The organism is Rappaport israeli, from assembly GCF_001888055.1.
In the GTDB taxonomy this organism is placed as follows: Bacteria; Pseudomonadota; Gammaproteobacteria; order Cardiobacteriales; family Cardiobacteriaceae; genus Rappaport; species Rappaport israeli.
Map to the genome: position 1 here is coordinate 1 of NZ_LXHZ01000004.1, position 183294 is coordinate 183294.

Consider the following 183294-nt stretch of genomic DNA (forward strand, 5'->3'; position numbering starts at 1 on the left):
GCGGTAGCGGATAGATGAGGGGCAATTGCCCCTTGTTGGTTGGGTTAATCGATGAGGGTGTCGATGATGTCTATCATGAATTCGATATTTTCTTGCTCAATGGCTTTAAAGCCTTTGGGGATGCCAATTTCCTTGAAAATTGATTGTTTGCTGGGGTCGTTGCTGAGTTTGATTAGGGCTTGTTGGATGCTTTTGCTGGCTGGGTTGTGGGTTTGGGTGAGTAGGGCGTGGTGGATATCATCTAGGGCGCTTTCGATGAGGGGATGGAGTCTTATTTTGGTAAGTTTGCTAAATTGATGGTAGTTTTCTGCTAGCTGGAAGGTGGCTTCGGCTTTGTTGTCAATGACTAATCGAGCGGCGGCTTGATAGTTGGGGGCTTCTATCCATGTGAGTTGGTCTTCGCTTAGGTCTATGGCTTCAAGTAGGCGTAGTCCGATGAGTTTGATGTCTTTGTTGCCAGCGATGGCGATTCGGTGTCCTTTTTTTAGTTGCTTAAGTTGGGTGATAGAGCTATGAGCGGCGCTGGCAATGATGATTTCATTGGATTTTTCGATGGGGCTGGCAAGGGCTTGATAATTTTTCTGGCGTACGAGTTCGCTACTATCAAAGGGGTTGGCGTAGACTAGGTCGATATTGCCTTGTTCGATGGCTTGAAATTGTTCTTGCCTTGAGGAGGCGATGGTTAGGCGAATTTGATAGCCAGTTAGTTTTTGTAGTTGGGTGTTTAGAATGTACCAGCCAGCAAAATGTTGGGGGGCGATGTCGGGTGTGAGGAGGAGGTTAACGTGGCTCATAAGGTCTCCTTTTGTTGGCAGGTTAGGCGTTTTGGGGGCAGAGGATGGCTTTGAGTTTTTTGGCGCTGCGTTTCATGTCTAAAAAACAAGTCCAAATTGGGCATTGGGTTTGGCGAGTACGGTTAAAACGGTGTTTTCGTCGACGCTTTCCATGAGGATATAGCCTTGCTCTCCTTGAATAAAAAGACGTTCTATTGCTCCGCGAGACAGTTCTTTGGCAATGCGTTGGCTTAGGGCGCAAAGGGCGGCAGAGGTGGCGGCAACAATGTCTTCTTCAATTTTGTTGGAAAAAGCATAAGCAAGCATGAGTCCATCTATGGAAATAAGGGCGGAAGCTTGGATATCAGTAGATTCTACGTTGAGCTCGCCTAACAGGGTTTGGATTTTTTCAGTATTCATTTCGTTTCCTTTATTGTTATAGTTGGGCTTAGAGTTCTAGTTCTTCGGCGAGCATTTTGGCGTAGATCTGGGTGTATTCTCTGATTTTAGCGGGGGATATTTTACGTCTTACGGAGGTGTAGCTGATAATTTTGCCGTGGCGAATATTTGGGATGACGGTCGCATAGACCCAATAATGCCCACCATCTTTGCGTAGATTTTTAACATATCCATTCCATTTGTTGCCTTTTTCTATCGTTTGCCATAAATCAGCAAAGGCCTGTTTGGGCATGTGAGGATGTCTTAAAATTGAATGTGGTTGCCCTAGGAGTTCTTCTTTATGGTAGCCACTGATATCGACAAAAGCACGATTGACGTGGGTGATGATGCCTTTTAAATCAGTGCGTGAGACGATGATTTTACCTTCAGGGAAGGGAAAATGTTCGTTGGTTACATAGACAACGCGTTTGCCAGCTTGGTAGAGGTCTATGGTGTGTTTGGTGGCGGGAAGTTTGGGGGTGCATATCATTTATAGTCATCGTATACTTCCTTGAGTAATATGTTGAGCGCGTGGGTAATGTCTCGCACGCTGACAAATAATCTACCAAGATTACCATTTGAACTGACTAAAACGGTAAGTAAGGCTTCATCGCCAACGTATTGCCCCATTAAAAATCCGCCTTCGCATTGAATAACAAATTGTTCAATGTTGCCACGCTTGAGTTCGCAACAGGCGCGCTCGCTAATGGCTAAGAGGGCGGCGGATTTTGCGCCAATGTGGGCATCGTCGATATGTTTAGGGAGGGCGGAATTAATAATTAATCCGTCGGAAGAAATCAAAGCGCACGCCTCAATTTGTTCAGAAGAATCATTGAGACGTTTGAGCACTCGTTGGATGAGCTTCATGCGCATAGTGCACCTTAAAAGGTTGAGGGTACAAAGGAGAATTCAGCATAGTACAAATATTTTATAATGTATGAATGAAATTTGAGATGATAAAAAATTTAGTTACTAGTGTGTGTTTATTTTAATGAACTTATTCGCAATTCACAATTAGAAATAATTTAATTAGATATTGTTAATTTATTAAAGATGCCTCGTTTATGCTGGACGTTGGATTGAAATTGATAACTTACTCGAAGGATTTATGGCAACTAAAATTGAATCTGCGTTGGCTAATTTGCAGGATGAGGTGGATGGCTTTTTGTCTGTTAATTTGATTGATGCAAAAAGTGGCATGAGTATGGGGTATGTGGGGGGTGCTGATGTGGAAGTTGATGCAGCGGTAAGCTCAAAATTTTATTCAGCCATTGATTTTGGTATTAAAACGTTGGAATTAGAGGATAAGGTTGATGATAACTTATTGTCTTTGGGTAAGACGTATCATATCGTTTGTTTTGTTGAGGACAGTGAGGATATTTTTGTGCATTTGGCGCTTGACCGTAAGCGTGCCAACTTGGCAATGGCGCGCCACTCTTTACGCTGTTTCTTAAATGATTTAGAAGGTCAAGTATAGTTTTTTGATTTTTCTGATAAAAACGGCTAATCCGTTAGTAATGCAATCTAGGAAGTTTTCTCGCTTCCTAGATTTTTTTTATGTCTATTTTATGTCTAGGAGTTGGGCGCTTGTTGGTGGGCTTGTTGCCAATATTGTTGGCTTTGCATTTCAAAGAGGCGACTTTGCAAACGTTGAAATTCAAAGCGCAATTGTTTGCCTTGGTAGAGGTTTTCTGGGGGGGTTGCGCTGGTGATAAGAAGTTTGACGTTGCGGTCGTAGAATTCGTCAATCAGGAGAAGAAAGCGTTTGGCGGCGTCTTCGTTTTCCGAGGTTAAAATGGGGATGTTTAATAGGGCGACGTAGGGGAAGGTTTTGGCGATTTCGATGTAGTCTTTTTGAGAATAGTTTCCTGCGCATAGAGTGTTGAATTCAAAGGTGATGGCGTTGGCATAGTGTTGTAGTGCGGGGATTTTTCGGCTACCTGCTTGGAAGGGGAGGTTGGTTTGTGGGGGGGTGTCGTGATTGAGATGCTGGAGTTGTTCGGTGATTTTCTGACGGTTTTTGGGGTTGTCGGGGGTTAGGAAGAGGTTGTCTTGGTTGTAGTGGCGTTGGCGGTAGTCTTCGCCGTCTTCGATGTGATAGACGATGAGGTTGGTTTTTATCCATTCGATGGCAGGGAGGAAGCTTTGGCGCTGAAGTCCGTTTTTATAAAGATTGTCTGGGGCGATGTTGGAGGTGGTAACAAGGGTGATGCCGTGGCGCTTCATGGCATCAAATAAGCGCACAAAGAGCATGGCGTCGGTGATGTCGCTGATGAAAAACTCATCTAGGCAGAGGAGGTCGATTTTTGTGCGAGGGTTTGAATGATGTGATTGATGGGGTTTTCTTGGTTGGAGGTTTGGTTGAGTTGGTTGTGAAGTTCAAGCATGAAGTGATGAAAGTGTTGGCGGCGTTTTCTTGGGGTGGGGAGGTGGTTGTAGAATAAATCCATGAGGAGTGTTTTGCCACGCCCAACGCCACCATAGCAGTAAAGTCCTTTGACCCATGGGATGTTTTTTTGTGGTTGTTTTGATTTAAATAATTTGCTGAAAAAATTTGTTTGCTCGGTGTTAGGGGTTTTGTCCCAATGCTGTAGTTGTTCGCCAATGCGTTGCATTTGTTCAAGTACGGCGAGTTGAGCTGGGTCGGATTGGTAGTGATGTTCTTGGAGATAGTGTTGGTAGGCGTTTTGTAAATTCATGATTTGTTAGGTGTCTATAGGGTGGGGATGAGGTAATTGGGGATAAGGTTGCTTTGGGTAATGAATTCGTTTGCATTGAGATTTTTAAAAAAGCCGTGGTTGGTAATAAGGGCGCTGTGAATGCCGTAGGCGGCAGCGCCTAGGATGTCGGTGTGTAGGGTGTCGCCACACATGAGGGTATGCGGTTTGTGTAGGGTTTTGCCTTGTTGTTGGAGGCGTTTTTCAGCTAGATGGTAAATACTGGCGAAGGGTTTGCCAAAAATTTGACAGTGGTTAAATAATGGTTCGTCTAATAGTAGAACGTAGCTGCCAGATTCAATGGAGGTATGGCTGCCCATGGGGGCGGTTAGGTCGGGATTGCCAAGGAGAATGGGGCGTGGGGTGCGGTTTAGGGCGTTGAGGAAGCGTTGTTGTTGGGCGTCGTCCCATGAGTGGCTGGAGAGAAAGAGAAATCCATCACTATGAAGAAAGTTGGGGTGGTCATGAAAATGATAGTTAAGCCCTAGGGCGTCGAGGTCGTTTTGTCCGTCTTTGGCGCTAATGATGCCCCAGCGCATATCGCGTGGGTAGGTTTGGACGCCTTCTAATAGAGCATCTCGGCTGGTGATGATTTCGTTGGCGCTAAAGTCAAATCCTAGGCGGGAGAATTTCTCGACCATTTTAGGTTTGTGATAGGTGGCGGCATTGGAGACAACTAACAGATTTTTACCTTGTTGGCGGAGTTTGGCGATGTGTTGTGCGGCGTTGGGAATGGCTTTGTCAGCAACGTTTAATACGCCGAAAGCATCAAATAGGAAGGTGTCGTAAGTGTCGCTAAGTTCTAGGATATTGTGGCGTGTTTTTGGTTGGTGGGTGGCTTTGGGGGCGCTGGGTAAGCGGTGGCGGATGCTTTGGTATTGTGTAAAGGTGTTGAGGGCTGGGTTGTTATTAGGCATGGTTTTCTCTGCTGTGGTTGAAATGGTGGGGCATGATAGCATGGCTTTGGGGTGGGTTTGAGTGTTGGATTATGAGAGATAAAAAATCGCCAAAGAGGTTTGGCGATTTTGAGGGGGGAGGGCGATTGGTGTTAAAAAGGAAATCCATTAGGGGGAAGACCGCCTGCGCGTTTGAGCATGTTTTGGAATTTTCCGCCTTTCATTTTTTTTCATTTGTTTTTGCATTTCTTTAAATTGTTTGAGAAGGCGGTTGACTTCTTGAACGTCAAGTCCGCATCCTTGAGCAATGCGCCGTTTGCGTGAGCCTTTGATAAGGTCTGGATGAGCGCGCTCTTGTGGGGTCATAGAAAGAATTATGGCTTCTTGGCGCGCGATTTTTTAGGATTGAGATGTTCGTCTTTGATGTTTTGGGGAATGGCGCTCATTCCTGGGAATTTTTCAAGCATTTTGTTAAGGTCGATGTTGCGCATTTGGTTGAGTTGTTCGCGGAAGTCTTCAAGGTCAAATCCTTTGCCTTTTATCATTTTTTTTGGCAAGGCGTCGGGCTTTTTTCTCGTCTACTTGATGCTCTAGGTCTTCTATCATGCCAAGAACATCTCCCATGCCTAAGATGCGAGAGGCAATGCGTTCAGGATGGAAGGGTTCTAGTGCGTCGGTTTTTTCGCCAATGCCTAAAAATTTGATGGGTTTGCCTGTGATATGGCGGATAGAAAGTGCGGCACCTCCACGAGCATCACCATCTGTTTTGGTGAGAATAATGCCTGTTAGGGGGAGGGTGTCGTTAAAGGCTTTGGCGGTATTGGCGGCATCTTGCCCAGTCATGCTGTCTACGACAAAGAGCGTTTCGATGGGGTTTAGGATGGTGTGTAGGCTTTGGATTTCGTCCATGAGTTGGTTGTCGATGTGTAGGCGTCCTGCGGTATCGACAATTAAGACGTCAAAATATTGTTTTTTGGCATAATCCAGCGCTTGTTGGGCGATGGTTTGTGGGGCTTGTTCGGGGCTTGAGTCAATAAAAGTTGCGCCAATTTGATTGGCGAGGGTTTTGAGTTGTTGTATGGCAGCAGGGCGGTAGATGTCTGCACTGACAAGCGCTACTTTCTTTTTCTCGCGCATAAGGCGCACGGCGAGTTTGGCTGTGGAGGTGGTTTTTCCTGAGCCTTGTAATCCTGCCATTAGGATAACCGCAGGAGGTTGACTGGCAAGATTTAAACGGCTGTTTTCTTCCCCCATGGCTTGGGTGAGTTCGTTTTTAACGATTTTTAAAAAAGCTTGATCTGGGGAAAGTTTTAAGCTGACTTCTTGTCCGATGGCTTTTTCTTTGATGGTTTGCATCATGCTTTTGACGACAGGCAGAGCGACGTCGGCTTCAATAAGGGCGAGGCGGACTTCACGTAAGGCGGCAGTGATGTTTTCTTCGCTGATGCGGCTTTGTCCTTTGAGTTTTTTGATGGTGCTTTGTAGGCGGTCGCTTAAATTATCAAACATGTTGGTTGCATCCATTTGGCGGTCAATGGTGTATTATAACTGCTTTACTCAGGATAAAAATAGGATTAGCTATGCAGATGTGGCTGGCGCTTTTGGTTTCTTGTGTTTATTTGATAGCAGCAGGGATGTTTTTTCGTGTGGCGCGTCGTGGGGCGCATCCAATGTGGGCGTTGGGGGATTGGTTTTTGCCTGTCAGTTGCATGCTTTTGGTTTGATTGAGGCGGTAAAACAATTTAATACGCTGAATTTGTCGGTGTTTAATGTGGTGTCGATTGTTGCTTGGTCGGTGGCGTGTTTGGCGATGGTGTGGCTATGGCGTGCGTCGTTGGCACTGGCTGGGGTGGTGATTGCCTTGATTAATGCGTTGATGGTGGTGTTGCCTTTGGTGTTTGTTAGTGAGAAAGCTTTTTTAAGTGCGTTGCCAGTGGGGATGCTGTGGCATATTTTAACCGCAATTGCGGCATGGACGGTGTTGACGATTGCCATGTTGCATGCGCTGTTATATGGGGTGATTTTTAGTCGTTTGAAGCAAAAACGGTTAGCACGCGGCGGGCAGGCGCTTTCGCTGGTGGGGGTGGAGCGGGTGTTTGTTATGTTGATGTTTATTGGGGTGGTGTTTTTGGGGGCGTCGTTAGCAACAGGCTGGGTGTTTGTGGAGGATTTATTTGCTCAGCATTTATGGCATAAGACGGTGTTAACGATGTTATCTTGGGGGGTATATGTGTGGGTGCTGTGGGGCTATTTTTTTAAAAATGAGCGGGGCTTGCGCGTTATGTATGGGGCGTTGGTGGGTTATGGATTGTTGTTGGTGGGTTATGTGGTGAGTAATATTGTGTTGCAGTTTGTTGTGGCTAATTAAGGAGTGAGTGTGGATAGTGTTCCGCTGTGGGTGTTGGTGGTGGCTTTGGGGATATGTTTGTTGATGTCGGCTTTTTTTTCCTCTTCAGAAACAGGAATGATGTCGTTAAATCGCTATAAATTGCGCCATCAGGCAGAAGAGGGTAATGCGCGCGCAAAGCGAGTTTTGCAGTTGTTAAAGCGCCCTGACCGTTTGTTGGGGACAATTTTGTTGGGTAATAATTTTGTCAATATTGCGGCAACTTCGATTTCTACCATTATTGGTATTCGATTGTTAGGGGATTTGGGGGTGTTGCTCTCAACAATTATTCTAACGGTGTTGGTGTTGATTTTCTCTGAGGTTGCGCCAAAAACTTATGCCGCGCTTCATCCCCAACAGATTGCTTTTCCTGCCTCGGGTGTGTTGTCGTTTTTGGTGAAGTTGTTATATCCGTTGGTTGTATTGATTAATGGGGTGGTGTTGTTGATATTGCGTCCGTTGGGGGTTCGTACGATTAGTAGTCAAGAAGATGGGGTAACCAATGAAGAGATGAAAAGTATTGTTCTTTCTGCCTCACAATCGATTTCTCCCGAACGGCAGGAGATGCTCATTGGGGTGTTGGAGTTAGAAGATATTTATGTGGAAGAGGCGATGGTGCCACGTAATGATTTAGAAGGTGTAGATTTAAATGATGATTGGGAGGAGATTTTTAAACAAATTATGCAATCACGTTATGGGCGTTTGCCTGCCTATCGCGATAATTTAGAGCATGTGGAGGGAATGTTGCATGTGCGCGATGTGATGGATGGGCTGTTGGATAAGAGTTTGAATAAAGAGGGGTTGATTCGAGTTTTGCGCCCTTGTGTATTTGTGCCTGAGGGGACGTTATTGCGGACTCAATTGGTGAATTTTAAACAGCAAAAAGCGCGCAGCGGGTTGGTGGTGGATGAATACGGAGATATTCAGGGGTTGATTACGTTAGAGGATATTTTGGGCTATATCGTGGGCGATTTGGTGCATGAAGGAGATGAAAAAAATGCCCCTGAGATTGTGCACCGTGAAGAGCGCAAATATGAGGTGGAAGGGGGAATGAGTTTGCGGCAGGTCAATCGTGAGTTGGGATTAAAATTGCCTTTAGATGGCCCTAATACATTAAGTGGATTAATTATTGAAACGTTGGGAAATTTTCCAACCCCTGGGACAGAGATTGAATTGGAGGGGTGTCGGGTGCGGGTGATTGATTTTGCTGATGGGGTGGTGGAGTTGGCAGAGGTTGAGGTGTTGGTGGATTTGGAGGATGAGTTGTAAGACGTTAGCATTTTAAGCATTCTTATGAGGCTCTTTAAGCGGTGGCTTAAAGAGCTTTTTTATGGACAAAAATTAGATTTAAATAAATTTTATAAAACAAAAATCGAATAATGATTTACTTATCAAAATATCATGCTATGATTTGACCTGAAAAAAGGGTGCTTTGCACGATTTAACAACAATTGAAAAAAGAGGTTCATCATGAATGATATAGAAAAAGACGGGATACACAAATGCCCTGTTACACATTTAACAACAAGCAGCGGCGCGCCAGTTGTAGATAATCAAAACAGTTTGACCGCTGGGGCGCGAGGCCCTTTGTTGGCGCAGGATTTATGGCTAAATGAAAAATTAGCAGATTTTGCGCGTGAGAATATCCCTGAGCGTCGCATGCATGCTAAAGGCTCGGGCGCTTTTGGAACGTTTACGGTGACCAACGATATTACTCAATACACGCGGGCATCGATTTTTAGTGAGGTGGGTAAAAAACTGAGATGTTTGCGCGGTTTACTACGGTGGCAGGGGAGCGTGGTGCGGCGGATGCAGAGCGCGATATTCGTGGCTTTGCGCTGAAGTTTTACACCGATGAGGGAAATTGGGATATGGTGGTAATAATACGCCTGTATTTTTTATGCGTGACCCGCGCAAATTTCCTGATTTAAATAAGGCAGTTAAGCGTGACCCGCGTACTAATCTGCGTTCTGCGCGTAATAATTGGGATTTTTGGACGTTATTGCCAGAATCATTTCATCAGGTAACAATTTTGATGAGTGAGCGTGGGATTCCAAAATCTTATCGCCATATGCATGGTTTTGGTTCGCATACGTATAGTTTTTGGAATAAAGAGGGTGAGCGTTTTTGGGTTAAATTCCATTTCCGTACTCAGCAGGGAATTGATAATTTGAGTAACGTTGAGGCGGCAAATGTGATTGCTGGCGACCGCGAAAGTCACCAACGTGATTTATATGAGGCAATTGAGCGTGGAGATTATCCAAAATGGACAATGTATGTGCAGATTATGCCTGAGGCTGAGGCGGAAAAGGTTCCCTATCATCCGTTTGACTTGACGAAGATTTGGCCTAAAGGGGATTATCCGCTTATTGAGGTGGGTGAATTTGAATTAAATAAAAATCCTGAAAACTTTTTTGCCGATGTGGAGCAGGCGGCATTTGCGCCGAGTAATTTGGTGCCAGGAATTGGTGTTTCGCCCGATAAGATGTTGCAAGCGCGGTTATTTAACTATGCCGATGCGCAGCGCTATCGTTTGGGTGTAAACCATAAGCAGATTCCTGTAAATAAACCACGTTGTCCTGTCCATAGCAATGCGCGCGATGGAATGGGGCGAGTGGATGGCAATTATGGCAGTTTGCCGCACTATGAGCCTAATAGTTACCAGCAATGGCAGGAGCAGCCAGAATATGCAGAGCCTCCTCTTAAAATTAGTGGGGATGCGATGCACTGGGATTTTAGACAAGATGATGAGGATTATTTTAGTCAACCTCGGGCGCTGTTTAATCTAATGAATAAGGCGCAGCAACAGGCGTTATTTGAGAATACGGCGGCGGCGATGGGGGATGCGCCTGATTTTATTAAATATCGTCATATTCGCAATTGCTACCGTTGTGAACCTGCGTATGCAGAGGGGGTGGCGTCGGCGCTGGGAATGAGTGTTGAAGAGGCTCAACAAGCGCGCGATAGCGACCCTGCCAAAGGCTTGCCAAGCTTTTTATAATCAACAGGTTGTGATGATTGCTAGAAAGGGCTTGCAGAGGATTTAATGAAATGTGTTAGATAGGCGAGGATTTCTGGCAGAGAGAAGGGGCATTAGCCCCTTTTTTTATGCGCGCGGTTTTGATGGGTTAAGTTTGGCACTATGAGGATTAATAGTGAATTAGAGATAAAAATTAAGCGGTGATTGTTAGTATTTTTAACAAGTTAATAAGTAGGGGCAGGTTGTTTTGGCTTAGAGGAAAGCGGTTAGGACGTCGTTGAGCAAGGCAAAACCGCGTGGGGTGGTTTGTAGGTGCTGTTGATAGTTGGGATGAAGGAGTTTTTGCGTGCTGAGGTGTTCTAGGATGGGTTTTAGGTCGTGGTGGGTGAGTTGGGTGCGTGTGTTGAGATAGTCGGTGGGGACGCCTTGTTGTAAACGTAGGGCGTTCATCATAAATTCAAAGGCTTGGTCTTCTTTTTTGATGATGAGGTGTTGGTCAAGGTATGGATTTTGGTAATTGGATTTATTTCCTGCGCGTTGATAGGCGGTGGGGGCGCGGTATTTTCTGGTGCGAGTGATGGTTTTATCCGCAAGGGTGAGTTTTCCATGAGCCCCTGCGCCGATGCCGATGTAATCGCCAAATTGCCAGTAGTTAAGATTATGTTGGCTTTTGCGGTTGTTTGTCCATGCTGAGGTTTCGTATTGTTGATAGTGGTGGCTTTTGAGGTAGGCGCTGCCGAGTTCATAGAATTGGATTTGTTGGTCGTCGTTGGGTAGGGGTGGGGGATTTTGGTAAAAGGGGGTGTTGGGTTCTAGGGTGAGTTGATACCAGCTGATGTGTTCGGGTTGGTAGTCTATGGCTTGTTGGAGGTCTGTGAGCATTTGCTCTGGGCTTTGCTCAGGTAGTGCGAACATGAGGTCGAGATTTAGGCGCTCAAAGCCTGCGTGGTGGGCGAGTGTGATGGCGCGGTGGGCTTCGTCGCTGTTGTGGATGCGTCCTAGGCTGTGGAGTTTTTGTTTATCAAAGCTTTGGATGCCTAGAGAAAGGCGGTTTATGCCGATTTGGCGGTAGTCGCTAAATCGTTGTTGTTCAGCGGTGCCAGGGTTGGCTTCGAGGGTGATTTCGCACTCTGGGCTTAGTTTGGCATGGCGCTGGAGGTGGTTTAGGAGAATCTCTAGGCTTTTGGCGCTAAAGAGGCTGGGGGTGCCGCCGCCAAAAAAGATGCTGTGGATTGGGCGGTGCTGGTGGGGTTGGTAGTCGGCATTAAAATCTGCGATGAGGTGTTGGATGTATTGTTGTTCATCGATGGGTTGGGTGAGTTTGTGGGAGTTGAAATCGCAGTAGGGGCATTTGCGGATACACCATGGGATATGAATGTAGAGGCTTAAGGGGGGTTGTTGTGTTGCGTTCATGTGGGGTCGTTTGGGGTTTCGTCAGTGGGGGTGTAGTTTAGGGGGAGGGTTTGAAGATATTTTCTAAGTTTGCGTTGGTGTTTGTTGATGGTGGGGGGCGTGTCGGTTGTTTGAGGGGGTGCTTTTTGCGCTTGGCGGGTGAGTTGGCGGATATATTGTAGGTCTAGGGTGTGATAGCGGTCTAATAGTTCACTAAGAATATTGGGGTCGTTGTTAAGTAGGCGGTTGAGTTCGTGGTCAATGCGTTGATTTTTTTGTGGGTCGTTTAGATAGGCGTGGTTGATGTGTTGATGGGCTTTTAAAATGGCGGTTTCGTCTTGTTCGATGATTAGACGGGTGAGGTAGTTTAGATGGCGCTTGAGGCGTTGCCTGTTAGACGTTTGCCTAAGATAAGGGCGTCTTGGAGTTGGGCGTCAATTGGTAGTAGTGGATATTGCTGACTGGGGAGTTTTAATAGGGTTTGGGCGAAGGCTTTGGTTTGTTCGCGTTCGCGTTTGAGTTGCTTTTGTTATCGCGGATAACGCGCCCTTCTTCGTCATAGGTTTTTTCGGTTTTTGTCGCTCATTTTTTATTTGTCTAAATTTAGGTGGCGCTATAATAGCAGGCTTTTTGTGCGCTCGGAGGGTTTATGCGGTTGCTGTGGATTTTTTGTCTGCTGTGGATGTGGGAGGGGGTGTGGGCGCAGTCTTTGTCTGTGCCAGCAGCTATTGATGAGGCTTTTAAAACTTATGGCGTCGATAGGGAGGAGGTGAGTCTGTGGGTGCAGGCGGTGGATGCGGATGTGCCGTTGGTGGAGATTAATGGGTTTAAGCAACGTAATCCTGCGTCTGTGGCGAAGTTGTTGACAACTGCTGGGGGGTTGATTCGCTTGGGAGAGGATTTTCGCTGGCAAACGCAATTTTATGTGGATGCTTTGCCTGATGCGCAGGGGGTGGTTGAGGGGAATCTGTATGTGAAGGGGGGCGGGGATCCGTTTTTGGTCGATGAGCGATTTGAGGCGATGCTTAGAGCGTTGCGCGATAGTGGAATACGTCATATTACGGGGAATTTGGTGTTGGATAATTCGATGTTTGCGCTGGCTTTGGAGGAGCGCGATGCGGTAACGTTTGATGGTCAGGGGTGGCAGCCGTATAACGCGATTCCAGATGCGTTGATGTTGAATTTTCGCACGTTGAAGGTGCGTTTTGAGCCTGAGGGTTCTCAAGGGGTGGCGGTGTCGCTTGTGCCTAAAATTAATAGTTGGAAGGTGGTCGATGAGTTGCGGGTGCTGAATAAGGCGGCGTGTAATCGTGAGGGGTTTTCTCCGTCTTTTGAGTTGCTACGCGATGCGCAGGGGATGGTGAGGTTGCAGGTTACGGGAAATTATAGTCGTCGCTGCGGGGTGCAGGAGTTGTTGGTGGCGATGGGGGAGGCAAGTGAGCTGTTTTATTATGCATTTTTAGAACAATGGCAGGCGCTTGGGGGGAGTGTGGATGGGCAGGGAATGTTGGCGAAGGTGCCTTCAACTGCAAAATTGGTGTATGTGGGGGAATCATTACCGCTGGCAGATTTAATCGAGAAGATGAATCAGGAAAGTAATAATGTGATGACGCGACAATTATTGCTGACGCTTGGGGGAGAGGTGTTTGGAGAGCCAGCAACTTTGCAACGTTCACGAACCGCGCTTTTGCAGACGCTTTCGGCGTTTGGTGTCGATACGCGTGGAATGATTGTTGATAATGGGTCGGGGCTTTCGCGGGTAACGCGGGTGAGCGCGGCGCAGTTGGTGATGTTGTTGCGTAGTTTGTATTATTCGGATAAGGGGGAGGCGTTTATGCGCTCTTTGGCGGTGGCAGGGGAGTCTGGGACGTTGCGTAAGCGCTATCGTGGAGAGGTGTTGGAGGGTCGAGTATTTGGAAAAACGGGAACAATTAATCAGGTGAGAGCGTTTGCAGGATTTGTGCAGGCGCGTTCGGGGCGTGATTATGTGGTGGTGATGCTGGCAAATGGAAAAACAGCGGTAAAAAGTCGGGCAATGCAAGATGCTGTGTTGCGTTGGGTGTATGAACGTTAGGAGGTTTGAAATGCGGTTTGGTTGGATTTTTTTATTGGGGGTTGTGTTGGCAGGATGCGGGGGCGGTGTACAAAAATTGCCTGTAACAGAGGTGGCGCGGGAGGCAGTAGCGCCTAAAGAGGTGCGCCATGTGAAAGATGAAATGGCGCTGAAGGGGTTTGAATGGGGCGCGCCAGCGTATGTGCGGATTTTTAAGAAGGAGGCGGTGCTGGAGGTGTGGTTGAAGAAGTCATCGGGGAGTATGCGCGCTTTCGTGAGTTTCCAATTTGTATTTTTTCAGGGGAATTGGGCCCTAAGTTGAAAACAGGTGATAAACAGTCGCCTGAGGGGTTTTATGCGGTTAATCTCAAGGCGCTTAATCCAAATTCGCGTTATCATTTGTCGTTTAATTTAGGGTTTCCTAATGAGTTTGACCGCGCGCATGGTTATACGGGAAGTTATTTGATGGTGCATGGTGATTGTGTGTCGGTTGGTTGTTATGCCATGGGGGATAAGCAGATTGAGGAGATTTATACGTTGGTGGCGCAGGCGTTGCAACATGGTCAGGCTGAAGTGCCCGTGCATGTGTTTCCTTTTAAAATGACGCGTGAGAATTTATTGGCTTATCAGGGCAGTAAGTGGTTGGGTTTTTGGCGTCAGTTAAAACCCGCGTATGATTTTTTTGAGCAGTATCATTTGCCGCCAATAATGCTGGTGCGTGATAAGCGTTATGAGTTGGATGTGTTAAACAGTCAACGCAATTTTTAGATTAGGGGAGAGGTATGCGGTTTCGTAATGGGTGTGTGTGCTGGGGTTGGCGTTGATGGCAGGTAGCGCGATGGCACAAGATAAGAATGAGGCGCTTGCCGAGCAGGGGCGCTTTTTTACCTTGGCAACTGGTTATAGTAATGGCATTTATTATTTGTTTGGAACGATTATTGGGGCGTTGGCGTCTAGCCCTGTTGGTGGGCTTACTTGTGAGGTGGGGGGGCATTGTGGGGCAGAGCAAACGACGATTGTGAATTTGTCTTCGCAAGGGTCGCAGGCAAATTTGGTGTTGTTGCAAGAGGGGAAAGTAGATTCGGCGTTTGTGCAGTCAAATTTGGCGTATTGGGCGTATACGGCAACCGCGCTGTATGACAAAAAACCTCCTCAGGAGAATTTGCGCGCTATTGCGAGTTTTTATCCAGAGCTGTTGCATTTGGTTGTGCCTGCAGATTCAGGGATTTCGTCGCTGGCGGATTTGCGCGGTAAGCGTGTGGGCATGGGGGCAAAAGATTCTGGAACTTTGATAAATGTTCGTCAAATGCTTAAGGCATTTAATTTAGAAGAGGGCGAGTTTACTCCTAGTTTTTTGAGTTTACGCGAGACGTTGGCTCAGTTTGAAAACGCTGAACTGGATGCTTTCTTTTTTGTTGGGGGTGTGCCTACGCCTGCAATTGCTCAGCTAGCTGATAAGATGGCAATTGATTTGATTGCACTGGATGGGGCATCTAGTGATGGCTTGCTCACAGCTAATAGCGCTAATAACTACTATACGCAACGCGAGATTCCAGCAGGGGCGTATCGTGGGGTAAATAAGGCGGTGCCAACGCTTGCGGTGATGGCGCTATGGCTTACAACAGAGGCTGCCGATAAGGAGCAGGTTTATGCGATGACTAAAGCGATTTGGACGCAGGAAAATCATCCTTATTGGGTTAAGCAGTTATTGCCAGTAGGTGGGCTTGAAATGTCGCATGCGCTTGATGGTATTGGGATTCCATTGCATGCTGGCGCAAAGCGCTACTATAATGAGGTGGGTAAACGGTTTTAGTTGAGTAGTTTGATTATCACTTGGACTTATAATTTTTTTTGCATGCGTTGAGAGTGGGCAGATAAACGCGTAAACTACCGCCTATCTTTTATTTTTTCGCGAGACTGGATTGACTATGACTACATCATTTAAAGATTTTAAACAATCGTCTGGACTATACGGTGGTAATGCGTCTTATGTTGAGGAGCTGTATGAGCAGTATTTGCAAAACCCACAGGCGGTGAGTGAGTATTGGCAACGCTATTTTTCTACAATTAAGGCAGATAGTTCTTCAGAGGTTTCGCGCTTGGCGGTGCAGGAAAAATTTGCGTATTTGGCGCAATTGCCTGCAGCGACTGGGGGCGTTGATTCAGTTGAGATGCAAAAACAAATTGCGGTGTTAAATTTGATTGCGGCGTATCGCTATCGTGCGCATCGTAGCGCAGAGGTTGACCCAGTGGGTATTCGTGAGCGCCGTGGGATGGAAGAGTTTGAGATTAAGCGCTATGGGTTAGATGAAAATGATTTGAATAAAACTTTTCAGGTTGATGGCGCTTTTGGACAACAGCAGATGACGCTTAAAACGCTTATCGCTAAGCTTGAGAAAACTTATAACCATCATATTGGTTTGGAGTTTGGGCATGTCTGGGAAAAAGAGGAGCACGATTGGTTTATTGAGCAGATGGAAGCGACAGCGGGAGAGTTTAATTTTAGCGCTAAACAAAAAGAGCGCTTGTTAAAGCAGTTGGTGCGCGCAGATGGTTTGGAGAAATATTTGCATCGTCGCTATGTAGGGCAAAAACGCTTTTCACTAGAAGGGGGCGATGCGTTAATTCCGCTTACTCAGGCAATTATTGATATTTTAAGTGATAGAGAGACAGAAGAGGTCGGCATTGCGATGGCGCACCGTGGGCGCTTGAATATGTTGATTAATATATTAGGCAAAACGCCTCAGGCGCTATTTGATGAGTTTGAGGGAAAATTTGAGCCAGCAAAAAATCGCAGTGGAGATGTGAAGTATCATATGGGCTTTTCATCACGCATGCAGACAGATAAAGGCACTTTGGATATTTCTTTGGCATACAATCCATCGCATTTGGAATTTGTTAATGCAGTGCAAATGGGCTCGACGCGCGCACGTTTAGAGCGTCAGCGTATGAAAGAAAAAGAAAAATCAGCAAACGAAGTGAATATACTTGAGGTGGCTAATCGTGCGGTGCCTATTTTAATTCATGGCGATGCGGCATTGGCTGGACAGGGAATTAATCAGGAAGTGTTGCAGTTAGCGCAGTTGCGCGGGTATCAAGTAGGCGGTTCTGTGCATATTGTGGTGAATAATCAAATTGGATTTACAACGTCTAATTTAGAGGATGCGCGCTCATCGATGTATTGCACGGATATTGCTAAATCAACTCAGGTGCCAGTTTTTCATGTCAATGGTGATGACCCTGAAGCGGTGGTGTTTGCAGGACGTTTAGCCATTGAGTATTTATTGCGTTTTCAAAAAGATGTATTTATCGATTTGGTTTGCTATCGCCGTTTGGGGCATAACGAGGCAGATGAACCATCGGCAACGCAACCAATTATGTATCAAAAAATTCGTAATCACCCTGTTCCTGCAGAGGTTTATGCTCAAAAGCTCCTCGAGGAGGGGATAATTGAAAAACAAACGTTGCAAACTTTGCAAGAAGATTATCAGGAGCGGTTGGCTAATGGCGAAAGTGTCGCGCTAGCTGAGCAAATTGATGAAAATAAAGATAAATTAGCGCAAGAATGGAAAGCGCTTCGCCATCAAGACTGGGAAAAGGCAGTGGATACCAAGGTAGATTTGGCGCGCTTGCAAGCATTGGGGGAGAAGACTTTCTCAGCGCCAGAGTCGTTTAAAGCGCATAAGATTGTAAATAAGATATTAGCAACGCGTCGCGATATGATTGCAGGAAAGCAAGCGCTGGACTGGGGGGCGGCGGAGAATTTGGCATATGCCACTCTTTTAGATGAAGGCTATTTGGTGCGTCTCTCAGGTGAGGATTCTGGAAGAGGGACTTTTTCACACCGCCATGCTGTTTTGCACGACCAAGAAACAGGCGAGAGCTATTTGCCCTTGGCGTATTTAAAGGATAATCAACCCTCGGTTAGAGTTATTGATTCGCTACTTTCTGAGATGGGCGCTTTGGGATTTGAATATGGTTATGCAACCGCTGAACCTAAGGGGTTGATTGTGTGGGAGGCGCAGTTTGGTGATTTTGCAAACGCAGCACAGGTGATTATTGACCAGTTTATTGCTTCAGGAGAGACCAAATGGGGGCGTTATTGTGGATTGGTGATGTTGTTACCGCACGGATATGAGGGGCAAGGTCCTGAGCATTCTTCCGCGCGTTTGGAGCGTTTTCTGCAATTATGCGCCAAGGATAATATGATTGTGGCGATGCCACTACACCAGCGCAGATTTTCCATTTGTTGCGTTTGCAGGTGTTGCGTGAGTTTCGTAAGCCATTGATTGTAATGTCGCCTAAGTCGTTGTTGCGTCATAAATTAGCTGTTAGTGAGATGGAGGCTTTGGCGGAGGGTCAATTTGAGCGGGTTATTGGTGAGATTAATGCGGATATTGTCGCTGATAAGGTGCGCCGTGTGGTGCTATGCTCGGGTAAGGTTTATTACGATTTATTGCAAAAACGTCGTGAAGATAAGATTTCAGATGTAGTGTTGATTCGTTTGGAGCAACTTTATCCGTTCCCGCTAAAAGAGGTGAAAGAGATTTTGGCGCAATATCCAGAACAGGCGCAATATGTGTGGGTTCAGGAAGAACCACGCAATCAGGGCGCATGGTTGAAAGTTTTAGAATCAACCTTGGATGAATTAGGTAGCCGTCGCTTGCATTATATTGGGCGCGAGGAGTCTGCTTCTACAGCAGCAGGCTATACAAAAGTGCATAATGCTGAGCAGGCGGCATTGGTTGATGAAGCATTAAAAGTATCTTAAAGAAAAGTCAAAAGAGGTTTATATGAGTATAGATGTAAAAGTTCCTGAATTGCCTGAGTCGGTTGCAGATGCGACGTTGGTCGATTGGCATAAAAAAGTGGGGGATTATGTTGAAGAGGGTGAGAATTTAGTTGACCTTGAAACAGATAAAGTGGTGTTGGAATTGCCTGCGCCTGTTTCTGGAACGCTAAAAGAAATTGTGCAAGAAGATGGCGCAACCGTTGGTAGTGGTGAGGTTGTGGCTAAGATTGAGGCGGGTGAGAGACCTGCCGATGAAGATGATGAAGGTGAAGAGAATTCCTCTTCTCAAGAGAAAAAAGATAGTCAGTCTGATGCAAAAGAAAAGTCAAAAGATCAGTCAGATAAAAAAGATAAAGACAATAAAAAAGCTAAGTCAGATAAAGAGAATCAAAAGGATAAAAAATCTTCAGAAGATAAAAACGCTTCACCAGCTGCGCGTAAATTAGGGATTGAAAACGATATTAAATCGAGTGAGGTTTCAGGTAGTGGGCGTGGCGGACGTGTAACGAAAGCAGATATGCAAAAGCATATTTCAAGCGGTGGATCGCGTCAGGAGGAGCGGGTGCCTATGACGCGAATGCGTAAGCGCATTGCAGAGCGGTTAATGCAGGCGCAATCATCAACGGCGATGCTCACAACGTTTAATGAAGTGAATATGAAGCCGATTATGGATTTGCGCAAGCAGTATCAAGACCAATTTGTGCGTAAATATGATATTAAATTGGGCTTTATGTCGTTTTTTGTTAAGGCTGCTGTGGAGGCGCTAAAAGCGTTTCCTGCGGTTAATGCGGCCATTGATGGTGAGGATATTATTTATCACAATTATTATGATATTGGCATTGCGGTATCAAGTCCGCGTGGTTTGGTTGTGCCGATTTTGCGCAATAGTGAGCAATTAGGTTTTGCTGATATCGAACAAGGAATTGCTGATTTTGCCTCTAAGGCAAAAGAAGGCTCTTTAACGCTAGAAGAGATAACAGGCGGAACTTTTTCAATTACTAATGGTGGAATTTTTGGTTCGATGATGTCCACGCCAATTTTAAATCCACCACAAAGCGCTATTTTAGGGATGCATAATATTGTTGAGCGTGCGGTGATTGAAAAAGGAGAGATTGTGATTCGCCCAATGATGTATCTGGCGCTTAGTTATGACCACCGTATTATTGATGGACGCGAGGCGGTTGGATTTTTGGTTACTATTAAAAACTTAATCGAAGACCCCGCGCGGATGTTGTTAAACGTTTAGCATTTTGGATTAATACATTGTTGTTGCGTTTTGACCTTACCCAAAAAGTTCTCTAGTTTGTGAGGAGGCTTTTTGGGTTTGGTGTTATTTTGTTGGAGGATTGTTCATGAGTAAAGAATTTGATGCGGTGGTAATTGGAGGAGGGCCAGCTGGCTATGTGGCGGCAATTCGTTTGGCGCAGTTGGGGTATCAAACGGCTTGTGTGGAGATGTGGCGTGATGGGGCGGATGAGCCGCGTTTGGGGGGACTTGTTTGAATGTGGGATGTATTCCATCTAAAGCGTTATTGGAATCATCAGAATTATTTCATAAGGCGCAAACGCAATTTGCAATACATGGTATTGAAGCCTCTGATTTATCGTTTGATTTAAAGAAGATGCTTGAGCGGAAAAATAATATTGTATCGCAATTAACAGGTGGGATTGCGCAGCTGTTTAAAGCCAATAAAATTGAATGGATTCAAGGTAGGGGTCAGCTTAAAAAAGATAAGGTCGTTGAAGTGCAAACGCATGATGCAAAGACGCTTACGCTTAAAGCTAAAAAAGCGGTGGTATTAGCGTTTGGTTCAAAACCTATAGAAATTGCGGCAGCGCCTGTTGATGAAAAATTTATTGTTAGCTCTACTGGTGCGCTTGAGTTTCAAGAAGTGCCTAAGCGTTTGGGGGGTTATTGGCGCGGGGGTAATTGGTTTGGAATTAGGCAGTGTGTGGCAGGCGCTAGGGGCTGAGGTAACCATCTTGGAGGCAGCGGAGGCGTTTATGCCTTTTGCTGATGCGCAATTGGCAAAAGAAGCGGCAAAAATTTTTAAAAAGCAGGGGCTTAATATTGAGCTAGGCGCTAAAGTTACCCGAGCTGAGGTAGAAGATGATGCGGTTACGGTGCGTTATGAAACCAAAGAGGGTGAGCAACAGTTGGTGGTCGATAAGCTATTGGTGGCGGTTGGGCGCAAACCTAATACTGAAAATGCGCTTAGTGAGGATTGTGGGGTGAAGCTTAATCAGCGCGGATTTATTGAGGTGGATGAGCATTGTTTTACAGGGGTTGATGGGGTGTATGCGATTGGTGATTGTGTGCGTGGGGCGATGTTGGCGCATAAGGCGAGTGAAGAAGGCGTGATGGTTGCGGAATTGATTGACGCTCAGGCTGGGCATGTGCGTTATGATGTGATTCCGTCAGTCATTTATACGCATCCTGAGATGGCGTGGGTGGGGCAAACTGAGGCGCAACTTAAAGAGGCGCAGATTGATTATGTTAAGGGTGAATTTCCTTTTGCTGCCAATGGGCGCGCTAAAGCAATGAATGCTGAGGCGGGATTTGTGAAAATCCTTGCAGATGCACAAACCGATGAAATTTTAGGCGCGCATATTATTGGCGCTAATGCCTCAGAAATGATTCATGAATTGATTGTTGCGATGGAGTTTTATGCCGCTAGTGAAGATGTTGCGCGCATTATGCACGCCCACCCAACGTTATCAGAATCGATTCATGAAGCTGCGTTGGCGGTTTCAGGGCATGCCTTGCATAAGGTGAATGTGAAAAAGAAATAATCTGTTTAAAAAAATTTTAGATAAAACCGTTTTGGCGGTAGAGCGGCGTTAAGGCTAACCTTAGCGCCGTTTTTTTATGTAAAAAACAAGTATTGACTGATTAAAGAAGCGGTGAATTGCCCCTAATTAAATGGTTATGGTGCGAAATTTTGCCATCCATAATCACTCAAATCCCCGCCTTTTGTGAACCTCTACCGCTAAAAAATATCGCTACGACAAGCGCTTTAAACAATACTCAATCTTTGTGTTTCAGCTTAAGCTGGCGAATATGCAGATATTGTGATTCATTGATATAGTACCTTAACTTCAAAATGAGACTTAGAGATACACATTTTGTCAGGAGAAGCGCTTAGAATAATCTCATTTGAAGTTAAGAGACTGTATTTAGGGTTTATGTTGTAGTTTGCTGGTGTTTAAAAATATAACGCTAAGCTGATAATTAAAAATAACAATAGAAGTTAATTGGATGGGGGCGCAACAGCGCCCATATTAGAGCATTTGCGCTGACTTTTTAGCCAGATTAAAGGCGCTAGCTGGGCAATGGCGCGTGTTAGGCAAAACTGATATTAAGCGCGTGATTGTGGCGTATGGTTATAAAAAAGCGTCAGAATATTTTTCTGGGGTAGATTGGTTGTTTTTTAAAAAATGAGACGGAGGTTTTATTTTATAAGTAAGAATAATTTTTATTTGAATTCTTGTTTACTTTTGTCTATATTGTGCGCCAGTTTTTGCGTCGCTGGATTTTCTTTGCTTAAGATAAGGCTGTGTGATAAGCCATTGGTGGCATGGATTGAACTGTAGATGTAAGGCTTTTTAAGCTTGTGCAAGTGTTTTGTACAAGCTGCTGGGTTGTTTTTTGTTATTTTTTAAGGGAGGTTGATATGTCAAAAGCTTTGGGTTCTCGTCTACCTTTGGTTGGCGCGATGCAAAAGGCATTGCTATTTGGAGTGTTGGCATCGGGCGCTTTGGGTTCTGTAGCGGTGGCTGCTGAAGGGACTTTTTTGGTTCAGCTTAATGATTATGAAGGTGAAAATGCTTATTTTGCGATGTATTTGGTTGATGAGCAGGGGCGCTATGTTCGCACGCTTTGGGTCTCTGGTGAGGAGGAGCGTTGGTATAGAGACCAGCCGCGTTGGTGGAAGTATTTAGGGCGCGCGCCACAGGATTTGGATGCGATTACAGGCGCGTCAACCGCACCTGGAGATAGAGCATTGATTCGCATTGAGTTAGAAGATGAGATTTTGGATAAGGGGTATCAGGTGCGGGTGGATAGTTCGGTTGAAGATCAAAACAACTTCCCAACCGATGTAGAAGCGCCTTTATCTAGTGAGAAGATGAAAGAGAAAATTCCTGGGACGGGTTATGTGCGCTATTTGCGCTTTAAGTGGGAATAAGTTTGTTGATTGGCATGTTGTTTTGTAATGGGGTGATGTTCTGATGTGGCGTCGTATTCATTCATGGCTGGGATTGGCTTTGGCGGTGTTGGTATTAGTATTGGCGGTTTCAGGCGCTTTGTTGGCGACAAAACCCCTTTATGATGCCTATCGTTTACCTGCTGGGGCTAAAGAGATGAGTGTGGCGGCGGTCATTGAGCAGATTGCTAAGGCGCAGCCACGCATTACACCCCAGCGGTTATCTGTTTCTGTTTCGGGTGAAGCTAAATTGTCTTATAGCAAGAATAACCGTTTACAAGAGCAGGGATTGTCGTTGCAAACGGGCGCTTTGTTGCGTGAGCAAAAAGAGCCAGAGGGCTATGTATGGTTGCGCAAATTGCATCGTTCATTGCTACTTGGAGAAAATGGGCGGATTTTTCCTGCCTTGGGTGCGTTGGTGATGTTGGTTTTAGCGGTGAGTGGGGTGGCGTTGCTTTTACGGCGTTTAGGTGGGGTGAGGCAATTATTTGCGCCAATGTCTTGGCAGGGCGCTGGGCAATCGCATTCAGCGCTTGGGCGCTTGGCATTGTTGCCATTGCTGATAACGACTATAACGGCGCTTTGGTTATCTGCGGTAACGTTTGATTTGGTCTCTGCTGGGGCGGATAAACCACCTGCTTATCCTGAAAGTTTGCAGGAGTTGGAGGCGGTTGAGCCTTGGACTTTGCACGGACTGCAAGAGATTCAGATGGCGTCTGTGCGTGAGGTGATTTATCCGATTGCTGAGGATTGGTTTGATGTGTGGACGGTGCAGACTGACCGTGAATATGTGTTTATTGACCAATTTACAGGCGATGTTTTATCGCGTGAGGCTTTGCCATTTCTAGCGCGTGTGATGGATTGGGTGTTATTGCTACATACGGGCGAAGGTTCGCCTTGGTGGGCGGTGGTGCTGTTGCTGGTGGCGTTGAGTGTGCCTTATTTTGTGGTAACGGGTGTGATGGTTTGGTGGCGTGGGCGAAAATTGGGGGGTGGACGTTTACCGCATCAGGCTTCTGCAGCTGAAGCGACGGTGTTATTGCTGGTTGGTTCTGAGGGGGGGAGTACTTGGGGATTTGCCAAGGCGTTGCATGAGGCATTGCATGTGGCGGGTGAACAGGTGCGCACCATTGAGATGAATGCGCTGGGGGGGCATTATCCAAAACTTGAGACGCTGTTGTTGTTAACTTCTACTTATGGGGATGGGGATGCGCCACAGTCAGCGACGCGATTTTTAACGCGTTTAGCGGCGTTTGAACCTACTGAGGGTTTACGCCATGCAACATTGGCTTTTGGAGACCGCGCCTTTGTGAAGTTCTGTGCTTTTGGTGAACAGGTGGCTTTGGCGGTGGCTGAGCGTTGTGGGGAGCAATGTTGCCGCTTGGATATATTGATAAGCAGTCCTCGCAGGCGTTTACGTCGTGGTGTGCTGAAGTGGGGCGGTGTTTGGGGCATTCGTTGGTGGTGGACTATGTGCCTAAACGTCCGAAAACGCAGACTTTTTATCTTAAGGAGAAAACGCTTTATGGGGAGGCGCTTAATGTGCCGTTGGCGGTGTTGCGTTTGGGCGCTGGGCGTATGCCTAAGCATGAACCAGGGGATTGGTTGGCGGTTTATGTGCCTGATTGTGCGGTGCCAAGGTTGTATTCCTTAGGCTCGCATTCTAAATATGATGATGCGGTGGAGATTTGTGTGCGTTATCAGCAAGGTGGATTGTGTTCGCCTTGGTTGTGTCATCTCTCTTTGGGGGAGGCGGTTGAAGGGGTGGTGGTGCGCAATCCGCGGTTTCATTTGCCTAAAAAAGGGGCGGTGGTGATGATTGGTGCGGGGACGGGGATTGCGCCTTTTGTGGGAATGATTCGGCATAACCATTCTGGACGCGCCTTGGATTTATTTTGGGGTGGGCGGCAGCCTGAGGTGGATGGGCTGTATGGCGATGAGATTGTAAGCTGGCTTGCTGATGGGCGTTTATCTGGATTTTATCCAGCATGGTCGCGTGTGAAGGCAAAAGAGTATGTGCAGGCGGTGGTGGCGCGTGAGCGTTCGCATTTGATAGAGCGTTTGCGTGCAGGGGCTGTGGTGATGATTTGTGGTGGTCGTGAGATGGCGGCTGCGGTGTGTGTGGAATTAGCGGTTTGTGCGCAGGCTGTTGGGCTAACGCTTGATGAGCTAAGGCGGCAAAATCGTTTGTTAGAAGATATTTATTGATAAAAATTGTTAGGAGTAACTATGCGTAAGTTAAATATTTTGGCGTTATCAGTGGCTTTGGCTGCTATGCAAGGTGTTTGGGCAGCTTCAGAAAATCCTTTATTGAAAAAAGATTTTTGGAAGGATGTGAATACCGCGAAGGTGGAAGAGGTGGTAAAGGCAGGAAGCGATGTGAAGGAAATGGATAGCAGACAATTTACGCCTTTGATAAATGCGTTGCGTTATGGAGCGCCGTTGGAGGTGGTGAATTATTTGCTTGAGCAGGGGGCGGATATTCATCGGATTGGGCATGATGGGCGCCCTGCGATTTTTTATGCGGCGTATGGGAGTTCGCTGGATGTGGTGAAACATTTGGTTGAATTGGGGGCGGATTTGACGGTGTTAGATGATAGCGAGCGTAATGCGTTTGCGTTTGCGGCATTTAATCAAAATGACCCTGCGGTGTTTGAGTATTTGATAGCACAGGGGCTTGACCCGAATGAGCTGGATGAACTTGGGATGAATGCGGCTTTAGCAGCAGCTAATCTCAATCCTAATCTTGAGGCGGTAAAAACGGTGGCGAAGCTTTCTGATTTAAAAGTAGTTGCCGATAAGGGGAAAAATGCCTTGCTTTTGGCAGCAGCGCGAAATAAAAATCCTGAGGTGATTGCATGGTTAATCAGTGAGGGGTTTGCAAAAGATTCTGTTGATGAGGCAGGTAATAATTTGCTTTTGCAGGCGGCGTTGCGTAATGATGTGGCGGTTGTTGAGTATTTATTAGGACAAGGTTTTGACGTAAAAGTTAAAAATAAAGAAGGGCGCGATGGATTGTCGATTGCCTCTTATCGCAATAGCAAGGAGGCGGTTGCACGTTTTATTGAAGCAGGTTTGGATGTCAATGCTAAGGATGTGCGAGGGAGAACGCCGTTGATGTACGCTGCCTCGCGTAATACACCTGATGTGGTGGCGTTGTTGTTAGAGCAGGGTGCTGAGGTTAATGTTGCAGATGAAAAGGGGATGACGCCTTTGATTGAAGCGGCTCAACGGGATTATAAGGATGCGGATAAGGTTGTGGCGCTATTACTCGATAAAGGCGCGGATGTTAAGGCGGCGAATAAAAAAGGTTTGACTGCTTTGGTTGGCGCGGCGAGTCAAAATATGGGCATAGAAACTTTGCAGGCGTTAATAGAAAAAGGCGCGGATGTGAATGCGGTAGATGGCGATAAGATGTCGGCATTGATGCATTTGGCGCTTAAAAGTGAAAATCCTGAGTCGCTAGCATTGTTGTTAGACCATGGCGCAAGAACTGATTTTGCAGATGATTTTGAGGATAGAGCTGCAGATATTATTAAAGATAATAAGGCGTTGGCAGATAGTGAGATAGCCAAGCGCTTAAGTCAGTAAGTTATGCGCATTCATCAAGCCCGTGGCATTGCCATGGGCGGTCCTTGGCAGGTGCGCTATCGAGAGCAGGCAGGGGTTGAGCATGAGGTGGTTCATGCAACTGTTTTGTCAGCTTTGGCTGAGGTGGAAGCGCAGATGTCGCATTTTCGTGAGCATTCGGCGTTGATGCGCTTAAACCGAACGCCTGTAGGGCAGTGGTTTACTGTCCCTGCACAGCTTTATGAGGTGTTGGCGGCGGCTTTGGCAATGTATGATTATACGCAAGGGGCGGTGGATGTGGCGCTGGGGCGTTCGATTGAGGCTTGGGGCTTTGGTCGAAGTGTAGCGGATGCATCGGTGCCGTCTTCTCTCTCTTCTCTACCAGCTTCATCAGAGGCTGGTTTTTTATTGGGCGAGGCGTATGCTGTGCAGAGAACGCGGGATGTGGCGCTTAATTTGTCTTGTATTGCGAAGGGGTATGCGGTGGATTATGCAGCTCGGGCATTGCGTCGTTTGGGGGTTGCGCATTTTATGGTGGAGGCGGCAGGTGAGGTGGTGTGTCAGGGTTGGCGTGCACCTAAATTGCCGTGGCAGATTGGCTTGGAATTGCCGTTAGCGGAAAAAACGTTGGTTTATGATTATGTGGCGCTACAAGATGGCGCTTTGGCAGGTTCAGGGGGGTATCGTAAATATCGTCGGATTGGGGAAAAGGTTTATGGGCATACACTTGACCCTGTAACGCACAAGCCACTAGAGGGAGCGTTGCTGTCGGTGATGGTGGCGGATGAATTTTGTATGTCGGCGGATGCGTTGGCGACGGGGTTGTATGTGATGGGGGCGGTGCATGGGAGCGCTTTTGCGGATAAGGAAGAAATTGCGGCATTGTTTTTATTGCAAGACGAGGAGGGGATTTGTGAGATTCGTTCTAAGGCATGGGTGGCGCGTTTTGCAAGATGAGCTTTGATAGAGGATAGGTGGCGTTAGTCGGGTTAAATAGGCTGTATGCTTGACCGTCTTGGAGGCGGTTTTTTTATCTCCGTTGGAGTGCGATTTTTCGGGCTTTCGCCTTGGGGGATTTGATGGGTAGATAAAAATGGGGCGGAATTATCCTATGAATATTTTATGCTAAGAGGGTGAAGGGGCAGTTTAGAAAGCGCTTAGAGAGCGCTTTTTTAATTAATGTGGCGATGTTTAAGGCGAATGGCATTGGCAAGGACAGAAAGCGAGCTAAGCGCCATGGCAAGAGCGGCAAGAGCGGGGGTTAGATATCCTAGCGCGGCAAGTGGTAGAGCAATGAGGTTGTAAATAAAGGCAAAAAATAGATTTTGTTTGATGTGTGTAACGGTTTGTTGGGCGATGAGTAGGGCGTCGACGAGGGCGCTGGGTTGGTTAATGATGGCATCGGCGCTGTGTTCGGCGATGGCGGCTTGGCTTTTCATGGCAAAGCTGATGTTGGCGCTGGCAAGTGCGGGGGTGTCGTTAATGCCATCTCCTACCATGGCGACGTGATGCCCATTTTGGCGCAAGTTTTCAATGGCTTGTGCTTTGTCTCTTGGACGCATGGCGCCGTGGGCGGTGTCGATGTTGAGTTGTTTGGCAATGTGTTGGCTGACTGTGGGCGTATCACCACTCATTAAGATGAGGGTTAGACCCATGGCGTGTAGTTTTTGGATGGTGTTGAGGCTGTCAGGGCGTAATGGGTCGCTTAGGGCGAATGCGCCGATGGGTTGATGATTGATGCTAACGCTGACAATGGTGGCGACTTGCCAAAGTTCGGGGGAGGGTGTCGGGGAGGGTGGTTTGGGTGAAGGCGAGGGTGCCAATTTTGAGGGTGCCATATTCGGGGTGCTGGGCTTCTATGCCTTGTCCAACGTGGGATTGAAAATGTTCAAGGCTGGGGAGGGAGAGGTTGTGGCGTTGTGCTTCTTGTAAAAAAGCGCTGGCGATTGGATGGTTGGCGTGTCGTTGTGCAGCAGCGGTGATGGCGAGTAGGCTCTGGCGGTCGATGGGGCTATTATCAGCTAACCAGATGGCTTGGATGCTGGGTTTGCCTTGGGTGAGTGTGCCTGTTTTGTCAAAGACGAGGGTGTCAATTTGGCTGGCTTGTTCGAGGGCGGCGGCGGTTTTGAAGTGAATGCCACGGGTGGCTGTTTTGCCCATGCCAACAATAATGGCGGTGGGAGTGGCGAGTCCTAGGGCGCAGGGGCAGGCAATAACAAGGACAGCAACGGCATTGAGGAGGGCATTTTGCCATTGTCCGCTAAATACTCCTGTCAGTAAGAAGGTTAGCAGAGAAAAAGCGATGACTAGGGGAACAAATATAGCAGCGACGCGGTCGGCAATGCGCGCAATAGGCGCTTTGCTATTTTGCGCTGTGGCTAATGCGTCGATGGTTTCACCTAATAGGGTGTCGCGTCCAAGGGCTTGGCTTTGATAGATGCCGCTTCCTTGTACCACCATTGCGCCTGCAAGTACGGTTTGTCCTGTGGTTTTTTCACTGGGATGGGATTCGCCTGTCAGTGGGCTTTCATCACACCAAAAGTGCCCATTTACAACGATGCCGTCGCAGGCAATGCGCTGACCTTCAATGGCATGAATTTGGTCGCCAATTTCAATTGCATCGAGTGGGAGGGTTTGCAGTGTGTCTTGGCGTTGTACGCGCACTTGTGCTGGAGTGAGCTGTAATAAATGCTCTAGACTGCTTTGGCTTTGGCGTTTGTAGCGCGCTTCAAGAAATTTGCCTAAGCTGATAAAGCCAATAATCATGACGCTGGCTTCAAAATAATTATGCACATGGTGCGTATTGTGTGCTTGGGTGCTTGCGCTGGCGTGCAGGGTGTAGAAAAGGGAGTAGAGATAGATAATGCTACTGCCTAGCACAACGAGGACGTCCATATTGGCGGTTTTGGCTTTAATAGCAGCGATGGCGCTTTTATAAAAAGGGTGTGCAAGCCAAAGTTGGCAAATGCTTGCCAATATGGCTTGGAGCCATAGCGGGAGCATAAGCGGTGGGTAAAATGTCATGGCTAGCATGTTTAGTGCAAATATAAAAGTCAGTAGGGCGAGTATTTTTTGCCGCAAGCTGAGGGTGAGTGGGGGGCGTTTTGCACTGGGATTTAAGCTGGCTTGAAAACCTGTTTTATCAATAAGTTGGGCGAGGCTTTCGGGGCTGTGTTGGTCGCTGTGATAATCAATGAGCGCTTCTTCATTGGCAAAGTTAACGCTAGCGTGGGTGATGCCTTGTTGTTTGTTGAGGACTTTTTCTAAGCGGTTGGCGCAACTTTGGCAGCTCATTCCGCTAATGCGGTAGCGAATGCGTTCGGACATGGTGATTTGTTTTAGCAGTGGGCATCAAAGCCGATGGCTTCAATGGCGTTGATAAGGGCTTGAGCGCTTAGTTGAGAGTGATACTCAATCGTAGCGGTGTGGTTTGTAAGACTAATGTCTACCTTTTCCACCCCTTCTAATTGCATAAGGGTTTGGTGAATGCTTTGTTGGCAGCCGCTACAGGTCATGCCTTGGATGTGGAGGGTAAGTTGTGCCATGATAATTCCTAGGTTTAGAGTTTGAGTTTATAAATATTATCTAAATTGTCGCTGTTGTCTACAGAAACTTTGAGGTCTTTTAAGCGCCCATCGTGTACGCCATAAATCACGCCGTGAATGGTGAGCGGTTGCCCTTTTGCCCAAACGCGTTGAACGGCGTTGGATTTGCTGACGTTATAGACTTGTGAAATGACGTTGAGTTCGCATAGGCGGTCAATGAGGGCGGCTTTATCGTCTGAGGGTAGTTGTGTTTCATAGGCGAGATAGGTGTTTTTAATCGCGCTTAGCCAGTTGTTCATCATGCCGTAGTCTTTGCCTGAAAGAGCGGCTTTGATGGCGCCACAGTCGTAATGTCCACCGACAATAATGTCGCTGACTTTAAGCTCTTCAACCGCAAATTGAATAACGCTGTGGCAGTTGATGTCCATGGAATGAACGATATTGCCAACGTTGCGGTGTACAAAAACTTCTCCTGGAAGTAAGCCCATCACTTCATTAGCAGGAATACGGCTATCAGAGCATCCAATCCAAAGATATTTGGGGGTTTGTTGGTGCGAGAGTTTGTTAAAAATATCGGGGTTGTCGCGCGCGAATTTTTCTGCCCAACGTCGGTTATTTTCTAAAAGGAGGTTGATGGTATCTTTCATAGGGTACGGTTAAATTAAAATTAGATTGCGCCAATGTCTTTGCGATAATAAATGCCATCAAAAGAGATTTTTTCAATAGCGGTATAGGCTTGCTGGCGTGCTTGCGCAAGACTGGGTGCGGTGGCAACAACATTTAGAACGCGCCCACCGCTAGTAAAATATTCTTTATCTTTGCGTTTTGCTCCTGCAATAAAAACTTGGGCGAAAAATCTTGCTTTTTCAATGTTTTTTATCGGTAGTCCTATTTGGTATTCATTAGGATATCCCGCAGAGCTGGCAACCACACAAACAGCATGTTCCTCACGCCAACTAAATTCAAATTGCTCAAGTGTTTGATTAAGCGCGGCCTCAATGCTATCTAGGAGAGGATTTTGCATGAGTGGGAGGATGGCTTGTGTTTCAGGGTCGCCCATGCGCATGTTGTATTCTAATAAATAAACGCCTTGTTCATTAATCATTAATCCAAAAAAAATCACGCCTGAAAATTTTAATCCTTCACCTTGAATGCCTTTGAGCGTAGGGGTGAGGATATCTTGTAAAAAGCTTGCCATTGGGATTGGGTGAGTGTGGGATGGGGGCAAACAACGCCCATTCCACCCGTATTTTCACCCGTATTGCCTTCGCCGATGGTTTTATGGTCTTTGGCAGAAAGCATGGGAACGATGGTTTGGCTGTCGGTAAAGCTTAAAATAGAGGCTTCAAAACCTTGCAAAAATTCTTCAATGACTACTTCATTGCCCGCTTTACCAAAACGATGGTTAATCATGATTTCTTGCACGGCTTGTTTGGCTTCGCTTTGATTTTGACAAATGATGACGCCTTTACCTGCAGCAATGCCACTGGCTTTAACAACAACGGGATAGTCGATGGTTTTAAGATACGCTAGGGCAGCATCAACAAGATGAAAACTTTGATAAGCAGCGGTTTTAACGCCATATTGTTGCATAAATGATTTGGCATAGGCTTTGCTACCTTCTAATCTGGCCGCTGCTTGATTGGGCCCAAAAATGCGTAATCCTTGCGCTTGGAATCGATCAACAATCCCTTCGACTAAAAGTGCTTCTGAGCCAACAATGGTTAAATCAATATGGTTGCTTTTTGCAAATGCTAGCAGTTCATCTATATGGCTTAGGGCAATATTTTCTACGCGCTCTAATTCGCTTGTGCCTGCGTTGCCTGTGGCGATATAGATATAGCCAATGCGGCTATCTTGCGCCAATTTCCAAGCGATGGCGTGTTCGCGTCCGCCGTTGCCGATGATAAGAATTTTAATCATGGATAGTCCTTTAGGGCGATAAGAAAAGGGGGTTATTGTAGCGAAATTTAGAACGCTTTGGGGTGTAGTAGTGTGATGAGAGTGTGGATAAGGAGTTCGTGTTCTTGCTTTTGTATGCGCTGTTGTAGGGTTTCGGGTGTATCTTGCAGATAAACGGGTACGCGCGCTTGCGCGATAATTTCGCCAGTATCGATGCCTTGATCAACATAATGGATAGTGCATCCGCTTTCTTGCTCTTTTGCCTTAATCACCGCCTGATGAACTTTTTTGCCATACATGCCCATGCCACCATATTTTGGCAGGAGTGAGGGGTGTAGGTTAATGATTTTTTTTGGAAAACGTGCAATAAGGCGCTTAGGAATGATGGATAAAAATCCTGCCAAAACAATAAGATTGGTCTGTTCACTGATGGCGTGATTTAAAGCCTCTGCAAATTCATTAGGCGGTAGGTGGCGGTCAATGAGAGTAAAAGGAATATCAGCGCTAAAAGCATGCTGTTTGCCAGCACAATCTCTATCAGCGATAACGCGCTCAATGCGCGCATTGAGGCGTTTATGGGCAATGGCGTTAATAATAGCGGCAAGATTAGAGCCACTGCCTGAAATCAGAAGAGTAAGTGTGGCAGGAGGTGTGTTCATAAAGTAGGTAAAGAATGAGAGGTTATAAAACGCTGGCAATGATTACCAGCGCTTTTAGATAAGAACAAGAAAGCGATGAATTTATTGAGAAGAGTAGACTGGGAATTCTTCACATAATTCAGAGACTTTTTGTCGGATATCGATAATGATTTCTTCATTGTCCATGTCATCTAAAATATCTGCAACCCAATTGGCGACTTGTTTGGCTTGCGCTTGTTTAAAACCGCGTGTGGTAATAGCAGGCGTACCAATGCGAATACCGCTGGTGATAAAGGGAGATTGCGGGTCATTGGGAACGCTATTTTTATTGACGGTGATATGCGCGCGTCCTAAAGCGGCGTCTGCTGCTTTGCCAGTCAGGTTTTTATTGATGAGGTTAATAAGCAGTAGATGATTTTTAGTGCCACCTGAGACAAGGTCATAGCCTCGATTGATGAGAACTTTTGCCATCACTTTGGCGTTTTCAATGACTTGTTCTTGATAGTGTTGAAAGGAAGGTTTGAGAGCTTCTTGGAAGGCAACCGCTTTGGCGGCAATAACATGCATGAGTGGGCCACCTTGAATGCCTGGGAAGATGGCAGAATTGAGTTTTTTCTCAATTTCGGGATTGTTTTTGCTCAAAATCAAACCACCGCGTGGACCACGCAAGGTTTTATGCGTGGTACTGGTTACAACGTGGGCATGCGGTAAGGGATTGGGATAAAGCCCTGCGGCAACTAATCCTGCAACATGCGCCATATCGACCATTAAATAGGCATCTACACTATCGGCAATCTCGCGAAATTTTTCAAAATCAAGAATTTGTGAATAGGCGGAAAATCCAGCGATAATGAGTTTGGGTTTGTGTTCTTCGGCGATTTTTTGCACGCGTTCGTAGTCAATCAGTCCTGTTTTAGAATCAATGCCGTAGGAAACGGCGTTGTATTGTCGCCCTGAAAAATTAACGGGTGAGCCATGGGTTAGGTGTCCGCCATGATTTAAATCCATGCCCATGAAGGTATCGCCTGCCTCAAGGAGCGCAAGAAAGACAGCGGCATTTGCTTGTGAGCCAGAATGCGGTTGTACGTTTACATAATCAGCATTAAATAATAATTTGGCGCGCTCAATGGCAAGCTCTTCTACTTTATCAATATGTTCACAGCCGCCATAGTAACGTTTATGGGGGTAACCTTCAGCGTATTTATTAGTAAGTACGCTACCTTGTGCTTGCATGACGCGCGGGGAGGCATAATTCTCTGAGGCGATAAGCTCAATATGTGTTTCTTGGCGTTTTTCTTCGCAGGCTATAGCGTTGGCTAGGTCGTCGTCAAATTCAGCAATGATCATGGCTTTATTAAATGTCATAGGAGAACCCTAGAGTTGAGAAAATCGCCATCTTACTGCTTTTAAATGCAATCGGCAACCGTTGCAATGCGCGTGGTGTATGGGGGTGTTTTGAATGTTGTTTGGCAAAAATTGGGGTTGTTTTAGGTGGGGAGGGATTTTTATTTTATAAGGGGTTTAACACGATGAGGCATAAAAAAACCGCATTGGAGAATGCGGCTTTAGGAGATAAGGGCTGGCAACAATATCATTATGATTTATAGGATTATATTGTTGCCAGTATTTTTGAGAGATTAAGATTAGTTTTGCCAGCTATCGCGCAGAGAGACTGTTTGATTAAATACAAGCGTGTCGCTGTTGCTGTCGGGGTCAATGGCATAATACCCTTGGCGCTCAAATTGATAGACGTTACCAACCTCACCTTGGCAGGCAGGTTCTACTTTCGCGCCTTCAATGATGGTGAGCGAGTTGGGGTTGAGTGTGTCTAGGAAGTGGTCTGCTGCAAGGGGGTTTGGCTCTTTAAAGAGGCGGTCATAGTGGCGGATTTGGGCATTTAGGGCATGGGGGGCGCTTACCCAATGGATTACGCCATTAGCTTTGTATCCTTGAGGATTTTTGCCGAGGGTTTCGGGGTCGTGGCGGCAGATGAGTTCGCATACATTGCCTTGTTCGTCGTAGCGGACTTCTTCGCAGGTGATGACATAAGCACCGCGTAGGCGCACGGATTCGCCTTTAGCAAGGCGTTTCCATTTTTTGGGTGGGTTGTCGCTGTAGTCGTCGGCTTCGATGTATAAGGTATTGGAGAAGGGAACTTGGCGATTGCCTAGGCTGTCGTTTTGTGGGTGGTTGGGGAGTTCGAGCCACTGTTCATGGTTTTCTTCAAGTGTTCTTAAGGTAACTTTGATGGGGTTTAGTACTGCCATGCGTCTGGGGGCATGTTGGTTGAGTTCGTCTCGAAGGACGTTTTCAAAATAGCTCATTTCAATGGTGCCGTCGGCTTTGCTGATGCCTATTTTTTGGCAAAAGTTGCGTAGCGCTGAGGGAGGGATGCCACGGCGACGCATGCCAGCGATGGTGGGTAGGCGTGGGTCGTCCCAGCCGTTGACGTGTCCTTCGTTGACTAATTGAATGAGGCGACGTTTGGAAAGGACGGTATATTCCAAGTTAAGGGGCGCAAATTCAATTTGTTGGGGGTGGCAGGGGGTATCAAGGACGTTTAAAAACCAGTCGTATAAGGGGCGATGGTTTTCAAATTCAAGGGTGCACAGGGAGTGGGTGATGCCTTCGAGCATATCCGATAGGCAGTGTGTGTAATCATACATGGGGTAGACTTTCCAATGCTCACCTGCATGAAAATGCGCTTTGTGGCGGATGCGGTAGAGGGTGGGGTCGCGTAGGTTAATATTGGGGGAGCTCATGTCGATTTTTGCGCGTAGGACGTGTGTGCCATCTGCAAATTCACCTGCAATCATACGGGTGAAAAGGTCGCGGTTTTCTTCAGGGCTACGGTTACGATAGGGGCTGTTTTGACCTGCTTGAGTGAGGGTGCCGCGATTTAGTCGAATGTCTTCGGCACTTTGTGAGTCAACGTAGGCCAGTCCTTTATCGATAAGTTGATAGGCGTAATCTATAAGAGTTTGGAAATAATCGGAGGCGTGGTGAAGGCTTTCCCATTCAAAACCAAGCCATTGTACGTCTTCTTTTATGGCGCGCATGTATTCTTCGTTTTCTTTTTCAGGGTTGGTGTCGTCAAAGCGGAGATTGCATTTGCCGTTAAATTCTTCTGCCATGCCAAAGTTTAGGCAGATGGATTTGACATGCCCTAAATGGAGGTAGCCATTGGGTTCTGGGGGAAAGCGAGTGTGGATTTTACCTTGATTTTTATTTTGTTCGAGGTCTTGTTCGATGATGTTCTTAATGAAATTTGCAGCTTTGGGTGTGTTCATGCGTTTCCTCGTTAATGATTTCAAATATCGTTAAATGTGTTACCTGTTGTAAAATGCGGGCATGTTAACAGATTTACAAGTGGAAATAATGCGTTGGTTATTGGTTTTATGTTGTATGGGATTGGCTGGCTGTGCGTCGGCTGATTTGTCTAAGCGCTCTGCTAATAAAGGAATAAAAAATCCTGTGTTGGAATCGGTTGATGCGAAGTCTAAACCTCGGTTTGGTTTTATTGTGGCGCGTCAGCGGTTGCCGATTTTTGAGGGTGAGGCGCAACCTAATAGTGCACATATAGAAGATGTTTGCACTATGCTCAAAACACGCCCACATTGGCGAAATGCGCTATCAGAGGGATATCTGAATTGGCAGGTTGAGCCTTGGTATGTGTTGGCTTTTTTGTATCAGGAATCGCGCTTTAATCCTAAGGCGTTGAGTAAATCGTTGGCGTATGGGTTTCCGCAGGCTAAAGATGATACTTGGCGTTGGTATCAGGAGTCGCGTAAGTTGCCAGTAGCTTCTAGGGAGCGTTTTGATGATGCGGTGGATTTTATTGGTTGGTATGCGCATAAAAATATTGCGCGCAATGGGGTCGGGCTGAAGGATGTGAAGAATCAATATTTGGCGTACCACGAGGGTTTGGGAGGATTTGAGAGTTCGAGTTTTTTGGCAAAACCATGGCTGATAACGATTGCAGATAAGGTGGCGCATCGGGCGCTTGAGTATCAAAAACAGCTGTTACGCTGTCCAATTTCTTAGAAAGATAGGGGGGTTATGGCGATTGTGTGGCATTGGGCGCAAGATGAGCAGGAGATTGTGGATTTTGTGAGGGCAGGCGGGGTGCTTGCTTATCCAACAGAGGCGGTGTATGGCTTGGGGGAGACCCTTTGAATGAGTCGGTGGTGGAGAAGGTGTTGGCTTATAAGCGCACGCGTGACCCTGCGAAGGGGTTGGTGTTGGTGGTCGATAATTGGCAGCGTTGTGAGGCGTTTATTGAGCCGTTGTCAGAATCCGATAGAGTACAGATGGAAAAATTTAATGCGCAACGTCCAACAACGTTTATTGTGCAGGCGAGAGACTGGGTTAATGAAGGGTTGCGCGATCAAACAACGGGAAGAATTGCCATTCGGGTTTCTTCTCATCCTGTGGCGGCGGGGTTGAGTCGTGCGCTGGGGCGTCCAATTATTTCAACGTCGGCTAATTATAGTGGCTGTTTGCCAGCAAAATCGCCTGAAGAGGTGCGCAGTTATTTTGCGGATATGCCTGTGGTGGTGGGGGAATTGGGGGGGCAAAATCGCCCGAGCCGAATTATGGATTGGCAGTCTAAGGTGTTGTTGCGCGATTGATTAAATCATAAGAAATTAAAAAGCGAGGGGAAGATGAAGATTGGGATTTTAGGGGCTGGGCAGTTAGGGCGTATGTTTTTGCAGGAGGCGGCGAATTTTCCATATCAGGTGGCGGTGTTGGATGTGGAGGGGGCGCCAGCTTTTGGTTTGGCAGATGAGGCGGTGGTGGGGGATTTTTCTGATGAGGCGTCGGTGTTGGCGTTTGGACGTGGGTGCGATGTGGTGGGGATTGAAATTGAGCATGTGAATGTGGCGGCGTTGCGTCAGTTGGAGGCGGAGGGGGTGCGGGTGGTGCCTTCTGCGCAGGCGTTGGCTGTTATCCAAGATAAGGGGCTGCAAAAGCAGTTTTATCAGCGTCATGGTATTGCTTCACCTGATTTTTATTTGATGGAAGGGCGTAAGGATTTGGACTTGAAGCGCTTGGGCTTGCCTTTTGTGCAGAAGTTGCGTTTGGGGGCTATGATGGGCGTGGGGTTCAGGTGTTTGAATGTGAAGAGGATTTAGCTAATATTTGGGATGTACCGTCGGTTATTGAGCAAAAATGCGAGATTATGAAGGAGGTGGCGGTGTTAGTGGCGTGTGATGGGGCTGGGGGGGTGCGTTGCTATCCTGTGGTAGAGATGGTGTTTGATGCACTGTTCAATCAGTTGGATTATGTGAAAGCGCCTGCGGATTTGTCTTTGCAAAGTTTGAATGCGGCATTGACGTTGGCGCGCGAGGTGGTGGGAGCATTGGGCTCAGCGGGATTGTTTGCAGTGGAGTTGTTTATCGATAGGCAGGGGCGGTGTTGGGTGAATGAGGTTGCGCCTAGGGTGCATAATAGTGGGCATTGGACGATTGAGGGGTGTGCGACGTCGCAGTTTGAGCAGATGTGGCGGATTTTGGCAGGCGAACCTTTGGGCAGTGTGCGTCAATTTTCCCCTGCGGTAATGCTAAATTTAGTAGGCGATGCGGGGCATTCAGGGGAGGCGTATTTGCCGTATTTGTCAGAGTTATTGGCCATTGAAGAGGTGTTTGTGCATTGGTATGGGAAGGCGCAAACGCGCGCGGGACGTAAGATGGGGCATGTAACGATTTTGGCAGAAGATGAGGTGGCGCTGTGGGAGAAGATTTCTCAGGTGCGACCTTTTTTGAGTGTGCAAGCAAGGGAGGCGGTGTAATGCGAGTTGGGATTGTGATGGGGTCAGATAGTGATTTGGCGGTGATGGCGCAGGCGGCGGAGGTGTGTGAGGGGTTTGCTCTGGCGTATGAATTAACAGTGGTTTCAGCGCATCGTACGCCTGAGCGTTTGCTAGATTATGGGCGTCAGGCGCATAGGCGAGGATTGCAGGTAATCATTGCTGGGGCTGGCGGTGCGGCGCATTTGCCCGGAATGTTGGCTGCATTAACGCCATTGCCAGTTATTGGTGTGCCAATTTTATCTAGTAATTCAATTGAAGGCTGGGATTCGATATTGTCTATTTTGCAAATGCCTGCAGGTGTGCCTGTGGCAACTGTGGCGCTAGATGGTGCGAAAAATGCAGGATTATTAGCAGTACGCATTTTGGCGGCAAATGATGCGGTTTTGCAAAAAAAGATGATGGATTATCAGCAGGAGATGTGTGAAAAGGTGTTAGATAAAGCACAGGGTTTGAAGGGAAAATATCGTTGTGATTTTTAAAGTCGCAATGTATTTTTAAAAATGGCATCACAATTAATGGATACCATTTTTTATGGGTTATAAGCAACTTGTATTAGATAATGCCAGAGTCCATACTGCCAAGGTGATTCAAAAGCGGTTAAAGATTTGGCAACAGCGTGGTTTGTTTATCTTTTATTTACCGCCTTACAGTCCACAGCTTAATGTTATTGAGCGTTTATGGAAAGAGGTAAAACAAGGCTGGCTTAGACCGTGTGATTATGTCGATTTCGATTCACTGCGTTACGGTGTAAATCGTGTTTTTGCTAATATCGGTTCAACGTTAAACTTGAACTTTAAACAGTTTAATAATGTAATTATTTAATTTTGTTGGATTACTTGATAGTATTTAGATAATGGTGTTTAGATAATCGACAATGTGATGACTGACATAATAACATTGGCGACATTGAAAGCAACATTAAAATTGAAAGCAACATTAAAAAAGTATTGGGAGAGTTGCCCAATGCTTTTTGTGGATAATAAGAAAGTCATTAAAAATATTTTAATTAAACCTAGAGAGATGATTTATGACAGTACACTCAGTGAAACACTCACTTAAAAAAACCAAGCGGTTTGCTTTGCCCATGGTAATGTCGTTGACTGCATGATGGCATTGAACGCTTGTGGCAGCCATCTGGCATCGCAACCCAGCTCTGCTAAAACCATGCCCACCCAAACCATGGAGCATCACGCCATGAACACAACACACACCACCAAAACCATCGCCAGCCGTTATGATTTTAATGACACCGTCAGTCGCTTGCAGTCTGCTTTTAAAGATAAAAACATGACCATCTTCGCCACCATTGACCACCAGCACGCTGCCCAAAAAGTGGATTTGGACATGCAGCCTGCCAAAGTCATCGTTTTTGGTACACCAAAAGCAGGCACGCCATTGATGAAAAAAGACCCTCATTTTGCGTTAAAATTACCCCTTAAAGTGCTGGTTACCGAAACAGATGGTCAGGTTTGGGTCAGCTTTGAAGACACTCACGCACTGATAGCAGGCAGTCAGATTGACTTTGATGATGTCAAAGACACGCTTGCCAATGCTGAAAAATTGATTGAAAAAACCGTAACCCAATAGTGATGTTTTAATAACTTTTAGTTATAAGTAAAATGACAAATAACCCTTGGGTTTATGACATTTAGTTAGTATGACCATTAAATAATCACCCACCAGATGACCACACCATGACGACGCATCAAACCAACCTAGCCCACGCCATCAGCCACACACCCATGAGTGCCTATCAGTGGCTCATCGTTGCCTTGGCCGTTCTTTTAAATATGTTAGACGGCTTTGACGTGCTGGCGATTGCCTTTACCGCCAAAAGCATTCAGAGCGAGCTTGGGCTAACAGGGGTGCAAATCGGTACGCTCATGAGTGCAGGTTTTATTGGCATGGCAATCGGCTCTATGGGACTTGCCCCTTTGGCGGACAAATTTGGCAGACGTCCACTACTTATCATAGCAACCGCCCTATCGGCACTGGGCATGTTTATGACGTATTTTTCGCACAGTGTGGAGACTATCGGCTTTTGGCGCGTGATAACAGGAATTGGCGTGGGCGGCATTTTGCCATGTACCAACGTCATCGTGAGCGAATACGCCAACCAAAAATGGCGTGGGCTTGCCATTGCCATTTATGCTTGTGGTTTTGGTATTGGGGCGATGCTTGGCGGGCTGTCAGCGGTCATGCTCCAAGATGAATTTGGCTTTCGTTCGGTATTTATGACAGGGGCGGTATTGACAGGGCTGGCACTGGTGGCACTCGTTAGCCTATTGCCCGAATCGGTGGATTTCTTAAACCAAAAACAACCTGCCAACGCCCAAACCAAACTCACCAAAATCGCCCACAAAATCGGCAAACAAGGCAACTGGCAACTGCCCACCCAAAATCAATCTGCCAAAGCCAAAGCACCCATCAGCCAGCTCTTTGCCAAAGGTCAATTAAAGACCACGTTGCTCATTTGGGCTGCGTTCATTGCTGTGATGTCGTCCTTTTATTTTATCAGTTCATGGACACCTGCTCTGTTAGAATCATCAGGACTTGCCAAAGAACAAAGCCAAAAGGTTGGCATGGCAATCAGCATTGGCGGTACGATAGGCTCGCTCATCTTTGGTTTTTTGGTGAGTAAATTTACCCCAAAATCCACACTCATGGCGTTTGTCGTACTGTCGTCCCTTGCCATTATCGGCTTTGTGTTTAGTCCCACTTTGACGCTCGCCCTTGTCTTTGCCATTTTGGTCGGCAGCCTTGTCAATGGCTGTATCACAGGACTTTATACCATAAATCCCACGCTGTATGCCCCAGAATTTAGAAGCACAGGGGTTGGCACGGCAATCGGCGTGGGGCGTATTGGTTCTATCGTCTCGCCCATGCTGGCAGGGAAACTGTTGGATGTGGGTATTGGCAAAGATGATTTGTATCTTGGGGCGAGTGGTTTTATTTTATTGGCACTGGTGGCGTTATATTTTTTAAAGCCAAATGAACGTTGATTTTTGGGATTTTAAAAATAAATCACAACCCAAACAAGCATTTAACCTTTTTTAATGACTTTTAACCACAGTTTTAACCAAGCAAAAGAGAGTAAGCCATGAGCCAACTTTTTCCAAACGCCAAACCTCGCAATGTCGCCCCTTATCGCAATGATGTGGTCGGCTCGTTTTTGCGTACCGACACACTAATGAATGCCAAAGCCAAGCTAAATGCTGGCGAGCTAAGTCAAGATGAGTATGATGTTATTCTAAAAGATGAGATTGGCAAACTGGTCGCCAAACAAAAAGAAAACGGCTTGCACGCTGTAACGGACGGTGAGTTTAGCCGTGTGTGGTGGCATTTGGACTTTATGGCGGAATTGGACGGTGTGGAATGGGTGGAAACCGAGAATTTTTCGGTGCAATTTAAAAATGCCAAGCCAAAAAGCCATAGCGTCAAAATCGTGGATAAGATTGATTTTTCAGACGACCACCCTTTTATCAAAGCCTACCAAATCCTAAAAGACTGTGCTGGCGACACCCCAACCAAATTCACCATTCCGTCTCCGTCCATGCTACATCTTGTGGCGTGCGTGCGTGATGTCAACTATAAGCCCATTGAGCTGTATCAAGATGAAAACCATCTGTACGATGACATTGTGGCCGCTTATGTCAAGACCATGTATAAGTTTTATGACATGGGGCTGCGTAACTTACAACTGGACGATACCAGCTGGGGGCAATTTTGTGCGTTAGACAAAAAGGCAGAATTTGCCGAGCGTGGTATTGATTTTGACAAATTGGCGGTGGACTATGTCGCCATGCTAAACCGCATTGTGGATGCCAAACCTGCCGACATGCAAATCACCATGCACATCTGCCGTGGTAATTTCCGCTCAACGTGGTTCTCAGAAGGTGGCTATGCTCCGATTGCCAAAGTGGTGTTTGGCACATGCCGAGTGGACGGCTTTTTCTTAGAATATGACAGCGAACGAGCGGGCGACTTTGCCCCACTTGCCCACATCAAAGACCAACAAGTCGTGCTAGGCTTGGTAACTTCAAAAACAGGCGACCTTGAAAACAAAGACGACATCATCGCTCGCATCCGTGAGGCCACGCAGTACGTGGACATCAACCAACTGTGCCTATCGCCACAGTGCGGATTTGCCTCCACAGAAGAGGGCAATATCCTAACCGAAGAAGCCCAGTGGGCGAAGGTGGATATGATTAGAAAAATTGCTGATGAAGTTTGGGGCGAGTGATTCTGCCAAAGTAAAAACAGCAAAAAGCGAGGTTGTGGTTGATTTGATGGTGGCGGTTTGCTTGGGACAATCCGCCTGCTGGTGGTCATCCAGGTCAAGCCATTCGCTGTCGGTGTGTGGCTGTTCCTGATACCAGTCATTTGTTTGGTGATGGGTCGGTTGGGGTTGGGGAGGTGAGATTTGAACAAAAGCAATTGCATAAAAAATTTAAGCATGCAGTTGATTTTGGAATTGATACCAAAAAATCAAATAAAGATAGTGAAGAACGGTAATTTGGTATGAATAGCTTTCAACAATTAATTGATGGCTTTTTTGCAGATGAAATATCAGCACAAGAGTATGTGGATAAGTATTTTGAATTGCACAAAAATGGTAATGCAATAGAGAATGATGCTGTCTATAGTACAATATTTTTGGTTAATGATGATTATTATCCGATTGAGTTAAGAGATGAAAATGACATTAATGAAACCGAACTAAAAGCCCAGATTAAGCTTTTTTTAGAAAATGGCATTAAAAAAGGTTATGAAATTTTTTATCAATATCAAGGTAAGAACATAGCTGAGTATTATCAGAAGCAACACATACCGCTTGATAATGCTGTCTATAAACCTTTGGATATGACTTCTCAAAACTCACAGAATCCGAAACAAAATTCATCATTAACTCTCGTAAAACACCTGACGAAGTCAGAGATAGAGTCTTTACGGCAAAGCAAAGCTGATGCGTATCATAAAATGATGAAAATGCCTTTATAAAACTTAAAAAGTTCACCCCAAACCCTAATCGCAAGATTGGGGTTTTTTGTTGGGGGTTAAAAACCAAGCAAAAATCCTAGCGATTACAGTCGTTAGGCTTTTTTTATTATCAATCCCATGGCATAAGGATTGATGACTGATGGAACATTTTAACCAATTGGTGAAACAATGAAAGTGTTAATTGATAAATATGGCTTTTGGGGTGCTGTATTGGCAATTATTTTGCTGATTTTGGTGTGGCAATCAGCGTAAATTATCGCTACATTAAAATAGGAGAAACAATATTAAAATGGGAAAAACAATATGAAAATCCAATTTCAAACCGTCATTGGTTTAAAGCCTACCAGCCGTATTGTGCTGAATAATGGGTTTTTGTTGTGTGTTGGGGTTAAGCTTGCTAAGCCGATGGTCATGACGAGTGTATTCACGAGTGATGTGAAAATAACAAAAGCCATCTCATAACCGATACAGTCAATGCCATGTTTGGTGGTCAGTCGGTGTGGTTGATGCGTGCTTGATAGGCATGGACTGCTTATCTGTTGAATTATGCTGGATAATGGAATTGTAGAGTTTGTTTTAGCTCGGGATGGAGGCTGTGGGCGATTGGACAAGATTTAGCCGCTTTTTCTAATGAGGTTCTGGTTTTATCGTCATAAGATTGCGAAAAATGGATGTTAACGATGATTTCTGCAACGCGACGGGGTTTGTCGGTCATGATTTTTTCTACGCCAATATGAACGTCGGCTAAATCTAGATTAAGGCTTTGAGCTTTAAGCGCCATGATGGTGAGCACGCAGCTGCCTAAGGCGCTGGCAAGTAGGTCAGTTGGTGAGAAACTTTCTCCGTTTCCGCCATTGTCTACAGGGGCGTCGGTTTGGATTTTGGCGTTGCTTTGTGTGTGGGTGATATGAGTGCTTAAAGGTGCTTGATAGTCAATGGTCATTTTGCTCATAAATACTCCTTTTGCTTGTAAAAGCTCTATTATAGGGGAAGGATTTGAGGTTGCCAATGGCTATAGGGCAAATAAATGGCGGTTTTTCTGGGCAGTCTTTATAATTATGCGATTATTTGGAGTTGGATAAGATGATGAGTCGTAAGGTTGTATTGATTGGGTCTATGGGCGCTGGGAAGACGTCTTTGGGCAAGCGTTTGGCTAAGCGTTTGGGCTGGGCTTTTGTCGATACAGATTATGAGATTTGTATGAGAACAGGGGTGGATATTCCAACGATTTTTGAACGCGAGGGGGAGGCGGGATTTCGTTTGCGTGAGCGTGCGATGTTGGAGGAGGTGTTGACTCGTTCAGGAGATGCAGTGGTGGCGTGTGGCGGTGGGGTTGTGTTATCCGCTGAAAATAGACGGATGATTTCTAGACAATTTTTGGTAGTTTTTTTGGATGTATCAGTGGGGAGGCAATTGTTGCGTATTTCAGGGGATAAAAATCGCCCGTTAGTAAATGTACAAGACCAAAAGGCGCGATTGATGCAATTGCGTGATGAGCGTTTGGGGTTATATGAGGGATTAGCAGATATTCGGATTAGCACAGATGCCAATAATTTTGCTCAAACGCTTAAAAAATTATGCTTGGCGGTGAAGGCGCAGTCAGGAGGTTTTAATGTGTGTTAGATTGGCGGAATGCTTCAATGGCTTGATTGGCAAGATTATCCGCCATTTCGTTACCAGAGTGTCCGCTGTGTCCTTTTATCCAGTGCCAGTGAACATTGTGTTTGGTGTTGAGCTGGTCAAGTTGTTGCCAAAGATCTAGGTTTTGGACAGGTTTTTTTTTGCGCGGTTTTCCAACCATTTTTTTTCCAAGTGTGTATCCATTGGTTAATACCGTTTTTAACGTAATTAGAGTCGGTTGTTAGGTGAATTTCACAGGGTTTTTTGATGGCTTTGAGCGCTTCGATGGCAGCAGTCAGTTCCATGCGGTTGTTAGTGGTATGAGCTTGTGCGCCTTTTAAGGTTTTCTCATATACGCCATAACGCAAAAGAACGCCCCAACCCCCAATGCCTGGGTTGCCCTTGCACGCGCCATCTGTAAAGATTTCAAGAATTGGTTGTGTCATATTTGAGAGTTTAGAGTGGCGATGGGCTGTCCCATGAGAATTTTATCGGAGCTTTGTAGTTTTTGAGCCTGCCAGCTAATCTTTGGATTGGCAAAAATAAGGATAACGGTTGAGCCTAAGTTGAAACGACCAATTTCTGCTCCTTTTTTGAAAAAATGCTGCTCTTTGCTGTAGTCATAATAATTATCGCCGTTATCATGTAGCTCACCGTGCCAAACGGTTTCAATGCTACTGACGTTAAGTGCGCCAACTAATACCATCGCCATCAATCCAAAATTAGTCTCAAAAACACACACCGCACGCTCATTTTCAGCAAATATATTAGGAATTTTATCTAAAAGAGATAGAGATACGCTGTGTTTTTCCCCTGGGCAAAAGCGCATGTTACGCAATTGACCATCACAAGGCATATGTATACGGTGATAGTCATCTGGGGCAAGATAGAGAGTGGCGGTTTGCCCATGATAAAACTGCTGGGCAAGTGCTGGATCATCGAGTAATTGTTCAAGCGTATAAAGGATGTTTTTAGCTTGTACAAGTTTGTTGGTCTCTATGGCGCCAAATTCAGCACACCTGCCATCAACAGGACTAGTCAGTTGAGAACTATCTGGATTGATAGGACGTGCCTTATCAGCTAAGGCGCGAGTGAAAAAATCATTAAGACTTTTATAATGATAAGGGTTTTTTTCTATTGCAAAACTGGTGTCTGCTCCTGTGATAAGGATATAGATTTTGATAATAATATTTTTTAGCCAAGAAGGATGCGTTATCCGCGCTAAACGATACATACCTTGTGTAACTAAATTGCGTGGAATGAGTTTGTATAGTGCTAATTTCATATGGTTTGATTTTTTGGAAAACGGTTAATTTTATCATGCATATGGATTTAAACAACAAACATGAATCTGTTGATAGCCTCATTAAATCATTAGATAATTTAAGATATTAATTATTAAGGGGTTGGAAGAGCCAACCTTGCAATGTAAAACAATTAAAGGTATTATCGCGCGCCTTTGTATTTGTTAATCATTCTCTTTGGAGTAAAAAATGAAAAAAGATATCCACCCTGATTATCGTCCAGTTGTTTTTCAAGATATTAGTGCCGACTACGCCTTTTTGACTCGTTCAACCGTGCAAACTAAAGACACAATCAAATGGGAAGATGGCGAAGAATACCCTTTAGTGAAAGTAGATATTAGCAGTCAATCTCATCCTTTTTATACGGGCAAACAAAGCATTATTGATACTGCTGGTCGCGTGGATCGTTTCCGTCGCAAGTATGGAAAAAAGAATTAAGTTTCCAATCTTGACGCTTTATTGCTAATCGGTTAATTTGGTGCGTCATTAGATTATATAATAATGGAGAAACACGATGAGCCAGCGCACCATAACCTTGATTGACAGTCAATCGGATACTAAAGTTGAACTGCCTGTTTTAAAACCTGTTTTGGGGAAGTCTGCTATTGATATAGCAAGTCTTCCTAAAAAGTTAAATTTGTTTTCACATGACCCTGGTTTTGTGGCCACTTCAAGTTGTGAAAGTGCTATTACTTTTATTGACGGTGGTGAAGGCAAGTTGCTCTACAGGGGTTATAGTATTGAAGATTTATGTGAGCACAGTAGTTTTTTAGATACAGCTTATTTGCTTTATCACGGAGAATTGCCTGATAAAGCGCAAAGTGCAGCTTATTTAAAAGATATTAAGCATTATCGAATGGTTAATGCGCGTGTCCATAATTTTTTCCAAGGCTTTCATTATGATGCGCATCCAATGGCAATGATGACTGGTGTGGTTGGCTCATTATCTGCTTTTTATCATGATGCATTAGATATTACAGACGCCTCAAATCGTTATATTACAGCAATGCGCTTGCTTGCAAAAATGCCTACTATCGCTGCATCTGCGCATCGCTACCGCCTTGGTTATCCAGAACTTTACCCTCAAGCTGAAGACAGCTATACCGAAAGCTTCTTAAGAATGATGTTTCAACGCCCTGGCGATGATTATGAAGTTGATCCATTGGCTGCAAAAGCACTAGATTTATTATTTATTTTACACGCAGATCATGAACAAAACGCCTCTACTTCCACTGTAAGACTAGCAGGTAGTACTGGCACTAATCCTTATGCGGCTGTTGCTTCTGGAATCGCTGCTTTATGGGGCGCTGCACATGGTGGGGCAAATGAAGCTGTTCTAAATATGCTTGATGCGATAGGGCATAAAGAAAATATTGATAAGTACATAGCTAAAGCAAAAGATAAAGATGATCCTTTTAAGTTGATGGGATTTGGGCACCGTGTTTATCATAACTATGATCCACGGGCAAAGATAATTCAAAAATATTGTTATGAAATCTTAGAACATTATGGCAATGACCCGCGCATGGAATTAGCAATGCGCTTGGAAGAGGTTGCGCTAAATGATGAGTATTTTATTGAGAGAAAGTTATATCCTAATGTTGATTTCTATTCCGGCATTATTTATAGCGCTCTAGGAATTCCAACTAATATGTTTACGGTAATGTTTGCTGTGGCTAGAACGGCGGGATGGGTTGCTCATTGGAATGAAATGATTACAAATGGTTATAGGATTGGACGTCCGCGGCAGCTTTATATGGGTTCTGCGCAGCGTAAATTTAAATAAGGTTGTCCTGCTATAAAAGGAGTTAAAGAAATATGTTTGGAAAACCAGAACTGATTGGGGTTGATGTTGGTCAATACTCAATAAAAGTAGTCAGGCTGAAAAGTGGCAAAAAACCACTTGTATCAAAATATGCTTATGAACTAATCCCTGAAGAATTAAGAGAGAAAAGGGATCAACAATCTATTGCAATGTTGGTGGCATCTGCTGTTAAGAAGTCCAAGGCAAGTGCTGGTAAGCCTGTTATGCATGTAAATGCAGGGGATGCCATAATGAATAAGATTAAACTTGCTGAAGATTATAGAAGTGATGCTTTAGAAGGTGCAATAGAGTTAGAGTTAAATAGTACTTTACCTTTCGATGTGAGTCAGGTTTATTTTGATTTTGATGAAAAACCAAATGATGAAGGGTTGTATTTGACTGTATCGGTTCGTAAAGATGTTGTTGATGCAAAAACTTCATTATTAAGTGGATTGCCAAAATCGTTTAAAGCAGCTGATGTTGATATTGATGCTTATGCATTAAGTAGAGTTTTTTATTCTTTAATCCCTAAAGAAGGCTTTGATTCTAATGTGCCTGTGATGATAGTAGATATCGGTTTCTCTCGTTCAAGATTTTATGTATATAAATCAGGTGAGCTGGTATTTAATCGTGAACAGCAAATTGGTGGGCAGCAAGCAACCAGTATTATTTCGGATATGTTTGATATTGATTTAGAGCAAGCTGAATCAAGAAAGCTCTCACATGGTTTTGGTGATGAGTATGATGAAATGGTTCTTGCGCCATTTGTACAGTCATTTGCTGAGCAGCTAAATTTGGCAATTGATTTTTATGATGCAGCAAGTCAAAGTGATATACAGTTAGAAAATATATATCTTACTGGTGGCGGATGTAAGTTGGTGGGATTGGTTGATGCTTTAAATGAAAGCAATATTAGCCAGAATGTTTCACTGCTCACATCCTTATCTTCTGTTATGGAAGAAGATGCGAGCGATTATTTTCTAGCAATGGGATTGTCTATAGAGGGGGATAAATAATGAGAATGTATAAATTTAATCTCCAGCCATGGCGTGAACAGCGAAGAGAAGCGCAGAAGAAGCAATTTGTGACAATTACTAGCATTGTAGTATTGCTAGCTGTCGCTGCATTTGTGGCAGAAAGATGGTATCAAAAAAGGATAGAGCAACAGCAGATAGTAGCTATTGACTTGCTGAAAGAAGACATTGCGCGATTTAATAAAACAAAATCTGAAGTGGAAAGATTAGAAGCATTAAATGTCGAAGTTAATAAGCAAATTAGCGTTATTCAAGAGTTGCAACAGCAAAGAGGGTTGGCGGTTTTAATTTTAGATTATATTGCTAGCAAAACGCCACATAATGTATTTTTAACAGCTCTGACCTTTGAAGATAACCAGTTGACTATAAGTGGAGTTGCTGAAAATGACAAGGGAATTTCAGAGTTCATGCGTGTTATGTCTGATTTTGATTATTTTGGTTCGCCAGAGTTGCAAGATATTGCTTCTGCGACAGGAAACCAAGCTTATAGCGTAAGAGAAAATAGTGAGGTTAAGGCTTTTGAGGTAGTTATTCCTGTTAAGAGTTTTGATTCTAATTCACCTAATAACCAAAAGACTGAAGGAACAGCACAATGAAAATCGTATCACCATCACAATTAGATGTTAATAATCCGGGTGGTTGGCCTTTATTTTATAAAATATTGTTATGGATTTTATTATGTCTGGTTATGGCCTTTTTATACAATAGGTTTATTCGAACTCCTATATTGGATAATCAAGCTGCTAATCAGTCTGAAATATCGTCATTGCAGACAGAGTATAAAACGCTCTATCAATATACGCTCGATTTGCCACACTATCAGGAGCGCTCATTGAAATTACTCCTAACATTGCAAGACTTACTGCAGTTTTTGCCTTCTCAAGCTGAGATGCCTGATTTGATTGATAGTGTTTATGCGGCAGCCGTAGAGCAGAATATTACTTTTGAGAGATTTACTCCTGAACCAGATGTTGTAAGAGAGTACTATAATATTAAGCCAATTCAGCTTGAAACTACGACTGGATATTCCAATTTTTCTAAGTTTGTAGAAAGTATTTCTAGTTTAGAACGAATTTTAAATATTTCAGATATGTCTTTAAGAATAGAAGGAGAATCTCCAGAAAACTTAAAAATTGATAGTCAGTTGCAAACTTATATTTATGCTCCTGACATCCAGAAATTTGTAAATGAAGCTGGTAGTGGAGATTAATCAAGATGAAGAAAAAACATTTTTTCATAAAAAGTATCGCTTGTTTGAGTATTTGTGTTACTTCACATGTATTTGCTGCAGTTAATCCAGAGGTTGAAGTTACGACATTTATTAGAACCACTCAGGCTAATATGCAACCTAAGGGTGAATTGGATTTTGAACCTTTGCCTGAAGTTTCACCTTATGAACCTTATGATTATCAGTCAGGGTCTATAAATCCTTTTGCTATAAAAGATTTTGTTTTAGATAATTCTACTATGATTGGTGGGGTTTCTGTTGAAATGAATTGTGATGCTCCACCTGTTAAGCATGAACCGTATTTTCTTGAAAGTTTTGAACTTGAACAGTTGCAGATGGTTGGAACTATTTTAGACAAAAATAATAAGCGGGTTGCCCTTATACAAACTCCAGAAGCTATTGTCGTAAATGCGGGCAAAGGGGAATATTTGGGAAAAAATCATGGTATGATTGACAAGATTGAAGAAGGTGTAATGAATTTAACAGAGCGGTATGAAATTGCACCTGATTGCTGGCAAAAACATGATAACAGTTTAAAACTGTTGTTAAATTAAATTGAGGATTTGTGAGATGAAATATATTTTAGCTAGTGGTATGTTGTTATCAGGTGTGCTCCATGCTGCTGATTTAACAGGTATTGAACATGGCGTGAATACTGTAGGTGGGTATCAATTAGTGTTTAAAAATGTAGGGATATTGCCTACAGCATTTAATACTGATAACCCTGCAACAATTGTTCTAGATTTTGCAGATACGACTTCTGCAATTGCAGGTCGTGAAGTTAATATTAATACAAGTGGCATATATGATGTTGATGTTTTGCAAGGACAAAATAAAACTAGAGCTGTTGTTAATTTGGCCTCGCCTGCTGCTTATACCGTTGCCTTAAATGGTCATGATGTGATTTTAAGAGTTAACTCTTTGTCCAGTAGTGTAGGAAAAGTAAAACCAGTAGCAAATTCTCAAATAAGTACCAACAATGCTTTTTCAGGGCTTGTAAATTCTAATTCAGCACAGCCTGTTGCAGAAATCAAACAGGCTTCTTCAAATAAACAGCCTGAAAATTCGCAAAATTCTTTATCTCCTACATTCAGAAGCAACCAAAATAAAAATGGCGCTTTGTCTTTCAATTTGCCTAGCGCAAATACAGTTGTTGATGTGCGTAATGAAGGTGACAGAGTTGTTGCAGAAATAGTTGGTTATAAAATTGCTAATGAAGAACAAAAGCGGTTGGATGTGAGTGATTATGCAACGCCTGTTCAGTATGCTGATATTCAACGAACGACAAAAGGCACTAAAATCACTTTAGCTATGAATAATGAACCTTATGAGTTCGTGACTTATCAAAATGGCAGTCTTTATACGATAGATATTATCCCTAGTGATAGCAGTGAACGTGCAAAGATTGCAGGTTTAGAGCAAAACAAAGTGTATAAAGGTGAGCCTCTATCACTTAATTTCCAAGATATTGAAGTGCGGGCAGTCCTTCAAATTATCGCAGAATTTACCAAAAATAATATTGTCGTTAGTGATAGTGTAAATGGTAGTATTACTTTACGGTTGAATAATGTTCCTTGGGATCAGGCTTTGGATATTATTTTAAGAACCAAAGGCTTAGACAAGCGTGAAGATAATGGTGTTATTTATGTAGCCCCTGCATCTGAATTATTGCAGTCAGAAATCGCTCAACTCCAAGGGCATCAAGAAAAGCAACGTCTTTTGCCTGCACAAACTCAATTAATACAAATTAAATATGCAAAAGCGGAAGACTTGGCAACTATTATTGAAGCTTCTCGCAGAGTGACGGGTGATGATAGTTTGGGTGTAGAAGATTCGATCTTATCTGAAAAAGGCTCAATTACGGTTGATGTTCGTACTAATACCTTGTTAGTTAGCGATGTTCCGGCAAAAATTCAAGCTGTACGTGATTTGGTGGCTAAGCTAGATGAACCAGTAAGGCAAGTTCTGGTAGATGCTAGATTAGTATTGACCCAAGATAATTTTGCTAAAGATTTTGGTGTTAAATTTGGAGCTAGTTTTTCTAGTATTGGGAGAAATGGTACAGGGTTAGTTGGTACTGGTTCATTAGGTGGGGCAGATAATTTAGCCAATCAGGTTATAGGCGTCACTAACAATGGGAACTCAGGAATTACGCCTCCTGGCTTAAATGATCGTTTGGGTGTAAATCTGCCAGTTGGTGGTCCAAGTTACGGTCTAGCTATTTTGGGAGCTGACTTTTTAGTAGACTTAGAGCTTTCTGCTTTACAAACTGAAGGACAAGTTGAAATAGTTTCTAGCCCAAGAATTGTCACTCAGGATGGCACACAGGCAAGAATAGCCTCTGGAACTCAGGTACCACAGCCGGTAGCACAAGAGGGAGGTGGTAGAACAATTGAGTATAAAGATGCTCTGTTATCGTTGGACGTTACACCAAGGATAGCACCTGATGATATGGTTGATATGCAGTTAGAGATAACAAATGATTCTCCTGGCGTTGCTGATCAAACTCCACTAGGTCCATCTTATCCTATTAATAAACAGCAGTTAGAAACTCAGGTGCTAGTAGATAATGGTGAAACCATTGTTTTGGGAGGTGTTTATCAACAATCTCAAAGGTTGAGTACTAGTAAAGTTCCTCTGTTGGGTGATTTACCTTTGATTGGTAATGCTTTTAAGAGTAAGCAAAACAACTATGAAAAAAGTGAGTTGTTAATATTTGTGACTCCTAGAATTATTGATAAACGCTTAGCAGAAAATGATAAATTCTCTAATTTACGTGATTAGTTGAATTTAAATATCTATTTTAGGTATTATTGATGTAAATTTTATTAAAGCCTCACAGTAGTGGGGCTTTAATTTAAGGAAAATTTTATGAAAAAATATGAAGCAGTAATTGGTTTAGAGTTGCATATACAATTGGCAACCAATAGTAAATTGTTTTCTAGCTCGGTGAATAAATTTGGAGCTTCACCAAATACTTATATTAATGAAATAGATTTAGGTTCTCCTGGAGCTTTGCCGGTTTTAAATAAAAAAGCAGTGGAGTTCGCAGTTTTGTTTGGTTATGCCATTAATGCGCAGATTAATCCGAATGCAGTTTTTATGCGCAAAAATTATTTTTATCCAGACTTACCAAAAGGCTATCAGTTGTCGCAGCTCGATGATGCAATTATCCAAGGCGGTGAAGTTAAATTGGAAATGTCTGGTTTTACTCGAGTAGTTAGAGTTAATCGCGGGCAGTTAGAAGAAGATGCGGGAAAATCTGTGCATGATGCTTTTTCTGATCGTACTGGGATTGATTTAAATAGAGCTGGAGTGCCGTTGATTGAATTGGTTACAGAGCCAGATATTCGCTCAGCTAAAGAGGCTGTGGCATTTATGCGTTATATTCATCATTTGGTTCGCTATTTAAATATTTCTGATGGCAATATGCAAGAAGGTTCTTTTCGTTGTGATGCTAATGTTTCTATTCGCGAAAAAGGGAGTAATCATTTTAATGAGCGTGTGGAGTTAAAAAACATCAATTCATTTCGTTTTGTTGAGCAAGCTATCAATATTGAAATTGCTCGACAGAGTGAGCTTATGGCTCAAGGTAAAAAGATTGAGCAAGAAACGCGTTTGTTTGACTCTCAGTTATTAGAAACAAGAACAATGCGGACAAAAGAAGAGGCTAACGACTATCGTTATTTTCCTGATCCAGATTTGTTGCCTTTAGAATTGGACTCAGATTGGCTAATGATGCTTAAAGATTCTTTGCCAGAATTACCAAATCAGCGTGCGCAACGCTATGAGCATGATTATGCTTTAGATACTGAAACAATTAACTATTTACTACAAGAAAAGCAATTGGCGGATTATTTTGATGAGGTTGTAGGTGAAATTGATGATGCGAAACTTGCAGCTAATTGGTTGCAAGGTGAGTTTGCGCGCTTATTAAATGATGAAGGGGTTGGTGTTGATCAAACAAGAATTTCACCTTCCGAGTTTTCTAAATTATTAAATTCTTTACAAAAGAATACCATTTCAGCAGCAAATGCAAAAAAGGCACTTTCAATAATGTGGCATGAGCAAAGGGAGGTTAATGACATTATTCAAGAAGAAGGTATGCAACAAATAAACGATGATGCACAATTAGAGCAATGGATAAACGAAGTGGTTATTGACAATCCTGAGCAGGTACAGGCTTATAAAAATGGGCAAGAAAAAAATGTTGGGTTATTTTGTTGGGCAGGTTCTGAAAAAATCAAAAGGTAAAGCAAATCCTAAAAAGTGTTAATGAAATGCTTAAAAAAGCGTTGTCATCCTAGAAACAAAAAAGAGTTGTTCCCAATTTGCCTTGACAATCCTTTTATGCATTAGTAGAATTCGGCGCTTTGTATCGCTCTGTGGGAGAATTTATGTCAACTAAAAGAACTTATCAGCCTAGTAATTTATCGCGTAAGAGAACGCACGGTTTTCGCGCACGCATGGCGACGAAAAATGGTCGTTTGGTTCTTAAACGTCGTCGAGCTAAAGGGCGCCATCGTTTAACCGTTTAATGATAAGACTGCGTGTCTTTTATATTTTCAAAAGAGCAGCGCCTTCTTAATAGTAAAGATTATACGCATGTATTTACAGCCTCAGAACGCAAAAGTAGCGATAGCTATTTTACTGTTTTGAGGCGTTTTTCCTTGTCAGAAAAATACTCGCGTTTGGGTGTGGTTGTTGCAAAGAAAAATATTCGCCGAGCACATGAGCGCAATCGTGTAAAACGCTTAATTAGAGAAAGTTTTCGCTATTATCAGTGGTCTAACTCATATGATGTAGTGGTATTAGCAAAGCATTCTGCTCAATACGTTGATAATAGAGTTTTATTTAAATCTTTGTTACGGCATTGGGAAAGAATAGGTCAATGAAAACAATATTAATTGCTTTGATTAAACTTTATCGCCTAACTTTAAGTCCTTTTATTGGACAGCAATGCCGTTTTGAGCCTACTTGTTCACACTATGGTGAACAAGCAATTAAAATGCATGGCGCATTAAGAGGGTCATGGTTGACTTTAAAGCGAATAAGTAAGTGTGGACCATGGCACAAAGGTGGGTATGATCCCGTTCCTAAATCATCTGGTGAATTATGAAAAACAACTTAAGACTATTTCTCTATGCTGCGACTTTTGGGGTGGCTTTTATTATTTGGCAAAAATGGCAAGAAGCCAATGTGCCATTTTATCAGCAGGTTGATAATTCTGTCATTCAGCAAGAAAATACTGCTCAGTCTTTAGCTATTTTGCCTGCACCAGCAAGTTCTTTAGCTGCGCTGCCAGCAAATATTGTTGACTCTGTAGGCTCACAAAATACAACTAGTTTTGTAAATGTGCATACAGATGTGATGAATATTGTGATTAATTTGCAAGGTGGTACGATAGAACGGGTAGAGTTATTAGATTATTCACAAACTAAGCAAAATAAAGCGCCATTGGATTTGTTGAAAACCCATAATCCAGGGCGGTTTTTATTACAAAGTGGCTTAGGGAGTAATAGCCAAGCGCCAGATCATTATTCTAAATTTAGTGCTACGCAACAACAATTTTCATTAGGGCAGGGTGAGAATATTTTGGAAGTACCTTTGACTTGGCAAAACGATCAAGGGATTGTGGTAACTAAAACTTATACTTTTAAGCGTGATTCTTATGACTTCGAATTATCTCAGCAAGTGCAAAATCACGGTGTAGATGACTGGGAAGGTTTTGCCTATCAGCAATTGGTTTTTGGTGAGCCAGTTTCTAGGGGTGGAATAGGTCAGGTATACACCTTTACAGGCGGTGTGACGTCTACAGCAGAGGATTCCTATAATAAGATTGATTTGAAAGAAATGCGTAAATTGCCTATTTCTTTGCAAACTTCTGAGGGCTGGGTTGCGATGATTCAGCATTATTTTTTAGGCGCGATCGTGCCTAAAACAGAGGGAATCTATAATTTTTATACTAATTTTAATCAAGGTGATCATATTATCGGGGTTTCCAGTGAGAAAAAATTAGTAGTTCCTAATGCCTCAGCTGAGTTTGTTGCAACAGGTTATGTTGGTCCAAAGGTTCAAGAAAGATTAAGCCAAGTTGCGCCTAAGTTAGATAAAACGGTTGATTATGGTGTGTTGTTTATGATTGCACAACCCATGTTTAAAGTGCTGAGCTTTATTTATGACCTTATTGGTAATTGGGGTTGGGCTATCATTGTAATGACGCTATTGATTAAATTAATTTTCTTTGCGCCTTCTGCGTGGGCATATAAATCAATGGCAAAAATGCGTCGATTGCAACCTGAGATGGCGCGTATGAAAGAGCGCTATGGTGAAGACCGCCAAGCAATGAGCCAAGCGATGATGAAGTTATATCGTGATGAGAAAGTAAATCCTGCAAGTGGTTGCGTACCAATGCTATTGCAGATTCCGTTTTTTATCGCATTTTATTGGGTATTGGTTGAGTCAGTAGAATTACGTCATGCTTCTTGGATAGGTTGGGTGCAGGATTTGTCAACGCGTGACCCGTATTTTATTTTGCCTATTATCAATGCGGCATTGATGTTTATACAGCAAAAGCTTAATCCTCCTCCGCCAGATCCTATGCAGGCTAAATTGATGATGATACTACCACTTGTTTTTGGTTTTATGTTTATGTGGTTCCCGTCAGGCTTGGTATTGTATTGGACGGTGAGTAATGCTTTTTCAATTGTTCAGCAATATATTATGAATAAGCGTTATGGCGAACCTAAAGTTAAGAAAGTATGAGTGAGACGATTGTTGCAATTGCCACGCCTTCAGGTCAGGGAGGGGTGGCAATTGTGCGTTTAAGTGGGGAAAATGCGCTAGAAATTGCTGGTAAGATTGCGAAAAATCCTACTGATACGCCAAGAATGGCTAAATTTACTGCTTTTGTGGACCAGAAGGGTGAGCTATTTGACCAAGGGCTCATGCTCTATTTCAAAGCGCCATTTTCTTTTACAGGGGAAGAAGTGGTGGAGTTGCATTGCCATGGTGGGCGAGCAGTAACGCAGCTGCTGTTGGAGGCTTGCTTGGCTGCAGGTGCGCGGATGGCGTTGCCTGGTGAGTTTAGTCAGCGCGCTTTTTTAAATGATAAGATGGACTTGGCACAGGCCGAAGCGGTAGCAGATTTGATTGATGCTCAGTCAACTGCTGCTGTTAAGGCCGCCAGTCGTTCATTACAAGGTGCGTTTTCGCAAGTTATTCAAGAATTGGTTGCAGACCTAGTGCAATTGCGCGTCTATATTGAAGCAGCTTTAGATTTTCCCGAGGAAGAGATTGATTTTTTGGCAGAAGGTGATATTTCTTCACGCTTACAACTATGGGGTGAACGATTACAGCGGTTAATTGAACAAAGCGGTCAAGGGCGGTTAATTAATGATGGCATTAATTTGGTATTGATTGGTAAGCCTAATGCGGGCAAATCAAGTTTGTTAAATGCATTGCTTGGCGATGAGCGCGCGATTGTTACTGAACAAGCGGGCACAACGCGAGATGTAATCAAAGAAAGTATTGTGATAGAAGGAATGCCAGTAAACATTTTGGATACAGCAGGATTGCGTGATAGTGATGATTTGGTAGAGCAGGAAGGGATTCGGCGCACGCAACAGGCTATTAAACAAGCAGATATTATCGTGTTATTAATTGATGGTGCAAAATTTAGTCTTGATTATGCGCAGGAAATGGCGGAAATTGAAGCATTGAAACAAACCTTTCCTGCTGAGATTCCTGTTATGACGGTTTATAACAAGGCTGATTTGGTTTCTTTGGATTTTAAGAAACAATTTGCACAACAGTTATGGATTGCCGCTAAAAATGGTGAACAAATTGATGCTTTCAAATGCAATGTTGCGGATAAGGTAGGTCGACAAGTGCGGGAGGAAACACCTTTTATTGCGCGCGAACGTCATATGAATGCACTAAAAAAAGCACAGCTACACTATCAGCAAGCAGTGGAGCAGTTAGTGGGTTATCGTGTGGGTGAGTTGGTGGCAGAGGATTTGCGTTTGGTGCATGAGGCTTTAGGTGAAATTACGGGGAAAATGAAAGCGGATGATTTATTGGGGGAGATTTTTTCATCATTCTGTATTGGTAAATAATTTTAGAAATATTTGCTTGTACTTTTGTAGGTTGTGTTTTGTCTTTGATCGTTTGCCATTTACCGCTGTATGGTGCCTTAGTTTATCTATAGAATACAAATTTGTAATTTAAAGGCGACGGGATGATTGATTTGTTGAGCGCGCATTTCTGGATTGTTTTGTGCCATAAAACGTACAGAAAAGCGATGGCGGTCGCCGCTTATGCGCGGGAAAATGTTTTCGCTTGTAGGTAGATGAACGCGTAGCATTTGGTGACGTTGTCCGCTGTCTAGGGTTTTGATGAAAATTCCGTCTTCGGTAAATTCTTCGCTATGTACAGAGTGTGTGCGCACAAGTTTTAAAATAAGTTTGATTGCGCGCTCCACTGGAATAAACAGCTCAAAACAATTTTTTAGAAAAGGTGTTTTTTGATATTTGTTTTTCATCAACCAATATTGATAAGCAGGGACTTCAAATAAGCAATTGCCACTTTGATTAAAATTGCGTTGCCGTAAGCTGTTGAATAATTCATTTTCACGCAGAGCTGAAATGGGGTTTAGATTGATTTCTAGTGATTCACTTAAAGAAAGTTCTACTTCATCCATCATTTGCTTAGCTTCTTGTGGCGGTAAGAAGGCAAAACTGGATTCTTTTTTTAGTAAGACTTGATAGCGTTGTAGTTCTTTGATGATTTCAGAGCGGATTTCATAACGATGTAAAAAATCTAATACGTCAAATAAAGCATCCAAAAATAATTGAATAGAATAATATTCATCGGCACTTTGGAAATTGCGCATTTGTATAAACATAGATTCTAAGCGCATAAATAAGCGCATACGCTCATTAAGGGGTTGTTCGTAGGTGCAGATGGCAATTTGTGTGGTCATGAAAGCTTGTGTGATGGTTAGTTTAAAAGCGCTATTATAAAGGATAATGTAGGTTTGGTTGCGACTTTGTAGATTGCGAAAATCCTTGCAAATTGCTATAGTCTTGGAGGATAGCGCTAGTGTAAAAAACATCACAAAAGCGCCATATGAAATACTTTGACCAAATTGATTGTGGGTATGATTGAAACCGCATCAGTTAAAATTATTCATGGTAAATAGAAATTTAGCGTAAACGTGCTCTTATTGGTCAATAACCAGTGCGTTTATTATGGAGAAGGATAAAAATGAAACGAATGTTAATTAATGCTACGCAACAAGAAGAATTGCGAGTAGCGCTTGTCGATGGACAGCAATTATACGATCTTGATATTGAAACGCTGCATTCTGCACAAAAAAATCTAATATTTATAAAGGTAAAATTACGCGTATAGAACCGTCTTTAGAGGCGGTTTTTGTTGATTATGGTGGTCATCGTCATGGGTTTTTACCATTTAAGGAGATTGCCAAGGAATATTTAATAGATACGACTTCTTCCGATGGCAAAACCAGTTTTAAAGATATGATTTATGAAGGGCAAGAAGTATTGGTGCAAGTGGATAAGGAGGAGCGGGGCAATAAAGGGGCTGCGTTGACAACTTACATTAGTCTTGCTGGGCGATTTTTGGTGTTGATGCCGAATAATCCACGTGCTGGTGGTGTATCTAGGCGCATTCAAGGGGATGAACGTAAAGAGTTGCGTGAGACTTTGGATTTATTGGAAACTCCTGAAGATATGGGGGTGATTGTTCGTACTGCTGGTGTTGGACGTGCTAAAGAAGAGTTGCAGTGGGATTTGGATTTTCTGTTGCAAGTTTGGCAAGCCATTGAGGAGGAGTATCAAAAGGCCACACCTCAGCGTTTAATTTATCAGGAGAGCAATATTATTGTGCGCGCTTTACGTGATTATTTGCGCCCTGATATTGGTCAGATTTTAATCGATGATGAGCGCGTGTATCAGCAGGCAGCAGATTTTATGAATTTGGTGATGCCTAATAATGCGAATAAATTGAAATTCTATAAAGATAATATTCCTTTATTTACGCGTTATCAGATTGAAGGGCAAATTGAGTCGGCCTATCAGCGCAATGTGCATTTGCCATCAGGTGGTGAGCTGGTGATTGATTATACTGAGGCGTTGGTTTCAATTGATATTAACTCTTCTAAGGCGACGAAGGGTGGGGATATTGAAGAAACAGCCTATCAAACGAATATTGAGGCAGCTGATGAGATTGCGCGTCAAATGCGTTTGCGGGATTTAGGTGGTTTGGTGGTAATTGACTTTATTGATATGTCTGTTTCTAGGCATCGAAAAGATATTGAACAGCGCTTGTTTGAGGCGACTAAAATTGACCGTGCACGGATTCAGATTGGGCGTATTTCGCGTTTTGGTTTGTTGGAACTTTCGCGACAAAGATTGCGACCTTCTATTGATGAGGCTAGCCATCGCGTTTGTCCGCGTTGTAAAGGTCAAGGAAGTATTCGCGGGATTCAGTCTATGGCGCTATCGTTATTGCGCTTGATTGAAGAGGAGGCGATGAAAGAGCGTACGCGTCGCATTACAGGTGAGTTGCCTGTAAATATTGCAACGTTTTTGCTTAATGAAAAACGTGCGGCAATTCGCCAGATTGAGTTGCGTAATAAGGTGGAAGTGGTTTTGATGGCTAATCCAAATTTGCATACACCAGATTATTTTATTGAGCGTCTGCGTGAAGATGAGGTGGATTCTGATGGTGCGATTACACCAAGTTATCGTTTGCCAGTGCGACGTGAGAGTAAAGATGAGCATGAGGTTTCCTTGAAAGCACAAGTTGCTCCAGAGCAGGCGGCCGTGCAAGGAATTACACCACGTCGTCCTGTACCAGAGGAAAAGAAAGGATTAAGCGCCTTTTTAGCTAAGGTGGTGTCACTATTTAGTGATGAGGAAAAAAAAATCACCAAGGAAATAACCCATAAAGAAAGCACGGGAGAAGCGGATAAACATGGTGGCTCGCGTCGTCGTTATCGTGATGAGAGTGAGTCGCGCGCTTCTGATGAAGGCGCTAGGTCGTCACGTCGCAATAAGCAGGATAAAGGGCAAGAAGGTTTACCTAATGCGAAACATTTGTCTGCATCATCAGGTGAGAAAAAAGCCGTTGTATCGCCTGCAACAGAAAAAGGGGCGGAAACGCAAGAAAAATCCACTTCAGACACTGAAAAAAATTCTTCACAACAGCCAAAAGAGACGAAGCAATATGCTGGTGTGAAAAATGATGTGAATCCGACAGTCGAACAGTTACAAAATCCGCCTGAAGAGATTAATGGTCGTCAGGTACGCAAGGGGCGTCCACGTGATGTCTATGCGGTGAGAGGGCAGGGGAAAGCGCCTTCTAATGATTTGCGCGCTGTGCAAGAAAAAATGAAGGGAGAAGAAGAGGCGCAATCAAATTCAAGTCAGTTAATGGATGTAGATAAGACTGGGCAAGGATATCTGCAGTCGAAAACGCTTAATGAGATTAAATCGCAGGCGCAATCTGTTGAGAATGAGGCTAAGCCACAGGCACAAGTCGAAGATGGGCAAAATCAAAATAATGGGGATAAATTGAATTCAGCTCCTGGTTTGGTTTCGTTGTTGGAGTCTGCTGATACTCTCAATGAGGGCGCTCAGGAAACTGATGCTTCTTCTGATGCTCAAAATGTAAATCATCAACCTGTTCAATCTAACGAGGGGATTGATGGGGAGACTGTAGAAACTAAGCCAGAAGAGGTGTTTGTTAGTGATAAAACTTTAGCGCAGGCACAAGAGCAGTTAATTGCGCATAATAATAAGGCGATATCAGAACTGATGACAACACAAGATGCAGAGAATGATATGCCTCAGAAAAGTGTGATTCCTGCGGTCTCGCTAGATGCGCCTGAGGATAATCAGGCGGTGTTGGCTAGTGATGCGCATTTGCGCGTTTCATCTGAAATCCAAGATAAATCTCGCGCAAGAGCGGTTAAAGTCGCACCTGTTGATTCATCTACTATAGAAAAAGAAAAGGAGAAGATTATGAGTGATAATAAAAATCCATTGTTGCAATTACCCGCATTAGGTCAAAGCATTTGGTTTGATAATATTCATCGCACAATGCTTAATGAAGGTGAGTTGACGCAGATGATTAAAGAGGATGATTTGCGCGGGGTAACTTCTAACCCAGCAATTTTCCAAAAAGCATTTGAAGGGGATGCCTATGATGGAGGATTAAAACAATGGTTGGCAGGGCAAAATGGTCAGCAACCTGATGTACGCGAAGCATTTTTTACGCTTGCTATTGAAGATATTCAACAAGCTTGTGACCAGATGATGCCAGTATATGAAAAAACAGACGGTGTAGATGGCATGGTATCGCTTGAGGTGTCGCCTGATATTGCTGATGATAGTGCGCAAACGATTGCGCAAGCACGCGAATTGCACCAGCGGGTAAAACGTGAAAATCTCATGATTAAAGTGCCAGCGACTAAGGCAGGTGTGGAGGCTGTTCGTACGTTAATTAGTGAAGGTTTAAATATTAATGTAACGCTTTTATTTTCTGTTGAGCGCTATGCGCAAGTTTTAGAAGCTTATATTGACGGATTAAAAGCCCGAGTGGAGTCAGGTCAATCTGTGGATATGGTGCGTTCAGTGGCAAGCTTTTTTGTCTCGCGTGTTGATAGCAAAATTGATGAGGCGCTTAGCGATGATTATGCAGATTTGCGTGGAAGGGCGGCAATTGCCAATGCGCAGATGGCGTATGCCTATTTTCTTGAGCGGATTTCGCAAGATGATTGGATTGAATTAACACGTAAAGGCGCTGCTGTGCAACGTTTGTTGTGGGCAAGTACAGGTACGAAAAATCCAGCTTATTCTGATGTGCGTTATGTGGATTTGTTGATTGGCATGGATACTGTTAATACGGTTCCGCCTGCAACCTATGCGGCATTTAAAGACCATGGGAAGGCTGCTTCAACTTTGCTGCGTAATATTGAAAAAGCACCTGCGGTGATTGCAGCCGTTAAAGAGGCTGGTGTGGATGTTGATGGGATTGCTGAGCAGTTAGAGCAAGAAGGCGTAGAGTCCTTTAAAAAGGCGTTTGATGAGTTGTTGCAAACCTTAGGCGAAAAATTAAAAACAATGCAAAGCGAATTGGGGAAAACCTTAATAAATGAACAAACGGATGAGCGCAATGATGATTAATGTAGATTGGTTGCGTTGTCCGATAAGTCATGGCTCATTGGTGCTTAGCGAAGATGGTAAGTGGTTAATTAGTCAGGCGGGGCAGTGTCGTTTTCCTTTTGAAAACGGCATTGCTATGTTGTTAAAAGAATATGCGTTGCCATTAGAAGGGCTGACAGGACTGCCTCCGCCCAATGATGGTGCTTCGCGCTAATGAATGCGTTTGTTGTTATTCCTGCGCGCTATCATTCGACGCGTTTGCCAACAAAATTGTTGCGTGAGATAGCAGGTGTGCCGATGATTGTGCGTACAGCACGGCAGGCGCTAAAAAGCGGTTTGCCAGTATGGGTAGCCTATGATGAAGTAAGAATTGCTGAAGCTTTAGCAACGGAGGCGGTACAAACCATTGCCACTAGTGCGCATCACCAAAATGGTAGCGAGCGTTTAAGTGAGGTGGTGCAACGTTTGGGGTGGGAGGATGAAACGGTTGTGGTGAATGTGCAAGGGGATGAACCAATGATGCCACCAGAATTGATTAAAACGGTGGTGGAGTGTTTGCGCCAATCCCCTGAGGCTGCTGTAGCGACGCTTGCGGTACGTTTTTCTGATAAAGAAACCTTGCATGATGCAACTGCGGTGAAAGTGGTTTGTAATCAAAAAGGGCAGGCACTATATTTTAGTCGGGCGCCTATTCCGTGGGTGCGCGATAGGGCGGATGAGGAGCAGGCGGAGTATTTGCGCCATATTGGGATTTATGCGTATCGAGTGGCGACTTTAAGACGCTATCCGCAGTTGCCTGCCACACCGCTTGAGCACTTGGAAAAATTAGAGCAGTTGCGATTTTTAGAATATGGTTTGACGGTGGCGGTGGCGGTGGTGGATGAGGCGCCACCAGCAGGGGTGGATTGTGAGCAGGATTTGGCGCGGGTAGAGGCGCTATTGGCTTTGCAGTCTTTGCAATAAGATGGGGGTATCAGCGGGGGATTAATGGGTGAGCAGGAGCGCACATTTGATGCAAAGGTGTTTTTAAGCCATGTAGCGACGTTGCCAGGTGTGTATCAAATGCGTGATGCTGATGGGGTGGTGCTTTATGTGGGGAAGGCAAAAAATTTGCGTAAGCGCTTGGCGAGCTATTTTCGCAGTAATGGGTTGAGTATGAAAACTCGTGCGCTAATGGAGAAGGTGGTTGATATTGAAACAACCATTACGCACAGTGAAACAGAAGCGCTTATTCTTGAAAATAATTTGATAAAAACACATCGTCCAAAATTCAATATTTTATTGCGCGATGATAAATCTTTTCCGTTTATTTATTTATCCGCGCATGCATTTCCACGGCTGGGATTTGCGCGCGGACGGCGTTTGAAAGGTGAGTATTTTGGCCCTTTTCCCAATGTGCAGGCGGTGCGTTATTCGTTAGATTTATTGCAGAAGGTGTTTCGTGTGCGACAGTGTGAGGATAGTTTTTTTGCAAACCGCAGCCGTCCATGTTTGCAATATCAAATTGAGCGCTGTTATGCGCCATGCGTGGGTTATATCAATGAGAAAGAATATGCCAAACAGTGAATAACACACGGGATTTTCTAAATGGGCGGAGTGAGGCATTGCTTGGGCAGTTAAGCGAGCAGATGATGCAGGCGGCTCAACAGCGCGCATATGAGCAGGCGGCAATGTTGCGAGACCAATTGGCACAGCTTAGAAAAGTTACAGAGAAACAACATATTATTGCTGGGGAGGCAAATGTAGATGTGCTGGCGGTGGCGCTGGCGTATGGGCAGGCGTGTGTGCAGGTGTTGTTTTATCGTGATGGGCATAATATTACTTCGCAGGCGTATTTTCCTAAATTGCCAGATGAAGTGAGCGAGGCGGAGGTGTTGTCGGCTTTTATTGCGCAGTTTTATTATGAACGCCAACCTGCTCCGCAATTGGTGGTTAATCAGACATTAGACGATAGCGAGAGTTTAGCCGCGTATTTATCAGAGCGCTTTGAGCGCAAAATTACGATTCAATCTAGTCCACGCGAAGAACGACGGAAATGGTTGCTGATGGCTGAAAAAATGCGCAATCAAGTTTGAATTTGCGCTTATCTGCAAAACTTGCGATGCAAAAACGGTTTGAGGCATTGGCTCAGGCGTTTGGTTGGCAAAAAGTGCCAGCGCGGATTGAATGTGTTGATATTAGTCATACGCAAGGGGAGAGTACGGTGGCATCGTGTGTGGTATTTGACCATCGCGGGGCAGTGAAATCAGATTACCGACGCTATAACATCAAAGGAATCACCGCTGGGGATGATTATGCAGCGATTGCACAAGTCATTGAAAGGCGGTTTTCTAAGTTAGACCAGTTTGAGGGGGTACGCCCTGATTTGGTGCTCATTGATGGGGGAAAAGGGCAATTAAAACAAGCAATGGCGGTATTTGAGCGTTTAGGAATTGAAGATATTGCTTTGATGGGCGTGGCAAAAGGGCAAAATCGCACGGCAGGATTAGAGCAGTTCTGGCTACCTAATGCACAACAGCCATTTTTTCTGCCATCAGATTCTCAAGCCATGCAGTTGATTGTACAGATTCGTGATGAGGCGCATCGTTTTGCTATTACGGGACATCGCATCCGTCGGGCGAAAAAAGCTAAAGGGTCAGTGTTAGAACAAATTCCTAATGTCGGCGCCAAAAGACGACAGGCACTGTTAAAACATTTTGGCGGTTTGGCAATGATTGAGCAGGCAAGTGTGGAAGAAATTGCCCGCGTGTCGGGAATTAGTGATACATTAGCAGCGGATATTTATGCCACTTTTCATCAGTAGGGAGTGTTTATGCAAGGTTTGGCAATGAAATTAACGCTGTTGCGGGTTTTTCTCATTCCGTTATTTATTTTGGCGTTTTATTGCTCACCTGCGGTATTAGGGAAGTGGTCAGCTCTAATTATTTATACAGTGGCTTGTGTGAGTGATTATTTGGATGGCTATTTGGCGCGCAAAATGCAAGAAGAAAGCCTTTTGGGCGCTTTTTTAGATCCTGTGGCGGATAAATTGATGGTCGCGGTGGTCATGATTGTTGTATTACAAAGTCGTCCTGAATGGTGGCTTATGTTATCTACAGTGGTGATTATTGGGCGTGAAATTTGGATTTCGGCCTTGCGCGAGTGGATGTCGGCACAAAATGCGCGTGGCATTGTGGCGGTGTCTAATGTAGGGAAATGGAAAACAACTTTGCAAATGATTGCGCTGGGATTTTTGATTTATCAAGAGGATTTTATCGGTCTGCCCATTTGGTTAATTGGTAAAACTCTGATGATTGTGGCAGTGATATTAACGATTTGGTCAATGTGGATTTATAACCGCGCCGCTTATATTTATTTTATTGCCAATAATCCTAAAGAGTAAGAATTCGCCTGACGTAGGGCGGATTAATCGCTACAATAGCCATCTATTTTTAATCTCTATAATTCTATGCTTATTCATCAGCGTTTTCGTGGGTTTTTGCCCGTAGTGTCGATGTGGAAACAGGCGGTTTTGATGCCAATAAAGATGCTTTGTTAGAAGTAGCAGCAGTTTTTGTAAATTTTGACCACAACCATCAACTAGTGCCAGTGCAGACCATTCATTATCATGTTAAACCCTTTGCCAATGCCAATATCGACCCTGAGTCATTAAAAATTACAGGCATTGACCCTTATCATCCATTGCGTCCTGCACTAAGCGAAGATAAAGTTGCTGAACGCTTTTTTGGTGCGATTCGTGATTATCAAAAGCAACAGCAATGTACACGCAGTATTTTAGTTGGACACAATGCGCAATTTGATTTGAGCTTTATTAATGCATTAGCACAACGTACGAACTATACGCGTAATCCATTTCATCCATTTAGCGCACTTGATACCGTAACACTTGGTGCATTGGCGTATGGACAAACTGTTTTGGCGCGTATTGCCCGCATGGCGGGGGTGGAGTATGACAACAATAAAGCGCATGGCGCAAAATATGATACCGAGCTAACAGCAGAGATTTTTTGCAAGGTAATGAATTTGTGGACTAAAAATATTGGTCTACCGCTGGGGTATGAATAAATTTTTATAAGCTGGTCAATTTTTGCGCATCATGTAAATTGTTTGTTTTATCAATGGGTTGAAAAGTTATTCCAAGGTTATCCACATTTCTATTCACTAAAGCGGTGGATAATCTTTATTTTAGAGCTGAGGCAGAAGAGCTATATAACGTGCTTGGATGATTTTTTGTGTGGGATTAAGGGGTTAGCATTAGTGACGCAATAGGCTGTTCAATTTTTGAGCACCTTATTTATATCTTATTTTTCAATCGGTTATTAAGTTATTATTGGGTTATCCACAGAGCTATTCACGTCAATGGTGGATAAGTCATGCCGTTGGTTGTTAATAGGCGCTCCTAACATTGCCGTATGTTGCTTGGCGTTTTGAGAGAGATTGTTGTTATAAACTGCATGGGTTGCGATAACGTGGCGTGGAGCGGTTTTATTAAGATTGGAAATGCCTTAAAATACAGCCCTTTTATATTCTTGGAGCGGTGATGCGCATTATTGAAGAGGCTTTAACGTTTGATGATGTTTTATTGGTGCCAGATTATTCTGATGTTTTACCGCGTGAGGCGGATTTATCGATTCGCTTGGCGCGTGATGTGCGTTTAAATATTCCTGTATTGTCTGCAGCGATGGATACGGTGAGTGAGGCGCGCTTGGCGATTGCTTTGGCACAGTTGGGTGGTTTGGCTGTGATTCATAAAAACATGTCACCACAGGCGCAAGCTGCAGAGGTGAGGCGGGTAAAGCGTTTTGAATCTGGTGTGATTCGTGACCCACTGACAACGACGCCACAGGCGATGGTGGGGGATGTTCGTGCAATTACGCGTGAACATTCAATATCAGGCTTGCCTGTGCTTGAAAATGGCAAGTTGGTGGGCTTGGTGACACGGCGCGATATTCGCTATGCCAAAGATGAACAGCGGGTTTTGGATGTAATGACACCTCAGGAGCGTTTGGTTACGGTAAAAGAAGGGGCGCATTCTGATGAGGTGAAGCGATTGTTGCATGAGCATCGTATTGAAAAGGTGTTGGTGGTCGATGACCAGTTTGCGCTTAAAGGGTTGATTACTGTTAAAGATATTCGGCGTACGCGGGATTATCCGCTGGCGTGTAAGGATGTAAACGGTAATTTGCGGGTGGGTGCAGCAGTTGGTACGAGTGGCGATAGCGATGAGCGAATAGAATTGCTGGTTGCAGCTGGGGTGGATTTGTTGGTTGTCGATACGGCGCATGGTCATTCAAAAGGGGTGATTGATAAAGTGCGAGCGCTAAGGCAGCAGTTTCCTGATTTGGTGATTGTTGGGGGTAATATCGCTACCGCTGAGGCGGCGCTGGCTTTGGTTGAGGCTGGCGCGGATGTGGTGAAGGTGGGAATTGGTCCAGGGTCGATTTGTACAACGCGCATTGTTGCTGGTGTGGGTGTGCCACAAATTAGCGCCATTGCGAATATTGCCGCGGCTCTTAAAGGGCGTGAAGCGTCAATTATTGCTGATGGTGGCATTCGTTATTCAGGAGATGTGGCTAAAGCGATTGCTGTGGGTGCGCATGCGGTCATGATTGGCGGATTATTGGCTGGAACAGAAGAATCCCCAGGTGAGGTGGAGCTTTTCCAAGGTCGTAGCTATAAATCCTATCGTGGGATGGGTTCTTTAGGGGCTATGACGGCTGGCTCCTCTGACCGCTATTTCCAAGACGGCGCAAAGGCAGAAAAATTAGTGCCTGAGGGCATAGAGGGGCGAGTGCCGTATAAAGGGGCTGTATCAGGTGTGATAGAACAATTAATGGGTGGCTTGCGTTCGTCAATGGGTTATGTGGGGTGTCGTGATTTAAATGAAATGCGAGAAAAACCAAAGATGGTCAAAATTACAGGGGCGGGCATGCAAGAATCGCATGTTCATGATGTAACCATCACTAAAGAGCCACCCAATTATCAACGCCGTTAAGTGAGAATTTTTATGGATACAATGTTGCACAGTGACCGCATTTTGATTTTAGATTTTGGTTCGCAATACACTCAGCTTATCGCTCGGCGAGTGCGTGAGGCAAAAGTTTATAGTGAAATTTATGCTTGGGATGTGGATGCGCAGGCAATTCGCCAGTTCAATCCTAAAGGAATTATTTTGTCAGGCAGTCCTGAATCTACCACGCTTGAGGATGGACCGCGTGCACCAGAGGTGGTATTTGAATTGGGTGTGCCAGTGCTAGGTATTTGTTATGGGATGCAAACGATGGCGGTGCAAAATGGCGGTCGTGTAGAGCATTCAGATAAACAAGAATTTGGCTATGCCAAACTCAATAATATTCAGCCTAATGCTCTTTTTGCCAATTTGGCGCTTGAGGAAGGTTTGGAAGTTTGGATGAGTCATGGTGACCATGTGGTGGCTGTGCCAGAAAATTTTGTGGTATTAGCTTCTTCGCCTAATGCGCCTATCGCTGTAATTGCCAATGTTGAAAAACATTATTACGGTGTTCAGTTTCATCCTGAAGTAACACATACACCGCAAGGGATGTTGATGTTGACCAATTTTGTCCATGAAATTTGTGATTGTGGGAGTCACTGGAATACACAAAATTTTATTGAGGAAAACGTTGCGCGCATTCGTGAGCAAGTTGGTACAGATAAAGTGGTATTGGGCTTATCAGGCGGTGTGGATTCATCAGTGGTGGCTGCCTTGTTGCATGAGGCGATTGGGGCGCAATTAACTTGTGTGTTTGTAGATACGGGATTACTGCGCCTAAATGAAGGCGATGAAGTGATGGCGGTTTTTGCTGAGCATATGGGTGTGAATGTAGTGCGCGTTAATGCGCAAGAGCGATTTTTTGACGCGCTAAAAGGTGAGATTGACCCTGAGGCAAAACGCAAGATTATCGGACGTTTGTTTGTAGAGATATTTGATGAACAAGCTAAGCACTTACAAGGAGTTAAGTGGTTGGCGCAAGGAACAATTTATCCAGATGTTATTGAATCAGCAGGCGCAAAAACAGGTAAAGCGCATGTCATTAAATCACATCATAATGTCGGTGGTTTGCCAGAGACGATGAATTTGGCTTTGCTAGAGCCATTGCGTGAATTATTTAAAGATGAAGTGCGGGAATTGGGGGTCGCGCTTGGGTTACCTGAATCAATGCTTTATCGTCATCCTTTCCCAGGTCCAGGCTTAGGCGTGCGGATATTGGGAGAGGTTAAGGCACAATATGCAGATTTGTTACGCCGTGCTGATGCAATATTTATTGAGTGTTTGCGCGCATATGATTTATACGACAAAACCAGCCAAGCATTTGCGGTATTCCTACCAGTAAAATCAGTAGGTGTTATGGGAGATGGGCGACGCTATGATTATGTTGTTGCCTTGCGAGCGGTAGAAACAGTAGACTTTATGACTGCGCGCTGGGCGCATCTGCCGTATGATTTTTTAGATGAGGTTTCGCGTCGTATTATTAATGAGGTTGGTGGTATTTCGCGCGTAGTGTATGATATTTCAGGTAAACCACCAGCAACTATTGAATGGGAATAATGGGAATAAAAAGAATTTTTCAAAAAAAGGGTTGCAATGTTCTAGATTGGCGCTATAATAGCGCCCTTATTCAGATGCGGGATAGAGCAGTCTGGTAGCTCGTCGGGCTCATAACCCGGAGGTCGTTGGTTCAAATCCAGCTCCCGCTTCCAAATTCTTGGAAAAGCCCTTTTAAAAGGGCTTTTTTGTTGCCTACGCATTGGCGATGAGTACTATGAACTTATTTTTCATGTAGGTAATGATGATTTTTTGCATATACCTGGAAAGGTTTGGCAAAGTTATAAGGAGTAAAGCATGTCTCGTGAACAAACCATTAGCGATTTATGTAAGCCGCTGGTGGAATCTATGGGCTATGAATGGGTTGGGGTGGAATTTCATGCCAATTCGGTCAATAGTATTTTGCGCATTTATGTGGATAAACCAGAAGGCGGAATTTCTATGGAGGATGTGGTGGCGGTGACAGAGCAAATCAATCCGCTGCTTGATGTAAAAGACCCTATCAGTGTGGCTTATACGCTTGAGGTGTCTTCTCCTGGGTTGGATCGTCCTTTATTTACACCAGAACATTTTCAACGTTTTACTGGTGAGCTGGTAAAATTGAATGTGCGTCAGCCAGTAGAACGTCGACGTAAATTTACTGGTGTGATTCAATCAGTTGATTTAGAAGAAAACAAATTAATCCTCTCACTTGAAAAAGAAGGAGAGATGGTAGAATTGGCGTTGGATAATATTGATAAAGCCCGGTTGGTTCCGGTGTTTGATAATTAATTAAGGAGCAACAGAAAATGGCAAAAGAATTGCTGGCAATCGTTGAGGCGGTTGCAAATGAAAAAGATGTTGACCGTAGTGTGATTTATCAGGCATTAGAGGCGGCGCTGGAAGCAGCAACACGCAAACGCCATATCGATGAGCAAATTGAGGCGCGAGTATCGATTAATCCTAAGACTGGTGAATATGAAACTTTTCGCGTATGGCAAATTGTTGATGATGAAGAAGTGTTGGAAAATCCAGATGCGCAAATGCGTGAAACAGTGGCGCATGTGGAGTTTCCCGAAGCAAATTTAAAAGTAGGCGATATTTATGAATTGCCGATTGAAAATGAATCATTTGGTCGCATCAGCGCACAGCAAGCTAAGCAAATTATTATTCAGAAGTTGCGCGAAGCTGAGCGAGAAAAGGTTTATCAGCAATTTATTGATAAAGAAGGCAGTTTGATGCATGGCATTGTGCGTCGGCATGAGCGTGGTAGCGTGATTGTTGATGTTGGTGGTGTTGAGGCGACTATTCCGCGTGAGGGACTTATTCCTAGAGAATCTCTTCGAATGGGGGAACGAGTGCGTGGATATTTGCAAAAAGTTAATCGTGAGATGCGAGGCCCTCAGCTATCGATTAGCCGTGTTGCCCCTGAATTTTTAATTCAGTTGTTCACTTTAGAAGTGCCTGAAATAGGCATGGGGAATATTGAAATTATGGGTGCGGCACGAGAACCAGGGGTGCGGGCTAAAATTGCTGTGCGGACTTTTGACCCTAGAATTGACCCCGTAGGAGCCTGTGTAGGAATGCGTGGTTCAAGGGTGCAGGGTGTTATGAATGAATTGGCTGGTGAAAGCATTGATATTGTCTTGTGGGATGAAGACCCTGAGCAATATGTAAAAAAAGCGATGTCACCAGCGGTGATTACTGACTCATCTATTAATCCAGAAAGAAAGAGTGTAAGCATTGCTGTGCCAGAGGAAAAATTGGCGCAGGCAGTGGGAAGAGGCGGGCAAAATGTGCGTCTTGCAAGTGAGTTGACGGGTTGGCATATCAATGTATTAAGCGAGGAAGATTTTGCCAAGCAAGCACAAGACGCGCAAATGAAACAACAGGGACAGTTAGCAGATATGCTTGAGGTTGATGGTGATATTGCAACGCGTCTTTATGAAACTGGCTACAATTCGCCTGAAGTGGTTGCTTATGCTGAGCGTGAAGATTTATTGGCGATAGAGGGATTTGATGAGTCAGTTGTTGATGCATTGTTAGAGCGCGCAACAGATTATTTATTAACGCAGGCATTTGCCGAAAATACTGATCCTGATGACGAAATGCAAACACCGCTTGAAGCGTTTGAAGGCTTGGATCAAGAAGTATTAGCGCGTTTGTTGGAAAATAATTTTGCTACGCAAGAAGACCTTGCTGAGTTAGCTATTGATGAATTAGTCGAAATGACTGGTTTGAGTAAAGATGAGGCGTCGGCGTTGATTTTAAAAGCGCGCGAGCCTTGGTTCCGTTAAGTCTAAATTGGGGGAATAACTATGACCGTTGCTGAATTGGCGAAACAATTAAAAATACCGGTTAATCGCCTACTAGATTTGATTGCGGAGGCAAAAATTGATGTTAGTAGTGCTGAAGATACTATGTCGCCAGCACAGAAAGTGGCGTTGACTAAACATATTGCATCGAAGAAAAAAACTAAGCTTAGTTTGGATGCGGCGAAAAAAAATAATACCGCTAAAACTAAAGAAGTAGCAGCTAAAACAACACCAAAAGCAAAATCTAAATCACAAAAAACAGCTGAACAGTCTGCAAGCAAAGCGCAAGAGAAAAAATTAAGCCCTTTAGAACTTGCTAAGCAAATGGCAGAGCAAAAGCGTTTGGAGCAAGGTGAGGCGCAACGTGATACTGAACAAAAAGCGCATCAAGAGGCAATTGAAGCAGAGAAAAAACGCATAGAAGAAGAGAAAAAACGTAAGGTGCGCAAAGAGAAAGAAGCAAAAGCGCAAGAAAAAGAACAAGAAGAACGCCAAAAAGCTGAAGCGGCTTTCCAAGCGCAACTGGCAGAACAGGAAAAAGCACGCAAATTACGTGAAGAGGAAGAGGCGCGGAAAAATACTGAAGAGCAGTTGCGCAAACAAAAAGAGCGTGAAAAACAATCAGCAAAAGAACGCGCGGAGCTAGAGCGTAAGCGTCAAGAAGCTTTGCAGGCGGTTGAAAAAGTTGAGGGATATGAGGAAGAGGCGCAGTCGCGTTTTCATATCAAATCTAAAGAGAAATTTTATGGTAATAAGGAGCGCGGCGGGCGTAAGCGCCAAGAGGATGAGGAGCGCAAAAGCAGCGCGCGTGGTCGTCAAAAAGCAGAGCGCAAAGGCGGTAAATTTGAAAAACCAGTAACGCCAGTTTCGCGTGAAATTAGAATTCCTGAAACAATTACCGTAGGTGAACTGGCGCAAAAAATGACCGTAAAGGCTGGCGAACTGATTAAAACGATGATGAAAATGGGTTCGATGGTTACTATCAATCAAATCCTTGACCAAGAAACGGCGGCGTTGGTTGCAGAAGAAATGGGGCATAAGTATGTGCTGATTAATGAAAATGAATTAGAAGAGGCGGTATTTGCGCAAGCAGAAGAAAATTCAGGAGAGGTGAAACCTAGAGCGCCTGTGGTTACGATTATGGGGCATGTTGACCATGGGAAAACGTCTTTGCTTGATTATATTAGAAAAACTCGAGTGACTGCTGGTGAGGCAGGAGGCATTACGCAACATATTGGAGCCTATCGAGTTCAATCCAATGATTCGACGATTACGTTTTTAGATACACCAGGACATGCGGCGTTTACAGCGATGCGAGCACGTGGGGCGGATGCAACGGATATTGTAGTGTTGGTGGTGGCGGCTGATGATGGTGTAATGCCACAAACTATTGAAGCGATTCAGCATGCTAAAGCTGCAGATGTGCCGTTGATTGTGGCTGTGAATAAAATTGATAAGCCTGAATCAGATTTGGAGCGCGTGAAGTCGGAATTATCTCAGCATGGAATTATTTCTGAAGAGTGGGGGGGCGAGCATTTATTTGCTTATGTTTCAGCAAAAACAGGCGAGGGCGTGGATGATTTATTAGAGCAAATTCTAATTCAATCAGAAGTGCTTGAGCTTACAGCACCTGCAACGGGTTCAGCAACTGGTGTGGTTATTGAGTCGCGCTTAGACCGCGGGCGTGGAAGTGTGGCGACAATTTTGGTGCAGTCTGGTTTGATGAAAAAAGGCGAGATTTTATTGGCAGGGATGGAATACGGGCGTATTCGTGCCATGTTAAATGAGTTGGGTGAGGAGATTGCAGAAGCAGGTCCTTCAACGCCTGTGGAGGTCTTGGGATTATCAGGAACGCCTAATGCAGGAGATGAGATTGTCATTGTTGAAAATGAGCGTAAAGCCCGTGAGATTGCAGATTTGCGCGCCAGTAAGTTCAAAGAGATGAAAATTGCACGTCAGCAAAAATCTAAATTGGAAAATTTATTTAGCAATGTGAATAAAGAAGAAGTTCATGTGGTGAATTTGATGATTAAAGCTGATGTGCAGGGTTCAGTAGAGGCGCTATCAGATGCTTTGGTTAAATTATCCACTGATGAGGTGCAGGTAAATATTGTATCAACGGGTATTGGTGGAATTAGTGAATCGGATGTGCAATTAGCAATTGCTTCTGAGGCTATTATCATTGCATTTAATGTTCGTGCTGAATCTAATGCCAAGAAGTTAGTAGAGCAAGAAGGGGTTGATTTGCGCTACTACAGCATTATTTATGAGGCAATTGATGAAGTGCGAGATGCGATGCAGGGGATGCTTGCGCCTGAACTTAAAGAAGAAATTATTGGTTTGGCAGAGGTGCGCGATGTGTTCCGTTCGTCAAAATTGGGCGCGATTGCAGGGTGTGTGGTGTTAGATGGTGTGCTTAAGCGTTCAAATCCAATTCGGGTACTACGTGATAATGTGGTGATTTATGAGGGTGAATTAGAGTCTTTACGTCGTTTTAAAGATGATGTGAATGAGGTACGCGCGGGTACGGAATGCGGTCTTGGGGTTAAAAACTACAATGATGTTAAAACAGGGGACCAAATCGAGTGTTATGAACGTGTTTCAGTTGTAAGGAAGTTGTAATGGCTAAGGGCTTTGACCGTACGCGGAGAATTGGTGAGCAGATGCGACGTGATTTGTCGCAAGCAGTTGTGGAGATTTTAGACCATCCAAATGCATCTTTGTTGTCGTTTACTGATGTGCGCGTTACGCGGGATTTATCTTTTGCAAAGGTGTTTGTTACCTATGTGTTAGAAGATGAGGAAGAGAGAGATTATTTGGTTAAGCGACTTAATGCGTGCGCACCGCAATTTCGCCATTATTTGGCTAAGCGTCTTAGTATTCGAAAAATGCCAGAGCTGACTTTTTATTATGATGAATCGGTAGAATATGGTGCGCACATGGAGCATTTGTTAACTAGTTTGGTTGAAAAGGCTCAGGATAAGGACGATGACACATCGCAAGAAAGTTGAGCGTGCAATAGATGGTGTCTTGTTGCTCTATAAAATCGAAGGGCAGACTTCTAATATGGCTTTGCAACAGGTTAGGCGATTGTATCAAGCAAAAAAAGCAGGACATGGTGGTACGTTAGATCCTTTTGCAGAGGGGGTGCTGCCAATTTTGTTTGGTGAGGCGAGTAAGTTTGGGCAGTATATTTTAGGTGAGGATAAAAGCTATCGTGTGGTGGCTCGTTTTGGATATGAAACCGATAGTGATGACAAAGAGGGAATGCCGACACTTGAGGCGGCTGTGCCAGACTGGCAGCAGGTAGATTGGCAGTCGTTATTGGCGCAATTTACGGGTGAGATTTTGCAATCTCCGCCGATTTATTCAGCGCTTAAGGTGAACGGTAAGCGTGCGTATGCCTTGGCGCGTGAAGGTCGGATTGAAAGTTTACCACCGCGCAAGGTTCTTGTGCATTTTTTTCAATTTATTGAAAGAGATGGCGATTGTGTGGTTTTTGAGGTGCGTTGCAGTAAAGGAACTTATATTCGTGCGCTGGTGCGAGATGTGGCGCGCGCTTTGGGTAGCGCTGCGCATGCAGTGGCTTTGACGCGTTTGGCGGTAGGGCGGTTGCAGGCGCCGTGTTATCGCTATGACGAGATTCATGAATATGATTTGACTCAATTGCAGGCGTTATTATTGCCTGTCTCTCAATGTGTGGCAGGGTTATCTAAAGTCGTTGTGCCTGAAAATAAGGTGCAGTTTCTAATTCATGGCAATGATGTTGCTATCGATGCGCTTGATTTTATACCTAAGCAGGGGCAAAGAGTGGCGCTTTATGATAGAGATGTTTTTTTAGGGGTAGGGGATTGGGCGCAAGGGCGCATTTATCCCAAACGGTTGTTAAAACAAGATGCGTTACACTAAGTCAGATTTTTATTATCAGTTACCAGAGGCGTTAATTGCGCGCTATCCTTTATCGCAAAGAAGCGCAAGTCGAATGTTGTTGGTTAAGCCAAATTTAGAAGAAGTTGTGCAATTGCTAGATTTGCAGGTGGTTGATTTTGTAGATTTATTGTCTGAGCGTGATTTGCTGGTGTTTAATAATACAAAGGTGTTGCCAGCACGTTTGCAGGGTCAAAAATCAACAGGGGGAAAAGTTGAGATTTTAGTGGAGCGCTTGAAATCTCCTTATGAGGTGCGAGCCTATTTGCGTGCGTCTAAAACTCCAAAGGTGGGAGCGACGTTGCATATTGGCGCAATATCGGTTGTGGTGTTATCGCGTGAACAGGCGTTGTTTACTTTGCAAAGCACGTTGCCGTGGCAGGAGATTATGCAGCAACATGGGCAAATGCCTATTCCGCCTTATTTAGATAGGGAGGCGCAGCAATTAGATAATGAACGCTATCAAACGGTCTATGCTAAGGAATTGGGGGCGGTTGCCGCACCAACGGCTGGATTGCATTTTGATAAGAGAATGTTGCAAGCGATACGCCAACGTCAAATTCCTTGCACTGAGGTAACCTTGCACGTGGGGGCTGGGACGTTTCAGCCTGTGCGTGAGGAAGATTTAAGCGCGCACGTGATGCATGAGGAATGGTTATGTGTAGAGGCGCAAACGGTGGCAGCGATTGAAGCGTGCAAAGCGCGTGGTGGACGAGTGATTGCAATTGGCACAACGAGTTTGCGAGCGCTAGAAAGCGCAGCGCAAGAGGGGCATTTAAAGCCATGGTCGGGAGATACAAACTTATTTATTACGCCAGGATATCGATTTAAAGTGGTAGATGCGCTGTTTAGTAATTTTCATTTGCCTGAATCAACGTTATTGATGTTGGTTAGTGCATTTGCTGGTTATGAGGCGATACGAGAGGCTTATGCGCATGCGATTAAACAGCGCTATCGTTTTTATAGCTATGGCGATGCGATGTTTATCGCAAAGAATCATCAGTCGTTAGAACTTGTGGTTTGAGACTTTTGAAAACTAAGGAGATAAGAATGTTTAAGCAAAAAAATTATCTGTAATGTTGTTATCAGCATTGGTATTAATAGGTTGTACAAATAATGGGCAATTCTCACAGCATCAAAGCGCAGCGATTGGTACGGCTGTTGGTGCTTTGGCTGGAGGGGTGCTTGGGCATCAGATTAATGATGATAATGGGCGTTATGTTGGGGCAGTGGCAGGGGCTTTGGCAGGGGCTGCGATTGGGAATTATATGGACAATCAACAGCAGCAAATTCAACAACAAGTTGCAGGAACAGGAATTGATGTCAATCGTGTCGACCAAGGCACTTTGCAGTTAAATATCCCTAGCGAGGTATTGTTTGCGGTCAACCAAAGCAGTATTAACCCGCAGTTTTATCATTCATTGAATGCTATTGCCCAAACTTTACAACAATATCCCAATACGATTGTGCATGTTTATGGATTTACAGATGGCAGTGGTGCGGATGATTACAATATGCGCTTATCTCAGGAGCGCGCGCAAAATGCTGCACAGTATTTAGTGCAACAAGGAGTTAATCCGCAGCGGTTTGTGGTTCGAGGCTATGGTGAGCAATTTGCAACAGCAGAAAATAATCCGCGCGACCGTCGGGTTGAGGTGTTTATTCGCGCCATTGACCAAGCCAATCCGCAGGCTGCTTATCAGTTGGTGTATTAATATTGGCGTTTATATGCCTAAAAACACCTCTATTTGAGGTGTTTTCTTTTATTTAGGGGGCGGAGTTTTAGGGAGAAAGCATGCAAATTCATCGTTGGCAGTCAGGCTGGTCGCCAAGTCAGGCGGTTGCATTGACCATTGGCAATTTTGATGGCGTTCATTTGGGACATCAGGCGATGTTGTATCAATTACAACAAGCAGCGTTGGCGCGCAATTTAGACTCTATGCTCATGAGTTTTTTCCCACATCCTAAGATGGTATTGCAACAGGCGCGCTTTACAACAATTACGACTTTGCCAGACCGCGCTTTTTGGTTGGATTACTACCGCTTACAGCATTGGCTGTTGTTGGCTTTTACGCCTTCTTTGCGCAAAGTATCGGCGCGGGAATTTGTGTTGGATTATTTGCTTAAGCGCTTGAATGTACGCTATTTGCTGGTGGGAGATGATTTTAGATTTGGTTATAAAGGGCTGGGCGATATTGAATTATTGCAAAAGATGGCGCAAGCCTTTGGCTTTGAGGTGCAGGCGCATGAGAGTGTGCGTTATGCTGATAATGGACGGCGTGTATCGAGTTCGATTATTCGGCAGGCGTTATTCGACCATGATTTGGCTTTGGCGCAGGCTTATCTTGGGCATGCGCTGACTTTTACGGGGCGGGTGCGCCATGGGGATAAACGCGGACGCGCGTTAGGGGCGCCAACGCTGAATTTGCATGTGCCTGAGAACTGGTGTTTACCCGATGGGGTCTATGTGGTAAAAGTAAACATTTTGGCGCAAAATGAGTCGGTTTGGGGGGTGGCGAATGTGGGAAAAACGCTAACATTTGCTGGCAAACATCGAAAATTGGAGGTTTTTTTATTTGGTGGGCGTTATCAATTATATGAACAACGCCTTCAGGTCGAAATTAAACACTTTATACGCAAGATGCGCCAATTTGATACTCAAGAGGCGCTACAGGCACAAATTCAACAAGATATTATCGATGCACGCGCAGTTATTGCGCGCTTATCTGCTAACTAAGGGCTAATGAAGGATAACACTATGGCTGATTATAAACATACTTTAAACCTACCGCAGACGGCATTTCCTATGCGTGGGAATTTACCGCAACGTGAGCCAGAAATGCTGGCGTTTTGGCAAGAAAAAGATATTTATGCCAAGCAACGCGCACAATTTGCTGATAAGCCAATGTTTTTATTACACGATGGCCCACCCTATGCCAATGGCATGATTCATGTTGGGCATGCGCTGAATAAAATTTTGAAAGATATCATTATTAAATCACGCCATTTATTGGGATTTAATAGTCCTTATGTACCAGGTTGGGATTGCCATGGGTTGCCGATTGAGCAGAAAGTTGAGCAAAAATTTGGTAAGCCAGGAGTAAAAATTTCTGAAGCGGAGTTTCGTGCGCAGTGTCGTGCGTTTGCAAGTTCTCAAGTGGCGTTGCAGAAAGAGGATTTTATCCGCTTGGGGGTGTTTGGTTATTGGGATAAACCGTATTTGACGATGGACCCAAAAGTTGAGGCGGGCATTGTGCGCGCTTTAGCAGATATTGTTGCAAATGGGCATGTGGTGGATGGGTTTAAACCTGTGCATTGGTGTTTGGATTGTCGTTCTTCGCTTGCTGAGGCGGAGATTGAATATCAAGATAAAACGTCTTTTTCAATTGATGTGGCGTTTGAGGCTTGTGATAAAACTGCGCTTGGCGCTATTTTTGGGGTTCAGGTAGAGCGTTTAACTGGGATTGATGTGGTCATTTGGACGACAACACCATGGACTTTGCCAGCTAATGTGGCGGTGAGTGTGCATCCTGAATTTGATTATGTTTTGATGCAAGAAGGCGATAGAGGCGTGGTTGTGGCAGCGGATTTGCTTGAGTCGTTGCAACAAAAATGGGAGATTGATTCTTGGCGTGAGTTGGCGCGGGTGAAAGGCGCTCAGCTGGATAGGGTGCGGTTGCGACATCCTTTTATTGAGCGTGAATCGCTAATGATTAATGGTGAGCATGTAACTTTGGAACAAGGCACGGGCTGTGTGCATACTGCTCCAGCGCACGGGGTGGAAGACTATGAGGTGTGTAAGGTTTATGGACTGGAGTTGATTAATCCAGTATTGAGTAATGGGACTTTTATTCAGGATACGCCGTTGGTGGGGGGAATGCAGGTATTTGCTGCAAATGAGGTTGTGGTTAAAGCATTGTTTGAATTGGGGCGCTTGCGTTGTGTGAGTAAGATTGAGCATAGTTATCCGCATTGCTGGCGTCATAAAACGCCGACGATTTTTCGTGCGACTACGCAATGGTTTATTTCGATGGAAAAAGCGGATTTGCGAAAAACAGCGTTAGAAGGCTTAAAAGAGGTGAAATTTACACCGCAATGGGGGCAGGCGCGTTTGACCAGTATGATTGAGAATCGTCCTGATTGGTGTATTTCGCGTCAGCGTTTTTGGGGGGTTCCGCTGTGTTTTGTTGTGCATAAAGAAAGTGGGGCGTTGCATCCTAATAATGCAGAAATCATGCGTAAAGTGGCGGATATTATTGAGCAAGAAGGGATTGAGGCTTGGTTTACTTTACCGCTGGAGGTGTTGTTGCCAGCAGATGAGGTGCCATTGTATGAAAAACTTAATGATGTGCTGGATGTGTGGTTTGATTCGGGCGTTACGCATTATGCAGTGATTCGCGCGCGTGAGGAATTAAGCTATCCTGCGGATTTGTATTTGGAAGGCTCTGACCAGCATCGGGGTTGGTTTCATTCGTCTTTGCTCACTGGAAGCGCCATTGATGGGCGACCACCTTATAAAGCTTTGTTAACTCATGGGTTTACCGTTGATGAAAATGGGCACAAAATGAGTAAATCGGTGGGGAATGTGGTTGAGCCACAGAAGGTGATTAAGCAGATGGGGGCAGATGTATTGCGGCTGTGGGTGGCATCAGCGGACTATAGTGCAGAAATTCGTTTATCAGACAATATCTTAAAACAACGTGCGGATGCCTATCGTCGTATTCGTAATACAGCGCGCTTTTTGCTGGCCAATTTGCATGATTTTGACCCGAAAAAAGATTTGTTGGCGCCTCAAGAGATGGTAGCGTTAGACCGCTATGCGATTGCCAGCGCTTATCGTTTGCAACAGGCGTTGCAACAGGCATATGTGGATTATGAGTTCCATTTGATTTATCAGCAATTATTTAATTATTGCTCGGTAACGTTAGGTGGATTTTATTTGGATGTGATTAAAGATAGGCAGTATACGATTGCCACTGATAATCGCGCGCGTCGTTCGGCGCAAACAGCGATTTATCATATTTTAGAGGCGTTGGTGCGCTGGATTGCGCCGATTTTGTCGTTCACTGCGGAAGAAATTTGGCAGGTTATGCCAGGAGAGCGGGAAGAATCAGTATTTTTAACAACGTTTTATGATGGTTTATTTGATTTAGAAGCAGAGGACGTTAGCGAGGAGACTTGGCAGACGGTCATGCGTTTGCGGGATGAGGTGAATCATCAGCTTGAGAAGGCGCGACAAGCCAGCGAGATTGGTGGGTCGTTGGCGGCTGAGATTCGGTTGTCTGTTGAGCCTGCTGTGTATGCGTTGTTAAAACCTTTAGAAGCGGAGTTGCGCTTTGCTTTCATTGTCTCCAAATTAACTTTGGAGCAAGGGGCGCAAACGCAAATTGTGGTTCAAGCATCAAAAGCGCCTAAATGTGAGCGCTGTTGGCATCATGTTGAGGATGTGGGCGAAAATGCGGTTTACCCTGATTTGTGTGGGCGCTGTGTGGAGAATGTGGCAGGTGCTGGAGAAGTGCGACGTTATATTTAAGCGCGTATAGAAATGGTAAGGGATTGAACCAGCGCTAATCTGCTCTTAGAAAGTTTTGAGGCGGGTGTAAGGCGCTGGTTTTCTTTTGGTATTAAGGCAGGAGAATTTAAGGTGAATAAGAAAGGTACTCAGCAGGCTATGGCGTTAATGGGTGTGGCGCTGTTATGGGTGGTGGCGGATTATTTAACTAAACAATGGGCGTTGGTGCGCTTAGCGTATGAAAAGATTGTGGTGAATGATTTTATGAATTTTTATTTGACGTTTAATCCTGGCGCGGCGTTTGGGATATTGGCACGCTATGGGGGATACAACGTTGGTTTTTTATGGGCTTTGCTTTGGCGGTTACGCTGTTTTTATTATATCGCGCTTATTGTTTTGCCTTAGAGCGTTGGGAGTTTTTGGCTTATGCCTTTATTGTTGGGGGGCGCTGGGCAATGCGCTAGACCGCTCGGGGTTATTAGATGAGAGTGCATTGGGAGCGATGATTGGGCATGTGGATAATCCTAGCCCAGCATATGTTATTGATTTTATTCAGTGGCATTATCAGGATTGGTATTGGCCTGTTTTTAATGTGGCGGATGTGGCGATTACTTTGGGGGTGGGTTGTTTGTTTGTGCATTTATTTTTGCAGGATAAAAAGCAGGCGGAGGCTCAAGGTGAGTAAGCCATCAAAGAAGGTGTTGGTGGTGTATGCAGGTGGCACGATTGGGATGGTGGATTCTGAATTGGGCTATCGTCCTGATGAGGGGTTTGTGGGCGTATTGCAACAGGCGTTGGTTGAGCATGGAGTGCAAGGGGTGGAAGTGGTGGCGCTGGCGTCTTTAATTGATAGCTCAAATGCTGGTGTGGGTGATTGGCAGGCGATGATTGAGGCGTTGGAGGACTACGCAAAGAGCTATTCGGCGTTGGTGTTATTGCATGGAACGGATACGCTAGCGTATAGCGCGGCGGTATTGGCGTTATGGTTTGAGGGGAGGGGGTGTGCGCTGGTGATAACGGGCGCGCAACGCACTTTTGTGTCAGAGGATAGTGATGCTTTGGAGAATGTTTTAGGAGCGATTGCTTATGCGCAAAGGGCGGATTTTCAGCAAGTTGCGGTGTATTTTGGCGGTTTGTTGCTTAATCCTTATGCGGTGCGCAAGGTGCATGCACAAGATGATAGAGCTTTTGCAACGCCTAATGCGCCTATTTGGGGGGAGACTTATGCGCTATTTGCAAAGGCGATGGTGCGAATGCCTCGCTTAGCGTTGGGGAAGGAGCGGTGTTTGTCTACGGTTGGACAGGGGGCGGTGGCGCTGTGTCATATTACGCCAAGTATGCCTGAGGCGGTGATTAGCGCTTGTTTTTCTGAGTCTGTGCAGGCGGTGGTGTTGTGTAGTTATGGGGTGGGGAATGTGCCTCAGCGGGAAGATTTGCAACAGGGGATGGCGAAATTATTGGCGCGTGGTGGGTTGGTGTTGCATTGTACGCAGTGTTTTCAAGGGTATACGCAACAGAATGTATATGCTACAGGCGTTGGGGCGTTGGGTGGAATAGAGGGCGGTTTGATGCATTATGAGTTGGCGTATGTGTTAGCTTATTTTGCTTGTGCGTTTAATTGGCAGGCGCAGGAGGTGGCGGATTGGGTGGCGCACTATAATCGTATTTTGCACAATGCTGGAAAATGATAGCGCAGGTATATGGTTTTACGGATTAAACCTAAGCGCTGCGATGAGAGACTGTTAGTAAGTTAAGAGATGGGGGAGTTTTAGCGGTGGGTATAAACAATGAGAAAGCGCCATTTTAGGCGCTTTTTTTGGTTAGGGGTTGAGGATTTGGGTGCCGAGTTGTTCGGGATTGCTGTAGGCGGTTAATAGGTTGTGGGGCTGTGTGCCGTTTAAGATGTGGACGCGTGCGCCGTTTTGTGCAGCAAGGCTGGCGCAACGGATTTTAGGAATCATGCCTCCTGATATGGTGCGGTCGGCGATAAGGGAGTCGATTTGATTAAGGTGAAGGCTTTTAATGCGTTGTTTTTGTTGGTTGAGCAGTCCATCAACGTTGGTCATGAGAATAAAATGTTGGGCGTTTAGGGCGCAGGCGATGTGGGCGGCACTAAAATCGGCGTTGATGTTGAGTATTTGTTGGTCGTTGTCGAGTCCAATGGGGGCAATGATGGGGAGGTAGTGATGCTCTAGGAGGTGGTGGATGAGGTCGGGTTGGATGTCTTCGATGCTGCCAACGTGTTGAAGTTTGGGTTGGCGCTTGGCGCGGATGAGGTGTGCATCTTGTCCGCTAATGCCTACGGCGTTAAGTCCTTGGGATAGGCAGGCGCGCACGAGGGCTTTATTGACTTGCGCACAAAGTGCCATTTCAACGATTTCTAGGGTGTCTGTGTCGGTTACCCGCTGTCCATCAATAAAATGGCTGGTAATGTTGGTTTTATCTAGCCAATAGTTGATTTGAGGCCCTCCGCCGTGGACGATAACAATGCGGTGTCCTTGTTGGCGAAGTTGTGCAATTGCTTGGGCAAATTGTGGGAGGAGGCGGTGGTCTTCTATGGCGTTGCCACCGTATTTGATAACGCTTAAAGGGCTGTTCATTAGTGTTGTCCTGTGTGTCCAAAGCCGCCGCTGCCGCGTTGGCTGTGATTAAATTCTTCGACAATTTCTAGGGTTGGGCGGATGATGGGGGTGATGATGAGCTGGGCAATGCGTTCGCCTAGGGTAATGGTATGAGGTGTTTGAGCGCGGTTCCAGCAGGAAATTTTGAGTTCGCCTTGGTAGTCGCTGTCAATTAGTCCGATGCTGTTGCCGAGGATGAGTCCTTTGTGTCCCAGTCCTGAGCGGGGGAGGATGTAGGCGGCATAGTTGGGATTTTCAAGATAGATGGCGATGCCTGTGCCGATTAGAGCGGTTTCGTTAGGGTTGAGGGTTAGGCTGTCGCCTGTAAAAACAGCGCGCAAATCCATGGCGGCACTACCATCAGTGGCGTAGGTGGGTAGGGCGATGCTTTGATTTAGGCGAGGGTCAAGGATTTTAAGTTGTAGTGTGGGGGTCATGTTGTTGTCCTTTGTATTGATTAAAAATGTAATGTAGTAGGTGATGGGCGAGTTGTTGTTTGTTTTGTCGCGCTAGGGAATGTTGTTCGTTTGCGGTGATGAGGGTAACTTGGTTGTCCTCGGCATTAAAAATATTGTCGCTGACGTTGTTGGCAATAATGATATCAAGGTTTTTTTGTTTGAGTTTGGCTTGGGCATAGGGGATGAGGTGTTCGGTTTCAGCCGCAAAGCCTACGACAAAGGGGCGATTGTGGGTACGATTGGCAACGCTGGCAATGATATCAGGGTTTTCAATAAGGGTTATCTCTGGCATGCCATGGAGGGTTTTTTTCTGTTTCTGCTTGCTTGGCTGGGCGGGGCGGTAGTCGCTAACCGCGGCAGTGCCAATAAAGATATCGCATTGGGTTTGTTCAACGGCTTGGTGCATTTCTAAGGCGCTGGTTACATGAATGGTGTGAACGTTGGCTGGGGGAGGAAGGGCGGTTGGACCAGTGATTAAGAGGACGTTGGCGCCGTGTTGTTGCGCAGCTTGCGCAAGAGCATAGCCATTTTCCCAGAGCTGTGATTGCTGATGTAGCGGACGGGATCAATGGCTTCGCGAGTTGGGCCTGCTGTGATGGCGATGGTGAGATTGTTGAGATAGTTATTAGATGGATGGAGGGTGTGTTGCAGATGGGTGTAGATTTCTTCGATTTCAAGAAGGCGCCCTGCACCAATATCTTTGCAGGCTTGTTGACCATATCCAACGGGAAGAATGTGATGATTGGGGCGTTGTTCTAAGGTTTGGAGGTTGGCTTGGGTGGCAGAGTGTTGCCACATTTGCTGGTTCATGGCAGGAGCGATGAGTACTGGAGCTGGTGTGGCAAGATAAAGGGTGCTGATAAGATCATCAGCAATGCCATGAGCGAGTTTGGCAATAAGATTGGCGGTGGCAGGCGCAATGAGAAGCGCGTCTGCCCATTTTGCCAGTTCTATATGTCCCATCGCGGCTTCGTGGGCATCGTTGAAAAGTTCGCTGCGAACGATTTCGCCACTAAGCGCTTGTAAAGTGGTGGGGGTGATAAAGGCGTGCGCTGAGGCGGTAAGGACGCAGCGAACACGGTCGCCATTTTGGGTGAGCTGGCGAATTAAGAGCGGGATTTTGTAAGCGGCGATGCTGCCACTAATGGCAATAAGAATGTTGGACATATTGGCTGTAAAATAAAATGGGTATTCTATCTTTTTAAAAGAGGTGTTGGCAAAAAATGTCTAAGGATGAATCAATGCCGCGTGAGCGGTTGCTTAAATATGGTGCGAAGGCGTTGGCAGATTATGAGTTGTTGGCGATTTTATTAAAAACAGGATTGGCTGGAAAATCGGTATTACAACTGGCGCAGGAGATTTTGGCGGTGCGTGGGGGGTTGGTTGGGTTGCTGGTGAGTGATTATGAGCATTTGAGTGGGATTAAAGGCTTGGGGCAGGCAAAAATTACGGAGATTTTGGCGGTCAAGGAAATGGCGGCACGCTTTGTGGAGGCAGAATTAAAAAAATCAGAATGGGTGTTTACTTCATCAGAAACAGTAAAAGATTTTTTATTGATGAATTTTAAAGGCTTGGCGGTAGAGCAGTTTGGTATGTTGCTTTTAGACCAACAACACCGCTATTTGGCTTTTGAATGGTTGATGTTAGGAGAGGTGGCGATGGTGGAAGTTCCGATGCGAAGGATTTTAAGTGATGTGTTGCGCTATAAGGCGGCAGCGGTGATTTTGGTGCATAACCATCCTGCACATTCAACCGCTGTTTCTTTGGAAGATAAGCAGGCAACAACGCAAATTGAGCAGGCGCTGGCGTTGATTGAGGTGCGTTTGTTAGACCATTTTATTGTGGCGGATAATGCGGTGGTGTCGATGAGAGAAATGGGTGGATGGGATAAATAGCGCTAAATCTGCTAAAGGCAATACTTTGTCTTTTCTGTCTATGTTAAGATGGCGCTTTTTTCGCTATTGAGCAAATATTTTAGGGAGAAGATGTGAAAACAGCTCTGATTGTGGATGATTCGCGTTTGGCGCGTCTAACGCTTAAACGGTTGATTTCTAAGCACGATATTAATGTAGTTGAGTCTGAGGGCGTGGAAGAGGCGCTTCTTTGGCTTGAGTACAATAGTTTGCCCGATGTTATTTTTTTAGATGTGATGATGCCTAAAATTGATGGCTTTGAAGGGTTAACTATTTTAAAAAATAATGAAAGAACCAAATCAATTCCCGTTGTAATGTACTCTGGGGATACTTCAGAAGCTGCGAGAACAAAAGCGCGTGAGGGAGGGGCTAGTGGTTATTTGCCAAAGCCTGCGGAGAATAGTCGAGTTGACCATTTAATTGAAGTGTTGTCTAAACGCACTAAACCTCAGCCTGAGAATTTTGAGCGCGTTACTTTAAGTATGAATGAGGAGAAACCAGTGGCTATTGGGGAGCCAGTGCAAATGGCTGTGATGAGTGAGCCAAAACCTGTACGTGAAGCAAGCGTTGCCACAGCTGCGCCAGCTAAGCAATCGAGCGCCTCTGAGCCCAATACAAATGCCAATAACGCCGCAAATGAGTTCTTGCAAGGGCAGTTGGAGCAGTTGGTTTATCGCCTTGAAATGGCAGAGAAGAAAATCACTAAATTAGAGAATGAAATGACGAAAGATCAGCGCTTAGAGGTCAATCATTCTGCTGAGCGTGATGTGGCTTTTTTGCAGCGTAAGTTGACAAGCGCTGAGAAGCGGGTGAATTTGTCTATTGCTATTGCGGCGGTGTCGTTTGTGGTGGCGGCGATTGCGGTGATTGTGAATGTGTTGAACTAATGGATAAACGTGCAATTGCCTCTTTTATCGCGGTGGTGGTGTTTGGAATATTGGTAGGAGAGGTTTTCGGACAGGCATTATGGGGTTTGATTATTGCACTATTAGGATTGCTTTTCTGGCAGAATTTTCAGCAATATCAATTGCTAAAATGGATGAATCAGGGCGCTAAAAATAATCCGCCTGATTTGAATAAGCCACTCAATGATGTGGTTTCTCTATTAATGAAGCGGCGCAAGCAGGCGCGTAAGCGAAAGCGAAAATCTCAGGAATTATTATCTAAATTTCGTGAGTTGGCGCAGGCAATGCCTGAGGCTGCTATGGTGACTGATGAGGCAGGCGTCATTGTAAATTTTAATAAGGCGGCAGAAAAAGTTTTTGGACTAAAACCCCATTTGGATGTGGGCACTAATCTTAATTATTTGATTCGAAATGAGGATTTTTCTGCTTTTTGGCAAAATTCTATGCAAAAATCTATTGTTATTGAGCGCTATTATCCCGAGTTGGTTTTTTTGCAGATGACACGGGTTTTTTTGTCAAAAGGCAATGTATTGGTGATGGCGCGTGATGTGAGTGAGCTAATGTTGCTGAATCAAAAACGTCAGGCTTTTATCGCGAATGCTTCTTATGAGCTGAGCTCTCCTTTGATGAAAATTACAGCGTTGTTAGAAGAAATGTCCCCTCAAAATTGCATGGTAAAAATAGAAGACATCAAACGACCTGTGGCGCAGGTGCAGGCTTTGATTGAGGATATGCTGTTATTGGCGCGTTTAGAAAATAAGCAGCAGGTTTTGGCACAAGATAGTGTGGCGGTTGGGGCGTTTTTACAAGAGTTGAGCGTAGCATTTTCAGCGCATGCGGGGATAAAACTTGAGATTTTAGAAGTGGCAGAGGTGAGGTTAACGGCTGATAGGCAGTTGTTGTATCAGATGCTTTGGCAATTGCTAGAAAATGCTTGGTTGCATGCACATAGCCATGGTGTATTGTTGATTTCAGCGACGCTTAAAGATGGCGCATTGTGTATTGCGGTAAGAGATAGGGGAATAGGGATTGCGCCTAACCATCTTGCACGCATTACTGAACGATTTTATCGCGTAGCGAAAGAGAATGTTGTCGGTAGTGGATTGGGGTTGTCCATCGTAAAACATGCCATGAAATTACATGGCGGAACGCTACACATTCAATCTATTTTAGGTGAGGGGAGTGTGTTTGCGTTATGCTTTCCGATGGCGCGTGTTAGTTCGTTAGATTAATTGTTGTAGGATTAGTGCGCTACTGGGTAGTCTTTTAAACCAAGGTCGGTGAGTTTGTGGATGAGTGTTTTAAGCAAAATGCCGTAAAAGGGTAAAAATAGCACCAAGCTAAAAAAGAGTTTAAATCCATAATCTAACAAACCGATTTGGAACCAATTTTCTGCCATAAACGCATCATTACTTTGCCAAAAAGCGATAAAGAAGAATATTAAAGTATCAAGTGCATTGCCGAGAATGGTTGAAGCGGTTGGGGCAATCCACCAGCGAGCTTTAGCGCGCAGTCTGTCAAAGACCTTAATATCTAATAGTTGTCCAAATAAATAAGCACAAAAACTAGCAAGCGCAATGCGTGCTACAAACCAGTCAACTTGTAATAGTGCCTCTGGGTTTTTAAATAAATTGTTGTAAAAAGCAATGGAAATCAGATAAGACAAAGCCAATGCAGGAAACATAACGCAGAAAATAATTTTTCTTGCTAATGGGGCGCCAAAGATTCTAACGGTTAGATCAGTGGTTAAAAAGATAAAAGGGAAGCTTAGCGCTCCCCAAGTAGAATCTAGACCAAAAAAGTTAAATGGAAATTGTACAAGAAAATTACTAAGCGCAATAATAAGGATATGCCAAAAAGCTAACCAGATGAGAGCTTTTTGTTTTTGTTGGTCTGTAAAATAAAACATGATAGCTCCTAAAATTAAGCGCGCAATAAGTCGTTGATACTGGTTTTTTGGCGTGTTTTTTCATCAACTTGTTTGATGATGACCGCACAAGATAGACTGTGTGAACCATCTTTTGCAGGCAGACTACCAGGGACTACAACAGCGCCTGCAGGCACACGTCCTTGAGTGATTTCGCCTGTTTCACGATTATAAATTTTGGTGCTTTGCCCAATAAAGACGCCCATAGAAATCACTGCGCCTTTCTCAACAATGACGCCTTCAACAATTTCTGAACGCGCGCCAATAAAGCAGTTATCCTCAATAATGGTAGGGGAGGCCTGTAGAGGTTCGAGCACACCGCCAATGCCTACACCACCTGATAAATGAACATTTTTGCCAATTTGTGCGCATGAACCAACAGTTGCCCAAGTATCTACCATAGTGCCTTCGTCAACATAAGCACCAATATTGACATAGGAGGGCATGAGGATGGTGTTTTTGCCAATATAACTGCCACGACGCGCAACGGCTGGTGGGACAACGCGTATGCCTTCGCGTGCAAAATCATGTTCATCGTATTTGGCAAAATGGCTGTCGACTTTATCAAAATAATTGGTGTAGCCGTGTTCTATTAAGCGATTATTTTGCGTGCGAAAAGATAATAAAACGGCTTTTTTTACCCATTCATTGACAACCCAACCATTTTCGCTAGGTTGTGCCACGCGCAACTGACCACTTTCTAATTGTTGGAAAATATCCTCAAGAGTTTGAATAAGTTTTTTATCAGCTGTTTGTGGGGTGAGGTCTTGGCGCTTTGTAAAGCATTCTTCAATATAAGATTCGATGGACATGATACGCTCCAAAAAAATCGACATTATAATCTTTTAAGTGCGCATTGACGATGGCGTTGTTCTATAAGCTCTAAAATAACGTTATTTAGCTTAAATAATTTTTATCAAAAATTCGCGATATTTAGTTTTCATTGATAGCGTGAATAAAACTGCGTATCATCTAGGTACTTTTATTCTATGAGGTGAATATGGCAAAACCGTTTCAAAGAAAAAAATATACTAGTGAAGATGCGAATTCTTGGGAAAGAACGTTTGGCAGATTAATGACGCCTTTTGAGAAATTTGTAAGCAATTCAACTAGTAGTGGTATTTTGCTCATTATTTGTACAATTGCGGCGTTGGTAATTGCAAATTCACCTTTTAATGAAGCCTATCAAGAACTATTGCATGAGCATGTGCGATTTTCATTTGGGGATTTCGCCATTGATATGACACTGCACCATTGGATTAATGATGCTTTGATGGCAATTTTCTTTTATTTAGTAGGGCTTGAGATTAAGCATGAGATTATGGTGGGTGAGCTGTCGTCTGTCCGTCAGGCTATGTTGCCAATTTGCGCTGCTATTGGTGGAATGGTTGTTCCGGCGTTAGTTTTTGCATGGATTAATTATGGTGGTGAGGGAATTGGTGGTTGGGGATTCCTATGGCAACCGATATTGCCTTCGCCATTGCAATTATGATTATGCTGGGTAAGCGTGTGCCTGCAGCATTGATGACGATTTTGGTGGCTTTAGCGATTGTTGATGACTTGGGCGCGGTCATGGTTATTGCGATTTTTTACACAGAATCTATTAATTTGACAGCACTTTTTGGTGTGGCGATTATATTTTTATTACTTCTTGCGCTTAATGGCGCTGGGGTGCGTGCTTTGTGGTTATTTTTTGTATTATCGATAGTTTTATGGGTGTTTATGCTAAGTTCTGGCGTACATGCAACGATTGCTGGCGTATTAGGGGCGTTAGCGACGCCAGTGAATTCTGTGTATAACCCGAAGGAATTTTCGCGTGATGCACGTAAGTTATTGGATAAATTTGACCTTTACCGTGTTAGTGAAGCAGATTTCCTAACTTCTGAACGCTTGACGGGGGTTTTGCATACGCTTTCTGTTGGAGTTAATAAGGCTCAAACACCTTTGCAACGTATGGAGCATGGTTTGCAGGCTCCTGTTTATTTCTTCATTATTCCAGTTTTTGCCTTTTTTAATGCTGGTGTAAGCGTGAATTTAGATAATTTGGTTGATTTAGTGCATCATCCAGTTTCTCTTGGTGTGGTGTTGGGCTTAGTTTTAGGGAAATTAATTGGAGTTACGTTAGCCGTTGGATTGTGTGTATTTACAGGATTGGCAAATCTGCCTTTAGGGGTTAGCTTTAGACATATTATTGGGATTGGGCTACTGGCAGGCATTGGTTTTACCATGTCAATTTTTATCGCCGAACTAGCCTATACCAATCAGGCGCATCTACTAGGAGATGCGAAAATTGCAATTTTGATTGCCTCTTTATTTGCAAGTGTGCTGGGTTATATTTGGTTGCGCTTCTTTACACGCGTAAAAGAGGAGGAGCTTCATGCAGCCCTCTAAACCTTCGCGACAATTTTTTGGCACTGATGGGGTAAGAGGGGCGGTAGGTGAATTGCCTATGACCCCACAATGGGTCATGCAATTAGCATGGGCGGTTGGACGGATTTTAAATGATTATGGTTATGCTGGTGAAAAGGTAATTATTGGCAAAGATACGCGCATTTCAGGCTATTTATTTGAAAATGCAGTCGTTGCTGGATTATCAGCTGCGGGAATGGATGCGCATTTATTAGGTGTAATGCCCACGCCAGCAATTGCTTATTTTACCCGTACATTTCAAGCTGCGGCAGGCATAGTCATTAGCGCATCGCATAATCCATTTAGTGATAATGGTGTGAAAGTATTTGCGCGCGGTGGCTTTAAATTGCCTGATGAAATGGAGCAAGAAATTGAGCGCTACTTACAAAAACCAATGAAAATGGTGCCTTCAGCGGAGCTGGGTAAGGCGTATCGCATACCTGAAGCACGTGGACGCTATATTGAATTTTGTAAAAACTCAATTCCGCTAGGATTGCCATTTTTGCGCTTAAAAATCGTAGTAGATTGTGCTAACGGCGCGACGTATGCTATCGCACCTGAAGTATTTAAAGAATTAGGCGCAAAAGTAGTTGTGATTAATGCCGAACCCAATGGTTGTAATATTAACGCTGGAGCAGGCTCAACGCGCCCTGAATCACTACAAAGGAAAGTGCGCGAAGAGCAGGCAGATTTGGGCATTGCCTTTGATGGAGATGGTGATCGCTTAATTTTAGTCGATAGCAACGGGCGCGTGCTAGATGGAGATGTTATTTTATACGTGATTGCTAAATATCGCGCTTTTAAAGGAGATAAGTTGCAAGATATTGTAGGCACACAAATGACCAATATTGGTTTGGAACAGTCATTTGCCAAAATGGACATTCGATTGCATCGCACAAAAGTTGGCGACCGCTATGTGCTAGAAAAAATGCAACAAATTAATGCCTGCATAGGGGGCGAGAACTCTGGACATATTATTTGCTTAGACCGCAATTCAACTGGCGATGGCATTATCGCAGCATTACAAGTAGTAGCCGCTATCTTGGAAATGAATCAAAGCATTAATGAATTGATTAAAGATTTAACTATGGCAACACAAGTTGTTAAAAGCGTTCGTGTAAGTAATCAAGAAACAGTAATGCAGGCACAAGGCGTACAACAAGCACTCAAAGAATCGCTTTCAATATTAGGCGATAACGGTAGAGTACTAGTGCGCCCATCTGGTACAGAGCCAAAATTCGTGTGATGGCAGAAGGTGGTGATGAAGAGCAAGTTCATGAAGTTGTTAAAAAAATAGTATCTAGTATTTTAAAGGAGAATTAAATGCGTACACCAATTGTAGCAGCAAACTGGAAAATGAATGGCAATATACAATTGCTAGAATCTTTTGCTAAACAGTCGTGGAATACACGCTCTGCGCAAGTTATCTGGGGATTACCCAGCATTTATTTAGTAAAAGCAAAACAGTTGGGACTATCTGCCTTAGCCGCGCAAGATGTCAGTGCGCATGAGAAAGGTGCTTATACAGGTGAACTCTCAGCAGAAATGCTTCAGGAAGTGGGATGTGAATACGTTATTCTTGGGCATTCAGAAAGAAGAAGCTATCACCAAGAAGATGAAGCATTATTGGTTGAAAAATGTAAGCAATTAAAAAAGCAAGGCCTAAAAGCAATTTATTGTATTGGTGAATCTTTAGAAGAGTATGAAAATCAACAAACAGACGAAGCGCTTAAACGCCAGCTTGACCCAATTATAGAAGCCGGTTTGTTAGATGAACAAAGTGTGATTGCTTATGAGCCTGTCTGGGCAATTGGTACAGGTAATACCGCAACCCTTAAATACGCACAAACAGTGCATGCAAAAATCCGCAACATGTTGAAAGAAAAATATGCTACTATCGCCCCTTCAATACGTATTTTATACGGCGGTAGCGTTAAAGCTGATAATGCAAGTCAATTATTTTCAGGAGAAGATATTGATGGTTTTTAGTTGGTGGCGCATCGCTAGAAATTCAATCATTTCAAGGAATTATCGAGGCTATTTCATGACAGTAATGATTGCGCAAATTATATTTTTAGTAGTTTCCATTGCACTTGCTATTATTATTTTGTTACAGCAAGCAAAAAGCGGTGGCATGGGTTCCTCCTTTGGAGGCGCCTCTTCGACCGTATTTGGTGCACGTGGTGCGGGTTCTTTTCTATATAAAGTGACTAGATTTTTAGCAATTGTGTTTTTTATTAGTGCATTGGGTTTAGGATATTTGCAAAATAAATCATTGACACACCAAACAATTTTAAATCAAACTGAATTAGAAACCCAAAAAATAGAAGCAACAGTTGACGTACCGCAGACAAGCGCGGATAATACGCAACCTGCTTCACGTACCGATATTCCTAATGCAGCAGTCGCTCAGTAGGAATGCATAAAGTCAATTGCCGACGTGGTGGAATTGGTAGACACGCTATCTTGAGGGGGTAGTGGCGAAAGTCGTGCGAGTTCGAGTCTCGCCGTCGGCACCAATAATCAATAATTAAGACAATTATCCGTCTGAGGTAAAGGTATTAAAGCATGATATCGATTAAAAAAGGCATTGAGCTCCCAATTCAGGGTGGGCTCAACAATCATACGGTTCACAAGGTATCTCCAACAAAAACGGTAGCAGTTTTAGGTGATGATTTTATCGGACTAAAGCCTACTATGATGGTACAAGAAGGCGAGAAAGTTAAAAAAGGACAACCGCTTTTTGAGGATAAAAAAACAGCGGGTGTTTTTGTTTGTGCGCCGGTTTCTGGTGTGGTGCAATCTATTGCACGAGGAGAGCGCCGTCGTTTGCTTTCAGTAATTATTAAACCTGAAGGTGAAGAGAGTATTACTTTTGAGCCTTTAAAAGTTAAGACAATCGCACGAGAGGATGTTGTAAATCGTTTGGTTGAAAGTGGCTTATGGACTGCTTTGCGCGCGCGTCCTTTTGATCGTTTGGTTAAGCTTGATGGTAAGCCTTTTGCCATTTTTGTAAATACCATGGATAGTAATCCATTAGCACTTGATCCGTTAATTGCTTTAGAAGGGCGTGAGAATGATTATTTGCTAGGACTAAAAGTGCTAGAAAAGCTCACTGATGGCAATATTTATATCTGCCATAAACCTCAAGCACAGTTGCCGCAATCTGATGTTAGTCGTGTTAAATTGCAATCTTTTTCAGGCGTGCATCCTGCTGGTTTGGTAGGGACGCATATTCATTTCTTAGAACCTGTGAGTTTAGACAAAATTGTTTGGCATATTGGCTTGCAAGATTTGTTGGCATTTGGACAGCTTTTCCGCGAAGGGACTATTGATAATGAGCGTCTTGTTGCCTTGGTTGGTCCAGGTTTGAAAGAGCCTAAAATTATCAAAACCACTCGAGGCGCTTCCTTAGAAGAATTAGTGCAAGGAAATTTGCATGAAGGAAAACAACGTTTAATTTCTGGTTCTGTTTTTTCTGGAAGACAAGCATTTGAGGATACTGCTTATTTAGGTCAATACGACCAGCAAATTTTTGTTCTTCCTGAGGGTGGTGAAAGTGTATTTTTAGAATTTATGCGCCCTGGAAAAACTGTTTTTTCAAAAACTAATGCTTATTTAGGGAAATTTTTGGGAGAAAAACTACCTTTTACAACCGCTTTGCAAGGCTCGCCACGCCCTATTTTGCCGTTTGGTGTTTATGAAACAGTGATGCCGCTAGATATTTTGCCAGCGCTACTGCTTAAAGCATTAGTTGTAAAGGATACTGAGGCGGCAGTCCAGTTAGGTGCTTTAGAGTTAGTTGAGGAAGATATTGCGTTGCTAACTTATGTAGATCCAGGTAAACATGATTTTGGCGCTATTTTGCGTGAAAACCTTACATTGATTGAACAGGAAGGTTAAGGGAATGAAATCTTTTTTTGATAAATTAGCGCCGCATTTTGAAAAAGGCGGTAAGCTTGAATATTTCTATCCGCTTTATGAAGCGGGTGCGACTATTTTTTATAGCCCAAATTTTGCTACAGCACGTCCGACACATGTTCGGGATGCTATTGATTTTAAACGAGTGATGATTATTGTGTGGGCAGCAGTATTTCCAGCAATGTTTTTTGGCTGGTACTTCACCGGTAGCAATGCAGCGCTTGCCTCAGGTGTTGAAAGAAATTTATTTGAAAATCTCTGGTTTGGGGCAAAACTTCATTTGCCTATCTATATAGTTACTTTTATTGTGGGGGGTTTTGGGAAGTTTTATTTTCGCTGATTCGAAAACATGAAATTAGCGAAGGATTTTTTGTTACCTCCATTCTATTCTCTTTAATTGTTCCAGCGACCATTCCACTTTGGCAAGTGGCTTTGGGTATTTCGTTTGGGGTGGTTATTGGTAAAGAAATTTTCGGTGGCACAGGGCGCAATTTTGTTAATCCAGCATTAACCGCGCGTGCCTTTTTATATTTTTCCTATCCAAGCGATATTTCTGGTGATAAACCATGGGTTGCTGTTGATGGTTATTCTGGTGCAACGCCTTTATCACAAGCCTACACTGATGGAATGAATGGCGTTATAGAGCACTGGAGTTGGTGGGATGCTTTCTGGGGTAATGTTCCGGGTTCTATTGGCGAGGTCTCTACTTTTGCAATTTTAATTGGGATGTTAATTATTGTAGGAACAGGCGTTGCTTCTTGGCGCATCATTGCTGGCGTTTTTGCAGGCGGTGCGGTGATGTCTATTATTTTTAATTTGGTTGGTAGTGAAACGAATCAAATGTTTGCTATGCCGTTTTGGTGGCATTTTGTCTTAGGCGGTTTTGCATTTGGCGCTATTTTTATGGCTACTGACCCAGTAACTGCTTCAGTAACTAATTTAGGACGCTATATTTTCGGATTCTTAGTTGGAGTGATGACGATTTTAATTCGTGTGGTTAATCCTGCTTTTCCCGAAGGGATTATGTTAGCGATTTTATTTGCTAACTTATTTGCGCCAATTATTGATTATTTTGTTATGAATGCGAACATCAAGCGTCGTAAGGTGAGAACACATGTCAGCCAATAATTCTAAATTTCAGGTATTTAAGTTTGCCGCTATTGTTTGTTTGGTTTGTTCATTAGTGGTATCTGTTACAGCCATTGGATTACGTGCAAAACAACAACAAAATTCTCTTGATGAAAAGCGTATTAATATTTTACGTGCAGCAAATCTAGTTGATAGTGAGGAAAAATTATCTACTCAGGCGATTGATGAGCGTTATGAAAAAAATCACCCCTACGGTTGTTGATTTCCAAACAGGTGAATTAGATACATCAGTAGATGCTAAGACTTACGATATGTATTTGGCAGCAAATAATCCACAAGAAAGCAAGGCGCTAGATAATGACCCTGCGAGCATTAAACGCCGCGCGGATAAAGGTTCAGTGTATTTATTGATTGAAAATGATGAGATTAAGCGCGTGATTTTGCCCATTCAAGGCTATGGTTTGTGGTCAACCATGTATGGTTTTACAGCCTTAACATTAGAGGATACTGTTGAAATTAGTGGGATTACTTTTTATTCCCATGGTGAAACGCCTGGTTTAGGTGCGGAAATTACCAATCCTAACTGGCAGAAAAAATGGGAAGGATTAGAGCCTTATGATGATAACGGTCATCCAGAAGTGGTTGTGGCTAAAAATGCTAATAGTGAGCGTAGTAATGAGGTCGATGCGATTGCAGGGGCGACTTTAACCAGTCGTGGCGTGCAAAGTTTGATGAATTTTTGGCTTGGCGAACAAGGCTATGGAAAATTCATTAAAAAGCTACAAGAAGGTGAAATCACAGTAGAAGAACTAAAAAATGCTAAAGGCGTTTAATTTATTGGATATGAGGTAATAAAATGAGTAAGGCAAAGATTGATTATAAAAGAATTCTGTTTACACCAATTTTTGATAATAATCCAATTGGATTGCAGGTTTTAGGCATTTGTTCAGCGCTTGCTGTAACTGGGAGTATGAAAACAGCTTTGTTAATGTCGTTGGCATTAACTACTGTAACAGGATTTTCTAATTTATTTGTGAGTTTAATTCGCCATCATATCCCCAATAATATTCGTATCATTGTGCAAATGACAGTGGTAGCGTCTTTGGTTATTTTGGTAGACCAATTATTAAAAGCATTTGCTTTTGAGCTATCAAAACAACTTTCTGTTTTTGTCGGCTTGATTATTACTAACTGTATTGTCATGGGGCGATTAGAAGCCTTTGCAATGACAAATGACCCATTGCCTAGCTTTTTAGATGGTATTGGTAACGGCTTGGGTTATAGCGCTTTGCTAATGAGTGTTGGAACCATTCGTGAAATTTTAGGCTCAGGAACTTGGTTTGGATTATCAGTTTTACCTGCGGTTAAAGAGGGTGGTTGGTATGTCCCTAATGGCATGATGGTTTTGCCTCCGAGTGCATTTTTTATTATCGGACTATTGATTTGGGCATTGCGTACTTGGAAGCCACAGCAAGTAGAAAAGCCTGAATTCACTGAAGCTAAAGCCGCTAAGCCATTGGTTGGCGGGCATCCTGCGCATTCATAGGAGTTAAAGCAATGGAACATTATTTAAGTTTATTGGTGCGCTCTATTTTCATTGAAAATATGGCATTATCGTTTTTCCTTGGAATGTGTACTTTTTTAGCGGTATCAAAGAAAATCGGCACAGCAATTGGTTTGGGTTTGGCTGTTGTTATCGTGCAAACCATTACAGTTCCCGTTAATAATTTGTTGTATCAGTTCTTGCTCAAGCCTAACGCAGCGCTTTGGCAAAACTTGGGAATTGACGTTAATATTAGTTTTTTAGGATTGATTGCTTATATTGGCGTTATCGCTGCTTTGGTGCAAATTCTTGAGATGTTCTTGGATAAATATGTTCCAGCGCTATATGCAGCGTTGGGAATATTCCTGCCTTTAATCACAGTAAATTGTGCGATTTTAGGGGGTTCATTATTTATGGTTGAGCGTAATTATAATTTTCCTGAATCAGTAGTCTATGGTGTGGGTAGTGGCGCAGGCTGGGCACTGGCAATTGTTTTGCTTGCTGGCGTGCGCGAAAAGTTGCGCTATGCTGATGTGCCAAAAGGATTAGAAGGGCTTGGCATTGTGTTTATTTCGGCTGGACTTATGGCAATCGGCTTTATGTCTTTCTCTGGTATCCAATTGTAAAGGGAAAAATTATGGAAATTGTATACGGTGTAGCAGTCTTTACCTTATTAATATTATTGCTTGCTGGTATTATTTTGGTGGCAAGAAAATGGTTAGTACCAGAAGGGAACGTTAAAATTCTAGTCAATGGCGAGAAAGAGATTTCTGTGCCAGCGGGTGGAAAGTTATTAGGAGCTTTGGCTGAAGGGAATTTGTTCGTTTCTTCTGCTTGTGGTGGTGGGGGTACTTGTGGGCAGTGTACGGTTCATGTTACTGAAGGTGGTGGCGAGATTTTACCTACTGAGCTCAATCATATTTCTAAGCGTGAAGCACGCGAAGGGAAGCGCCTATCATGTCAGGTTGCTGTTAAAAATGATATGAAAGTAGAAGTTGATGATGCTGTTTTTGGGGTTAAAAAATGGGAGTGTGAGGTTATTTCTAACGATAATGTCGCTACTTTCATTAAAGAATTAGTGCTTAAGATTCCAGATGGTGAGTCTGTGCCTTTCCGTGCTGGAGGATATATTCAGATTGAATGCGGTCCTTATGATATTAACTATTCAGATTTTAATGTGGCTGAAGAGTATCGCGAAGATTGGGAAAAATTTGGTTTATTTAAAATTAATGCGGTGAATAATGAAAACGTTACCCGCGCTTATTCAATGGCTAATTATCCAGAAGAAAAAGGGATTATTATGCTCAATGTGCGTATTGCCTCACCACCGCCTAATAATCCAGATGTGCAACCTGGTTTGATGTCGAGCTATATTTTTAATTTAAAAGCAGGGGATAAAGTAACCATTTCTGGTCCATTCGGTCATTTCTTTGCTAAAGATACTGATGCTGAGATGGTATTTATTGGAGGCGGTGCGGGAATGGCGCCGATGCGTTCGCATATTTTTGACCAATTAAAGCGGTTAAACTCTAAGCGCAAAATCACTTTTTGGTATGGTGCGCGCTCTAAGCGTGAGATGTTCTATGTTGAGGATTTCGACCAGTTAGCAGAAGAGTTTCCAAATTTTGAATGGCATGTTGCATTGTCTGATGCTTTGCCAGAAGATAATTGGGATGGCTACACGGGCTTTATCCATAATGTGGTTTATGAAAATCACTTGAAAAATCATCCTGCGCCTGAAGATTGTGAATATTATATGTGTGGTCCACCGATTATGAATAAATCAGTTATTGAGATGTTGCATAATCTTGGGGTTGAAGATGAAAATATCTTGCTAGATGATTTTGGTGGCTAGCGTGTTGTTGCGTTTTCACTTTATTTTGATGCCACTGTTAATACTAGTGGCATCATTTTTATTGGGCTGTGGTAATGCTCAGACTAAGGCAAACGTTGCTAAATTTAGTGGTCAAACCATGGGAACCTATTGGCATGTTTCTATTGCCTCGGAAATAGCACAAGATGATTATGCTGAAATTGAACAACGCATTGAGCAAATGTTGCTGGAAGTCAATCAGTCGATGTCAACTTATATTGCTGATTCTGAGCTAAGCCGATTTAATCAGTTGCCAGCTAATACGCTTTATCCCATTAGTGAAAATTTGCGCACAGTTATGACAGCTGGTTTAAAAATTAGTGAAATGACGCAGGGTTATTATGATATTACCGTTGCGCCGTTGGTTAATTTATGGGGCTTTGGTGCAAAAAAAATCTCTGCTAAGCCAACGCCTGAGGCGATTGAGCAAACAATGGCGCAGGTTGGCTTTGAGCATGTGCAACTCAATCAAGATGGACTAATTAAAGATGCGGATGCAGTTCAGGTAGATTTGTCTTCTATTGCAAAAGGATTTGGGGTTGACCAATTAGCGCATTTGTTGGAATCGTTAGGCTATAGTGATTATTTGGTGGAGATTGGAGGAGAAGTTGTTGCCTCAGGGACAAAATTTAATCAGCCTTGGAAAGTGGCGATTGAAAAGCCTGCGCAGGATCGGCAAATCCAGCAAGTAATAGAGCTAAAGGGTGAATATACGGCATTGGCAAGTTCGGGAAACTATCGTAATTTTATTGATTACGAAGGAGCGCGCGCGGTACATACGCTTGACCCTAAAACAGGTTATCCAGTGCTATCGCCTTTATTAGCGGTAACAGTGATTGGTGAGGATTGCATGCATGCTGATGCCTATGCAACAGCTTTGATGGTATTAGGAGAGCGTGCGCCTGAATTTGCGCAAACGCACAATCTTTTGGCATTAATGATTTTTAGCGATGGCAAAGAGGGTTTTGAAGTAGTTTATAGCCCTGAATTTATTAAAAAGTTTGGAGAGAAGTAATGTTGACAGTGTTTTTAATTGTTTTTGCGGTAATGATGTTAACCGTACTCATTATGGCGGTGGGTGTTTTTTTTGGACGAGCGCCGATTAAGGGTAGCTGTGGTGGTTTAGGTGCAGTGGGAATTGAAAAAGCTTGTGGTTGTGTAGATTCTTGTAAAAATGAAGAAGCAGAGAAAAGGATGATGCCACAAGATAAAGCAGGGTTATATCGCCCATAGAACTAAAACATTAAAGAGAAACGCCAGTTTATTCAATAACTGGTGTTTTTGCACATAAATTCAAATACTTAGTAAATTGTAAAGAGTAACTAAGGGTAAAAGCATAGGGCTTGTGGTTTCATTGGTTTTTGCTCGCATAATCTCTTATGGCTCTTTCAATCTCTTTGTCGTAGTCCACGTACTCTCTTTCGATTCTTTCTATCTGTTTGGCAACGATTGCATCAAGCTCTTCCTCGCTTGCATCACGTGCAAATGTTTCTGCTAATTCTAAGTCTTCCTCCATTTCTTGCAGAAAATACGCGAGTGCTTCAGGATTGTATGCTAGGTCTTTACGGATATAATCCATTTCAGCCAAGATATCTTCTGGCTTACTGCCAGCATTCGTTTTTCTTTCTAAAAGAAGGGTTGGTATATACATTTAATTCTCCAACAATTTTTCTAAATTTATCTTCTTTAGATATTTTTCTAATTTAGGCGTTAATAAAAATTCGTAGTGTATTATACCTTTTTTGTATAGCAATAGGTTCATGCAATGGTCGGTAATTAAATTTCTTTGTTCTACTCAGGAATTATAAAGAAGCAAGGTTTTATGTTTTTATTCATTGGCATTCTTGACTCATTCTTCCAATGTTTTTGCGAAATCTAACATATCTTCAAGAAAAGCAATATCATCGGCATAAGCTTCAGACTCTTTTGCTCGCAATTCATCAATTAGCGCCTGAATATCTTCTACTGGGCTGAATGGTCCTAAGTGGTGTAATACTGATGGCATTATTTAAATCCTCTGCGTAACTGCTCTATTTGTTCTGAATACTTATCAAAAATCGCTTGCATTTCAACAGATGGTTGGTGTGCATAACTTATTATTTTATGGTCGTTTAGTATTATAACAAGTAAATACTGATATAGCATGCTTATTTCGTATTTATCTATTTGGTAATGCTTTTGCATTTTAAATAAATGATTGCGCAAATATCGCTCTATCTCATAAATCCAGCTGTATAGTATTGTTTCCGAAGCGTGCACTTGCATTTTGTAATAGGCATTTTCTGTTGTACCAAAAGCTACGATAGAGGCAAGTTTTTCTTCGCGAGCAAAATGAATATCTGCACGACTTAAAATGCCGTTGCTAGGGTGATTATGATAAAGCGTTGCTCCTGCTAATCTACCACTTAAATCTTTATAATCAATTTCTTCAGACCTCCCACTTCTAATATCTATCACTGCACCATGCTTATCTACCAAATAACCATGCTCCAGCCCATCTTTTTGCCCATTACTAACCACATAATGCCGCGCAATACTTTCAACATCTTCAGGGTTAGGTGAGTAGTCGGTATTGGCTTTATTATCCCCACTATCAAACATTGCCCGTCCCAATCCTGCTTTTTGTTCGCGTTCTCTGAGTAGGGCGGTGAGGTCAAGGTCTGGATTATGTGCCCAGCCGTTGTCGGCGTGTGCGGTGTGTTGTCTGCCGTGTTTGTCGGTGTATTCGGGGAGATGTGTGGGTGCGCCGTTATAGCCAAAGGCTTTAGCTTGACGCTCTGTAAGGCTTATCAAGGTGCAACGGCATTGGTGTCCATTGGGTGGGGCAAGGTGTTGCCAGCGTGGGTCGTCTACGGGCATCATCAACCCGTGCAAGGCGCTGTGCGATGGGCGTGTGCGGCTGTCGTTTACCGCGCTATAGCGCAATATAGGACGACGCTTGGCATTATCTCTAAAGTGTGCCCATTTGGCGCTGTTGTGTGCGCTTAGGGTGGCATTGCGAAAGACCAGCTCTACATAGCGACGGTCTAGTGTGGCAAGTTCTGTAAGCGCTTGTTTCTTCCAGCTGTGAAAGCTTTGACCTTGTGCCAGTGCTTCGGTGAGGCTTTTCTTAATCTGTTCAATGTGTGATGTGTGATGGTGATGGTGATGGTGATGGTGATGGTGATGGGTCTAGCTATAAGGACGCAGACGCTCTGAGCGCTATAGAAGATTTTGCCGGGGAGCGCGTTTTAAGTGTGTTGAAATTAGGTAGAGTGGGGCAGTGAGATTAAGGGCTGAGGAGTTGTAGGCGGTGAGTGAGGTCGGGGGCAAGTAGGAGGACGCGGAGCCATAAAAATAAATAGATGCTTATCCAGATGCCGAGGTTGTCATAGTGATGGGTGAGCAGGGTGGAGAGGGGCAGGGTGATGAGTGCGATGAGGAGCATGGCGTTGCGCAGGGATTTGGAGGCGGTTGCGCCAAAATAAAATCCATCGAGTAGATAGCCACCGACACCGCTTAGGGGTAAGCCGATTGCCCACCAGCGATAGTTTAAGGCGATGGTTTTGGCTTGTTCAAGGCTGGTCATGTGGTTGATATAAAAGGGAATGAGGAGGAAATAAAGGAGGCTGAAGCAGGCGGATAGGACGATGGCGGAGAGGGTGGTTTTTTGATGGCTTGTTTTAGTGTGTTTTGCGAGCGCTTGCCAATGCTTTGTCCTGTGAATGTTTCGGCGGCAACAGCGATGCTGTCTAGGGTGTAGCCTGCAAAAGTGAGTGCCATAAGAGGAGGAGGTTGGCGGCGATGATGTTTTCCCCGAGTCCGCTAGCAAGGCGCTGAAACCAGCTTAGGCAGAGGACAAGCATTAGGGTTCGGATAAATAGGTCGCTGTTTAGGCGCAAGAGGCGCAAGAGGGCATCTTTGGCGAGAAGGGCTTGGCGAGTGCTGGGGAAAAAGGCGATGGTTAGTTGGCGAGCGCGACGCGCGATGAGATAAAGGGCGCTAATCAGTGCGAGGTAGTTGGCAAGCACGGTTCCCCATGCAACGCCTTTAATGTGTAGATGAAAGCCATAGACTAAAATTAGGCTGAGGATGATGTTGCTTAAGGTGAGAATGGTTTGCTCAATAAGCAGATATCGCCCTAATCTTTGTCCTGCAAACCAACCGATGACGCAAAATAATCCAAGTTCGGCGGGTGCGCCACCGTCAGCTCGGCGGCTAATTTTGCCGCCATATCGCTAATTGCGGTATTGTCCGCCTGCGCGGCAAGCACCGCCGCGCTTTGCAGAATCTCTTGTTCCATAAGGCTTTGAGCCATGATGTTCTCCTTAATCAATGTTCAAGTTTTTGCCGTCAAAACGCAGACGCTGCACGCTGCCGATTTCGCCGCCGTCGCCTTTGCCGCCGAATAAAATCACGGCATCTTCATAATTGAGCGATACGCCGTAGCCGCTGGCACTCGGCAATTGTCCCGCCAGCTGCCATTTGCCGTCTTTTAAGGCATAAACATTGGGGTCGTAATAGCGCGTCAAGCTTCATGGGCAAAGTATTTGCCGCTTTCATATTGCGCCCGCGCGCCGGTGAAATTCGCGCCGCCGCCGAGCAGATAATAGCCGTGGCTATGTCCCGAATAGGCGCCTGCCAAGCCTTCCTGCCGCGCCTGTCCTTCGCCGGCAATCAAAACCGGCAAACTTTGCCATGCCAATTGTCCTTTCTCGTCAAAAGTGCCTAGCTCAACGCTGTCGCTGCGCAAGCCCGGCTTGAGTTCGCCGTTGGCGACATAGACTTTTCCCTCATGGATTTTTACCGCCGCGCCCGCGCGTCCGGCAAAAGGCGTGATGCCTTCGTTATGCCATTGATTCGTGGCAGGTTCATAGCTGAAAACTTGATTGTTAAAGAAATAATCTTGGCTAGGCTGATTAAAATAAGCCTTCATCACTGCCGCTTGCTTGTCTTTGTCTTCTCCGGCGGCGCTGTAGTCTTGGAAATAGCCGTTAAAAATCGAGAGATTGCTGCCGCCGACAAAATAGATTTTGCCCTGATGCGCAAAGGCTTGCGCGCCGACCAAGCCCAGAGGCGAACGCGTGGGCAGGCGTTGCCATGTTTGCTTAGCGGGATCAAACACATGCGCGTCATTGATGAGTTGCAAGATGCCTTGCGCGTCTTTCTGCAAACCACCGAATACATACAGTTTGCCCTCAAGGGCGGCGACGACGGGCTGGCTGCGCGTGCCGGCAGGGAAATCGGGCAAGGTTTGCCATTGCGCCTGCTGCTTGCTCAAATCGAGGCTGAAAAACTGCTCGCCCGCGCTGCCCAAGCCAATATAGGCGGTGTTGTCAATCAAAGCGCCGCCGCCGTCTGCAAATGCTTTCGGCAAATCGGGATAAACGCCCGCCCATGCCGCGGCAGTCAAACCTGTCAATGCAAGGGATAACAGAGTCTTAGAATAAAGTTTCACTTTTCACTCCTTCTGCTTATTGAAATAAATTTTTACAAATCATAATATAGTTTGAAATTTCTTTCAAAGCATTTTATACCCGATGCACAAGCAAGGAGAATGGATATGAATTCCCCCCCTAACATTGCCGCCTTGCAAGGCGGGCTGATTGTTTCCTGCCAAGCTTTGCCGCATGAGCCTTTGCATTCCGCTTTCATTATGGGACGCATGGCATTGGCGGCGCACGCCTTCGCAGGTTATGCCTGTGCAGGCACTATTCCATACTTTATGCCAAGCGCCTAAATAGAATTCTTTGGGAAGTGTGAGTAGGTTGCCAGTGCGGATATCGTCCATGGTTTTTAAAGAGGTGAGAAGCATCACAACTAATGGTGCGATATAAAATCCAACCATAAATAGCGAGTCTTGCACGGGTATTTTTGGGCGGTTGTAATGCTTTAGCCATGGCGTTTTCACCGCCGCCTGCTACGGCAAAATCTTCCTAAGTGTGTCCTTTTTCTTCAAGCTGTTATTTAAGTGCGCCAACAGATTTTGCCTCACTGCCTGAAGTCCACCAATGCAAGACTTCTAATTTGCCAGCAAAGGCGCTGCTGCTTAAAGTGGCGATGGTGAGTGCGAGTAGGGTAGGTTTGAAAGTCATAGAATATCCAATATTGGTTGTTGTTAAATACTGTACGCGCCCGATAATAGCCTAAGGTTACTATCACTTCGTTCAATATTTAATGTGCATACTAATCTCTAAGATTTAATAATACAAACTTTTCACAATTAAATTGAGATATTGAATAATGAAATAAAGAAAATACGAGCAGTTAATGTTATTTTTTGTTAAAAATCAGGAGGTAGTCTCTGGGGTCAAAATGAAAGAAGGGATGATTTTTTATGCAAAAATGATGGCGGTATCGATTAACCCCCTGCAAAGGCAGCAGTGCATTAGCAAAAACAATGGGCAGGCGACGCGGGCAATTTGGCGGTAGTGGATAGTGGCGGTAGAGTCTGTGGGCATTTTTTTGCACTTGATGGGTTATAAGATACTGCCAATGCCGGTAAATCTTTCCACAAAAAGGGCGATTTTCTCAAAAACATTTTGTTTTTTATGGCGATAATCGGGATGTAGGGGGCTGATTTTGGGGGAGGGTATTGTTGAGCGCTGTGCAGGATAAAGGCAAAATCGGCTTTGGATTTGGGGGCGAGGATGCCTGCTGGGGCGAAGCGGTCATCATTGATCAGCGTGGGGTCGTCACCGCCAATCCAGCTGATAGAATAAGGCGGATTGGAGACGATGGCGTCAAAGGGGCGCTGATCTTTGAGTTGGGGGTTGAGCAGGGTGTCGCCGTGGGTGAGGGTGAATTTATCATAGTTGATGCCGTGTAAGAACATGTTCATGCGGGCGAGGGTGTAGGTGGTGTAGTTGATTTCTTGCCCGAAAAAGCCTTCTTCGATTTGGTGTTGGTCAAATTGTTGTTTGGCTTGAAGGAGGAGGAGCCCTGAGCCGCATGTTGGGTCGTAGATTTTATTAATGCGGGTTTGTCCGTGCAGGGCAAGGCGGGCGAGCAGTTTGGATACGCTTAGGGGGGTGAAGAATTCGCCGCCTGATTTGCCTGCGTTGGCGGCATAGTTGGAGATGAGGTATTCGTAGGCATCGCCGAAGAGGTCGATTTTGCTGTCGGCAAAGCCGTTGAATTTGAGTTCGGCGATGTTGGTTAGGATGGCGGTTAGGCGTCGGTTGCGCTCTATAACGCTGTTTCCTAGGCGGTTGGCGCTGGTGTCAAAATCAGCGAAGATGCCTTTTAGGTCGTCTTCAGAGTCGTAGCCTTGGGCGGAGGCTTCAATGGCGTTAAAAATTTCTTTGAGTTCGATGTTGAGATTGGGGTTGGTGGAGGCGCTTTTAACCACATTGATAAACAGTTGGCTGGGGTAGATGAAATAGCCTTTGGTTTTTATGGCGTCGTCTTTAATGCCTAATTGGTCAATGTATTCATCGCTAAGGCTGGCATAATCCAAATTGTCATCATCGCCTTGCATATATTCGGCAAAGTCTTCACTGATAAAGCGATAAAACAGGGTGCAGAGGATGTATTGTTTAAAATCCCAACCGTCAACGGCGCCTCTTACGTCGTCGGCGATTTTCCAAATTTGTTTGTGCAGTTCGGCGCGTTGTTGGCTTTAGCTCATGGCTGGAGTGTCTCTCTAGGATGGGATGGATGGAAAGGGTGGGTGGTTTGCGCGGTTAGTAGTGGGTGCGTAGGGTGAGGGTGGGCGGCGGTGGGAGGGTGGCTTGGTCTTTTTGCGCGACGTGGAGGGTGGGGGCTTGTGTGGGGAGCGTCTTGCGCCTGCGTAGCGTTTTTGCCAGTAGGGGAGTTGGGTGCTGGTGATTTCTACTTGTTTACCACTGGAGGGGGCGTGGAGCATTTTATGGTTGCCTAGGTAGATGCCGACGTGGTCGATGGTTTTTCCGTGGCGGAAGAAAACGAGGTCGCCTATTTGGGGTTGGCTGACCTTTGTAAGCGCTTGGTATTGGGCGCGACTGGTGCGGGGGAGGTTGATGCCTGATTGTTTGAAAATGTGTTGGATAAAGCCTGAGCAGTCAAAGCCTTGTTGGGGGTTGTTGCCGCTTCTTTTATAGGGGATGCCAATGAGGGTTTTTCCGTAGATGATGGTTTCAAGATGATTGGCGGGGGTGGATTGGGGGAGGGGGGAGGCGTTTTGTGCTTGGGCGGTCTCAGTTTGGGCGGTTTGGAATTGGATGATTTGGCGGGCGGGGGGATTTGATTGGGGGCGCTGGGCTCTAGGTTTGTCATGGCTAGGCTGGAGAGGGGGGCGCTGTGGGCAGTGGTTTGTAGGCTGAGGGTGAGGAGGAGGGGCGCTAGGGTTTTGAGGGTTTTAGTTGATAACATCATTTTTTTAATGGGTGGTTGTGGGAAATTAGAAAAGAGCGCCATTGTAGCGCAATGGCGGGAAAATCGCTAGGCGAAACATGGAGATGAGGCGGTATTTTGCCGTTTGTTGGTTTAGGGGTGGCGCAGGTCGTCGCCTGTGGCGTAGTAGAGGATGGCTTCGGCGATGTTCATGCAATGATCACCCACGCGCTCTAGCGCTTTGGCGGCAAACATGATGTCAACGGATTGGGTGATGTTGCGCGGGTCTTCTAACATGTAGGTGAGCAGTTGGCGCATGACGCTGCTGTAGTTGTCGTCTAATAGACTGTCGTCTTGAAAGATTTTTTGCGCGGCTTGGATGTCAAGGCGGGCGAGCATGTTGAGGGCGTCGCTTAGGATGCTTTGCGCTAGGCGCATGGTGGGGCGGAGTTCGCGCCAGAGTTTGCTGTTGGTGTCGACTTCATCGCGTGCCATAAAATGCGCAACTTTGCTGATTTCATCGCCAATGCGTTCGAGGTCGATGGCGATGCGTTCGCAGGCGGTGATGAGGCGGAGGTCGCCTGCAACAGGGGCACGCATGGCTATGAGGCTGATGGCTTCTTTGTTGATGGCGCTTTGGTAGTCGTTAACTTGTTCTTCAAGTGTTTGAACATCGATTAGGACGCTTTCATTGGCGCTGTTTTGTAGATATTGGCTGATGTGGGTGAGCTGTTGTTCGGTGAGTTTGCCCATTTGCATGAGGAGGTCTTGGAGGTGGTGGAGGCTGGTGTCAAAGCGGGTGCTGGTGTGGTTTGCCATGGTGGGGTCCTTTGGTTTGGGTGGATTAGCCGAAACGTCCTGTGATGTAGTCTTCGGTGAGGGTGTGTTTGGGGTGGGTGAATATTTGCTTGGTTTCACCAATTTCTATGAGTTTGCCTAGGTGAAAATAGGCGGTGCGCTGGGAGACGCGCGCGGCTTGTTGCATGGAGTGGGTTACGATGGCGATGCAGTAGTTCTGGCGTAGTTCGTCCATGAGTTCTTCTATTTTGCCTGTGGCGATGGGGTCTAGGGCGGAGCAGGGTTCGTCCATGAGGATAACGCTGGGTTTGACGGCGATGGCGCGGGCGATGCAAAGGCGTTGTTGTTGTCCGCCTGAGAGTCCTGTGCCAGCTTGGTCGAGGCGGTCTTTGACTTCTTCCCATATGCCTGCTTTGCGTAGCGAGGTTTCAACGATTTCGTCCATGTCGGCTTTGGATTTGGTGAGTCCGTGGATGCGCGCGCCATAGGCGATATTTTCGTAGATGGATTTGGGGAAGGGGTTGGGCTTTTGAAAGACCATGCCTACGCGACGGCGCAGGTGAACGACGTCTAATTTGGGGTGATAGATGTTTTGTTCGTCGATGGTGATTTCGCCACTGACTTTGGCATGGGGGATGATGTCGTTCATGCGGTTTAAACAGCGTAGGAAGGTGGATTTGCCACAGCCAGAGGGCCCTATCATGGCAAGGATTTCATTATCGCCTACGTCAAGGCTGACGTTAAAAATGGCTTGTTTGGCGCCATAGTGGACGTCGACGTTGCGGGCTTTGATTTTGGGGTCGTCTATAAAGGGATTGCCGACGGTTTCATGATGCTCTAGGTTGGTTTTTTGGGGCATGGTGTGTTCCTTTGAATTGGGTTTGAAATTACCATTTGCGTTCAAACTTTTTGCGCAAGATGACGGCAATGGCGTTCATGAGAATTAAAAAGCCTAGCAAGATGAGAATGGCGAGCGCGGTGCGCGCTGTGAAGGCGCGTTCTGGAAGGTCTGACCAAAGGTAGATTTGTACGGGTAGGGCGCTGGCTGGGTCTAGGATGGAGTTGGGCGCTTCGGCGATAAAGGCAACCATGCCAATCATGAGTAGGGGGGCGGTTTCGCCTAGCGCTTGTGCCATGCCGATGATGGTGCCTGTGAGTATACCAGGAAGGGCGAGCGGTAGGACGTGATGGAAGATGACTTGCATTTTGGAGGCGCCTAATCCTAGCGCGGCGGTGCGGATGGAGGGGGGACGGATTTTAAAGCAGCACGCGAGGAGATGATGATGGTGGGGAGGGTCATGAGGCTTAAAACGAGTCCGCCAACGAGGGGGGTGGAGCGCGGGAGTCCAAAAAATCCAATAAAAACCGCTAGCCCTAGGAGTCCGAAGATGATGGAGGGGACGGCGGCTAGGTTGTTGATGTTGGCTTCTATAAAATCGGTAAAGCGATTTTTGGGGGCGAATTCTTCTAGGTAGATGGCGGCAAATATGGCAATCGGAAAGGAGAGGCTGAGGGTAACGAGGAGGGTGTAGAGAGAGCCAAGGAGGGCACCTTTTATGCCAGCGTCTTGCGCAGAGCGCGAGTCGTTGGCGTGGAAGATGGTGAGGTTGGGGCGTTGTCTGATAGATTGGGTTTGGCTTAGGTGGGTGTGGATGGCTTGGAGGTTTTGGGCGCTGGTTGGGTCGTTGGGGGCTTGGGCGAGTTTGCTACTGGCTTGTAGCCAGAGGGTTTGGCGGGTGTTGAGGTGTTCTGGGTTGGCTTTGAGGGTTTCAAGGAGTTGGTATTGCGCGCCTGTGCTGAGTAGGCGTCGGGCGAGGGTGTGGTCGTCTAGGGGGGCTGTGAGGGCGTCGGGGAGTTGGTTTTTTAGGGATTGGTTGAGGAGGTGGTAGTAGTTGGCTTGGTTGATGGCTTGGGGGGTCGTTGCTGGGGAGATTGAGAAGTGCTGGGTCAAAATAAACTTCTACTTGAATTTGGGTTTGCAACATCGCTGGCATGGCTTGGCGAATAATACTGATAAAAAAACCAATAAGAAATAATAACGCTAGGCTAAGCGAGGCGATGCCGTAGTAGCGGAAGCGTTTTTCTTGGGCGTGGCGTTTTTTAAGTTGGGAATCCAGATGGTGCATGGTGAGTCTCTATTCGTATTGTTCGCGGTATTTTTTAACGACGTGGATGGCGTAGAGGTTTAGTAGGAAGGTGAGGACAAATAGGGTGAGTCCAAGTGCAAAGGCGGCGAGGGTTTTGGCTGAGTCAAATTCTTGGTCGCCTTGTAAGAGGGTGACGATTTGCACGGTTACGGTGGTAACGGCTTCTAGGGGGTTTAGGGTGAGGTTGGCAGATAATCCTGCTGCCATGACAACAATCATGGTTTCACCAATGGCGCGCGAGGCGGCTAGTAAGATGGCGCTGACGATGCCTGGTAGGGCGGCTGGGAGGATAACGCGGCGGATGGTTTCAGATTGGGTTGCCCCAAGTCCGTAGGAGCCTTCACGTAGGCTTTGCGGGACGGCGGTTAGTACGTCATCGGATAGGGAGGAAACAAAGGGGATTATCATAATGCCCATTACTAATCCTGCCGCTAGCGCGCTTTCAGAGGAGACGCTTAGCCCTATGGTTTGTCCAAGATGGCGCAGGAGGGGGGCGACGGTGAGCGCGGCAAAAAATCCATAAACGACGGTGGGGATGCCAGCTAGGATTTCTAACATGGGTTTTGCAAAAGCGCGTAGGCGTGGGCTGGCGTATTCTGATAAATAGATGGCGCTAAATAGTCCTAGGGGGACGGCGACAAGGAGCGCGATGCCTGAGATGAGTAGGGTGCCAATTAATAAGGGGAGGACGCCAAAAGAACCCGATGAGCCGACTTGGTCTGTGCGCATGGCGGTTTGGGGGCTCCAGAGGGTGTTTAAGAAAAAATTGCTGGGGCTGACTTTGTGGAAAAACTGCAAGGCTTCAAATAAGACGGAAAAGAGAATGCCAAAGGTGGTGAGGATGGCAAGCCCTGCGCAACTGAGCATGAGCCAGCGCAAGGCGCGTTCGACGCGTTCGCGGGCGGCAAATTCGGCGTTTTGGCGCCTGTAGGCGAGATATCCGCTTGCTATGGCGATGAGGGCGGTGAGTAGGGTGCGCCCAAGCATGAGGTGTTGGTGGGTGAGTTGGTAGTGCTCAAAAATGGGTTGGAGGGCGCTGGGGGAGAGGGGCGGTTTGGGTGTGGAAACGGTTTAGGATGCTGTTGGCGATAAGAGGTTGGAAGGATTCTGCATAGCCAGCCTCTTGAATGAGTTGATGGAGTTGATGGTTTAGGGTGTAGCGACTGATGAGGGTGTAGAGTAGGGCTAAGCCAAGCGCTGGAATGACGCTATATAAAAAGGCATAACTGCCATGGTAGATGGGCATGGAATGGAGAAATACTTTTCGCTGGCGGCGTAGTTCTTGCGCTTTGATGCGCGCGAGGATAAAAAAAACGCTCCCGACTAGGAGGGTGAAGACAATAAGCTGTAATGCAGAAAAATACATGGGCAGACGTCCTTAGGCGTTTAGAGAAGCTTTGGGGGGCTGAGTTGTTGGGCGTTTTGGCGTTGGTGCTGGAGTTCGTCTGCTTTGGGGGCGATGAGTCCAGCGGCGCTTAGGTAGCCGTATTCGCCGAGGGCGTTTGGGGAGAGGAAGGCGTTGACGTATTCTTTTAGTCCTGAGATAACGCCAATGTGGATGTTTTTGACGTAAAAATAGAGGGGGCGCGCAAGTGGATAACTGCCGTTTTTGATGTTTTCGATGCTTGGGGGGGTGTGGTTGATGTGTGCGGCTTGGATTTTGTCGCTATTTTCTTCAAGGAAGGCGTAGCCTAGGATGCCGATAAGGTCGGGATTTTCCGCCAGTTTGTTGACAATTAGGTTGTCGTTTTCTCCTACTTCGACAAAGGCGCCATCTTCGCGGATGCTTGGCAGATGGCTTTATGGGTGTTGCTGTCGTAGGTGTTTAAGCTTGTAAAACTTTGGCAGCCTTTGTCCATGGTGAGTTCAACAAAGGCGTCGCGCGTGCCTGAGCTTGGCGGTGGCCCTAGGACTTTAATGGCGCTTGTGGGGAGGCTTGGGTCGATGTCTGACCAGCGTTGGTAGGGGTTGTCGATGAGGTTTTTTGGATTTTGGGGGTCGGGGATTTGTTTGGCAAGCGCTAAAAATATTTGTGCGTTGGTGAGGTTGAGGGTGGGGCGGTTTTTTTGTTGCGCTAATACGATGCCATCATAGCCGATTTTAATTTCGCTGATGTCGTGGATGCCGTTGGCTTTGCAGTCTTCGCGTTCGCTGTCTTTGATAGGACGTGAGGCGTTGCTGATGTCGGGATAGGCGGCGCCTATGCCTGCGCAAAATAGTTTAAATCCGCCCCCTGTGCCTGTGGCTTCAATTTTGGGGGTGCGAAAATCGCTGGTTTTGCCAAAATGCTCCGCCACTAAGGTGGCGAAGGGGTAGAGGGTGGAGGAGCCAACGATGCTGATGTAGTTGCGACTTGTTTGCGCTTGGGCGCTTTGAGCAAGTAGCAGGCTAAGGATTAGGACAATGCGCATGATGTTGGCTTAGTGGGTTGCAGGAATATGGCTAAGGTTGCCCATGTAGGGTTGTAGGACGCGAGGAATGGCAATGCTGCCATCGGCTTGTTGGTAGTTTTCTAAGATAGCGACAAGGGTGCGCCCAACGGCAAGTCCTGAGCCGTTTAGGGTGTGGAGGAGTTGGGGTTTTTTCATGGTTTTATCGCGATAGCGCGCTTGCATGCGTCGCGCTTGGAAGTCGCCACAGTTGCTACAGGAGGAAATTTCGCGATATTTTTGTTGTCCTGCAAGCCAGACTTCGAGGTCGTAGGTTTTTTGGGCGCTAAAGCCCATGTCGCCAGTGCATAATGCCATGACGCGGTAGGGGAGTTCGAGCGCTTGTAAGATGGCTTCGGCGTGTGCGGTGAGTTCTTCTAGTGCTTGGTCGGATTGCTCTGGGTGGACGATTTGCACGAGTTCGACTTTGTCAAATTGATGTTGGCGAATCATGCCGCGCACGTCGCGCCCGTGTGCGCCTGCTTCTGCACGAAAGCAAGGGGTATGGGCAACGAATTTAAGCGGGAGTTGTTCTGCGTCGATGATGCTGTTGGCAACGATATTGGTGAGGCTGACTTCGGCGGTGGGGATGAGGTAGAAATCGCGTTCGCCTAGTTGGGTTTTAAATAGGTCTTCGCCAAATTTGGGGAGTTGTCCTGTGCCAAAGAGGCTGTTGGCGTTGACTAGATAGGGGACGTAGGTTTCTTGATAGCCGTGTTTTTGGCTGTGGGTGTCGAGCATAAATTGCGCTAGGGCGCGGTGGAGGCGGGCTAGGTGGTGATGTAAGACGACAAAGCGCGCGCCTGAGAGTTTGCTGGCGGTGGTGAAATCCAGTCCAATTTGTTCTAAATCGGCATGCTCTTTTACAGGGAAATCATAGTTGCGCGGTGTGCCCACTCGGCGGATTTCTATGTTGTCGCTTTCGTCTTTGCCAATGGGGGTAGTGGGGGCTGGAAGGTTGGGGAGGCTGGTTAGGAGGTCGTCTAGTTGGATTTGGATGGTTTGTAGTTTGGTATCAATTTGGCTTTGGCTGTCGCTTAGGACGCTGACTTGTTGCATGAGGTCGTCGCTGTTTTCGCCTTTGGCTTTTTTTTGCCCGATTTCTTGTGAGAGGGTTTTGCGTTTGGCGGCAAGTTGTTCGCTGTCTACTTGTAAGGTTTTGCGTTCGTTTTCAAGGGTTTGGTAATGTTCACGCGGGAAGGTGTAGCCTCGTGTTTGTAGGGCATTTATGACGGTTTCTAGGTCTTGGCGTAGGCTTTTTGCGTCAATCATGATTAAGTCCTTAACGATTAATTATTAACTATTGTGGGGATTAAATTAGGGTTGTCGGCTGATGGGGGTTTTTTCGATGTGGGTGATGAGGTTTTGCGCGTTGTAGTAGATGGTGGTGTTGCCTTGGTAAAGGTGGCGGTTGTCCCCTATGCGGTAGTGATAGAGGTAGAGATCGATATTGGGGGTGAAGGGGTCGGTGAGGGCTGGGCTGCCTAGGAGGCGGTGTACGTCTTCGCGGCTCATGCAAGGTGGAGGCGGTCAATGGTGCTGTTTTGATAGACGTTGCCTTGGATGATGTCGGGGCGATAAAGAAAGGGGTTATTGGTGCAGGCGCTAAGTCCTAGGGTAAGGCTTAGTAGTAGGCTTAGGCGGTGGAGGTGGTTCATGAGTTTTCCTTTATAGTCGGCAACAAGGCGCGCATTATAACCAAAGCAGGCGCAATGCGGTAGGCTAATCTGGGCGCTGATTTTGGGCGTTTTTGAGCATGGCGCGGGCGTGTTGTTGTGAGGTGGGGCTATCGGCTGAGCCAAGCATGCGCGCGAGTTCACGGATGCGTTGGGCGTTTTCTAGGCGGTGGACTTGGGTTTGGGTTTGTCCGTTGTGGTGGGTTTTGTCGATGAGAAAATGGGCATCGGCATAGACGGCAACTTGTGGGAGGTGGGTGATGCAGATGACTTGGCGAGTGGCGCTGAGGGTTTTGAGTAGGCGCCCGATGGTGTCGGCAACTTCGCCGCCTATGCCTGCATCGATTTCGTCAAAAATGACGGTGGGGACGGGGGCTTCGTCTAGGCAGGCGACTTCTATGGCGAGGCTAACGCGCGAAAGCTCACCGCCTGAGGCGACTTTTTGTAGGGGCTGGGGGGGATTGTCCAAGATTGGCGCAAAGGAGGAATTGGATGTCGTCTTGCCCGTGTTCGCTGGGGGTGTCGCTGGGGGTGAGGGTGATGTGGAAGGTGGCTTGGCTCATACCTAGTTGGCGTATCCAGTGCTGGACTTCTTGCGCTAGCGGTGCGCTGGCTTTTTGTCGAGCTTGGCGTAGGCGTTTTGTGAGGGTTTGGTAGTGGGTTTGGGCGTCTTGGAGGTGTTGTTGGAGGTGGTCGTTTTGCTGGTTTTGTTGGGTGAGTTGTTGGTGTTGGGCTTTTAGGGTTTGCCAGTGGGGGTGGAGTTGGTCGGGGTGGATGTGGTGTTTGCGCGCGAGGCTGTGTAGGGCGCTCATGCGTTGGTCGATTTGTTGGAGCGTTTGGGGGTCGTGTTCGGTTTTTTGGAGGTGTTTTTGGATTAGGTCGTGGCTTTCTTCTAAATAGATTTTGCTTTGTTGGAATAGTTCGTGCGCTTCTTCAAAGCGTGGGTCAAGCTGGCTGATTTTGCTAAGCATTTGCTTGATTTGGCGTAGGGTGGGGGCTAGGGCGTCGCTGTGGTCGTTTTGTATTAGGTTGAGTAGGTGTTGTCCTTGTGTGAGGATTTCATCAGCAGAGCTTAGGCTGGCGTGGGTGGCGCTAAGTTGGGTGAATTCATTGTTTTTGGGGGCGATGTGGTCGAATTCTTCTAGTTGGTAGTTGAGGAGGTTTAGGCGTTCTTGCTGATTTTGTTGTTGGGTTTGCCATTGGCTGAGGGCGTGTTGGAGGTCTTGGATTTGGTGGTAGCTTTGTTTGACTTGTTGTAGGAGGGCGTCGTTATCGGCGTAGCGGTCAAGGCGTTGGCGTTGGGTGCTGGGTTTTAGGAGGCTTTGGTTGACTTGTTGCCCGTGAATGCTGATGAGTTGTTCGCTGATGGTTTTAAGGGTTTTGCTGGTGATGGCTTGGTCGTTTATGAAGGCTTTGCTGGCGTTTGGGCGTATGTGGCGACGGATTAGGCATTGCTTTGGGGTGTCGCTGTCGTCTAGGTCGTTGGCTTGTAGGTGCTGCTCTAGTGCGCTGGGAATGGGGTAAAAATGCGCTTGTACGCTGGCTTTATTATGGGGGGGGCGAATAAGGCTGGCATCAGCACGCTCACCAAGTGCAAGACCTAGGGCGTCAATGAGAATGGATTTGCCTGCGCCTGTTTCGCCAGAAAGGACGTTAAAGCCTTGTTGGAATTGAATTTCGCTTTTATCGATGATGGCGAATTGTTCGATGTGAAGTGTTTTGAGCATGGTTTTTTTTTGGGTTAGGTGGGGTCGTCGGGGTTGATGCCCCAGTTGAGTTTTTGTCGTAGGCGGTCTTGGAAGCGGTAGTCGCTAGGGTGGATGACGGGTAGGGGGGTGCCACGGGTGATGAGGAGGCGGTCTTCAAGGGTTAGGGGATATTCTTCTTGTCCGTCAAGGGTGAGTTGGAGGTCTTTGAAGCTGTTAGGGCGCATGGTGATTTCAATTTCACTTTGTGCGCTTAGCACAACGGGGCGGTGATTTAGGCTGTGGGGGCAGATGGGGGCTGCGAGGATGACTTCAAGAGTGGGTTCGATGATAGGCCCGCCAGCTGAGAGGGCATAGGCGGTTGAGCCTGTGGGGGTGGAGAGGATGAGTCCGTCTGCGCGGTAGTGCGAGAGAAAGCATTGGTTGACGCTGACGTTAAGCTCTACCATGCGCGCCATTTTGCATTTGTGGATGACGGCGTCGTTGATGGCGTGAAGTTCAAGGGGTGGGGCGTGGGGGTGTTTGAGGGTTACTTTGAGGGTGGGGCGGGTTTCTAGGCGGTAGTTGCCTTCTAAGATGTGGTTGAGTTGGGTTTCGAGGCTTTCTTGTGGGAGGTCGGCTAGAAAGCCTAGGCGTCCGCTGTTGATGCCAACAAGAGGGATGGTTTGATAGATGAGCGCACGTCCTGCATGGAGGAAAGTGCCGTCCCCTCCGATAACGATGGCAAGCTCAATTTGATTAGACCACTCTTGAAGGGGGTATGCGTTGGGATGAGCGCGCAGGGTTTCGGGCATGGTGTCGGTGTCGAGGAGGACGTCGATTTGGCGACTTTGTAGGTGGTCTAGGACGCGGTGAATGATGTCGTCTACATAATCAGCGCCATATTTGCCAATAATGCCGATGCGGTTGAAATGGTTAGATTGCATGGGTGTTTTGGGTGATAAAAGGGCGGTTATTATAACGATGATTGCTGGGGGTGGGTAGATTATGCTGTTTTGGATTATTAGCCAATTAGGATATTGATATAAATGTTATTAAATGTTATTAAATGTTATTGATTTGTTTGTATGAGGTTGAGCCACTAGGTGTTTTTTGTTATTTTATTTTTTTATTTAGGAGTTTTTATGGCTTTTTTGATGAAAAAACATGCTGGTTTGGCGCTTATTTGGTGATTGTAACGCAAAAAAATAATCAGGAGTTGTTGAATAAGCTCAATGATGGTATCGCCAAGCTTAAGGTTGAGGGCAAAATTGATGAGATTTTAAACTATAGTCGAAGAATTGAAAAAGTATTACGGCGTTGGCTCGCCTTGCCGTACTATCTGTACTGTCTGCGGCTCGCCGTCTTGTACTACTTTTTCACTTCTCCAACTATATCATTTAGAAAAAACATCAACGGAAATGGTGGCGAAATAATCTTAGCTTGCTTTGAGATGAGACGGCGTGCTTTTGGGTACGCCGTTTTTTTATGGGCGAAGTCAATTATTCTTCTAGTAAGTGGGTGAAGGTGTTGCTTTGCGAGGCTGTGAGGATAAGTCTGTGAGTGGCGCGGGTCATGCCGACATAGATTAGACGTGCGACATATTGGGAGCGCTGGCTATCATCTGGACATTGTCCAATACCTGTTAGGATAACATGGCTATATTCAGAGCCTTTGCTACTGGCGATACTGCAAAGGGTGATGGTGGATTTGCTGTTGTTGTAGGTGCTTTTGTCTTTTTGTGAGAGCAGAAATTGTACGGGGATATTTTGCGCTTCGATGTGTTTATGGAGCGCTCTGGCAAAATCATTATGGGTGTAGAGAATGGCTATGTTTTGCGCGCTAATTCCTTTGTCAAGCCATTGTTGGAGATGGGTGAGGACGCCATTGAGTTCTTGGGTTTGGCTGTCGTAGTAATAAAATTGTGGTTCTATGCCTGTGCTGTTGCCACTGCTTTGTGGGGCAAGAATGGGAATGCTGTCGTCGTCGCTGTCGGTTTGGGTAAGGAAGTGTTGTACAAATTGGTCAGCGGTTGTAAGAATTTCGCGACTGTTGCGGTAGTTGATGCGTAAGATGCTGGTGCGTCCTACGGCTTTGATGCCAACGCTGGAGAGGGTGAAATTAATGCCTCTGCGGTTGTCATAAATGCTTTGGGTGTCGTCATATAGTAAAAGAAGATGATTATGGGCGGGGTCGGGCATGTAGGTGAGGCTTTTGAGCCAGTGTTCGGCAAAATCGTGTCCTTCATCTATTAAGACGGCATGGTATAGGTGATGGGGGATTTGTTTGTTTTCAATCGCTTGGCAGATGCTGTCGACTAGATTGTGGTAGTAGCTTTATTGCCTGTGATTTTGATGTTGTATTGGTCTCTTAGGGTCATGCACCAGCCGTGAAAATGGTAAACGTGGATGCGTTCGTCGTTGAGTTGTGTTTTGAGTTGTTGTGCAAGGACGATGTTAAAGCAAATAACAAGGACGGGTTTTTCTGGGGTGGTTTGTTTGGCAAGAACGCGGGCGCGATGTTTTAGCAGGACGGTTTTGCCTGAGCCTGAAACGCCATGTATAACGCGATGCCCATCGCCCATGGTGCGCGCAATGGTTTCTTGGTGGGTGTCCATGACGTGAATGAGGTCGGGGAGGGAGGGGGCTGGAGCGTTTGGACTGAATAAATCAAATTGTTGTTTAATGATAAATTCAGGGAAGATGTGGGCGCGAATGCGTTCGCTTTGGGCTTTGCTGAGGGAGCGTTCGGGGATAAAAGGGAGGAGGTTGTAAAGTTTTTCGCGAAAGGCTTGCGGGTCGATGTTTTTAAGGTCGAGGTCTTCTTGGTAGAAGGTTTTTTCATCAGGAAAGCATTTTTCTATGGCATCAATTTGTGGATGGTCTTTGGGAAGGCGTTTCCAGTTGCTCATTATTGCGCCGTATCCCCACGGCAGGGCAAGGTGTCCTTTATAGGGTTCGGTTTGACGTAGGAGCTGAGGGTCTTTTTGTAGAACTGTAATAATAGGGAGGAGGCAATCTCGCGCTTGTTTTAGTGGGTGGGTGCGGGTTTGTAGGGTGTCGTTTTGTTTGAGTTGAATTTGGTTTTGATTGAGGCTGTGGAGGTTGCGCCATGTCCAGTTTTTTACTTCTAAGGAGATAAGTCCGTAGCGTGGATGAAAAATGAGAAAATCAGGAAAACGACGCTGGGTGCCTTGGGTGGGGATGTCAAACCAAATGAGATGTTCATCATCTAGATAGGTGTTTAAAAAGGTGGCGACGCGTTTTTCGCCAGCGTTCATGTTTTTTAAAGGGGTGAGAAATGTTGCCATGGTTTTAAATTGTTATTGTAAAGTTTGGATATTGTAAGCATGGTTGGGCGGTATTAGCAAAGGGTTTGTTCTTTTTAGGGTTTGTTGAGCCAGTGGCTGAGTTGGAGTCCAAGTAGGCAGGCGAGAAGTCCAAATATTATTTGGCTGAGTAGGTGGAGGATAAAGGAGGTTTCGGGGGTGTGTTGTAGATATTGGGTGCTGTGTAGGGCAAAGGTTGAATAGGTGGTAAAACTTCCTAAAAAACCTGTGATAAGGAGGAGGTGCCAGCTTTCGCCGTTGCGGTGGTGGGTCAGTTGGGCGCTTATTAGTCCAATTAAAAAGCAACCCAATAGGTTTATGAGTAAAATTGTCCATGGGGGGGTAAGGGGGAGGTGGCGCTGGAGGAGTTGGCTGAGATAGTGGCGGCTAAGCGCGCCAAGAGCGCCTCCTAGGCTGATGGCAAGTATTGGATGCATGGGGTGTAGGGGGTGGGTTGGGGATTTTTATTGTAGAGGGGAGGGTTGAGATGAACAATGTTTTTTTAACATTAGATGCGAAGATGGCTTCGGGGTTTATGCTGGATTTGGCTGAGGGTGAGGCGGTTTTTTGGTGGGTGGTGCGGTTAGAGATGCGCTGTTGGGGCTTGAGCTGAAGGATTTGGATTATGTGGTGGTGGGAGGGGATTTTGAGGGGATGTTGGCGCGGGGGTTTCGCTTGGTGGGGCGGGATTTTCCAGTGTTTTTGCATCCTGTTTCGGGTTTTGAATATGCTTTGGCGCGCAGGGAGCGAAAGTCGGGGGTGGGCTATGGGGGGTTTGCGGTGGATTTTGCGCCGTCGGTTGCTCTTGAGGAGGATTTGCTGCGCAGGGATTTGACGATTAATGCGTTGGCGGTGGACGCGCGGGGGCAGGTGGTGGATGTATCAGGTGGGCTTGAGGATTTGTATGCGCGTCGGTTGCGCCATGTGTCGGCGGCGTTTGTGGAGGATCCGTTGCGTGTGTTGCGTCTGTTGCGTTTTTATGCGCGCTTTGCGCCGTTGGGATTTGAGATTGCGCCCGAGACTTGGGCGTTGGCTATGAGGATGGTGGCGTCAGGGGAGTTGGATTATTTAACGCCTGAGCGGGTGTGGGTGGAGGTGGTGAAGGTGTTGGAGTTGCCTAGAAGTGCGTTATTTTTTGAGGGGTTGTTTGCTTTGGGAGGGTTGTCGGTTTTGGGGCTTCAATGGGTTTCTGAGCAGGAGTTTTTGCAGATGCAGGCGCAGTTGGTGGCGGTGGGGGGGCGCTGTGGGCTGGCGGAGGTGCGTTTGGCAGGTTGGCTGGCGGCTTGTGAGGGGACGTTGGAGGCGATGGCGCAACAGTTGCCTTTGCCTAGGTTATTTATTCAGTGGGGGCGGTTGTTTGTCGAATGTGCGCCGATTTTGCGACAGTGGGCGCAGGCTTCGGCTTTGGCGCGTTGGCAGGTGTTTAAGGTGTGTGGGAGTTTGCGGGCGCGGGGTGAGATTAGGACGCTAGTGCTGGCATTGGGGTTGGAGGGGGCGGTGTTGGCTACAATTGAGAGAATGCAGGAGGATTTGTTGGCGCTAGATGTGGAGGCTTTTCAGGCGTTGGGGTTTGCAGGGAAGGCGTTGGGAGAGGCGATTTATCAGGCGCAGTTGGCGATTTTAGAGGGGGGTGATAGATGAGATGGGTGAGTGCACGGTGGTTGGCGGTGTTGCCTGCTGGGGTGAGTTTTGTGCTGGTGGGGGCGGTTGTGGCGCTGTCGGGGCAGTTGGATTGGGCGGTTGGGCTGTTTTTAGGGGTGATTGCGGGTGGGTTGGTGGATGTTGACCATCGTTTGTTGGGGCGATTTCGCTATATGCTTGGGGTGACGTTGTTGTTTGCTGTGGTGAGTGTGGCGGTGGAGTGGTCGGCTAGGTCTTCGTGGGCGCTTATGGGGGTGATGACGCTGTTGGCGTTTGTGATGACGTTTTTGGGGGCGGTAGATGGGCGCTATCGTACGGTGGCGTTTGGGGGGTTGGTGGTGGCGCTTTATACGCTGTTAATTTATCAGGATGCTTTGGCGTGGTTTGTCAGTCCTGCTTTGATTGTTGCAGGCGCGCTTGGTTATCAGTTGGTGGGGTTGCTGGTGCATGCGTTAATGCCTAATCGTCCTGTGCAGGCGGATTTGGTGGCGTTGTTTGAGGAGCTATCTGCTTTTATGGCGGTGAAGGCGAGTTTTTTTAATCCAGATGAGGTGGTTGAGATTGGTGCGCTACAGGCGCAACTCGCGCGTAAAAATGGGGCGTTGGTGGCGGTGATGAATCGTTGTCGTGTGTCGTTGTTTCGTCGTTTGGGGCATGAGCGGGTGCGACTTAGGACTAGACGGCAATTGCAGGAGTATTGGTTGGCGCAGGAGATGCATGAGCGGGTGAATTCGAGTCATGTGGATTATCAGCGCTTGGCGCGTGATTGGGGCGATTGTGATGTGTTGTTTCGAATTGGGGGGTTGATTGCGCTTCAATCGCGGGTGTGTGGGCAGTTTGCGCGCGTTTTGGAGGGAGAGGCGCAGGCGGATTTCTCCGCGCGCTTAGAGCGTGCGCTGGTTGGGTTGCGCTTGGCTTTGGCACGTCAACAGGAGCGCCCTAATGCGTTGGTGGTGGGGCAGATTGTGGAGAATTTGGCGCAGGTGAATGGGTTGTTGGAGGCGTTGCTTCAGGGGGTTGAGGTGCAAGCGGCTAGAAGGGCGCAGATTATGGCTGATGAGGTCAATGGTTGGCGTGCGGTGGTGGGGTTGCTTGGGCGGAATTTGACGTTGCGCTCGCGTGATTTTCGCCATGCGCTTCGGATGGCTTTGCTGACATTGGGGATTAGTGGGGTGGTGGAGGGGTTGGATTTGCCGCTTGGATATTGGATTTTGTTGACGGCGGTGTTTGTGATGCGTCCAAATTATGTGGCGACGCAAGCGCGTTTGCGTCATCGGATTGTGGGGACGTTTTTGGGGGTGGTGTTGGCGTGGGCGGTGGAGTGGGTTGGGGTGAATGCAGGTGGGTTGATTGTGTTGATGGTGGGGGCAAATGTGGGGTTTTTCTATACGCTGAATGTGAATTATCGTTTGGCAACTCTGTTGATTACGTTGCAGGCATTGTTGGGGTTTATGCTGTTGGTGATGCATGTGGAGGCGACGTTGTTTTTACGTTTGGTGTATACGGCGCTGGGAGCAGGGGCGGCTTGGATGGCGGTGAGTTGGTTGTTTCCTGATTGGCGGTATTGGTCGGCTAGGGAGGTGGTGGATAAGGCTATTTTTGAGGCTGGACAGTATTTGCAGGCGATTGTGGCGGAGTTTTCGGGGATATCTGAGGGGGACGCGCAATATCGTTTGGCGCGTCGTCGCGCGCATGAGCAGGTGTCGCAGCTTGCTTTGGTGGTAGAGGAGATGGCGGCGTTGCTAGGCGCTATGGCAGACAGTTGCCGTGGGCGGAGGCGGTGTTGGCGCAGTTGTCTCGGGTGTTGAGTGAGTTGTCGGCGTTGGGGGCGGCGCGCGCTGTGGTGCAGGGGTTTTCAGAGAAGGAGCGCGCGCTTTGTGTGAGTTATGCATATCGCTTGGTTGATCAGTTATTGGCGCTTTCGCAAAGGGAGAGGGTGCAAAAAATGGAGGAAGGGGTGTTTTTGGGGGGATAAGGGGGCGGTTGTTGCGTTTCAGTTTGAGCGTTTGGTAGGTAGTGTGGGGGAGTTGCAGGGGTTGATTGTTTGTGAGGATGGGTAGGTTTTTGTTGGTGGGTTTGGTTATACTGGCAATTTTTATGATTTATTTTGAGGGGATGTTATGGCTGGTTTTTCACATAAAAAATATTCGGATTTTGCATTTTCAGCGCCAATTGAGGAGCGCCGTTGGCCAGATAAGCGGTTGGATAAGGCGCCTATTTGGGCAAGTGTGGATTTGCGCGATGGCAATCAGGCGTTGATTGACCCGATGACGATTGAGCAAAAATTGCGCTTTTTTAAATTGTTGGTGGCGTGTGGTTTTAAGGAGATTGAAATTGGCTTTCCTTCTGCCTCGCAAATTGAATTTGATTTTACGCGTTTGTTGATTGAGGAGGGGCATATCCCTGAGGATGTTACAATTCAGGTGTTGGTGCAGGCGCGGGAGGCGTTGATTGCGCGGACTTTTGAGGCGCTGGTGGGGGTGAAGCGTGCGATTGTGCATGTGTATAACTCAACTTCGCGCGTGCAACGGCAGAAGGTGTTTCGTAAGTCTAAAGAGGAGATTTGCGCTATCGCGGTGGAGGGCGCGCGCTTGTTGCAGGGCTATGCGGCGCGCTATAAAGATAGTGAGTGGATTTTTCAATATTCGCCTGAGAGTTTTTCTCAAACAGAACCTGATTATGCTTTGCAGGTGGTGGAGGCGGTGTGTGCGCAGTGGCGCCCTCAGGAGGGGCAGAAGGTGATTATTAATTTGCCTGCAACGGTGGAGTGTTCAACGCCAAATTTATTTGCCGACCAAGTGGAATATTTCTGTCGGCATTTGTCTTGTCGTGAGCATGTGGTGGTGAGTGTGCATACGCATAATGACCGCGGTTGTGCGGTGGCGGCGTCGGAGCTGGCGGTGTTGGCAGGGGCTGACCGTGTGGAGGGGACGCTTTTGGGTAATGGGGAGCGTACGGGGAATATGGATATTATGGTGATGGCGATGAATTTGTATAGTTTGGGGATTGATCCTGAACTTGATTTTTCCAATATGAATGAATTGGTGCAGGTGGTGAGTGAATGCAATAATTTGCCTGTTCATCCGCGCCATCCTTATGTGGGGGAGTTGGTCTTTACGGCGTTTTCAGGGTCGCATCAAGATGCAATTAAGAAGTCTTTGGAGTATGACGAAAAGGATTCGCCTTATTGGGATGTGGCGTATTTGCCGATTGATCCGTTAGATATTGAGCGTTCCTATCAGGATGTGGTGCGCATTAATAGTCAGTCGGGTAAGGGGGGCGTGGCTTATATTTTGGCGCGCGATTATGGGTTGCAGGTGCTAGATGGTTGCAGATTGATTTTGCAAATCAGGTGCAAAAAGAATCTGAGCGCACGCAAAAGGAGTTGAGTTCTCAGGATATTATGACGCTGTTTGAGCGGTTGTATTGGTCTGAGGATGAGGCTATTCGCTTGGAGGGGTATCGTTTGCAACGACAGGCAAAGCAGGATTCTTTAGAGGCGCAGTTGTGGGTTCGTGGGGAGATTATTACGATTCAAGGGGAAGGCAATGGCGCATTAAGCGCGTTTATTCAGGCGCTAGAGAGATATTTTGCGCGGCGCATTAGTGTAACGAATTATGCTGAACATGCGATGACGCAGGCAACCGATGCGCAGGCGGTGGCGTATGTTCAACTGTTTGTTGAAAATGGGTTGTCAACGGGGATTGCATATAGTCGCGATACGGTGAGTGCGATGTTGCGTGCGGCGTTGAATGCGGTGGTTTTAGCGGTGTAATAAGAGGTTTTTGTCTGTGGGGGGACGGGTGGTTTTGTTGCATGGTTTGCATATGCATGCGTGGGTGATGCAGCCACTTGCTTGGCGTTTGCAACAACAAGGGTTTAAGACGGCGTGTTTTGGTTACCATAGTGTGCTTCAGTCGGTGGCAGCGCACAGTGAGCGTTTGGCGCGTTGGCTTGTGCGCTATCAAGCAGAAGATGAAGCGCTGTTTTTGGTGGGGCATAGTTTAGGGGGGTTGGTGATTCGGCATTTTTTATATCGTTATCCGCAGGTTAAGATTAGGCGCTGTGTTACGATTGGAACACCGCATCAGGGGAGTTTTGCCGCTAGACGGTTAAGGGAGTTTGTGCCGAGTGTGTTGGGGCGTTCGTATACTTTAGGATTAGATGGGCAGGTGCCGCCTTTGCCTGAAGGGGTGGCGTTGGGCAGTATTGCGGGGTCGGCGTCTAGAGGGTTGGGGCGGTTGATTTTGTCTTCGCGCGATAAAGACAATGATGGGACGGTGTTTGTGTATGAAACGAGAGTTGCAAAGGCTTGTGATGAGATTGTTTTGCCTGTTTCTCATTCTGGAATGTTGTTAGATTGGCAAGTTGCACAGCAGACGGGGTATTTTTTACGCCATGGCTGTTTTAACCATGGCGATGCGGTGGCAGGTTAGGATTTGAGAAAGCCTTGTTGGCGTAGGGCTTTTAGCAGTGTTTGGGTAAATTCTTGGTAGCCTTGGGCGTTGGGGTGGACTTGGTCAGATTTGAGGCTGTCTTTTTTTAAGACGTCGCCCCATGCATTGCTTAAGAGGGGGAGATTGTTGTCGTTGGCAATTTGTTGATACATGGGGTGGTCTTTGGGGTGTCCTAGGGCGGCTTGGAGGCTGTAGGAGGGAATGCCAATAAGGAGCATGGGGGTGTTTTGGGCTTTGAGAGTGTCAACGATGGCTTGAATGTTGGCTTTGGTTTTTTGTTCATCAAGGCGCTGCAGGAAATCATTGCCCCCAATGCTGATAAGGACAAAATCGGGGTGGTGTTGGTCAAGAAGAGCGGGCAGGCGCTCTAGCGCTTGGGCGCTGGTGTTGCCGTTGATGCCAGCGTTGATAACGTGCCATTGAGTTTTTTTGCCAAGTAGGCTGGGGTAGCTTTGTTCAGGTGAGGCGCCGTAGCCTTTGGTTAAGGAATCGCCTAGCGCGAGGACGGTGGCGGTGCTGGGTAGGCGTTTCTGTGTGGTGGATTCGTTTTGACAGGCGCTCAAAATGAGTAGGAAAAGAAGGAGTGAGAGGTGTTTGAAGAGTTTCATGCTTTAGTGTCCTTTAAAATAACTTTTGGGGTTAAAACAACTTAGGAGTGAGGGATAAAAGGCGACCATGGCGCTAATGAATACGCCGTTAATAAAGCCTTCGGGGTAGATGATAACGGGGAGGAATTTGGTGTATTTATGCCAAGTGAGCGTCCAAGGGTAGATGTCTAATAGGCTGAGGGTGAGAGCGGTTGTAAGAATAACGCCTGCAAGTGCGAGGCATCCCCCAAAAAAGGCTGCTCCTAGGGTGAAAATAAAGGGATTGTGTGGGAGTAGGCGTTGCAATAGGCGACAAAAGCCATAACTGATAAAGATGGGGATTGCACCTTGAAGGAGTCCGTTTAGTCCTAGGGCTAAGGGGGGTTTCTATTTGTAATAGGCTTAAAAGGATAAGGCTTAGGGCGTTTGCCAGTAGGCTAAAGCGCCAACCCATCATAAGGGTTGCGGCGGTTAAGCCATAAGGTGTATGCCTAGGTTGGGTAAAACGCCTGTGCGCAAAAGACTTAGAAGGGTTAGGGTGAGTGTGCTGGCAAAAAAGATATGCAATACAATGCGATGTTGGCGCACGCTTTGCCAGCGGATGCTAAGCCCAGCATAGAGGGTGAGCGCGAGCCAAAGGAAGGTGGCAGCCCAAAGGATAAAGGGGGAGAAGAGCTGCGGATGGAGGTTCATGGTTTAACAGCTGTAATAGGCGCTAAGGCTGGCTTGGGCAATGGTGTGTGAAAGAACGTTAAACCCTGCAAAGGCGGTGGTGGCGTTGTCGGGGAGTTCGAGTTTGGGGATGTCTAAGGCATAAACGGTGATGATGTAGCGATGGGGTTTGTCGCCTTTGGGTGGAAAAGCGCCAACAAAGCCATATTCGCTTAGGTCGTTGCGCATTTGACGCGCGCTATCTGGTAGGTTGGGTGCTTCAGGATTGCCAGCGTTTTCCGGAAGGCTGTGACAGTTGGCTGGTAGGTTGATGAGATACCAATGCCAAAAGCCTGAGCCTGTGGGAGCGTCGGGGTCGTAGATAGATAGGGCAAAGCTTTGGGTGTTTTCAGGGGCATTATGCCAGCTTAATGCAGGGGAGCGATTGGCGCCATTGTAGCCATTTTGATTGTAGACGTGGGTATTAGGCAGGGTTTGTCCGTCTTCGATGCTAGGGCTTTTGAGGGTCATGGTAGGGGCTTGATGCATGAGAAAACTCCTTGGATAAATGGAGTGCTATGGTAGCAGATGTGGGCGGATTTTGGGGGTTTTCGTTTAGGGGTGTTCTTGTGCATTATGGGGCTTTGGGGGGAAAATGGGCGCTTTTTTTATGATAGATAGGTGGTTTGAGTGGCTTTATTAACGGCGCAGAATTTGTCTTTAGCTTTTGGGTGGCGTCCTTTGTTGCAGGAGGTGTCTTTTTCTCTTGAGGCAGGGGAGCGGGTGGCTTTGCTTGGGCGTAATGGCGAGGGTAAATCAACGCTGTTGAATGTGATTCGTGGGGCGCAGGTTCCTGATGAGGGGGTGGTTCAGGTGGCTGATGGGATGAGTGTGGCGTATTTACCGCAGGACCCACCAACTATTACTGGGGTAACGGTGCGCGCGGTGGTAGAGGGAGGGTTGCAGTCGGTGGTGGATGATTTGGCGCGCTATCAGGCGTTGATGGCAGATTTTCGTGATGAAGATGGTCAGGAGTTGGCGGCGCTGGAGGCGCGTATTAATGCCAATGAGGGTTGGCAGTTGCAGAGTCGAGTGGAGGATTTGTTACGGCGGTTTGAATTAGAAGGGGAGCAGCCCATTGAATCGCTATCAGGGGGTTGGAAACGGCGGGTGTGGCTGGCGCGCGTGTTGGTAAGTCGTCCGCAGGTGTTGTTGTTAGATGAGCCAACCAATCATTTGGATTTATCAGCAATTGCTTGGTTGGAGGGGGTGTTAAATGAATTTGCCGGTGCGGTGATTTTTGTTACCCATGACCGCGCGTTTATGCGAAATGTGGCTAATCGAATTTGGTCGCTTGACCGTGGGGAATTGTTGGATGTTAAGAGTACTTATCAGCGGTTTTTACAAACGCAGGCGGAGTTGTTGCATGCGCAGGCGTTGGCGCAAGCAAAATTTGATAAGAAGCTGGCGGAGGAGGAAAAATGGATTCGTCAGGGCATTAAGGCGCGACGTACGCGCAATGAGGGGCGGGTGCGGGCGCTTAAAGAGATGCGCAAAGCGCATGCGGCACGTTTGGCTCAGCAAGGTAAGGCGGTGTTGCGTTTAGATGGTGGGGAGCGTTCGGGTAAGTTGGTGATTGTGGCTGAGGGGGTGAGTTTTGCGCATGAGGGGGCTGTGCATTTAATTAAGAATTTTAATGCCATTATTGAACGAGGTGAGAAGATTGGGTTAATTGGCGCAAATGGGGTGGGTAAAACTACTTTGCTTAATGTGTTGCTGGGCAAAATTCCACCACAAGAGGGGCAGGTAAAGCATGGGACGAAATTAGAAATTGCCTATTTTGACCAGTTGCGCGCGGCATTGGATGAGTCGCAGACGTTGCGTGAGAATTTAGGTGAAGGGAAAGATTATGTGGAGATTAATGGGCAACGTAAGCATGTGGTGGCGTATTTGCAGGATTTTTTGTTTCCACCTGAGCGCTGGCAAACGCCTGTTTCGGCATTATCGGGTGGAGAGCGCGCAAGGTTGCTGTTGGCGAAATTATTCGCACGACCTGCGAATGTGTTGGTGTTAGATGAGCCGACGAATGATTTGGATGTGGAGACGTTGGAATTATTGGAAGAGGTGTTGCTGGAATATCAAGGAACGGTGTTGATTGTCAGCCATGACCGCCAGTTTTTAGATGCAATTGTAACGCGCTCTTGGGTGTTTAATCAGGCGCTGGGGAAAATTGAGGAGGTGGTGGGGGGCTTTGAGGATTGGATTAATCAAGGAGGGGCAATTGAGCAGTTAGAAGCGCCTAAGGCTCAAGTTGAGAAGATTAAAGAAGAAAAACCTGCGGTTAAGGAAAAATCTCCCACAAAATCAGTTAAATTAAGTTATAAGCATCAGCGCGAATTAGAGCAATTACCCGCTAAGATTGAACAAGCAGAGCAGGTGCTTGAGCGCTTAACGTTGGTGATTCAAGATGAGGCGTTTTATCAGCGTGAGCATACTGAGCAGGCGCAGGCATTAGCAGAATTAGAGCAGGCGCAGGCGCAGTTAGATGAATTATTAATGCGCTGGATGGAATTAGAAGAAGGGGCGGATTAACACTAGAAGTTGAGGATAAAAAAAGCGTTGCTACTGAGCAACGCTTTTATCTTTATCCCTAAAATGTTTTTAGAATCGATAGATAACGCCAACAGAGGTGACGGGATAAAATTTCATGCGGTTGATGTCGTTTTGCAATTTGTTGCGTTCAGCGTTTAAATCATTTTTGAGATTAGTGCAGACTTGCTGACCAAATTCGGTTGCGCTTAGTTGATTTGAGCAAGTAGCGGATAAAGAAACTTTGGGTGTGCCTTGATACATAACCCCTAGATTTGCATCAAATCCCCAGCCTTCTTGGCTGGAATTGCCACTTTGATAGCCAATGCCAATATAGGGGGCAATTTTATTAAAATCCACACTGCCTTTGATGTGCTGAATATTATTGGCAGAGTATTGTTCTCCGTTAAGCGTGTAGGTTTTTCCTGTGGTTTGTTGCTCGGCTTTGCCAGTTAAATCGGCTCGGTTGGCGTTATAAAATAAACCGCCATTGAGATTAAACCCGTTATCCCATGGTTGATAATAGCCAGTGATGCCTGCGGTGAATAATTTTGCTTTGGCATGAAGGTTTAGGTTGTTGTCGGTGAAATCGCGCTTTAGCCCTAGATAATTTGCACCAATGCCTACTTTTACTTTAGGCGCTACGGGCAGGGCGTATTCAACACCAAGTCCTAGAGTTGAAGCTTTAGCGGTTAGGCTGGCTTTTTCTTGTTCTTGAGTATGCTGTTGTGCAAAAGCGCTGATAGAACAAAGCGCGATGACGCTGATAAGCAGTTTTTTCATTTCCTATTCCTATTGTATGAATAAACAATTATGAATTTGGCTTTTTACGCCAATTCTTTTTGCCAGTCAAGAAAATCATCCAGCAATAAAGCCAATTTCAAATGATTTTGGTCTAAAAGTTTTACAAATTCGTTAAATATATTGGTTGTTAGGTGCTATAGCTGAGTTGGTAGGGGGAGCTCTGTTGCCAGAAAATTTGTTCATCGTCTAGGTCGGCAAGTGTTAGGGGGCGATGATTTAAAAAATCAGGCTCAAAATTAAGATGAATGTGATTGTTTTTGTGGCTAATGCGTGGGTAGTGTTCAGGCGCAATTGGGGCGCGAGAGCGATAGAGGAGCACTGCTAGGCGTAGGGCAAGGGTGGCTTGCCAAACGCTGGATTGGATTGCAGGCGGGAGGGCGTTGAGTTCTTCTTGGGGGATTTTTTTGCGTTGTGCTTTGATGATGAGGGAGACGGCTTTTTGTTGTAGGCTGGAGAGTCCTAGCATATCTGCATGTTCTAAGATGTAGGCGCCATGTTTGTAATGCGCACTTCTTGCGATACTAAGCCCTATTTCATGGAGTTGGGCGGCGCTGTGGAGGAGTTTGTTAAAGCGCGAGGGGATAAGCGCAGGCATTTGATCGTGTAGATGTTGTGCAAGAGTGCTAACACGCTCGGCATGTGCGGGGTCGATATTAAAGCGATTTTGAAAGGCGCGGATAGTGTGGGTGCGTTCGTCAATATGGCTTTGGCTGTCGCGTCCAATAAGTTCAAGTAAAACGCCTTCGCGCAAAGCTTCTTGGGAGACAATGGCTTTATCAATTTCAAGATGTTCAAATAAGGCGGCAAATATGCAGACTCCAGCGCTAAAACCATAAGCACGCGCTTCGTTTATATCGAGTTTTTTGGCGAGCTTATCACTTTTGCCAATGTCGATGAGTTGATGGAGCAGTTGTTGTAAGGTGGTGCGGTTAATGACGGGATGAGTGGGGTTGGATTGTTCGATGAGGCGTTTAATGGTTTTAGCGGTGCCTGAACTTAATATGACTTGCTGCCATGGATGGTGTTTGAGTTCGTAAATATTGGGTTCGATGAGTTGCCCAGCGTATGCCATGGCGTGGTTGACGTTATCATGAGTGATTTTGCCTTTTTTGAAAAATTTCAAAGCAAGATTAGCGCATCCCATTTTAAGCGAACGCAAGATGATGGGTTGTTTGCCATCGCCTGCGATAATTTCTGTTGAGCCACCGCCTACGTCAATAACGAGGTTGGGTTCGGTAAAGTGGTTGTGGCGCGTGATGCCTAAATAAATGAGGCGCGCTTCTTCAATTCCGCTGATAAGGTCGATGGGATGCCCAAGCGCGCGTTCGCCTTCTGCAATAAACTCAGCGCCATTTTTGGCGATGCGCAGGGTGTTGGTCGCAACTACGCGAATCTGTTCGTTTGGAATGGGCGCAAGAACTTGCTGCATTTGTTCAAGTGCCTTAATGCCACGTGTAAAAGCTTGTTTATCAAGCAATCCATTGCTTTGTAGTCCTTCGCCTAGGCGCACCATGTGTTTGACTTTATCGATAGACTGTAAGCCGTTTTCGCTGTTTTTGACGATGATGAGATGAAAGCTATTAGAGCCTAAATCAAGGGCGGCGTAGTAGGGATTTGTAGAGGTCATGGGGTGTCCAGAAATTTATAGGGTTACGGCAATCAGTCCAACAAAAGTTGACCAGTGAAATAATCCAGCTTTGCCTTGTAAATACCAGCTGGAAATAGAGCCATCTAAATAAAGGGCTTGTTGGCAGGATAGGTTTTTAAGCGCGTGGGCAAATTGATAGAGATTAGGCCATTCTTGGGTACGTTTTAGCGTAAGAATAAAGGCTGGGTTGCCCTCTTTGTCGATGCAAACGGCGTTGCGTTTGTAGGGGCTTTTAAGCTGTGGTTGAAATCTAGGGTTGATTTTCCCATTAATAACCAACATAGGCCCTGATTGTAAGGCATAAAATGCGCTGGGATTTAGGCGCTGATAGTCTTTAGTGGTGAGAATGTGTGCGCCTTGGTCATTGATTAAAAAAACACCGTTGGGTTGGAGATGGAAATTGCCACTACCTGATTGGGTGTTGAGTGCATTTAAGGTTTGTCCTTTTTCTATCCATAAGCCCGCTGGGCGGTAGGATTTGCTATAAATGCCTGCGTTGGTGATAAAAAGAACTTGGCGATTTTGCGCTTGAAGTGCGTGATACAAGGCGCTAAAAGAGCCGTAAGCTTTTTGCTCTTTATCTTGCCAATGTAAAGAGATGTTCGATGTTTTTGGGCGGTAAATGCCGTAGGTTACGCCTTCAAAAACTTGTTCTTCATAATTAAGCGTTGGGGCAGGTTGTGCAAATGTTGGGCGTAGTAATAACACAGCGCCTAAAGTAAGCCATGCATTGAGTGCTTTAATCGACACGGCGAACCTCTAAAGTGCTGCTGTTGAGGTCGGTAATGATAACGGTGCTGCCTGCTGGGAGGTCTTCGCCGTGGATAATCCAAAAAGTGTCGTTAATTTGTAGGTGCCATAGTTTTGTGTGATGGGGGTTTGTAGGGTAAATTGCCGTCCGATTAAATCACGTCCACGGTTATTGAGTTTTGAGGCAGTATCATTCGGGTCTTTTTGCCATTTTTTCGCAACACTACGCCAAGCCAATAGTGCAGGAAGAGATAAGAGCGCAAAATTAATGAGTTGCCATTGCCAGGTCATTGCAGGATAGAAATAGGTCAGCGCGGTTAAGATAAAGGCGGCAGTTGCCCAAAACATGAAAAAGAAAGAGGCGCTTAAAGCTTCTAATAATAAGAGTAAAGCGCCAAGAATAAGCCAATTCCAAAAGATAGGGTCAATCAGCCAAGGGAAAATCATATTGCAAGCCTCGTTTAAGGGGTTTTATCGTTATTGGCTTTGAGCATTTCTGCCATGCCTCCTAAAGCGCCTAAGATGCCATTGGCTTCCATGGGGAGGAAAAAGGTTTTTTGCTGTGAACTTTCGGCAAATTTGCCCAATGCTTTTACATATTCCTGCGCGACAAAATAATTAACCGCATTCACATCACCTTCAGCGATGGCTTTAGATAACATGACGGTGGCGCGTGCTTCGGCTTGCGCTAGGCGTTCGCGCGCTTGTGCATCTAAAAAAGCGGCTTCTTTGCGCCCTTCCGCTTCAAGCACTTGCGATTGTTTTTCGCCTTCTGAGCGTAAAATTTCTGCTTGACGTTGCCCTTCTGCTTCAAGGATTTGGGCACGCTTAATCCGTTCGGCTTTCATTTGTCTTGCCATGGCTTCGGCTAAGGCGGTAGGCGGGGTAATGTCTTTGACTTCAACGCGCGTGACTTTAACGCCCCATGGGTTGGTGGCGTAGTCGATGGTAGAGAGTAGGCGAGTGTTGATATCGTCGCGACGCGAGAGCAGTTCATCTAAGGTCATAGACCCCATGACGGTACGTAGGTTGGTCATGCTGAGATTTAAAATAGAAAATTCTAAATCATCGACGGCATAGGCGGCTTTAGAGGCATCAATCACTTGGAAAAACACCACACCATCCACGCTAATGATGGCGTTATCACTGGTGATTACTTCTTGACGCGGAATATCTAAAACGCGCTCTTTCATGTTGATTTTATGCCCAACGCTTTCGAAAAATGGGATGAGTAAGGTAAATCCTGGTTCAAGGGTGCGATGGTAACGCCCTAAGCGTAAGACGGTGTATTCCAAACCTTGGGGGACGATTTGTACAGCTTTGCGTCCAATCCAATAAATTAAGATGGCTAAAACAATGGCAAAGACGGTTAATCCAGAGAAAGGAAATAAAGGATTCATGATAACTCCTTGAAAGATGAGCTTCAGATTATACGGAAAAAATGTAGCAGGGGGAAAATTCAAGGGGTGTATTGTTGTCTGAAAGGCTTTTTTTTATAATGCGTCGGTCGTTTTTGACATTTTTTTAATTTTTGGAGGTTTTTATGCGTCGTTTAGCATTCGTATTAGGATTAGTCAGCGTTGTGGCATTAACAGGTTGCAACACTGTTAAAGGAGTAGGTAAAGATGTACAAAAAGGCGGTGAGGCTGTTACGCAAACCGCAACAGAAGTACAGCAAAAAATGTAAGAAAGGCTGTATGCTTTTAAAAGCCCGCTTAGCGGGCTTTTTTGTTGGCGCGCTTTAGCGCTACATACTCAAGCGTTTTGCTCTACAATAAGCGCTTTTTATTACTTCACAAATACAATTATGGCGACAATGACTTTTCAAGAAATGATTTTTACTTTGCAAACTTTTTGGGCAAAGCAAGGCTGTATTATTGACCAACCTTATGACATGGAGATGGGCGCTGGGACGTTTCATAGTGCGACTTTTTTGCGCGCGCTTGGCCCTGAACCATGGAATGCGGCGTATGTGCAGGCTTCGCGTCGCCCAACAGACGGGCGCTATGGTGAAAATCCTAATCGCTTGCAACGGTATTATCAATTTCAGGTGGTGATGAAACCTTCTCCGCCTCAATTTCAGCAACTGTATTTGAAATCTTTAGAGGCGATTGGGATTAATGCGAAGGTGCATGATATTCGTTTTGTTGAAGATAATTGGGAATCTCCTACTTTGGGCGCTTGGGGGTTAGGTTGGGGAGGTTTGGGTCAATGGGATGGAAATTTCGCAATTTACCTATTTCCAACAGGCAGGCGGTTTGGAATGTAAGCCAGTGTTGGGTGAGCTGACTTATGGTTTGGAGCGCATTGCGATGTATTTGCAAGAGGTGGAAAGTGTATATGATTTGGTGTGGACGCATACGCCAAATGGCGCCATCACTTACGGCGATATTTATCAACAAAATGAGCGCGAGCAATCGGCTTATAATTTTGAGTATGCGGATGTGGCGGATTTGTTGGCGCAATTTGATGCTGCAGAGCGCGCGGTTGAGCGCTTGATAGAGGCAAAATTGCCTTTGCCCGCCTATGAGCAGGTGTTAAAAGCTTCACATTTATTTAATTTATTAGACGCGCGCCGCGCCATTTCGGTGACAGAGCGTCAACGCTATATTTTGCGGGTGCGCACTTTATCAAAAATGGTGGCGCAGGGGTATTTTGAAAGTCGTGAGGCATTGGGTTTTCCAATGTTGCAAGCGTAAGTTGTTGGGGGTGTGTAATGGATAAGCGAGTGAATGTATTGATTGAGTTGGGGTTGGAGGAATTGCCAACCGCGCGGTATTGGATTTGGCGCAGGCGGGGCAGGCGTTATGGCAGGCAAAGTTGCAAGAAGCGGGATTGGATTATGATGTGGTGGAATACTTTGCCACGCCTAGGCGTTTGGCTTGGCGGTTGCGCGCGGTGAGTGAGGCGCAGGCTGACCAGCAGATTGAGCGTAGAGGCCCAGCGCTACAAGCGGCTAAAGATGCGCAGGGCAACTGGACGAAGCAGCGCTTGGTTTTGCGAGCTCTTGTGGTGTGAATGTGGAGGAGTTGGAGACGCTTGCCACAGAGAAAGGGGAATGGTTGATGTTTTATGCGCTACAAAAAGGGCAGGCGCTTAGTGAGATTTTGCCCAGTTTGTTTGCAGAGGTGATGTTGGCGTTGCCTATCGCCAAGCGAATGCGCTGGGGGGAGCATGAGCAATCGTTTGTGCGTCCTGTGTTGAGTGTGGTGGCGTTGATGGATGCGCAGGTGTTGCCGTTGGAGTTTTTTGGGGTTCAGGCAGGGCGCGAGAGTTTAGGGCATCGGATGCATCATCCTCAACCAGTGGTGATTGAGGAGGCGATGGGTTATGAACAGGCGTTAAAAGAGGCGTTTGTGTTGGTTGAGCCTAATGAGCGCCGTGCGGTGATTGAGGCGCAGGTGCGGGATAAGGCTAAGGCGTTGAATGCTCATGCGTTGTTGGTGCCAGAATTGTTAACGGAGGTGGCGTCTTTAGTGGAGTATCCTGTGGCGGTGGTGGGGCAGTTTGAGGCGCGTTTTTTGCAAGTCCCGCAGGAGGTGTTGATTACGACAATGCAGGATAATCAAAAGACTTTTGCGCTGGTCGATGATAAGGGCAAGATGTTGCCGTATTTTGTGGCGATTGCTAATTTGCAATCGCAAGATGAGGCGGTGGTGCGAAAGGGGAATGAGAAAGTGATTCGCCCGCGTTTTGCTGATGCGGAGTTTTTCTGGAAACAAGATTTAAAACGCCAGTTGGAGGATTATTTGCCAGCGTTGGAAAAGGTTGTTTTTCAAGAAAAATTGGGGTCGTTGGCGGATAAAACACGTCGCATGGTGAGTCTTTCGCAGGCGCTATTGCCGATGTTAGCAGGGCGTTTAACGCTGGATGAGGCGCAGGTTATGCAGGCGGTTAGGCTCTCTAAATGCGATTTATTGAGTGAGATGGTGATGGAGTTTCCTGAGTTGCAGGGGATTATGGGGCGTTATTATGCACAGCAACAGGGGCTAGACAATGAGGTGGCGTTGGCTTTGGAGCAACAATATTACCCACTTCAATCAGGAGGAGATTTACCTACTGGGGAGACGGCGTTGTTGCTTGCGGTGGTGGAGAAGGTGGAGGCGCTGGTGGGTGGGTTTGCTATTGGCGCTCGCCCAACAGGAAGTAAAGACCCTTATGCGTTGCGTCGTATGGCAATTGGGTTGATTCGTTTGTTGCTTGAAAAGCGTTTGCCGTTGTCTTTGCAGGCGATGTTTCAGGCGAGTGCGCAGACTTTTGCGCCAGAGTTAAATGCAAAAGCGCAGGTGCAAGCGGTGAGGGATTATGTGCTTGACCGCTTGCAGGGCTATTATCGAGAGCAGGGGGTTTCAACTGAGGTGTATCAGGCGGTGCGCGCGGTGTGTGAGGATGATTTGCTTGATTTTGAGGCGCGAGTGCGCGCGTTGCAGGCGTTTTTAGGGGGAGAAAATCAGGCGCAGGCTAATAGTTTATTAGCCAGTGCAAAACGCATTCGCAATCTATTGCGTAAGCAGGAGGCGGTGGGGGCAACAGTTAATGAGGCGCTTTTTGTAGAGCAGGCGGAGCAGGCATTATGGCAACAGTGGCTTAATATTGAGCCGCAATTGTCTGGTGATTATGCGCAGGTGTTGACGGCGTTGGGGTCGTTGGCATCACCATTGGAGGCGTTTTTTGCTTCGGTGATGGTCAATGCTGAGGATAAGGCGCTTAGGCGTAATCGTTTGGCGCTGTTGCAGAGGTTGCAGGCTGGATTTGATAGGGTGGCGGATTTGTCGTTGCTGTCGGTGTAGTGATGCGCCAAGCGGTGGATTTATCGCGTGGGTTGGTGTTGTTAGACCGTGATGGGGTGATTAATGAGGATATCCATCGCTGGGTGGTGCGTTTGGATGATTTGCGTTTGTTGTCTAATGCTTTGCGCGCGATTGCGCGATTGTCGCAGGCAGGGGTTCGGGTGGGGGTGTGTACCAATCAGGGTGCGGTGGCGCTGGGGCTTTTAGAGGAAGCGATGTTGGCGCAAATTCATGAGAAGTTGTTGCGTGGGGTGGCGGGGTTTGGTGGGGCGATTGAGCGGATTGTCTATTGTGCATCAGTTGATGAAAATGATTTTTATCGTAAGCCAAATGCTGGGATGTTGTTGGATCAAGGGCGCTATTTTGGCTGTTCTTTGGCTGGGGTGCCGTTTGTGGGGGATAACTGGGTGGATGTGCAGGCAGCACGTGCGGCAGGGGCTGTGCCTGTGTTGGTTAAAACAGGCAATGGCGCGCGCACGGCGCATAAATATCGACGGTTTTTAGACGATGTGTGGGTTTTTCCTAATTTGGAGGAGGCGGTAAGGCAATGGGTATGAGGCGGTTGCGCACGGGGGTTGTTTTATGGATTGTGGGGGGGGGGCGACGGTGTTGTGGTCGGTGTTGATTATTATGATGGTGGTGTTGCCGTATCGTTGGCGTCATCGTATTGCAACGGGTTGGGGCGATACGACGATTTGGTTGGCGCGCTGGGTTTGTGGGATTCGATGGCAGGTGCATGGGCTTGAGCATTTGCAGGGCGCGCCTGCGGTGATTGTGGCAAATCATCAATCAACATGGGAGACGATGTTTTTGCCTTTGTTGGTGCGTAATCAGGTTTGGGTGCTTAAAAAAGAATTGTTGCAGTTGCCGATTTTTGGGTGGGCGATGGCGTTATTGCGCCCAATTGCAATTGACCGTAAGCAACGCCGTCAGGCAATGGAAAAGGTGATTGTGGAGGGGCGCGCACGGTTGGCAGATGGGTTTTGGGTGGTGATGTATCCCGAGGGGACGCGCAGTGCGGTGGATAATCCACAACCGTTTAAGGCAGGCGCGTCGCGTTTGGCGCATCAGTTGGGGGTGCGTGTGATTCCTATTGCGCATAATGCTGGGCAGTTTTGGCCTAAAAAAGGGCTGATGTGTTCGGGGACGGTGCAGGTGTGTATTGGTGCGCCGATTGCGGTAGAAGGGCTATCCGCTGTAGAGATTAATGAGCGCGCGCAGGCGTGGGTGGCGGATAAGCGTGAGCAGTTGGTGGCGCAGGAGAACAGGCGCCGTGGGGAGGGGAGAAATGGCGGTTAATTTTGATGCGCAGGCGTGGCGGTTTTGTGTGGCGCCGATGTTGGATTGGACAACGTCGGAATGTCGGCTGTTGCATCGGCAATTTAGCGCTTATGCGCGATTGTATACGGAGATGGTAACGACGGGGGCGGTGCTTTATGGCGATGCGGCACGGCATTTGAGCTATCGAGCAGATGAGCATCCTGTGGCGTTGCAATTGGGCGGGGGTAATGTTTCGGAGTTGGCGCGGGCTTGTGAGTTGGCTAATGCCTATGGCTATGATGAGATTAATTTAAATGTGGGTTGTCCTAGTGATAGGGTGCAAAATAATGCTATTGGGGCGTGTTTGATGGCGGATGCGCCTTTGGTGGCGCGCTGTTTGCAGGCTATGCAGGAGACAAGCGATGCGGTGGTAACGGTTAAACACCGTTTGGCCATTGATGAGCAAGATGAGTCTGAGGTGTTGCGTTTTGTTGAGACGCTGGCAAATGGGAGTCGCTGTCGGGTGTTTATTGTGCATGCGCGCAAGGCGTGGCTTGCTGGGTTGAATCCTAAACAAAATCGGGAGGTGCCGCCGCTTAATTATGATTTGGTCTATGAATTAAAAAGGCGCTTTCCTGAGTTGGTGTTTGTGATTAATGGTGGGATAACGGCGATGGCGGCGGTGCGTGAGCATTTGCAGGCGGTCGATGGTGTGATGGTAGGTAGAGCGGCTTATCAAAATCCTGAGTTGTTGTTGGAGGTGGATGCGCTGTTTGGTGCGCCTTTGGTGTCGCTTGAGCAAGTACTTGAGCGCATTGAGAAGGTGATGGCGCGCGAGTTGGCGCGAGGGGTGCCATTTCATTGGTTCACGCGGCATTTGTTGGGACTGTTTCAGGGGCGCGTGGGAGCGCGTCGTTTTCGTCGGCTGTTGAGTGAGCGCTCGCGTGAGGCAGATGCGGGGTTGGCGCTTTTGCAGGAGGCGGTGTCTTTGGTGCGTTGGAAAGGTGTTTGACGCGGTTTTGGCTGTGTTGTTCTATTGAATGGGTTGATGGGTGATTTTTTGGGAGGTTGGGATGGATTTGATTGAGCTTTCGCGTTTGCAGTTTGCTATTACGGCGTTGTATCACTTTTTATTTGTACCGCTAACGATTGGCATGGTGTGGATTTTGGTGATTATGGAGTCGGTGTATGTGATGACCAATCGGGTGGTGTATAAGGATATGACGCAGTTTTGGGGGAAGTTGTTTGGTATTAATTTCGCTCTTGGGGTGACTACTGGTATTACGATGGAATTTCAGTTTGGCACGAATTGGGCGTATTACTCGCATTATGTGGGCGATGTGTTTGGGGCGCCGTTGGCAATTGAGGGGCTGATGGCGTTTTTCTTAGAATCGACGTTGGTGGGATTATTTTTCTTTGGTTGGGATAGGTTGTCGCGTCGTCAGCATTTGTTGGTAACGATTTTTATGGCGCTGGGGACGAATTTGTCCGCGCTGTGGATTTTAATTGGTAATGCTTGGATGCAAAGCCTGTGGGGGCGGAATTTAATGTGCAGACGATGCGGATGGAGTTGACGGATTTTTGGGCGGTGGTTTTTAATGCTGATGCGCAAAATAAATTTGTGCATACGGTGTCTGCAGGTTATACAACAGCGGCGATGTTTGTGTTGTCGGTGTCGAGTTGGTATTTGTTGCGTGGGCGCAATGTGGCGTTTGCGAAAAAAAGTTTTCGTATTACGGCGGCATTTGGGTTGGCGTCGGTGTGTTCGGTGATTGTTTTGGGGGATGAGTCGGGCTATACGATTGGGAAGGCGCAACAAACAAAATTAGCGGCGATGGAGTCGATGTGGCACACAGAGCCTGCGCCTGCGTCTTTTAATTTATTTGCAATTCCTAATGAAGCGGAGATGAAAAATGATTTTGTTATTCAGATTCCTTGGGTTATGGGATTAATCGGGACGCGCTCTTTGACGGAGAAAATCCCAGGGATTGTGGATATTATGGCGGATAACGCTAGGCAGATGGTAAAAGGAGCGCGCGCTTTAACGGCGTTACGGGCATTGCGTGAAAACCCTGAGGATGAGGCGGCTTTGGCGGCATTTGAGCAGGATAAGGCGCATTTGGGGTTTGGATTGTTGTTATCGCTTTATGTCGATGAGGTTGCTAATGCAACACCTGAAGAGATTGCTCAGGCGGCGCGCGCGAGTTTTCCTAAAGTGTTGCCGATGTTTTGGGCGTTTCGCATTATGGTGGCAATGGGGCTTGGGATGTTGGTGATTTTTTCTTTGGCGATGTGGTTTTCGTTAAAGGGGAATTTTGCGCATAAGCGCTGGTTGCTGCGTTTGGCATTTTGGGCGTTGCCGATGCCGTGGATTGCAGTGGAGGTGGGTTGGTTTGTCGCAGAATATGGGCGGCAACCGTGGACGATTTATGGGGTGTTGCCAACTGGGTTGTCAGCGTCTTCTTTATCAAAGGCTTCACTGTATGGCTCAATTGCTGGGTTTGTGGCGTTTTATACGATTTTGTTGGTCATTGAGATGTATTTAATGGTGCGCTTTGTGCGTCAGGGGCCAGGGAGTTTGGGAACAGGGCGTTATGATAATGAGGCGAAGGCGCATTAAGGAGAGATTATGGAATGGTTGGATTTTGCAACGCTTAAGGTGATTTGGTGGGGGATTGTGGGGCTTTTGTTGGTGGGCTTTGCGATTATGGATGGGCATGATATGGGGGTGGGGACGTTGTTGCCGTTTGTGGCTAAAAATGATGAGCAGCGGCGTTTGGTGATTGCGACGGTAGGAGCACATTGGGAAGGAAATCAGGTTTGGTTTATTAGCGCAGGTGGCGCGGTATTTGCAGCGTGGCCACTAGTGTATGCAACAGCATTTTCAGGATTTTATTGGGTGATGATGGCCGTTTTGTGGGCGTTGTTTTTACGTCCTGTGGGGTTTAAATACCGTAATTTACTTACCGCACCGCGTTGGCGCTTTGCATGGGATTGGGGGCTGTTTGTGGGGTCGTTTGTGCCGCCACTGATTTTTGGTGTGGCATTTGGCAATTTGCTGTTGGGGGTGCCGTTTCATTTTGATAGTACGTTGCGCTCTTTTTATACGGGCAGCTTTTGGGCGTTGCTTAATCCATTTGCCTTGCTGTGTGGGGCGGTGTCTGTGGCGATGATTACTTTGCAAGGCGCGGTGTATTTAATGCATCGTACGGTGGATGTGATTTATCAGCGGGCGCGTTGGTGGGCGCTAGGATGTACGGTGCTGACACTGGGATTGTTTTCTATAGCAGGGCTATGGGTTGCAACAATAGAAGGTTATGTGGTTGTGCAGGGTTCTCTTTCTCCTCAAGCTATGGCAAATCCTTTGGTTAAATCAGTGGTTAAGGAGGCAGGTGCGTGGCTTGAAAATTATCAGCGCTATCCTTGGATGGTGCTGGCACCTGTATTAGCGTATGTGGGATTTGTATTGGCTGGATTGTTAGTATTTTTTCGGCGGTCGTTGTCGGCGTTTGTCGCCTCTTCCGTGGGACTTTTAGGAGTGATTGTTACGGCTGGGGTGTCAATGTTCCCATTTATTTTGCCATCGTCTTCAGACTTGCGTTCTAGTTTGACGCTTTGGGATGCAACTTCTAGCCGTCTGACTTTGTTGGTGATGCTATTTGTGGTGGTGGTGCTGTTGCCTATTGTGGTGATGTATACAAGTTGGGCGTATGCGGTGATGCGTGGCAAGGTTACGGCGGAATTTTTAAAAGAAAATAGTCAGTCGCATTATTAGGAGCGCAAAATGTGGTATTTCACGTGGATATTAGGAGTTGGATTTGCTGTGTGTGTGTCAATTTTAAATGCATTATGGGGGGAGTTTGAACAGGATAGGGATAAAAAATTAGAAGATTAAAAAAGTCTATTTTGTATATAAAAGGCGTAGAACAAGTTTTCTGAAGGTTAAATTTTGTAAATTTTATTATAGGAGCTTGCTATGTTTGGTTTGTTAACTCTGCATAAAATTCCTAATAAAGGAATCCCTATTTCTGAACAACGCCGTATGTGGCTAATGCAGTTTTTGAAGGCGTTTTTTGTGGTGTTTATAACATATATGTGTATTTATTTAATACGCAATAACTTTAAAGCAGCTCAACCTATGATGAAAGAGCAGTTGGGGATAACAACCATTCAGCTTGGGTATATTGGTTTGGCGTTTAGTATTACTTATGGCTTAGGGAAAACAATCGTAGGCTATTATATTAGTGATAAAAATACGAAAAAATCATTGTCATGGATGTTGATTTTATCGTCTGTTATTGTGATGGTGATGGGCTTTTTGTTGGCAAGTTTTGGCTCTGTGGTGGGTGTGATGGTGGTGCTTTGGGGATTAAACGGGGTTTTTCAGGCAGCAGGTGGGCCAGCGGCTTATTCAACGATTACGCGTTGGACGCCACGCACTAAGCGCGGTAAATATTTAGGATTTTGGAATATGTCGCACAATATTGGTGGGGCAATTGCTGGTTTCTTGGCGCTTTGGGGCGCGAATGTGTTTTTTGCTGGCAATGTTTATGGCATGTTTATTTTTCCAGCGGTGATTGCGTTGATTATTGGGGTGATTACTTTGTTTATTGGTAAGGATGACCCTGAAGAGTTAGGCTGGAATCGCAGTGAGGAGATTTTTGGCGAGCAAGTTGAGGCAGAAAATACTCAGGCAGAGCAGATGCCAATGTGGATGGCGTTTAAGAAGTTTGTATTGCGTAATCCATGGATTTGGATGCTGTGTGTGGCTAATATTTTTGTCTATATTGTGCGCATTGGTGTGGATAACTGGGCGCCGTTGTATGTCTCAGAGATGTTGGGTTTTAGTAAGGAGGCTGCGGTTGGTACGATTTTTTGGTTTGAGGTTGGTGTGATTTTAGCCAGTCTAAGCTGGGGCTATATTTCTGATTTGCTTAATGGTCGACGTTTTTGCATTAAAGTGAGTTGTTTTAGGGTTACCATTAATGTTTTGGCGAAAATAGTTCAGGGTCAATAATAACGTTTTGCTCAGTAAGCCACTGTTTGGTTTCTTGATCTAAAATAAATTGCCGTTCATTAAAGCGCTTTATACGGCTGATTTGGTCTTCCCGTCTTTCATAGGAGCGCACAAAACGTCGGATATCATCTTTGGTTTCTAATTTGAGTTTGGGAACGGTGATGCTTTGACCATTTTTATCTTTGGCAATCATGGTGAAATAGCTGGAGTTGCTATGGCGGACGGTTCCTTGAATTAGGTTTTCCGCTTCAACGCGCATGCCAACAACCATGGAGGTTCTGCCAGTAAAGTTAATGCGTGCTTTGATGGTGATGAGGTCTCCAACGTGAATAGGGGTGCGAAAATTTACGGTATTGACAGAAGCGGTAACGCAATAGGCTTGAGCGTGTTTGCTGGCACAAGCATAAGCGGCTTGATCCATCAAAGACAGAAGATATCCGCCATGAATATTGCCAGAAAAGTTTGCATTGGAGGGTTGCATGAGAAGAGTCATGTTGATTTCGCTATCGCGCGGGCTTTTAAATTCGTGCATGGATATCCTGTAGAGTTTAAAGAATTAAACTAAATAATTGGGTTGTAAAAAAGGGCGATAACTTTGCAATTGAGTATCACTAATGCCTGCTGCATGAGCGATAAATGCGGTATTGAGAAGTGGGTATGCGCCGCCATAGTAAAAAGGCTCACTATTTAAAGTATAAAGCGCTCCTCCAGCTTCACTGAGGATTAACTCACCTGCGGCAATATCCCATTGGCTGGTGTTGGCGGATAATTTAGGATAAAGCTCGGCTTTGCCTTCGGCAATAGCGCAAAATTTTAACGCACTTCCTGAATAAACGCGTTCGTAATGACCAACTTGGGATAAGAATTGTTTGAATTTTTTAGAGCCTCCAGGGCGTGCGGTAATAATACGCGGTTTCTGGATTTCAGTTTGGCTATAAATGGGTTTTAAGGTAAGTCTATGATTAGGCTGATAAATGCCAGTATGAGCGCCGTAGCCTTGGCTAGCAAACCACAGGCGGTTGTTAATGGGGGCATAAATAAACCCTAAAGTAGGGCGATTTTGTGTAATGCGCGCGATGGCGATACAAAATTGTCCACTTTGTTCGATAAAATCTCTAGTGCCATCGATAGGGTCAACTAGCCAATAATCATCATATTGTTGCTGTTGTTCATTTTCGCTGGATTCTTCGCTTACAAAGGGAAGATTTAAAATTTTGGGCAAACCTTGTGCTAATAGTTCATGCGCGGTTAAGTCGGCATTCGTAAGTGGCGTGTTATTACTTTTATTTTGTGTATTGAGTGCAGATTGGTTGCCATAGTATCGCAAAATAGCCGTACTGGTTTGATAACACAATACGGCTAATTGCTGGCTTAGCTCAAGATGCTCAGCATTGAGCATAGAAATTGCCTTAAGCTTCTTTCTTTTTGCTGGTGAGTTTTTCTTTAATACGAGCAGCTTTACCTTCAAGATTGCGTAGGTAATATAATTTGGCGCGACGAACATCACCACGACGCTTAACGCTGATAGACTCAACTAGTGGCTGTGGGTTTGAAATACGCGCTCAACCCCTTCACCGTGTGAGATTTTACGCACAGTAAATGAAGAGCCAATACCACGATTACGGATGGCGATGCATACGCCTTCAAATGCCTGTAAACGAGTGCGGTTGCCTTCACGTACGCGCACTTGCACGTTGAGAGTATCACCAGGGTTAAAATCGGGTAGGTCGGTTTTAAATTGTTCTTGCTCTAAGGTGTCGATGATGTTGCTCATGACGGCTCTCCAGAAAATGTTTGTTGTGCTAAAAATTCGTTTAATAAGGTCTGTTGTTCGTCGGTAAGTATTAGATTATCCAACAAATCAGGACGTAACAAAAACGTTCTACCTAGGGATTGTTGCAACCGCCAACGTGTGATTGCTGCATGATTGCCACTAAGCAAAACGCTAGGGGTGCGGATTCTACCAATGTTTTGGGGTCTTGTATAGTGGGGGTGGTCTAATAATTTTTGCTGGAAGGAGTCTTGTTGGAATGATTGTTCATCGCCTAATATTCCAGGGATGAGTCTTAAAATGCTGTCAATCATAATGGCAGCTGCAATTTCACCACCAGATAATACAAAATCGCCAATGGATACCTCTAAATCAATATGTTGGTCTAAAAAGCGTTGGTCAATGCCTTCATAGCGTCCACACCAAAATGCCAGTGCTGGTTTTTCAGCAAGTTGGTTGGCAAGTTGTTGATTAAACATTTCACCTTGTGGGCTAAGTGCGATGTGGAAAGGTTTTTCTGTGGCTTGGGTGTTAATGGCTTTGGCAGTATCTGCTAGGGGTTGATATTGCATCACCATTCCAGGTCCACCGCCAAAAGGGCGGTCGTCAATACGCTGGTGTTTGTCGTGACTATAATTGCGCGGATTCCAGTAGTGAAGTTTGGCAAGAGTTGTTTGGCTGAGTGCGCGACTGATCACACCTTGACTAAACCAATGAGCCAGAAGTTGAGGAAAAATAGAGATGATGTGAATGTTCATGCGCTAATCTTCTAACCATTGGCTGTCCCAATCAACAATGATATGCCCGTTTTGTTGGTCGCTAGGCAGAATGATGTCATAGATATAGTGCTGTTTTACAAAAGGAATAAGAATATCAGTACTGTTTTTATTTATAGGTTTGACTACTAAGACATCATTTGCGCCAGTTTCAAAAAGAGAATGAACACTGCCGAGATGTTCATTTTGGAGATTAAAGACTTGTAGACCAATCAAATCATGCCAGTAATAATCGTCTTTTTGCGCTTTGGGCAAGTGAGCTCTATCAATATAGAGATTGTATTGCAAAAGTGAGGCAGCTTGATCGCGGGTATTAATCTCAGTAAATTGGGCAATTAGTCCTTTACCTTGTTCTTTGCCTGCGCTTAATTTGAGTGTTTGGCTATGAAGAGTTTCTGGATGAATCGCGATAAATTCTTTGTAGTTAAAAATATTTTCTTTAGGGCGACACTGTGAATAAAGCTTGACCCAACCGCGCACACCATGTAGACCGATAATAGCGCCTAATAGAATATGATTATTTGCAGTATTCATAAGGAGTTGACCATAAAAATAGCGGTGAACAAAGCACCGCTATTAATTTTAAAGTTGGCTAAAATTATTCGCCTTGGTTGGCTTTTTTATATTGTTTGACTAGGCTTTTTACGCGCTCGCTAGATTGCCCACCTTGACTAACCCAATAATCGTAGCGCTCAAGGTCAATGCGTAATTCTTCTTCTTGACCTTTAGCAATGGGGTTAAAAAAACCTAAACGCTCGATAAATTTGCCATCACGAGCATTACGGCTGTCAGTTGCAACAATGTGGTAAAAAGGGCGTTTTTTAGAGCCACCACGTGAAAGTCGGATTGCTAACATTGTAATTCCTTAAAATATTGAGTTGAAATGAGAGTGGGCATTGTACGGATTTTGGAGAAAAAAGAAAGAAAAAAGCGTAAAAATATTTTGATTTTGAACTTAAGAGGTAAAGTTGGGGGCTGGATAAAAATCATGAGCAATAAAAAAAGCGGATGATAACCATCCGCTTTTTAAACAAAACAATCTAAAAAAGATTATTTTAATTGTGATTTACGGAAAACGCGGTTGATTTTTTCAGCGTTTTGCTCAGCTAATTGACGCGCTGCTAATGCGTTGTCGTTAGCTTGGAGTGCTGCTGCACGAGTTTCTTCGATAGCAGTGCGTAAGCTGTTTACATCAGTATCAACTGCTGCATTCGCTACGTGCGTTTTGTCTTGTTTTGCACAACCAGCGAACATTACTGCTGCTAATGAGATTGCTGCGATTTTCATTACTTTTGTCATTTTTTACTCCTAAGAAATAAACATTTATGGGACGTCTATAAGACGCCCATACTATACACAAAAATTAATAATTTTGACAAATTTTATGAAGTAACGTTTTTTTAATTTCTTGGGGAACAAAAGAGCTGATATCACCACCTAGTTTGGCGACTTCTTTAACGATGGTAGAAGAAATAAAAGCGAGATTGTCGTGACTAATAAGATGGATGGTTTCTATACTGGGGTCAAGTTGACGATTGATGGCGGCGAGTTGATGTTCGTGTTCAATGTCTGTGGCGTTTCTAATGCCGCGGATGATGAATTTGGCATTGAGGTTTTGGCAGGTGTGGATAAGTAGTCCAGAAAAAGGAAGGGTTTGTACGGTGATGGGGATATTTAGGGTGTTGAGCGTTGTTTGAATCATATGCTGGCGCTCTTCTAGGCTAAATAGGGTGTTTTTATGATGCCCTTGTGCAATGAGGATATACAGTTTGTCGCACAGTAGAGTGGCGCGTTGGAGGATGTGTTGATGTCCTAGAGTAAAGGGGTCAAAAGTGCCGGGATAAACAGCAATGCGCTTAGGCATGAGCATCTCTTTTGATTAGTCCAAAATGTAGACGCCCTGCTTTGCTTTGTTTGTGCCAGTGAGTATTAGGCGGGAGGGTGAGTTCGGTTAGAGCAAAGGGGGTTTCAATATAAAGGAGCCCGTTATCTTTAAGCCATATAGATTGACTAAATTTATCCAGTGCTTGTTGATGAAGATTGTCCATAAATGGAGGGTCAATAAAAATAAGGTCAAAGGGGTTACGGTTTGCGCTAAAGCTTAATGCATCGCCAATTTTGACGCTGGCATGGTTTTCGCGCCATTGGGTTAAGGTTTGACTGATTTGTTGGGCAATTTGTGGGTCTTTTTCAAAAAAGATGGCGCTACTGGCGCCACGTGAAAGCGCTTCTAATCCCATAACGCCACTGCCTGCAAAGGCATCAAGGATATGTGCACCTGATAGGAGAAATTGTAGCCAGTTAAAAAGTGTTTCGCGGACGCGGTCAGGACTTGGGCGCAACCCAGGGCGCTCGAGGATGTCAATGCGACGTCCTTTATGGTTACCAGCGATGATGCGAACTTTATGAGTTTGTTTAGCTAGATTTTTCATGGCTTTTTTGTAGGGTTTTGTGGGATTCTAGGAGGAGGTTTTCGGTGGTTTGCCAATCAATACAACCATCAGTGATTGAGACGCCATAGCGGAGTTCGTCAAGGTTTGTCCCTAAGTTTTGATTGCCTGCATTGAGATGGCTTTCAAGCATAGCGCCTATGATGTATTCATTGCCATCAGCGATTTGTTGGATAACATTTTGAAAGACGAGCGGTTGGCGTTGAGGGTCTTTGCTGGAGTTGGCGTGTGAGCAATCAATGATGAGGTTGGCGGGGAGGTTTTTGTTTTTGAGCTCTTGGGCGCAGAGGGTTACGTTGACGCTGTCGTAGTTAGGACCTTGATTACCACCCCTAAGTACAACATGCCCATAGGGATTGCCACGGCTTCTGGTGATGGCGATGCGTCCGTCGCTGTCGATGCCAAGGAAGCTGTGCGCGTTAGCTGCGGATTCTATGGCGTTAATGGCAACGGCTAATGAGCCGTCGGTGCCATTTTTAAAGCCAACAGCGGTAGATAGTCCGCTAGACATTTCGCGATGGGTTTGGGATTCGGCGGTGCGCGCGCCGATGGCGGTCCAACTGACTAAATCGCCAATGTATTGTGGGGAGATGGGGTCGAGTGCTTCGGTGCCGATGGGGAGTCCGAGTTCATTGATATCAATCATGAGTTTGCGCGCGATGCGTAGTCCTTTAGCGATATCGAAAGTGTCATTAAGGTCTGGGTCGTTAATTAGTCCTTTCCAGCCGACGGTGGTGCGGGGTTTTTCAAAGTAAACGCGCATGATAATGTAGAAGGTCTCAGCAACTTGGTCGGCAAGTTTTTTTAGACGTTGGGCATACTCAATGGCGGCTGTGGTGTCGTGAATAGAGCAAGGACCAAGGATGAGGATTTTGCGTTTGTCTTTGCGGTCTAAAATATCACGAACAGTTTGGCGCGCGTTTAGGATGGTTTGTGTTGCTTGATTGCTCACGGGGTATTCTTCTGCGAGTTCTCGCGGGGAGAGGAGTCGGGTTTGCATGCTGATGTTGAGGTTGTGTAAAAGGGGGGTGATTTGTTCGGACATAATTTGCGTAGAGTCTTAAAAAAGGGGGTTAGTCTAGGGTTTTTTAGCATAATTGCAAGCGTTGCAATGTGGTTTGGGGTTAATGGTGGTATTTGGGGGTTTGCGATACAATGCGCGACTTGCAAAAAAGGTGGGTGATATGGATAAGATTACAATTCGTGGCGCGCGGACGCATAATTTAAAAGAAGTGGATTTGGTGTTGCCACGCAATGAGTTAATTGTGATTACGGGATTATCGGGTTCGGGGAAGTCGTCTTTGGCGTTTGATACGATTTTTGCTGAGGGGCAACGCCGTTATATGGAGTCGCTTTCCTCTTATGCGCGCCAGTTTTTGGCGATGATGGATAAACCTGATGTTGACCATATTGAGGGATTATCACCAACTATTTCTATTGAACAAAAATCAACCAACCATAATCCACGCTCAACGGTGGGGACGATTACAGAAATTCATGATTATTTGCGTCTGTTGTTTGCGCGTGCAGGTGTGCCACGTTGTCCGCGCCATGGCGTAGAGTTAAATGCGCAGACGATTTCACAGATGGTTGATGCCATTATGGCATTGCCTGAGGGGAGTAGGCAGTTGTTGGTGGCGCCTTTGGTGCAGGGGCGCAAGGGGCAGCATGAGAAGTTGTTGTCGGATATGCGTCAACAGGGGTTTGTGCGGGTGTTGATTGATGGCGCGATGTATGAATTAGATGAGTTACCTGAGATTGATGGAAAGCGTAACCATACGATTGGGGTGGTGGTTGACCGTTTTGTGGTGCGCGAGGGGATTGAGCAGCGTTTGGCGGAATCTATTGAAACGGTGTTGTCTCTTTCTAATGGGTTGGTGGAGTTGGTGGCGATGGATGATTTGCAGGCGGTGGAGACGTTTTCTGCAAATTATGCTTGCCCTAAGTGTGGGTATTCTTTGAAAGAATTAGAGCCACGTTTGTTTTCTTTTAATAATCCGCATGGGGCTTGTCCAGATTGTGATGGGTTGGGGGTGAATGTGTTTATTGACCCTAAATTGGTGGTTCAACCGTATTTGAGTATTGCAGGGGGGGCAATTCGGGGTTGGGATAGACGAACGCCTTATTTTTATCCGCAAATGCAGGCGCTGGCACGCCATTATGATTTTGATATTGAGGAAACGCCTTTTGAACAATTAGCGCCACGCTTTCAGGAAATTGTGTTGTATGGCTCGAAAAATGAGGCGATTGCAATGCCTGCTGGGCGGGGAATGAAAGCACGTAAGGTGCCTTATGAAGGCATTATTAATACGATGAATCGTCGCTATCGTGAAACGGATAAGGCGCATGTGCGTGATGAAATTAGTCAGTATTTAAATAATCGTCAATGTCCGACGTGTGGGGGGAGCGTTTAAATGAGGCGGCGCGCCATGTGTTTATTGAAGATAAAACTTTGCCTGATATTAGTGAGTTATCCATTGCGCAAGCGCGTGATTGGGTGCAGGATTTAAGCCTTTCAGGCGCAAGAGGCAAAATTGCTGAGAAAATTTTGTTAGAAATTCGGGAGCGTTTGGGGTTTTTGGTGAAGGTGGGGCTAAATTATTTAACTTTATCACGTAGCGCGGAGACGCTTTCTGGTGGAGAGGCGCAACGCATTCGGTTGGCTTCGCAAATTGGCGCGGGGTTGGTTGGGGTGATGTATGTATTAGATGAGCCGTCTATTGGTTTGCATCAGCGCGATAATGACCGTTTATTAGAGGCGTTGGTGCGGTTGCGTGATTTGGGCAATACGGTGATTGTGGTTGAGCATGATGAGGATGCCATTCGGGCAGCAGATTATGTGGTGGATATGGGGCCAGGAGCAGGAGCGTTGGGCGGTGAGGTGATGGCACAAGGTACGCCTAAACAAATCGAACAAGCGCCACAATCCCTAACAGGGAAATATTTGCGCGGTGAGCAATACATTGCAGTACCTGAAAAACGTATTGAAGCGAGGGAAAATCAATGGGTGCATCTTAAAGGTGCGCGGGGTAATAATTTAAAAGCGGTAGATTTTGCTTTGCCAGTTGGTGTGTTTACTTGTGTAACGGGTGTATCTGGGTCAGGGAAATCAACGTTGATTAATGAGACGTTTCATAAAGTGGCTGCTAAAACGATTAATCGTTCTAAAGTTGACCCTGCGCCTTATGAGAGTGTGAGTGGGATGGAGTATTTTGATAAGGTGGTCAATATTGACCAAAGCCCAATTGGACGCACACCGCGCTCTAATCCTGCGACTTATACTGGGATTTTTACGGGCATTCGTGAGCTGTTTGCTGATACGCAGGAAGCACGCGCGCGCGGCTATAAAGCTGGGCGGTTTTCTTTTAATGTTAAAGGTGGGCGGTGTGAGGCGTGTCAGGGAGATGGGGTAACGAAAGTTGAAATGCACTTTCTGCCCGATATATTTGTTGCTTGTGATGTGTGTGAGGGTAAACGTTATAATCGCGAGACGTTAGATATTACCTACAAAGGTAAAAATATTCATCAGGTATTGGAGATGAGTGTTGCTGAGGCGTATGAGTTTTTTACTAATATTCCTGCATTATCGCGAAAATTACAGACGCTATTGGATGTGGGGTTGAGTTATATTCGTTTGGGGCAAAATGCGCTAACGCTTTCTGGTGGTGAGGCGCAACGGATTAAATTATCCAAAGAATTATCTAAACGCGATACAGGGCGAACGTTGTATATTTTAGATGAGCCAACAACGGGTTTGCATTTTCATGATGTCAAACAATTGCTGGCGGTGTTGCATCGTTTGCGCGACCATGGCAATACGATTGTGGTTATTGAGCATAATTTAGATGTGATTAAAACCGCTGATTGGATTGTAGACTTAGGGCCAGAGGGCGGTAGTGGTGGGGGGGAGATTATCGCCACGGGCAAGCCTGAGGATGTGGTTAAAATTAAAAAAAGCTTTACCGCCAAATATCTAGCACCGTTATTGCGCGCAAAGACCTAGGCGCTAAAACCAATATTTATAAGCAAGAATGGCGCTCATCACAATCGACATGCTCACCACAATAGGGCGGATAAGTCGATTGCCTTGGCGCATAATTAATCCTGAGGCAAGGCGTGCGCCAATAAGTTGCCCTATCGCCATCGTTAATCCAACTTGCCAAACAATATTGCCTGTCAAAGAAAAAATCGCTAACGACGTCAGGTTGGTAATGGCATTAAAAGCTTTGGCCTCAATGGTTGCTTGTTGTAGAGTTAGACCGCGCAAGGTGATGAGTGCTAAAAAGAAAAAAACTCCCTGTTCCCGGCCCTAGAAAACCATCATAAAATCCAATGGGTAAAGCAATGCATGCAGAGAAGAAAAGCAGTGATAAGCGTGCTTTGTGTTCTACCTCACCTAATTTAGGTAAGCGGATAAATAATAAAGCAACACTCATTAATAAAAGTGGAATGATTTTTTCTAGCCATGCGCTAGATAGATAATGCACCAACAGCGTGCCACTTATCGCCCCCAAAGCGCAGAGCATCATGGCAGGTAAAAGTGCGCGCCAATTTAATTGTCCGCGTCGGATGAAATACCAACTGGCAGATACTGTCCCAAAACTTGCCTGTAGTTTATTGGTGGCTAAAGCAGATTCAGGCGGTAATCCGCTGATTAATAAAGCAGGAATGGTAAGCATGCCACCCCCACCTGCAAGCGTGTCGATAAAACCAGCGCTAAGCGCTACTAAAAATAAGAGAAATAAAATTTGTAATAGCATTGATTAATCTGGTGTTTTTGTGTTGTTATTTACATCAAACCATTGATTAAGGCGCGCGGTTAGAAGGTCTAGTCCTTGTTTTTTTAGGCTGGAAAAAGTTTGTACGCTTACAGGCGCTGGGAAATCTGTCAGCGCTTTTTCAACGCTTAGCAACTGTTTAGCTTGTGCGCCGCGCTTGAACTTATCTGCTTTGGTAAGCAAAATATGCACGGGTAATACGCGCGCATGGCAACAATCAAGCATTTGCATATCAAGCGTTTTAAGAGGATGGCGAATGTCCATAATTAATACGACACCTTGCAAGGGTTGGCGCGTGAGTAGATAGTTGCCTAATAAATCTTGCCAATGAGCGCGAATGCGAGTGGGAACACTGGCATAGCCATAACCAGGTAAATCGACTAAATAGTGATTGGGTTTTGGCAAATTAAAATAATTGATTAACTGGGTTCGTCCTGGAGTTTTAGAGACTCTCGCCAGCGCTTTTTGATTGGTTAACGCATTCAATGCGCTGGATTTTCCAGCATTTGAGCGCCCGACAAAGGCGACCTCAATTTCAGCCTCATTGGGCAGTTGTGTGGAAGTGTTTACAGAAAAAGCGAAGGTAGCTTGCTGGTAAGGGCTTATCATTTTATAGTAAAATCCGTTTAAATGATGCGAGAGTGTATATCGCAGCAGAAAAAACTACAACGTATCCTTGTGGAGCACGACATGAAAAAAGGCATTGTGACGGTATTATTAATGAGCGTTTCGCTAACGAGTTTAGCGGCAGGAGATCCTGAAATTGGCAAAGAAAAGGCATTAGCTTGTGGCGGTTGCCATGGTGCAACGGGTGTGAGTATCTCTGGTGATTGGCCTAATCTTGCAGGGCAAGGAGAGAAATATTTGGTAAAACAATTGCGAGATTTTAAATCAGGAGCGCGTGTTGACCCTGTGATGAATGCGCAGGCGATGACGATTGAGGATGAAGATATTGAGCATTTAGCTGCTTATTTTGCTGCTCAAGTCCCTGCACCTGCTGCCACTCAAGGTGCAGGAGAAAATCCTGAGGAAATGTTAAAACTTGGTGAGCAGATTTATCGTGGTGGGATTATGGCGAAGGATGTGCCAGCGTGTATGGCGTGTCATAGCCTAACGGGATGGGAATTGAGCCAGCAGCTTTCCCAGCCTTATCCGCCCAGCAGGTTCCTTATGTGCGCAAGCAATTAAGCGCTTTTGCTAATGCGGCTAATAGTGATGAGTTGGCAAGTGATACTGATACCAGTGCGATGGTTATGCGTAGCAATGACTCCAATGCAATGATGCGTGATATTGCTTCGAAGTTAACGCCTAAAGAAATAGAAGCAGTGGCTTATTATATGCAGGGATTGCATTAATTGTCGGGCTTTGAATTGGACGATGAGATGAAAAAAGCGGTTGCGTGGTGGAATACGCAGCCGCTTGATGCGTTAAGCGCTCAGCAATGGGAAGCGCTATGCGATGGGTGCGGGCTGTGCTGTTTGAATAAAATGGAAGATATTGATACGGGCGAGGTGTATTTTTCGCGCGTTGCGTGTGCATTATTGGAGATAAAAAAATCTTGTTGTGGAGATTATGCCAATCGAGCGCAGAAGGTGGCAGATTGTTTGAATTTGCGTGAGATTTCGCGTGAGGATTTTCGTTGGTTGCCTTTAAGTTGTGCCTATCGTTTGCGCAGTGAGAATAAATCCTTGCCGTCTTGGCATTATTTGGTGTGCGGAGATAAAAATAGGGTGCATCAGTTCGGGCGCAGTGTGCGCCATTTTGCATTAAGTGAGCGTGATGGATACGCTATTGATGATTATTTGTTGTTTTCACTAGAAGATATTTTGGGTGAGGGGGAATGTGAATGAGCCAAGATATGATGCTTTTTTTGGTGCGTATTTTGGGCTATGTTTTGGTGGTGGCGTTATTGTTGCTGGCTTTTCGGCTGTTGCGCTGGTTATTTGCGGATTTGAAAAACCATCAGGATACTTCAAGAAAAAAGCGAGCTGGACGTCAGCGTTTAGATGCACAAATTTTTTGGCAAGAAGACTCTTATGATGAACAAATTTTAGGCGAGTCAAGGCAAAAGACGTTGCGCTTAAATCCTAGCTTTTTCAATGCGATGGTGAGTAAGGAGGGGAAAGCTTTGCCTGAGTTCTCTCAGATGCCTACGATGACGCTGGCGTTGACGATTATGGCAAGGTATGGGCAGACTTTTAATGGAGAGCAACTGCAACAGTTGTTTAAAACGTTTGGCTTAAAGCGCTCCCCGCATGATGTTTATGAGTTGATTGCTGGAAATAATCAGGATGTGTTTTTTAGTGTGTTGAAGGTGCGTAAGCCGATTACTTTCCCTGAAGATTTGACGACGCTTGCGCATTGTGAGGGGATTTTGTGTGTGTTGCAATTGCCTCTGGCAGAGTCTGCGCAAAAATCTTTTGAGACTTTTTTGGCGGTGGTGATGGAGATGGCTGAGAGTGTGGATGGTCGGTTATGTGATGAGGGGCGACGTCCTTTGGCTGAGCGTGATATGTTGCGTTATAAAGAGCAGGTGGCTAGGTTTGAGTTGGAATATAACGCTTGGTTGGCGCAGGTAAATTTTTCTTGATGGCTGTGGTGTGTTGGTCTTTTTTCTTTAATGTTGATTGATTTTTCATGAATAATTTTTTGACCGTGCTTGGTTTTGGGGGGTGTGATGTCTTTTGATGAGCGTTCTCTTTTGGCAAGGATAGCGGTGTTGCGTGAGCAGATTCATTCGCATGACTATCATTATTATGTGTTGGATGCGCCTGTTATTGCTGATGCTGATTATGATGCTTTAATGCGGGAGCTGCAGGCGTTGGAGCGTGCTTATGGGGGGGAGATTCCTGTGGACTCACCAACTCAGCGGGTGGGGGGTAAGGTAGCAGGTGGGTTTGAGAGTGTGCGCCACGAAATGGCGATGTTGTCCTTAGATAATGTGTTTTCCAAGCAGGAGTTTGTGGCGTTTTATACTCGTTTGCAACAGCGTTTGGGGGTAACGGCGGATTTGGTTTTATCTGCTGAGCCTAAGTTTGATGGTTTGGCTGTTAATCTGCGTTATGAGGATGGGGTGTTGGTGCGGGCGAGTACGCGTGGGGATGGGGTGTCGGGGGAGGATGTAACGGCAAATGTGCGTACGATTCGTTCGTTGGCTTTGCGCTTGCGCACGGATAATCCGCCTAGATTGATTGAGGTGCGTGGGGAGGTGTATTTTCCGAAGGAGGCTTTTGAGCGTTATAACGCGCAGGCTTTGCTTGAGGGGGGGCGGACGTTTGCAAATCCGCGTAATGCGGCGGCAGGCAGTTTGCGACAATTGGATGCTTCGGTAACGGCAAAGCGTCAGTTGGCATTTTTTGCTTATGGTTTCGGGGTGGTCGAGGGGGCGACTTTGCCTGAGTCTTATGGGCAGTTGCTTGGGTTGTTGCGTCAGTGGGGGTTGCCTGTTTGTCAGTTGCAGAGGCAGGTGGGCGATGTGCAGGCGGCGGTGGATTATTATGAGAATTTGATGCAAAGGCGGGAGGGGTTGCCTTTTGAGATTGATGGGGTGGTGTTTAAGTTAGATGATTTTGCTAAGCAGCAGAGGGCTGGGTTGGTTTCTCGTGCGCCACGTTGGGCGGTGGCGTGGAAGTTTCCTGCTATGGAGCGGACGACGGTGGTGGAGGCAATTGAGGTGCAGGTGGGGCGTACGGGGGCGGTAACGCCTGTGGCGCGTTTGCAGGCGGTTGAGGTGGGGGGGGTGAGTATCACGAATGCAACGTTGCATAATGCTGATGAGGTGGCGCGTAAGGATGTGCGGGTGGGGGATACGGTGTTTGTGCGTCGTGCAGGCGATGTGATTCCTGAGGTGGTGAAGGTGGTGTTGGAGAAGCGCCCTGAAACGGCGCAGGTGTTTGTGATGCCAAAGGTGTGTCCTGTGTGTGGGTCGGAGGTGGTGCGTCCTGAGGGTGAAAGTGTGGCGCGTTGTAGTGGGGGTTGCATTGTTCGGCACAAAGAGAGCAGGCGTTGATTCATTTTGCATCGCGGAAGGCGTTGGATATTGAGGGGTTGGGGGATAAGTTGATTGCGCAGGTGGTGGCGTTAGGCTGGGTGAAAAGTCCTGCGGATTTGTATGCGTTATCACTTGAGAGGTGGGCGAGTTTGCCCCGTATGGCGCAAAAATCAGCACAAAATTTGATGGCGGCGTTGGAGCGCTCAAAGCAAACAACGCTGGCGCGCTTTATTTATGCTTTGGGGATTCGTGAGGTGGGGGTGGTGAGTGCGGCGTTGTTGGTGGCGGAGTTTAAGACGTTGGCGGCTTTAAGAGCGGCGAGTATGGCGCAGTTGCAGGCGGTGCATGGGATTGGGGAGGTGATGGCGACTTATATTGTGCAGTTTTTTGCTGATGCGGAAAATCAGGCGGTTATTGATGCCTGTGTGGCGGTTGGGATTGTATGGGAAGAGGGAGACGAGGAAGTTCGCGCGGTGGTGAACTCGCCTATTGCGGGTAAATCTGTGGTGTTGACGGGGAGTTTGAGTGCGTTTAGTCGTGAGGAGGCTGGTGATTGGTTGGTGCGTTTGGGGGTGAGGGTGGTGGGAAGTGTGTCAAAGAAAACAGATTTTGTGTTGGCTGGAGATAAAGCTGGAAGTAAGCTCTCTAAAGCGCAGGCGTTGGGGGTAGCGGTGATTGATGAGGCGCAGTTGCAACAATGGATTGAGGATTATGGCAAAAATTTTAATGGCTGAGCAGCAGTGGGTGAAGCCCCGTTTATTATCAGAGGTGGTTGCGGTTTTGGTGGCAGGTGGGGTGGTGATTTTGCCAAGCGATGGGGGCTATGCGCTTTTTGCAGGGTTAGGGCATAAGGCGACATTGCAACGTTTGCAAGCGTTGGGGGCGTTGCAGGGAACAGAGGGGTTAACGTTGGTGTGTGCGGATTTGGCGATGGTGTCGGCATATGCGCAATTAACCGATATGGCGTTTGGGTTGTTAAAGCGTTTGCCTGTGGGGGCGGTTACGGCAATTTTACCTGCAACGCGTCAAATGCCTAAATGGGCGCAGGAGGCTAAGCGTAAGACGGTGGCGGTAACGATGACTTCTCAGGTTTTGTTGTTGGCGCTAATTGAGCAATTAGGCGCGCCATTATTGCAACTGGGATTGGGGGAGGCGGATGAGGCGGTATTAGCCAATCAGGTGGATTTGTGGGTTGATGTTGGGGCGTTGGCGCGCGTGGAGGTAAGTGTGGTGGATTTTGCAAATCTTTGCCTGAGGTGGTGTATCAAGGTGCTCAATCTATTGATTTATAAGTTATTTTAAAAATTAAGCTGGAGTTTTTTATGTTACCACGCATTTTAACAGGCATTACAACTACGGGCATTCCCCATTTGGGTAATTATGTGGGGGCGATTCGTCCTGCTATTCAAGCCAGTGCGGAAAATGATAATGCGTTTTTCTTTTTAGCCGATTATCACGCATTATTAAATGCCATCAGGCAAAAGAGATTCATCACTCGACGTTGTGTATTGCGGCAACTTGGTTGGCGTGTGGGCTGGATTATGAGCGGGTAACGTTTTATCGTCAGTCGGATATTCCTGAGATTTTGGAGTTGGCTTGGGTGTTAAATTGTGTGTGCGCGAAGGGGTTGATGAACCGCGCGCATGCTTATAAGGCGGCAGTTGATGCGAATACTGCAGAGGGTAAGGCAGATGCTGATGAAGGGGTGTCAATGGGGTTGTTTGGTTATCCAGTGTTGATGGCGGCAGATATTTTGGCATTTAATGCTAATGCGGTGCCTGTTGGGCGTGACCAAATTCAACATGTTGAAATGGCAAGGGATATTGCAGGAAGATTTAATCATCGCTATGCGCCGTTGTTTGTCTTGCCTGAGGCGAAAGTGAGCGAAGAGGTGGCGCTGTTGACGGGGTTGGATGGGCGCAAGATGAGTAAAAGCTATGGCAATACCATTGCGTTGTTTGATGAGCCTAAAAAATTGCGTAAGCAAATTATGAAAATAGTGACTAATTCGCAAGCGCCTGGTGAGCCTAAAAATCCTGATGAATCAACAATTTTTGAGATTTATAAGGCTTTTGCAAGCAAAACACAACAGGCGGAGATGCGTGAAAAATATGCGCAAGGAATTGCTTGGGGGGAGGCTAAACAGGCGCTGTTTGACTTAATCAATGAAGAAATTGAGCCATTTCGCGCTCGTTATGAGCAGTTAATGGCAAATCCTGCCGAAGTAGAGGAAATTTTGCAGATAGGCGCGAAAAAAGCGCGTGCTGAGGCGCAGAGGATAATGGCGCAAGTGCGTGAGGCTATTGGTATTCGACGCTTGGGTTAGATGGTTATGAAGGAAAAAATTGATAGCTTGTTCTAACCTACTGTGTAAACTTAAAAATTATAGCATTATGCTTAAACCGCCTATGGGCGGTTTTTTTATGACTGGAATTTATCGGGGTTAATTTATTGTTAGAATATGGGATATTTTGTTTTAAGGCGTATCATTTTAATCTGAAGAGACTATAGATAAGTTAGGGTGCTATTTAAAAATTATTTATTTCAAAAGGATAGAGATATGACCGAACCGAACCGAACCGAACCGAACCGAACCGAACCGAACCGAACCGAAATTATACATGGTTTGCAAAATGATTTAACTCAAAATAATATCCTAAAACTCAAGGCACTTTTCCCTGAAATATTCTGCGAAAACCAGATTGATTTTGAAAAACTCAAACTCATTTTGGGTACGGAAAACCTTTGCGACAGCAACGAACGCTATCAACTCAACTGGGCGGGCAAAACGGCTGCTTACCGCGCCTTGCAAACGCCCACCTTCAACACCCTGATTCCCTGCCAAGCCGAAAGCGTGAATTTTGACACCACGCAAAACGTGTTTATTGAAGCGGAAAACATGGAAGCCTTGAAAATCCTGCAAAAAGCCTACGCAGGCAGCGTCAAAATGATTTACATTGACCCGCCCTACAACACAGGCAAAGACAGCTTTATTTATCCCGACAAATTTTCAGAAACCCGCGATGACTACGCCAAACGGGTGGGCGACAAAGACACAGAAGGCTACCTGAAACGCGATGGGGTGTTTCAAGGCGCATTCCGATTAAACAGCAAAGACAGTGGGCATTATCACAGCAACTGGCTGAATATGATGTTGCCGCGCCTGCATTTGGCAAAAACGCTTTTGCGCGAAGACGGCGTGATTTTTATCAGCATTGACGATAATGAACAGGCGCAACTGAAATTGCTTTGTGATGAAGTGTTTGGGGCGGAGAATTTTTTAGTGGAATTTATCCGCAAGACAAAAAGTGTTACTAATGTTGAAAAAACAGGAATTAACATTCAACATGAATATTTAATCTGTTATGCAAAAAATAAAGAATTTGCTTATTTGAAAGGTGAAGAAAAAGATTTTTCAAATTATCAAAATCCAGATAATGACCCAAATGGCGATTGGACTTCAAGCGATCCAACTGCACCAAGAGATGGCGACCGTTATCCAATTATTAATCCATTTACAGGTAGGGAGGATATTCCACCAAAGGGACGCGCTTGGTTTTTTTCAAAAGAAAATTTTGAATTATGGGTTAAAACAGGAAAAATTAAATTTAAAAAAACGCATTCAGAAAAAGAACGCGGTTTTATTTTAAAACGTTACAAAAACGAAATTAAAAATTCTGATGCGATGTTAGATAGTTTGCTCATTGATAATATATATTTGAATCAAGCTGCAACAAAAGAACAAGTAAAGCTATTTGAAAATAAAATGTTTGATAGCCCAAAGTCAGTGTCTTTGCTTATTAAAATCATCATGTCTTCTAGCGAAAGTAATGACCTAATCCTAGACTTCTTTTCCGGCTCCGGCACCACCGCCCACGCGGTCATGCAACTCAATGCCGAAGACGGCGGCAATCGCCGCTATATTTGCGTGCAGTTGCCCGAAGAAACAGACGAACAATCCGAAGCCCACAAAGCAGGTTACGCCACCATTGCCGAAATTGCCAAAGAACGCATACGCCGCGCAGGAAAACACATTTCAGGCAGCCTGAAAGAAAATCAAAACGTGGATACAGGTTTCAAAGTGTTCAAACTTGCCCAAAGCGCTTTTAAACAATGGCGGCAGCCTGAAAAATCTGATGCCGAAAGTTTGGGCGAACAATTGGCATTGTTCCAAAATGTGGTTGATGAAACCGCCAGCGTTGAAAATATGGCGTATGAATTGGCTTTGCGTTTGGGTTTCCAATTAACGGATGAGTTTGATTTTTCAGGCAGCGTGGTTTGGTTGAACAATCAAGCAGGCACACGCAAAACCGCCCTGTTTTTGCAAACATTCAGCGATGAATTGTTGCACGAATGTTTAAAACAATCGCCACAAAAAATCTTTGCCCTAGACCGCGTTTTTAATGGCAATGACGCACTGAAAACCAATGCCTTTTTGCAATGCCAAGACGCTGGCGTGCAATTTGAAACTTTATAGGCTGCCTGAAGGTGCTTTTTTGAGTGGTTTGTATTTCATTGAAATACAAATCTGTTTATAATCAAGCCGTATTTGAACCCAAACAGGAGAACATCATGAGCGGTGCATACAGTTTTCGTGTCCCAGAAGACATTAAAAATCAAGCATTTGAAGTGATTAAAAATTACGGCTTAACCCCTACCCAAGCCATCAATATGTTTTTGCGTGAAATTGCGCTTACCCACACCATTCCTTTGCGTTTGGATTATCAGCCCAAACCTGAAACCATTGCCGCAATGCAAGCCGTTAATCGGGGCGAAGTGGAAATGCTTGCTGTGGATACGGTTGATGAAGCCATTGTTTTGATGCAAAAAATGGCGCAGGAAACCAAGCGATGAGATTGGCAATCAGCAAAGAATACAAACGTGATTTACGCAAAATCGCCCCCGAAATATTAAGCAGTGCGGAATTTGCCGAAGTTTTGCATTGTTTGCACGGTGAAAAGCCTTTGCCTGCCCAATATCGCGACCACGCTTTAACGGGCAATTGGCAGGGTTTTCGCGATTGTCATATTAAAAATGATTTGGTGCTGATTTACAAAATTGAAGCAGAACAATTGATTTTGGTGCGCTTGGGGAGTCATTCAGAATTATTTGGATAAAAACCATGCAATTGAAATTTGAACATTTGGCTTATCAAAAAGATGCCATTTCCGCCATTGTGAATCTTTTTCAAGGCGAACCCAATCACACACAATCATTTGAATTAACCGCAAATGGCGGCAGCCCGATTGTGGCAAACCGTTTGGATTTAAACCACGATGAAATCCAAAAAAATTTGAAAGCGGTGCAAAATCGTTTCAGGCAGCCTGAAACCCAATTGGGGCAATACGGCTTGAATTTTACCGTTGAAATGGAAACGGGAACGGGCAAAACCTATGTCTATTTGCGGACGATTTTTGAATTGAATCAGCAATATGGTTGGCGCAAATTTGTGATTGTCGTGCCGAGCGTGGCGATTCGTGAAGGCGTGTTGCAAAGCATACGCGCCACCAAAACGCATTTTGAAACCGAGTTTAACAAACCCATTGTTCATGCCGATATTTACCGCAGTGAGCGTTTGAATGCTTTACGCCATTTTGCTCAAAGTTCGCATATTGAAATTTTGATTATGAATATTGATGCGTTTAAAAAAGAAGACAATGTGATTAAGCGCATGAATGAAAGTGGCGAAATACCGATTCAAAACATCAGCCAAACACGCCCGATTGTGTTGATTGACGAACCGCAAAATATGGAAACGGATTTGGCAAAACAGGCAATTGATGCGCTCAATCCTTTGTTTGTGTTGCGTTATTCTGCCACACACAAACAGCCGTATCACAAGGTTTATAGCCTGAATCCGATTGAAGCCTACAATCAGAAATTGGTCAAACAAATTGAAGTGAAATCGGTTTTGGCAAAAAAACGATGTCAATGGTGCGTATGTGGCGTTGAAAGAATTTGTGTCGAGCAAACGCAAATTGACCGCCAAAGTGGAAATCCATTCTCAAAATCAAAAAGAAACCAAAAAGAAAACGGTTTCGGTGGTTTCGGGCGATGATTTGTTTGATAAATCGGGCAATCATGAAATGTATCGGCATGGTTTCATCATCAATGATTTGGACGCTGAAAACGGCACGCTGGCATTGTCCAACGGCACGGTTTTGACTTTGGGAGAAGACCAAGATGTGATTCGTGATGAAATCATGAAAAACCAAATGGCGGCAACCATTAAAGAACATTTGCAAAAAGAAAAACGTTTAAATCCACGCGGCATTAAAGTTTTGTCTTTGTTTTTTATTGATAAAGTGGCGAATTACCGAAACGGTGGCAAATTTGCCCAATGGTTTGAAGAAATTTACCAACAAGAAGCGAGACAAAGCGCGGACGGTGTGCATGACGGCTATTTTTCGCAAGACAAAGACACAAGCGGTAAAACCAAAGCCGATGACGATACTTATGCTTTGATTATGAAAGATAAGGAAAAATTGTTGTCGTTTGATTCGCCTTTGCGTTTTATTTTTTCGCATTCTGCTTTAAAAGAAGGTTGGGATAATCCGAATGTGTTTCAGATTTGTACGCTCAATGAAACCCAATCGCCGATTAAAAAACGGCAGGAAATCGGGCGCGGTTTGCGTTTGGCGGTGAATCAGCAGGGCGAACGTGTGCGTGATGACAGCGTGAATATTTTGACCGTGATTCCCAATGAAAGTTACGAAAGTTTTGCTGCCAATTTGCAACAAGAATATGAAAATGAATGCGGCATCAAATTCAGCAATGGCGGTGCGAAAAATGCCAATCAGCGCAAACGGCAAACTTTCCGCAAAGGTTTTACGCTTGACCCTGTGTTTTTGGCAATTTGGCAGAAATTGCTGCATAAAACACGCTATGCGGTGCAATTTTCGCGTGATGATTTGATTCAGGCTGCCTGTAAATTGGTGCAAAATATGCCTGCGATTCATAAGCTGCAAATTGTGATGCAAAAAGCCAAAATCAATCAAAGCCAAACCGATGGCATTTGGGGCGAACAAACCCATGCTCAAACCCTACAAGTGGAAAATACCGATTGGGTAATCCCTGATGTTTTATTGGCTATCCAAAAGAAAACCAAATTGACGCGCCAAAGCATTTTTGAAATTTTGCAACAATCGGGTCGGATTGGCGAGATTGCCCATAATCCGCAGCGTTTTATTGATTTGGCAAGCGAAAAGATTTTGTTGGCATTAAATGGTTTGATGGTTGAAGGGATTGAATATTTCAGGCTGCCTGAAAACAGCGATTTAGCGTATCGGCAAAGTTTGTTGCAATGGGAAAATTTGGCACAAAATGGCACGGAATTTTTCATCAATGCACATACTTTTTCCGTTCAAAATCAGGATAAAACCATTTTTGCCGATTACATCAACTTGGATTCGCAAACCGAACACGATTTTGCACGGGATTGTGAAAATCACGAAGATGTGGCTTTGTATTTCAAATTGCCCTCTTGGTTTAAAGTGCCTACGCCAATTGGCAATTACAATCCCGATTGGGCTGTGGTGATGAAAAACCGTGAGCGCGTTTATTTTGTGGCGGAAACGAAAAACACGGGCAAGGGGATTCAGGATGGTGTGGATTTAGACAAATTGTCTTTGCCAGAACAGCAAAAAATTGAATGCGCCCAAACGCATTTTGATTTATTTGATGAGGTGGATTATCGGGTGGTGGAGAAATTGGCGGAGTTATAAGTGTAATTCCGCCAATTTCCCTAAAATTTGAGGTAGAGTTTGCAATTAGAAAATCGCGCCCTCGATTTGGCAGCTGTTTTTCTCTTTGCAGGCGATGGAATTTTGATAATTCAATACTTTTTCCAGTGCCGCATAAGAATTTGCCAAGCGTTGATTCAAACCTGCGAAGCCTTCTGCGCCGAGACTTTCGTCAATCGAGCGGCGCAATTGTTCTTCAAAGGCGGCATCCACTGTGCTGCGTACAATCGGGTTGAACGTATTGTCCATTTTACCTACTGCTTCCAAATGCCGCACGTCGATGCCGCAGTCGGCAAAGGCTTTTTGGGCGAATTGTTCGCCGGTGGCGATGGTGCGCGGCAGACTGTTGGTATAGACCAAGACCGCTTCCGGGCGGCATTCGCCTTGTTTGATGAGTCCGGCAACATCAAGCCAATGTCCCAAATATTCGGCGAATATTCCTTCTAATTGCGCGCCCTTAGGCGTGAGATGTCCGCCCTCGGTCGTCCACGTCGGCCATGTCTGCGGCGTGGCTTCGGCGAGCGCGCTGCCATAGCCGATTAAGGGCGCACGAATGCCGTGGCGGCTGAAAAAGACCACTTTTTCCAAGGTGTAATCGCTGGGAGCAAGCGTTGTTTGATTATTGCTATTGCCGATGCTGCTGCAAGCACTTAAGAGTGCCGCGCTGACTGCCATGCTTAAACTCAGTCCGATTGCCTTCATTCTGTTCTCTCTAAGCGCGGCACATGCCGTCTGAAAAAGTTTACGCTTTGTATAGTACCTTAACTTCAAAATGAGACTTAGAGATACACATTTTGTCAGGAGAAGCGCTTAGAATAATCTCATTTTGAAGTTAAGAGACTATAATCATCGGCTTCAAGGAAAAGATAAAAAATAGCGCTAATTCTTTTTTCTTATCGCCGCTAATACTTTGATTTGTTTGTTTTTGCAGAAAATAGAAAATTTTTTGAGCATTTCTGTTTGTATTTGTATATTGACAAGACTATAATTCAAAACCTAAAGGTTTTTTAACAAAGTCGCGCCGCATGATGCCGATTGTGATGAAAACGCCGCATGATGTTGCCGCTGCTGATTTCATCAAAATTTCCTTACTGGTTGAAACCCTTTAGGGAGGATAATCTTGTGGGAGAGGTGTAACCTCTTCCAATTCAGGGCAACACGTAGAGCGACGCTTTATGTGTCGCTCTGTGTGTTGAAACATGACCTGCTAAAGCAGAAAGGAGTATTTGTGAAGCCACATCTTTTAGCCGAGCGCATCGCCGAGCATAAGCGGAGCGGCAAAGGCGGCATCACTTCCGTATGTAGTGCTTTGCCGGCGGTGTTGCGCGCTGCCGCCGCCTCCGCCAAAGCCCATGATGCCGTTCTCTTAATCGAATCCACATCCAATCAAGTCGATCAATTCGGCGGTTATACGGGTTTGACCCCTGCGCAATTTATCGCCCAAACGCGGCAATTGATTGCCGACTGCGGTTTTCCTTTGGAAAAACTGGTTTTTGGCGGCGACCATCTCGGGCCGAATGCTTGGCAGCACGAAACGGCGGCAGAAGCGATGCACAAGGCGGAAGAATTGCTGCGCCAATACGCGGCGGCAGGTTTTCAGAAAATCCATTTGGATTGCAGTATGAGCTGCGCCGACGACCCTGTGCCGTTGGACGATTTGACCGTTGCCACCCGCGCCGCGCGTTTGTGCAAAATTGCCGAAGCCGCCGCGCCGAATCAGGATATTGTCTATATCGTAGGCACGGAAGTGCCGGTGCCGGGCGGTGCGCAGGAAGATATCGAGGGCATTACGCCGACTTCCGCCGCTGCTGCGGCAAAAACCTTGGCGGTGCATCAGGAAGTCTTTGCACAGGAAGGTTTAAGCGCGGTTTGGCCGCGCGTTATCGGTTTGGTGGTGCAGCCCGGTGTGGAATTCGATCATCTGCAAGTGGTGGATTATGTATCTGAAAAAGCGCGTGAATTGGTCGCTTTGGCGGAGACTTTCCCCCATGCGGTTTTTGAAGCGCATTCCACCGATTACCAAACTCGCCATCATCTCGCCCAATTGGTGCGCGATCATTTTGCGATTTTAAAAGTCGGGCCGGCGCTGACTTTCGCTTATCGCGAAGCCCTGTATGCGCTTAACCGCGCCTTGCTGGCGGTTTATCCCGATGCGGGTGTCGATGTGGCGGCGGTCATGGAAGCCACGATGCTGGCCGAGCCTTCGCGTTGGCAGAAATATTATCACGGCGATGCGCAGCAGCAGGCATTGCTGCGCGTTTACAGTCTGTCCGACCGTATGCGTTATTACTGGCCGCAGGCGGCGGTGCAGGCGGAAATTGCCAAATTCCATCAAGCCTTTGACCAAGCCGATCTGCCTTACGGCGTTTTGCATCAATATCTGCCGCAGGCGGTAGAAGTCTGCCACAATCGCGGCGAAGCCTTCAGTGCCGCCAATTTGATTGAGCAGCATATCCGCTTTGCTCTCGAGCCCTATTATTCAGCCACAGACGGAGCAGGCGCATGATTGCAGACAAAGATATTGCTTATTTTCAGGCGCAGGGCGCGCAAGCACCGCACAGGAAATCAGCGGACAGGCACAGGCTTGGTTGGAAATTCCCCAATTATTACAGCGTGATCAAGCCGCATTGCAGCCGCTTGCCGCTGCGCTGAACAATCCGCAGGCGACGGTCGTCTTTAGCGGCGCCGGCACTTCCGCCTATGTCGGCGATATTGTCGCGCCCTTGATTGCGCCGCTTGCCGCCGCGCATTGCCAAGCGATTGCCAGCACCGATTTTGTCGCCCAACCTGCCGACCGTCTGCCGCGTCATGCCGAAGGGATTTTCTTTGCCTTTGCGCGTTCGGGCAATTCGCCGGAAAGCGTGGACAGTATTGAAAAACTGGCGATTGTCGCGCCGCAAATGCAGCCTTATGCGGTAACTTGCAATGCACAGGGACAATTGGCGCTGGACGAACGCACCTATAGTTTGCTGATGCCGCCGCAAACCCATGACGCCAGCTTTGTCATGACATCCAGCTTTTCTACCATGACGCTCTACACCGCCGCCTTATGCCGCCAAGCCCTCGGATTGGCGGCATCGGACTTTAGCGCGCTTGCCGAGGCTTCGCAGCAGATTAACCGTCAGTTTTATCACAGCGCGACGGCGGACACCTTGCTACAAGCGCAGCGTCTGATTTTCTTAGGCAGTAGTGCGCTTTACGGCGCGGCACGCGAATGTGCGCTGAAAATTTTGGAAATGACCGCGGGCGCGATTCCCACCATGGCGGAAACCTCGCTCGGCTTCCGACACGGGCCGAAATCCCTAATTAATGGGCAAACGGCGGTTATGGTTCTGCCGAGCAATCATGCCTATACCCAACAATTTGATGCCGACATCATCCGCGAATTAGCCAATGACGGCAGCGCGACGGCAATCGTCGTGCCGGCAAGTGCGGAATTTTTTGCGCGTTTTGAGGATATTGCGGCGCATCCGCGCGTCATTGCGCTGCCCTATGCGGCGGCAGGCGACAGCTTCAGCGACGACTATCTGGCGGTCTTGGCGGTGCAATACGCGCAATTGCTCGGTCTGCGTGCCGCGATTGAACGCCGCATTTCCCCCGATAATCCCAACCCCAGCGGACAAGTGAACCGCGTGGTGAAAGGCGTTCGCCTATACCCTTATTCGACATCATAAAAAAGGAGAGAGATATGCCTAATATTTTATTGACGCGCATCGATAACCGCCTGATTCACGGGCAGGTCGGGATGACGTGGACGAATTGGCTGGGCGCGAATTTGGTTCTCGTCGCCGATGACGAGCTGGCGAATGACGAAACCCAGCAAGCCTTGATGGAAATGGCGATTGCAGGCGGCGCGGAATCACGCTTCTTCAGCCTGCAGAAAACCATTGATGTGATTCACAAAGCGGCGGACAGACAGAAAATTTTTCTGGTTGTGCGTGATCCGCAAGCCGCATTGAAATTGGTAGAAGGTGGCGTGCCGATTGACAAAATCAACGTCGGAAACCTGCACTTTGCCGAAGGCAAGCGGCAAGTCTCGAAAGTGATTTCCGTCACCGAAGACGATGTCCGCTGCTTTAAGGCGCTAGAAGCAAAAGGCGTTCCCTGTACCGCACAAGGCACGCCCGATGATAAAAAAGTGCCGATTCTTCAACTGCTTGAAACGGAGTAAACCATGGAAGCCACAGAAATCATTGCCCAATTCAGCCTTTGGCAGGCTTTGGCGGTCGCCATCTTTGCAGGGATTGCAGGGATTGACCTCTTTAACGTGCTTACCCATATCCACCGCCCGATTATCGCCGGTCCGATTGTTGGCTTGCTCTTAGGTAATCCGCAGGCGGGCTTGGTCGCAGGAGCGAGCTTCGAGCTGATGTGGATGGGCTTGGTGCCGCTGGCAGGCGCGCAGCCGCCGAACGTGGTGCTGGGCGGCATCATCGGCACCGCCTTTGTGATTGCCACAGGACAAACCGCCGAACAGGCGATTGTGGTCGCGATACCGGCGGCGGTATTCGTGCAAATGTGCATCACCTTCTTATTCACCGCCTTCTCGCCGCTGATGAGCACCGCGGATAAATACGCGCAAACCCTGAATTTCAAAGGCATTGCCAATCTGAACTATCTCGGCATGAGCATCTTATTCGTCTTCTACTTCTTCATCGCCTTTGCAGCGATTTACTTCGGCGCGGAAGCCGCGCGCGGCTTAGTCAGCCTGATTCCGAAATGGATTACCGACGGACTGCAAATGGCGGGCGGACTGATGCCGGCAATCGGCTTCGGCATCCTGCTTAACATCATGTTACAACGCCAATACATCGCCTACTTCCTCATGGGCTTTTTGCTCGCCGCCTATTTCCAACAACCGCTGCTGGCGATTGCCTTAGTCGGCGTGGCATTTGCCCTGATTGAATACTATCTGCGCGAAGCCGTGCCGCAAGGCAGTGCCAAAGCCGATAAATCCGAAGATTATGAAGAGGGTATCTAAAATGAGTGAACATCAAAAAGAAATCGTCAGCGGTGCTTATGAAGATTTAAGCGCACCTAAAGTCATTACCCCGAAAGACCTGCGCCGCATGGCTTGGCGCTCGCTCTTCCTGCAAGCCTCCTTCAACTACGAACGTATGCAGGCAAACGGCTGGCTATACAGCATCTTGCCCTCGCTGCGCAAAATCCACAAAAACGAAAACGACCTGAAAAAATCCATGGCAATGCACTTGGAATTTTTCAACACCCACCCGCTCTTGGTGACCTTCATCTCGGGACTGGTGCTGGCAATGGAAGAAGCCAAAGAACGCATCGACACTATCCGCGCGATTAAAGTCTCCACCATGGGGCCGGGCGGCGGTATCGGCGACGCCGTATTCTGGCTGACCCTGCTCTCTATCTGCGGCGGCATCGGCGCCTCCTTCTCCTTGCAAGGTTCGTGGCTGGGGCCGATCTTCTTCTTTGTGCTGTTTAACGTCGTGCATTTCTCCCTGCGCTTCGGCTTGGCAAGCTACGGCTACAAAATGGGCGTATCGGCGATTAAAAACCTCAAAGACCAAACCAAAAAACTGGCGCATGCCGCCTCAATCGTCGGTTTGATGGTAATCGGCGCGATGACCGCCAGCTATGTCCGCTTGGAATCAGGTCTGCAACTGGTGCGCAAAGCCGGCGATGCCACCTTTGTCTACACCTTGCAAGGCGATTTGGTCGATAAAATCATGCCGGCATTGCTGCCGCTCTTATGGACGCTCTTCATTTTGTGGCGGATTAAAAAAGGCAGCTCGCCGCTGAAATTGGTCATCATGACCGTTGTCTTCGGTTTAGTTTGCACCTTGTTGCCGGTGCTGGTGAAAACCATGTTCGGCTGGGAAATCATCGACCCTGCCGTCTTAATGGAACGCGGCAATTTATTCGGCAAACCTTGGGGCAATTAAGCGACAATAGACAGGCGGCGCCAAGCGCTGCCTGCGCTTTTTCGGTAAATCGGGGCAGGGCATTATGCCTTGTTCCGAATAAAAACAGATTATAAGGAAGCAAAATGATACATCTCATCATCTGCGGGCACGGACAAATCGCCGACGGTCTTCTGTCAGGACTCAAACTCTTGGCAGGTGAAGTTAACGCCTGCCACAGCCTCAACTTCCCCGAAGGCATGAGCAGCGAAAGCCTCGCCCAATCCCTGCGAAACATCGTCGCCGACTACCAAGACGAACCAATATTGATTTTTACCGACATCATGGGCGGCACCCCCTTCCGCCAAGCCGCATTGATTGCCAACGAACGCCCCGAAGTCGAAATCATCAGCGGCATGAATCTGCCCCTGCTGATTGAAGCCGTGATGGAGCGCGACGAAGCGAACAACGTGGCGGATTTCGCCGAAAACCTCGTGCAAAACACCCGCGACAGCATTGCCCGCTACTCCGCCTTATTGCAAAGTCGGATAAAAAACAATCCTGTCGTCATCGACGACGACGGCATTTAAGAACTTAGATTCAAGCTTGAAGTGCAACGTTTAATAGGCAAGAGAGAAGATGTAAGATGTGCAGTGTTGCACTTGCTTATCAACTCTTACCTATCAGAACGTTATGAAACACTATACACATCTTATACAAGAACAAAGGTATCAAATATCCGTGCTTAGAAAAGCGCTTATTCATATAGCGAAATAGCCAATATCGTGGGCTGCCATAAATCTATAGTCGGAGAAGTGAAAAAGTAGTACAAGGCGGCGAGCCGCAGACAGTACAAGAGCGTACGGCAAGGCGAGCCAACACCGTAATACTTTTTCAATTCTTTGACTATACCATCAGCCGAGAGATCAAACGCAATACAGGTAAAAGAGCTTATCGACCGCTGCAAGCTCAAGAAATGACAGAAGATCGTAAAAAGCAAAACGCTTATCAACTCAGTGATTTTGCCAAAGCCTACATCAATCATCTGATTGAGAGAAAATATTCTCCCGAACAGATTACAGGGCGTCTTAAACGGCTGGGTTGGCAACATGTTCCTAGTCATGAAAGCATCTATCGCTATATTTATGCAGACAAGAAATCAGGCGGAGACTTATATCGGCATCTGCGTAGTCAGAAAACCTACCGCAAACGTGGCTTCAAAGCTCATGACAGACGCGGGCACATTCCCAACAGAGTAGATATTTCAGAACGCCCGGAAATAGTAGAACAGCGTAGGCGCTTAGGGGATTATGAAGGTGATACGGTCATTGGTCATAAGCACAAAGGAGCATTAGTGACTCTTGTAGAAAGAACAACGAGAGAACTCAAACTCAAAGCATTGAAGCATCGTAAAGCCGAACAAGTGGCACAAGCTTGTATAGAGATACTTAATGCTGAAAAGGTTTGCACGATTGCTTTTGATAATGGCAAAGAATTTTCTCGGCATGAACAGATAGCTGAAGCACTCAATGCCGAGATATTTTTTGCCGGACCTTATCACTCTTGGGAGAGAGGGAGTAATGAGAACCTCAACGGATTGATTCGGCAATTTTTGCCGAAGTCTGTGAGACTTGATAATCTCTGCGCTGAATACATCAAAGAGATAGAGGACAATTTGAATAATCGTCCTCGTAAGGTGCTAGGTTTTATGACGCCATTGGAGGTTAAAGTTAGCTTTGGGTGCGTTGCAATTCATATTTGAATCTGCCGCACATAAAAACGCGCGGTTACAATTTGTATCCTCTTAACACGTCATCCATCATTATCTTGACAGAAGTGGGGCTAGCAGCCGTTGTGTACCAAGCGTCTGCATCGACAAATACCACACGTCCATTTTTCCAAGCTTTGGTTTGTATGAGTAGTGGGTTGCTTACGCTATCAGCATTAATTAAAGGGCGATGTTCCATAACGGCGGTGCGGTCTATGATATACAAAATATCAGGGTCAGCTTGATTGATAAATTCGCTCGAAATAGGCTCACCGTGCAGGTTTATTTGCGTAGTCGTGCTAGCTGGTTTGACACCCAGTTCATTAAATACAAAGCCATAACGAGAGTTTGTGCCAAAATTGCTGAAAGAACCATTGTTGTGCATAATGACCAAGGCTTTTTCAGGACGATTAGCTGTGATTTGCTTGACTTGCTGGAGCTTTGTGTCAATTTCACTTACTTTTTGCTGAGCTAAGGCTTGTTTGTCAAAAATTTTACCCAAATCTAGTAAATGGTTTTTGATGGTATTTATCTGCCATTACCGCTTTTATAATCAATATCATAATGCAAGGTGGGGGCTATCTTGGCGAGTTCTGGGTAGCTTTTACTGTGTAACGGTGTCATGAGAATCAAGTCAGGTTTTAGAGTGTGTACTTTTTTCGATATTGGGTTGAACAATAGAACCCAAGTCTGCTATGTCGTTATTGTTTTTATATTTTTCTAAGAAATGCGGTACAAAATCTTTCACCATACCTGCGATAGGGATATTTAACTGGTCTAAAAAATCTACTTCATTCATATCCAACGCAGCGATTTGTTTTGGCAAAGTATTGATGACGGTTGTGCCTAGCTGATGTTTGATGGTAACGCTATGATAATGTGTGGTCTCTTGAGATACTGATGAATTATTTTTTGGTGTGGGGTTGTCTGGTTTCTTTTCACAACCTGTTGTGATGACACAGGTTGCCGTAATCGATAATAGAGCGAGTGTATTTAAAAGTTTCATAAAGCGTTGTCTCCATGGTTAAAATAGTTTAAGTAAGTTTAAAATAGTTGCATAACAGACTGTTTTGGTGACGAATAATCTCAAACTTTAGGTCGTACAAATTTTCCAAATTCGTTTCGGTCAAAACTTGCTCGACACTCCCTTCAAAAAATATTTTTCCTTGTTTGATAGCCACAATATGGTCAGAATAATTGACCGCAAAATTAATATCGTGAATGACTAATACCACGGTTTTTTGTTGCTTATCACACAGTTGTCGCAAGGCTTGCATGATTCTGACGGCGTGATTCATGTCTAGGTTGTTTAGCGGTTCATCAAGCAAAATGATGTCTGTTTGTTGGGCAATGGTCATCGCAAGAAAAGCCATTTGCCGTTGCCCCCCACTTAGCTCATCTAAATAAGTGGTTTTAAGGTGAGATAATTGCAAAAAATCAAGGGCATGACACACAGCTTGACGGTCGTTATCAGTAAGTTTGCCTTGACTGTAGGGAAAACGCCCAAAACTTACCAATTCTTCCACAGTAAGTCGTAAATTAAATCCGATAGACTGGCGTAGTGTGGCGACGAGTTTTGCATAGTCAGAAATTTTAATGGCATCGATGTTGTTGTTATCAATAGCTATTTGTCCACTGGTGGATTCTAATAGTTTGGCTATCATCATTAATAATGTCGATTTTCCAGCCCCATTCGGACCTATTAACGCCGTGATTTTGCCTGCCGGAAATGTTGTGGTAACAGCATCCAAAATGACATTATCACGGTATTTTTTGGTCAAATTGTTTACTTCAATCATACCTGACTCCGATTGCGAAGGATAAATACCAAAAAATAACTCCCACCAAACAAATTAATCAAAATACTAACCGTGGTTCTGTAGTTAAATATATGCTCTACCAAAAATTGAGAAACAATAAAAATCACCATGGCTATCCCAGTTCCTACAGGTAAAGTGAATTTATGCCGATTGACTTTGCATAAAGCATAAGCAATATTGGCAACAAAAATACCAAAAAACGCCGTCATACCGATTAGACTGGTCGAAACAGCCACCAACACAGCGACTATCGCCAAAAAAATCTCACTTGTTGTTGATAATTGACACCCAGCGATATCGCTTGCTCTCGCCCTAAGCTCATCACATCCAAAATCGGCAACCGCTTTGCCAATAGGGCTAAAACCCCCACGATTAAAACGCTGGCATATACCAATGTCTCAAGCTCAGAGCGATTAAACGAAGTGTAAGTCAGACTTTGTAGCACCGAAAACTCACCAGGACTCATTTTTAGCTCAATGAATTGAGAAAAGGTACTAATCACCATAGATAGCACCAATCCTACCAACAAAAGCACATAAACGTCATTTTTACAAAACGGTAAAAGGTACTGGTACAATGCCCAAGAGTAGCCCAACATCAATAGCACAGAAATGATAAAGTTGCCATTTAACCCCAAAAAAGCAATCCCTTGTACCCCTACCATAAACAACAATAATACCTGCCACAGTAAATAAACCGACTCATAGCCCATCACCGCTGGTGTTAAAACACGATTTCCCACCACCGTCTGAAAAATAATCGCCGAAAATGCCAAACAGACACTACCTAAGCCAATCGTTAGCAGTCTTATCAAACGCTTAGGAATCACATAGTCGAAATCCAATCCTGAATCATAAAACACAAAAATAACTGCCAATACCGCAATACAACCAATTAATGCCCATAATTTTTTGGCAAAGCTGACAGAAAAAAGGTGAGTTATCGGCATTAGCGAACCCCCCGTATCAGCAATATCAAAAACAACACGCCACCAATACTACCTGCCGTCAAAGCAATTGGCACCTCAAAAGGATAAATCAACAAACGCCCAACGATATCGCAAATCAATAAAAAACACGCCCCACTCAACGCAATGATTGGTAGCGTTTTTGCTAAATTTTCACCATAGTTCAAAGCCACCAAATTGGGTATCACCAAACCAACAAAAGGTATCGCCCCAACTGTAATAACCGTAATGGCTGTAACAACTGAAACCAACAAAAACCCAACGCCTACCGTTAATGAATAATTGATGCCCAAGCTTTTCGCCATATCCTCGCCCATACCCACCACGGTAAAGCGTTGTGCATACAGATAAGTCAAAATGAGTATCGGCAATACGACATAAATCATCTCATAATGCCCTTGGACAACTTTAGAAAAATCCCCCAATAACCAACTCTGCATACTTTGGATAATATTATTTTGATAAGCATAAAACTCAGCAAATGCACTCAAGATACCGCCATACATCAGACCAATCACAGGCACTAGCACCATATTTTTGACTTTCAAACGATTAATAAAAACAATAAACACCACACTGGCGACAAAGCAAAATAACGTCGCAAAGAGCATTTTTCCGAGTGTACCGATGCTAGGCAAGAACGTTAATGCTATTAAAATACCCAGTTTTGAGGCATCTAACCCCCCCGTTATACTAGGTTCTACAAATTTATTGTGAACAATCTGCTGTAAGATAACGCCACTCACTGACAAACCCACCCCAGTCAAAGTTAAAGCGACAAGTCGAGGCAAGCGACTGGCAGTCAAGGTCAGCCAAGTGTGGTAGATACATCAAATAGGGAAGTCCAAGCTATCTGTTGCACCCCAACAAATACAGAGATAATACACAACAATATAAATACTAAACTAATTTTCATTAATTTTTGGTCTGAATAACAAATTATACTATGATAACATAAAATAATGATAATTATTTTTATTAAAAATAATATCTGGTGGTGCATTAAAAAGTATGCTGACATCAGACATACCCGTTATTAATATAAAAGAACACTAAATCAAAGGCTTTAAAGTGATTCTCGAGTTTTTTGGAAAAGTTACAACTTCGCCTAACTGCTCGTTTTATCCTATGCCGAATACGGCAATTATTTCCTTCGATGCCCACGGTGAAAAATTTACTAATTCTTTGAGTAAAGCCTTTAAAGCCAGTGACGAAGCTATCCCAATTATCACTGGCAATAACAGCACAAGTTACACCCAAGGCTTGAAGTTTTGCGCTTAATCGTTTAACCGTTTTAAGGTCTCGCTTTCCCCATACATAGGCAACAATTTCGCCTGTTTGACGGTGGTAAGTATAGATGAGCCATTGTTTGTTGCTCTTTTTACCTACGAACGTCCATAGCTCGTCTACTTCTAGTTGGTCATAGTGACTTTGCTTTGGTATCAGTCGGTAGTTGCATTTTTTCAAAGTAGCTAATACTTTACCTTGGCTAATCCTTTCAACGCAAGCGATGTCTTTTATGCCACTACCTCGTACCATGAGTTGGCGTATTTTGCTTTCTTTTTGAGAGTGACATCCAAGATAACTTAACGCATGGTCGCCAATAAATTGCCGCCTGCAGTCTTTGCATTGGTAGTTCTGCTTACCATAGCTTTTTTTACCGTTTTTCTTTATACTGTCCCCTAAACAGGCTGGGCAGTTGATGTATAGTGTGATTTGCATTTCACTATTTTATCAATTTCTCAGCCTGTTTTTTTACAGCATACTTTTTAAAGCACTACCGTCCTATTACTTAGGTCATAAATTTTATCAGTCTTCCAAATATCTGATAGGCGATGGGTAACAAAAATAACTGTGGAATTAAGTTTATTTATGTTTTTTACTACCTCAACTTCTGTGCCTTCATCAAGGGCTGAAGTCCCTTCATCTATAATTAAAATAGGGGCATTCTTTATTATAGCTCTTGCTAGTGCTACCCTTTGACGTTCGCCACCAGATAACGCTGTTCCCTGCCTACCTACATGGTAATAGATACCGTCAGAAGAACGTTGAATCAGGTCTGTCAAAGCTACTTGCTTTGCAACATTCTCAATTTCTTCATCTGTGGCCTGTGGCTTTCCAATACGAATATTTTCAGCCAATGTACCTGTAAAAATAATAGGTTCTTGTGGCACGTAAGCAATATGTTTGACAAGTTCATCATAGGGAAATTCTGATAATCGAATACCACCCAAACAAATATATCCTTCTTTTGGATCATCAAAACGTAGTATTAATTCAAGTAAAGTGCTTTTACCACTGCCACTTTTACCTGTAATTTGGAGATGGGTTTGGTAGGGGATAATAAGATTGATATTGCTTAGGATTGGTGAGTGGTTTACTTGATGGATGGTAATTTCAAATTTCTTTCTATCTTCAAGTGTTTGATAGGTACTTAAAGTGTGCGATACAACTGTATTATCAGGTTCATTCAATGACGGTATATAATATAATTGGCTATATTCTGAGAATAAATGTTTTATGTCATTAATACTGAAAGTAGCGGTAGCCAATTGTTCAAGGGGAGCTGCCGCCCTTGTAATAAGCACAATTATAGCTAAGATTTGTGTCTCTATTCTGACACCTGCAAACCATAAATAACCAATTAAACCTGCAGTCGGGAGTACACTAGCAAATAATGAAATACCTGTTGCTAGAGCTGCTATTGAATTAATACGGCTAAAACTATCACTTTGACGTAGCCATTCATTTTTCAATGGTTGCACAGCTCCATCTATGCCTTTAGATGTTCGTAGCAGCTCAATGTGTTCTACGAAATTAAGTATTGATTGATTAGTAAGCAATTCAAGTTGATTCCGATTTTTATCTACCCTTAATAAAAGAAACTGACCATACCATTGTAGAGCAAATGAGAAAAAAAGCAGACCAAATGCCCAAATTGCAACTGTTTTTTCTGTCAACCACCCTAAACTTACGATCAAAAACAACGCTAAACTTGGTGAATGAATAAACATTTGTAACTGATGGGCGGGAATGCTCATAAATTGAGGGATACTTTTTCCCGCCATACTTGCAACTTTAGTGCGGTTGGCTTGATTAAGCCATGATAGTTTGGCAGAAGCTAATGCTGTTCCCAAGCCTTGATATAAATCACCTGCGAGCCTAACACCTGTCAAGTAACCCTGCCGACTCACTAAAACAGTAAGTAATACGGCTATAGTAGCAGACACAAGCACATTAAAAGGTGATAAATTATTCAAGATTGAAAATGACAATACCGTATAAGCAATTGCTTCTGCTAAAGCGACCAACAGCCATCCAATACTAACAACTAATAATCGCTTATGAGCAAGTGGTGGCAAAGAAATAACGATATATCGAAAAAATTTGTGTATAGAGCTAAACATTAACAGATAACCTTTTTATTTTGCTTGATAGGCGTATAACCACCTAAATTTATGTGGTTATCTGCACTAGCTATAATTGTTTTATCATGTGTTACTACGATTAAAGTTTTGTTGTTGGTGATAATATGAGTACGTAATTCATTCATCAATTGGTTAGCATTATCAGCATCTAATGCACTAGTTGGTTCATCTAGCAAAATAATATGGGCATTTGAAAGAAATGTTTTGGCAACACATAGACGTTGACGTTCACCGCCTGATAATAGGTGAACTGGACTATCTAATTGAACGTCAAGTCTAACTCTATTTAGAGCCAAGGTAAGCATGTCATCTGTCACTGAATCATTAACCATTTTTAAATTATCCTTAACCGTTAAAGGTATGATATCGCCACCTTGAGGAATAAACAAAATAGCTTCTTGACGACTTTGGCTATCTATTGTCAAAAGTGGATAGTCATTAATATAGACCGTTCCCTTAGTTAGAGGTTCAAACCCTGCTAGTACTTGTAATAGCATGGTTTTACCTGTACCACTTGGTGCAGTAATGGCAGTCATAGTTCTAGGTACGAATTGGTAACTAAGATTTTCAAATAATATTCTGTCTTGAAAGATTAATTGACCCTGAACAATATGAACCTTGCAAGCCTTTGATAAGTCACCAATAACAGATTCTTTACCCATATCTAAAATTGGTTGATTTAAGAAATGAATTAATCGCTGAGCAGAATTTTTTGCAGTAGCAACATAGTCTAAGCCATGACCTAACTTAAGTGCAGGAGTGACAAATGCCAAGCTAAAAAACAAGGTTGCTGCCAAAGTTGAAGTGTCGTAGTCGTAAGCAACCACATAGGCAATGGCGAAAGTTGCTATAGCTTGTAACAAAGATACCGCTAGCCCAGCCATGGTTGCGACTTTACTCACCCACATGACCATATTTTGACTAAATGTCATCGTTGCATGGTCATAGTTTTTTAATGCAAATGATTGACCTTGCCGACCATTAAATATTCGATGGACACGAATACCTCGTGTGTAGTCATCCACCGCCGTGATAATATCTCCCATGACTTGCATTCGAGCTGTACCATCACGGGCTGTTACTCTGGGCACAATAACAAGGTAATATAATGATGCAAGAATCGCTGGTAATAAAACCCATAAAGATTGCCATCCAACCATTGTTAGTAACAAGGAAATTGACAATATTGGTACGATAAAAAATGCTACCAATTCATTTGGCAAATGTGCCAATAGATGATGTAAACTATCAATGTCTTCTTTAATTAACTTTTTTAAGTCATTATTGTCTTGAATAGCTAACCTACTTGCAGGCAGTCTTACCATGTGTTCAATGATAAGTTGACGCATCGTAATTGAGAAAGTTGCCTCAGCAGAATGGGAAATATAAGATACCAATCCTGTAGATACTGCCCCTATAAACCACAATACCACACTAACTATTAACCAATAAAGATGCTTATTAGCTATCAGCTTAACAATGCTCCAGAATCCTAGTACCATAGCCACGCCACTAATGCAAGCAAATAAAACACTCAAAAATAATTTTATTCTTAATGGATATAAAATAGGCTTAATTTTCGGATTCGTTAAAATTTCATATAAGTTGTTAGCTTTCATAGGTCGCTATCACAGTCGAAAGAGGATTGGTTTTGTAAATCATTAACAATATCCATAATTACGCTATCAATTTGGTGAGTGTCTTTGGAGGGCGTTCAGAAATCTGTGTCAGTTCAATCAAAGGCTCATCACCTTATCTAAGCGCCCGGGGAAATGGATAGACAACTGCATCATAGTTTGTCCCCAATTGTTGATAGGTCTTGTCCATTTCTCACCAGCATTTAATATAGCCACATATAGTAATTTAAGCAAGCTGTTTTCATTGGGGAAAGCACCTTTAGTTTTAGTCAACTTACGAAACTGGCGATGCAGCGCTTCAAACGTATTGGTGGTATAAATGGGCTTTCTGACTGCCTCAGGGTACTTAAAATAAGCCGATAGTAAATGCCATTTCTCTCGCCAAGAAGCTATCACCGCAGGATATTTACTGCCCCAGAGTCTGTCGAGTTCATCAAGGGCCAATTCGGCAGATTCTTTATTAACCGCCTTATACACAGGCTTTAAATCATACATAAAGGCTTTTT

At 45.5% G+C, this 183294-nt stretch carries 167 protein-coding genes, 2 tRNA genes and 37 pseudogenes; 124 read left to right on the forward strand and 82 right to left on the reverse strand.

The window, feature by feature from the left end; all coding sequences use genetic code 11:
- Nucleotides 1–44 precede the first annotated feature (44 nt).
- The 4 genes from A5N84_RS00715 to A5N84_RS00730 form a co-directional block, all read right to left on the reverse strand.
- Nucleotides 45–794 carry a PhnD/SsuA/transferrin family substrate-binding protein gene (locus A5N84_RS00715; protein WP_072280893.1) on the reverse strand — a complete coding sequence of 250 codons (750 nt, stop codon included), beginning with the start codon at nucleotides 792–794 and terminating at the stop codon, nucleotides 45–47.
- Nucleotides 795–872: 78 nt separating this feature from the next.
- On the reverse strand, nucleotides 873–1193 hold the full coding sequence (locus tag A5N84_RS00720; protein ID WP_198923694.1) for a roadblock/LC7 domain-containing protein: 321 nt from the start codon (nucleotides 1191–1193) through the stop codon (nucleotides 873–875).
- Between the two features lie 28 nt (nucleotides 1194–1221).
- Complete coding sequence (locus A5N84_RS00725) at nucleotides 1222–1701, reverse strand: PAS domain-containing protein (protein WP_072280894.1); 480 nt, start codon at nucleotides 1699–1701, stop codon at nucleotides 1222–1224.
- Nucleotides 1698–2078 carry a roadblock/LC7 domain-containing protein gene (locus A5N84_RS00730; protein ID WP_158008601.1) on the reverse strand — a complete coding sequence of 127 codons (381 nt, stop codon included), beginning with the start codon at nucleotides 2076–2078 and terminating at the stop codon, nucleotides 1698–1700. Before A5N84_RS00730 ends, A5N84_RS00725 begins: the two co-directional genes overlap by 4 nt.
- 241 nt (nucleotides 2079–2319) lie before the next feature.
- On the opposite strand from A5N84_RS00730, the gene A5N84_RS00735 reads away from it, so the two are divergent.
- On the forward strand, nucleotides 2320–2688 hold the full coding sequence (locus A5N84_RS00735) for a hypothetical protein (RefSeq protein WP_072280896.1): 369 nt from the start codon (nucleotides 2320–2322) through the stop codon (nucleotides 2686–2688).
- 95 nt (nucleotides 2689–2783) lie between these two features.
- Here A5N84_RS00735 and zapE read toward each other — a convergent pair.
- From zapE to ffh, 3 genes and pseudogenes are all read right to left on the reverse strand, one after another.
- Nucleotides 2784–3910: pseudogene (zapE, locus tag A5N84_RS11130) on the reverse strand (cell division protein ZapE).
- Nucleotides 3911–3924: 14 nt separating this feature from the next.
- Nucleotides 3925–4845 (reverse strand): HAD-IIA family hydrolase, encoded by a 921-nt coding sequence (locus A5N84_RS00745; RefSeq protein WP_072280897.1) that lies wholly within the window; start codon nucleotides 4843–4845, stop codon nucleotides 3925–3927.
- 131 nt (nucleotides 4846–4976) lie between these two features.
- Nucleotides 4977–6333, reverse strand: a pseudogene (gene ffh, locus A5N84_RS00750) (signal recognition particle protein).
- Nucleotides 6334–6404: 71 nt separating this feature from the next.
- On the opposite strand from ffh, the gene A5N84_RS11140 reads away from it, so the two are divergent.
- The 4 genes and pseudogenes from A5N84_RS11140 to A5N84_RS00765 all read left to right on the forward strand — a co-directional run bounded on the left by A5N84_RS11140 (nucleotide 6405) and on the right by A5N84_RS00765 (nucleotide 10211).
- On the forward strand, nucleotides 6405–6548 hold the full coding sequence (locus A5N84_RS11140; RefSeq protein ID WP_233119787.1) for a hypothetical protein: 144 nt from the start codon (nucleotides 6405–6407) through the stop codon (nucleotides 6546–6548).
- Nucleotides 6497–7192 (forward strand): cytochrome C assembly family protein, encoded by a 696-nt coding sequence (locus A5N84_RS00755; RefSeq protein WP_233119788.1) that lies wholly within the window; start codon nucleotides 6497–6499, stop codon nucleotides 7190–7192. Before A5N84_RS11140 ends, A5N84_RS00755 begins: the two co-directional genes overlap by 52 nt.
- Nucleotides 7193–7201: 9 nt before the next feature.
- Entirely contained in the window at nucleotides 7202–8479 is a 1278-nt protein-coding gene (locus tag A5N84_RS00760) for an HlyC/CorC family transporter (protein ID WP_078055495.1), read from the forward strand.
- Nucleotides 8480–8680: 201 nt separating this feature from the next.
- A pseudogene (locus tag A5N84_RS00765) lies at nucleotides 8681–10211 on the forward strand (catalase).
- A 231-nt stretch (nucleotides 10212–10442) separates the two neighbouring features.
- Here A5N84_RS00765 and hemW read toward each other — a convergent pair.
- Nucleotides 10443–11603 (reverse strand): radical SAM family heme chaperone HemW, encoded by a 1161-nt coding sequence (gene hemW / locus A5N84_RS00770; RefSeq protein WP_072280898.1) that lies wholly within the window; start codon nucleotides 11601–11603, stop codon nucleotides 10443–10445.
- Nucleotides 11600–12045 (reverse strand): annotated as a pseudogene (gene yjgA / locus A5N84_RS11145) (ribosome biogenesis factor YjgA); the annotation flags it as partial. The pseudogene yjgA and the gene hemW, both read right to left, overlap by 4 nt.
- A 186-nt stretch (nucleotides 12046–12231) precedes the next feature.
- On the opposite strand from yjgA, the gene dacB reads away from it, so the two are divergent.
- The 12 genes and pseudogenes from dacB to A5N84_RS00835 all read left to right on the forward strand — a co-directional run bounded on the left by dacB (nucleotide 12232) and on the right by A5N84_RS00835 (nucleotide 27158).
- A complete protein-coding gene (gene dacB / locus A5N84_RS00780; RefSeq protein ID WP_072280899.1) occupies nucleotides 12232–13656 on the forward strand; it encodes a D-alanyl-D-alanine carboxypeptidase/D-alanyl-D-alanine endopeptidase in 1425 nt (474 codons plus the stop codon).
- Between the two features lie 10 nt (nucleotides 13657–13666).
- Complete coding sequence (locus A5N84_RS11155; RefSeq protein ID WP_072280900.1) at nucleotides 13667–13957, forward strand: hypothetical protein; 291 nt, start codon at nucleotides 13667–13669, stop codon at nucleotides 13955–13957.
- Nucleotides 13954–14403, forward strand: coding sequence for a L,D-transpeptidase family protein (locus A5N84_RS11160; RefSeq protein ID WP_233119789.1), 450 nt, complete (start codon nucleotides 13954–13956; stop codon nucleotides 14401–14403). The genes A5N84_RS11155 and A5N84_RS11160 overlap by 4 nt, the downstream gene beginning before the upstream one ends.
- Before the next feature lie 37 nt (nucleotides 14404–14440).
- A complete protein-coding gene (locus tag A5N84_RS00795) occupies nucleotides 14441–15448 on the forward strand; it encodes a TAXI family TRAP transporter solute-binding subunit (RefSeq protein ID WP_072280902.1) in 1008 nt (335 codons plus the stop codon).
- Nucleotides 15449–15563: 115 nt separating this feature from the next.
- A pseudogene (locus tag A5N84_RS00800) lies at nucleotides 15564–18406 on the forward strand (2-oxoglutarate dehydrogenase E1 component).
- A gap of 22 nt (nucleotides 18407–18428) precedes the next feature.
- The gene (gene sucB / locus A5N84_RS00805; RefSeq protein ID WP_072280903.1) at nucleotides 18429–19673 is read left to right on the forward strand and encodes a dihydrolipoyllysine-residue succinyltransferase; all 1245 of its coding nucleotides are present in this window, start codon (nucleotides 18429–18431) and stop codon (nucleotides 19671–19673) included.
- Between the two features lie 106 nt (nucleotides 19674–19779).
- Nucleotides 19780–21219: pseudogene (gene lpdA / locus A5N84_RS13155) on the forward strand (dihydrolipoyl dehydrogenase).
- Between the two features lie 881 nt (nucleotides 21220–22100).
- The gene (locus A5N84_RS00815) at nucleotides 22101–22613 is read left to right on the forward strand and encodes a DUF2271 domain-containing protein (protein ID WP_078055496.1); all 513 of its coding nucleotides are present in this window, start codon (nucleotides 22101–22103) and stop codon (nucleotides 22611–22613) included.
- A gap of 43 nt (nucleotides 22614–22656) precedes the next feature.
- Nucleotides 22657–24285, forward strand: coding sequence for a PepSY-associated TM helix domain-containing protein (locus A5N84_RS00820; RefSeq protein WP_072280904.1), 1629 nt, complete (start codon nucleotides 22657–22659; stop codon nucleotides 24283–24285).
- The gene (locus A5N84_RS00825) at nucleotides 24210–24839 is read left to right on the forward strand and encodes a ferredoxin reductase domain-containing protein (protein WP_158008602.1); all 630 of its coding nucleotides are present in this window, start codon (nucleotides 24210–24212) and stop codon (nucleotides 24837–24839) included. The genes A5N84_RS00820 and A5N84_RS00825 overlap by 76 nt, the downstream gene beginning before the upstream one ends.
- A 21-nt stretch (nucleotides 24840–24860) precedes the next feature.
- The gene (locus A5N84_RS00830) at nucleotides 24861–26222 is read left to right on the forward strand and encodes an ankyrin repeat domain-containing protein (RefSeq protein ID WP_072280906.1); all 1362 of its coding nucleotides are present in this window, start codon (nucleotides 24861–24863) and stop codon (nucleotides 26220–26222) included.
- A gap of 3 nt (nucleotides 26223–26225) precedes the next feature.
- On the forward strand, nucleotides 26226–27158 hold the full coding sequence (locus A5N84_RS00835) for an FAD:protein FMN transferase (protein WP_072280907.1): 933 nt from the start codon (nucleotides 26226–26228) through the stop codon (nucleotides 27156–27158).
- A gap of 215 nt (nucleotides 27159–27373) precedes the next feature.
- Here A5N84_RS00835 and A5N84_RS00840 read toward each other — a convergent pair.
- From A5N84_RS00840 to A5N84_RS00870, 7 genes and pseudogenes are all read right to left on the reverse strand, one after another.
- Nucleotides 27374–29528 (reverse strand): annotated as a pseudogene (locus A5N84_RS00840) (heavy metal translocating P-type ATPase).
- An 11-nt stretch (nucleotides 29529–29539) separates the two neighbouring features.
- On the reverse strand, nucleotides 29540–29746 hold the full coding sequence (locus tag A5N84_RS00845; RefSeq protein WP_072280908.1) for a heavy-metal-associated domain-containing protein: 207 nt from the start codon (nucleotides 29744–29746) through the stop codon (nucleotides 29540–29542).
- 14 nt (nucleotides 29747–29760) lie between these two features.
- Nucleotides 29761–30393, reverse strand: coding sequence for a carbonic anhydrase (locus A5N84_RS00850; protein WP_072280909.1), 633 nt, complete (start codon nucleotides 30391–30393; stop codon nucleotides 29761–29763).
- Between the two features lie 20 nt (nucleotides 30394–30413).
- A pseudogene (gene purD, locus A5N84_RS13160) lies at nucleotides 30414–31666 on the reverse strand (phosphoribosylamine--glycine ligase).
- A gap of 50 nt (nucleotides 31667–31716) precedes the next feature.
- Nucleotides 31717–32307, reverse strand: coding sequence for a phosphoribosylglycinamide formyltransferase (purN, locus tag A5N84_RS00860; RefSeq protein WP_072281019.1), 591 nt, complete (start codon nucleotides 32305–32307; stop codon nucleotides 31717–31719).
- An 81-nt stretch (nucleotides 32308–32388) separates the two neighbouring features.
- Nucleotides 32389–33651, reverse strand: coding sequence for a serine hydroxymethyltransferase (glyA, locus tag A5N84_RS00865; protein WP_072280910.1), 1263 nt, complete (start codon nucleotides 33649–33651; stop codon nucleotides 32389–32391).
- 278 nt (nucleotides 33652–33929) lie between these two features.
- Nucleotides 33930–35576 carry a glutamine--tRNA ligase/YqeY domain fusion protein gene (locus tag A5N84_RS00870; RefSeq protein ID WP_072280911.1) on the reverse strand — a complete coding sequence of 549 codons (1647 nt, stop codon included), beginning with the start codon at nucleotides 35574–35576 and terminating at the stop codon, nucleotides 33930–33932.
- Between the two features lie 88 nt (nucleotides 35577–35664).
- Here A5N84_RS00870 and A5N84_RS00875 point away from each other — a divergent pair, with 88 nt between their 5' ends.
- The 13 genes and pseudogenes from A5N84_RS00875 to A5N84_RS10150 all read left to right on the forward strand — a co-directional run bounded on the left by A5N84_RS00875 (nucleotide 35665) and on the right by A5N84_RS10150 (nucleotide 43561).
- Nucleotides 35665–36330, forward strand: a complete 666-nt coding sequence (locus A5N84_RS00875) for a transglycosylase SLT domain-containing protein (RefSeq protein WP_233119792.1) — start codon at nucleotides 35665–35667, stop codon at nucleotides 36328–36330.
- Nucleotides 36331–36458: 128 nt separating this feature from the next.
- Nucleotides 36459–36917 (forward strand): L-threonylcarbamoyladenylate synthase, encoded by a 459-nt coding sequence (locus A5N84_RS00880; RefSeq protein ID WP_078055498.1) that lies wholly within the window; start codon nucleotides 36459–36461, stop codon nucleotides 36915–36917.
- A 72-nt stretch (nucleotides 36918–36989) separates the two neighbouring features.
- Complete coding sequence (locus tag A5N84_RS11185; protein WP_408633826.1) at nucleotides 36990–37421, forward strand: 5-(carboxyamino)imidazole ribonucleotide synthase; 432 nt, start codon at nucleotides 36990–36992, stop codon at nucleotides 37419–37421.
- A pseudogene (locus tag A5N84_RS11190) lies at nucleotides 37394–37720 on the forward strand (ATP-grasp domain-containing protein); the annotation flags it as partial. The gene A5N84_RS11185 and the pseudogene A5N84_RS11190, both read left to right, overlap by 28 nt.
- Before the next feature lie 126 nt (nucleotides 37721–37846).
- Nucleotides 37847–38077: a hypothetical protein gene (locus A5N84_RS11195; RefSeq protein ID WP_233119827.1), complete on the forward strand. Its 231-nt coding sequence runs from the start codon at nucleotides 37847–37849 to the stop codon at nucleotides 38075–38077.
- Nucleotides 38077–38577 (forward strand): 5-(carboxyamino)imidazole ribonucleotide mutase, encoded by a 501-nt coding sequence (purE, locus tag A5N84_RS00890; protein WP_072280912.1) that lies wholly within the window; start codon nucleotides 38077–38079, stop codon nucleotides 38575–38577. The genes A5N84_RS11195 and purE overlap by 1 nt, the downstream gene beginning before the upstream one ends.
- Nucleotides 38578–38629: 52 nt before the next feature.
- Nucleotides 38630–38920 carry a transposase gene (locus A5N84_RS12335; RefSeq protein ID WP_072280913.1) on the forward strand — a complete coding sequence of 97 codons (291 nt, stop codon included), beginning with the start codon at nucleotides 38630–38632 and terminating at the stop codon, nucleotides 38918–38920.
- Between the two features lie 282 nt (nucleotides 38921–39202).
- A complete protein-coding gene (locus tag A5N84_RS00905; RefSeq protein ID WP_072280915.1) occupies nucleotides 39203–39685 on the forward strand; it encodes a DUF302 domain-containing protein in 483 nt (160 codons plus the stop codon).
- Nucleotides 39686–39792: 107 nt separating this feature from the next.
- A complete protein-coding gene (locus A5N84_RS00910) occupies nucleotides 39793–41100 on the forward strand; it encodes an MFS transporter (protein WP_072280916.1) in 1308 nt (435 codons plus the stop codon).
- A gap of 98 nt (nucleotides 41101–41198) precedes the next feature.
- Entirely contained in the window at nucleotides 41199–42341 is a 1143-nt protein-coding gene (locus A5N84_RS00915) for a 5-methyltetrahydropteroyltriglutamate--homocysteine S-methyltransferase (RefSeq protein WP_072280917.1), read from the forward strand.
- 116 nt (nucleotides 42342–42457) lie between these two features.
- A complete protein-coding gene (locus tag A5N84_RS09750; protein ID WP_158008603.1) occupies nucleotides 42458–42613 on the forward strand; it encodes a colicin D domain-containing protein in 156 nt (51 codons plus the stop codon).
- A gap of 6 nt (nucleotides 42614–42619) precedes the next feature.
- Entirely contained in the window at nucleotides 42620–43099 is a 480-nt protein-coding gene (locus tag A5N84_RS00920; RefSeq protein WP_072280918.1) for a colicin immunity domain-containing protein, read from the forward strand.
- A 303-nt stretch (nucleotides 43100–43402) separates the two neighbouring features.
- Nucleotides 43403–43561: a hypothetical protein gene (locus A5N84_RS10150; RefSeq protein ID WP_158008604.1), complete on the forward strand. Its 159-nt coding sequence runs from the start codon at nucleotides 43403–43405 to the stop codon at nucleotides 43559–43561.
- An 82-nt stretch (nucleotides 43562–43643) separates the two neighbouring features.
- On the opposite strand, the gene A5N84_RS00925 is transcribed toward A5N84_RS10150, so the two are convergent.
- Nucleotides 43644–44051: an OsmC family protein gene (locus tag A5N84_RS00925; RefSeq protein ID WP_072280919.1), complete on the reverse strand. Its 408-nt coding sequence runs from the start codon at nucleotides 44049–44051 to the stop codon at nucleotides 43644–43646.
- A gap of 134 nt (nucleotides 44052–44185) precedes the next feature.
- Between A5N84_RS00925 and A5N84_RS00930 the strand changes: the two genes are divergently transcribed.
- Nucleotides 44186–44722: a shikimate kinase gene (locus A5N84_RS00930; RefSeq protein ID WP_078055512.1), complete on the forward strand. Its 537-nt coding sequence runs from the start codon at nucleotides 44186–44188 to the stop codon at nucleotides 44720–44722.
- On the opposite strand, the pseudogene rnhA reads toward A5N84_RS00930, so the two are convergent.
- A pseudogene (gene rnhA, locus A5N84_RS00935) lies at nucleotides 44709–45165 on the reverse strand (ribonuclease HI). The gene A5N84_RS00930 and the pseudogene rnhA overlap by 14 nt on opposite strands.
- Nucleotides 45162–46004 (reverse strand): archaetidylserine decarboxylase, encoded by an 843-nt coding sequence (asd, locus tag A5N84_RS00940; RefSeq protein WP_072280921.1) that lies wholly within the window; start codon nucleotides 46002–46004, stop codon nucleotides 45162–45164. The pseudogene rnhA and the gene asd overlap by 4 nt, the downstream one beginning before the upstream one ends.
- Before the next feature lie 208 nt (nucleotides 46005–46212).
- On the opposite strand from asd, the gene A5N84_RS00945 reads away from it, so the two are divergent.
- The 13 genes and pseudogenes from A5N84_RS00945 to mnmE all read left to right on the forward strand — a co-directional run bounded on the left by A5N84_RS00945 (nucleotide 46213) and on the right by mnmE (nucleotide 58206).
- Nucleotides 46213–46461 carry a type B 50S ribosomal protein L31 gene (locus A5N84_RS00945; protein WP_072280922.1) on the forward strand — a complete coding sequence of 83 codons (249 nt, stop codon included), beginning with the start codon at nucleotides 46213–46215 and terminating at the stop codon, nucleotides 46459–46461.
- 76 nt (nucleotides 46462–46537) lie between these two features.
- On the forward strand, nucleotides 46538–47809 hold the full coding sequence (locus A5N84_RS00950) for a citrate synthase (RefSeq protein ID WP_072280923.1): 1272 nt from the start codon (nucleotides 46538–46540) through the stop codon (nucleotides 47807–47809).
- Between the two features lie 32 nt (nucleotides 47810–47841).
- Nucleotides 47842–48843, forward strand: coding sequence for a type IV pilus assembly protein PilM (gene pilM, locus A5N84_RS00955; RefSeq protein WP_072280924.1), 1002 nt, complete (start codon nucleotides 47842–47844; stop codon nucleotides 48841–48843).
- A complete protein-coding gene (locus A5N84_RS00960; RefSeq protein WP_078055499.1) occupies nucleotides 48843–49457 on the forward strand; it encodes a PilN domain-containing protein in 615 nt (204 codons plus the stop codon). Before pilM ends, A5N84_RS00960 begins: the two co-directional genes overlap by 1 nt.
- Nucleotides 49454–50071 carry a type IV pilus inner membrane component PilO gene (locus tag A5N84_RS00965; RefSeq protein ID WP_072280926.1) on the forward strand — a complete coding sequence of 206 codons (618 nt, stop codon included), beginning with the start codon at nucleotides 49454–49456 and terminating at the stop codon, nucleotides 50069–50071. The genes A5N84_RS00960 and A5N84_RS00965 overlap by 4 nt, the downstream gene beginning before the upstream one ends.
- 5 nt (nucleotides 50072–50076) lie before the next feature.
- Complete coding sequence (locus tag A5N84_RS00970) at nucleotides 50077–50643, forward strand: pilus assembly protein PilP (protein ID WP_072280927.1); 567 nt, start codon at nucleotides 50077–50079, stop codon at nucleotides 50641–50643.
- 16 nt (nucleotides 50644–50659) lie between these two features.
- Nucleotides 50660–52873, forward strand: coding sequence for a type IV pilus secretin PilQ (gene pilQ, locus A5N84_RS00975; protein ID WP_072280928.1), 2214 nt, complete (start codon nucleotides 50660–50662; stop codon nucleotides 52871–52873).
- Between the two features lie 87 nt (nucleotides 52874–52960).
- Nucleotides 52961–54396 (forward strand): annotated as a pseudogene (gene gatB, locus A5N84_RS00980) (Asp-tRNA(Asn)/Glu-tRNA(Gln) amidotransferase subunit GatB).
- Between the two features lie 90 nt (nucleotides 54397–54486).
- Nucleotides 54487–54627 carry a 50S ribosomal protein L34 gene (gene rpmH, locus A5N84_RS00985; protein ID WP_072280929.1) on the forward strand — a complete coding sequence of 47 codons (141 nt, stop codon included), beginning with the start codon at nucleotides 54487–54489 and terminating at the stop codon, nucleotides 54625–54627.
- A 12-nt stretch (nucleotides 54628–54639) separates the two neighbouring features.
- Nucleotides 54640–54984 carry a ribonuclease P protein component gene (gene rnpA / locus A5N84_RS00990; protein WP_072280930.1) on the forward strand — a complete coding sequence of 115 codons (345 nt, stop codon included), beginning with the start codon at nucleotides 54640–54642 and terminating at the stop codon, nucleotides 54982–54984.
- Nucleotides 54981–55208: a membrane protein insertion efficiency factor YidD gene (yidD, locus tag A5N84_RS00995; protein WP_072280931.1), complete on the forward strand. Its 228-nt coding sequence runs from the start codon at nucleotides 54981–54983 to the stop codon at nucleotides 55206–55208. Before rnpA ends, yidD begins: the two co-directional genes overlap by 4 nt.
- Entirely contained in the window at nucleotides 55205–56854 is a 1650-nt protein-coding gene (gene yidC / locus A5N84_RS01000) for a membrane protein insertase YidC (protein ID WP_072280932.1), read from the forward strand. The genes yidD and yidC overlap by 4 nt, the downstream gene beginning before the upstream one ends.
- A complete protein-coding gene (gene mnmE / locus A5N84_RS01005; protein WP_072280933.1) occupies nucleotides 56851–58206 on the forward strand; it encodes a tRNA uridine-5-carboxymethylaminomethyl(34) synthesis GTPase MnmE in 1356 nt (451 codons plus the stop codon). Before yidC ends, mnmE begins: the two co-directional genes overlap by 4 nt.
- Nucleotides 58207–58292: 86 nt before the next feature.
- Here mnmE and A5N84_RS01010 read toward each other — a convergent pair whose 3' ends face one another.
- The gene (locus A5N84_RS01010) at nucleotides 58293–59204 is read right to left on the reverse strand and encodes a cell division protein ZapD (RefSeq protein WP_233119797.1); all 912 of its coding nucleotides are present in this window, start codon (nucleotides 59202–59204) and stop codon (nucleotides 58293–58295) included.
- Between the two features lie 152 nt (nucleotides 59205–59356).
- Here A5N84_RS01010 and tal point away from each other — a divergent pair.
- From tal to A5N84_RS01115, 21 genes and pseudogenes are all read left to right on the forward strand, one after another.
- Nucleotides 59357–63303, forward strand: a pseudogene (tal, locus tag A5N84_RS10415) (transaldolase).
- Complete coding sequence (locus tag A5N84_RS01025) at nucleotides 63293–63496, forward strand: Trm112 family protein (protein ID WP_158008605.1); 204 nt, start codon at nucleotides 63293–63295, stop codon at nucleotides 63494–63496. Before tal ends, A5N84_RS01025 begins: the two are co-directional and overlap by 11 nt.
- On the forward strand, nucleotides 63496–64245 hold the full coding sequence (kdsB, locus tag A5N84_RS01030) for a 3-deoxy-manno-octulosonate cytidylyltransferase (protein WP_072280935.1): 750 nt from the start codon (nucleotides 63496–63498) through the stop codon (nucleotides 64243–64245). The genes A5N84_RS01025 and kdsB overlap by 1 nt, the downstream gene beginning before the upstream one ends.
- 24 nt (nucleotides 64246–64269) lie before the next feature.
- Nucleotides 64270–66085 (forward strand): annotated as a pseudogene (gene uvrC / locus A5N84_RS13165) (excinuclease ABC subunit UvrC).
- Between the two features lie 9 nt (nucleotides 66086–66094).
- Nucleotides 66095–66664 (forward strand): CDP-diacylglycerol--glycerol-3-phosphate 3-phosphatidyltransferase, encoded by a 570-nt coding sequence (gene pgsA / locus A5N84_RS01040; protein ID WP_072280936.1) that lies wholly within the window; start codon nucleotides 66095–66097, stop codon nucleotides 66662–66664.
- Nucleotides 66665–66730: 66 nt separating this feature from the next.
- A pseudogene (rnt, locus tag A5N84_RS01045) lies at nucleotides 66731–67347 on the forward strand (ribonuclease T).
- Nucleotides 67348–67822: 475 nt separating this feature from the next.
- Complete coding sequence (gene guaB / locus A5N84_RS01050; RefSeq protein ID WP_072280937.1) at nucleotides 67823–69277, forward strand: IMP dehydrogenase; 1455 nt, start codon at nucleotides 67823–67825, stop codon at nucleotides 69275–69277.
- A 12-nt stretch (nucleotides 69278–69289) separates the two neighbouring features.
- On the forward strand, nucleotides 69290–70849 hold the full coding sequence (gene guaA / locus A5N84_RS01055; protein ID WP_072281021.1) for a glutamine-hydrolyzing GMP synthase: 1560 nt from the start codon (nucleotides 69290–69292) through the stop codon (nucleotides 70847–70849).
- A gap of 75 nt (nucleotides 70850–70924) precedes the next feature.
- A tRNA-Met gene (locus A5N84_RS01060) sits at nucleotides 70925–71001 on the forward strand.
- A gap of 142 nt (nucleotides 71002–71143) precedes the next feature.
- Entirely contained in the window at nucleotides 71144–71617 is a 474-nt protein-coding gene (gene rimP / locus A5N84_RS01065; RefSeq protein WP_072280938.1) for a ribosome maturation factor RimP, read from the forward strand.
- A gap of 17 nt (nucleotides 71618–71634) precedes the next feature.
- A complete protein-coding gene (nusA, locus tag A5N84_RS01070) occupies nucleotides 71635–73122 on the forward strand; it encodes a transcription termination factor NusA (protein WP_072280939.1) in 1488 nt (495 codons plus the stop codon).
- 21 nt (nucleotides 73123–73143) lie between these two features.
- Nucleotides 73144–75762, forward strand: coding sequence for a translation initiation factor IF-2 (gene infB, locus A5N84_RS01075; protein ID WP_072280940.1), 2619 nt, complete (start codon nucleotides 73144–73146; stop codon nucleotides 75760–75762).
- A complete protein-coding gene (rbfA, locus tag A5N84_RS01080; protein ID WP_072280941.1) occupies nucleotides 75762–76151 on the forward strand; it encodes a 30S ribosome-binding factor RbfA in 390 nt (129 codons plus the stop codon). Before infB ends, rbfA begins: the two co-directional genes overlap by 1 nt.
- Nucleotides 76129–77049 carry a tRNA pseudouridine(55) synthase TruB gene (gene truB / locus A5N84_RS01085; RefSeq protein WP_072280942.1) on the forward strand — a complete coding sequence of 307 codons (921 nt, stop codon included), beginning with the start codon at nucleotides 76129–76131 and terminating at the stop codon, nucleotides 77047–77049. The genes rbfA and truB overlap by 23 nt, the downstream gene beginning before the upstream one ends.
- A complete protein-coding gene (gene queA, locus A5N84_RS01090) occupies nucleotides 77036–78091 on the forward strand; it encodes a tRNA preQ1(34) S-adenosylmethionine ribosyltransferase-isomerase QueA (RefSeq protein ID WP_072280943.1) in 1056 nt (351 codons plus the stop codon). Before truB ends, queA begins: the two co-directional genes overlap by 14 nt.
- Before the next feature lie 52 nt (nucleotides 78092–78143).
- Entirely contained in the window at nucleotides 78144–78782 is a 639-nt protein-coding gene (locus A5N84_RS01095) for an OmpA family protein (protein WP_072280944.1), read from the forward strand.
- An 80-nt stretch (nucleotides 78783–78862) separates the two neighbouring features.
- On the forward strand, nucleotides 78863–79804 hold the full coding sequence (ribF, locus tag A5N84_RS01100) for a riboflavin biosynthesis protein RibF (protein WP_072280945.1): 942 nt from the start codon (nucleotides 78863–78865) through the stop codon (nucleotides 79802–79804).
- Nucleotides 79805–79825: 21 nt separating this feature from the next.
- The gene (gene ileS, locus A5N84_RS01105) at nucleotides 79826–82600 is read left to right on the forward strand and encodes an isoleucine--tRNA ligase (RefSeq protein ID WP_072280946.1); all 2775 of its coding nucleotides are present in this window, start codon (nucleotides 79826–79828) and stop codon (nucleotides 82598–82600) included.
- A 111-nt stretch (nucleotides 82601–82711) separates the two neighbouring features.
- Nucleotides 82712–82984 (forward strand): signal peptidase II, encoded by a 273-nt coding sequence (locus A5N84_RS12990; protein WP_143324767.1) that lies wholly within the window; start codon nucleotides 82712–82714, stop codon nucleotides 82982–82984.
- Between the two features lie 4 nt (nucleotides 82985–82988).
- Nucleotides 82989–83264 (forward strand): signal peptidase II, encoded by a 276-nt coding sequence (locus A5N84_RS12995; RefSeq protein ID WP_332882098.1) that lies wholly within the window; start codon nucleotides 82989–82991, stop codon nucleotides 83262–83264.
- On the forward strand, nucleotides 83257–84267 hold the full coding sequence (locus tag A5N84_RS01115) for an asparaginase domain-containing protein (RefSeq protein ID WP_158008607.1): 1011 nt from the start codon (nucleotides 83257–83259) through the stop codon (nucleotides 84265–84267). Before A5N84_RS12995 ends, A5N84_RS01115 begins: the two co-directional genes overlap by 8 nt.
- A 132-nt stretch (nucleotides 84268–84399) precedes the next feature.
- Here A5N84_RS01115 and argB read toward each other — a convergent pair whose 3' ends face one another.
- The 3 genes and pseudogenes from argB to coaBC all read right to left on the reverse strand — a co-directional run bounded on the left by argB (nucleotide 84400) and on the right by coaBC (nucleotide 86825).
- A complete protein-coding gene (gene argB / locus A5N84_RS01120; RefSeq protein ID WP_072280948.1) occupies nucleotides 84400–85179 on the reverse strand; it encodes an acetylglutamate kinase in 780 nt (259 codons plus the stop codon).
- Entirely contained in the window at nucleotides 85179–85637 is a 459-nt protein-coding gene (gene dut / locus A5N84_RS01125) for a dUTP diphosphatase (RefSeq protein ID WP_072280949.1), read from the reverse strand. Before dut ends, argB begins: the two co-directional genes overlap by 1 nt.
- Nucleotides 85615–86825, reverse strand: a pseudogene (gene coaBC, locus A5N84_RS13170) (bifunctional phosphopantothenoylcysteine decarboxylase/phosphopantothenate--cysteine ligase CoaBC). The gene dut and the pseudogene coaBC overlap by 23 nt, the downstream one beginning before the upstream one ends.
- Nucleotides 86826–86881: 56 nt before the next feature.
- Here coaBC and radC point away from each other — a divergent pair.
- The 3 genes from radC to A5N84_RS01145 all read left to right on the forward strand — a co-directional run bounded on the left by radC (nucleotide 86882) and on the right by A5N84_RS01145 (nucleotide 89708).
- The gene (gene radC / locus A5N84_RS01135; RefSeq protein ID WP_072280950.1) at nucleotides 86882–87553 is read left to right on the forward strand and encodes a RadC family protein; all 672 of its coding nucleotides are present in this window, start codon (nucleotides 86882–86884) and stop codon (nucleotides 87551–87553) included.
- A 92-nt stretch (nucleotides 87554–87645) separates the two neighbouring features.
- The gene (locus A5N84_RS01140; RefSeq protein ID WP_072280951.1) at nucleotides 87646–88458 is read left to right on the forward strand and encodes a response regulator; all 813 of its coding nucleotides are present in this window, start codon (nucleotides 87646–87648) and stop codon (nucleotides 88456–88458) included.
- A complete protein-coding gene (locus A5N84_RS01145) occupies nucleotides 88458–89708 on the forward strand; it encodes a phosphate regulon sensor protein PhoR (RefSeq protein ID WP_072280952.1) in 1251 nt (416 codons plus the stop codon). The genes A5N84_RS01140 and A5N84_RS01145 overlap by 1 nt, the downstream gene beginning before the upstream one ends.
- 11 nt (nucleotides 89709–89719) lie before the next feature.
- Here the strand turns inward: A5N84_RS01145 and A5N84_RS01150 are convergent, their stop codons facing one another.
- Entirely contained in the window at nucleotides 89720–90385 is a 666-nt protein-coding gene (locus A5N84_RS01150) for a 7-cyano-7-deazaguanine/7-aminomethyl-7-deazaguanine transporter (protein ID WP_072280953.1), read from the reverse strand.
- A 14-nt stretch (nucleotides 90386–90399) separates the two neighbouring features.
- Complete coding sequence (gene dapD / locus A5N84_RS01155; protein ID WP_143324781.1) at nucleotides 90400–91218, reverse strand: 2,3,4,5-tetrahydropyridine-2,6-dicarboxylate N-succinyltransferase; 819 nt, start codon at nucleotides 91216–91218, stop codon at nucleotides 90400–90402.
- 260 nt (nucleotides 91219–91478) lie between these two features.
- On the opposite strand from dapD, the pseudogene nhaA reads away from it, so the two are divergent.
- The 14 genes and pseudogenes from nhaA to nqrM all read left to right on the forward strand — a co-directional run bounded on the left by nhaA (nucleotide 91479) and on the right by nqrM (nucleotide 102471).
- Nucleotides 91479–92794 (forward strand): annotated as a pseudogene (gene nhaA, locus A5N84_RS01160) (Na+/H+ antiporter NhaA).
- Nucleotides 92781–94058 carry a phosphoglucosamine mutase gene (gene glmM / locus A5N84_RS01165; RefSeq protein WP_233119804.1) on the forward strand — a complete coding sequence of 426 codons (1278 nt, stop codon included), beginning with the start codon at nucleotides 92781–92783 and terminating at the stop codon, nucleotides 94056–94058. The pseudogene nhaA and the gene glmM overlap by 14 nt, the downstream one beginning before the upstream one ends.
- Before the next feature lie 77 nt (nucleotides 94059–94135).
- The gene (tpiA, locus tag A5N84_RS01170) at nucleotides 94136–94801 is read left to right on the forward strand and encodes a triose-phosphate isomerase (protein WP_233119805.1); all 666 of its coding nucleotides are present in this window, start codon (nucleotides 94136–94138) and stop codon (nucleotides 94799–94801) included.
- A complete protein-coding gene (gene secG, locus A5N84_RS01175) occupies nucleotides 94791–95228 on the forward strand; it encodes a preprotein translocase subunit SecG (protein ID WP_233119831.1) in 438 nt (145 codons plus the stop codon). Before tpiA ends, secG begins: the two co-directional genes overlap by 11 nt.
- An 18-nt stretch (nucleotides 95229–95246) precedes the next feature.
- Nucleotides 95247–95331 (forward strand) — tRNA-Leu (locus A5N84_RS01180).
- Nucleotides 95332–95380: 49 nt separating this feature from the next.
- Nucleotides 95381–96715: a Na(+)-translocating NADH-quinone reductase subunit A gene (locus tag A5N84_RS01185; RefSeq protein WP_072280956.1), complete on the forward strand. Its 1335-nt coding sequence runs from the start codon at nucleotides 95381–95383 to the stop codon at nucleotides 96713–96715.
- Nucleotides 96716–96719: 4 nt separating this feature from the next.
- Nucleotides 96720–97861 (forward strand): annotated as a pseudogene (locus A5N84_RS01190) (NADH:ubiquinone reductase (Na(+)-transporting) subunit B).
- Entirely contained in the window at nucleotides 97848–98084 is a 237-nt protein-coding gene (locus A5N84_RS11245) for a hypothetical protein (protein ID WP_233119806.1), read from the forward strand. Before A5N84_RS01190 ends, A5N84_RS11245 begins: the two are co-directional and overlap by 14 nt.
- Complete coding sequence (gene nqrC, locus A5N84_RS01195) at nucleotides 98056–98655, forward strand: NADH:ubiquinone reductase (Na(+)-transporting) subunit C (RefSeq protein WP_233119807.1); 600 nt, start codon at nucleotides 98056–98058, stop codon at nucleotides 98653–98655. Before A5N84_RS11245 ends, nqrC begins: the two co-directional genes overlap by 29 nt.
- Before the next feature lie 23 nt (nucleotides 98656–98678).
- Nucleotides 98679–99368: an NADH:ubiquinone reductase (Na(+)-transporting) subunit D gene (locus A5N84_RS01200; RefSeq protein WP_072280957.1), complete on the forward strand. Its 690-nt coding sequence runs from the start codon at nucleotides 98679–98681 to the stop codon at nucleotides 99366–99368.
- Nucleotides 99369–99379: 11 nt separating this feature from the next.
- Nucleotides 99380–99991, forward strand: coding sequence for an NADH:ubiquinone reductase (Na(+)-transporting) subunit E (gene nqrE / locus A5N84_RS01205; protein ID WP_072280958.1), 612 nt, complete (start codon nucleotides 99380–99382; stop codon nucleotides 99989–99991).
- Nucleotides 99992–100002: 11 nt separating this feature from the next.
- Nucleotides 100003–101220 carry an NADH:ubiquinone reductase (Na(+)-transporting) subunit F gene (gene nqrF, locus A5N84_RS01210; protein ID WP_072280959.1) on the forward strand — a complete coding sequence of 406 codons (1218 nt, stop codon included), beginning with the start codon at nucleotides 100003–100005 and terminating at the stop codon, nucleotides 101218–101220.
- Entirely contained in the window at nucleotides 101204–102253 is a 1050-nt protein-coding gene (locus A5N84_RS01215) for an FAD:protein FMN transferase (RefSeq protein ID WP_078055501.1), read from the forward strand. The genes nqrF and A5N84_RS01215 overlap by 17 nt, the downstream gene beginning before the upstream one ends.
- Nucleotides 102253–102471, forward strand: coding sequence for a (Na+)-NQR maturation NqrM (nqrM, locus tag A5N84_RS01220; protein ID WP_233119808.1), 219 nt, complete (start codon nucleotides 102253–102255; stop codon nucleotides 102469–102471). The genes A5N84_RS01215 and nqrM overlap by 1 nt, the downstream gene beginning before the upstream one ends.
- A gap of 118 nt (nucleotides 102472–102589) precedes the next feature.
- Here nqrM and A5N84_RS01225 read toward each other — a convergent pair whose 3' ends face one another.
- The 8 genes and pseudogenes from A5N84_RS01225 to A5N84_RS01245 form a co-directional block, all read right to left on the reverse strand.
- Entirely contained in the window at nucleotides 102590–102889 is a 300-nt protein-coding gene (locus A5N84_RS01225) for a hypothetical protein (protein ID WP_072280960.1), read from the reverse strand.
- Nucleotides 102890–103087: 198 nt separating this feature from the next.
- Nucleotides 103088–103243, reverse strand: coding sequence for a hypothetical protein (locus A5N84_RS10155; RefSeq protein WP_158008608.1), 156 nt, complete (start codon nucleotides 103241–103243; stop codon nucleotides 103088–103090).
- Nucleotides 103243–104361, reverse strand: a complete 1119-nt coding sequence (locus A5N84_RS01230) for a phage head morphogenesis protein (RefSeq protein ID WP_078055502.1) — start codon at nucleotides 104359–104361, stop codon at nucleotides 103243–103245. The genes A5N84_RS10155 and A5N84_RS01230 overlap by 1 nt, the downstream gene beginning before the upstream one ends.
- Before the next feature lie 145 nt (nucleotides 104362–104506).
- The gene (locus A5N84_RS01235) at nucleotides 104507–104806 is read right to left on the reverse strand and encodes a hypothetical protein (protein WP_072280962.1); all 300 of its coding nucleotides are present in this window, start codon (nucleotides 104804–104806) and stop codon (nucleotides 104507–104509) included.
- Entirely contained in the window at nucleotides 104803–105000 is a 198-nt protein-coding gene (locus A5N84_RS09770) for a hypothetical protein (RefSeq protein WP_143324769.1), read from the reverse strand. Before A5N84_RS09770 ends, A5N84_RS01235 begins: the two co-directional genes overlap by 4 nt.
- Nucleotides 104970–105248 (reverse strand): hypothetical protein, encoded by a 279-nt coding sequence (locus A5N84_RS01240; protein ID WP_072280963.1) that lies wholly within the window; start codon nucleotides 105246–105248, stop codon nucleotides 104970–104972. The genes A5N84_RS09770 and A5N84_RS01240 overlap by 31 nt, the downstream gene beginning before the upstream one ends.
- A 110-nt stretch (nucleotides 105249–105358) precedes the next feature.
- Nucleotides 105359–105535, reverse strand: coding sequence for a hypothetical protein (locus A5N84_RS10160; protein ID WP_158008609.1), 177 nt, complete (start codon nucleotides 105533–105535; stop codon nucleotides 105359–105361).
- 10 nt (nucleotides 105536–105545) lie between these two features.
- Nucleotides 105546–106675, reverse strand: a pseudogene (locus A5N84_RS01245) (N-acetylneuraminate epimerase).
- A gap of 105 nt (nucleotides 106676–106780) precedes the next feature.
- On the opposite strand from A5N84_RS01245, the gene A5N84_RS10165 reads away from it, so the two are divergent.
- Nucleotides 106781–106957 carry a hypothetical protein gene (locus A5N84_RS10165; RefSeq protein WP_158008610.1) on the forward strand — a complete coding sequence of 59 codons (177 nt, stop codon included), beginning with the start codon at nucleotides 106781–106783 and terminating at the stop codon, nucleotides 106955–106957.
- Nucleotides 106958–107180: 223 nt separating this feature from the next.
- Here A5N84_RS10165 and A5N84_RS12345 read toward each other — a convergent pair whose 3' ends face one another.
- The 3 genes and pseudogenes from A5N84_RS12345 to A5N84_RS09370 all read right to left on the reverse strand — a co-directional run bounded on the left by A5N84_RS12345 (nucleotide 107181) and on the right by A5N84_RS09370 (nucleotide 109330).
- On the reverse strand, nucleotides 107181–107312 hold the full coding sequence (locus A5N84_RS12345; protein ID WP_269844231.1) for a hypothetical protein: 132 nt from the start codon (nucleotides 107310–107312) through the stop codon (nucleotides 107181–107183).
- 509 nt (nucleotides 107313–107821) lie between these two features.
- Nucleotides 107822–108820: pseudogene (locus A5N84_RS01250) on the reverse strand (type I restriction-modification system subunit M); the annotation flags it as partial.
- Between the two features lie 42 nt (nucleotides 108821–108862).
- Nucleotides 108863–109330 carry a C40 family peptidase gene (locus A5N84_RS09370; protein ID WP_332882100.1) on the reverse strand — a complete coding sequence of 156 codons (468 nt, stop codon included), beginning with the start codon at nucleotides 109328–109330 and terminating at the stop codon, nucleotides 108863–108865.
- Between A5N84_RS09370 and A5N84_RS11250 the strand changes: the two genes are divergently transcribed.
- Nucleotides 109268–109444, forward strand: coding sequence for a hypothetical protein (locus tag A5N84_RS11250; RefSeq protein ID WP_233119809.1), 177 nt, complete (start codon nucleotides 109268–109270; stop codon nucleotides 109442–109444). The two genes, A5N84_RS09370 and A5N84_RS11250, sit on opposite strands and share 63 nt — an antisense overlap.
- Nucleotides 109445–109683: 239 nt before the next feature.
- On the opposite strand, the gene phoU is transcribed toward A5N84_RS11250, so the two are convergent.
- From phoU to pstC, 5 genes and pseudogenes are all read right to left on the reverse strand, one after another.
- Nucleotides 109684–110349, reverse strand: coding sequence for a phosphate signaling complex protein PhoU (gene phoU / locus A5N84_RS01265; RefSeq protein WP_072280966.1), 666 nt, complete (start codon nucleotides 110347–110349; stop codon nucleotides 109684–109686).
- Nucleotides 110350–110374: 25 nt separating this feature from the next.
- The gene (gene pstB / locus A5N84_RS01270; RefSeq protein WP_072280967.1) at nucleotides 110375–111187 is read right to left on the reverse strand and encodes a phosphate ABC transporter ATP-binding protein PstB; all 813 of its coding nucleotides are present in this window, start codon (nucleotides 111185–111187) and stop codon (nucleotides 110375–110377) included.
- Nucleotides 111188–111215: 28 nt separating this feature from the next.
- Nucleotides 111216–112192, reverse strand: a pseudogene (gene pstA / locus A5N84_RS13175) (phosphate ABC transporter permease PstA); the annotation flags it as partial.
- Nucleotides 112098–112454, reverse strand: a complete 357-nt coding sequence (locus A5N84_RS13180) for a DUF3333 domain-containing protein (RefSeq protein ID WP_143324770.1) — start codon at nucleotides 112452–112454, stop codon at nucleotides 112098–112100. The gene A5N84_RS13180 and the pseudogene pstA, both read right to left, overlap by 95 nt.
- Nucleotides 112455–112463: 9 nt before the next feature.
- Nucleotides 112464–113841, reverse strand: a pseudogene (pstC, locus tag A5N84_RS01280) (phosphate ABC transporter permease subunit PstC).
- Between pstC and A5N84_RS12350 the strand changes: the two are divergent.
- A complete protein-coding gene (locus A5N84_RS12350) occupies nucleotides 113826–113954 on the forward strand; it encodes a hypothetical protein (RefSeq protein ID WP_269844232.1) in 129 nt (42 codons plus the stop codon). The pseudogene pstC and the gene A5N84_RS12350 overlap by 16 nt on opposite strands.
- 84 nt (nucleotides 113955–114038) lie before the next feature.
- On the opposite strand, the pseudogene A5N84_RS10430 reads toward A5N84_RS12350, so the two are convergent.
- From A5N84_RS10430 to A5N84_RS01305, 7 genes and pseudogenes are all read right to left on the reverse strand, one after another.
- A pseudogene (locus tag A5N84_RS10430) lies at nucleotides 114039–114886 on the reverse strand (substrate-binding domain-containing protein); the annotation flags it as partial.
- A 9-nt stretch (nucleotides 114887–114895) separates the two neighbouring features.
- Nucleotides 114896–116176, reverse strand: a complete 1281-nt coding sequence (serS, locus tag A5N84_RS01290; protein WP_072280968.1) for a serine--tRNA ligase — start codon at nucleotides 116174–116176, stop codon at nucleotides 114896–114898.
- A gap of 45 nt (nucleotides 116177–116221) precedes the next feature.
- The gene (gene bamE / locus A5N84_RS01295) at nucleotides 116222–116419 is read right to left on the reverse strand and encodes an outer membrane protein assembly factor BamE domain-containing protein (protein ID WP_072280969.1); all 198 of its coding nucleotides are present in this window, start codon (nucleotides 116417–116419) and stop codon (nucleotides 116222–116224) included.
- Nucleotides 116416–116562, reverse strand: coding sequence for a hypothetical protein (locus A5N84_RS10170; RefSeq protein WP_158008611.1), 147 nt, complete (start codon nucleotides 116560–116562; stop codon nucleotides 116416–116418). The genes bamE and A5N84_RS10170 overlap by 4 nt, the downstream gene beginning before the upstream one ends.
- A gap of 64 nt (nucleotides 116563–116626) precedes the next feature.
- Nucleotides 116627–117049 (reverse strand): DNA repair protein RecN, encoded by a 423-nt coding sequence (locus tag A5N84_RS09785; protein ID WP_143324771.1) that lies wholly within the window; start codon nucleotides 117047–117049, stop codon nucleotides 116627–116629.
- Nucleotides 117003–118307, reverse strand: a complete 1305-nt coding sequence (locus A5N84_RS01300; protein ID WP_143324772.1) for a DNA repair protein RecN — start codon at nucleotides 118305–118307, stop codon at nucleotides 117003–117005. The genes A5N84_RS09785 and A5N84_RS01300 overlap by 47 nt, the downstream gene beginning before the upstream one ends.
- Before the next feature lie 14 nt (nucleotides 118308–118321).
- Entirely contained in the window at nucleotides 118322–119212 is an 891-nt protein-coding gene (locus tag A5N84_RS01305; RefSeq protein ID WP_072280970.1) for an NAD(+)/NADH kinase, read from the reverse strand.
- Nucleotides 119213–119451: 239 nt separating this feature from the next.
- On the opposite strand from A5N84_RS01305, the gene A5N84_RS01310 reads away from it, so the two are divergent.
- On the forward strand, nucleotides 119452–119790 hold the full coding sequence (locus tag A5N84_RS01310) for a hypothetical protein (RefSeq protein WP_072280971.1): 339 nt from the start codon (nucleotides 119452–119454) through the stop codon (nucleotides 119788–119790).
- On the opposite strand, the gene A5N84_RS01315 is transcribed toward A5N84_RS01310, so the two are convergent.
- The 3 genes from A5N84_RS01315 to crcB form a co-directional block, all read right to left on the reverse strand.
- Nucleotides 119768–120466: a 3'-5' exonuclease gene (locus tag A5N84_RS01315; RefSeq protein WP_072280972.1), complete on the reverse strand. Its 699-nt coding sequence runs from the start codon at nucleotides 120464–120466 to the stop codon at nucleotides 119768–119770. The genes A5N84_RS01310 and A5N84_RS01315 overlap by 23 nt on opposite strands.
- Before the next feature lie 116 nt (nucleotides 120467–120582).
- Nucleotides 120583–121575 (reverse strand): nuclease-related domain-containing DEAD/DEAH box helicase, encoded by a 993-nt coding sequence (locus tag A5N84_RS01320; RefSeq protein ID WP_072280973.1) that lies wholly within the window; start codon nucleotides 121573–121575, stop codon nucleotides 120583–120585.
- Between the two features lie 74 nt (nucleotides 121576–121649).
- A complete protein-coding gene (gene crcB, locus A5N84_RS01325) occupies nucleotides 121650–122030 on the reverse strand; it encodes a fluoride efflux transporter CrcB (protein WP_072280974.1) in 381 nt (126 codons plus the stop codon).
- A 50-nt stretch (nucleotides 122031–122080) separates the two neighbouring features.
- Between crcB and A5N84_RS12355 the strand changes: the two genes are divergently transcribed.
- The 6 genes and pseudogenes from A5N84_RS12355 to A5N84_RS01355 all read left to right on the forward strand — a co-directional run bounded on the left by A5N84_RS12355 (nucleotide 122081) and on the right by A5N84_RS01355 (nucleotide 127670).
- Entirely contained in the window at nucleotides 122081–122206 is a 126-nt protein-coding gene (locus A5N84_RS12355; RefSeq protein ID WP_269844233.1) for a hypothetical protein, read from the forward strand.
- Nucleotides 122161–123234 carry a hypothetical protein gene (locus A5N84_RS12360; protein ID WP_072280976.1) on the forward strand — a complete coding sequence of 358 codons (1074 nt, stop codon included), beginning with the start codon at nucleotides 122161–122163 and terminating at the stop codon, nucleotides 123232–123234. The genes A5N84_RS12355 and A5N84_RS12360 overlap by 46 nt, the downstream gene beginning before the upstream one ends.
- On the forward strand, nucleotides 123231–125042 hold the full coding sequence (locus A5N84_RS01340) for an FUSC family membrane protein (RefSeq protein WP_072280977.1): 1812 nt from the start codon (nucleotides 123231–123233) through the stop codon (nucleotides 125040–125042). Before A5N84_RS12360 ends, A5N84_RS01340 begins: the two co-directional genes overlap by 4 nt.
- Nucleotides 125018–125209, forward strand: coding sequence for a hypothetical protein (locus tag A5N84_RS01345; RefSeq protein ID WP_158008612.1), 192 nt, complete (start codon nucleotides 125018–125020; stop codon nucleotides 125207–125209). The genes A5N84_RS01340 and A5N84_RS01345 overlap by 25 nt, the downstream gene beginning before the upstream one ends.
- 145 nt (nucleotides 125210–125354) lie before the next feature.
- Nucleotides 125355–127009, forward strand: a pseudogene (gene leuA / locus A5N84_RS01350) (2-isopropylmalate synthase).
- 16 nt (nucleotides 127010–127025) lie between these two features.
- On the forward strand, nucleotides 127026–127670 hold the full coding sequence (locus A5N84_RS01355; RefSeq protein ID WP_072281024.1) for an alpha/beta fold hydrolase: 645 nt from the start codon (nucleotides 127026–127028) through the stop codon (nucleotides 127668–127670).
- Here A5N84_RS01355 and A5N84_RS01360 read toward each other — a convergent pair.
- From A5N84_RS01360 to A5N84_RS01375, 4 genes and pseudogenes are all read right to left on the reverse strand, one after another.
- Nucleotides 127667–128299, reverse strand: coding sequence for an arylesterase (locus tag A5N84_RS01360; protein ID WP_072280979.1), 633 nt, complete (start codon nucleotides 128297–128299; stop codon nucleotides 127667–127669). The genes A5N84_RS01355 and A5N84_RS01360 overlap by 4 nt on opposite strands.
- A 3-nt stretch (nucleotides 128300–128302) precedes the next feature.
- Nucleotides 128303–128644, reverse strand: a pseudogene (locus A5N84_RS01365) (energy-coupling factor ABC transporter permease); the annotation flags it as partial.
- A 105-nt stretch (nucleotides 128645–128749) separates the two neighbouring features.
- The gene (locus A5N84_RS01370) at nucleotides 128750–128971 is read right to left on the reverse strand and encodes a hypothetical protein (protein WP_072280981.1); all 222 of its coding nucleotides are present in this window, start codon (nucleotides 128969–128971) and stop codon (nucleotides 128750–128752) included.
- Between the two features lie 3 nt (nucleotides 128972–128974).
- Nucleotides 128975–129478, reverse strand: coding sequence for a YbhB/YbcL family Raf kinase inhibitor-like protein (locus A5N84_RS01375; RefSeq protein ID WP_143324775.1), 504 nt, complete (start codon nucleotides 129476–129478; stop codon nucleotides 128975–128977).
- Between the two features lie 141 nt (nucleotides 129479–129619).
- Here A5N84_RS01375 and A5N84_RS01380 point away from each other — a divergent pair, with 141 nt between their 5' ends.
- The gene (locus tag A5N84_RS01380) at nucleotides 129620–131521 is read left to right on the forward strand and encodes an ATP-binding cassette domain-containing protein (RefSeq protein ID WP_072280982.1); all 1902 of its coding nucleotides are present in this window, start codon (nucleotides 129620–129622) and stop codon (nucleotides 131519–131521) included.
- A 69-nt stretch (nucleotides 131522–131590) separates the two neighbouring features.
- Here A5N84_RS01380 and A5N84_RS01385 read toward each other — a convergent pair whose 3' ends face one another.
- From A5N84_RS01385 to A5N84_RS01405, 5 genes are all read right to left on the reverse strand, one after another.
- Nucleotides 131591–132301: an autotransporter outer membrane beta-barrel domain-containing protein gene (locus A5N84_RS01385; RefSeq protein ID WP_072280983.1), complete on the reverse strand. Its 711-nt coding sequence runs from the start codon at nucleotides 132299–132301 to the stop codon at nucleotides 131591–131593.
- 148 nt (nucleotides 132302–132449) lie between these two features.
- The gene (locus A5N84_RS01390; protein WP_072280984.1) at nucleotides 132450–133949 is read right to left on the reverse strand and encodes a Ppx/GppA phosphatase family protein; all 1500 of its coding nucleotides are present in this window, start codon (nucleotides 133947–133949) and stop codon (nucleotides 132450–132452) included.
- Nucleotides 133950–133964: 15 nt separating this feature from the next.
- Nucleotides 133965–134720, reverse strand: a complete 756-nt coding sequence (locus A5N84_RS01395; RefSeq protein WP_072280985.1) for a phosphodiester glycosidase family protein — start codon at nucleotides 134718–134720, stop codon at nucleotides 133965–133967.
- 9 nt (nucleotides 134721–134729) lie between these two features.
- Nucleotides 134730–135167: an NfeD family protein gene (locus A5N84_RS01400; RefSeq protein ID WP_233119815.1), complete on the reverse strand. Its 438-nt coding sequence runs from the start codon at nucleotides 135165–135167 to the stop codon at nucleotides 134730–134732.
- 14 nt (nucleotides 135168–135181) lie between these two features.
- A complete protein-coding gene (locus tag A5N84_RS01405; protein ID WP_072280986.1) occupies nucleotides 135182–136120 on the reverse strand; it encodes an SPFH domain-containing protein in 939 nt (312 codons plus the stop codon).
- A 143-nt stretch (nucleotides 136121–136263) separates the two neighbouring features.
- Between A5N84_RS01405 and A5N84_RS01410 the strand changes: the two genes are divergently transcribed.
- The 10 genes and pseudogenes from A5N84_RS01410 to uhpT all read left to right on the forward strand — a co-directional run.
- The gene (locus A5N84_RS01410; RefSeq protein ID WP_072280987.1) at nucleotides 136264–136407 is read left to right on the forward strand and encodes an entericidin A/B family lipoprotein; all 144 of its coding nucleotides are present in this window, start codon (nucleotides 136264–136266) and stop codon (nucleotides 136405–136407) included.
- A 129-nt stretch (nucleotides 136408–136536) separates the two neighbouring features.
- Nucleotides 136537–137419 (forward strand): annotated as a pseudogene (gene glyQ / locus A5N84_RS13185) (glycine--tRNA ligase subunit alpha).
- 121 nt (nucleotides 137420–137540) lie between these two features.
- Nucleotides 137541–139510, forward strand: a pseudogene (glyS, locus tag A5N84_RS01420) (glycine--tRNA ligase subunit beta).
- A gap of 2 nt (nucleotides 139511–139512) precedes the next feature.
- Nucleotides 139513–140067: a D-glycero-alpha-D-manno-heptose-1,7-bisphosphate 7-phosphatase gene (locus tag A5N84_RS01425; protein WP_072280988.1), complete on the forward strand. Its 555-nt coding sequence runs from the start codon at nucleotides 139513–139515 to the stop codon at nucleotides 140065–140067.
- Between the two features lie 25 nt (nucleotides 140068–140092).
- Nucleotides 140093–140809: a lysophospholipid acyltransferase family protein gene (locus A5N84_RS01430; RefSeq protein WP_072280989.1), complete on the forward strand. Its 717-nt coding sequence runs from the start codon at nucleotides 140093–140095 to the stop codon at nucleotides 140807–140809.
- The gene (dusA, locus tag A5N84_RS01435) at nucleotides 140799–141782 is read left to right on the forward strand and encodes a tRNA dihydrouridine(20/20a) synthase DusA (RefSeq protein WP_072280990.1); all 984 of its coding nucleotides are present in this window, start codon (nucleotides 140799–140801) and stop codon (nucleotides 141780–141782) included. Before A5N84_RS01430 ends, dusA begins: the two co-directional genes overlap by 11 nt.
- Before the next feature lie 61 nt (nucleotides 141783–141843).
- Nucleotides 141844–143390 (forward strand): annotated as a pseudogene (locus A5N84_RS01440) (cytochrome ubiquinol oxidase subunit I).
- Nucleotides 143391–143399: 9 nt separating this feature from the next.
- Nucleotides 143400–144545, forward strand: a complete 1146-nt coding sequence (cydB, locus tag A5N84_RS01445) for a cytochrome d ubiquinol oxidase subunit II (RefSeq protein ID WP_072280991.1) — start codon at nucleotides 143400–143402, stop codon at nucleotides 144543–144545.
- A 9-nt stretch (nucleotides 144546–144554) separates the two neighbouring features.
- A complete protein-coding gene (gene cydX / locus A5N84_RS01450; protein ID WP_072280992.1) occupies nucleotides 144555–144665 on the forward strand; it encodes a cytochrome bd-I oxidase subunit CydX in 111 nt (36 codons plus the stop codon).
- An 81-nt stretch (nucleotides 144666–144746) separates the two neighbouring features.
- A pseudogene (gene uhpT, locus A5N84_RS01455) lies at nucleotides 144747–145763 on the forward strand (hexose-6-phosphate:phosphate antiporter); the annotation flags it as partial.
- Here uhpT and A5N84_RS01460 read toward each other — a convergent pair.
- The 6 genes and pseudogenes from A5N84_RS01460 to rpsP form a co-directional block, all read right to left on the reverse strand.
- Nucleotides 145753–146319, reverse strand: coding sequence for an acyl-CoA thioesterase (locus A5N84_RS01460; protein WP_072280994.1), 567 nt, complete (start codon nucleotides 146317–146319; stop codon nucleotides 145753–145755). The pseudogene uhpT and the gene A5N84_RS01460 overlap by 11 nt on opposite strands.
- 24 nt (nucleotides 146320–146343) lie before the next feature.
- Nucleotides 146344–147186, reverse strand: coding sequence for a 3'(2'),5'-bisphosphate nucleotidase CysQ family protein (locus A5N84_RS01465; RefSeq protein WP_072280995.1), 843 nt, complete (start codon nucleotides 147184–147186; stop codon nucleotides 146344–146346).
- A gap of 10 nt (nucleotides 147187–147196) precedes the next feature.
- Nucleotides 147197–147561, reverse strand: a pseudogene (gene rplS, locus A5N84_RS01470) (50S ribosomal protein L19).
- Nucleotides 147558–148316 carry a tRNA (guanosine(37)-N1)-methyltransferase TrmD gene (gene trmD / locus A5N84_RS01475; protein ID WP_072280996.1) on the reverse strand — a complete coding sequence of 253 codons (759 nt, stop codon included), beginning with the start codon at nucleotides 148314–148316 and terminating at the stop codon, nucleotides 147558–147560. The pseudogene rplS and the gene trmD overlap by 4 nt, the downstream one beginning before the upstream one ends.
- Nucleotides 148317–148319: 3 nt before the next feature.
- Nucleotides 148320–148868 (reverse strand): ribosome maturation factor RimM, encoded by a 549-nt coding sequence (rimM, locus tag A5N84_RS01480; protein WP_072280997.1) that lies wholly within the window; start codon nucleotides 148866–148868, stop codon nucleotides 148320–148322.
- A 64-nt stretch (nucleotides 148869–148932) separates the two neighbouring features.
- The gene (rpsP, locus tag A5N84_RS01485; RefSeq protein ID WP_072280998.1) at nucleotides 148933–149190 is read right to left on the reverse strand and encodes a 30S ribosomal protein S16; all 258 of its coding nucleotides are present in this window, start codon (nucleotides 149188–149190) and stop codon (nucleotides 148933–148935) included.
- A 27-nt stretch (nucleotides 149191–149217) separates the two neighbouring features.
- On the opposite strand from rpsP, the gene A5N84_RS12375 reads away from it, so the two are divergent.
- Nucleotides 149218–149346 (forward strand): hypothetical protein, encoded by a 129-nt coding sequence (locus tag A5N84_RS12375; protein ID WP_269844237.1) that lies wholly within the window; start codon nucleotides 149218–149220, stop codon nucleotides 149344–149346.
- A gap of 38 nt (nucleotides 149347–149384) precedes the next feature.
- Here A5N84_RS12375 and A5N84_RS01490 read toward each other — a convergent pair whose 3' ends face one another.
- From A5N84_RS01490 to A5N84_RS01505, 4 genes are all read right to left on the reverse strand, one after another.
- On the reverse strand, nucleotides 149385–149633 hold the full coding sequence (locus tag A5N84_RS01490; protein WP_233119816.1) for an alanine-zipper protein: 249 nt from the start codon (nucleotides 149631–149633) through the stop codon (nucleotides 149385–149387).
- A gap of 64 nt (nucleotides 149634–149697) precedes the next feature.
- Nucleotides 149698–150198 (reverse strand): pantetheine-phosphate adenylyltransferase, encoded by a 501-nt coding sequence (gene coaD, locus A5N84_RS01495; protein ID WP_072280999.1) that lies wholly within the window; start codon nucleotides 150196–150198, stop codon nucleotides 149698–149700.
- Nucleotides 150191–150766 (reverse strand): 16S rRNA (guanine(966)-N(2))-methyltransferase RsmD, encoded by a 576-nt coding sequence (gene rsmD, locus A5N84_RS01500; RefSeq protein WP_072281000.1) that lies wholly within the window; start codon nucleotides 150764–150766, stop codon nucleotides 150191–150193. Before rsmD ends, coaD begins: the two co-directional genes overlap by 8 nt.
- Nucleotides 150750–151829 (reverse strand): 3-deoxy-7-phosphoheptulonate synthase, encoded by a 1080-nt coding sequence (locus tag A5N84_RS01505; protein ID WP_072281001.1) that lies wholly within the window; start codon nucleotides 151827–151829, stop codon nucleotides 150750–150752. The genes rsmD and A5N84_RS01505 overlap by 17 nt, the downstream gene beginning before the upstream one ends.
- Nucleotides 151830–151968: 139 nt before the next feature.
- Here A5N84_RS01505 and uvrA point away from each other — a divergent pair.
- A pseudogene (uvrA, locus tag A5N84_RS01510) lies at nucleotides 151969–154787 on the forward strand (excinuclease ABC subunit UvrA).
- A 3-nt stretch (nucleotides 154788–154790) separates the two neighbouring features.
- On the opposite strand, the gene A5N84_RS11280 reads toward uvrA, so the two are convergent.
- The 3 genes from A5N84_RS11280 to yihA are packed head-to-tail and all read right to left on the reverse strand — an operon-like array spanning nucleotide 154791 to nucleotide 156171.
- The gene (locus A5N84_RS11280; RefSeq protein ID WP_233119817.1) at nucleotides 154791–155051 is read right to left on the reverse strand and encodes a TSUP family transporter; all 261 of its coding nucleotides are present in this window, start codon (nucleotides 155049–155051) and stop codon (nucleotides 154791–154793) included.
- A complete protein-coding gene (locus tag A5N84_RS01515) occupies nucleotides 155017–155544 on the reverse strand; it encodes a TSUP family transporter (RefSeq protein ID WP_233119818.1) in 528 nt (175 codons plus the stop codon). Before A5N84_RS01515 ends, A5N84_RS11280 begins: the two co-directional genes overlap by 35 nt.
- Nucleotides 155545–155547: 3 nt before the next feature.
- A complete protein-coding gene (yihA, locus tag A5N84_RS01520; RefSeq protein WP_072281002.1) occupies nucleotides 155548–156171 on the reverse strand; it encodes a ribosome biogenesis GTP-binding protein YihA/YsxC in 624 nt (207 codons plus the stop codon).
- An 81-nt stretch (nucleotides 156172–156252) separates the two neighbouring features.
- Between yihA and A5N84_RS01525 the strand changes: the two genes are divergently transcribed.
- The 11 genes and pseudogenes from A5N84_RS01525 to A5N84_RS01570 all read left to right on the forward strand — a co-directional run bounded on the left by A5N84_RS01525 (nucleotide 156253) and on the right by A5N84_RS01570 (nucleotide 167277).
- A complete protein-coding gene (locus A5N84_RS01525) occupies nucleotides 156253–156750 on the forward strand; it encodes a c-type cytochrome (protein ID WP_233119819.1) in 498 nt (165 codons plus the stop codon).
- On the forward strand, nucleotides 156735–156917 hold the full coding sequence (locus A5N84_RS11285) for a c-type cytochrome (protein WP_233119820.1): 183 nt from the start codon (nucleotides 156735–156737) through the stop codon (nucleotides 156915–156917). Before A5N84_RS01525 ends, A5N84_RS11285 begins: the two co-directional genes overlap by 16 nt.
- 27 nt (nucleotides 156918–156944) lie before the next feature.
- A complete protein-coding gene (locus tag A5N84_RS01530; protein ID WP_072281027.1) occupies nucleotides 156945–157412 on the forward strand; it encodes a YcgN family cysteine cluster protein in 468 nt (155 codons plus the stop codon).
- A complete protein-coding gene (locus tag A5N84_RS01535; RefSeq protein WP_072281003.1) occupies nucleotides 157409–158152 on the forward strand; it encodes a cell division protein ZipA C-terminal FtsZ-binding domain-containing protein in 744 nt (247 codons plus the stop codon). Before A5N84_RS01530 ends, A5N84_RS01535 begins: the two co-directional genes overlap by 4 nt.
- 87 nt (nucleotides 158153–158239) lie before the next feature.
- Nucleotides 158240–160287, forward strand: a pseudogene (gene ligA / locus A5N84_RS01540) (NAD-dependent DNA ligase LigA).
- Nucleotides 160265–160855, forward strand: coding sequence for a Sua5/YciO/YrdC/YwlC family protein (locus A5N84_RS01545; protein WP_072281004.1), 591 nt, complete (start codon nucleotides 160265–160267; stop codon nucleotides 160853–160855). Before ligA ends, A5N84_RS01545 begins: the two are co-directional and overlap by 23 nt.
- Nucleotides 160856–160875: 20 nt before the next feature.
- Nucleotides 160876–161879: pseudogene (gene trpS / locus A5N84_RS01550) on the forward strand (tryptophan--tRNA ligase).
- Between the two features lie 234 nt (nucleotides 161880–162113).
- Nucleotides 162114–164030 (forward strand): site-specific DNA-methyltransferase, encoded by a 1917-nt coding sequence (locus A5N84_RS01555; RefSeq protein WP_072281005.1) that lies wholly within the window; start codon nucleotides 162114–162116, stop codon nucleotides 164028–164030.
- 95 nt (nucleotides 164031–164125) lie between these two features.
- The gene (locus A5N84_RS01560) at nucleotides 164126–164407 is read left to right on the forward strand and encodes a type II toxin-antitoxin system RelB/DinJ family antitoxin (protein WP_078055510.1); all 282 of its coding nucleotides are present in this window, start codon (nucleotides 164126–164128) and stop codon (nucleotides 164405–164407) included.
- Nucleotides 164404–164670, forward strand: a complete 267-nt coding sequence (locus A5N84_RS01565; protein WP_072281006.1) for a type II toxin-antitoxin system RelE/ParE family toxin — start codon at nucleotides 164404–164406, stop codon at nucleotides 164668–164670. Before A5N84_RS01560 ends, A5N84_RS01565 begins: the two co-directional genes overlap by 4 nt.
- A 5-nt stretch (nucleotides 164671–164675) precedes the next feature.
- Nucleotides 164676–167277 (forward strand): annotated as a pseudogene (locus tag A5N84_RS01570) (restriction endonuclease).
- A gap of 45 nt (nucleotides 167278–167322) precedes the next feature.
- Here A5N84_RS01570 and A5N84_RS01575 read toward each other — a convergent pair.
- Nucleotides 167323–167997: a histidine-type phosphatase gene (locus A5N84_RS01575; RefSeq protein WP_072281007.1), complete on the reverse strand. Its 675-nt coding sequence runs from the start codon at nucleotides 167995–167997 to the stop codon at nucleotides 167323–167325.
- 526 nt (nucleotides 167998–168523) lie between these two features.
- Between A5N84_RS01575 and A5N84_RS01580 the strand changes: the two genes are divergently transcribed.
- The 8 genes and pseudogenes from A5N84_RS01580 to A5N84_RS01610 all read left to right on the forward strand — a co-directional run bounded on the left by A5N84_RS01580 (nucleotide 168524) and on the right by A5N84_RS01610 (nucleotide 174930).
- Complete coding sequence (locus A5N84_RS01580; protein WP_072281008.1) at nucleotides 168524–169801, forward strand: class II D-tagatose-bisphosphate aldolase, non-catalytic subunit; 1278 nt, start codon at nucleotides 168524–168526, stop codon at nucleotides 169799–169801.
- Between the two features lie 82 nt (nucleotides 169802–169883).
- On the forward strand, nucleotides 169884–170969 hold the full coding sequence (locus A5N84_RS01585; protein WP_233119823.1) for an SIS domain-containing protein: 1086 nt from the start codon (nucleotides 169884–169886) through the stop codon (nucleotides 170967–170969).
- Between the two features lie 14 nt (nucleotides 170970–170983).
- The gene (agaV, locus tag A5N84_RS01590; protein ID WP_072281009.1) at nucleotides 170984–171466 is read left to right on the forward strand and encodes a PTS N-acetylgalactosamine transporter subunit IIB; all 483 of its coding nucleotides are present in this window, start codon (nucleotides 170984–170986) and stop codon (nucleotides 171464–171466) included.
- A 3-nt stretch (nucleotides 171467–171469) separates the two neighbouring features.
- Complete coding sequence (gene agaW, locus A5N84_RS01595; RefSeq protein WP_072281010.1) at nucleotides 171470–172276, forward strand: PTS N-acetylgalactosamine transporter subunit IIC; 807 nt, start codon at nucleotides 171470–171472, stop codon at nucleotides 172274–172276.
- A 1-nt stretch (nucleotide 172277) separates the two neighbouring features.
- Complete coding sequence (locus A5N84_RS01600) at nucleotides 172278–173210, forward strand: PTS system mannose/fructose/sorbose family transporter subunit IID (protein ID WP_072281030.1); 933 nt, start codon at nucleotides 172278–172280, stop codon at nucleotides 173208–173210.
- A 104-nt stretch (nucleotides 173211–173314) separates the two neighbouring features.
- Nucleotides 173315–173758 carry a PTS galactosamine/N-acetylgalactosamine transporter subunit IIA gene (agaF, locus tag A5N84_RS01605; RefSeq protein ID WP_072281011.1) on the forward strand — a complete coding sequence of 148 codons (444 nt, stop codon included), beginning with the start codon at nucleotides 173315–173317 and terminating at the stop codon, nucleotides 173756–173758.
- 103 nt (nucleotides 173759–173861) lie between these two features.
- Nucleotides 173862–173971, forward strand: a pseudogene (locus tag A5N84_RS13595) (IS30 family transposase); the annotation flags it as partial.
- Complete coding sequence (locus A5N84_RS01610) at nucleotides 173968–174930, forward strand: IS30 family transposase (RefSeq protein ID WP_143324777.1); 963 nt, start codon at nucleotides 173968–173970, stop codon at nucleotides 174928–174930. The pseudogene A5N84_RS13595 and the gene A5N84_RS01610, both read left to right, overlap by 4 nt.
- 25 nt (nucleotides 174931–174955) lie before the next feature.
- Here the strand turns inward: A5N84_RS01610 and A5N84_RS13190 are convergent.
- The 8 genes and pseudogenes from A5N84_RS13190 to A5N84_RS01650 form a co-directional block, all read right to left on the reverse strand.
- Nucleotides 174956–175942: pseudogene (locus A5N84_RS13190) on the reverse strand (siderophore ABC transporter substrate-binding protein).
- Nucleotides 175943–175970: 28 nt separating this feature from the next.
- Complete coding sequence (locus A5N84_RS01620) at nucleotides 175971–176735, reverse strand: iron ABC transporter ATP-binding protein (protein ID WP_072281013.1); 765 nt, start codon at nucleotides 176733–176735, stop codon at nucleotides 175971–175973.
- A pseudogene (locus A5N84_RS01625) lies at nucleotides 176732–177705 on the reverse strand (iron chelate uptake ABC transporter family permease subunit). Before A5N84_RS01625 ends, A5N84_RS01620 begins: the two are co-directional and overlap by 4 nt.
- Nucleotides 177705–178639: pseudogene (locus A5N84_RS01630) on the reverse strand (ABC transporter permease). Before A5N84_RS01630 ends, A5N84_RS01625 begins: the two co-directional pseudogenes overlap by 1 nt.
- A gap of 104 nt (nucleotides 178640–178743) precedes the next feature.
- Nucleotides 178744–179445 (reverse strand): IS1 family transposase, encoded by a 702-nt coding sequence (locus A5N84_RS01635; protein WP_072281014.1) that lies wholly within the window; start codon nucleotides 179443–179445, stop codon nucleotides 178744–178746.
- A 47-nt stretch (nucleotides 179446–179492) separates the two neighbouring features.
- A complete protein-coding gene (locus tag A5N84_RS01640) occupies nucleotides 179493–181130 on the reverse strand; it encodes an ATP-binding cassette domain-containing protein (RefSeq protein WP_072281015.1) in 1638 nt (545 codons plus the stop codon).
- Nucleotides 181130–182770 (reverse strand): ATP-binding cassette domain-containing protein, encoded by a 1641-nt coding sequence (locus A5N84_RS01645; protein WP_072281016.1) that lies wholly within the window; start codon nucleotides 182768–182770, stop codon nucleotides 181130–181132. The genes A5N84_RS01640 and A5N84_RS01645 overlap by 1 nt, the downstream gene beginning before the upstream one ends.
- A gap of 117 nt (nucleotides 182771–182887) precedes the next feature.
- Nucleotides 182888–183294 (reverse strand): transposase (locus A5N84_RS01650; protein ID WP_143324778.1); only part of this gene is annotated, 407 nt, incomplete at its 5' end.

Excerpts from the sequence above, each read along its gene's own strand:
- A5N84_RS01300 (WP_143324772.1), bottom strand. The coding sequence starts at position 118,307 with ATGCTCAAAACACTTCACATCGAACAATTCGCCATCATCGATAAAAGC.
- A5N84_RS01600 (WP_072281030.1), top strand. The coding sequence starts at position 172,278 with ATGAGTGAACATCAAAAAGAAATCGTCAGCGGTGCTTATGAAGATTTA.
- agaW (WP_072281010.1), top strand. The coding sequence starts at position 171,470 with ATGGAAGCCACAGAAATCATTGCCCAATTCAGCCTTTGGCAGGCTTTG.
- A5N84_RS01315 (WP_072280972.1), bottom strand. The coding sequence starts at position 120,466 with ATGCCCGACCCCGCCCATAATCATCTTCTTTTACTATATGACGACACC.
- guaB (WP_072280937.1), top strand. The coding sequence starts at position 67,823 with ATGCGCATTATTGAAGAGGCTTTAACGTTTGATGATGTTTTATTGGTG.
- trmD (WP_072280996.1), bottom strand. The coding sequence starts at position 148,316 with ATGAACATTCACATCATCTCTATTTTTCCTCAACTTCTGGCTCATTGG.
- purN (WP_072281019.1), bottom strand. The coding sequence starts at position 32,307 with ATGAACACACCTCCTGCCACACTTACTCTTCTGATTTCAGGCAGTGGC.
- A5N84_RS00815 (WP_078055496.1), top strand. The coding sequence starts at position 22,101 with ATGTCAAAAGCTTTGGGTTCTCGTCTACCTTTGGTTGGCGCGATGCAA.
- nqrC (WP_233119807.1), top strand. The coding sequence starts at position 98,056 with ATGAAAAAAATCACCCCTACGGTTGTTGATTTCCAAACAGGTGAATTA.
- queA (WP_072280943.1), top strand. The coding sequence starts at position 77,036 with ATGCGTTACACTAAGTCAGATTTTTATTATCAGTTACCAGAGGCGTTA.
- agaV (WP_072281009.1), top strand. The coding sequence starts at position 170,984 with ATGCCTAATATTTTATTGACGCGCATCGATAACCGCCTGATTCACGGG.
- A5N84_RS01360 (WP_072280979.1), bottom strand. The coding sequence starts at position 128,299 with ATGAAACTCTTCAAACACCTCTCACTCCTTCTTTTCCTACTCATTTTG.
- ribF (WP_072280945.1), top strand. The coding sequence starts at position 78,863 with ATGCAAATTCATCGTTGGCAGTCAGGCTGGTCGCCAAGTCAGGCGGTT.
- crcB (WP_072280974.1), bottom strand. The coding sequence starts at position 122,030 with ATGCATCCAATACTTGCCATCAGCCTAGGAGGCGCTCTTGGCGCGCTT.
- A5N84_RS01640 (WP_072281015.1), bottom strand. The coding sequence starts at position 181,130 with ATGTTTAGCTCTATACACAAATTTTTTCGATATATCGTTATTTCTTTG.
- nqrF (WP_072280959.1), top strand. The coding sequence starts at position 100,003 with ATGGAAATTGTATACGGTGTAGCAGTCTTTACCTTATTAATATTATTG.
- cydX (WP_072280992.1), top strand. The coding sequence starts at position 144,555 with ATGTGGTATTTCACGTGGATATTAGGAGTTGGATTTGCTGTGTGTGTG.
- sucB (WP_072280903.1), top strand. The coding sequence starts at position 18,429 with ATGAGTATAGATGTAAAAGTTCCTGAATTGCCTGAGTCGGTTGCAGAT.
- yihA (WP_072281002.1), bottom strand. The coding sequence starts at position 156,171 with ATGATAAGCCCTTACCAGCAAGCTACCTTCGCTTTTTCTGTAAACACT.
- A5N84_RS01095 (WP_072280944.1), top strand. The coding sequence starts at position 78,144 with ATGTTGTTATCAGCATTGGTATTAATAGGTTGTACAAATAATGGGCAA.
- mnmE (WP_072280933.1), top strand. The coding sequence starts at position 56,851 with ATGAGTGAGACGATTGTTGCAATTGCCACGCCTTCAGGTCAGGGAGGG.
- yidD (WP_072280931.1), top strand. The coding sequence starts at position 54,981 with ATGAAAACAATATTAATTGCTTTGATTAAACTTTATCGCCTAACTTTA.
- pgsA (WP_072280936.1), top strand. The coding sequence starts at position 66,095 with ATGCAAGGTTTGGCAATGAAATTAACGCTGTTGCGGGTTTTTCTCATT.
- A5N84_RS00745 (WP_072280897.1), bottom strand. The coding sequence starts at position 4,845 with ATGCCTAATAACAACCCAGCCCTCAACACCTTTACACAATACCAAAGC.
- A5N84_RS00715 (WP_072280893.1), bottom strand. The coding sequence starts at position 794 with ATGAGCCACGTTAACCTCCTCCTCACACCCGACATCGCCCCCCAACAT.
- bamE (WP_072280969.1), bottom strand. The coding sequence starts at position 116,419 with ATGAGCCGCGAAGACGTACACCGCCTCCTAGGCAGCCCAGCCCTCACC.
- A5N84_RS01515 (WP_233119818.1), bottom strand. The coding sequence starts at position 155,544 with ATGCTATTACAAATTTTATTTCTCTTATTTTTAGTAGCGCTTAGCGCT.
- A5N84_RS12355 (WP_269844233.1), top strand. The coding sequence starts at position 122,081 with ATGAACAATGTTTTTTTAACATTAGATGCGAAGATGGCTTCGGGGTTT.
- A5N84_RS12345 (WP_269844231.1), bottom strand. The coding sequence starts at position 107,312 with ATGACTTTCAAACCTACCCTACTCGCACTCACCATCGCCACTTTAAGC.
- A5N84_RS00970 (WP_072280927.1), top strand. The coding sequence starts at position 50,077 with ATGAAGAAAAAACATTTTTTCATAAAAAGTATCGCTTGTTTGAGTATT.
- A5N84_RS00835 (WP_072280907.1), top strand. The coding sequence starts at position 26,226 with ATGCGCATTCATCAAGCCCGTGGCATTGCCATGGGCGGTCCTTGGCAG.
- A5N84_RS00875 (WP_233119792.1), top strand. The coding sequence starts at position 35,665 with ATGCGTTGGTTATTGGTTTTATGTTGTATGGGATTGGCTGGCTGTGCG.
- rsmD (WP_072281000.1), bottom strand. The coding sequence starts at position 150,766 with ATGAAAAATCTAGCTAAACAAACTCATAAAGTTCGCATCATCGCTGGT.
- A5N84_RS09770 (WP_143324769.1), bottom strand. The coding sequence starts at position 105,000 with ATGGCACTCACTTTTGCAGGCTACACCCTAGACAGCATCGCTGTTGCC.
- rbfA (WP_072280941.1), top strand. The coding sequence starts at position 75,762 with ATGGCTAAGGGCTTTGACCGTACGCGGAGAATTGGTGAGCAGATGCGA.
- A5N84_RS10170 (WP_158008611.1), bottom strand. The coding sequence starts at position 116,562 with ATGAACCACCTCCACCGCCTAAGCCTACTACTAAGCCTTACCCTAGGA.
- A5N84_RS00820 (WP_072280904.1), top strand. The coding sequence starts at position 22,657 with ATGTGGCGTCGTATTCATTCATGGCTGGGATTGGCTTTGGCGGTGTTG.
- A5N84_RS01375 (WP_143324775.1), bottom strand. The coding sequence starts at position 129,478 with ATGCATCAAGCCCCTACCATGACCCTCAAAAGCCCTAGCATCGAAGAC.
- A5N84_RS01225 (WP_072280960.1), bottom strand. The coding sequence starts at position 102,889 with ATGTATATACCAACCCTTCTTTTAGAAAGAAAAACGAATGCTGGCAGT.
- A5N84_RS00725 (WP_072280894.1), bottom strand. The coding sequence starts at position 1,701 with ATGATATGCACCCCCAAACTTCCCGCCACCAAACACACCATAGACCTC.
- A5N84_RS01575 (WP_072281007.1), bottom strand. The coding sequence starts at position 167,997 with ATGAAGGCAATCGGACTGAGTTTAAGCATGGCAGTCAGCGCGGCACTC.
- nqrE (WP_072280958.1), top strand. The coding sequence starts at position 99,380 with ATGGAACATTATTTAAGTTTATTGGTGCGCTCTATTTTCATTGAAAAT.
- A5N84_RS01560 (WP_078055510.1), top strand. The coding sequence starts at position 164,126 with ATGAGCGGTGCATACAGTTTTCGTGTCCCAGAAGACATTAAAAATCAA.
- glmM (WP_233119804.1), top strand. The coding sequence starts at position 92,781 with ATGCAGCCCTCTAAACCTTCGCGACAATTTTTTGGCACTGATGGGGTA.
- coaD (WP_072280999.1), bottom strand. The coding sequence starts at position 150,198 with ATGCCTAAGCGCATTGCTGTTTATCCCGGCACTTTTGACCCCTTTACT.
- A5N84_RS01430 (WP_072280989.1), top strand. The coding sequence starts at position 140,093 with ATGGATTGTGGGGGGGGGGCGACGGTGTTGTGGTCGGTGTTGATTATT.
- A5N84_RS01525 (WP_233119819.1), top strand. The coding sequence starts at position 156,253 with ATGAAAAAAGGCATTGTGACGGTATTATTAATGAGCGTTTCGCTAACG.
- pstB (WP_072280967.1), bottom strand. The coding sequence starts at position 111,187 with ATGCCCCAAAAAACCAACCTAGAGCATCATGAAACCGTCGGCAATCCC.
- A5N84_RS01545 (WP_072281004.1), top strand. The coding sequence starts at position 160,265 with ATGGCAAAAATTTTAATGGCTGAGCAGCAGTGGGTGAAGCCCCGTTTA.
- rpsP (WP_072280998.1), bottom strand. The coding sequence starts at position 149,190 with ATGTTAGCAATCCGACTTTCACGTGGTGGCTCTAAAAAACGCCCTTTT.
- A5N84_RS01215 (WP_078055501.1), top strand. The coding sequence starts at position 101,204 with ATGATTTTGGTGGCTAGCGTGTTGTTGCGTTTTCACTTTATTTTGATG.
- A5N84_RS01235 (WP_072280962.1), bottom strand. The coding sequence starts at position 104,806 with ATGACCAGCCTTGAACAAGCCAAAACCATCGCCTTAAACTATCGCTGG.
- cydB (WP_072280991.1), top strand. The coding sequence starts at position 143,400 with ATGGAATGGTTGGATTTTGCAACGCTTAAGGTGATTTGGTGGGGGATT.
- A5N84_RS01385 (WP_072280983.1), bottom strand. The coding sequence starts at position 132,301 with ATGAAAAAACTGCTTATCAGCGTCATCGCGCTTTGTTCTATCAGCGCT.
- A5N84_RS12350 (WP_269844232.1), top strand. The coding sequence starts at position 113,826 with ATGCAGAAAAATACATGGGCAGACGTCCTTAGGCGTTTAGAGAAGCTT.
- A5N84_RS00965 (WP_072280926.1), top strand. The coding sequence starts at position 49,454 with ATGAAAATCGTATCACCATCACAATTAGATGTTAATAATCCGGGTGGT.
- A5N84_RS00720 (WP_198923694.1), bottom strand. The coding sequence starts at position 1,193 with ATGAATACTGAAAAAATCCAAACCCTGTTAGGCGAGCTCAACGTAGAA.
- A5N84_RS00735 (WP_072280896.1), top strand. The coding sequence starts at position 2,320 with ATGGCAACTAAAATTGAATCTGCGTTGGCTAATTTGCAGGATGAGGTG.
- A5N84_RS01390 (WP_072280984.1), bottom strand. The coding sequence starts at position 133,949 with ATGACCTCTACAAATCCCTACTACGCCGCCCTTGATTTAGGCTCTAAT.
- A5N84_RS01490 (WP_233119816.1), bottom strand. The coding sequence starts at position 149,633 with ATGACAAAAGTAATGAAAATCGCAGCAATCTCATTAGCAGCAGTAATG.
- A5N84_RS13180 (WP_143324770.1), bottom strand. The coding sequence starts at position 112,454 with ATGCACCATCTGGATTCCCAACTTAAAAAACGCCACGCCCAAGAAAAA.
- infB (WP_072280940.1), top strand. The coding sequence starts at position 73,144 with ATGACCGTTGCTGAATTGGCGAAACAATTAAAAATACCGGTTAATCGC.
- A5N84_RS00945 (WP_072280922.1), top strand. The coding sequence starts at position 46,213 with ATGAAAAAAGATATCCACCCTGATTATCGTCCAGTTGTTTTTCAAGAT.
- A5N84_RS00950 (WP_072280923.1), top strand. The coding sequence starts at position 46,538 with ATGAGCCAGCGCACCATAACCTTGATTGACAGTCAATCGGATACTAAA.
- A5N84_RS01620 (WP_072281013.1), bottom strand. The coding sequence starts at position 176,735 with ATGATTGAAGTAAACAATTTGACCAAAAAATACCGTGATAATGTCATT.
- A5N84_RS11155 (WP_072280900.1), top strand. The coding sequence starts at position 13,667 with ATGCGGTTTGGTTGGATTTTTTTATTGGGGGTTGTGTTGGCAGGATGC.
- pilQ (WP_072280928.1), top strand. The coding sequence starts at position 50,660 with ATGAAATATATTTTAGCTAGTGGTATGTTGTTATCAGGTGTGCTCCAT.
- A5N84_RS00870 (WP_072280911.1), bottom strand. The coding sequence starts at position 35,576 with ATGAACACACCCAAAGCTGCAAATTTCATTAAGAACATCATCGAACAA.
- serS (WP_072280968.1), bottom strand. The coding sequence starts at position 116,176 with ATGATTGACGCAAAAAGCCTACGCCAAGACCTAGAAACCGTCATAAAT.
- nusA (WP_072280939.1), top strand. The coding sequence starts at position 71,635 with ATGGCAAAAGAATTGCTGGCAATCGTTGAGGCGGTTGCAAATGAAAAA.
- A5N84_RS01025 (WP_158008605.1), top strand. The coding sequence starts at position 63,293 with ATGATGATTAATGTAGATTGGTTGCGTTGTCCGATAAGTCATGGCTCA.
- ileS (WP_072280946.1), top strand. The coding sequence starts at position 79,826 with ATGGCTGATTATAAACATACTTTAAACCTACCGCAGACGGCATTTCCT.
- truB (WP_072280942.1), top strand. The coding sequence starts at position 76,129 with ATGACACATCGCAAGAAAGTTGAGCGTGCAATAGATGGTGTCTTGTTG.
- A5N84_RS00925 (WP_072280919.1), bottom strand. The coding sequence starts at position 44,051 with ATGAGCAAAATGACCATTGACTATCAAGCACCTTTAAGCACTCATATC.
- A5N84_RS01305 (WP_072280970.1), bottom strand. The coding sequence starts at position 119,212 with ATGCAATCTAACCATTTCAACCGCATCGGCATTATTGGCAAATATGGC.
- A5N84_RS01340 (WP_072280977.1), top strand. The coding sequence starts at position 123,231 with ATGAGATGGGTGAGTGCACGGTGGTTGGCGGTGTTGCCTGCTGGGGTG.
- A5N84_RS00830 (WP_072280906.1), top strand. The coding sequence starts at position 24,861 with ATGCGTAAGTTAAATATTTTGGCGTTATCAGTGGCTTTGGCTGCTATG.
- A5N84_RS01425 (WP_072280988.1), top strand. The coding sequence starts at position 139,513 with ATGCGCCAAGCGGTGGATTTATCGCGTGGGTTGGTGTTGTTAGACCGT.
- A5N84_RS01505 (WP_072281001.1), bottom strand. The coding sequence starts at position 151,829 with ATGTCCGAACAAATCACCCCCCTTTTACACAACCTCAACATCAGCATG.
- A5N84_RS00915 (WP_072280917.1), top strand. The coding sequence starts at position 41,199 with ATGAGCCAACTTTTTCCAAACGCCAAACCTCGCAATGTCGCCCCTTAT.
- A5N84_RS10150 (WP_158008604.1), top strand. The coding sequence starts at position 43,403 with ATGAAAATCCAATTTCAAACCGTCATTGGTTTAAAGCCTACCAGCCGT.
- A5N84_RS01010 (WP_233119797.1), bottom strand. The coding sequence starts at position 59,204 with ATGTTTTTTACACTAGCGCTATCCTCCAAGACTATAGCAATTTGCAAG.
- kdsB (WP_072280935.1), top strand. The coding sequence starts at position 63,496 with ATGAATGCGTTTGTTGTTATTCCTGCGCGCTATCATTCGACGCGTTTG.
- A5N84_RS01555 (WP_072281005.1), top strand. The coding sequence starts at position 162,114 with ATGACCGAACCGAACCGAACCGAACCGAACCGAACCGAACCGAACCGA.
- A5N84_RS01530 (WP_072281027.1), top strand. The coding sequence starts at position 156,945 with ATGAAAAAAGCGGTTGCGTGGTGGAATACGCAGCCGCTTGATGCGTTA.
- A5N84_RS11185 (WP_408633826.1), top strand. The coding sequence starts at position 36,990 with ATGTTTTTGCAGGAGGCGGCGAATTTTCCATATCAGGTGGCGGTGTTG.
- radC (WP_072280950.1), top strand. The coding sequence starts at position 86,882 with ATGTCTAAGGATGAATCAATGCCGCGTGAGCGGTTGCTTAAATATGGT.
- A5N84_RS01145 (WP_072280952.1), top strand. The coding sequence starts at position 88,458 with ATGGATAAACGTGCAATTGCCTCTTTTATCGCGGTGGTGGTGTTTGGA.
- A5N84_RS11245 (WP_233119806.1), top strand. The coding sequence starts at position 97,848 with ATGTCAGCCAATAATTCTAAATTTCAGGTATTTAAGTTTGCCGCTATT.
- pilM (WP_072280924.1), top strand. The coding sequence starts at position 47,842 with ATGTTTGGAAAACCAGAACTGATTGGGGTTGATGTTGGTCAATACTCA.
- phoU (WP_072280966.1), bottom strand. The coding sequence starts at position 110,349 with ATGGCAAACCACACCAGCACCCGCTTTGACACCAGCCTCCACCACCTC.
- A5N84_RS00730 (WP_158008601.1), bottom strand. The coding sequence starts at position 2,078 with ATGAAGCTCATCCAACGAGTGCTCAAACGTCTCAATGATTCTTCTGAA.
- A5N84_RS01645 (WP_072281016.1), bottom strand. The coding sequence starts at position 182,770 with ATGAAAGCTAACAACTTATATGAAATTTTAACGAATCCGAAAATTAAG.
- A5N84_RS10155 (WP_158008608.1), bottom strand. The coding sequence starts at position 103,243 with ATGCCATCAGTATTACACCACTTAGGACCATTCAGCCCAGTAGAAGAT.
- dacB (WP_072280899.1), top strand. The coding sequence starts at position 12,232 with ATGCGGTTGCTGTGGATTTTTTGTCTGCTGTGGATGTGGGAGGGGGTG.
- A5N84_RS12335 (WP_072280913.1), top strand. The coding sequence starts at position 38,630 with ATGGGTTATAAGCAACTTGTATTAGATAATGCCAGAGTCCATACTGCC.
- rimP (WP_072280938.1), top strand. The coding sequence starts at position 71,144 with ATGTCTCGTGAACAAACCATTAGCGATTTATGTAAGCCGCTGGTGGAA.
- A5N84_RS01185 (WP_072280956.1), top strand. The coding sequence starts at position 95,381 with ATGATATCGATTAAAAAAGGCATTGAGCTCCCAATTCAGGGTGGGCTC.
- dut (WP_072280949.1), bottom strand. The coding sequence starts at position 85,637 with ATGACCCCCACACTACAACTTAAAATCCTTGACCCTCGCCTAAATCAA.
- A5N84_RS01460 (WP_072280994.1), bottom strand. The coding sequence starts at position 146,319 with ATGCACGAATTTAAAAGCCCGCGCGATAGCGAAATCAACATGACTCTT.
- A5N84_RS01465 (WP_072280995.1), bottom strand. The coding sequence starts at position 147,186 with ATGCTCAATGCTGAGCATCTTGAGCTAAGCCAGCAATTAGCCGTATTG.
- argB (WP_072280948.1), bottom strand. The coding sequence starts at position 85,179 with ATGAACAGCCCTTTAAGCGTTATCAAATACGGTGGCAACGCCATAGAA.
- A5N84_RS00930 (WP_078055512.1), top strand. The coding sequence starts at position 44,186 with ATGAGTCGTAAGGTTGTATTGATTGGGTCTATGGGCGCTGGGAAGACG.
- purE (WP_072280912.1), top strand. The coding sequence starts at position 38,077 with ATGCGAGTTGGGATTGTGATGGGGTCAGATAGTGATTTGGCGGTGATG.
- yidC (WP_072280932.1), top strand. The coding sequence starts at position 55,205 with ATGAAAAACAACTTAAGACTATTTCTCTATGCTGCGACTTTTGGGGTG.
- A5N84_RS00850 (WP_072280909.1), bottom strand. The coding sequence starts at position 30,393 with ATGAAAGATACCATCAACCTCCTTTTAGAAAATAACCGACGTTGGGCA.
- A5N84_RS00825 (WP_158008602.1), top strand. The coding sequence starts at position 24,210 with ATGCCTAAGCATGAACCAGGGGATTGGTTGGCGGTTTATGTGCCTGAT.
- rpmH (WP_072280929.1), top strand. The coding sequence starts at position 54,487 with ATGTCAACTAAAAGAACTTATCAGCCTAGTAATTTATCGCGTAAGAGA.
- A5N84_RS01405 (WP_072280986.1), bottom strand. The coding sequence starts at position 136,120 with ATGAATCCTTTATTTCCTTTCTCTGGATTAACCGTCTTTGCCATTGTT.
- A5N84_RS01370 (WP_072280981.1), bottom strand. The coding sequence starts at position 128,971 with ATGAACCTCCATCCGCAGCTCTTCTCCCCCTTTATCCTTTGGGCTGCC.
- A5N84_RS11140 (WP_233119787.1), top strand. The coding sequence starts at position 6,405 with ATGCAGATGTGGCTGGCGCTTTTGGTTTCTTGTGTTTATTTGATAGCA.
- A5N84_RS01535 (WP_072281003.1), top strand. The coding sequence starts at position 157,409 with ATGAGCCAAGATATGATGCTTTTTTTGGTGCGTATTTTGGGCTATGTT.
- A5N84_RS11195 (WP_233119827.1), top strand. The coding sequence starts at position 37,847 with ATGCTAAATTTAGTAGGCGATGCGGGGCATTCAGGGGAGGCGTATTTG.
- dusA (WP_072280990.1), top strand. The coding sequence starts at position 140,799 with ATGGCGGTTAATTTTGATGCGCAGGCGTGGCGGTTTTGTGTGGCGCCG.
- A5N84_RS00920 (WP_072280918.1), top strand. The coding sequence starts at position 42,620 with ATGAATAGCTTTCAACAATTAATTGATGGCTTTTTTGCAGATGAAATA.
- A5N84_RS01200 (WP_072280957.1), top strand. The coding sequence starts at position 98,679 with ATGAGTAAGGCAAAGATTGATTATAAAAGAATTCTGTTTACACCAATT.
- rimM (WP_072280997.1), bottom strand. The coding sequence starts at position 148,868 with ATGAATACTGCAAATAATCATATTCTATTAGGCGCTATTATCGGTCTA.
- A5N84_RS01635 (WP_072281014.1), bottom strand. The coding sequence starts at position 179,445 with ATGCAAATCACACTATACATCAACTGCCCAGCCTGTTTAGGGGACAGT.
- agaF (WP_072281011.1), top strand. The coding sequence starts at position 173,315 with ATGATACATCTCATCATCTGCGGGCACGGACAAATCGCCGACGGTCTT.
- A5N84_RS01320 (WP_072280973.1), bottom strand. The coding sequence starts at position 121,575 with ATGGCAACATTTCTCACCCCTTTAAAAAACATGAACGCTGGCGAAAAA.
- A5N84_RS00910 (WP_072280916.1), top strand. The coding sequence starts at position 39,793 with ATGACGACGCATCAAACCAACCTAGCCCACGCCATCAGCCACACACCC.
- asd (WP_072280921.1), bottom strand. The coding sequence starts at position 46,004 with ATGAAATTAGCACTATACAAACTCATTCCACGCAATTTAGTTACACAA.
- nqrM (WP_233119808.1), top strand. The coding sequence starts at position 102,253 with ATGTTGACAGTGTTTTTAATTGTTTTTGCGGTAATGATGTTAACCGTA.
- tpiA (WP_233119805.1), top strand. The coding sequence starts at position 94,136 with ATGCGTACACCAATTGTAGCAGCAAACTGGAAAATGAATGGCAATATA.
- A5N84_RS01400 (WP_233119815.1), bottom strand. The coding sequence starts at position 135,167 with ATGATTTTCCCTTGGCTGATTGACCCTATCTTTTGGAATTGGCTTATT.
- A5N84_RS01410 (WP_072280987.1), top strand. The coding sequence starts at position 136,264 with ATGCGTCGTTTAGCATTCGTATTAGGATTAGTCAGCGTTGTGGCATTA.
- A5N84_RS00960 (WP_078055499.1), top strand. The coding sequence starts at position 48,843 with ATGAGAATGTATAAATTTAATCTCCAGCCATGGCGTGAACAGCGAAGA.
- guaA (WP_072281021.1), top strand. The coding sequence starts at position 69,290 with ATGGATACAATGTTGCACAGTGACCGCATTTTGATTTTAGATTTTGGT.
- A5N84_RS10165 (WP_158008610.1), top strand. The coding sequence starts at position 106,781 with ATGAATTCCCCCCCTAACATTGCCGCCTTGCAAGGCGGGCTGATTGTT.
- A5N84_RS12375 (WP_269844237.1), top strand. The coding sequence starts at position 149,218 with ATGAGAGTGGGCATTGTACGGATTTTGGAGAAAAAAGAAAGAAAAAAG.
- A5N84_RS01150 (WP_072280953.1), bottom strand. The coding sequence starts at position 90,385 with ATGTTTTATTTTACAGACCAACAAAAACAAAAAGCTCTCATCTGGTTA.
- glyA (WP_072280910.1), bottom strand. The coding sequence starts at position 33,651 with ATGACATTTAATAAAGCCATGATCATTGCTGAATTTGACGACGACCTA.
- hemW (WP_072280898.1), bottom strand. The coding sequence starts at position 11,603 with ATGAACGCAACACAACAACCCCCCTTAAGCCTCTACATTCATATCCCA.
- A5N84_RS00905 (WP_072280915.1), top strand. The coding sequence starts at position 39,203 with ATGATGGCATTGAACGCTTGTGGCAGCCATCTGGCATCGCAACCCAGC.
- A5N84_RS10160 (WP_158008609.1), bottom strand. The coding sequence starts at position 105,535 with ATGGCTCAAAGCCTTATGGAACAAGAGATTCTGCAAAGCGCGGCGGTG.
- A5N84_RS01565 (WP_072281006.1), top strand. The coding sequence starts at position 164,404 with ATGAGATTGGCAATCAGCAAAGAATACAAACGTGATTTACGCAAAATC.
- A5N84_RS00845 (WP_072280908.1), bottom strand. The coding sequence starts at position 29,746 with ATGGCACAACTTACCCTCCACATCCAAGGCATGACCTGTAGCGGCTGC.
- secG (WP_233119831.1), top strand. The coding sequence starts at position 94,791 with ATGGTTTTTAGTTGGTGGCGCATCGCTAGAAATTCAATCATTTCAAGG.